The sequence below is a fragment of the Paraburkholderia sp. RL17-368-BIF-A genome (assembly GCF_046054045.1).
GTDB classification, from domain to species: domain Bacteria; phylum Pseudomonadota; class Gammaproteobacteria; order Burkholderiales; family Burkholderiaceae; genus Paraburkholderia; species Paraburkholderia graminis.
In genome coordinates, this window is record NZ_JARESN010000004.1 from 1 (window position 1) to 230,686 (window position 230,686).

Sequence of the window (230,686 nt, forward strand, 5' to 3'; positions counted from 1 at the left end):
CCAAAAACAGCACGGGCGCACCCGGCTCACACCGGTTCCGCCCTTCTTCATTTGAGCGGCTCGCCGCCCGCGCGATCAGTTCAGGTACTGGAACAACGACAAGTTCTGAATCTTCACGAACGCCTGCTGTGCCGCTTGCAACGCGTTCTGCGCCAGCGTGTATTTGCCGACGGTCTTGATCATGTCCGTCTGCGTCAGATCCGACAGGTTGCTCGCCGTTTGCAGCGTATTGTTTTGCGTCACCTTCTGCAGCGCCTGCACTTCCTGCGAGCGTCCGCCCACGGTCGCCGTCGCGGTCACGACGTTGTTGATCGTGTTCTCGAGCTGCGTCATGCTGGTGACGAGCGCGCTCTGGTAGCTCGCCGTCGACGCACCGCCCGAGATCGGCGATTGCAGCGTGCTGATCAACTGGCTCAGGTTCGCGAACACGTCCATGCTGCCTTGCGTGGCCGGTGTGACGGAGAAGCTGTCGCCCGCATTCGGCGCGCCGCTGATCGTCACCGACTGGCCGCCGAGCGTGATCGCCGAGCCTGCGGTGAAGGCTTGCGGGCCGCTCGTCGTGACCGCGCCGGTCGCCGGATCGGTCTGGCTGACGGTGTAAGTCGTCGACGACGAGAAGTTGATCGAGTACGTGTTGTTGTTCGTCGGATCGGTCGGGTTATTGAGGCTCACCGTACCGATGACGCCCGTGCCCGTGTTAGCCGCGGCCCCCGCCGGAACCGAGCTCGTGCCGATGGGCGCGACGCTGCTGAAGATCGAAGTGCCGTTGTCCGAGGTCTGCACGAGGTGCGAGTCGGTGATCTGCACGGCCGGGATGCCGGTGTCGCCCGAATAGGTGACCACGCCGGCCGAATTCGTGTTGTACGGCTGCGCACTGCTTTGATAGCCGGCGAACAGGTAGTTGCCCTGCGGATCGGTTGCGTTGGCAAGCGTCATCAACTGGCTGCGCAAGCTTTGCAGTTCCGTTGCGATGGAGCCGCGGTCGCCGTTGTTCAGCGCACCGTCGCCGGCGTTCAGCACGAGCGTGTGGACTTTTTGCAGCACGTCGGTCACGCTGCCGAGCGTCGTCGATTCGAGCTGCAGCGACGCGAGCGCCGTGTTCTGGTTGCTCGTGTACTGCGCGAGAGTCGTCGCCGTCGAGCTCAATTGCACGGCCTGCGCCGCGCCGAGCGGATTGTCCGACGGCGTGGAAAGGCTCACGCCGCTCGAGATCTGCGCGTAAAGCTGCGACAACTGAGCTTGCTGATCGCTCATCGTCGCGACGTTCATGGTGAAGTACTGCGTGCTGGAGATGCGCATGTTCAACGCCTCACTGGAAGATGCCGAGCAGCGTCTGGAACAGGGTCTGCGCGGTCTGAATGACTTTGCTGTTCGCCTGATAGAGCTGCTGATACTGAAGCAGATTGGCTGCTTCTTCGTTGATGTTGACGCCCGACACCGACTGCTGCGCGGTGGTGATCTGCGTCACGAGCGAAGCCTGAGCCGTGCTCGAAGTCTGGATCTGGTTCGTCTGGTTGCCGATGTCGTTGACGTAGTTTGCATACGCGCCCGTCAGCGTGACCGTGCCGCCGTTCATCGATTTCGCCGTGGACAGGTTCGACAGCGCAAGCGCGTTGCGGCCGTCGTTGTTCGCACCGCTGTTCGGGCCGATGGTGAACTTGTCGCCGGCAGAAGGCACGCCGCTGATCGTCACCGAGACCTTGTCCATCTGGCCGGCCGTCGTGTTGTTGATCGTGAGACTCGCGCCGGTCGCCGACGAATACGGCACGACGGTCGTCGCGCTCGTGATCGGATACGTGGTTGCCGGTGAACCGGCCACCGTCACCGTCGAGCCGACCGGGAAGCCGGTGAGGCCCGTGCCGTTGTAGGTGAGCGTGGTGGTCGAACTCGGCATCGTGTAGCCGGCCGTGACCGTGCCTTGCGAGATCGCGCCGGTGCCGGTGTTGGTCGACGCGGCCGAGCCGAGTACCGGCGATGCGGCTGCGATTGCGGAGCCGTCCGTGGTCACGGTCGCGAAACTGTTCAACGCGCCGCGGGTCGGTTCGACCGTGAACGAATCGCCGGGATTCATCGTGCCGGTGGTCGAAAAGTTCAGGCCGTTGATCGGCTGGCTCAGGTTCGCCGCGGTACCGACCACGGTGCCCGTCGAATTGTCGGTCAGCGTGTAGCCGGTGCCGTTGTAGGCGAGCGTGTAGTCGCCGGTGGTCGGCTGCGCGGGGTTCGCGAACGACACGTTGAGCGACGCATTGCCGGTGTTCTGCGTGTTCGCGTAGACGGTCGGGCCGCCGACGGAGAACAGCGCGCCGCCCTGCACGCCTGCGAGCGTAATGCCGAGCGCGTTCTGCGCATTGACCTGCGACGCGAAGCTGACGGCGATCGCGCCGAGCTGCGCTTCCGCCGGATCGAGCGTCTGGCTGCGGAACGCGAGGAGACCGCCGAGCGTGCCGCCGTCAATCTTGCTGTCCGGCAGAATTTGCGGCGCCGCGGCCGGATTCGCGCCCGCCTGGCCGAGGTACTGCACGGACAGTTCGCTCGAATCGCCCGTCGAAGGCGCTGTACCCAGGTTGAAGCTGTTGCCGCCCGACACGAGCGGCTGGCCGTTGCTCATGAACACGCCGTAGCTGCCGTTGCTGTTGACGACCTGCACGCCGATCAGTTGCGACAGATTCGACACGGCGAGGTCGCGCTGATCCAGCAACTGGTTCGGCGGCTGGCCTTGCGTGCTGGCAGCGGAAATCTGGCCGTTCAACTGCGCGATCTGCTGCGTGTAGCTATTGATCTGCGAAACCGTGTTGCTCAACTGCGTGTTGACGCTTTCGCGCAGCGCATCGTATTGCTGGCCGGCGGCGTTAATCTGGTTCGCGAGCGTCTGCGCGCCGCTCATCGCCGTCTGGCGCGTGGCGAGGCTCGAAGCATTGTTCGAGACGTTCTGCATGCCCGTGAAATAACCCGTGATCGCACTGGCAAGGCCGGCAGTCGGGCTGCCGACCAGATTGTTCAGTTGCGAGATCAACGAGTTGTAGGTGGCCAGCGAGCTGCTCGACGACTGCGCGTTGTTGAGCTGCGTCGTCAGATACTGGCTGTATTGACGCGTGACGGTGACGGTCGAGACGCCCTGCGGCAGGAAGCCCGAACCCGTGTACTGGCCGCCCGTTTCCGCGAAGACCGGCGTTTCAATGGTGTAGCCCGGCGTCGACGCATTGCTGATGTTCTGGCCGGTCGTCGTGAGTCCCCACTGGGCTGCGTTCAGTCCACTGAGGCCGAGATTGATGAGATTGGACATGCGTCATCCTGAAGGGCGACACCGTACACATGCCGCCGCGTTACTTGAACAGACTGTTTAACGGCTTTTGCGACGGAAAATTGAGGCCATTCACGACGCTTGTGAGACTTTGGTTCAACGTTGATGCAACGTTTGCGAGGCCGATGCGGCGCGGGCCTGCATACACCCCGCGCGCTTCGCTTCTGCTTCGCCTCTGCTCCCGCCCGTCCGTTAGCGAACGAGCGAGCGGCGCTTCATTTCGAGTTGCGTGATGAGACGCTGCAGCGTGTTTTCCGCGCTGCCCGGCAGCGTCAGAAAACGGAAGCCGAGCTGGTAACGCTGCGTGCCGTTAGGCAGCGCGAGCGACCGATGCGACACGAGCTGCAGATCGAGCGACAGGCGCCCCAATGAGCCGAGCACCAGTTCGCAGTCGTCCAGACGCGTGCCCATGGGCAGTTCCGCCACACGCTCGTCGGCGGTGCGCATGCCGACGCCGCCGAGCGACAGGTCGTGCACTTCGAAGCGGAAAGAATCGCCTTCCGGCAGACGGCCGGTGCATACATACGGATCGAGAATCGGTGCGTCGACGCGGAAATACTCGCGGCGTTGCACATAGAACAGCACTTCCGGAAAGTCCGCTTCGAATGCGGGCAGTCCCTCGAAACGCGTCTCGCGCGGCGTGCCTGTGCCGAACTCCATGCGCACGCCCTCGGGCGCCGCGTGAAACTGGCAGCTCGCGGCGGCGAGCAGACCGCGGTTCTGATCCGACAACGCGCCCCAGTCGAACGTGAAGGTGCGGCCGCGCACATCGACGTCGAGCAGGCGCGTGACCAGTTGGCCGCCCGCGTATTGCACGGTGAGGAAGTCGCCCCGATTGACGAGATTGCGCAATTGAACGCCGATTTCCAGCGGATTACGACGGCCGAAATCGTGGGCGCTGTCGTCTAACGGAACGTGCGGCTGCATCTGCGTGTCGGTTTGGCCGTTCGACTGATTGGTTTCCATGGGCTTGCCGGTATGCATGTTCTTGCGGGCACGTGCCAGAGCTCCTGCCGGGGCTTTCGGGCGGTCTTTTTTCTGCGGACCGCGGCACGCGCATTCAACCGGACATTGACGCTTCCGGTATGGGCTCTAACGGATTAGCGGCAGTATCCCGCTAAAATTTAGGGGCGCCCAATGAATTATTTAGAGTCGCTTCGCGCAAACGTTAAAGCTCGGGTAACTCGCCGATAACGCGTCGGTAAATCGTCGGCCGTTTTTTAACCACGTTTATTGGCCGCGCCGGTTTTCACACCCGGTTTCGCGGGTAGACCGGCTGCCCTCCGGCAGCCGGCCTCTTCCGTCTTGTCACGCGCGTGGCCCCGTCGCATGCTCTCTTCAACCCATCTTGTCCATAATCGACATCAGCTTTTTCGCGTAATGCGGATCGGTTGCATAACCGGCGCGCTGCATGCCGTTGGCAAAACCCTTTACGTCATGCGCGGAATTGATGACCTGCGCGTAACGCGGATTACCCTTGAGCAGGCTCGCGTAATCGGTCATGGCTTCCTGATACGAGTCATACGCGCGGAATTTCTCGACCACGCGCTGCGGCTTGCCGTGCACATACTCGGTGGTGAGCGTGGAAACCGTCTTGCCGGTCCAGTCCTTCGTCGCCTTGATGCCGAACACGTTGTGGCTCGTCGTGCCGTCCGCCTTCTTGATCTCGCTCTTGCCCCAGCCGGATTCGAGCGCGGCCTGGCCGATGATGAAGCGCGCCGGAATGCCGGTCGCGGCGCTCGCGGCCTGCGCCGGACCCGCGAGCTTGTCGACGAAAGCGTCGACCTTCGGCGAGCTGCCGTCGCCCTTTAACGGCGGCGTGAGCGCGCTGTTGGCCGAGTAGCCCTTGCCCATCGCGAGCTGACCGTTCGCTTGCGCATTGCCGTATGCCTTGGCGAGCGCGTTGAGCGCCGCGGTCTGGCCTTCGTCGCCGCCGCTGCCGCCGCCGAGCGCATTGGCCATGCCGGCAAAGCCGCCTGCGCCATTGGCTCCATTGACGCCGCTTACCTGCATGCCCTGGTTGCGCATCAACTGCTTGAGCATCGCGTCGGCCACGCCGATTCCCTTCTGCGACAGATGCTGCGACAACTGCTGGTCCATCATCGACGTGAAGGTGGCCGTGTCATGCGAGTCGAACGGGCCGTCCTGCGGCGTCGCATCGCGCATGCTCTTGAGCATCATCTGCGTGAAGACCGCGTCGAACTGCTGCGCGGCCACTTTCATGCCGGCTTGCGGCGATGCCTTCGCCTGCGCGCTCAGCTTCGCGAAACCCTGCACGTCGAGCGCGAAGCGCTGGCTGAGATCGTTCGCCGCCGCGGCGGAATTGGTCGTATCCGAATTCATCTGCTGTCTTCCTTAGATGATTTCCAGGTCGGCGCGCAGAGCGCCCGCCGCTTTCATCGCCTGCAGGATCGACATGAGATCCGCGGGCGTCGCACCCAATGCGTTGAGCCCCTTCACGACTTCGGCGAGGTTCGCGCCGGCCGTCACCATCTTGAGTGCGCCGTTGTCCTGCTTCATCTGAATCTGCGACTGCTTTGCGACGACCGTCTGGCCGTTCGAGAACGCGCCGGGCTGGCTCACCACCGGCTGCGTGTTGATCACGACCGACAGATTGCCGTGCGCGACCGCGCAGCTCTGCAGCGTGACCATCTGGTTCATCACGATGGAGCCGGTGCGCGCGTTGAGAATCACCTTCGCGGCTGCTTGCGCCGGTTTCACATCAAGGTTCTGCAACTGCGCCATGAAGGCGACCTGCTGCTCGGGATCGCTCGGCGCGCGCAGTTGAATCGTGCGGCCGTCGAGCGCCGTCGCCGTGCCGCCGCCGAATGCGTTGTTCACCGCGGCCACGACACGCTGCGTGGTGTCGTAGTCCATTTCGTTCAGGTCGAGCTGCATCGTGCCCGCTTGCGATACCGAGGTCGGCACCGCGCGTTCGACGATCGCGCCGCCCGCAATGCGGCCCGCCGCCAGCGTATTGACCTGCACCTTGCTGCCGTTCGCGCTTGCGCCCGCGCCGCCGACCGCGAGATTGCCCTGGCCGAGCGCGTACACCTGGCCGTCGGCGCCCTTGAGCGGCGTGAGCAAAAGCGTGCCGCCGCGCAGGCTCTTCGCATTGCCGAGCGACGACACCGTGATGTCGATCTGTTCGCCCGGACGCGCGAACGGCGGCAGCACCGCCGTCACCATCACCGCGGCGACGTTCTTCAACTGGATGTTCGACAGCGACGATTGCTGGTTGCTCGAACCGGCCGCCTGGTTGTTGATCGAGATGCCGAGGTTCGCCAGCATGTTGGCGAGCGTCTGCGTCGTGAACGGCGTTTGCGTGGTCTGGTCGCCCGTGCCGTCGAGACCGACGACGAGGCCGTAGCCGATCAGCGGATTGTCGCGCACGCCCTGGATCTGCACGAGGTCTTTCAGACGCTCCGCATGAGCGGGCGTCGCCGCCGGCAGCGCCGCACACGCGAGCGCGACGAAGGCGAGCGTCCGGCCGATCCTGCCGGCAAGCGCTGAGAAGCGGAATGAAACAGTACCCATGATCACCACGGCGACACGTTAAGGAAGAAGCGTTGCAGCCAGCCCATGTTCTCCGCTTCGTCGACATAGCCCTTCGCGGAGTATTCGATTTTGGCGTCGGCCACCTGCGTGGAGTACACGGCGTTCAGATTCGAGATCGTGTTCGGATTGACGACGCCCGAGAAGCGCACGAACTCGTTGCCCTGGTTGATCAGCATCTGCTTTTCGCCGCTGACCATCAGATTGCCGTTCGGCAGCACACCGGTCACCGTCACGGTGATCGTGCCGTTGAACGTGTTCGACGCGTTAGCGCCGCCTGTCGAGGTGAACTTGTTGGCGCCGCTCGCGCTCAGGTTCGCCTTGCCGAACAGGCCGCCGAGGAAGCCCGCCGTCGGCACGTCGAAGCTCGTCGTGCCGTTGCGGTTCACGCCCGCGCCGGAAGACTTCGTCGCGTTGACGTTTTCCTGAATCACGATCGTCAGGATGTCGCCGACATTGCGCGGCCGCTGGTCTTCGAACAACGGCCGGCCCGCGTAACCCGGGTTGTAGATCGAGCCGGGCGACTGCGCTTGCGGCGGCATCGGCGGCATGGCCGTCATCGGCTGCTGCGTGATCGGCTGCTTCGGCACGAGGCCGCAACCGCCGAGCGCGGCGAGCAGCGTGAGCTGCACGAGCGCCGCGGCCATGCGCGAACGAACCGGATTACGAGTGAAGTACGACATCTTGATTACCGCCTGTTAATTCCTGCTGGCTACCGCGTTAAATCTGCATCTGGCTAAGCGTCTGCAACATCTGGTCGGACGTCGTCACGGCCTTGCTGTTGATTTCGTAAGCGCGCTGCGTCTGGATCATGTTCACCAGTTCCTGCACCACGTTCACGTTCGATGCTTCCACGTAGCCCTGATTCAGCGTGCCCGCGCCGTTCAGGCCAGGCTGCGCGACGTTCGGCGCACCCGACGATGCCGTTTCCGCGAACAGGTTTTCACCCTTCGCGTCGAGACCAGCCGGGTTGATGAAGGTCGCGATCTGCATCGAGCCGAGCTGCTGGCTGTTGGTCGAGCCCGCAACCGTGATCGACACCACGCCGTCGCTGCCGATGGTCAGCGACGTCGCGTTGGTCGGCACCGTGATCGCCGGGATCACCTGGTAGCCGCTCGACGTGACGAGCTGGCCTTGCGCGTTGGTCTGGAACGAGCCGTCGCGCGTATAGGCCGTGGTGCCGTCGGGCATCTGCACCTGGAAAAAGCCCTGGCCGTTGATGGCGACGTCTTTCGAGTTGCCCGTTTGCTGCAGATTGCCCTGCGTGTACAGACGCTCGGTGGCGACCTGCTGGACACCCGTGCCGAGCTGGATGCCGGACGGCAATTCGGTGTTCTGCGTCGAGTTCGCGCCAGGCTGGCGGACGGTCTGATACAGCAGATCCTCGAACACCGCGCGCGAGCCCTTGAAGCCGTTGGTGCTGACGTTCGCGAGGTTGTTCGAGATCACGTCCATCTGCGACTGTTGCGCATTCATGCCGGTAGCGGCGATGTAAAGTGAGCGATTCATATTCTTTCTCTCTCCAGGGGCGCGTGAGCGGCCCGTTAGCTAAAGCTCAGCAACTGGTTAGCCGACTGATCGTTCTTGTCGGCGCTTTCCAGCAGCTTGGTCTGCATCTGGAACTGGCGCGCGTTGGTGATCATCGAGACCATCGCGCTAACCGGATTCACGTTGCTTCCTTCAAGCGATGCCGGGGCGACCGCCACGGCCGGATCGGCGTCGGCGGGATTGCCGTCGGCGGTGCGAAACAGGCCGTCGTCGCCGCGCGTCAGCGTTTGCGGATCGGGATTGACCAGCTTGAGCTGATCGATCGTCACCACAGCGGTCGGCGGATCGCCCGGCGTGAGCGCGGTCACCGTGCCGTCATGGCCGATGGTGATCTGCGCACCCGGCGGCACCGAGATCGGCCCGCCGTTGCCGAGCACCACCTGATTCGTGGCGTTCACGAGCTGGCCGTTCTGGTCGACGTGAAGATTGCCGGCGCGCGTGTAGGCCTCGTTGCCGTCGGCGGTTTGCACGGCGAGCCAACCCGGCCCTTCGATGGCGACGTCGAGTGGATTGCCCGTCTGCTGGATCGGGCCGGGCGTGTAGTCCGCGCCCGGCGTCGACGACAGCACGAAGGTACGCGTGGTGTTGTCGTTGATCGAACTGCCGTCGCCGAACGACATCGGCACGGCGCGAAAAGTCGCCAGCTGCGCGCGAAAACCGGTGGTCGACGCGTTCGCCAGATTGTTCGCAACGATGGCCTGCTGTTCGAGCGCTTGTGTGCTGCCCGACATCGCGGTGTAGATCAGCCGATCCATGATGGGTCCGTCCTGCTCGCTTACAGGTTGATGAGCGTCTGGTCGACGGTCTGCTGCGTCTTGATCGTCTGCGCGTTCGCCTGATAGTTGCGTTGCGCGGTGATCAGGTCCACCAGTTCGCTCGTCAGATCCACGTTCGAGTTCTCGACCGCGCCGCCTTGCAGCACGCCGTGATTGGTCGAACCCGGCGCCGAAATCTGCGCGACGCCCGATTGCGACGTCTGCTGGAATTCGTTGTTGCCGAGGTTCACGAGACCGTTCTGGTTCGAGAAGTTGGCGAGCACGATCTGGCCGAGCGCCGCCGTCTGCTGGTTCGAGTAGTTGCCGGTCAGCGTGCCGTCGGCGCCGATCGTGAAGCTCGTCAGCGTACCGGCCGCGTAGCCGTCGGGCTGCAGCGAGTTCACGCCGTCCTTGCCGCCGTACTGCGTGGTGCCGGCAATGTTGAGCGTGAGCGCCTGGGGCGTCGCCGAGCCGTCGGTGGTCGGCACCGAGAAGTTGAACACGTACGGCGTGGTGGTCGCCGTGCCGGAAGCGTCGGTCGTGCCGAGCAGCGTGCCCGACGAGTTGAAGTTCGCGTGGCCCACGAGCGACGCGGTGCCCGTCGACACGCCGGCGTACACGTCCCAGGTGCCGGCCGCGGTCTTGGCGAAATACATGTTGACCGTCTGCGATCCGCCGAGCGTGTCGTAGACCGTCGTGCTGGTCGAGTAGTTATACGTCGACGAGCTGTTCTGGTTGAAGGCCACCGGCGTCGGCGCGATCGCGTAGCTGTCGCCGGTCGCGGGCACGCCGTTGAACGTGACCGTCTGGCCGTTGCCGAGCGAGATCGGCGAGCCGGCCGTGTAGGTGCCGGTCGTCGAGGTGCCGAGCGTCGTGTCGGTCACCGTGTAGGCCGTCGCGCTGGTGAACGTGACGGTGTAGTTGTCCTTGTTCGTGCCCGACGCCGTGTTGGTGATCGTCGCGCCAGGCGTGGTCAGCGTGCCCGCGTTCGTCGTGGCCGCGGTGACGCTCGGCGTGCCGAGCATCAGCGGGTCTTGCGCGTTCAGGTTCAGGCCGGCGGCAATGTTGGTGGTCGCCTTCGGCGCGATGTTCGCGGTCGGCACGCTCAGCGGCACGGTCTGCGCGGTGTTGATGACGCCCGTGCTGTTCGCCGCATAGCCCATCAGTTGCAGGCCCTGCGCGTTCGTGATGAAGCCGTTCTTGTCGAGCTGGAACACGCCGTTGCGCGAATACACGAGCGAGCCGTTGTTCGACAACTGGAAGAAGCCGTTGCCGTTGATGGCGACGTCGAGCGCCTGGTTCGTGCTCGTGATCGTGCCTTGCGAAAACTGCTGCTGCACTTCCGAGAGCTTCGTGCCGATGCCGATCTGGTTGCCCACGGCCGTCGCCACCGAATTCGCGTACATGTCGGCGAATTGCGCCGCGCCGCTCTTGAAGCCAACGGTATTCGCGTTGGCGATGTTGTTGCCGATCACGTCGAGATCGCTCGACGATGCGGACAAACCACTCAAACCTTGTTGGTAACCCATGACGGTCTCCGTGTCTGGAAAGTCGTAACTGACTGAATCTGAATCTGGATCAAAGGATGGCGGCCACGTTGGTCAGCCCGACCGTCGTGCCGTTCGACAGCACGAGGCCCGGCGTACCGTTGCTCTGCATGACGACGCTTTGCACCGTCGAGCTTGCGAGCGTGGTAGCCGTGGCCTGCTGGCCGTTGATCGTGCCGACCGCGCTGATCGTGTAGTTGCCGTCGGGCAGCGCGTTGCCGGCCGAGTCGGTCGGCGTCCAGCCAACCGGAATCGTGCCCGCGGACTGCTTGCCGAGATCGATCGTCTTGACGATCTGGCCCGCCGAGTTCTTCACGACGACTTGCAGGTCGTTCACCGAATTGGCGAGCTGCACGCCGAACGCGCCGGCCTTGCCGCTCGCGACCGACACCGAGCTTCCCGGCGCGAGCACGGTCGAGCCGATCAGCAGCGCGGCTTGCGACTGCTGGCCTGCCGACATCTGCGTCGCGAGCGAGCTCAACGTCGTGTTCAACTGGCTGATGCCGGACACGGTGTTGATCTGCGCGAGCTGCGAGGTCATCTGCGAGCTGTCCATCGGATTGGTCGGGTCCTGGTTCTTCAACTGCGCGACGAGCAGGCTCAGGAAGGTGTTCTGCAGATCGGTCGCCGAGGTGCCGGACGTGCCGGACGTCGAACTCGTCGAGCTGCTCGAGCTGGACGCGCTGTTCGTGCCGTTCATCGTATCGAGCAGCGTTTGCGACACGGTCGTGCCGTTGTTGCCGATGGTGGTGCTGGTGGTCAAGGGGCTCTCCTCAGGTTCCGATCGTGAGCGTTTTCAGCATCAGGGTCTTGGCGGTGTTCAGCGTCTCGACGTTGGCCTGGTACGAGCGCGACGCCGAAATCATGTTCACCATTTCCTGCACCGGATCGACGTTCGGCAGCGTGACGTAGCCGTCCGCGTTGGCCGCCGGATTGCCGGGGTCGTAGGCGGTCTTCATCGGCGTCGGGTCGTCGACCACGCCGGTGACCTGTACGCCGCCGACCTGCTGGCCGGAGCCCGTGCGTGCGCCGCCGATCGGCGCAACCCCGAACACGACCTGCTTGGCCTTGTACGGCTGACCGTCCGGGCCGGTCGTGCTGTCGGCGTTGGCGAGGTTCGACGCCGTCACGTTGAGCCGTTGCGACTGCGCCGACATCGCGGAGCCTGCAACACCAAATATGTTCATCAAAGAAGGCATGTTTGCTGACCTTTCCTGCCGGTTAGAGCCGGCTTCAAATGAGTTCCCGTAGCGATTGTTCTTGCGTACTGCGTGTTGCTTTGCGTGCGGACCTTGCGTGCGGACCGTTATCCGGCCGTTAGCCGCTTACGAGCCCGACTGGATCGCCGACAGCATCGTCTTGATCTGGCTCGACAGCACCGTCATGCCCGATTCGAAGTGCAACGTGTTGTCCGCGAACTGCACGCGCTCGGTGTCCAGGTCGACGGTATTGCCGTCGAGCGCCGGTTGCGTCGGCACGCGGTATTGCAGATTGCGGTAGTCGTCGGGCGAGCCGCCCGCGGGGCTCAACGTCGACTTGCCGGGCATGTGGCCCTGCGCGGTCGCCGCCATCGACATTCCGCTCGTCACGCCGGCCGGTTGCGCGAGCGGCAGCGTCGCGGTGTTCGACGCGGTGTGCCCGGCCGCGCCGGTCTTTTTCAGCGCGCCCGCAAGCGACGAAGCGAAGTCGACGTCGCGCGCCTTATAGCCGGGCGTGTCGGCATTGGCGATATTCGACGACAGGAGCTCCTGACGGTAAGCGCGCACATCGAGCGCTTCACGTCCAAAGGCGAATTCGGCATCGAGTTTGTCCAGCATAAGAATCTCCGGAGAACGGTCCCGAGGCTTCCCGTGCACCTCGCGTGAGGGCTGCATCGAGCGGGAAAGCCTTTTTGCATGAGGTGCATCTTATGGGCGGCACGCAAGCAGCAATCGGACGAATAACCGGGAAAGGGGGCTTCTATTCAACGTTTGCGCAAAGGGCACGCTCAATAGAATGCAAGGCGTACCGAATGCATTCGATGGAGAACCGCGATGGACCAGCCCACTTTCGATCCGACGCCCCGCGCAAGAAGCGCGGCGGGGCATCGTATGAGTGCGGCCGTGTTGCGCGTGGTTGCGAGACTCGTGGTGGGGTCGTCGCTGGCGGTGTCTGTGGCTGGCGGCGTCGCGCTGTTCGCGAATGCTGCGCATGCTGGCGAGGCGGACGGCCCGATCGTGATTGCCGGTCCCAACGAACAGAACCCGGCGGCGCTCGCCGCGCTTGCAGAACATATGCAGGCGACGCCAGCAAAACGCACGGGCTCGGCGGCCACGCTCGCCGCGGCCACCGCGCAATCGCTGGGCCGTGGCCCGTCGACGCGCGACGCCGATCCATTCGCGCGCGCCGCTAATGCGAGCGGCTCGATTGTCATTGCGGGCGCCGGCGAAACGCCTGCCGCGCCGCAGATGATTCGCACGAGTTTCAAGCCGGATGCGAACGGCGTCGTTACTATTCCCGCGCCGGGCCGTGGCGGTTCGGCGAACCTTGGCGATACGGCAAGTCCGGCCGATGCGCCCGCGCGCGCCAACGTCAGTATTAATGCGATGCAGGCTTCGCGCCGCGTCGTGCCGGTTGTCGTCACGCCAGCGCCGCCGGCAAATAGCGCGAGAGACGCCGCGGGCGTTCAGCCGGTCGCGGTCAATGCGCCGTCGAGCGCGATGAGCCGCGCAGCGGTCGGTGTTTCGGGAACTGCGGCATCGGCGGACGCCTCGGTGAGCGACGGCTTCGAAACGCTCGCATCGCGCGGCGAGCCGCCGCAGTTCGGCGCGGACGGCAAACCGGTCGCGCAGCGCTCTAAAGCGTCGGCCAATTCCACCAATAACGCGGCTGCTCGCGTGTCGGCGACGCGGGCCGTTGCATCAGCGGTTGCGCCAGCGCCAGCGGCAACGGTCGCATCCGCGCCCGCGCAACAGAATCCGCGCACGGCTGCGACTACGACAGCGGCTGCCGCTGCGCAGCCCGCGCCGCTCCCCGGCCAGCAAGACCCCGAAGCGATCCGGGCCGTCGCGCTTGCGTTCCTGCAACAGCAATCGGCGGGATTGCCGGGCAAGGTGGACATCACGGTCGCGCCCGCGTTTCCGCGCGGTCTCGCGGCTTGCATGATGCTCGAGCCGTTCATGCCGAGCGGCGCGCGCCTGTGGGGCCGCGTGACCGTCGGTGTGCGCTGCGCGGGCCAGCGTCCGTGGACGATTTATCTGCAGGCGCGCGTTTCGCTGCACGCCACGTATTACCTCGCGAGCCGCGCGATGTCGGCCGGTGAAGTCCTCACCGCCGCCGATCTCGTCGCGCGCGAGGGCGATCTGACGGGCTTGCCGCAGGCCATCGTCACCGACCCGTCGCAGGCTCTCGGCTCGGTCACGTTGACGCGCGTTTCCGCCGGCATGCCGCTGCGCCGCGACATGCTGAAAAGCGCGTCGGCGGTATCGATCGGACAAACCGTGCGCGTCGTCGCGGCCGGCGACGGTTTTGCGATTTCGGCGGAAGGCAGCGCGATGAACAACGCGTCGCCGGGTCAGCAGGTTCGCGTGAAGACCGCCAACGGCCAGGTCATCTCGGGCATCGTCAAGGACGGTTCGACGGTGGAGATTCAACTGTGAAACACAACGATCCGCGCGTGGCGAGGGTTTGCGCCGCGCCGTCCGTATCAGGGCCGGATCGTCTTGATAGACAAGGAAAAAGCTGGAGCGATTGCGCTAAAGTTTTGATCGACGCTTGCCGTTATCAGAATCAAATCGTAGAGGAAGCCAATCGTGAAAGTCGATTCCCAAACCAAGTCGAATCTGCCGACGTTGATAGATGCCGTGTCCCGCCCGCAGCAAGGCGACGCGGCGCCCGCGAACAGCGGCGCGCAGACCGCGAGCACTGCCTCGCAAACCAGTTCCAGCGGCTCGGGCGACGCCAGCGTCAGCCTGTCGGGTCTGTCGCAGCATTTGCGCAGCCTCGCGGCGTCCGGCTCGGCCGACATCGACACGGCGCACGTCGAGTCGATCAAGCAGGCCATCAAGGACGGCACGCTGCAGATCGACTCCGGCAAGATCGCCGACGGCGTGCTGAGCACCGCGCGCGAACTGTTGCAGAACAAATCCTCGTCGACCGGCAATTAATCGACGCATCGAAGTACGGTGAATGGCCGGGCGGCGTTCGACAAACCCGGCTCGCAAATCCAGCGCGAGCCGCCGTTTTCAGCGAGTTGTTGAGATGAAAGACGCCCTGCTTGCCACCCTCATCGAAGAGTATTCCGCCGTCGAGGCGTTCGCCTCGGTTCTGACGCTGGAGACGAAGGCGCTTACCGCCTTGTCGCCGGTCGAACTGCTGCCCTCGGTCATCGAGAAAAAGACCGCGCTGATCGGCGAGCTCGCGCAGCTCGAGGCCCGCCGCGACGAACTGCTCGCCGGCATGGGTTTTCCGGGCGGCTGGGCCGGCATGGAACTCGCCGCCAGCACGGACGAGCGGCTCGCCGCGCAATGGTCTCTGCTGCAAAAAGCCGCCGAACGCGCGCGCCGCGCCAATACGAACAACGGTGAGCTGATTCGCGTGCGCATGGACTACAACCAGCGGGCGCTGGAAGCATTGCAGGTGGTGGTGCCGAAGAAGGCCGGCTTCTATGGCCCGGATGGTCGTATTCCGGCGCGGGCAGCGGCGGTTTAGATCCCGCCCGGCTTCAGGCCTCTGCGTCTTCCGGCGACGCTGTCGGCGCGCGGGAGCGCAGTGCAGCCTCAGCGTGACCAACGCTAGCCACGGCTAGGGTGAGGCAGGCCACGTCACGCCACGTCACCAAGCCATCGAAAAAGGGCTCGTCGCCATGACGAGCCCTTTCGTTTTTCAATCCCCTCGCGCACTCGCGCTCGCCTTCTCCTTGCACGTTGGCCATCCGGCCAGGTGGCATTAGTCCGCCGCAAGCGATCAAATCTTCCTTTTCCCCAACGAGGTTTTTGCTCCACCAGCGGTGCCGTTTGCGCCCGGTTTCCAGGCGCCGTCACCCACGGCAGCAAATTCCACTCTAGCGAGGTTGTGTAATCGTGTGTATGATGCGAGGAGTGCAGTATGAACAGCGGCGAGGTAGTCAAACTGATTCACGCGGCCGGTTGGCGGCTAATCCGAATATCGGGCAGCCATCACCATTTCCGGCACGCATTCAAAGCCGGGCTCGTGACCATCCCTCATCCAAAAAGGGATCTTCCGCCCGGCACGCTGAACAGCATCTTGAAACAGGCAGGGCTGAAATGAAAAACTTGATCTTTCCGGTCGGCATCGAGGCGGGCGACGCACAGCACGCGTTCGGCGTCGTCGTGCCGGATATTCCGGGCTGTCATTCGGCGGGAGACACGCTGGAAGAGGCTTACGCGAACGCGAAAGAAGCGATCGAGGCGCATCTGGATACGCTGCTCGACGAGGGCTTGCCGATTCCCGAAAGACTGACGCTGGACGAGCATCGGCGTAATCCTGACTACGCGGGTTTCACGTGGGGCTTCGTGACGACCCGGAACATTCCCGCGCTCAAGAAGGCGGTGCGCATCAACATCTCGTTACCCGAGGCGTTGGTGCATGAGATCGACAAATACGCGCAGGCGCACGGCATGTCGCGTTCCGCTTTTCTCGCGCTCGCGGCCGAGCACGAAATGGCGGACGCTTGAGAGAAGGTGCATGCAACGGGCGTGTGCAACGGCGTGTGCAACGCCCTCGCTTTGCAAATGCTCCGGCACACAACCGGTAACGCTATTGCCTCGCTATTGCGTTGTTACGCCTCGTTATACATCGGCGCGAGGCGGCCGCTCACGTCGCCTCGGCGTTGGCCCAGGCCATTTCACGCAGGCGCGTGCGCAAACGCGCCACTGCCTGGCTGTGTAGCTGACATACGCGCGACTCGCTGACTTCCATCACCGCGCCGATTTCGCGAAGGTTCATGCCGCGCTCGTAATAGAGCGACATCAGGAGCTTCTCGCGTTCCGGCAAGCGGTCAATCGCCTCGACGAGCGCCGAGCGCAAGCTGTCGTCGAGCAAGGCCGAAAGCGGGTCCGAGTGATCGACGCAATAGCGGTCGAGAAACGGTTCGTCGTCGGCGGAACGGTCGAAGTCTTCGTAGTAGATCAGCTGGCTGCCGTGCAGGTCCTGCAGCATCGACTGATACTCGTCGAGCGGCATTTGCAGGTGTTCGGCAACCTCCGTTTCGCTCGCCGAGCGGCCCAGATTCTGCTCGACCTTGTGCACGGCTGTTTCCACTTCTCGCGAAGTGCGCCGCAAGCTGCGCGGCAACCAGTCGTTGCTGCGCAATTCGTCGAGCATCGCGCCGCGAATCCGCTGGCTCGCGTACGTCTCGAACTGCGCGCCCTGATCTTCTTTATAGCGGCTCGCGGCATCGAGCAAGCCGATCATGCCGGCCTGGATCAGATCGTCCAGATCGACACTGGCCGGCATCTTGGCCACGAGCTGCAAGCCGAGCCGACGCACGAGCGGTGCGTACTTCGTCAAAACATCGGCTTGGGAAATCTTTCCCTGAGCGTTATACATCGTGCTCCCCTTGTCCTTGTGCCGCCACTCAGGCGTGCTGCGCAGACGGTTGGTCGGCGTGTTGCGCCGCTGAAACTGTCGCAGGCGCCATCCACGGCGTTTGCGACGACATCGCTGGCCGCATCGGCCAGTACTGCAATTCGGCTGCGAGGTGCCGGAAATCGCGCGCAGCCGGTGTCGACGGAAATGCGTCGACGACACAACGCGACAACTCTTCGGCTCGCGCCATCCGCGCATCGGCGGCAATGCAACCGGCGTCTTCGAGCGCCACCGCGAGGTAGCGGCTGGCCACGCCGGCCAGGTTTGCAAAAGCGGTGTGAGCGTCTTCCACGCTCTGCACGTGATTCACCAGCACGCGAAACTGCGCGATCGCGTGCGCGTAGTGCAGGCGCTTCATGCACGCGTATGCGTCGGTGATCGCCTGAGCGGCCATGCGCGTGACGATCATCACGTCGTGCGCCTGCATCGCGAGCGCCGACAGGTGCCCTTGCTGATCCAGTTGCGCATCGATCAGCACGACGTCGGCCGAGCCATGCAGCAGCACGCCGAACTGCGCCGCGCTATAACTCTCGCGATGCGCACGCGCGGCGGCCAGCACCGAGAAGCCGAGCGGATGCCGCGTGGCGGCGTCGTCGAGCGTCATCTCGCCGCGCATCACGGCGACAAAATTGCCCGCGCCGCGCACGCTGCCGGCGAGCGCGCTCACCGATTTTTCGCCCGTGCGCTCGTCGAGCACGAGCACGTCCTTGCCTTGCTGCGCGAGCGCCGCGGCGAGATTGATCACCGTGGTCGTGCAGCCCGCGCCCATCGACCCGCCGGTCACCGCAATCACGCGCGAGCCGCTGCGCGCGAGGAGGCGCCGCAGTCCTTCTGCCTGATCGGGGACGAGCTTATCCAAAGCGAACCTCATGCAGTTCGGCGGTCGAACGCGCGGAAAGCGCGGAGAGCAACGCGGGCACGTCGTCGTCATGCGGGACGAACGGCGAGTGATCGCGCGGAATGCAGAACGCGCTCTTGAGCAGGAAGCGTTTGGTCGCGACGTACAGGTTCTCCGGCACCTTCTGACCGGTCGACACGTAGTGCACCGGCAGCTTGTAGCGGATCACCGTATCGAGCACGCCGCCCAGGTTGGTGGCTTCGTCGAGCTTGGTCAGAATGCAGCCGGCGAGCGGCTGTTGATCCGGTCCGCGCTGATACGCCTGCACGACTTCGTTGAGCGTGTCGCCGTGGCTCGTTGCGTTGAGCAGCAACAGGCGCTGCACCGGCTGACCGGCGCGGCTCAGCATCGCGATCTGGTCGGAGACTAGGCGATCGCGCTGGCTCATGCCGATCGTGTCGATCAGCACGATGTGCTTGTTGCGCAGTTCGGAGAGCGCGAGTTGCAGGTCGGCGCTGTCTTTCACCGCGTGAACCGACACGCCGAGAATCTTGCCGAAAATGCGCAGTTGTTCGTGGCCGCCGATCCGGTAGCTGTCGGTGGTGAGCAATGCAACCTTGCTGGCGCCGAAGCGCATCACGCAGCGCGCGGCGAGCTTCGCGGTGGTCGTGGTCTTGCCGACGCCCGTCGGGCCCATCAGCGCAAAGACGCCGCCGCGTTCCATCAGCGTGTCTTCGTCTTCCATCACGGGCAGGTTCGAGGCCAGCACCGAGCGCACCCAGTCCATGCCGTCGTCCATGTTGTCGACGTCTTCAGGCAGGTTGTCGACCATCATCTGCACGAGCTGCGCGGAGAAACCGGCGGCGAACAGATGCTTGGTGAGCGCGCCGTGCGACGGATTGCGGCGCTGGCGGTCGCCCCACATGAGGCCCGCGAACTGTTCTTCCATCATGCCGCGCAGCGACGAAAGCTCGCTCATCACGGTTTCCTTGACGACCTGCTCCATGCGCGCCTTGATCGCTTCGGCGACGCCAGCGGGCGTGCGCGCGTCGTCGGCGGAAGAGGAGGACGGCGATGAAGACGAAGACGGCGACGGCGCGAATTTCTGCGCAGCGCGGCGCGCGGCCACTTGCGCAGCCTCGCGAGCCCAATCGGGGGTGTTGTCCGCTTGCTGTGCAGTGGCGCGGCCGGGTTCGACGGCAGCGCCGAGGCCCCTGGCCATCGCGGCGGCCGGCGTGATCGCTGCCGGACGCGCGGCGTATTCACCGTGCGATTCGTGCTCGCCGGCGATGCGGCGTGCGTGATCGATCAGCCACGGATTCGACTCGGCCATCGTGCGCGGCCCGTCGACATCGGAGGCGGATGCAGCGGACGTCGACGGCACGCCGGCGGCCTTCAGCAGATCGGCGCGCATGTCGTCGTTCAGACGCGCGGCTGCGGCGCGCGCGCTCGGCTGGCCGACGTGGATCTGTTGCGATTGCGGCGCCGGCGAATGCTTCGCGGCCGCCGCTGTCGTGTTCATCGTATTCGCCGCGGCCGTGGCCGCGGATGCGCCCTTGCGCGCGTCGACCTGTGCGGCGGACGGCTTGGCGGCATTCATCGCTGCATTCATCGCAGCACTCGGAACGATCCTCGCGGCAGGCTGCGCATCGTGGCCGCCTGCGAGCGCCGAGTCGGCGAAGCCGCCCGCCGTCTCGGCCCCGGCTTCCGGGCTCGCGCCGAACACCGACGAGAACACGTCCGGCATGCCGCTCGCATACGGATTGGCCTGCATCGGCTGAGCCGCGGACATCGCGCGCGGAGCGGCTTGCGCGGCCACCATATTCGTCGATGCGGAGTGCGCTGCGCTCACATCGGCGCGCGGAGCCTTCGGCGTGATCGCCGCGAGGTCGCTGTCGGCCAATGCGACGATCTCGACACTGCCGTCGTCCATGGTTCGATTGGACAGCACGACCGCGTCGGCGCCCAGTGCTTCGCGCACGAGACGCAGTGCGTCGCGACTGGTGGCACCGATAAATTTACGAATGTTCAAGCTGGACCCCCGATGAGGTAAACGGACTGACGGACCGGCAACACACCGCTTCCCATTGAGATCATTATTGCGAAAGCCCTCGACCGACGATCGGTGGATAAAGGCCGTTAAACGTGGGTAATTCGGACGATGGACGCACGCCGCGATTAACGCGCTTGCATCGGCACAAGACGCCGCCCCGTGTGCGAGCGAGCGGGCCTTACGAGCGAAGCATGGACGCCCCAGTGCATGAGCGGTGCGAAAAGTCAGGCGCGGAAATGAAAACCGGCGCCCACAGGCGCCGGCCGATAACTGGAACGTGAAGCCGGATCGCGCGTTAACCGTGCGCGCCGATCAGATTCACGACCTTGATGTTGCGCGTATCGGGCACTTCCGCATACGACAGCACCTTCAACTGCGGCAGGCTGCGGCGCAGGAAGCGCGCGAGCATCGGCCGCAATGCGTGCTGCACGAGCAGCACCGGCGCGAGTCCCATGTTCTGCTGACGGCTCATCGCCTTCTGCGTTTCGGTCATCAGCGTATGCGCGAGGCCGGGCTCGAGGCCAGGGTTGGAACCCGTCGACAGTGCCTGCGACAGCACACGTTCGAGATTCGAGTCGAGGCCCATCACCTGCATGTCGCCGGTGCCGGGGAACCACTGCTGCGTGATCGCGCGGCCCAGCGCGAGACGCACGGCGGCGGTGAGATCGTGCGCGTCGGTGATCTTCGGCGTGTGTTCGGACAGCGCTTCGAGAATCGTGCGCAGATCGCGAATCGGCACGCCTTCTTCGAGCAGGTTTTGCAGCACCTTTTGCAGCGTGGTGAGCGGCAGCGTCTTCGGCACCAGATCGTCGACGAGCGACGGCGTGTCCTTCTGCATCCGTTCGAGCAGCGCCTGCACTTCGCGGCGGCCGAGCAGTTCGGATGCATGCGTGACCACGAGGTGATTCAGGTGCGTCGCGACCACCGTGCTCGAATCGACCACCGTGTAGCCGTACACCTGCGCCTGTTCGCGCAGATTCGTGTCGATCCAGATAGCCGGCAAGCCGAACGCCGGATCCTGCGTCGGCGTGCCCGGCAGCGCGGCGGACACCTGGCCCGGATTGATCGCGAGCCACTGGCCCGGATACGCCTCGCCGACGCCGACTTCCACGCCCTTGAGCGCGATCCGATAACCGTTCGGCCGCAACTCCAGGTTGTCGCGAATATGAATGACGGGCGGCAAGAAGCCGATTTCCTGCGCGAACTTCTTGCGGATGCTCTTGATCCGCTTGAGCAACTCGCCGTCCGAATTCTTGTCAACGAGCGGAATCAGCCGGTAACCCACTTCGAGGCCGAGCGTGTCGATCATCGTCACGTCGTCCCAGCTTGCTTCGGCGTTCTCGACCGGCGTGACCGCGGCCGGCGCGACGTCGACGAGCGCCGTTGTGTTCTTGCGCTCTTCGGCGCGCTTCTTCATCGTGCGGCCGAGCTGGATCAGGCCGCCGCCGAGAATCAGAAACGCGAAGTGCGGCATGCCCGGAATCAAGCCCATCAGTACGAGAATGCAGCCGGTGATCATCAGCACGCGCGGGTTCGTGAAAAGCTGCCCGGTAAGCTGCGTGCCGATGTCTTCATTCGTTGCCACACGCGACACGATCACGCCCGCGGCCGTCGAAATCACGAGCGACGGAATCTGCGCGACGAGGCCGTCGCCGATGGTGAGCAGCGTGTAGTTCTTGCCCGCCGACGCGAAGTCCATGCCGTGCTGGACCATCCCGACGATCAGGCCGCCGAAGATGTTGATCACCATGATGAGCAAGCCGGCAATCGCATCGCCGCGCACGAACTTGCTCGCGCCGTCCATCGAGCCGTAGAACTCGGCTTCCTGCGACACTTCCGCGCGACGCTTGCGCGCCTGCTCTTCGTTGATGAGACCGGCGTTCAGGTCGGCGTCGATCGCCATCTGCTTGCCGGGCATCGCGTCGAGCGTGAAGCGCGCGGACACTTCCGCGATCCGCCCCGCGCCCTTCGTGATCACCATGAAGTTGATGACCATCAGGATGATAAAGACGACGATACCGACCGCGAAGTTGCCGCCCACGAGGAAGTGACCGAACGACTCGATCACCTGGCCTGCGGCGTCAGGACCGGTATGGCCTTCGAGCAGCACGACGCGCGTCGATGCGACGTTCAGCGAGAGCCGCAGCAACGTCGAGAACAGCAGCACGCTCGGGAAAGCGGCGAAGTCGAGCGGCTTCATCGTGTACATGCTGACGAGCAGCACCATCACGGAAAGCGCGATGTTGAAGGTGAACAGCAGATCCAGCAGGAACGGCGGCAACGGCAAAATCATCATGCCGAGGATCATGCAGATCAGCACCGGGCCTGCGAGGGCGCGTAAATTGGTGCCGCTCAAGGCATCGGGCCGTCGAGCGAGGAAACCGGCGCGAGCGTTCATGCGGAGGCTCCGTCTTCGTTAGCAGGGTTAAGCGTGTCGGCGGCTTCCTGATCGGCGTCTTGATCCGATACACCGCCCTTGTCGAGTTCCGCGGGCACTTCGAGCTCGGTCGGTGCGACCGGCACGTCGCCGCCTTCGGTCTTGAAGCGCCGCAACTGGTACACCCACGCGAGCACTTCCGCGACCGCGCCATACAACTGGCCGGGAATCTCGCGATTGAGTTCGACGTTGTGATACAGCGCGCGCGCAAGCGGCGGCGCTTCCAGCAGCGGCACGTTGTTTTCGGCGGCGAGTTCGCGAATGCGCGCGGCCACGAGGTTCACGCCCTTCGCGACGACCTTCGGCGCGCGCATCTCGCCGTCCGTGTATTGCAGCGCGACCGCGAAATGCGTCGGGTTCGTGACCACGACGTCGGCCTTCGGCACCTGCGTCATCATGCGGCGGCGGGCAATCGCGCGCTGCTGCTGGCGAATCCGGCCTTTCACGTGCGGATCGCCTTCGCTTTCGCGATGCTCGCGCTTCACTTCTTCCTTGCTCATGCGCAGTTTCTTGTGGAACTGCCACAGTTGATACGGCACATCCAGCGCGGCGACGACGAACATGCCCGCGACCGTCATCCCGCAGCACACGGCGATCAGATGCACGGTGTTGGCGAGCGCGAGATGCAGCGGCTGCGTGGCGAGCGCGAGGATCTCCTCGCGCCGGTTCCAGATTGCCGTGCCGCCGATAATGCCCACCACCAGCGTCTTCGCGAGCGACATGGCGAGCTGGATCGGTCCGTTGATCGAAAAAATCTTGCCGAGGCCGGCGATCGGATTCAGGCGTTCGAACTTGGGCTCGAGGCCTTTCGTCGACAGTTGCCAGCCGCCCAGCGCCATCGGCGCGAGCAAGGCGGCCGCGCCCGTGACGGCGAGAATCGGCAGCAAGGCGTAGAGCCCTTCGCGGCTCGCCGCGCCCGCGCCGATCATCATGCGGTGCGTTTCAAAAGCGCCCGCGTGGTCGAACGTGAACGCCGCGCGCAGCATCGCCTGCAAATGCTCGCCGATGCTGTCCGACATGCCCCACACGCCGAAAAAGCCGGCGGCGAGCAGCGCGAACGTCGAAAGCTCCCGCGAACGCGCGATCTGCCCCTCCTCGCGCGCTTTCTGCAAGCGCCGAGGGGTGGCTGATTCGGTTTTTTCGAGGTCGCTTTCCTCTGCCACAAAGCTCTCCGGTTGGGCGAGGCACTGCGCCTCTTTCCAGTGAGAGCGATTATTCCCGCTCGGCGCAAGCACCGATCGGCGGATAAGGAAGGAGAAACCGGGGCTTTTCGGCGGATGGACAAGCGGCGCGCGAAACCGCGCGCCGCCGCAAAAAACAACGCCCGCGCTGTTGAGCGCGGGCGCCGTGGAGAGCCTTCAGGCGTTGCGTTGCCCAGACTAGCTTGCGTAGGCCACGAACGGCGCCTGGGTGCCGCCGGTCGGCCGCAGGTCGAAGCCGTGATAAACGTGGCGTCCGTAGAAGAACGGCAAACCGAGGTCGAACGCGGCGAGCCCGCCGATCTGACCGGCCAGGTCGTTGAACGCATAGTTGGTGCCGTTACCGAATAGCGTCGACGCACTCTGGATGCCGATATTCGCCACCGCCTGCACGCTGTTCTGGCCGACCAGCGTGATGGAGCGGGTCTGCGCGCCGGACGGGCAATAGAAGCCCGAGAAGTTGCTGCCGCACAGCGTGAGCGAGCTGTCGTTGAAGAAATAGCCGTTTGAGCCCGAATCCAGGAACGCCGTGACCGTGTTGCCGTTGAACACGCTGTTGGTCAGGTCGCCTGCGCCGTCGGTGGTGAAGGTCTGCGCGGAGCCGAGCGCATTGTTCGACTGCGTGCCGATGCCGAATACCAGCGTGCCGGTGGCCGAAGCCGCGCCGTTGTCGCCGATGGGCGGCATTTGTACGATCACGCCGTTGTTGTCGAGGGGGAATTTAGCGACCGGATTGGCGACCTGGCTCGCGAGCGGAACCGCGGTGCGCGTGCACGACGTGCCGCCTGGGCACGAGAAGTAATTGCTGTACGTCCCAGCCGTGGACGCGTTCGCGCAGGTCGAGCCGCAATCGTAAAGCGCGGTGCCGATGCCGATGATGCCGTTCGCGCCGAGATCGTTCGCCGTGTTCTCCGCCGAGCCGCTGCCGCAACCCGCCGACGGCGTCGTGCTCGCGGCCTTGTCGCCGATGATCTGCAACGGAACAGCCGCAGTCGTCGTTTCGCCGCCGATGGTCACGGTCGCGGTGCGCACACTGCCCCACGTGTAGCCGTCGGCGAAAGTCGCGCATTCGGCGAGCTGGCCGCCGCTTGTCGACGTGCTGATCGGCAAGCCGGCCTGCATCGTCGAATTCAGCGCCGAATTGACGATGCGCAGACCGAACGAGCCCGTGTCGACCTGAATGTTGTCAATCTTCTGACACGTCCCGGTGCCGGGCACGCAGACCGTCACGCTGATCGTGGGAATGTTGATGACGCCGGTAACGCCGTGGGCCACCGTGATCGCCACGGTGTTCGCGGCAGTCGCGGCAATCGGCTGCTGGGTCGGGCTGGGCGGCAAGCCGCTCGACGAACTGCCGCCCGCGGAGCCGCCTGTCGAGCCGCCGGTTGAACCGGTCGAGCCGCTGCTGGAACTGGAGCCGCTATCGCCGCCACCACCGCACGCGGCGAGCGCCGACACCAGCACGACGGTTGCCACAACCTGAGTCCAGTCCTTGAGTTTCTTCGCAATGTGCATGGTTCGCATCGTTCGTCCTCGTTACTGGATGTCGGAGCCGCTGACGCCGGCAGGCAGCGCGGGCGGCAGCCACGCGCGGCCGCTGAACGCGCCCATATGGCCGCCGGACTGGACAACGAGGCTGCTCTGATCGACCGCAACGGGGCCGCGTGCGCCGCCGCGCGCGGCGCGCGCTGCCTTCACGCCGGCCACGTACTGCGGAAAGTAGCTGCCGAGCAGTTCGTTCAGATCGGGCATTTGCGGGCCGCGCCAGGTGATGGCGAAGACGGTGCCGTCAGTGGTGAGATATTCGCGCACCACCGTGCCGTTGCCGAGCGTGGTTTCACGCACCGTGTACGACGCCGTAGCCGAAGCGGAAGAAGCCGCGCCCGATGCGGAGCGAATCACGGCGCTCGAGGGCTGCAAGGTGCGGGCGGATACCGACGCGTCCGCCGGAGGCGTCATTGGGGCGCCGCCGAGCGCCGCGTGAGCGGACGGCACGGCCGACAACGAACAGGACAACATAAGCGCCGTAACCAGACCGGCGCGGCGTACACGACTGCGCATGACGAGACTCCTCCCTGACTGCTGGCCGGCTTGCGCGTGCTGCGAACCGGCTGCGTTTTAGGCAAATCATAGGGCGCGGAGGGGCCGCATTCTCGAGGAAAACCTCACGATGCAAGCCTCCGGTGACAGCGTTCACCGTCACGCCGCGCCGCTCATTGACCCCATAGTATGCCTGCGGTTTGTGTCCAGAGACAGCACGCGCGCGCAGGAGCGCGGCTTGCTATTCATACTGTTCGGCCGCGCGCCGCGAGGGCGCGGGCCGCTCAGAAACCGAGGCTGGCGAGCAGGTCGTCGACCTGCGATTGATCCTGCACCACGTCAGTTTTGCCTTCCGGATTGATCTGCGGCCCATTCAGCAGATGCTCGGGGCTGCCGGTCGGCGAGACTTCCGCGACGAGGGCCGCGGCATGCGCGGCGAACTGTTCGCGCCGCTCGAGCGCGATGTTTTCGACGAGCACGCCGAGCAACTGCTGCTCGATCAGATACACGACGTCCGTGATCTTCTTGATCACCTGGCCGGTCAGATCCTGGAAGTCCTGCGCGAGCATGATCTCCATGAGCTGCGAGTTGGTCGCGGTGGTCGCCGTGGGCACGCCGCGCAAAAACTCGCGCGTGTCGTTCATGAGCGCGCGCACTTCGGCGCGTTCGATCGGCGCCGAATACCATTGCTCCCAACGCGCGTCGAGTTCGCCGGCGTCTTTTTGCAACTGCTCCTGAATCGGTTTCGCGATGTCGATCGAGGACAGCACGCGCTCGGCGGCCTGCTCGGTCATGTTCGCGATGTACTTCAGACGGTCGCGTGCATCGGGTACGGCTTCCGCCGCGCGCTCGACGTGTTTGTCGAGCCCGAGCTCGCGCATCGAATCACGCAGCGTACGTGTCAGTTGTCCAATGCGGGCGAGGATGCGGTCTGACGCGAAGTCGCCGCTCTCGTTGACCGCTTCGGCGCCAGGCGCATTGGTCGGCAGGTTCACATCAGCTCCCAGTCTTGGCCATCTTCTCGAGAATCTTGTTGAGCTTCTCGTCCAGCGTTGCAGCCGTGAACGGCTTCACGACATAACCGCTCGCGCCTGCCTGAGCCGCGGCGATAATGTTTTCCTTCTTCGACTCGGCCGTCACCATCAGCACCGGCAGATGCTTGAGGTTGGCGTCGGCGCGGATTTCCTTGAGCATCGCGAGACCGTCGAGGTTCGGCATGTTCCAGTCGGAAATCACGAAGTCGTAGGTGCCGCCGCGCAGACGCGCGAGACCGGCCTGGCCGTCTTCGGCTTCGTCGACGTTACCGTAGCCCAGCTCTTTCAGGAGGTTGCGAACGATCCGGCGCATCGTCGGAAAGTCGTCCACTACCAGAAACTTCATTGCCTTATCCATTTGATTCCCTTTACTTGATTCACGGTGCGGCGTGTGACCGCCTCAATTCGAACGGCGCATCAAACCCGCTGAACGCGATCGCCCATCGACGCAAGACGCGCCATCACGCGCCGGCTCATATCCGGCAGCGACGCGATTTCGTCGGCCGCGCCAAGCGCAATCGCTTCACGCGGCATGCCGAACACGATGCAGCTCGCCTCGTCCTGCGCAAGGGTGTAGGCCCCTGCCTTTTTCATCTCCAGCAAACCCGCGGCGCCGTCACGCCCCATCCCGGTCAGGATCACTCCGACCGCATTCTTGCCCGCATGCTGCGCGGCCGAACGAAACAGCACATCCACCGAAGGACGATGCCGGTTCACTGGCGGATCATCCGACAGATGCGCGATGTAGTTCGCGCCGCTGCGGGCAAGCAGCAGGTGAGCGTGGCCGGGTGCGATATACGCATGTCCCGGCAGCACGCGTTCGCCGTGCTCAGCTTCTTTAACGGTAATCCGGCACAAACCATTGAGGCGTTGCGCAAAAGATTTTGTGAAACCGGGCGGCATGTGCTGCGCGATCAGCACCGCGGGCGCATCCGGCGGCAACGGCACGAGCACTTCGCGGATGGCTTCAGTGCCGCCCGTCGACGCGCCGACGATGATCAGCTTCTCCGTACTCAGCAGCGGATTGTTGAAGAGCGGCGCGGCGGCAACGGGCGCATGCGCGCCGGCAGCGGGCGCATGATGCGCGGGCGCCGCCTGGCGCACACGCGCGCGCGCCGCGGCGCGAATCTTGTCGGCGAGCTTTTCCGAATAGTCGAGCATGCCGTCGCGAATGCCCACCTTCGGCTTGGTCACGAAATCCACCGCGCCGAGTTCCAGCGCGCGCAGCGTGATTTCATTGCCGCGCTCGGTCAGCGACGACACCATCACGACTGGCATCGGCCGCAAGCGCATGAGCTTCTCGAGAAAGTCGAGGCCGTCCATGCGCGGCATTTCGACGTCGAGCGTCAACACGTCCGGGTTGTGCTGCTTGATGAGGTCGCGCGCGACGAGCGGGTCGGGCGCGGTTGCGACGACGGTCATGTCCGGCTGGCCGTTGATGATCTCCGTCATCAGGCTGCGGATTAGCGCCGAATCGTCGACACACAGTACTTTGATCTTTTGCACAGCGCTCACGCCTCCTCTACGGTTCTGGCGTTAGTTGAATTAGTCGGGCGCGGGGTGGAGCCGAACAGTTCGATGCGCGGCTTCGCTGCGCCGGCGCTGTTTGATGGACCATTCGCGCCGCCTGCGGCGCCGAAAAGCTCGACCTTCGGCTTGGCCGCGCCCGAAGCGCCGAACAGTTCGACCCTGGGCCGCGCGGCGGCCGGCGTCGCAAACAGCTCGACGCGCTTTCTCGCGGCGGCAAGCCGTTCGGCGCGCGCTTCGGCGGTCTGACGCATGAGCGTCTGTTCGCGCTCGGCCACGCTCGGGTCCTGTTGCAGGCGCAACTTCTTCACCATCACCTGGCCCGTGCGCGGCATGAAAGCGACCTTGCGCGGATGCGAGCCCTGCAAATCTTCGGCGACGATGCGAATCTTTTCGAGCGCGAGATAGCGGCGCACGAATTCCGAATTGCGGTCGCCGATATTAATCGTCGTCATGCCCGCGAGCACCGCGCCGCCGCCGAACACCTTCGCTTCGAAACGCTCGCGCCGGCCGCCGGCTTTAATCAGCTCGTTGATCAGCACTTCCATCGCGTAGGCGCCGTAGCGCATCGAATCCGATGCCGCCTGGCCGACTTCCGCGCCGTCGTCGGGCAACATGAAGTGATTCATGCCGCCGATGCCAGCCGTGCGATCCTGAATGCAGGCCGCGACGCATGAACCGAGCACGGTGACGAGCACCATGTCGTCGTGCGTGGTGTAGAACTCGTTCGGCAACAGCTTCACGCCGGGGCGTTGGAAGTGGTTGTCGTAGTAGAGGTTGGTTGCGATAGGCAAGGCGCTGCTCATACCGTCACCCCGCTCGTCGTCGCGCTCGTGGTCGTGCTTGTCGATGCGGCCGTACGTGCCGGCGCGCGTGCGCCCGCTGCATCGCGCGTCAGTTCATACACGGTCTGGCCGCGCAGCCTGAACGCCTGCGTGACATACGTGAAGTTCTCCGAATGGCCGGCGAACAGCAGACCGCCCGACTTCATCAGCGGATCGAAGCGCGAGAGCACCTGCGCCTGCGTCGGCTTGTCGAAATAGATCATCACGTTGCGGCAGAAGATCGCGTCGAACTGCGTGCGCAACTGGTAATCGCGGTCGGTGAGGTTCAACTGCTCGAAGCGCACCATCTGGCGCACTTGCGGACGCACCTTCACCATGCCGGCATGCGCGCCCGTGCCCTTCAGGAAGAAGCGCTTGAGCCGCTCGGGCGACAGGTGCTTCACCTGATCGAACTGATACACGCCGGCTTCGGCTTTCGCGAGCACCTGCGTGTCGATGTCGGTGGCAAGCACCGTGGCCTGGCGTGCGCCGCTTTCGCCGAGTGCTTCGATCAGCGTCATCGCGATCGAATACGGCTCTTCGCCCGTCGAGGCCGCCGAGCACCACACGGAAACCGGCTGCGCGCGACGCGCGACGAAGTCCGCGAGAATCGGAAAGTGATGCGCCTCGCGGAAGAACGCGGTCAGGTTCGTGGTCAGCGAATTGGTGAACGCTTCCCACTCGGCCGGATCGTTTTCCGCTTCGAGCAGATCGAGATACTGCTTGAACGAATCGAGGCCGCGGGCGCGCAGCCGGCGCGCGAGGCGGCTATACGCCATGTCGCGCTTGTGATCGGAGAGGGAAATGCCGGCGCTGCGGTGAATCAGTTCGCGAATGCGGCCGAAATCCGCGGAGGTGAATTCGAAATCACGTCCCTGTTCGCCGGACCGGGTCGGCTCCGGTCGGTCGATGCGTTGCTGTGCGCGCGTTGCCATCATGAAAGTTCCTGCCTGCGATACGAGCCATCACGCTTGCCCGACGGACGTACCGGCGAGCAAGGGATTGTTTTTGCGGGGTCGCGCCCGCCCGCAAGTTCCATCACCATGCAGTCGGCCCGCGACACGCCGTAAAAGCGTGCTTCGATGATTCGCGCCCGCTGGCGCGAGATATCGAATGACTGCATGTTTCATCGCCATGTTTAAAAGGTTTCCCAGTCGGCGTCCGATCCCGCCGAGCTTGCGCTCGCCGCTGCGGGACGTGCCGCCGGCTCGAATGCCGCGCGAGGCGTCTTCGGCTTGAGCGCGGGTTCGACGCGTGCGGTGCCTGCTTGTCCAGCGGCTGCTTGCTGGTTGGCCGGAGCCGCTGCTGCGCTGTTTGCGGTCGTCGCGTGAGTTGCCGCATGCGCCGTCGCGTTTGCCGTTGCCGCATGCGCCACCGAGCCATTTGCCGTCGCTTGCGCGGCACGCGGCGCGGCCTTTGCCGCAGGCTTGCGGCTCGTGCTCATGGCACGCGCCTTCACTTGCGGCACGGCCGGCGCGCTCGGAGCACTGAAGCCGCGACCCGAACCGCTGCCAACCTTCCAGCCGCTCAGCACGGCCTGCAACTGACGCGTCTGATCTTCGAGCGACCCTGCTGCTGCCGCCGCTTCTTCGACGAGCGCGGCGTTCTGCTGCGTCACTTCGTCCATCTGCACGACCGCGCGATTGACCTGCTCGATGCCGCCCGATTGCTCCTCGGAAGCCGCGCTGATCTCGCCCATGATGTCGGTCACGCGGCGCACGGCCTGCACGATCTCGTCCATCGTCGTGCCCGCGCGTCCGACGAGTGTCGAGCCGCTTTGCACCTTGTCGGCGGAGTCGCCGATCAATTCCTTGATTTCCTTCGCGGCGCTTGCACTGCGCTGCGCGAGGCTGCGCACTTCGCCCGCCACGACCGCGAAGCCGCGGCCCTGTTCGCCGGCACGCGCAGCTTCCACGGCCGCGTTGAGCGCGAGGATGTTGGTCTGGAACGCAATGCCTTCGATCACGCCGATGATGTCGACCACCTTGCTCGAACTGGTCGCGATGTCCTGCATCGTCGTCACGACCTGGCTCACCACGTCGCCGCCGCGTGTCGCGATGTCGGACGCATTCACCGCAAGCTGGCTCGCCTGGCGCGCGTTCTCGGCGTTCTGCCGCACGGTGCCCGTGAGTTCTTCCATGCTCTGCGCCGTTTGCTGCAACGACGCAGCCTGCTGTTCGGTACGCTGCGACAGATCGGTGTTGCCCATCGCGATTTCGCGCGCGCCGGTGTCGATCGACTCGGTGCTGCTGCGCACCGCCGTCACCATCGACGCCATGCTTTCCTGCATCCGCTTGATGCCGGCAAAGAGGCGGCCGATTTCGTTGTGGCTCGTCACCTCGATCGTTTCCGACAGATCGCCCGACGCGATCCGCTCGAAGCATTCGCTTGCATCCTGCAGCGGCTTCACGATCAGGCCGCGCAGCGCGAAGCGCAGGCCGACCACGAGCAGCAGCGCGAGCGCGGAGAACGCGATGATGAGCGTCGTCATCAGCGAAATGTTCGACTGCGCGCCGGCCTGCTGATCCACCGCCTGTTGCTGCAGACTTTTGATGACCGCCGACGCCGCGTTGTCGTAGACGACGAACATCGGGCTGATCTTCGTGTCGGCGATCGCGTGGTACGCGGCCATATCGTTCGCGCGCAGCGCGGCGAACTCGGGCTCCATGCCGTCGCGCACGAGCGTCGTGCGGCGCGCCAGCAGTTCGTCCATCTGCGCCTGGTCGACGCCGGTCTTCGGCGCGTCGAGATAGGTCTGCCAGTTCTTGTTGCTGAAGCCGTACAACTCGACCGCGCGGTCCAGCACCTTCTTCGCGGTTTCGGTGTCGCCCGCCGCGGTGAGCGCGGTGAAGCGATCCAGCGAGACACGCGAGCGCAGCAGATAGGCCGAAGCGTCGTCGAGCGCGTGAATTGCGACGAGGTCGCCGCGCGCGATACGGTCGAGCGAACGGCTCGCGCTGCCGAGCGCCGTCAGCCCAAGCACGCCGACCACCATGGTCAGCGCGACGAGAATGATCCCCACTAGCGTGAGCGATGTGCGAATCGACCACCTGCTTAGCATCTCAATGCTCCCTGTTCCTAACTTTTGTGAACGCTGCGGCGGTTACACGCCGAGCGTTTCGATGAGCGCCATTTCACGGCTCGTCATCAGCTTCTCGATGTCCATCAGAATCAGCATGCGGCCGTCGACGGTGCCGAGGCCCGTCAGATACTCGGTCGTCAGCGTCGCGCCGAATTCCGGCGCCGGCATGATCTGATCGACGGCGAGCGTCAGCACGTCGGACACGCCGTCCACCACCATGCCGACCACGCGATGCGCGACGTTCAGGATGATCACGACGGTCTGGTGGTCGTACTCGACGCGGCCCAGATGAAACTTGATGCGCATGTCGACGATCGGCACGATGATGCCGCGCAGATTGATGACGCCCTTGATGAACTCGGGCGCATTGGCGATGCGCGTCACGTTGTCGTAGCCGCGGATTTCCTGCACCTTGAGAATGTCGATGCCGTACTCTTCGGCGCCGAGCGTGAAGACGAGGAATTCCTGACCGCCGGCATCGGCCTGCTGCGCGTCGCGGCGACCATTCGTCGCGTTCGCGACGCTCGAATTGATGGATTGAACTTCTGCCACGTTAGCCCCCAAACGGTTGGGATAAATTGAGTTGAGTGAGTGATACGTCGAGCCGGGCGGACATCATGCGAGGCTCATTGCGCCATGCGCGTTGCGCGATTCGCGGTTCAGCGCCGCCACGTCCACGATCAGCGCGACGCGGCCGTCGCCCAGAATGGTCGCTGCGGAAATGCCGCGCACCTTGCGGTAATTCGTTTCCAGATTCTTCACGACGACCTGCTGCTGTCCCACCAGCTCGTCGATCAGCATCGCAAAGCGGCGCCCCTCGGTCTGCATGATGGTGACGATGCCCTGGGTCGGCTCCTGCTTCGCGCCGTCGACGTTGAACACCTCGTGCAACGCGACGAGCGGCAGATATTCGCCGCGCACGCGCACCACGCGCTCGCCGTTGGCGACCGTGTAGATGTCCTCGGCTTGCGGCTGCAGCGACTCCATCACGAAGTTCAGCGGCAGAATGAAGATCTCGTTGCCGACCTTGACGGACATGCCGTCGAGAATCGCAAGCGTGAGCGGCAAAACGATGCGCGTCGTGCTGCCCTTGCCGGCGTGCGACGTGATTTCCACGTGACCGCCCATCGACTGGATGTTGCGCTTCACCACGTCCATGCCGACGCCGCGGCCGGAGACGTCCGTGACCTGCTCCGCCGTCGAGAAGCCCGGCAGGAAGATGAGGTTCCAGACTTCCTCGTCGGTCATGCTTTCGCTGACCTGCATGCCCTGCTTCGCGGCCTTCGCGAGAATCTTGTCGCGGCGCAGGCCGGCGCCGTCGTCGCTCACTTCGATGACGATGTTGCCGCCATGATGTGCCGCCGACAGAACCAGTTGGCCGGTCGCGTCCTTGCCTGCTGCGCGGCGCGCTTCGACGGTTTCGATGCCGTGGTCGAGGCTGTTGCGCACGAGGTGCGTCAACGGGTCGATGATCCGCTCGATCAGGCTCTTGTCGAGTTCGGTCGCCTGACCGAAGGTGACGAGCTCCACTTCCTTGCCGAGTTTCGCCGCGAGATCGCGCACGAGACGCGGGAAGCGGCTGAACACATAATCCATCGGCATCATGCGGATCGACATGACGGCTTCCTGCAGATCGCGCGCGTTGCGCTCGAGCTGCGCCATGCCGTTGAACAGGCGATCGTGCAGCGCCGGGTCGAACGTGCTGGTGGTTTCCGCCAGCATCGCTTGCGTGATCACCAGTTCGCCGACGAGGTTGATCAACTGATCGACCTTTTCGACGCCGACGCGAATCGAGCTGCCTTCCGCGCCGCCTGCCGCTGCTGCGGGGCGGGCGGCCTTGCGGTCGGAGTCTGCCGCGGCGGGTGCTGCGGCGGCAGAAGCTGCAGGAGCAGCCGCCGGTTTAGCCGCGGCGGGAACCGGAGCCGGCGCTGCGGCCTTCGCAGGCTCGGCTGCGCGTTCCGCCTGCGCCGGCGCTGCCGCCTGCTGCGCCGGTTCGGCAGCCGCTGAGTGTTGGGTGGCGGCCGAAGCCGCCGGTGCTGCTTGCGCCGGAGACGAGGGCTCAGCGTCGGGCGTTCCAGGTTCGCCTTGCTGAGCACCGTCCGCCGGCGCGGTTCCGCGGCCGATCGAAATCTGACTTTCGTCGATCACGAAGCAGCACACGGCGATGATGTCGTCGGACGTGACATCGGTCTGAAGCCACAGCGTGAGATCGCCGCCGCTCTTGACCTGCCCGACGATGTTGCCCAGGTTGCCCAGCTCTTCGGCGAGCAGTTCCTGGTCCTTCGCATCAACGCCCCGTAGCGTAATTTTCAGATGCGGGCCGGCGGCGTCGTTCGCGTCGCCGGCTCCTTCGGCTTGCCCGGTCTGTGCCGGTTCGCCGTCATTCCATTCGCCCGCCGCCTGCACCGCCTGATCGACGACGTGCTCGGGCGCGCTGCCTTCTTCTACTGTTGCGAATTCTTCGATCGGCGCGGCCACCGCGACTTCGACCGGCGCCGCAGCAGCCGGCGCGGCCATGCCGCGGCTTTCCGCGTGCAACTGCTCGAGCTTCGCGCAGATCGCCTTCGCGACCGCCGCGTCCGGCTCGGCGCTCGCGCGGTAGTCGGCGAGCTGGCCCGAGAGCACGTCCTTGGTTTCGAGGAACGTGTCGATCATGTCCTTGCGCAACACGAGTTCGTTATTGCGCGCACGGTCGAGCAGCGATTCGAGGATGTGAGTCGTTTCCGTCAGCGCGGTAAAGCCGAACGTCGCCGCGCCGCCCTTGATCGAATGCGCCGCGCGGAAGATTGCCGCGAGGTCTTCGGGATCGGGATGCGCGATGTCCAGATTGAGCAGCAACTGCTCCATCTGCGCGAGCAGTTCGTCCGCTTCGTCGAAGAACGTCTGATAGAACTGAGTGATGTCGAGTGTCATGCCTGGGTCACCGCGAAAGTTCCTGTCTAGGCCTGGGCTACCTTGCCGCAGCGTCGAGAGCTTCTATAACTTGTCTAGGGTTGCGCTATGCGTGATCTGGCTCGGCCAGAGCCGCGACCAGTTCGGTCAGCAGTTCGGGGTCGAGCGGCTTTTCGATCCAGCCGGTCGCGCCCGCTTCGCGCGCCGCGGCCTTGAACGGCTCGCCCGATTCCGTCGTCAGGACGAGGATGGGCGTGTCCGCATAAGCCGGATTGCCGCGCAGCTCGGCGATCAGATCGAGGCCGGTCTTGCCCGGCATGTGCTGATCGGTGAGCACCAGGTCGAACCGCACGGCGAGCGCGTTTTCGAGCCCTTCCGCGCCGTCCGCCGCGAGCGTCACCTCATAGCCGGCCGCCGTCAGCGTCGCGGAAAGAATCTGCCGCATCGATGCCGAATCGTCGATTGCCAGGATATGCCTGATCATGAAAACCTCGCTGCACTTACGCTGTGAATCGCCTGGCTGTCCGCGCCGCTCTGGCACGGTAACGGCCGGGCGACCGTCTTTCCGTTACTGAGTCGCCGGCGTTGCCGCCGGCACCTTCGGCGCGACCGTCACGGGCGGCGCCAGTTTTTGCAGCAGCGGCTTTGAGCCCGCTGCGTCGTCCGACAAGGTCGTCGTGGTGGAGTCGTCATGGTTGAGCGCCTCCTCGGACTTCCTGTTCAGCACGATGACGCTGATGCGGCGGTTTTCCGGGTCCATCGGGTCCGCCTTGTTCAGGTTCTGCGTCGACGCGAGACCGAGCACGCGCATCACCTTTGCTTCGTCCATCCCACCTGCGATCAGCTCACGGCGCGACGCATTCGCGCGGTCCGCGGACAGTTCCCAGTTGCTGTAACCCTTCTCGCCGCCCGCGTACTGCGCGGCGTCGGTGTGACCCTGCACGATGATCCGGTTCGGCACGTCGTTCAGCGTGTGGCCGATCTCGCGCAGAATGTCGCGCATGTACGGCTCCACCTGATCTCTCGCGGTCGCGAACATCGGCCGCTTCTGCGAGTCGACGATCTCGATGCGCAAGCCCGTCAGCGTCGAATCGATGCGAATCTGCTGCTTGAACTGGCGCAGCACCGGATTCGCTTCGATCGCGGCCATCAGCTTCACCTGCAAGTCGTGCAGGCGAACCTGCTCGCGACGCTCCAACTCGCCCTGCAACTGCTTCATCGAGTCTTCACTGCTCTTTGACACCGTGCGCTCGGCGCGATTGTTCGAACCATCGGTCGAGCGCGTCACGCCCTGCGCGTCGGTCGAGATATCACGGCCGCCGCCCTTCAGAATGCTCGAGTCTTCCGCGCTGCGGTCGCCGCCCCACAGCGTGATCTTCAACGGCTGGTTGAAGTACTCCGCGATGCCCTTCAACTGCACCGTGGATGCCGAGCTCAGCAGCCACATCAGCAGGAAGAACGCCATCATCGCGGTCATGAAGTCCGCATACGCGAGCTTCCAGGCGCCGCCGTGGTGGCCGGCCTTCTTCGGCGCAGCGCGCTTGACGACAATGGCGCGGTCTTTGTCCTTGCTCATCGGTTCGGTCCCGGCGCCCTTACTTGGCCTTCACGCGGCGCACGTGCTCTTCGAGCTCGGCGAACGACGGACGCTCGGTCGAGAACAGCACCTTGCGGCCGAACTCGACGGCGATCGCCGGTGCATAGCCGTTCAGGCTCGCGAGAATCGTCACCTTGATGCACTGGAACATCTTGGTCGACTCGGTCACGCGCTGTTCGGCGACGCTCGCAAGCGGCCCGATCAGTCCATACGAAAGCAGAATGCCGAGGAAGGTGCCGACCAGCGCCTGCGCAATCATTTCGCCGAGCACGGCAGGCGGCTTGTCGGCGGACGCCATCGTGTGCACCACGCCCATGACCGCGGCCACGATACCGAACGCCGGCATCGCGTCGCCGACCTTGTTCAGCGCATGCGCGGGCGCTTCGCCTTCCTGGTGATGCGTTTCGATCTCTTCGTCCATCAGACTTTCGATCTCGAACGCATTCATGTTGCCGCCCACCATCAGCCGCAGGTAGTCGGTCAGAAACTCGATGATGTGGTGATCGGCGAGAATCTTCGGGTACTGCGTGAAGATCGGACTCTTCGACGGATCGTCGATGTCCGCTTCCAGCGTCAGCGTGCCTTCCTTGCGCGCCTTGGCGAGCAGGACGTAGAGGAGCGCCATCAGCTCCATGTAGACGTCCTTGTTGTACTTCGCGCCCTTGAACAGGGTTGGAATGACGCGCAGCGTTGCCTTGATCGTCTTCATCCCGTTACCGAGGATGAACGCGCCGACGCCTGCGCCGACGATCATCAGCACTTCAACGGGCTGCAACAGCGCGCCGAGATGGCCGCCTTCCAGCGCGTAACCGCCGAAAACGGACAAAAGCGTCACGAGTGTTCCCACGAAAATCAGCACTGCCGAGCCCTCACAAAGAAGCGACGGTGACCGTCGTTAAACTGGTTTACGGCAACACAGCAGAAAACTTTGACGGAAAAGCGGCTTGCCGCGACGGTGTAAACCAGAGGCGGACGCGGTCGGCAAGGCGCCGCTTGCGGAAGGTTTGACGCTGCGCTGCGCTGCACTGCGTTGCGCTGCGTTGCGCCGGGCGGGCAAGCCCGCGGCATAAGGCGATGAATGGAAGGCCGCGTGGCGGCGGCCGCTGCGGGCGCTACGCGTCGAGCGCCGCGAGGCTCTCGCGGGCGCGGGCGTCGGCGACTTTCTTTGTCTTACCGGCGCGCGATGGCGGCTGGCACAGTCCGCAGACGAACCCATGCTTCGGGTCGTGAGCGTGTGCGACGAAATGTCCGCCGCAGCGGCAGCAGGGCGTGATCTGCAGCATGCCCGAGTCGAAGAAACGCACGAGCGTCCACGCGCGCGTGAGGCTGAGCACGGGTTCGTCGTCGTGCAACTGCACGTGCTCGCGATACAGCCGGTAGCTCTTCACGATCGACTGGATCGTCGCGCAGCCGCCATGATCGGCCATGAAACGGTAGATGTTGTAGAACAGCGAGGAATGAAAGTTCGGCTGCCAGGTCATGAACCAGTCGGTCGAAAACGGCAGCATGCCCTTGGGCGGCGAAACTCCTTTCAGTTCCTTGTACAGCTTGATGAGCCGGTCGCGCGACAGGCTCGTTTCCGCTTCGAGCAGTTGCAAACGCGCGCCGAGTTCGATCAGTTCGATGGCCAGGGTGATTTCCTTGACTTCGAGCACCACACTTTTATATGCCATCCTGCTTGCGTCCCGTCCCGATTGCCTTGCCGAAGCTGCGAAACGCCATTCAGCCGAGCTGCTCGACCGGCTGGCTGGCCATCAGAATCGCGGAATGCGCCTGCGCGACGGCGCTGGACTTGCCCTTGTCCGCGAGTGCGGAGAGCACGGCATGATCGTCGAAACGGAAACGGCACAACACCTGATTGGACGCCGCGAGCTTGACGGTCTGCGCCAACGAGAGGTTGGCGAGCACATCGGCTAGCTGGTCCGAGATCCCCATGCGAAACATGCCCATCGGCTTGTCTTCGCGAAGCAGGCGCTGCGCGAGCAGGAGATAAGACAGGTTGACTTCTCTGATCTCATTGAGCATTTCGCTTGTCGCGCTCATGATTCCCCCGGGGTGTATCTGGCTGGTCAGGCCGTTACGGAAACGTTTGCTCGGACGCGCGCACTTAAACGCACGAATCGGCTCGTTTCTGGTCTTGCGGCCATTGTCCCCAAAGGGGGAGCGAAACAAAATCGGACAGACACCCAGCTTGTTTGACGGATTAATCCGTCATTCGTGTAGGAATTTTTCCTACTTTGCCAGGTTGGGAGAGAAAGGAATGAGACTGCGCGATGCCGCGCGGCAACTCTTTATGCGCGGTGAATACTTAGCGCCCGAGGATTCGGCGTAAATGAACTAAACGGTGAGTTTTGCGGAGCCGCGCCTCGCACCGTACGACGGTGAGCCGGATTATAAGGTCTTTTCACCACTGCGTAATATTTTGTGCGGCGGGAGCGGGCTCGCGGCTTGCTACAGGGGAACGCGCCGTTTACCAGCGCCGTCGGGAGCTTGGGCTGAAATTGGCCTGTGAGCGCCCAGCGACGGGCGTTGGCGCGTGTAACGTCTCGTGTTTCGCGCTGTAACAACGTTAAGCGTTTGAAAAATAACTCGAATTGGCGCGGCCGATCCCGATAATGAAGCTAAGGGATAACCCGATGCAGATTCGGAGCACCCCCGGGCGGCGGCTTACCGCGCCCAACCGTCCGTCAGGCATTCGCTCCCCGCTCGACTCGAGCGCTGCTGTGCGAAGCCGTGTCAAACAGGAGAAACGCATGCGAATCGCACAAATTGCGCCGTTGTATGAAGCAGTCCCGCCGAAGCTCTACGGTGGCACCGAACGTGTCGTGTCCTACCTCACCGAGGCATTGGTCGACGAGGGCCACGACGTCACGCTGTTCGCGAGCGGCGACTCGGTGACATCCGCGAAGCTCGATGCGTGCTGGCCTCGTGCGCTGCGCCTCGACCCGACGATTCGCGACGCGCTCGCCCCGCACATCCTGATGATGGAAAAGGTGCGCCGGGTCGCGCACGAGTTCGACGTGCTGCACTTTCACCTCGACTACATGCCGTTCCCGCTTTTTTCGACGATGGACACGCCGTTCGTGACCACGCTGCATGGCCGCCTCGACCTGCCGGAGCTGCAGCCGGTGTTCGATGCGTTCCCGGGCGCGCCGGTCATCTCGATTTCGGATTCGCAGCGGGTGCCGCTGCCGCAGGCGAACTTCCTGAACACCATCTATCACGGTCTGCCGGAGCAGCTACTCACGCCGCAGACGCACAAGAAGCCGGAATACCTCGCGTTCCTCGGCCGTGTTTGTCCGGAAAAGCGCGTCGATACAGCCATCAAGATCGCTGCACAAAGCGGTTTGCCGCTGAAGATCGCCGCCAAGGTGGACAAGGCCGACCAGGATTACTTCAAGCGCGAGATCGAGCCGCTGCTGTCGCAGGCGCATGTCGAGTTTGTCGGCGAAATCAACGAGGCGCAGAAGCCGGAGTTTCTGTCGGGCGCCAAGGCGCTGCTCTTCCCGATCGACTGGTCCGAGCCGTTCGGCCTCGTCATGATCGAGTCGATGGCCTGCGGCACGCCGGTGATCGCGTTCAACCGCGGCTCGGTGCCTGAAGTGATCGATCATGGCGTGACCGGCTACATCGTCGAGGACGTGCAAGGCGCGGTGGCCGCGCTGCAGCGTCTGGACGAGCTGTCGCGCACGGAAATCCGCGCGCAGTTCGAGCGCCGCTTCAGCTCGAAGACGATGGCGCGCAACTACGTGGACGCGTATTCGGCGCTGATCGAAGCCGCGCGCCGGCCGGTTCTGCGCCAGGTCGCAGTGGGCTGATAACGGCGAGCGCCGCGCGGCGTGTCACGCGCGCGGCGCTTTAAACGGACGAGCGTTCCGTTGCCGATACAACTGATTCGCTACCGGCGCTTTCGATTCATTGAAAACCGCGCACATTTTTCCATGTGAATCGTTTGCGCGGACGATAAGCCGGTCTTATCGCGCTACTTTTAAGAAAAGCCGCCTGGCAAAGGCGGCTTTTTTAATGGCGCCGTGGATGCGCTTCCACATCCGATTAGCACAGTCGAGTAAACACGCAGCGGCGTTGGTCCTTCAATCCGCTTTCGCGTCACTCGCAAGCAACTCAGCTCGCGCCAATCAGAAAACGTTCGCGGTTCTTGCCGACGATCCACTTGGGCGGTTTGCCGCGGCCGCTCCACGTATTACCCGTTTTCGGGTCCTGATATTTAGCCGGCAGCGGCGCCTTCTTGGGCGGACGGCCCCGCTTGGCGGCCACTGCAAAGCCGAGGTCCTGTGCAGTCAGGCCATATTCGGCGATTTTTTGGCGGATGTCGGCTATCACATTGTCAATTTCCGTGCGACGAGCTTCTTCTGCTTGTGCCTGCAATTTGGCGATCTGCGCCTTGAGGTCTGCATATTGAGACATTCCGGTTCTCCCCTTTTAGAACTCATTCGCCTCGCAGACTAACTGTAATTATAAAAATTCGCAATGGATAACATTACCCATTAAGCGAGCTATCTTCTGATAATTATTAAACATAGCTCAATTGTAAAACGGCTTTATCCCGTAATAACTGGTAAAGCCAGCCGGCATTGACGATTCTTGACACTCGATTGGCCACTCTTTCCCTAGAATTGAACGTTCACAGCACGCGCCCGCGCCGGCCGTGCGTTCACGCTCCGTGCTTCCCGAGCGTCAATTATTTTAGGATACCCAAACATGCAGTTGTCAAAGCGCCTTGCCGCCGAGTTGTTCGGCACATTCTGGCTCGTGCTCGGGGGCTGCGGCAGCGCGGTTCTCGCCGCGAATTTCGCCGGTCCGGTGCATGGTCTCGGCATCGGTTTCGTCGGTGTGTCGCTCGCTTTCGGGCTGACGGTGCTGACCATGGCCTTTGCGATCGGACACATTTCGGGCTGCCATCTGAACCCGGCGGTCAGCGTCGGCCTGACGGTGGCCGGCCGCTTCCCGGCTCGCGACCTGCTCCCGTACATCGTCGCGCAGGTGGCGGGCGCAGTGCTGGGCGCCGCGGTGCTCGCGCTCATCGCGTCCGGCAAACCCGGCTTTGACCTGGTCGCGAGCGGCTTCGCGAGCAACGGCTACGGCGACCGCTCGCCGGGCCATTACTCGCTCGTCGCGGCGTTCGCCTGCGAGGCGGTCATGACCGGCTTCTTCCTGTTCGTCATTCTCGGCGCGACCGACAAGCGCGCGCCGGCCGGCTTCGCGCCGATCGCCATCGGCCTGTGTCTGACGCTGATTCACCTCGTTTCGATTCCGGTCACGAACACGTCGGTCAACCCGGCGCGCTCGACCGGCCTGGCGCTGTTCGTCGGCGGTGCTGCGGTGGATCAGTTGTGGCTGTTCTGGATCGCGCCCATCATCGGCGCGGTGGTTGCCGGCCTGGTGTATCCGCTGATCGCGGAAAGCCGCGGCGGCAATGCGCAGAAACTGGCTCTCGACTGATCGAGGCCGATTGTCTGAGTGAGCAAAGCGGGCGCTGCGGCGCCCGTTTTGTTTTTGGGCTTATGTCGCAACCATTCGATTTGATTAATCCGTTATACAGATGTAAGCCGCGATTACGCGTTGCGCGGCGCGACGCTGCTTCGGCGTAACGGCGGAGCGCTTGTGCCGGCGTTCAAATAGGCCCGCGGCCTGCGCCGACAGCCTTTCCGTCGTCATCACCCAGCGCCAGGCACCGCACGAGCGCAAACTCGCCGTTCCTCAGATCCTGCGAAGTTGCTTGCAGTCCGTAACATCTGGTCGCAGTCCCGGCCGACCGGATTGCGTAGATTGGACCTGTACGACAAACCTCTGTCGCGTCACAGCAAGCCTCTTGCAGGAGAAAAACATGAAACGCATCGTCACTCAATTGCTGGTTGCCGCGGGCCTTGCAGCAGGCGCATGCGGGGTCGCGCAAGCGCATACGGACCTGAATATCGGCGTCTCGCTCGGCGCGCCGGTCTACACGCGGCCCGCCCCGGTCTATGCAGCGCCGCAACCGGTGTACTACGGCAACGGCGGTTGGGGGCATCGTTACGATCGCGGCGACTACTATCGCGGCGACCACCGTTACGAGCGCGGCTGGAACCGGAACGATCGCCATTGGGGTTATGACGACCGCGGCCGCGGCGATCGCGGCGACCACGACCGACGCCGCGGCGGATGGCGCGACTGATTGCGATACTGATGGCGCGACCGATTGCCGGCCCAAAACGAACGTGACCTGAGCTAGCCCGGCTTCACCGACTGGCCCGCATCCGCGAAAGCAGATGCGGGTCAGTGTCCGTTTAAGGCCTGAGGCGCTAGGCCATCAGTTCGTCGTCGATTGAAAAGAGCTTGCGCAAGTGGTGCGCGACACCCGCTTCGAAGTTATTGCCGATGCGCGGCACGTTGGGCAGGCGCGTGATCAGGTCGGGATTGGCGTTGTTCATCATGAACGGATGGCCGGCTGTTTCGAGCAGGTCGATGTCGTTCATGTTGTCGCCGAAAGCCACGCAGTGCGCGGCATCGACGCCCACGCTCTCGAGCACGATCTGCAGCGCGCGTCCCTTCGACACATTCGACGTCATCACTTCAAGACAGTCCGGCAGCGAGTACGTCACGTAGAGCGCGTCGCCGAATTCGCGCGCGAGGTTCGCGGCCACTTGCGCGAGGTCCGCCGGGTCGCCGATATAAAGAACCTTGGCGATGTCCACGCCGTCGTGCGCGAGCAGTTCGGCCACTTCGTAGGTGAAGCCCGAATCCTGATGAAACTTGAGCAGCTCGGGCGCGTCGCGGTCGATCAGCCACGCCTGATCGGCGAACAGGTTGACGATCACGCGACCGTGCGCGCCGACAATCTCCGGCTGCACGAGGCGTTGCACGATAGCGGGCGGCAGATCGTCGGCGTGGATCACGGTGTTGTCCGGCGCATGGATGCGCGCGCCGTTCGACGTGATCAGATAAGGCTTGATGCCGAGGATGTCGCGAATGCCGGCGACATCGCAGAAATGGCGGCCGGTGGCGATCACAAACTGCACGCCGTCACTTTCGAGCTTGCGCACGGTGGCGACCGTGAAGGGGTCAACCTGGTGATCGGCATTGAGCAGCGTGCCGTCGAGATCCGTGGCGATGACTTTGTACATGGCGAGATGGCAGGCAGCTTGGGAGGCTGTATTTTACCGTCGATGCCTCGCTGTTCGGCTGGCAGGTTGGGCTTCAAGGTTCGGCTTCGACTTCCACTTCAGGGTTAGGCTCCAAGGTTCGCCTTTAGGGCTCGGCTCCGAGCTTCGGCTCCGAGCTTCGGCTTCAAGGTTCGGCTTCAAGACTCGGCCTCTAGCCTCCGCCTCAACTCTCACCCGCCAGCCGCCCAGCTTCCCTTTGCGCCAACCGCAAGCCGCCGTGCGCGGAATCCGCGAATGGCTCGCGCAAGCGCGGCTGATAAGCCTGCGGCACGTATTCGCGCAACGGCGCACCAAGCCCGCCGCACAACGCAATCGGCAAACTCGCCGATGGGTCGAGCGCCGCGATCATCTTGCCGATTTCAACGCCCGCCGCGCCGAGCAGCCGCGCGGCAAACGGATGCGTGCGGTGCGCGATCACGACCCGCGCGAGACTCGCGTACGCCGTCTGATTCGCCTCGCAAAGCCACACGGTAAGGGCGTCCCGATCGCTCGCGCCGACGTGCGCAAGCAGCGCGTGCGCGAAGTCGTCGTTGGGGCCGCGGCCGTCGAGCGCGTGCTGCGCATGGACGACGGCGCGCACGCCGAGCCAGGCGCCGCTCGCTTCGTCGCCGGACGGAAAACCGTAGCCGCCCACGATCCGGCATTCGCCGCCCTCATGATCCGCCGCTGCCGCGATGCTGCCCGTGCCGAGCGCGACGATCACGCCGTGCGCGCCCCCGTGCGCGCCGAGCAGCGTCGTGTACGCATCGCTTTCGACGGCGAGTCCGGCCAGCGCGGGCGCCTGCGCGAGAAACGACGCGAGCCAGTCGCGGTTGTTCACGCCAGCAAGGCCGCAACCGAGCACGCAGCGCGACCAGTCGAGCGCAACGCCGGCGTTCGCGAATGCCTGCTCGCAGCCGGCCGCAATGGCCAGCCACGCACGTTCGACGCCAAGCCCCAAGCCCGACGGCCCGCTCGCCGCCTGCGCCAGTTCGCGCCCCTGCGCGTCGGCGAGCACGATGCGTGTGCCGGTGCCGCCGCCGTCGACGCCGATCAGAAATAGGTCTTTGTTCATCGATTGAAATGCGTTTCGTGAGAAATAGGCATAGCGTGGCAGGTCCGTTTCGATCCGGCAATTGGCCGAATGGCCAGCTTGCGGCGCTCATGCGTTCGGCTATGCTGGCGAGCGACATCACAACGGGGAGCGCTAAATTGACACAGCGATGCAACTGGGTATCGAGCGAAGCGCTCGCACATTATCACGACGCCGAATGGGGCGTGCCGTCCCGCGACGACCAGCATCTCTTCGAACTGCTCGTGCTCGAAGGCGCGCAGGCCGGCTTGTCGTGGTCCACGATTCTCAACAAGCGGGCCGGCTACCGGCGGGCATTCGCGGACTTCGACATCGACAAGGTTGCGCGCTTCACGCCGGCGCAGGTCGAGAGGCTCGTCGTGGACGAAAGCATTGTGCGCCATCGCGGCAAGATCGAATCCGCCATCACGAATGCGCGCGCCGTGCAGCAGATTCAGGCGGAGCATGGGTCGTTGGCCAACTTCATCTGGTCTTTCGTCGATAACACGCCGATCCAGAACGAATGGGCATCGTACAAGGAGGCGCCGGCATCGACAGAAGTATCGGATGCGCTCAGCAAGGCGCTAAAACGCTACGGCTGCAAGTTCGTGGGCTCGACGATCTGCTACGCGTTCATGCAGGCGGTGGGCATGGTCAACGATCATGAGGCGACTTGCATGTGCCGCGCCAGGTGTGCAGCGCTCGGCAAGAAAGGACGCGCGCGTAAGGCCGGTTGAGGTTGGGGCGTTCAATCGGCGACTCGTATGGTCGCTGGGCTGACGGACCTCACGCCTGATTGCGACGGCCCTCTCGCAACAGTCCCCTTGCGAGATCATCACACGCCCGTCCGCATCAGCTATCCGGTAAAGCCCTGCTGTGCTTATCGCCGATGCCGGCCGTTATACGGTTATGAGCGGTCACAAGCAGCAGTGACCGCTGCGTTCGCCGCCGCAACGCCGGCGCAAAGCCCGCCTCGGGCTCGCGCGCGAATCCCCGAATTGAGGACGTTTCGCGATGCTAGTCGGGGTTTCGCCAGCGAACGCAAGCGGGATACTGGAATCAGCCGCTCAATAACGAGTAACGACCGCGTCGCATAGCGAAACCATCATGAAAACTCTTACCTTCCTCACCCATCAGGACATTTTCGACCAGGCCGTCAGCCATCTTTTCGGGCAAAAGCGCGCGGCGCTCCTACCGCGCGGAGGCGGCGCCTATCGCGGCTACTGCGGCGGCTGCCCAGTCGGCAACTTCATCAAACTGCGCGATTACATGACGGCCATGGAAGGGGTGCCCGTGCGCTATATCGGCAAAACGCCCGTCGCGGCGCCCGCTTACATGGACGCCGGCATCGCCGCGCTGCGCAAGGCGCTGCTGCGGTCGCGCATCAATGTGTACGATCAGGAGACGATCGATCTGCTCAGCTGCCTGCAAAACGTGCACGATGTGTTCGGCACGTGGGAATGGGATGACCGCTTGAATTCGATTGCACGCCAGTTCGGTCTGTCAGCGCACATGCTGAAGAACGCGGCTTAACGCTACAAGGCGCGCGCCGCCGCCCGCGCCAACTCGCAAGGCAACCGGGCGCCCATAAAGCAAAACGGCGATGTGGCTTCTTTCGAAGCTCACACCGCCGTTCTGACCGTGCTGAAAAAGCGTGCTTAGTGCAGCTTCTTCGGCAGCATCTGGCTGCGCAGGCGCTTGTGCAGGCGCTTCACAGCAGCAGCCTTCTTGCGCTTACGTGCCGTGGTCGGCTTTTCGTACGATTGGCGCTCACGCAGTTCTGCGATCAGGCCGTTCTTTTCGATTGCGCGACGAAAGCGGCGAATCGCCACTTCGAACGGCTCGTTTTCTTTCAGAAGAATCGTCGTCATGTAATTCCTAACTCAATCACTTGATAGGGGTTAATTGCGTGGCGGGGAAACCGCTCACGCGCCGGCCCTCCGGTCGTTTCGATTCATGGCCAGTAACAGGCAAACGCGGGAAGAACCCGGCCAAACCACGAATGAAACGAGAGGCAAAGCGGCCACGGAGGCCGGAAAAGAGAGGTGTGGAGCTCACCGCGGAACGCGGACAGACGTATTGCAAAGCCGCGCCTGCTGCCGTTTCGCCAAACCTTCCATCAACGAAAAGACGATGACGAAACAGGCAAAGATCTCAATTCACTCCTGATGATATCAGGAAACTGTCCATCGTACCAGGGGTTTAGGGATTACGCCAGGCCGCCGCGGCAGTTCACGCGCTCGCGTCGTCCAGTTCCCGGATGTCGCTGCCCGTCAGCGTCAGATGAACAGCGGCGACGAGGCTCTCCAGTTGCCGCAGCGACGTCGCGCTCGCAATCGGCGCGGTCACGCTCGGCCGGGCGATCAGCCACGCCAGCGCGACGCTGGCCGGCGTACTGGCGTGCCGCGCCGCGACCCGGTCGAGCGCACCGAGGATTCGCAGGCCGCGCTCATTCAGATACTTCTCGACGCGGCTTCCGCGCGCCTTGTCGGCAAGATCTTCCTTCGAACGATATTTCCCGGAGAAAAATCCGCTCGCGAGACTCCAGTACACGACCACGCCGAGCTGATAGGCGAGCGCCACAGGCTCCAGATCGGTCTCATATCCGGCGCGATCGTACAGGTTGTACTCCGGCTGCAACACCTGATATTCCGGCAGCCCATGCTGACGGGAAAGCGCCAGCGCTTCTTCGACACGCGCGCCGCTGTGGTTCGACGCGCCGATCACCCGCACCTTGCCCGCCTCGATCAGCCGCTGATACGCGCCGAGCGTCTCGGCAAGCGGCGTCGCGGTGTCGTCGTCGTGGGAAAAATAGATGTCGATGTAATCGGTCTGCAAGCGCCGCAGCGAATCTTCGACGGCTGCCTGAATGTTCGCGGCCGAGAGCCCCTTGCGCTGCGGATGCTTCGACACTTTGGTCGCGAGCACGATCCTGTCGCGCTTGCCGCTACGCTGAAACCATTTGCCGATGATCGCCTCCGACTCGCCGCCGTGGTTGCCGGGCGCCCACGCGGAATACACGTCGGCGGTGTCGATGAAGTCCAGCCCGGCGTCGACGAACGCGTCGAGAATCGAAAACGAAGTCGCTTCGTCGGCGGTCCAGCCGAATACATTGCCGCCGAACATAAGCGGCGCGACTTGCAATTCAGAGTGTCCAATGCGGCGCTTTTGCATGATTTCTCCCGGCTTTATCGCAAGAGAAAAAGAGGATACGCCGCCTTTTCAAATCCCGCAGCGCGCTTGCCGGATCAGCCCCAAACGCTTGTCCGGCGCGACTCGCGCGCCCGGCCCGGCAAGCAAATCGGTGTGCGATTACAGAAAGTTCCTCAAGTTTTTTTTAGGAGGGCCGTCAACCTTCACTGAGGCGGCCAGCAATGAACGAAGCTTCCGCCGATGCCAATATGGCGTATTGGGCTCAGGCTTATTTAGGAGATTTTCCATGCTCGGAATCAATAGCAATATCAACTCGCTGGTTGCACAGCAAAACCTCAGCGGCTCGCAAAGCGCCCTGTCGCAAGCCATCACCCGCCTGTCGTCGGGCAAGCGCATCAACAGCGCGGCTGACGATGCAGCAGGTCTGGCGATTTCGACCCGTATGCAAACCCAGATCAACGGTCTGGGCCAGGGCGTGTCGAACGCGAACGACGGCGTGTCGCTGATTCAGACGGCGTCGAGCGCGCTGTCCTCGCTGACTTCCAGCCTGCAACGTATCCGTACGCTGGCTGTGCAGGCTTCGACCGGCACGATGTCGTCGTCGGACCAGGCAGCGCTGCAGAAGGAAGTTGCGCAGCAAATCCAGGAAGTGAACCGTATCGCGTCGCAAACGACGTACAACGGCACGAACATTCTGGACGGCTCGGCTGGTATCGTCGGCTTCCAGGTTGGCGCGAACGTCGGTCAGACGATCAACCTCGACCTGTCGAAGAGCATGTCGGCCGCTAGCCTCGGCAGCGGTTCGCTGGCAACCGGCCAACTGGCTGGCACGATCAGCAACCTGAACATCGACGCAGCGACGGGCGCAGCAGCAACGTCGACGCCGAGCGCGAACATCATCACGTCGATCAACGTGCTGTCGGACGGTCACGGTGGCTTCAGCTTCACCGACCAGAACGGTTCGGCGATCAGCTCGGCAGCCGCTAGCACGATTTTCTCGGCAGGCGCACAGACGAACGCTACGCTGGGCGCTCCGGTCACGACGCTGACGATGAACACGGCTGCATACGACCAGACGAACGCAGCGCTGGACAAGTCGGTCCTCGCCGCAACGGCACAGATCGGCGCAGTCAACGCGTCGAACACCTCCGTGTCGAAGCTGGACATCAGCACGGTCAGCGGTGCGAACGTGGCAATGGTCGCAATCGACAACGCCTTGACCGCAGTCAGCAACCTGCAAGCAAGTCTGGGTGCAGCACAGAACCGTTTCAGCGCAATTGCAACGTCGCAGCAAGCTGAAGCAACCGACCTGTCGTCGGCACAATCGCAGATCACCGACGCGAACTTCGCGCAGGAAACTGCTAACCTCTCGAAGGCTCAAGTGCTGCAACAAGCTGGTATCTCGGTTCTGGCGCAAGCCAACTCGCAGCCGCAGCAAGTTCTGAAGCTGCTCCAGTAATAGCTTCTGAAGTTTGACCGGACCTCGCGCTTCACCGCGCGTTGTCCGGTTTTTAGCGTTTCGATGGAAGGCTCGCCTTCCATCCAGCATTTCTGTTACGCCCATCACGCATCACAACGGACGCACGGAGCATTTTCATGTCAACGATTACGAGTTCATCGGCGGCGAGCGCGGCATCAGCGACTGTCGCAGCCGACAATGCAGCCCTGCAGCAGGCCATGCAGTCGGTCATCACGGGCGCGACGGGCAATTCGTCGCTGGACGTGTCGACGCTCGTCACGGCTCTCGTAAATTCGAAGACTGCCGGCCAGGTTGCCGCGTTGACGGCGCAACAAAGCTCGGACAACACCCAGATTTCCGCATTCGGCACGCTTTCGGCCGCGCTTGGCGCGCTGGAAACGGGCCTCACTTCGCTGTCCAACGGCGGACTCCAGAATACTTTTACCGCGACCTTGAGCGGCGGCACCGGCATCACCGCGACTGCCACTACGGGCGCGGTCGCCGGCAGCTACAGCGTCGCGGTCTCGCAGGTCGCGGCGTCGCAGGCGCTGTCGTCGTCGGCTTTCACGGCTAGCCAGGCGCTCGGTACGGGCACGCTGTCGCTCTCGCTCGGCAGCAAGTCGTTTGACGTGTCGATCACGAGCAGCAACAACACCGTTGCCGGCATCGCCGCCGCAATCAACAGCGCGACCGGCAACCCGGGCATCACGGCGACTGTCGTGAACGGCACCGACGGCGCCCACCTCGTGCTCGCGTCGAGCACGACCGGCGCGTCCAATACGATCAGCGTGGCGGTCGGCAACCTGAGCGGCGATAACGGCCTGTCGAGCCTCGGCGTGACGTCGACGGCCAGTACGACGGGCGGCCAGTCGACCATCACGTCGGCCAACAACGCGAGCGCGTGGACACAAAGCACGGCTGCACAAGACGCCGAGTTCAAGATCAACGGCATTGCCGCGTCGAGCTCGACCAACTCGGTCACGAGCGCGATCGCAGGCGTGACGCTGAACCTGACGTCGGCCGCGGTGACGACCCCCGCGACCACGCAGACCCTGACGGTTGCCGCGGACACCACCTCGCAGGCCAGCGCGATCAACAACTTCGTGTCGCTCTACAACACGGTCGTGACGACCATGGGCACGCTCGCGCAATACACGCAGGGCGCGACGACGCAGGGTCCGTTGCTCGGCGATTCCACGCTCAACACGATCAAGAACGCGCTTTCGTCGATTGTCGCGAGCGGCGTGAAGAACGGCGGCACGTCGCAGAGCCTCGGCTCGATCGGTATCTCGCTGCAAGCCGACGGCACGCTGCAGGTGGATAGCGCGGCGCTCACCAACGCATTGCAGAACAACTCGTCGACGGTGGCCTCGCTGTTCAATTCGACCAACGGCATCGGCGCGCAGTTGAGCACCAGCATCACCAATTTCACGAAGACAGGCGGCATGATCGACGTGCGGACCACCGCGCTGAACTCCGACCTGAAGAGCATCCAGACACAACAGACGAGCCTGAACGACTACATTGCGCAGCTGACGAGCCAATACTCGGCGCAGTTCACGGCGCTCAATACGTTGATGGCGACGATGAACAACAACTCGCAGTACCTGACGCAACTGTTCGGCGGCACGAATAGCGCCGGCGCACTCGCGACCAACAAGTAACGTCACGGAGAACGCACATGGAGTCCTCTGCCCTGATCGGGAAAGTGCTGGCGCTGACCGGCGAGATCGAGCAAGCGGCCGCGCTGGCCGACTGGCCCGAAGCCGCGCGGCTCGCCGAAATCCGCTCGCCGCTGATCATGTCGCTTGACGCGCAGCAGGTGCAAGGCTCGCTCGACGTGATCCGTTCGATCGTCGCGCGCGACGCGGCCCTTTACGCCAATGCGCAAACCACGCAAGTGGAATTGCAGGCCGAATTCACGGCCGCGATGCGCCGCGCGAGCGCCGTCGACAAGTATCAGAAAACGGCGTTGCTGTAAGCCGATAAGCGGCGCAAAGACGCCTTAACCGTATAACCAACAACAACTGCGCACCGGAGTAAAGCTGCGCTCGTTGCACCCTCGCCCGCCTTGCGCGGGCGTTTCTTTTTGTGCTTCGTAATCAGGTGAATTGGTGGCCATTTTGCCGTCACTTCCACCCTTCACGGCGCGAATTCGGACTTGATAATCCAACGTACAGCTTCCTCGTGCGAGCATCATGTCCATCCAATTCCAGTTCCCGACGTCCCAGCCTCTCACTCCTGAACAGCAGCGCGCTCAGGACATCGCTCTCGTCATGCAGAGCGCCATCGAGCAATATCACAAGGGTGAGATCGACGACGCGCGCGCGCTGTTCGAAGCCATTCTCGAGGCCATGCCGGAGCATCCGGATGCGAACTACAACCTCGGCGTGATCAAGGTCCAGACGAACCGCGCCGCCGAAGCCGTTCCGCACTTCGAGGTCGCGCTAGGTGTGAGACCGTCCAACGGACAGTATTGGGTCGCCTATATCAATGCGCTGTTCGAAAGCAATCAGTTAGCAGCCGCATGGACCGCGGTGGAGCTGGCACAACAGCAGGGCGTTCAAGGCCCCGCGATGAATAGCCTGATTCATCAGTTGGCGCAGCCGGAAAAGCGGATGGAAATCAAAGTCAATGCGCATCCGGACGCTGTGCAAGACGTCAATCTGGTCATCGGCGAAGCGGCCGAGGAGCCGGCAAAAATCGCGCGCGTACCGTTGAGCGCGGCTCAGCATCGTGCAGCATCGGCCGCGGAGATTCAAAAGCACAACGCGCTGGTGCACAAGGGCAATTTCCCGGAAGCCATCAAGCTCGCTCGCAAGCTGACCGCTCGCTACCCGAAAGACATCCAGAGTTGGCGTGCGCTCTCCATTTCGCTTCACAAGAACAATCAATTCCGGGAAGTACTCGAAGCGTCGCGCAAAGGCGTGGAGCTGGATCCCACTGACATGATTTGCCGATTACTGCTCGCGGATACATCGCGCCACACCGGCGCGCTGGACGAAGCCGAACGGCACGCACGGCAACTTATCGCCATTGCGCCGGATCACGCAGAGGCACATCGGATTCTCGGCGTCACGCTGGTCGCGCTTGGACGGCGCGCCGAGGCGATTGCGTCATGCATGCGAGCCGCACAGCTTGCACCGCGCTCGGCTTCTGTACACAGTTCGCTGGGCAACGTGTATCTCGGCATCGGCGCTATCGCGGAAGCCGAAGCCGCGCTGCGCACCGCGCTTGAAATCGAGCCTGCCAATAGCAACGCACGCACGAATTTGCTGTTCTGCCTGACGCACAGCAATACGATCAGCAAGGCCGCGTTCCTTAAGGAACACAGGTTATTCGGGGAAATGCACGACGTTCCCGCCATCGTTGCGAGCCGCCGTTACACCAATCGACGTGATCCCGAGCGCAAGCTGCGCATCGCTTTCGTTTCCGGCGACTTTTGCAATCATGCGGCGGCTTACTATCTTCTGCCCGTCGTGCAGCATTTGACCCATGACCCCGAGCTATCGCTTCACTTCTATTACACCTTTGGGGTGAATGACCACCTTACCGAGAAGCTTCGCGCACACGCCGACTCGTGGCACGCGGTGGCCGATCTTAGCGATGCGGCGCTGAGCAGGAAGATTGCCGATGACGGAATCGATATTGTCATTGATCTTTCGGGGCATACGGCGCATTCGCGAATCATTGCACTCGCGCACAAGCCGGCGCCTATTCAGGCGTCGTGGATCGGCTATCCAGCCACCACCGGAATGACCGCATTCGATTACTACCTGTCGGATCGGTTCATCACGCCTCCCGCGCAATTCGAGGATCAGTTCGTCGAAAAGCTGGCGCTGCTGCCCGCGATCGCTCCGTTCATGCCGCCGCCGAACTGCCCGCCCGTGAATGCGTTGCCCGCGCTTCATAAAGGCTATGTCACGTACGGCAGCTTCAACCGGCTCAACAAGCTGAGCCAGGAAGTTATCGCACTGTGGAGCGTCATTCTGCGCGCCGAGCCGTCCTCGCGAATGGTGATTGGCGCGATCTCGAGCAAGCTGGACGAGCCGACATATCTGGAATGGTTCGCCGCTGAAGGCATCACCGCCGACCGGCTGACGTTTTGCCCGCGCGGGTCGCTGCCTCTTTACATGCAGCAGCACCACCAGGTCGACCTCTGCCTCGATACGTTCCCCTACACGGGCTCGACCACGACGCTCAACGCGCTATGGATGGGTGTCCCAACGATCACGATGCCCGGCATATCGATGCCGAGCCGCGGAGGCGCCTGCTGGCTCGAGCACGTTGGGCTCGAACAGTTCATCGTGCGCGACAAGGAAGAATTTGTCCGCAAGAGTCTCGAGTTGACTCGCGATCTGGACGCGCTCAACGAACTTCGAATCGGCATGCGCGAGCGCTGCCTGAACTCCGTTCCATTCCAGCCGGAGAAGGTCGCGGCGGGTCTGTCGATTGCGCTGCGCACCATGTGGAAGCGTTGGTGCGCGGACCAAACGCCTACCGCCTTCGAAGCGACCTTGCCGGCTGACTGGTCCCCGCCGCCTGCTGCGCTTTCGACGGACGCGGTGATCTAACGAGCCGCGCGCTGCACCTACTAGCGAAGAACCCAATCATGAACGCAAGCCTGCCTGCTGAAGCTGTTTCGGCGCTGACAGAAGAAACCATCTTTGTCACGCAACCTTATCTGTCGCCGCTTGACGACTTCATTCCGTATCTTCGCGAGATCTGGGACAGCAAGGTGCTGACTAACGGCGGCCCGTTTCACCAACGGCTCGAGGCGGCGCTCGAGGAGTATCTCGGCGTCGACCACCTTGCGCTGTTTTCGAACGGCACGCTGGGTCTCGTTACTGCATTGCAGGCGCTGCGCATTACGGGCGAGGTGATCACGACGCCCTATTCTTTCGTGGCAACCGCGCATTCGCTGCTCTGGAACGGCATCAAGCCCGTTTTCGTCGACGTCGATCCGCACACGCTGAACATGGACCCGCGAAAGATCGAGGCCGCCATCACGCCGCAGACTACGGCGATCCTGCCGGTGCATTGCTATGGTTATCCTTGCGACACCGAAGCCATTCAGAAGATCGCCGACAACTACAATCTCAAGGTCATCTACGACGCGGCTCACGCATTTGGTGTGCGCACGGGCGGCGGCAGCGTTCTTCGCCACGGCGATCTCTCCGTTCTGAGTTTTCACGCGACGAAGATCTTCAACACATTCGAAGGCGGCGCGATCATTTGCCCGGATGCAAAGACCAAACAGCGGGTCAACCACCTGAAGAACTTCGGTTTCGTCGATGAGACGACGGTGGTCGCGCCCGGCATTAACGGCAAGATGAGCGAAGTCAATGCCGCGTTCGGCCTTTTGCAATTGAAGAATATCGATGAAGCATTAGCCAGTCGACGCGATATCGCTTCCCAGTACTGCGCGCTGCTTTCCGATGTGCCAGGCATCCGTTGCCTGCCGGCCTGCGACAGCCCCATTGCGAATCGCGCTTACTTCCCGATTCTCGTCGAAGACGATTTTCCGTGCAGTCGCGACGCGTTGTTCGAGAGATTGCGTCAGCACAAGATCATCGTGCGCCGCTATTTTTATCCGCTGATCTCGGATTTCCCCATGTATCGCGGTCTCGTCAGCGCCAACCCCGCCAACCTTCCGGTCGCAGCCGATGCGGCGAGGAAAGTGCTGTGTCTGCCGATTTACCCCGGTCTTTCCACTGCGAACGTGGAACGGATCGTCGATATCATCAAGACGTATTAAAAGCAGCACGCTCTCTTGTGAACTCCAGATACAAAAGAGCACTCGACGCATGACATGCGTCGAGTGCTCTTTGTTTGTGTCAGGAAAGAAGCCCGCCAGTAATTACAAGCTCTGCTGAGACTGTTCACGCACACTTGCCAGTTCTGCGGCTTTGGCCCGCTGAAGCTCACCGAGTACTTCGAGCGCACGACCCTCGTCCGCCGTGAGATCGACAACGAACGCATCGTTATTGTCTTTGATCCACTGCAGCGACATGTCCCACCATGCCAGCTCCAGCAAGCGCTCCCGTACTTTTTCCGAAAAACGGAAACGCACCAGCCGCGCCGGCGAGCCCGCATAGATACCATACGGTTCGCTGCGGAAGTTCGGCGGTATCAGCGAGCGCGCACCGATAACGCATCCGCTTTCGATGACGCTGCCGCCCAGGAATACAGCCTCGTCGCCGATCCACACATCGTTATGAATAACCGTGTCAGCGTATTGCGGCATCATTGCATTGGTGAGACCGTTGCCGTAGATGCTGAACATGGTCGTCGATATGGTCTTCGTTTCATGCTGGGCGTTCAGAATGAATTTGAGCCCCATACCACCTGCGACGTTCTTTCCAATCACCAGCTTCTGCGCATGGCCGTCGTATCTGGCGACCGAACCCACGCCGAGAACACTGCATCGGCCGATATGAAACACTCCGTCGGTGGCCTCTTCATCCAGCCAGTTCCTGAAGAAGTTGTTAGGGATGGTCGAGAAAGCCCCGTCCCGGTAGCCGATCACAATGAAATGCTTCGATAGAGGATGAGTCGGCACGACGCCGATGCTGTCATCCGACGTAACAACGTTCATATAAATCCAGTGCGTGTTGAGGTTTAGTGCACGATGACTTTATTGCCGCATGGAACTGCCGGGCAAGTTGTCGACAGGGTGAACGTGGTGCGGCCTGCATTCACAGATAGCGGGCCCCGGCAACCCTGTCGCGCACCTTCCTGGCGGGACTGCCGTAGACGACCGAATAGGGCTCGACGTCCCTCAGAACGGTAGCTCCCGCGCCAACGATGCTGTGCTCTCCGACGTTGATGCCGTGGCGAAGCACTGCGCCGATGCTAATGGCGGAATACGCACCGATCCGGCAGTTGCCACCCGTTATCGCTCCGGGCGCCAGGCTCGAAAACTCGTCCATCACAGAGTCGTGATCCAGCGACGAGTTCGTGTTCAGAATACAGAACTGGCCTACGCGACAGTCGGGATTAACGACCGCTCCAGCCATCACCACACTGCCCGCCCCGACCGTTGTGCCGCGACCAATCGTTGCCCGCGGATGAATGGCATTCATGAACTGCAGTTTGGGGCAAAGCGCTTCGACCTTCGCCGCCACTTTCGAGCGGACGACGTTGTCGCCGATTGCAATGATGGTGCCTTGCAGATCGTGTTCAGCCACGAGACGGGGAAGATCGGCTTCGCCGCCTAGCACCGGGTAGTCAAGCGTCCGTTCACCCACGTTGCGGTATGCGTCGATTAACCCGGCAATGCTGTGCTTTCCTTCCTGCTCGACGATATCGATGACGACTTTTGCATGGCCGCCCGATCCGACGATGACAATGTGGCTCATACCCGCCTCCGCGGACTTGCTCGACTGGTTCCCTGCCGCTTGATGCATCGACAACATGCGCGAATAATGCGCCGCGCAACGGTGATTTCGTCGGCGGCGCTAGTCGAGATCTATGTCGCAATGGTTTGTGAAATTATGCCGTCGTCCCCCATCGCGCGATTCCGGGAGTTGGCGAGAGAAAAGCCGTTAGATCGATGTATTGGGCGGGAGCATCGCCGCGGCTTGTGATTCGCCGGCGACGTGGCTCGAACGCCTAACGGCTTAGCGTGATCGCCAGATAAGCGGCGTACAGCGCGCCGCAGACCAGCAGCGCCCACACGGGCGCGCCGCGCTCGCGGGCGTTGAGCCGCAGCCAGCCCGCCGCGACCAGCGTGATGACGATGCCCGTCACCACCTCGATGCGCGGCGTCCACGGCGTCAGCAGAATGCCGATAGCGGGCAACAAGGTGCCCTGAAAAACCATCGCGCCCGTGATGTTGCCGAACGCGAGTGTGTCCTTGCCGCGGCGAATCCACAGGATGCTGTTGACCTTCTCCGGCAACTCCGTGGCGATCGGAATGATCAGCAGCGACAGCAGCAGCGGCGACACGCCGACCACCGCGGACACGCCCCGCACGCCGTGGATGAAACCCTCCGCGCCCCACACGAGCAGCGCGACCGCGATCAGCAGTTGGACGGCGATCGTCGCGAGGTTGGTCGGCACGCCGAGGCGCGCGAGCATCATCTTGCCGGGCGCTTCGGTGCCGTGGCCTGCATCGACCAGATCGTTCGACGCGCGGAAGGTCGCCACGACATAGGCGACATACACGCCGACGAGCGCGACGCTGAAGAGCGCGCGCACGATGCGCTGCTCATGCGGCACATACATGGCCGCGGCGGCCAGCAGGAAGGCAAAGAGGAAATAGTTGAGATCGCGAGTGAAGCCCGAACGCTCCGGCGCGACGCGTCCGCCGACGCCGCGCGAGCGCAGCACGGCGAGCGTCATCAGAAAGGTAGACAGCGTGGACAGCATCAGCGGTGCGCCGAGAATCGCGCCCACGCCAATTTCCTCGTTGACGGCACGATCGCTCGTCCCGCCGACAATCGCTATAAGCGGCACGAGCGTCTCGGGCAACGCGGTGCCGACTGCAGCGAACAACGAGCCGGTCACGCCTTCGGATATCTTAAGCCGCTCGCCGAGATGTTCGAGCGCGTTGGTGAAAAGCTCGGCCGCCACGAGGATGACGACCAGCATGATGGCCAGTTCGATGAGAAGACCGGTCATGCGCGGCTCCGTGCATCGAAGGGATCGACGTGATCGACGTGATTGACGTGATGGACCGAAAACGTGCGGCGCGGCAGATCGCGCGACAGCAAGTTGAGCAGAAGACGAGGAGATTGAACAGCGCGGGATTTCACAGCGGCTCCGAGGTCGGACGTAAGACGAACCATGACGCACCGCGACCCGTCCGACCAGAACGAAGCAGTGCGCCAATGGTCTCGCCAAACCGACCCGGTCGAACGCGCCATGACCCGCAGGCCAAGTATGTTGACGCGCTCTCCTTCACGCGATGCCGCGATGCCGCGATGCGTGAAGGAAGGCTACTCCCCAGTGACCCGGGGATTTTAGCGGGAGTGGGCGGAGCCAACAAGCCTTCGCAAAGAAGCTTGTTGACTGTGTTCGCCGTGAGCCGAGCTTTTACTGCGTGCCAAGTGTGGTGTCCATGCAGCTTGCGCAGCGGTCTGTTTTCTTGCCGCGCGCAAGCTCATCGAGTCATTAATTGAAGTGATACTGGACGCCTACCGTGAAGCTATTGTTTGTTCTCTTCGTGCCGTCGTGATGGCTCGAGTCCGTGGTCCATTCGGCGACCGCGCTGACATGCTCCGCGAACTTGTAGTCCACGCCGAGGCCCCAATGGAACCGCGTATCGGGGTCGTCGCCCGTGAAGCCGGCGCGAATGTACGGCATGAACTGGTTAAACGGCATGCCGAATTTGGCGTCGATTCCTGCGTCCTTGGACGTAGTAGAGCCGTGGTGCAAATCCGCGAAAGCCTCGGCTCCTACCACGAACCGCTGCACGTCGAAGTTGTATCCGGCGGTGAAGCCCGGAAACACCGTGTTATGCGACGCCTTGTTGAATGCGCCCGATGCATCCGAATTATTGACGCCTAGCTTGAAACCAACATAAGGACCGGCGAACTGGCTTGCGCCCGCTTGCGGCGCCGCTTGTGCGCAAGGAAGCTGTGAAAGAAGAACCACCGATGCCGCGAGAATTGATCTGGTTATTTTGTGCATGAATTGCAAATAAAGCTCTTAGTCCGGCGAGTGATCTCGCAATGCCTGTCGCACTGAAATGCGAAAGGGTCGGCGTAGGCCGACGCGCAACTATTCCCATATCGATGGGAATTGCATAGGCAGCGCGCGCCGATTCAGCGAATGGATGAGAACGATCTGAAATTTCAGCGAAGAGGTGAGGCGGGGGCTAGGAGGCGTGTGGGTGGGGCAGCGCGTCGGGCGAGTTCGAGTTGTTTTGGCGGTTTGTCGATGGTACTGCGGGACCACGCTTTCGAGCACGACAGCCGGATCTGCTCCGCCTAAGGTCTACGAAACGTCTCTCCACGCACGACCGGAGACTGAGTACGCCAAGGTCCCGTACCCGCTGGGTCCTGTATGATCCTACGCGACTCGCGTGCAACAACCCGGAACCCGGGCGCCCCAGGCAGCCTTCCGATAGCTTGCAAATAGATAGTTGCTCTATTGCTATGTCGAAAATACCGCTGCTACGAACCGCCCTGCCGCCGATCTGAACCAAAGTCGTTTTGATTGCTCCCGGCGTGTGGGAACCCTCGGACCAAGTCCGGGATAATCTAAGCTGGATATCCTGCCGTTGATTTCCCTCAGGTCACTGCACAGCATCGAGGTATAGGTCTCACGGATGCTGAAGTGAAGTCCGCTTGTTGAATGGTAATGGAATGAAACGCATTCTAATAGTAAAAGTCACCTCCTTAGGTGACCTGGTACATGGTCAGCCCGTGGTGGCCGACCTGCATCGCGCCTTTCCTGGCGTCAAGATTGACTGGGCCGCCGATGCGTCCTTCGCCGATGTTCCTCGCTGGAATGCGGGCATCGACCGCGTGCTGTGCGCGCCATTGCGGGGCTTCAAGAAAAACCGCTCTGGGGCCGAGCTCAAGGCGATCTTTACATCGATATCTGAACTGCGACGCGAGAAATACGACATCGTTCTCGATCTTCAGGGCGTCTACAAAAGCGCGATAATTTCTTTCCTTGCGCGCTCGCGCCGGCGTCTAGGCTATCGTTCGGCAGACCTCGGCGAGAGCGGCGCCGCCTTTGCTTACACTGGCCGCTTCGCGCCACGCGAAGATCTCAATGCGTGGGACGGCTTGCGCCGCACTGTCGCCGACGCATTCGGCTATCAGGTGAGCGGGGCACCGAGCTTCGACCTGTCAATCCCCAGGTCTGCCGATCCTTCCGTCAAGCCAGAAGAACAGCCGTACGCGATGCTGTTCCATGCCACTTCGAGCGATGTAAAGAAGTGGCCGACGGCTCACTGGGTTGCCATTGGCCGCTCGCTTGTCGAGCGCGGCATTACCCCCCTTCTGCCGTGGGGTTCAGCCCGCGAGGAACAGGAGGCCATCGCAATTGCGAAGGAAGTGAGGGGCTCTCGTATACTGCCGCGGATGTCTATCTTGCAGGTCGCGCAGTACGTCGATGCCGCCACGCTCATCGTCGGGACAGATACAGGCTTCGTGCATCTCGCAAGCGCACTCGGCAAGCCCACGGTCATGATCTTCACTGCAACAGCACGGCGTTATTTTGGCGTCGACGTGCCTGGCGTATCGGTGTCCGTTGGTGACGACGGGCGCCCACCCTCGGTAACGGAAGTCCTGGATGCCATTGCTTCGCTGGAGCCTTTGCCTTGAAGATATTGCTGACCAATTTTCACTATGGGCGCGGCGGAGGTCACGATACGTACATCCTGGCGATTGCCAAGGGGCTTTCCAGGCGGCATCAGATATTTGTGGCTGCGCCCTCGAGTAGCAGGCTATTCGAAAAGGCCAGCAAGCTCGAACACGTGACGACACTGCCGCTTGAATTCCCAGCCAAGCTGAAAGACGCCGGCCGCATGATTTCAGCGTGGCGCGCATTGCGCTCGCTGCTGGAGAAAGAACGCTTTGATGTTGTGCACGTCAACGGCTCTCCAGACCATCGCCTGGTCGTATTCAGCCTGATGTGCTTCAAGGGCCGCAAGCCGCGCATTGTATTGACCAAACACAACTCCATCGCCATCAAGAGTGACTTCGTCACGAAGATCAGAGCCCGCGCGACAGATGATGTCATTGCCGTGTCCGATTCGACTGCGAGCCTTGTGCGCGATTCGGTATATCGACACTGCTCGCTTATCACCATCAAGAATGGTGTGGACATCGACGACTTCAAGCCGTCGGACGCAGTCGAGATCGCCGCGGCGCGTAAGTCGCTGCTCGGCGAATCGAAAGCCGACAAACTTGTGCTCGGGACCGTGACAGGCTTCGACTGGTACAAAGGCACGATGGACGTGATCGCCGCAGTGAGCGCGTTGCCGCCATCGCTACGTGAAAAGATTGCAGTCGTGGTTGTCGGAACGGAGCCGAGCGCAGAGCAGTGGCAGGTTATTGATTCGGTGGGTATGCGCAGCCAGCTCGAAGTCGCGGGTTTCGTGGAAGACGTGAAGCCCTATATCCGGGCGTTCGATATCGGCTTCGTCACGTCATATGCGGTGGAGACTGTGTCGTTTGCCTGCCGCGAGATGATGGCGATGGGCAAGCCTGTGATAGTGTCGAGCTACAGCGGTCTGCCGGAGAACGTTCGTGATGGCGTCGACGGCTGGGTCGTTCCGCCGCACGACCCCGATTCGTTAACTCGGGCGCTGAAAGGAATTCTCGAGCGGGGCGATCGCCTGGCGGACATGGGAAAGATGGCGCGAGCAAAGGCAGTCGACGAGTTTTCTCAAGAGCTGTTTGTCGACAGGACGGAGATGGTCTACCGACTAAGCCAGTCGTAATAGGTCCATTCGCAATGGTCGCTGTCGGCCCGACCTGATGCGATCGGTCAAACGGGCTCCAGCCGCTCTTATCTACTATGCCAAAACAGGTTATTCACATATTCAACGGATTCCAGAATCCGCACGGCGGCAGCGAACAGGAGACGCTCAACCTCGCTCACCTGCTTGGCAAGCAAAGCGAAGTGAGACTGTGGTCGACATCGTCGCGCAGTTCGCCCGAACTGAGGGAAAAGTTCGGAATCACCCCTCTCGGCATTGCACCGAGGCACCGCCCGAACGGAGGCACCTATGTCTTCGTCGGAGCACACTGGCGCAACACGGTATGGCCGTATCTCGCCGCAGTGCCACAACGTCTGATCTACGTGTTCAACACGTTCCATCCGAAGATACTGACGCTGACATCGAAGCATCCGCCCTTGCTGCGCTGGCCGAAGACGGAGTACGTGTTCATCTCCGAATTCCAGAAAAAGCTGGTAGGCATGGATGGCGTGGTGCATCCATCGCCGATTGACATCGAGCTGTTCACGACGGCACGTGGTGTGGCACGCAATCGGCCGGTGATAGGGCGTCTGAGCCGCGACACCAACGACAAGCATAACGACGAAGACCTGGTGCTGTATCGTGAATGGTCTGCTCAAGGGGTCGGTGTAAGGCTGCAGGGTGCTACATGTCTGCGCAACGCGCTCGGGGAGAACACAGGTATCGAGCTTCTTCCAGAGGGAGCTACGCCAGCCGCGGATTTTTTGCGCTCTCTCGACGTCTTCTATTACCGGACAGGGTCTCACGTCGAAACATTCGGCCGGGTCGTGCTCGAGGCAATGGCCTGCGGCCTTCCGGTGGTATGCCATCGGAACGGCGGCTACGCCGATTCGATCCGGCACGGCGAGAACGGCTTTCTCTTCGACACGACCGAACAGGCGCGGCAGATTGTGGGCGCGCTGCTAGCCGATCCGGCACTGCGTACGTCCGTGGGACAGCGCGCCCGGCAAACCGTCGAATCGATGTACTCGAAAGAGGCCCTGGAGCTTCGTGCTGCGTTTTATCGTCAGGCGCCGGGCCAGGACTAGTCAGACCGCGGAATGCACTGTAAATACGGATCATCACTTGCAGGGTCATAGGGAGCGGTCCAGGCTCCGCACCTTTGAGTTAAGCGAGGGGTATCGCATGGACACGGCGCACAACCAGCAGGTAGCGTGCGAGTGCCGTCCAGCGATTGCCATTTCGGCACGGGATGAGAAACGAATGAATATGAAAGCGATGCTGTCAGAAAAGAGCCTCCGGCCCAAAACTGAGTCGTACCAGTTGTTCCTCGCGAGGACGTTTGCACTTGTCACCCTGTGCGCCGTACCCATTTCCACGGCCGGAGTCAATCTCGGTTCCGGCCTGGTACTGCTGTTTGCGCTGCTGTCTCCCGAAGTGTGGAGGGCATGCGGGAAAATCCGCACATCGCCCACGAGCATCGTCGCGCTGATCCTCTTCGTTGCGCTCGCTCTTAGCATGGCCTATACGTCGGCGAGCAATGACGAGGCTTTCAACTTTCTCCTGAAGTACCGAAAACTGTTGCTGCTGCCCATGCTGTTCCTGGTTTTCTACGGCAGCGACCGATCAAAGTGGTGCCGCGTGGCCATATGGGCGTTGTTCTCGGCGCTAACGCTGACCATGCTGCTCACCTACACGAACTTTTTCGGCTGGACGGCAATCGGACCGCTGCACGGTAACGATCCGATTACGAAGCCCTGGGTCTTCAAGGACCACATATCGGCGGGCCTGATGATGGCGTTTCTGGCCTATCTGTCGATGGCTCTCGCGACAGCTTCGCCTAAAGGCATCGGACAGTGGCTCCTGCGCCTCGTCGCCCTGCTCGCGCTCGTCAACGTGCTGTTCGTGCTACAGGGACGCACCGGGCAGGTCGTAGCGATCGCCTACATGGCAGTTTATGTCGTCGTTCAACTAATGAAGTTCAAGCATCAGGGCAAACGGACGCGCTGGATAACGACCGCCGCGAGCGTCATGCTGTGCATGTGTCTGGTGGTCTATTCCTTCACGGCAAAGAACTCACGCCTTGCCGAAACGCAACAGGAAATCACACAGTTCGAGGTCTACAACAAGAATACGTCGATGGGCGTGCGGCTCGAGTTTTATCAGCGCAGCCTGGAGCTGATCCTGCATCGGCCGATTGCCGGATACGGCGTCGGTAGCGTTCGAACCGAATTCGAACGGCTCGCGAAGAACAGCTCTGGTGGGCGTGCCGCGATGGCGAGCAATCCGCACAACGAGTTTTTCCTGATGGGCGTACAGCTCGGAATGGTGGGAGTGGCCCTGTTCGCCTGGCTCCTGATCGCGATCGCGCGGGAAAGCTTGCGTCTGGACACACTTGCGCGCACGGTCGTCTACGGTTACCTGTTCGCCTTTGTCATTGGCTGTTTCGCGAACTCGTTGCTGCTCAACTTCACAGAAGGCAATCTGTTCATCTTCCTGATCGGCATCCTGCTCGCCAGCGGCCCGCGGCGGGAGGACACAAACGGGTCGGCCGAAAGGACGCCTAAAGCCGCCGACTAGTGTGGTCAAGTTTGGAGGGGCGAAAGGATAATGTGCGTTGAATATGCTGGCTGGCCACAGCCGCGGGTGGGCTTCTGCTGGCCGGGCTGCCGACGCATCTGGCCGAGATGGCGCATGTAGCTATAGCCGATGATGGCGTCAGCGATACCGCAGTTAGCTGCGATTTAGCCTGGAATTCGGAGAGGGAGTAAACAGGTAGATCGTCGTAACCCTCGTGAGGGTTGGTGCGCCCGGCTGGGATCGAACCAGCAACCCCTGCCTTCGGAGGGCAGTACTCTATCCATTGAGCTACGGGCGCTTCGACTTGACAGCGCGGCAACCAGAAGAACGGCTGCGGCGCCAAAGCGAGACCGAAAGGATACCCGGTTTCGGCCATACCGTCCACCGGACGGCCTCCGCGGCCGTTTCTCGCGCCATCCCCGGCAGATTCACGCGCCACCCCAACGCGTCCGCTCCAGTTCGCACGATGCGGGTAAACGCCTGCTGAACAGCGCGCCGCGCCTCTCGCCGCCGTCGAAAGCTTCCGTCTATAATCGTCCGTGGCTGATCAAGAACAAGAAGTTGCCGTCGCGCTGTACCGCTCACATACCCACGGAGACGAGACAAGCATGAGCGAAGCACCACACGGAGCCCCGATTAAAACCCCAGGACAGCTCATCGCCGCGGTCATCGCCGGGTTTGCTGTGCCGATCATCATCATCGTTCTGCTGGCTTACTACGTCGACAATTCGACGCGCACCGGCGCGGGCACCGACAGTCTCTCCGAAGCCGAAGTCACCGCCCGCATCAAACCACTCGCCCAGGTCGACGTTCGCGACGCCAACGCGCCGCGCGTCTACAAGACGGGCGAGGAAGTCTACAAGGCGGTCTGCTCGGCGTGTCACGCGTCGGGTGCGGCGGGCGCGCCGAAATTCACCAACACGGCCGACTGGGCGCCGCGCATCTCGCAGGGCTTCGACACGCTGCTGCATACGGCTCTCGCCGGCAAAGGCGGAATGCCCCCGCGCGGCGGCACGAGTCCCGACGATTACAGCGACTTCGAGATCGCCCGCGCGGTTGCGTACATGGCGAACAACTCGGGCGCGAGCTTCCCTGAACCGGCGCAACCGGCATCAGGCGCCGCGGCGGCGTCCGCTGCGACGGCTGCGACCGCGGCTTCGGGTGCGGCGGCAGGCGGCGCTTCCGACGCAGGCGCGGCTCAGGCCGCCGCAGCGATGGCCGCGATGGCAAGCGTTCCGCAAACCGCCGCTGCGCCCGCAGCGGGCGCGACGCAAAGCGCCGATGCATCGCAAGCGGGCAAGGCCTTGTATCAGCAGGTTTGCCAGGCATGTCACGCGGCCGGCGTGCTCAACGCACCGAAGTTCGGCGACAAGGAAGCGTGGGCGCCGCGCCTGAAGGAGCCGATGGACACCGTGTACAACTACGCGCTGCACGGCAAGGGCGCGATGCCGCCGAAAGGTGGCTCGAATGCGTCGGATGCGGACGTGAAGGCCGCCGTCGATTACATGGTCAGCTCCGTGAAGTAACGCACCGAACAGCTTCGCGGCTTTTGCCGCGCCACGAAAATCCCTGCACCGCGTGCGCCTACGCGGGCAGGGATTTTTTCATGCCGTGAAGCTGTTCAAAACCAAACGCTCAAGCCTCGGCGTCCGCGGCGGGATGGCTGAACGCCTCGACGAATGCGAGCCTCGGCGCACTGCGCGCATGCCCCGCAAAACGCGCGTGCAACTCGGCGGGCGCGAGCCACGGATAACTCAAGCCTTCCTGCAACGCTTCGAGTAACGCGCCGTCGGCATCGGGCACGACGTCCATGCGTGCGATGTGGATATGAAAGCGGCTCACGGCGGGCGTGTCGTCGAAAGTCCATCGATACACGCCGTGCCCCACGCGCAATGCGCCGGCCGCCGGTTCGCGCATCAGCACGAGCCAGGGCAGCGGATCGATCGCGCCGTCGCGCACCGTCAGCGAGTCGCACACGTAATACGTGCGGCATTGCGTGTAAGTCGCGCCGAAATCGGTGACGAGCGTTTTCGTGATCGCGTCGCGCCCGAGCGTGCGCGCGGGAAACGCGATCGTCGACGTCGCGAGTGAAATGGTGAGCTCGGCATCGGACGCGAATGCATCGGCCATGCGCTGCGGGCGCGTATTGTCTTTTGCGTCGATGTAGGCTTCGAGCGCGCGAATGTAAGGCGCGTGCGGCGGCAAGGTCATGCGGGCGGTCTCCGGTTGGCATGCTCGAAGGCGCGCGAGTAATGCGTCTAACGCGACCAACTAGCCGCGCCACTGTAGCGCGCGCATCCGCGAAACCAGCCGAAGCACCTTTGCTCAGCGTGGTCTTGCCGACTCGCAAAAACAAGCCCAAGCCGCGCGTCACGGCTTCTGCAACAGCGCCTTCAAGCTCGCGAGCCGGTCTTTCGGCGACATCGGCGCTTCTTCGGGCGTCGGCGGCGGGGCATCGTCGAGCAGCATCTCGGGGATGAACCGCGACGGCTCGCAGACCACCGTCTCTCGCGCGCGCTTGCGCTTCTTGCACCAGTTCAGATGCAGGCTGCGCTGCGCGCGCGTGATCGCCACATACATCAGACGGCGCTCTTCCTCGATGCGCCCGTCGTCGATCGGCTCGTCGTCCGCGCCGCCGCGATGCGGCATGATGCCTTCCTCGACGCCCACCAGAAACACATGCGGATACTCGAGACCCTTCGACGCGTGCACCGTTGAAAGCCTGACCGCGTCGGGATCTTCTTCGCGGCCTTCCAGCATCGACATCAAAGCGACCGTCTGGATCAAACCGAGCAGATTCTTGCCGGTATCGGCGAGACCGTCGGCCGTGTCGTAGCCAGTAGCCTCGCCATTTGCCGATCCGCCCGACCCCGCCGGATCGTTCACATCAGCCTTCGTGCCCTTGCGCTTTAACCATTCGATGAACTCGAGCACGTTCTGCCACTTCGCCTGCGCCTGGCGTTCGTCGAATGCATCGTAGAGATACGCTTCGTAGTGGATCGCGTCCATCAACTCGTCGAGCAGCGTGCCGGCCGCATCTTTTTCGGCGCGGTCGGTGAGGCGCTGCATGAAGTCGCAGAACGCGCGCATCGGTTCGATCTGACGCGGCGACAGGCGCGCCTCGATGCCGCCCATGTACACGGCCTCGAACAGCGACACCTTCGCCTGGCCCGCGAACGACCCGAGCGCTTCGAGCGTCGTATTGCCGACGCCACGCCGCGGCGTGGTGATCGCGCGGATGAACGCGGGGTCGTCGTTCGCGTTGGCGATCAGGCGCAGATATGCGCAGATGTCCTTGATCTCGGCCTTATCGAAAAACGACTGACCGCCCGACAGCACATACGGAATCCGCTCGCGGCGCAGCACCTGTTCGAAGATCCGCGCCTGGAAATTGCCTCGATACAGAATCGCGTAATCGCGGAAGTTCGCGCGCCGCTCGAACTTGTGCGCCGACAGACGAAACACGACGGATTCCGCTTCGTGCTCCTCGTCGTTGCACGGCGTGACCGTGATCGAATCGCCCATGCCGTGCTCGGACCACAGCTTCTTTTCGAAGAGCTTCGGATTGTTGGCGATCACATTGTTCGCGGCCGTGAGAATGCGCACCGTCGACCGATAGTTCTGCTCGAGCTTGATCACATGCAGCTTCGGAAAATCCTTGCCGAGCTGCGCGAGATTTTCGAGCGTCGCGCCGCGCCAGCCGTAGATCGCCTGGTCGTCGTCGCCCACGGCCGTGAACGCGGCGCGCGGGCCGGCGAGCTGCTTCAGCAATTCATACTGGCATGCATTGGTGTCCTGATACTCGTCGATCAGCAAATAACGCAGCTTGTTTTGCCAACGGTCGCGCACCTGCTCGTTCTTCGCGAAGAGTTCGGCGGGCAAGCGGATCAGATCGTCGAAATCGACTGCCTGATACGCGTGCAGCGTCGCCACATAGTTGCGATAGACGATCGCGGCCTGATGCTCGTCTTCGTTCGCGGCAATCGCCATCGCCTCGTCGGGCATGATCAGGCCGTTCTTCCACAACGAAATGATCGACTGGATCTTGCGGATAAAGCCCTTGTCCGTCGAGCCGACCTGTTCCTGGATCATGCCGAAGCAGTCGTCGGAATCCATGATCGAGAACTGCGGCTTCAGGCCGACGTGCTCGGCTTCCTGCCGCAGAATCTGCACGCCGAGCGAGTGGAACGTGCAAACAGTCAACTGATTGACGGGCACCTTGCGGCCTTCCTTGCCGGGCGTCGTGAGCGTCTTGCCCTCGAGCAGCTTGCCCACGCGCTCGCGCATTTCCGCAGCGGCCTTGTTGGTGAACGTGACGGCCGCGATGTGGCGCGGCTCGAAACCCTTCGCCTCGATCAGGTGCGCGATTTTCTGCGTGATCACGCGCGTCTTGCCGCTGCCTGCGCCGGCGAGCACGAGACACGGCCCGTCGAGATAACGGACCGCTTCACTTTGAGCGGGATTGAGGCCTGCGGACATCGTCTGTAGATGGTGTTGCGGTTGAAATGCGGCTGCGAGGACGCGGCTATGAAAGGCGCGGCCCTCGGGGAAACGCGCCGTTAAAGCGGCGCTCACGGCGCCGCGGCACAGTCTTGCAGCAAGTCGCGAAGCGAGCGGAGTGGCCGCCCGGCGCACGCTGCGGCATACCCGCCGCGCGTGATCTGAAGCCGGTCGACGCGCCCAGGTTCGCGCGAGAGGAGCGATGCTAACACGGATGAAATCGGCGGATAAATTCGGCCGACGAATCGCATCGGCACACGGCCGCCACCAGCCAGCGCGAAAATCTCACGCGATCCGCCGACGCTCCGTCGCCGCGCGCCCATGCCACAATGACGGCGTTGCGCGCCGCCGCCGCGGTGGCAAAGCGGCGCGCCGTTTTTGCAGGAAGACACGCATGTCCGCATCGCTGAAAATGGGATTGATGGGTTACGGGTTCGCCGGCGCGACCTTTCATGCGCCGGTGATCGCGCACTGCGGCCGCGCGAGCGTCGCGGCTATCGCCACCGGCAAGCCGGAGACCGCGCTCGCCGACTATCCGCACGCGAAAGTCGTCGCCGACCTCGACGCGCTGCTTGCGCTCGACGACATCGACTGCGTCGTGATCGCCACGCCGAACGACACGCACTTCGACCTCGCGCGCCGCACGCTGGAAGCGGGCAAGCACGTCGTCGTCGACAAACCGGTGACGCTCACCGCCGCAGACGCGCACACGCTCGCCAACATCGCGCTCGCGCGGGGCAAGCTGTTCGTGCCGTTTCACAACCGCCGCTGGGACGGCGATTTTCTGACCGTGCGCGATCTGCTCGCGAGCGCCGAGTTGGGGCGCGTCACGCACTATGAATCGCATTTCGACCGCTTCCGGCCCGAAGTGCGCCAGCGTTGGCGCGAGGAAGCGTCGCGCGGCGGCGGTCTGCTGTTCGACCTCGGGCCGCATCTGATCGACCAGGCGCTCGCGCTGTTCGGCGCGCCGCAGACCGTGGCGGCAACGGTGCGCACGCATCGCGATCAGGCGAGCGCACCCGACTACGTGCATATCCAGTTGGGCTACGGCGCGTTCGAAGTCGTGCTGCATGCAAGCGCGCTGACGGCGATCGTCGCGCCGCGCTTCGTCATTCACGGCACCCGCGGCAGCTACGTGAAATACGGGCTCGACACGCAAGAGGACCAGTTGAAAGCGGGCCTGCGTCCGGGCGACGAGGGCTTCGCCGCCGGCAACGCGGCAGGCACGCTGCGGGTGCTCGGCGGCGATCGCGAAGCAGAGCGGGAAGTGCCGACGCGCAATGGCGATTACGCGGGCTTCTATATCGCGCTCGCCGACGCGATTCAACACGGCGTGAAGTTCCCCGTGAGCCCGCAAGACGCCGTCGATGTGATGACGATCATCGAACTCGCGGCGCGCAGTTCCGACGAAGGCATCCGCTTGCCGTTCGAACGCATTCGTTAAACGCCCAGGCCGGCGCGAAGCGAAGCATCTCGCACCTCGCGCCGGCAAACCTCGACAGGCGACAGGCAAGCGACCGGCAGCCGACTGACAAAACCGCAAGCAATATAACGTTACAAATCGGCCGGCCTTTGGGGTCAGCGTGAGCGAGCCGTGATCCGTTGCTACGTCTGTAGCATCGCAAAACGACAACGACTTCACGGAGAGTCCATGCCACGTATCATCCGCGCGCTCGCCGCATGCGCATTGCTCGGTTCCCTCGCCGCCTGCGTGGTCGCGCCGCAGCCCGAACCGGCGCCGCGCCCCAACCCGCAGCAGATTGCCGACAAGCGGCTGCGTCAGGTCGACGGCCGCATCGACAACCTGAGCCGCCGTATCGACAATCGCGTGAATCAGGGCTATTACCCGCCGCCGCAAGGGGGCGAGCTGCATCATCGGCTCGACGTGATCCGGCGCGAAGCGCACGACATGGCCGCGCAGCACGGCGGCGGTCTGTCCGCCGACGAACAGCGCGTGCTCAACGAGGAACTCGACGGCGCGGCGCGCGCGATCGGCGAATGACGGCGAGCCGGCGCAACATGCCGGCCCGAAGCCGGCCCTAAAGCGCGGCGCACCAGCCCTTCGGCGGACACGCCCTTTATTTGACAAGCCTCCGGGCCTCGCGTACATTCGCCGCACGCGTCGGGAGAGCGCGCTGGCCGCTGAATTCGCAGGCCGCGCCGCCGAAGGGGCACACCCGGAAACTCTCAGGCAAAAGGACCGACCGCGTCGAAAAACTCGCGCCCACGTAACAGCCAGGCAATACGCTGGCAAACATCAAGGCGCGGTTTTTCGCACTCTGGAGAGCGGCAGTAGCCGTCTGCGTCGCACACGCCGCGCAGACCTTGGCAAGCTGCCCACCGAAGGGGCGCGCGTTCACCGTGGCGAATCCATATCGCCACGGCAGCGCAATCTCTCAGGTATCGAGGACAGAGGGGCCATGCAGCACCACGCTCGCCGCTAAAGGCGCGAGGCGCGGCGCCGCATGGCCTTTTTTGTTTCGCGAGACGCCCGAGGCCCCATGACCGAACTCAAACACACTCCGCTCAACGCCACCCATCGCGCGCTGAATGCCCGCATGGTCGATTTCGGCGGCTGGGACATGCCCGTCAACTACGGCTCGCAGATGGACGAACACCGCGCGGTGCGCACCGACGCGGGTATGTTCGACGTCTCGCACATGTGCGTCGTCGATTTCACCGGCGAGCGCGTGCGTGCGTTCTTCGAATACGCGCTGGCCAACAACGTCGGCAAGCTGCAAACACCGGGCCGCGCGCTCTACTCGTGCATGCTGAACCCCGACGGCGGCGTGATCGACGATCTGATCGTCTATTACTTCGGCGAAGATCATTTCCGCGTGGTCGTCAACGCGGGCACCGCCGACAAAGACATCGCGTGGTTCAATCAACTGAACGAAGGCGGCTTCGGCCTGACGATCACGCCGCGCCGCGATCTCGCGATCGTCGCCGTGCAAGGTCCGAACGCACGTGAGAAGGTCTGGCAGACGGCGCCCTCCCTCCGCGCCGCCACTGAGGCGCTGAAGCCCTTCAACGCCGCGCGCATCGAAGCCACGCCGTTCGGCGAACTGACCGTCGCCCGCACCGGCTATACCGGCGAAGACGGCTTCGAGATCATCGTTCCTGCGGACCACGTGGTTGCGCTATGGAACGCGCTGCAAGCGCAAGGCGTGCGCCCGGCAGGTCTCGGCGCGCGCGACACGCTGCGCCTCGAAGCCGGCATGAATCTGTACGGCCAGGACATGGACGACAACATCTCGCCGCTCGACGCCGGTCTCGCGTGGACCGTCGACCTCGCTTCGCCGCGGGAATTCGTCGGCAAAAGCAGGCTCGAACTGGACGGCTCGAAGGCCGCATTCGTCGGCCTGATCTTGCGCAAGGAAAACGGCAAGGCCGCAGGCGTGCTGCGCGCGCATCAGAAGGTCGTCACGCCGCACGGCGAAGGCGAAATCACCAGCGGCACTTTTTCTCCGACGATGCAGGAATCGATCGCCTTCGCGCGCGTGCCGCAAGGCGTGCAGCCGGGCGATATCGTCCACGTGCAGATTCGCGACAAATCCGTTCCTGCAAGCGTGGTAAAACTGCCGTTCGTGCGCAACGGCAAAGTGCTCGCGGCGGCCTGAGCCTCCGCAAGCCACCGGCGCGCGCGTCCCTTATCCAGTCACTACCGAATCACACCGCATAGGAGCATCCGATGAGCATCCCGGCCGATCTGAAATACACCGAATCGCACGAATGGGTCCGCACCGAAGCGGACGGCACGCTGACGGTCGGCATTACCGACCACGCGCAGGAAGCGCTCGGCGATATCGTCTTCTTCGAAGTCCAGGAACTGGGCAAGACCGTGACCGCCGGCGACACGGTCGCGGTGATCGAATCGGTGAAAGCCGCGTCGGACATTTACGCGCCGGTCTCGGGCGAAGTGATCGAAGCGAACAGCGCCGTGTCCGACTCACCGGATTCGGTCAACAGCACGCCGTACGAAAGCTGGCTCTTCAAGATCAAGCCGGCTGCGGACGCCACGCTCGACCGTCTGATCGACGCCGACGCGTACACGAAGTCGATCGGCGCCTGATTCACCTCTCGTCTAACCGTCAGGTGCGGCGCGCCCTTCGCGCAAGGACAGCCGCACCGCCAGGAACACCATGAAGCTCGAACACCCGGATCGTCTGATGAACCGCACTCCTCTCTCGCTTGCCGCGCTCGAAGTGCATGACGCCTTCGCCGAACGGCACATCGGCCCGGATGCGGCCGACCAGCAGGCCATGCTCGAAGCGTTGGGCTTCGCGTCGCGCGCCGCGCTGATCGACGCCGTCATTCCGAAGACGATCCGCCGCACCGAGCCGCTGCCGCTCGGTCCGTTCACGCAACCGAAAAGCGAAGCCGAAGCGCTCGCCGCATTGCGCGAACTCGCGGACAAAAACCAGGTGTTCCGCTCGTACATCGGGCAGGGTTATTACAACGCGCACACGCCGACGGTGATCCTGCGCAACGTGCTCGAAAATCCCGCGTGGTACACGGCGTACACGCCGTATCAGCCGGAAATCTCGCAAGGCCGACTCGAAGCGCTGCTCAACTTCCAGCAGATGGTGATCGATCTGACAGGGCTCGCGATTTCGAACGCGTCGCTGCTCGACGAAGCCACCGCCGCAGCCGAAGCGATGACGCTGCTGCAACGCGTCGGCAAGCCGAAGTCGAACGTGTTCTATGTCGCCGACGACGTGTTGCCGCAAACCGTCGAAGTGATAAAGACGCGCGCAACCCCGGTCGGCATCGAAGTGAAAGTCGGCCCCGCAGATGAAGCCGCGAATGCGAACGCATTCGGCGTGCTGCTGCAATATCCGGGCGTGAACGGCGATGTGCGCGACTACCGCGCGCTCACCGAAGCGATCCATGCAGCGGGCGGCCACGTGGTGGTCGCCGCCGATCTGCTCGCGCTGACCGTGCTGACGCCGCCGGGCGAATGGGGCGCGGACGTGGCTGTCGGCAACACGCAGCGCTTTGGCGTGCCGGTTGGCTTCGGCGGTCCGCATGCGGCGTATCTCGCCGTGCGCGACGAATTCAAGCGTCAGATGCCGGGCCGTCTCGTCGGCGTGACCGTCGACGCGCAAGGCAATCCCGCGCTGCGTCTCGCGCTGCAAACGCGCGAACAACATATTCGCCGCGAGAAGGCGACGTCGAACGTGTGTACCGCGCAAGCGCTGCTCGCGATCATGGCGAGCATGTACGCGGTTTATCACGGCCCGCGCGGCCTGAAGACCATCGCGTTGCGCGTGAACCGCATCGCCGCATTGCTCGCGGAAGGCGCGAAGCAGCTCGGCTACACGCTCGTCAACGAAACGTTTTTCGACACGCTCACGTTCGACGCCGGCGCGCGCACGCAGGCGCTGCACGACGCGGCCAACGCGAGGCGCATCAACCTGCGCCGCGTGAGCGATACGCAAGTCGGCGTGTCCATCGACGAAACGACGACGCGCGCCGACCTCGCCGATCTGCTCGCGGTGTTTGCACAAGCCGCGGGCGCACGCGATGTCCCGCAAGTCGACGCGCTCGACTCTGCGCTGACCGCGTCGAACACGGCTTCGGTGCCGGCATCGCTCGAACGAACGAGCGCGTACCTCACGCACCACGTGTTCAATCGTCATCATTCGGAAACGGAAATGCTGCGTTATTTGCGCAGCCTGTCGGACAAGGACCTCGCGCTCGACCGTTCGATGATTCCGCTCGGCTCGTGCACGATGAAGCTGAACGCGACCTCGGAAATGCTGCCGGTCACGTGGCCCGAGTTCGGTCAGATTCATCCGTTCGCGCCCGCAGAGCAAACCGTCGGCTACCGCGAAATGATCGATCAGCTCGAAGCGATGCTGGTCGCGGCAACCGGCTATGCAGCGGTGTCGCTGCAGCCGAATGCCGGCTCGCAAGGCGAGTACGCGGGCCTGCTGATTATTCACGCGTATCACGCGTCGCGCGGCGAAGCGCATCGCAATGTCTGCCTGATTCCGGCTTCGGCGCACGGCACGAACCCGGCTTCGGCGCAAATGGCGGGCATGCAGGTCGTGGTGGTTGCGTGCGACGCGCAGGGCAACGTCGACATCGAGGATCTGAAGAAGAAAGCCGATCAGCACGCCGACAAACTCGCGGCGATCATGATTACGTATCCGTCGACGCACGGCGTGTTCGAGGCGAACGTGCGCGAAATCTGCGAGATCGTGCATGCGCGCGGCGGCCAGGTGTATGTGGACGGCGCGAACATGAACGCGATGGTCGGCCTGACGGCGCCGGGTCAATTCGGCGGCGACGTCTCGCACCTGAATCTGCACAAGACGTTCTGCATTCCGCACGGCGGCGGCGGACCGGGCGTCGGTCCGGTCGCGGTCGGCGCGCATCTCGCGCAGTTCCTGCCGAATCAGATTTCGTCGGGCTATGAGCGCGCGCCGAACGGCATCGGCGCTGTGTCGGGCGCACCGTACGGCTCGGCGTCGATCCTGCCGATCTCGTGGATGTACATAGCGATGATGGGCGCGAAAAACCTGACCGCCGCGACCGAAACCGCGATCCTCAATGCGAACTACGTCGCGAAGAGACTCGCGCCGCATTATCCGGTGCTGTATTCGGGCCCCGGCGGACTCGTCGCGCACGAATGCATTCTGGATTTGCGTCCGATCAAGGAAACGAGCGGCATCACCGTCGACGACGTCGCGAAGCGCCTCGCCGACTACGGCTTCCATGCGCCGACCATGAGCTTCCCGGTGCCGGGCACGTTGATGGTCGAGCCGACCGAATCGGAATCGAAGGAAGAACTCGACCGTTTCATCGAAGCGATGATTGCGATCCGCGAGGAAATTCGCGCGGTGGAAGAAGGCCATTCGGACCGCGAAGATAATCCGCTGAAGCACGCACCGCACACGGCCGCAGTCGTGATCGCCGACGACTGGAAGCACACGTATGCGCGCGAAACCGCGGCGTATCCGCTGCCCACGTTGATCGCGAAGAAGTACTGGCCGCCGGTCGGCCGCGCGGACAACGTGTATGGCGATCGCAACCTGTTCTGCTCCTGCGTGCCGGTCGCCGATTACGAGTAAGCGTTGCCTTCGGCGCGCGTTACCCGTGCTGATAGACGGGCGGCGCGCGCTTCTGTCGCTTCAGGCCGCAAACGGCTAACATCACACACCAAATCAGCCCAACGAGGAGTTTCGCATGGTGCGAAAGGTGCGATTGATGCAAAGCCTGGCCAAAGCGACGCGCATCCATATGCGGCGGCAAGCGGGCGCCATGCTGTTCGCCGGCGCCGCCGCGTTGCTGCCGCTGCGGCACGCGCACGCCGCAATGAATTTTTGCGCGGCGCCCGCGTGGCAAACCAGCGAGCGCACGAACGCCGATCCCGGCGTGAAGGCGTTGGTGAGCAATGTGCAGGCGCATCTGAACGACCGGCCGCACGCGCAGGCCAAGCTGCACACCGAAGGCACGCTGCCGCACGAGGGCATTTACGATCAGAGCGTCGAGGCGGAGAAAGATCTGGACTTGCTGCGCGACGCCGCGCTCGCGTGGCGCGCAACGAGCGACGACCGCTATCTCAAGCTCGTCGATCGCTTGCTGTACGCGTGGGTCACGACTTATCAGCCGAGCTTCAATCCCATCGACGAAACGCATTTCGAAGGGCTGATTCTCGCGTACGACATGACCGCGAGCGCGCTGCCCGTGAAAACGCGCAATGCGTCGATGGCGTTTCTGACGAAGCTCGCGAACGGCTATATCGCGCAGATCGACGAGCAGCCGCGTCCATTGAAAGGCAATTACCGGAACAACTGGCAAAGCCACCGGATCAAACTGATTGCAATGGCCGCCTTCACGCTCGACAACCGCAAGATGATCAACGCGGCGCAGCGTCTCTTTGTCGAGCATGTCGGCGACAACATCGAGCCGGATGGCTCGACCGTCGATTTCGCCGAACGTGATGCGCTGCACTACGTCACTTACGATCTGCAGCCGCTGGTCACTGCCGCCGTTGCGGCGCGCCGCCACAACCGCAACTGGCTGCCGGAGAAGGGCGCGAACGGCGCGTCGCTGCAGGCCGCGCTCAACTGGCTCGCGCCGTATGCGGCCGGCAGCAAGACGCACGAGGAATTCGTGCATTCGAGCGTCGCCTTCGACGCCAAACGTCGCGAAGCCGGCTTGCCCGGCTACTCGGGTCAATGGGACCCGAAGAACGCGACGGAGCTCTTTCATCTGGCGGCGCGTCTCGACGGACGCTATACGCCGATCGCGCTGCAACTTGCAGCAACGCCGCCCGCATGGCTTGCCGTGTGTTTGCCGATGCCGGCGCGCTAAACCAACATTTCATCAGCAGGGAGCAGTCAATGGCAGTCAGTGTGTTCGATCTCTTCAAAATCGGCATCGGTCCGTCGAGCTCGCATACGGTCGGGCCGATGCGCGCGGCGCTGATGTTCGCGCAAGGGCTCGAACGCGACGGGCTCCTTGCGAACACGGCCTCGGTGAAGGTCGATCTGTACGGCTCGCTCGGCGCGACGGGCAAAGGTCACGGCACGGATCGCGGCGTGATGCTCGGTCTGATGGGCGACGCGCCCGACACAGTGAATCCCGACACGATTGCAGAGCGGCTCGAAGCCGTGCGCAGCAGGCGCAAGCTGGCATTGCTCGGCACGCATGAAATCCCGTTCGTGCAGAAGGACCACATTTCGTTTTATCGCCAGGCGCTGGCCGAACATCCGAACGGGCTCAAGCTGCGCGCGTTCGACGCAAACGGCGAGACGTTGCGCGAATCGACGTATCTGTCGGTAGGCGGTGGATTCGTTGTGACGGCCGGCGCGCCGAACACGAAAGTGCTGGCTGCCGTCGATCAATTGCCGCACTCGTTTCGCAGCGGCAACGAGTTGCTCGCGCTGTGCGAATCGACCGGTAAAAGCATTGCGCAATTGATGTGGGACAACGAGCGCGTCTGGCATACCGAAGAAGAAACGCGCGCGGGCCTGCTGAAAATCTGGGACGTGATGCAGTCGTGCGTGTCGCGTGGTTGCGGCATCAACAATCCCGACGCGGACGGCAATTTGCCCGGCCCGTTCCAGGTGAAGCGCCGCGCACCGCAGTTGTATCGTGCGCTGTCGGGCAACCCTGAGCTGGCGTTGCGCGATCCGCTTTCGATGGTCGACTGGATCAACCTGTATGCGATCGCCGTCAACGAGGAAAACGCCGCGGGCGGGCGAGTCGTCACCGCGCCGACCAACGGCGCGGCCGGCATCATCCCGGCCGTGCTGCATTACTACACGCGCTTCATGCCCGGCTCCAACGAGCAGGGCGTGATCGACTTCCTGATGACGGCTGCGGCTATCGGCATTCTGTACAAGCTGAACGCGTCCATTTCCGGTGCCGAAGTGGGGTGCCAGGGCGAAGTGGGCGTCGCGTGCTCGATGGCCGCGGGCGCGCTCGCTGCGGTGATGGGCGGCACGCCGAGGCAGGTCGAAAACGCGGCCGAGATCGGCATGGAGCACAACCTCGGGCTCACGTGCGATCCGGTCGGCGGCATGGTGCAGATTCCGTGCATCGAGCGCAATGCAATGGCATCGGTGAAAGCGGTCAACGCGGCGCGCATGGCGTTGCGCGGCGACGGCAGTCACTACGTGTCGCTCGATTCGGTCATCAAGACCATGCGCGAGACCGGCGCGGATATGAAGACGAAGTACAAGGAAACCTCGCGCGGCGGTTTGGCGGTGAATATCGTCGAGTGTTGATGGGCGATTCGATGATCGCGGCGTATCGAAACGCGGGCTCTTCGGCCCGCGTTTTTGTTTGCGCATTCGCGGGGCCATGTCCGCGGCGTGACCATGCATTGCGCTGCGCCGTGACACTGCACACGCTGTCGGCGTAAGCTGTCGGGGCTCACTTGCACTCACTGCACTCACCGCACTCACTGCCTGGAGGCCCCATCGCAATGTCGCTGCCGAATGCTCCCGTTTCCGATTCTGCCGCCGCTCGAACGACCGGCGCGCGCCTCGTCGTCGATGCGTTGCTCACGCACGGTGTCGAGCGCGTTTTCTGTGTGCCCGGCGAGAGCTTTCTCGCGGTGCTCGACTCACTGCACGACGAGACCACGCGCATTCAGACGATTGTCTGCCGCCATGAAGCGGCGGCCGCGAACATGGCCGAAGCGGTCGGCAAGCTGACCGGCCGGCCAGGCGTCGCGCTCGTCACGCGGGGACCCGGCGCGACGCATGCGTCCATCGGCGTACACACCGCGTTTCAGGACTCGACGCCGATGATTCTGCTGATCGGCCAATGCGCGCGCGAGCATCTCGACCGCGAAGCGTTTCAGGAGATCGACTATCGGCGCATGTTCGGTCAGATGGCGAAATGGGTCGCGCAGATCGACGATCCGAAGCGCATTCCCGAGTATCTGAGTCACGCGTTTCACACGGCGACATCCGGGCGTCCTGGACCTGTCGTGCTGTCCTTGCCCGAAGACGTGCTGAGCGATGCATGCGACGCCGTGCCCGGCGCGCCGGCTTATCAGCGAGTGGCGGCGTCGCCGTCGGCGGCACAGATCGACAGGCTTCGCGAACTGCTCGAGCGCGCGCAACGGCCGATGGTCATTGCGGGCGGCAGCGGCTGGACGCCCGGCGCATGCGCGGACCTGCAACGCTTTGTCGAGAACTGGCAGTTGCCGGTTGGCCTCGCGTTCCGCTTCCAGGACACGCTCGATAACGAGCATCCGAACTATGCCGGCGATGTCGGGCTCGGCATCAATCCGGCACTCGCGCAGCGTATCCGCGATGCCGATCTGCTGCTCGTGCTCGGGCCGCGACTCGGCGAGGCGACGACGAATGGCTACACGCTGCTCGACATTCCGAAGACCAAGCAGACGCTGGTTCACGTTCATCAGGGCGCGGAAGAGTTGGGACGCGTTTATGCGGCCGATCTGCCGATCGTCTCCGGCATGCCGGAACTGACGGCGGCGCTGGCGGCCTTGAAGCCGTCGGCCGAAACACTCGCATGGAGCGGCGCGGCGGACGAAGCGCATCGCGCGTATCTGGAGTGGCGCAAGCCTCGCCCGATTCCCGGCGATGTGCAGATGGGCGAAGTCATTCAACAGTTGCGCGCGCATCTTCCTGACGACGCGATCCTGACCAACGGCGCAGGCAATTACGCGACGTGGCTGCATCGGCACTTTTCGTATCGGCACTACCGCTCGCAACTTGCACCGACGAGCGGCGCGATGGGCTACGGCGTGCCTGCGGCGATCGCGGCGAAGTCGCTCTATCCGCAACGCGCGGTGGTCGCGCTGGCCGGCGACGGCTGCTTCATGATGGCTGCGCAGGAACTCGCGACGGCGATGCAATACGACTTGCATGTGCTTTTCATTGTCGTGAACAACGGGCACTTCGGCACGATCCGCATGCATCAGGAACGGCACTATCCGAACCGCGTGCATGGCACCGGGCTCACGAATCCCGACTTCGCGGCATTCGCGCGATCGTTCGGCGCACACGGCGAAACGGTGGAACGTACCGAAGATTTTCTCCCGGCGTTGCAGCGTTCATTGGAAGCGAAGCGCGCGGCGGTAATCGAGATTCGCATGCCGCAGGAAGCGAGTACGCCAGGCGCGACGCTCGAGCAGATTCGGGAGCAGGGGAGGAAGTTGCGCGGGGAATAGAGAAAGGCCCCGCCTGTAACCCATAAAAAAACCCCGCCGAAGCGGGGTTCTCACAACGTCACAGCAAGCTGCAAAAAGTAGCTTACTTGCCGCCCACGCTTTGCAGCGTCGTCCACTTGCCGTCGACAACCTTGTACAGCGTGATGCCGCCGTTCTTCAGGTCACCCTTCGCATCGTACGAAAGGTTCGACGACGTCACAGCCGGCATCGACGTCTGGGCCAGCACCGGCAGGTACTTCGCCGGATCGGTCGAATTCGCCTTCTTCATCGCGGCGAACATCGCCATTGCGCCGTCGTATGCGTACGGCGAGTACGTTTGCACGTCTTCGTTGAAACGCTTCTTGTACTTCGCGACGTAGTCCTTGCCGCCCGGCATTTCTTCCAGCGGCAGGCCGGCGAGCGATGCCACCGTGCCGTTCGCCGCGTCGCCCGCGATCTTGATGAACGTGGGCGTGTGGACCATTTCGCCGCCCATCAGCGGCGCCTTGATGCCGAGCGCCTTCATCTGCTTGACCATCGGCGCTGCTTGCGAATCGGCGCCGCCGTAATAGATCAGATCCGGGCTGACCGACTTCACCTTGGTCAGGATCGACTTGAAGTCCACGGCCTTGTCGTTCGTGAATTCGCGATCGACGATCGTGCCGCCCGCAGCCTTCGCCGCCTTCTCGAACTGATCGGCGAGACCCTGGCCGTAGGCCGTGCGGTCGTCGATGATCACGATCTTCTTCACGCCCAGCGTCTTGACCGCGAACGCGCCGGCAACCGAACCTTGCTGCGTGTCGGACGTCATCATGCGGAAGGTGGTCTTGAAGCCTTGCTGCGTGTACTCAGGTGCCGTCGCCATCGCGATTTCGGGGATGCCCGCGTTCGCGTAGATGCGCGATGCCGGGATCGTCGTGCCCGAGTTGAAGTGGCCGAGCATGCCCTTGATGCCGTCGTCCACCAGCTTCTGCGCGACGGTCGTGCCGGTGCGCGGGTCAGCCTGGTCGTCCGCGGCGTCGAGCACGAAGCGAACCGGCTTGCCGCCGATCACCGGCTTCGTCGCGTTCATGTCTTCGACAGCCAGCGTGATGCCGTTCTGGAAGTCCTTGCCGTAGTGCGCCTGCGCGCCCGTCATCGGGCCGGCGAAACCGACCTTCACGTCTTCCGTCGATTGAGCGTTGGCCGTCCCCGCCACCGACATCGCCGCAACCAGCGCTGCGCCTGCCAGCAGTTTCATCTTGTGTTGCATATCTTCTCCTTGGTACCAGGTGTGGATGGAGCGGTTTCCGGGATCGCCGTTACCGCTTCCGTTTTGATGACCGCCCCCAAATCCTGGCGCTTCGCACCAGGCCCCCCGAGGGGGTGCAAGAAAACTTGGGGCGGCCCGGCGTTTTCCTGCGCGATCGATGAGGTTCGCTCAACCGATCGTCATCAAATTCGCATTACCGCCAGCGGCTGCCGTATTCACGCTGACCGAGCGCTCCGTCAACAGACGTTCGAGCGCGTAGTCTTCGTCGCCGTTTTCGAGCGCGCGTGACGCGACGCCTTGCACCGATACGATCGGTCCCGGGCGCTTCGCCACTTCCTTCACGAGCGTGAGCAGTTCGTCGCTATCGCCTTCGAACAGGACCGCGTCGAACGGCGTGTCGGCATTCTTGCGCACGCTCGCATAAGACTTCAGCGACGCCGGCAGTTGCGCGACCAATTGTTCACCAGCGGCGCCTTCGAACAGCGCACGATTTCCCGTAGCCAGCACGGCCGCGAACTGCACGCGCGCGCCGCTTGCGGTCGATGCGATGCACAGCACCGTGCCGCGTGCGCCCAGCGTGTACGTGTTGCGCTCGCCGGTCGGTCCGGTCAGTACCGCCGTTGCACCGGCCGGCATATGCGACAGATAACCATCGCAGCGCGCGGCCAGTTGCGGCTCGCGTTCGGCGATCAGCCAGTCGCGCAGCGCGGTCAATGCAGTCAGCGCGGCGGACGGATTGTCGCTGTTTTCCGGGCGTTGCGGTACATCGGCGACGAGCGCCTGCGCGAGCGAGTTCGGCAAACCAGCGGGACGCTTCGCGAGCAGACGCTGCAGATACAGCGCGCCGCCGGCCTTCGGACCCGTGCCCGACAAACCTTCGCCGCCGAACGGCTGCACGCCGACCACCGCGCCGATCACGTTGCGGTTCACGTAAATGTTGCCGACATGCGCGCGGCCGATCACATGCGCGATGGTTTCGTCGATTCGCGTATGGATGCCGAGCGTCAGCCCGTAACCCGTCGCGCGGATCTGTTCGAGCAGCGCGTCGAGCTGGCTGCGGCGATAACGCACCACATGCAGCACCGGGCCGAACACTTCGCGCTTCAATTCGTCGATGCTGTCGAGTTCGATCAGCGTCGGCGGGACGAACGTGCCTTGCGCGCAATTTTCCGGCAGCGGCAGTTGTTCGACCTTGCGGCCTTTTTCGCGCATCGCGGCGATGTGCGCGTCGATGCCACGCTTCGCTTCCACGTCGATCACAGGGCCGACGTCGGTCGACAGCCGATCGGGATTGCCGACCGTCAGCTCACGCATGGCGCCCGTCAGCATTTCGAGCGTGCGGTCCGCGACGTCGTCCTGCAAGCACAGCACGCGCAGCGCGGAGCAACGTTGGCCGGCCGAATCGAACGACGACTGCATCACGTCCGCCACCACCTGTTCCGCGAGCGCCGACGAATCGACGATCATCGCGTTCTGACCGCCCGTTTCGGCGATCAGCGGAATCGGCTTGCCTTCGGGGTCGAGGCGGCTCGACAGCGTCTTGTTGATGAGACGCGCGACTTCCGTCGAGCCGGTGAACATCACGGCACGCGTGCGCGCATCGGCGACGAGTGCAGCGCCGACCGTTTCGCCGTCGCCCGGAAGAAGCTGGACGGCGCCCGCAGGCACGCCTGCTTCCCGCAGAATCCGCACGGCTTGCGCGGCGATCAGCGGCGTTTGCTCCGCGGGCTTCGCGAGCACCGTGTTGCCGGCTGCGAGCGCGGCGGCGACCTGGCCCATGAAAATCGCGAGCGGGAAATTCCACGGGCTGATACAGACAACCGGCCCGAGCGGACGATGCGTGTCGTTCGAAAACTCGCTGCGAATCTGCGTCGAGTAGTAGCGCAGGAAGTCGATGGCTTCGCGAATCTCCGACACCGCGTTCGCGAGCGACTTGCCCGCTTCGCGCACGACGAGACCCATCAGCGTATGCATTTGCGCTTCGAGCAGATCGGCGGCGCGCGCGAGGCAATCGGCGCGCGCTTCGACGGGCGTCGCCTGCCAGATCGGCGCGGCGGCGACCGCGTGCGCCAATGCGGCGCTCACGTGTTCGGCGCTCGCTTCGACAACCGTGCCGACCAGATCGCGATGATCCGCGGGATTGCGCACGTCGCGCGCATTGCCCAACGCGATCTGATCGTCGGCGAGCATCGGCGCGGCGCGCCACGGATGATTCGCGCTCGCCAGCAGCGCCGACGACAGCGACGCGAGACGATGCTCATTCGACAGATCGAGGCCCATCGAATTGAGACGCTCAGTGCCATACAGATTGCGCGGCAGCGGAATCTTCGCGTGCGGCGCGCCGAGCGGGACGATCTTCGACGCCTCTTCGACCGGATCGGCGATCAGGTCATCAATCGCGACGTTTTCATCGGCGATACGATTCACGAACGACGTGTTCGCGCCGTTCTCGAGCAGACGGCGCACAAGATACGCGAGCAGCGTTTCATGCGTGCCGACCGGCGCGTAGACGCGGCACGGACGATTCAGCTTGCCTGCCGAAACCGGACCCGTCACTTCCTCGTACAGCGGCTCGCCCATGCCGTGCAGGCACTGGAACTCGTACTGGCCGGGATAGTAGTTGTTGCCCGCGAGGTGATAGATCGCCGACAGCGTGTGCGCGTTGTGCGTGGCGAACTGCGGATAGACCGCGTCGGGTGCGCCGAGCAGCTTCTTCGCGCACGCGAGATACGACACATCCGTATAGATTTTGCGCGTGTAGACCGGATAGCCTTCGAGGCCGTCCACTTGTGCGCGCTTGATTTCGGTGTCCCAGTACGCGCCCTTCACGAGGCGCACCATGATCCGGTGACGGCTGCGGCGCGCGAGGTCGACAATGTATTCGATCACGAACGGGCAGCGCTTCTGATACGCCTGCACCACGAAGCCAATGCCGTTCCAGCCGGCCAATTCGGGATCGAAGCACAGCGCTTCGAGCAGATCGAGCGAGATCTCCAGACGGTCGGCTTCTTCCGCGTCGATGTTCAGGCCGATGTCATAGCGGCGCGCGAGAATCGCGAGCGAACGCACACGCGGCAGCAGCTCGCTCATCGTGCGCTCCTGCTGCGAGCGCGAGTAACGCGGATGCAGCGCCGACAGCTTGATCGAGATGCCCGGACCTTCGTAGATGCCGCGGCCGCCCGCCGCCTTGCCGATCGCGTGAATCGCCTGCTCGTACGACGCGTAGTAGCGCTGCGCGTCGGCCTCGGTCGTGGCCGCTTCGCCGAGCATGTCGTACGAGTAGCGGAAACCGCGCGCTTCGTACTTACGGCTGTTCGCCAGGGCTTCGGAAATGTTCTCGCCGGTGACGAACTGCTCGCCCATCAGGCGCATCGCCATGTCGACGCCCTTGCGGATCAGCGGCTCGCCGCCCTTGCCGATCAGACGCGTGAGCGCCGACGACAAGCTCGTCTCGCTGTTGGTCGTCACGAGCTTGCCGGTAATCATCAAGCCCCAGGTCGCGGCGTTGACGAACATCGACGGCGCCTGGCCGACGTGCGACTTCCAGTCGCCCTTGCTGATCTTGTCGCGAATCAGCGCGTCGCGCGTGGCGCGGTCGGGAATGCGCAGCAGTGCTTCGGCGAGGCACATCAGCGCGACGCCTTCCTGGCTCGACAGCGAGAATTCGTGGATCAGTCCTTCGACGCCGCCACCCTTGCTCTTGCCGCGCAGCGTTTCGACGAGCTTGCCGGCGAGCGCCTGCACGTCGCCGGCAAGCTTGGCCGGCAAACGCGCCTGGCCGAGCAGGAACGGCACGCATTCCGGCTCCGGCCGACGGTAAGCCGCGGTGATCGCCGCGCGCAACACCGATTGCGGCTGCACGTTCTGCGCGAACTCCAGGAACGGATGCGCGGCGCCGTCTTCGTCATGCTCGACCGCCGCGCCGTCGCCCATCTCGGCCGAACCGGCCGCGCCCGACAGTTCCGGCGGCAATTGGCCTTGTTCGATCTTTTCGAGGTACGCGAAGATCGCCTGCTTGATCAGCCAGTGCGGAGTGCGTTCGAGGCGCGTAGCGGCATCTCTCAGCCGGGAACGCAGGAGGTCGTCGACCTTGACGCCAAGGGTGGTGCTAGCCATGTTTCCTTCTTCGGAGACCAGACGAAATGCTGGTGAAAGACTAAAAGTTGGCCGAATCGTACCCCTCTCAATAAAAAGGTGCAACCGCTGCGCCGGATTGGTTGCACCCGAGCGAAACCCTTATTCGACGCGGGTTTGCGGGCGGTGGCGCCGCAGCCGGCGAGCGCCGTAAGGATCGGTATTTTCCCTGGCGTCATTTCTTTTGCATCAGCCCTTATCAAACCGGACGGCGCGCCGTTAAAGAAGTCATAGCGGGCGCGACGCGATGGCGCGCCAACAACAACGGCACGGGGTTAAGGACAGCGAAATGGAAAAGTGGCTGGTCGTATTGGGCATCTGGGCGATGTGCGCAACCTGCGCTGTGCTGTTTATTCGCGGCGCCACGGGGGCGTCGGGCAAGCGCGAGCCGGCTGAGGGACGCGCGTCCGCCGGCGACGCGCAGGCTGCGTTGAACGATTGAGCGAGCGCTCACTGCGCGGCGCGAGCGCAACGCGCCGGTGAGTGGTCGGAGCCGGAAGGCGAACGTGAAGAAGCGAACACCGTGAGAGTCACCATGCTTTGTTCCAGCGACTACAGATCTTCCGCGCGATATCGGCAACTGGCGGCGCGTGGCGCGCCGGTTTCGTCGCGGGCATCGGCGGTATTGGGGACGCGCACAGCGACGCGGGTCGCCGCTGCGGCTCCGGCTCCCGCGGCGAGCTATTCGAATACCGTGCGAGCACGCGCCCGCACGGCGCGCAGCCGGTGTCGATACTGACGGCTGAGTCCGTCGCGCCTTGGGCTCAGATGTCGAGCGGATCGACTTCGAGGCTCCAGCGCAGCACGCCCTTCAGACCGCGCAGCAACGGCTGCCACGCGCGCAGCGTGGCCTGCAGCGCGGCGCGCGACGCGCTCTCGATAAGCAACTGCGCGCGATGCACGTGCATCACCTTGACGATGGTGAGCGGCACCGCGTCATAGACGGTCACGCGCTCGGCCGCCGGAATCCCGGCGAGTTCGGCGGCGGCCTGCTGGAGAAAGGCAAGCGCGGCTTCGAGCGTGCGGCCCTCGGCGCGCAGCAGCGCCTGATAGACGAACGGCGGCAAGTGGGCGTCGCGCCGCTCGGCCAGCGTCGAATTGGCGAAGCCGACGTAATCGTGGCGCCCAAGCGCGTGATAAAGCGCGTGACGCGGATAACGCGTCTGCACCAGCACCTCGCCGGGCAAGCCGGCGCGGCCGGCTCGGCCGCTGACCTGCATCAGTTGCGCAAACAGGCGTTCGCTCGCGCGGAAGTCGTGCGAAAAGAGCGCGGTGTCGGCGTTCAGCACGCCGACCAGCGACACGCGCTGAAAGTCGTGCCCCTTCGCGATCATCTGCGTGCCGACGAGGATGTCGACCTCGCCGGCGTGCACATCTGAAAAAAGCGCTTGCGCGCTGCCTTTGCGGCGCGTGCTGTCGGCGTCGATGCGCAGCACGCGCGCCCCCGGCACCGCGCTCGCCAGCGTTTCCTCCACGCGTTGGGTGCCGCGGCCCATCGGCTCGATGTCGACATTGCCGCATTCCGGGCACGAGCGCGGAATGCGCGACTCCCAGCCGCAGTGGTGGCAGCGCAGCGCGCGCTCGGGCTTGTGCAAAACGACATAGGCGCTGCAGCGTGGACAACCGGCGACCCAGCCGCAGGCGTCGCACGCGAGCTGCGGCGCGTAGCCGCGCCGGTTCAGGAATACGAGACTTTGCTCGCCGCGCTCGAGCCGCGCTTTCAGCGCCGCGATCAGCGGCCCCGATAATCCTTCGACGGAAGCGCGTCCGCGCCGGCGTTCCTCTTCGAGATCGATCAGGCGCACGGTGGGCAGCACCGCATCGGCGACCGCGCGGCGCGACAACGTGAGCCGCTTGTAGCGTCCCTGGTCGGCCTGCCACCAGCTTTCCAGCGACGGCGTGGCCGACCCGAGCACGACCGGCAAGCCAAGCTGCTTCGCGCGATAAATGGCGAGGTCGCGCGCCGAATAGCGCAGCCCTTCCTGCTGCTTGTAAGCGGGATCGTGCTCCTCATCGACGACGATCACGGCGAGCCGCGGCAGCGACGCGAGCACCGCGAGCCGCGTGCCCAGCACGATGCGCGCGCGGCCTGTGTGCGCCGCGAACCAGTTGCGCGCTCGCTCGCCTTCGGCAAGGCCGCTGTGCAAAGTGACGATCGCCGTGTCGGCCAGCGCCGCGAAGCGGGCGCGGAAAGCCGCCTCGAATTGCGGCGTCAGATTGATTTCCGGCACCAGGACGAGCGCTTGCGCCTCTGCATTCGCGGCGAGGATTTCCGCGAGCGCGCGCAAATAGACTTCCGTCTTGCCGCTGCCGGTCACGCCGTGCAGCAGGAACGGGGCAAAACCGCGTGCGTCGCGGATCGCTTCGACGGCGGCGGCCTGCTCGTCGGTGAGCGTGGGGAGCGTCGGCGGCGGCGTGGCTGTGGATGTCAGGGCCGGCAGGACTGTGGCGGCATCGACAAGCTCAAGTGCAACCCAGCCTTCGGCCTGCCATGCGGCGAGCGTCGCGATGGCTTTGGGGTGCAGCGCGCGGGCGTCGGCGGCAGAGAGAAAGTCGTTGGCGGCGAGCGCCTGCGCGAGACTTCGTAGCGCCGTGGCGCGCGCCGGCAAAGCGTCGGGCAAGGCCAGGCGGCCTTGCGGCGTCAGGCTGTAGCGCCCTTCCGGCGCGAGCAGCCGCGACCAGCGCGACGCGTCGCGCAGCGCCTGCGGCAACGCCGGCAGCGCCACCTCGCCAAGACCGCGCTGGTAGTAGTCGGCGGCAAAGGCAGCAAGCCGGAGCCATTCGGCCGACAGCGGCGGGCATGCGGTGCAGACACCGTTCACCGCGCGCAAACGGTCGGCGGGGACCTCGCTGTGGGCGGTCACTTCGCACACGAGCCCCACTACGTCGCGCTTGCCGAACGGCACGCTCACCAGCGTGCCCGGCACGGCCGCCGTGGACATGTTCCAGCGGTAGTCGAAGAGGGTCGGCAGCGGGTGATCCAGCGCGACGCGAACGAACACGGCAGTAGTCATCGGCCAGCGTGGATTCTGGCGACGGCGAGCCGCGTCCCGGCACCGCGGTCCGCGCCCGGAATCGCCCGACGATGAGTTGCCCGCCCGAACTTAAAGTAAAACTTCAATTTCGGCGCTAAGTTTTGGATTCGGCTGAACAATTGCTGTCGACCCTGCACGCCTGTGGATAACTTTGTTGAGAACTTCGCTCCAACGGCCCGCAAACCGCGCCGCAGCGGCCTTCTGTGGGATTCCGCACATTTCTCGCGGAAGCCGTGAAACCCTTGCCAGACAAGGCTGAGATCAAATAAGCGGGCAACGCGCAAGGGTTCCGACACGACTAAAGCTTCTACCGCGCCGCAACGTGATCAATGTGTATAAGTCAAGTCTTGACAACTGCGAGAGTGCCTACTGACGGCCCGCAACCCGCGAACTTTCCCTTAGTTGCAGAGCCCAGCGTGCTGCATCGCAGCAAAAAAGGGTAGGAATTGCAACGTCAGGCGGGTGCATGCGCGCCGCTGCGAATCGCGCGGCTGTGGCGATGCACTTCGTCGACGAGTTCGGCGACGTTTTCCGGCGGCGTGAACTGCGAGATGCCGTGGCCGAGGTTGAACACATGCCCCGGATGATTGCCGAAGCTGTCGAGCACGGCCCGCGCTTCCATGCGGATGGCGGCAGGCGGCGCGAACAAAACTGACGGGTCGATATTGCCCTGCAACGCCACCTTGCCGCCGACGCGCTCACGCGCGTTGCGCAGGTTGACCGTCCAGTCGAGGCCGACCGCGTCGACACCGGTCTCGGCGATTTCGTCGAGCCACAGACCGCCGCCCTTCGTGAACGTGATGACCGGCACCTTCTCGCCGTCATGCTCGCGCTTCAACTGATTCACGACCTGCTGGATGTAGTGCAGCGAAAAGCGCTGATACGCGCCGTCCGCGAGCGCTCCGCCCCACGTATCGAAGATCATCACGGCCTGCGCGCCGGCTTCGATCTGCGCGTTCAGATACGCCGCGACCGAGCTGGCGTTGATCTCGAGAATGCGATGCATGAGATCCGGGCGCGCGTAGAGCATGGACTTGACGGTGCGGAAGTCGGCCGAGCCGCCGCCTTCGACCATGTAGCACGCCAATGTCCACGGACTGCCCGAAAAGCCGATGAGCGGCACGCGTTGACGGCCTTGCGCGTCCGTCAACGCACGGCGAATCTCGCGCACGGCGTCGGTCACGTAGCGCAACGTGGCGTCGATGTCCGGCACGGCGAGGCGCGCGACGTCGTCTTCGGTGCGCACCGGCCGCGCGAATGTCGGCCCTTCGCCAGCGACGAACTCCAGACCGAGGCCCATGGCGTCCGGCACCGTCAGGATGTCGGAGAACAGAATGGCGGCGTCGAGCGGATAGCGCTCGAGCGGCTGCAGCGTGACTTCCGTTGCGAAGGCCGGGTTTTTCGCGAGCCCGAGAAAGCTGCCTGCGCGAGCTCGCGTGGCATTGTATTCCGGCAGGTAGCGGCCAGCCTGCCGCATCAACCAGACGGGCGTGTAGTCGGTGGGCTGGCGCAGCAGCGCGCGCAGGAAAGTGTCGTTCAGGAGGTTATGGGCCACGTTGCGTGCGACTGAGGGCAAAGGGGCATTTTACCGGACGACGCCGTCGCATTCCGTCCAATGCGGGCAATAACTGCGGTGCGCGAGTTCAGGCCCATTTTCGGCAGAAGGTCGCCCTACTGCGACCTGGCCGAACGGCCGATGTTCAAGGCAAAATTGCCGGGCTATCATCCGACAGCCTTATAACAACGCATAACCAAGGAGACTCAATGAAGAAGGTTGCACTCGCATTGCTCGGCGTCGTGGCGGGCGTACTAATCCACAGTGGCGCGGTTCAGGCGCAAGCGTCCGGCACACCCGCGACAGCTTCGCGGCTTGATGACATTCTCGCTCGCGGCACGCTGCGGGCCTGTACGACGGGCGACTACAAACCGTATTCGTTCTACAAGGCGGACGGCCAGTTCGAAGGCATCGACATCGACATGACGGAGTCGCTTGCCAAGTCGCTCGGCGTCAAGGCGGAGTACGTCAAGACTTCGTGGTCGAACCTGATGAACGACTTCGTCGCCAAGTGCGATATCGGCGTGGGCGGTGTTTCGCCGACGCTCGAGCGGCAAAAGCGCGCGTTCTTCACGCAGGCTTATATGGTCGACGGCAAAACGCCGATCGTCCGTTGCGACGACGTCAACAAGTATCAGACCGTGGCGCAGATCGACCAGCCCGCAACGCGCGTGATCGTGAATCCGGGCGGCACGAACGAACGTTTCGCAAAGCAGTTCTTTTCGCACGCGAACATGACCGTCTATCCGGACAACGTGACGATCTTCAAGCAGATTCTCGCTGGCAAAGCCGATGTGATGGTGACGGACGCGTCCGAGACCCTGTTACAGCAAAAGCTCAATCCTGGCCTGTGCTCGGTGCATCCGGACAAGCCGTTCCAGTACGGCGAAAAGGCGTGGCTGTTGCCGCGCGGCGACGTGGCTTTCCAGCAGTACGTCGACCAATGGCTGCACCTGGCGCGAGCTACGGGCGAATATCAGGCCGTGTCGGATAAGTGGTTGAAGTGAGGTGAGGGTGCGGCCGTGGCGTTTCTTGATGCCCTCTTGATGCGCTCGAGGAGGGCGCGCGGCCGCGCGAGTTTCTGTTTCCAACGGCTGCCCGCGTGGTTATGCCTGCACAAAACCCGGGCGGCTTAATGTAACGCGGGCGGCGTGAGCCTGGCGCGAGTCGAACGAGACTGAAACCTGGCTGGACCGGTGAACAGACCCTCGTGCGCTTTTGACGCCGACTCCCTTTGCTGCGGCGCATTCATGGTTGCAAGCGTCGCTGCGAAAATTTTGGGCATCGTCCATTGAGTTGTAACAGCGGCGGTTCATGATCGGAAAGATGAATCTGCAACCATTTGATGCGGAATCGCCTTAACGATTTATGCGGCGCCATGCTTCACGAATAGCATGAAACAAGCGTATTAAATTGCGCCGCAGTCATCGGTAAAACTTGCTTTTTTAACAGTTCATTTCCGCAATAAATCCCGCAACGCCTTATCTGGCGGGCGTTACAACCTGAAACACTTTGTTACGGCGCTCCTGGATTAATTCGCCCACAATGCCCTCAACGGTTTCAACACGGATGTGGCGGGGTGCGTGGTGTGAGCGGATACGATGCACTTGCCGGTCGGCTTAGGCCGAAGCCCTGTGAAGGGGCATCCCTGCTGGGGCCGTAGTCGACGCAGGGTCGTCGTCTCAGTTGGTTCCTACTTTGGTCTCCTCGCGCTAACCCCGTAGCGTGTGGTTTTTAGCGGGCTCCAGGCCCGCTTTTTTTTCGTCTCGCCAAACGTTTGCGCAGTGCAGGATGGCAGCTTTTACCTGGGAGTTCGCGCTGTTTCGACGATTTGGCCATGTGTGACATTCGCGGCGTGCAGCGTTGATTGCCGAGATAAAGAAGGCCGCCCGAGGGCGGCCTTCTTTCTATGTCAATGGCTTTCCGTTCGCGCCGTTCAGGCGGTCTTCCCTTGCTCCAGCTTCAGTTCGTCGATCATGCGCTCACGCATGACGAACTTCTGCACCTTGCCAGTCACGGTCATCGGCAGTTCGTCGACGAAACGAATGTACTTGGGCACCTTGTAATGCGCGATCTGGCCATGACAGAACTGCTGGATTTCCTCTGCCGTCGCCTGTTCGCCTGAACGCAGCACGACCCACGCGCACACTTCCTCGCCATACTTAGCGTCCGGCACGCCGAATACCTGCACGCTCTGGATCTTCGGATGGCGGAACAGGAATTCCTCGATCTCGCGTGGATAGACGTTCTCGCCGCCGCGAATCAGCATGTCCTTCAGACGGCCGACGATGTTGCAATAGCCTTCGGCGTCGAGCGTCGCCAGGTCGCCGGTGTGCATCCAGCCATCCACGATGCTCTCGCGGGTTTTTTCTTCGTCGCCCCAGTAGCCCTGCATCACCGAATAGCCGCGCGTGCACAGCTCGCCCGTTTCGCCGACCGGTACGATGTTGCCAAGCGGATCGATGATTTTCACCTCCAGGTGAGGCTGGATTCGGCCGACGGTGGTCGTGCGCTTGTCGAGCGGATCGGTGGTCGAGCTCTGGAACGACACAGGGCTCGTCTCCGTCATGCCATAGGCAATCGTGATCTCGCTCAGATGCATCCGCGAGACGACCTTCTTCATCGTCTCGATGGGGCACGGCGAGCCCGCCATGATGCCCGTGCGCAGGCGCGAGAGGTCATACGAGGCAAAATCCGGATGATCGAGTTCCGCGATGAACATGGTCGGCACGCCGTGCAAAGCCGTGCACTGCTCTTCGGTGACGGCCGCGAGCGTCGCCGCCGGGTCGAAAGCCTCGCCCGGAAATACCATGTTCGCGCCCACCGACACGCACGCCAGCACGGCCAGCACCATTCCAAAGCAGTGATAGAGCGGCACGGGGATGCACAGCGCGTCCTGCTCGCTGAGATTCATGGCCATCGCGATATAGCGCGCGTTGTTGACCACGTTGCTATGCGTGAGCGTCGCGCCCTTCGGATTGCCGGTCGTGCCGCTGGTGAACTGGATGTTGATCGCCTCGTGGCACGACAGCGTCTCGCCGATTGCATCGAGCCGAGCGACGTCGAGGGTCGCACGCCCCTGCTCGATCACGTCGGAGAAGCTGAGCATGCCCGGCGTTTCGGTGTCGCACATGCGGATAACGTAGCGCAGTTCCGGCAATCGAGCCGCATGCAGATCGCCGGGCGCGTGCGTTGCGAGTTCGGGCGCGAGTTGCTGCAGCATCTCCAGATACATCGACGTCTTGAAGCGCTCCGCCGCGACTATCGCCTTGCAGCCGACCTTGTTCAGCGCGTATTCGAGTTCGGAAAGCCGGTAAGCCGGATTGATGTTGACGAGCACCGCGCCGATGCGCGCCGTCGCGAACTGCGTCAGCAGCCATTCGACGCGATTCGGCGACCAGATGCCAACGCGATCCCCCTTCGCAATGCCCAACGCGAGCAATCCGGCGGCCAATATGTCCACTTCGTCGGCGAATTCCTTCCATGTCCACCGAATTCGCTGCTCTCGAAACACCACCGCGGGCCGGTCCGGAAAGCGCCTGACGGTCTCGCGCAAAAACTCGCCGATGGTCGCTTCGCTCAACGGAATGTCTGTCGATCCACGGACGTACGAGAGCCCGTCTTTCGGCTGGATGATTGCGCATTCGCCTGACACTTGCGTTGCCATGGTGCTGTCTCCGTGAGCAATTCGCCCTATTGAAATGATTTTGAAACCGATTGTGCCACCGGCGCGCGGTCGTCCGGCATCAAGTCTTACCCGCAGCAGGTCCGCTCGTGTCGACGGCTCTTCGTGGCCGGCAGTGGCGCGGGCGGTCACGGACACATAATGTCGATTACCTTTCCGTAAACGTCAAGTCGATGTAAAAAAAAAGCAGCCACGCGGGCTGCTTTTTCTCTACTTTTTCTCAAACGTGCTGCTTAGCCTTGACCGCGCAGTTTGCGCAGACGCTGGATCGCAGCAAGCTGAGCCGTCGCGTACGCCAGTTCCGCTTGCGCGGTTGCATACTCGAGGTTCGAGCCCGTGTTCTGCAGTGCTTCTTCCGCGCGCTTGCGCGCGTCTTCGGCCTTGGCTTCGTCGAGATCCTTGCCGCGGATTGCGGTGTCGGCGAGAACCGTCACAGCGCCCGGCTGGATTTCGAGAATGCCGCCGGCGACGAACACAAACTCTTCTTCGCCGTTTTCAGCTTCGATGCGCACCGCACCCGGACGAATCCGCGTGATGAGCGGCGTGTGGCCCGGCAGAATGCCGAGTTCACCTGCTTCGCCCGGCAGCGCGACGAACTTCGCCTGGCCCGAGAAGATCTGCTCTTCCGCGCTGACGACGTCTACCTTGATAGTTGCCATAAATGTCGACTCCTGGGTTGAGCGTAGTGAGAGGCACCGGCTTCGCGTGTGGGATGCCCAGAGCATCCAATAAGCGCGGACTCCGGCGCCCGCTTCGTTACACCCGACCTTTACTGGATCTTCTTGGCCTTTTCGAAGGCTTCGTCGATCGTGCCGACCATGTAGAAGGCTTGTTCCGGCAGGTGGTCGCACTCGCCTTCAACGATCATCTTGAAGCCGCGGATCGTTTCCTTCAGCGGAACGTACTTGCCCGGCGAGCCCGTGAACACTTCAGCGACGTGGAACGGCTGCGACAGGAAACGCTGGATCTTACGAGCGCGCGCCACGGCGAGCTTGTCTTCCGGCGCGAGTTCGTCCATGCCCAGAATCGCGATAATGTCGCGCAATTCCTTGTAGCGCTGCAGCGTTTGCTGCACGCCGCGCGTGATCGAGTAATGCTCTTCGCCGATCACGTTCGGGTCGATCTGACGCGAGGTCGAATCGAGCGGGTCCACGGCCGGGTAGATACCCAGCGAAGCGATGTCACGCGACAGCACGACCGTTGCGTCCAGGTGGCCGAAAGTCGTAGCCGGCGACGGGTCGGTCAAGTCATCCGCAGGGACGTACACGGCCTGAACCGACGTGATCGAGCCGGTCTTGGTCGACGTAATACGCTCTTGCAGCTTGCCCATTTCTTCAGCCAGCGTCGGCTGATAGCCCACTGCCGACGGCATACGGCCGAGCAGTGCCGACACTTCAGTACCGGCCAGCGTGAAACGGTAGATGTTGTCGACGAAGAACAGCACGTCGAGACCTTCGTCACGGAAGTGCTCAGCCATCGTCAGGCCGGTCAGCGCGACGCGCAGACGGTTGCCCGGCGGCTCGTTCATCTGGCCGTACACCAGCGCGACCTTGTCGAGAACGTTCGAGTCCTTCATTTCATGATAGAAGTCGTTCCCTTCGCGGGTACGCTCGCCAACACCGGCGAACACGGAGTAACCACCGTGTTCCTTGGCGATGTTGTTGATCAGTTCCATCATGTTCACGGTCTTGCCCACGCCGGCGCCACCGAACAGGCCAACCTTACCGCCCTTCGCGAACGGGCAGATCAGGTCGATAACCTTGATGCCGGTTTCGAGCAGTTCAGTCGACGGCGACAGTTCGTCGAACGCCGGAGCCTTCTGGTGAATACCGCGAACCACGTCCGAGTTGATCGGACCGGCTTCGTCGATCGGACGACCCAGCACGTCCATGATCCGGCCGAGCGTCGGCTTGCCGACCGGCACGCTGATCGGATGGCCGGTGTTCTTCACGACCGTGCCGCGGCGCAGACCGTCGGATGCACCCAGACAGATGGTACGGACAACGCCGTCGCCCAGCTGTTGCTGGACTTCGAGGGTCAGTTCCGAACCTTCGAGAATGAGCGCGTCGTAAATCTTCGGCATGTCCGTACGCGGAAATTCCACGTCGATAACGGCGCCGATGCACTGTACGATCTTGCCTTCTACCAAAGCAGTAGTACTCATCGCTTTTCCTTTAGATACTCAATTCTTCACTCGCGCAAAGGCGCTGTTTCGATGGGATCGCCCAGACCGTTGCCCGGACGGTGCGCCACACGGGCGCACACGAAGCGGATTGCCTGACCTGAAGGTCAGACCGCCGCCGCGCCACCGACGATTTCCGACAGTTCTTTCGTGATCGCGGCCTGACGGCTCTTGTTGTACACAAGCTGCAGTTCGTTGATGACCGTCTTCGCGTTGTCCGAAGCGGCCTTCATGGCGACCATGCGGGCCGACTGCTCCGACGCCATGTTTTCCGCGACGGCCTGATAGACCAGCGCCTCGACATAACGCACCAGCAGTTCATCGACCACTGCCTGCGCATCCGGCTCGTAGATGTAGTCCCACTGCGTGGTCGGCGTCGCGCCCTGCTCTTCCTTGCGCTCGAACTGATCCGCCGCCAGCGGCAGCAGTTGCTCGATCACCGGCTCCTGCTTCATCGTATTGACGAAGCGCGTGTACGCGAGATACACCGCCGAAACCTTGCCTTCCGAGTACAGATCGAGCTGCACCTTCACCGCGCCGATCAGCTTTTCCAGATGCGGCGTGTCGCCGAGATGCACGACATTCGATACCACCTTCGCGCGCAGACGGTTCAGGAAACCCAGACCCTTGGTGCCGATCGCAGTTGCTTCGATCGTCTTGCCCTGACCTTCGAGTTCCTTGAACTTCTGCAGCGCCGCGCGCAGCACATTGGTGTTCATGCCGCCGCACAGACCTTTGTCGGTCGTGACGAGGATGATGCCCGCCGTCTTCGCGCCTTCGTTCGACACCATGAACGGGTGACGATACTCCGGGTTCGCACGGCTCATGTGTGCAGCAATATCGCGGACCTTGTCGGCGTACGGGCGAGCAGCGCGCATGCGCTCCTGAGCGCGACGCATCTTCGATGCGGCCACCATCTCCATCGCTTTCGTGATCTTGCGCGTGTTTTGCACGCTCTTGATCTTGCCGCGAATTTCCTTCATTCCAGCCATTGCTTGCTCCTTGTCGGCCGGGGTTAGCGCCTGAGCGCTGACCCAGGTCCCATGCAAAGCGATCGAAGCAGCGCGGGAACATTCACATGCGGCCCGCGCCGCTTCAAAGTCCTTTTATGCCTTGCGGATCACTCGCGGATCAATAAGCGCCGGACTTCTTGAAGTCTTTGACGGCCGTGTGCAGCAGGCCTTCGTCGTCCTTCGAGAGTTCCTTGTTGTCTTCAATGCGCTTGACCAGGTCAGCGTGACTCGACTTCAGATATTCGCGCAGGCCCTTTTCGAACGGCAGCACTTGCGACACTTCCAGATCGTCCAGGTAGCCATTGTTCGCGGCGAACAGCGAGATAGCCAGTTCCCACACTTGCAGCGGCTGATATTGCGGCTGCTTCAGCAGTTCGGTCACACGGCGACCACGCTCGAGCTGCTTGCGGGTTGCTTCGTCGAGGTCCGATGCGAACTGTGCGAATGCTGCCAGCTCACGATACTGCGCGAGGTCGGTACGGATACCGCCCGACAGCTTCTTCACGACCTTGGTCTGAGCCGCACCGCCGACGCGCGACACCGACACGCCGGCGTTAATTGCCGGGCGGATACCTGCGTTGAAGAGGTCGGTTTCCAGGAAGATCTGGCCGTCGGTAATCGAGATCACGTTCGTCGGAACGAATGCGGTCACGTCGCCAGCTTGCGTTTCGATGACCGGCAGTGCCGTCAGCGAACCGCTCTTGCCCTTGACTTCCCCGTTGGTGAACTTCTCGACGTAGTCTTCCGACACGCGAGCAGCACGCTCCAGCAGACGCGAGTGCAGATAGAACACGTCGCCCGGATACGCTTCACGGCCCGGCGGACGGCGCAGCAGCAGCGAGATTTGACGGTATGCCCAAGCCTGCTTGGTCAAGTCGTCATAAACGATCAGCGCGTCCTGGCCGCGGTCGCGGAAGTATTCGCCCATCGTGCAGCCGGCGTACGGCGCCAGGTACTGCATGGCAGCCGATTCCGAAGCCGAAGCGGCGACGACGATCGTGTATTCCAGCGCGCCGGTTTCTTCGAGCTTGCGCACCACGTTCATGATCGACGAAGCCTTCTGGCCGATCGCGACGTAGATACAGAAGAGGTTCTTGCCCTTCTGGTTGATGATCGCGTCGACTGCGACTGCGGTCTTGCCGCACTGGCGGTCGCCAATGATCAGCTCACGCTGGCCACGGCCAACCGGCACCATCGCGTCGATCGACTTCAGACCGGTTTGGACCGGTTCCGAAACCGACTTACGCCAGATCACGCCCGGAGCGATCTTTTCGATTGCGTCGGTCTTCTTTGCGTTGATCGGGCCCTTGCCGTCGATCGGGTTGCCCAGTGCGTCGACCACGCGGCCGAGCAGTTCCGGACCAACCGGCACTTCCAGAATGCGGCCCGTCGTCTTGACGATGTCGCCTTCGGAGATGTGCTCGTACTCACCCAGAATCACGGCGCCGACCGAGTCACGCTCGAGGTTCAGCGCAAGACCGAAGGTGTTGCCCGGGAATTCGAGCATTTCGCCCTGCATCACTTCCGACAGACCGTGAATACGCACGATACCGTCGGTCACGGAGATCACAGTGCCCTGGTTGCGAACGTCTGCGCTCGCTTCAAGGCCCTGGATCCGGCTCTTGATCAGCTCGCTGATCTCAGAGGGATTGAGTTGCATTATTCGCTCCTGATAGTCAATTCTGTTGCGTGCCAGCCGCTTCAGCGCCGTGGGCGCTTCAGGCCGTCAGAGCCGTTTGCATGCTGGCAAGCCGCGCGCGGACCGAGGTATCGAGCACTTCATCGCCGACCGTCACGCGAACGCCGCCGATCAACGACGAGTCGATCTCGACCGTCGGCTTCAGCTTGCGTTTGAACTTGCGTTCGAGACTTGCGACGAGGTCGTTCAACTGCGCGCCTTCGAGCGGAAATGCGCTGACGATCAGCACATCGGCCGCCCCTTCGCGGGCGTTCTTCAACTCTTCGAACTGCACAGCAATTTCCGGCAGCAATTGCAGACGATGGTTGTCCACCAGCATTTGCACCAGATTCTTCGCTTGCGCGTTGTCCTTGAGCGGCGACTTGACCGCAGCCAGCAGCAGTTCGCTGACCTGGGCGCGGCTTACTTTCGGGCTCGAGGCAATCGACAGCACTTCGGGCAGACGCGCAACCTGTGCCAGCTCCTGCACGAGCGTGGACCAGGCGGCGATGTCACCAGCTTCGGCCACGCCAAACAGCGCTTCTGCGTACGGACGGGCGATGGTTGCAAGTTCGGCCATGATCAGAGCTCGGCTTTCAGTTGATTCAGCAGGTCAGCGTGAGCTGCCTGGTCGACTTCGCGCTTCAGGATCTGTTCAGCGCCCTTCACTGCCAGTGCGGCGACTTCGCCGCGCAGCGTTTCGCGCGCCTTCACGACTTGCTGCTCCGCGTCGGCCTTCGCTTGCGCGATGATGCGAGCGGCTTCAGCTTGCGCTTGAGCCTTGATTTCGTCAGCGACTGCCACAGCGCGCTTTTCTGCGTCAGCAATGCGCTGCTGACCGTCGTTGCGTGCCTGGGCGAGTTCCTGGTCGACGCGCTTGTGAGCGGCTTCGAGTTCCGCCTTGCCCTTCTCAGCGGCAGACAAACCGTCAGCAATCTTCTTCGAGCGCTCGTCGAGGGCGTTGATCAACGGCGGCCACACGAACTTCATCGTGAACCACGCGAGGATCAGGAACACGACCATTTGCGCAAACAGGGTTGCGTTGAGATTCACGGTGTTTCCTTAAACGTTGCTAGTTCGGAAAGTGAAACGGCAAGGCGCTCATCGATTCTGTGCTCGATCAGCGCCCAAGTGCCCGTTCCGCCCTGCGCCTTCAGTTATAGCTCAGGCGCAAACTTCCGAGGAACCTCAGCCTGCCAGCTTGGCCAGCAGCGGGTTCGCGAACGCAAACAGCATTGCCACACCAACGCCAATCAGGAACGCCGCATCGATCAGACCAGCCAGCAGGAACATCTTGGTTTGCAGCGGGTTCATCAGTTCCGGCTGACGAGCACATGCTTCGATGTACTTGCCGCCCATCAGGCCGATACCGATACAGGCGCCGATTGCACCCAGGCCGATGATGATGCCGATACCGATGGCGGTCAGACCCTGGATGTTGGCGATGAAAGCTTGCATGATCACTCCTTTGTGAAAAGTCTTTTAGAACTGGTTGGAACTGGGATTTGAAAAACTACGATTCTTTTAACGACGCGCAGGTTAGTGCGTGTCGTGCGCCTGGCCGATGTACACCAGCGTCAGCATCATGAAAATGAACGCCTGCAGCAGAACGATCAGGATGTGGAAGATTGCCCACACGCTGCCGGCGATCACGTGGCCGATGAAGCCAAGCACCGTCGTGTCCGCGCCGAAGCTCCAGATGCTGCCGAGCAGGGCAATCAGCAGGAACAACAGTTCGCCCGCGTACATGTTGCCGAACAGCCGCATGCCGAGCGAGACCGTCTTCGCGACGAACTCGATGATGTTCAGTGCAAGGTTCGGGATCCACAACACCGGATGCGCGCCGAACGGAGCGGACAGCAGTTCGTGCACGAAGCCGCCTGCGCCCTTGATCTTGAAGTTGTAGTAAATCATCAGCGCGAACACGCCGAGTGCGATGCCGATCGTGCCGTTCAGGTCGGCCGTCGGAACGATGCGGTGATGCGGGATGGCTTCCGACAGACCGAGCCAGCCGATCACGTGGCCCGGCAGGTCGACGGGGATGAAGTCGAGCGAGTTCATCAGCGCGACCCATACGAACACCGTCAGAGCCAGCGGCGCGATGAACGTGCGCGTGCCGTGGATCATCGACTTCGATTGGTCCTCGACCATTTCGACCAGCATTTCGATCGCGCACTGGAAACGGCCCGGCACGCCGGACGTTGCCTTGCGGGCAGCGAGATGCAGAATGATGATGGTGGCCAGACCGCAAACGATCGACCAGAACAGGGTGTCCAGATTCCACACGTGGATGTCGAAAATCGACGTCTGGTGCCCGGTGGAAAAGTTTTGCAAGTGGTGCGCGATGTACTCGGACGGATCCATTGCGCGCGTGCCTTCGCTAGCTGCCATATCGTTAAAGCCACCCAAATTGTCGAAAATCGTCTTGGGCCGTTCCCGCCGCAAAGCTCTATTGCGGGAACGCGCCGGGTGCGGATGGTGTCATATCCGCACGCTCTCGCCGGCGCCACGCGCCGGCTTCAAATCTTTGCAGTTGCCTGTTGCTTCCTCAGCGCCACGCCAAGGCAATCCAGTACGTCTTGAGCGCGATGAGATAAGTCACGAGCAGCGGAACCCAGCGCACGTCGTGATACCAGAAGGCGATGGCTACAAACATCGCGATCGTCGCCCCCATCTTGAGCGCTTCGCCGAGCACCCAGCTCATCACTGTTTCGGCGCCGCTCAGTGTTCTCAGTCGCGCCGCGAACAATGCGCCCGGCACCCAGCAGATCGCTCCCCCCAGGAACGCGGACAGCGCAGCAGCGCCCGGCGGCTTATAGAACAGCCACCACACCAACGTTGCAACCAGGGACAAAACCATTTGCGCTGCCACGACCTTGAAAGGCGTAACGCGCGATGGACGACTCACATTCGGGCCAAACAGCTTTTCTGCTTCGGCCCGCGTGAGCGGAACGATATTGTTATCCTGCTCGGCGTCCCACGATTCTTCTCGCGCGACTTGCTGAGCGGTGGAGGCATTCGACACGGTGCGCTCTTCGCGGTGTTCATCGCGCCCGTTGCCGCGCCCATTTTTTGGCGCTTGATTCGACGCTTTGACCGCCATCGCAGTGTTCCGAAAGTCTCGTTCCGATCAGCGAGCTTTCGCTGCGCTTACGGGGTTGCCGTGCAATTAAATCCGGGCGATTGTAAGCGATAGTTGCAGGCAATTCAAGACTTTAGGCCGTTCAATAAACAGTGCGAAACGACGCTTCGCGATGTGGAAAAGCCTTCATGGCTACGCGCAGCACGTTAAATGTAAGGCTGTCGGGCAGAGGCAAAACGCATGCGCAAACTGGCAAGTTTTCTCCCTGTAGATAGGCGCGAAAAACGTTGCAGCGGACGTCTCGAAAATGCAACAAACGATGATGGGCGGTTTACTTGACCGCGCGGCACGATGCGTTTTTTGTTGGCTGCACAGAGAAGAGCGCTCTGCCCTTGTCTTGCGCCGCCATCTTTGGTCGCCGATGCCGGATTAGTTAGGAATCCAAGAAAATCTGGGCGGTGCAGCTAATTTCTCTGCACCGCTCACCGATTGAGAGCGGACGATTCTGCTCTAAGCGGTAGCATTCCCACGCAGGCGCACCAGGATGCCCTCCAGCGCATCGAGATCGCCGAAGTCGACCAGAACCTGGCCGCGGCCGCGTCGACCGAGCTTGATCTTCACTGTGGCGGCGAGCAAGTCGGACAGTTCTTCTTCCAGTCGTCGCGTATCCCGGCCGCCGTCCGGGTTCGCGCGTGCCTTCACCGCCGGCGCCGCCTTGGTCGTCGCCGCCACCAGCTTCTCGGTTTCGCGCACCGACATCCGCTTGTTGACGACCTGATTCGCCAGCGTGATCTGCGTCGCCGCATCGACCGCCAGTAACGCGCGCGCGTGCCCCATGTCGAGGTCGCCGGCAAGCAGCATCGTCTGAACCGGCGTGGCAAGGTTCAGCAGACGCAGCAAGTTGGATACGGCGCTGCGCGAGCGGCCAACCGATTCCGCCGCCTGTTCGTGCGTGAAATCGAATTCGTCGAGCAAGCGCTGAATGCCTTGCGCCTCTTCCAGCGGATTCAGATCTTCACGCTGAATGTTCTCGATCAGCGCCATCGCTGCCGCGGCCTGATCGGGCACGTCCTTCACCAGCACGGGCACTTCTTCCAGGCCCGCGAGGCGCGCCGCGCGAAAACGCCGCTCGCCCGCGATGATTTCATACTTGTCCGCCGACACCGGCCGCACGAGGATCGGCTGCATCACTCCCTGCGCGCGGATGCTGGCCGCCAGCTCCTGCAACGCGCCCTCGTCCATGCGCGTGCGCGGCTGATACTTGCCGGCCTGCATCTTCGACAGAGGCAGCACATTCGGCGCACCTTCTATCGCCACCGCCTCCGTGATGTCGGCGCTTCCGCCGAGCAACGCTTCCAGGCCGCGGCCCAATCCCTTCTTTCTTGCTACTGCATTCATCGTGCTTCCTCGATCCGCTTAGGATGCCTGGGGCGCGTCATTCAGTGCGCGCACCCGTTCAATCATTTCCGCGCCGAACTGCACATACGCTTGCGCGCCACGCGACGCCCTGTCGAATACCACGCCCGGCAATCCATAACTCGGCGCTTCGGCGAGACGCACGTTGCGCGGGATCACCGCGTCGAACACCTTGTCGCCGAAATGCTCTTTCAATTGATCGGAAACTTGCTGCTGCAATGTGATGCGCGGGTCGAACATGACGCGCAACAAACCGATCACCTTGAGGTCCCGGTTCAAATTCGCGTGCACCTGTTTGATGGTGTTGACCAGATCGGACAGCCCTTCGAGGGCGAAGTACTCGCACTGCATCGGAATTACCACGCCGTGAGCGGCGCACAAGCCGTTGAGCGTCAGCAGCGACAAGGCCGGCGGACAGTCGATCAGGATAAAGTCGTACTCGCCTTCGACTGCGGCAAGCGCGGCCTTCAATTGACGCTCGCGATTCTGCACGCTGACCAACTCGACTTCGGCGCCGGCTAGTTCACGATTGGCGGGCAGCACGTCGTAATCGACGGCTTCCGGGCGCATGCGCGCATCAGCCACCGAGACGCCATCCACCAGCACTTCATAGACGGTGTTCGCACACGCGGCCTTGTCGATGCCGCTACCCATCGTGGCATTGCCCTGCGGGTCCAGATCGATAAGAAGGACTCGCTGTCCCTGCGCTGCCAGGCTGGCCGCCAGATTGACTGTCGTCGTCGTCTTGCCGACGCCGCCTTTCTGGTTCGCAACGCAGAAGATTTTTGCCATCGTTGGAATGTCCCTTTTGCTGCCTGAAGATGTAGTTACGTGGTCAAACTGATGAGCGGCGAATGTCACTTCGAGGCCTGACGGGCTTCGTCGACGAGAACGGTGACCAGATGGCGCTCGGCGTCGAGAAACGGCACCTGGAGCCGCACCGTTTGCTCCACGTGGGCGCCTGCCGGCAAGCGCTCGATCTCGCCGTCCGGGCGCACGCCCTTCATCGCCAGGATCGCGCCGTGCTCCGCGACGAGATGACGGGCCAGTGTAACGAAATCGGCGAGTTCTGCGAATGCTCGCGAGACGATTACGTCGAACTTTGCCGGCACTTCGGCGCCAGGTTGCAAGGTCTCGATGCGCCCCGTCACCACTGACAGATTGGTGAGCCCCAACTCGGCCTTCGCCTGCGCCTGAAAAGCCGTTTTCTTATGAACGATGTCGTTCACGGTGACGCCGCAATCCGGTAGGACAATCGCCAGCACGATCCCCGGCAAGCCACCGCCGGAACCCACGTCGAGCACGGAGCGCGGATTGCGCAGCGCCAGATGCGGCACGATGGAAAGCGAGTCGAGAATGTGCTGAATCAGCATCTGTCGCGGATCGCGGATCGCCGTCAGGTTATAGACGGCGTTCCATTTACCCAGCAAAGCGACGTAGTCGAGTAGCTTGCCAAGTTGAGCGTCATTCAGGTCGAGACCGAGTTCACGTGTGCCGTCCGTGAGTAGCTGCGCCAACGCTTGCCGGTCGCTGCCCTGCTGCTTCGACGTCATTGCGCCACCGGCGAGCTGTCGGCGCCCGGCTCCGCAGGCTTCGCAGCACGGCGGCCGAGCCCACGCTTCAGGTGCACCATCAGCAACGAAATGGCTGCGGGCGTGATCCCCGAAATGCGCGATGCCTGACCGATAGTCTCGGGACGGAACTGCGTCAGCTTCTGGCGCGCTTCGAACGACAGCCCTCTTACTTCCGCGTAGTCCAAGCCTTCCGGCAAGCGCGTACTCTCGTGCGCCTCGTTCCGTTCAATTTCATCGGCCTGACGGTCGATATAGCCCTGATACTTGATGCCGATTTCGATCTGTTCCTTGATCTGAACGAGCAATACCTCGTCTTCCGCCAAGGTCTCAGGCGCGGCGCACGCGCCGGCTCGCAACGCGCAAACGCCGTCATAGCTGACGCCGGGCCGACGCAGCAGATCCGCCAGACTGTATTCATGATCGATAGGCTTGCCGAGCAAGGCCGTCGCTTCATCCGCGGATAGCGTCTTTGGGTTCACCCAGGTTGTCCGTAGCCGCTCTGTTTCACGTGAAACAGCGTCGCGCTTGCGGCTGAACGCGTCCCACCGGACGTCGTCGACCACGCCCAACTCGCGGCCGATTTCCGTCAGCCGCATGTCCGCGTTGTCCTCGCGCAAGCTCAACCGATACTCGGCGCGGCTCGTGAACATGCGATACGGCTCGGAGACGCCGCGCGTGACGAGATCGTCGACCAGAACACCCAGGTACGCCTGATCGCGACGCGGGCACCACACATCCTTCCCTTGGACGAACAGACCAGCGTTGATGCCAGCCAGCAGCCCTTGAGCCGCGGCTTCCTCATAGCCAGTCGTGCCGTTGATCTGACCCGCAAAGAACAACCCGCTAATTACCTTAGTCTCCAGCGACGCCTTCAAGCCGCGCGGATCAAAATAATCGTACTCGATCGCGTAACCCGGTCGCAGGATGTGCGCGTGCTCTAGCCCGCGCATCGACCGCACGAGTTCGAGTTGCACGTCGAACGGCAAGCTGGTCGAAATCCCGTTCGGGTAAAACTCGTTGGTCGTCAGCCCCTCCGGTTCCAGGAAAATCTGATGCGATTCCTTCGACGCGAAGCGGTGAATCTTGTCCTCAATGGACGGGCAGTACCGCGGCCCCACTCCTTCGATCACGCCCGTGTACATCGGCGAGCGATCCAATCCACCGCGGATGATGTCGTGCGTACGCTCGTTGGTATGCGTCACCCAGCACGGCACTTGCTGCGGATGCTGCTCGGCCCGACCGAGAAACGAAAATACTGGCACCGGATCGAGGTCGCCCGGTTGCTCTTCAAGCTGCGAGAAATCGATCGTGCGACCGTCAATCCGCGGCGGCGTCCCCGTTTTGAGACGTCCTTGCGGGAGCTTGAGCTCCTTCAAACGCGCCGACAGCGAGACGGCCGCCGGATCGCCCGCCCGGCCGCCCGTGTAATTGTTCAACCCAACGTGGATTTTGCCGTCGAGGAAAGTCCCCGCCGTCAGCACGACGGCGCGCGAGCGGAAGTGGATTCCCACCTGCGTAACCGCACCGACGACGCGATCGCCTTCGACCATCAGATCATCGACAGCCTGCTGGAAAAGCCACAAGTTCGGCTGATTTTCCAAACGATGACGAATCGCCTGCTTGTAAAGCAGTCGGTCGGCTTGGGCGCGCGTAGCACGCACAGCCGGCCCCTTAGACGAGTTGAGAATGCGGAACTGGATTCCACCTTCGTCCGTCGCGGCCGCCATGGCGCCGCCGAGCGCGTCGACTTCCTTGACCAGATGGCCCTTGCCAATGCCGCCGATCGACGGATTGCAGCTCATCTGTCCAAGCGTTTCGATGTTGTGCGTGAGCAGCAAGGTTTTATTGCCCATGCGCGCGGAGGCCAAAGCGGCCTCGGTGCCGGCGTGGCCTCCACCGACAACGATTACGTCAAATTCTGTGGGAAAAAGCATCGCGGATCTCACGCCAGATCGTCGCGTGAGCCTTCAAAAGAAAAGTATTGGGCGAATTATAACGGGTTCGGTTTCGGCCCGAATTCGGCCGGATGGCCTAAGACAAAAAAAAGCGGCGTGTTTCACGTGAAACACGCCGCTTCCGAACCACCGAAAAGAACGCTTACGCTGCCTTTTTCGCGAGCCCCAAGTAAGTCTCGATGACCCGCGGATTCTGCGCCAACTCGGCCGCCGCGCCTTCCAGCGCAAGTTCGCCGGTTTCGAGCACGTAGCCATAGTCGGAAATTTGCAGCGCAGCGCGCGCGTTCTGCTCGATCAGAAGCGTCGCCACCCCCGTCTGGCGCAGCGCGCTGATGATGTGAAAAATCTCCTTCACGATCAACGGTGCAAGACCCAGACTCGGCTCATCCAGCATCAGCAAGTCCGGTTTGCCCATCAGCGCGCGCCCTACGGCGAGCATCTGCCGCTCACCGCCGGACAACGTCCCTGCCGCCTGCTTGCGGCGCTCCTTCAGGCGCGGGAAGAGTTCAAAGACCGGTTCGATTTGATCCAGGAAGTTACGCTCGCCCGCCCGCTTGCGCCGGTAAGCGCCCAGAACGAGGTTGTCCTCGACGGTCATCGACGCGAAAAGCTCGCGCTTCTCCGGCACCAGACACATGCCGCGAGCCACGCGCTTCTCAACCGGCACCGCGCTGACGTCCTCGCCCTGGTAGACAACCGCACCCTTAGCGTGCCCCGTAGGCGGCAAGGCGCCCATGATCGCGTTCAGCAACGTCGATTTGCCCGCGCCGTTCGGCCCGATCACCGACACGATCTGGCCGGCCCGTACCTTGATCGCCGCGCCGTGCAGTGCCTCGACTTTGCCGTAGCGCACGGAAAGACCGTTCACATCGAGAATCGGTGCCGCTGCATTCATGTCGTTCTCCATTACTCCACCCCGCCGAGGTACGCCTCGAGCACAGCCGGGTCCTGCTGCACTTCCTGCGGCAGACCTTCGGCGATACGCGTGCCGAATTCCATCACGACTAGCCGGTCGGTCAGATTCATCACAAAGTCCATGTCGTGCTCGACCAGCAGCACACTCATCCCTTCCGCCTTCAGCCGGCGAAGCAAGTCCGCCAACTGCAACTTTTCCTGATATCGCAAGCCAGCCGCCGGCTCGTCGAGCAGGAGCAATGTCGGATCGCAGCACAGTGCGCGCGCGATTTCGAGAATCCGTTGCTGCCCGAGCGCGAGACTTCCGGCTTCGTCGTACATGTGCTGCTCGAGTCCGACGCGCCGGATCTGACGAGCCGCCTCGGCCATCAACCGCGCTTCTTCGACGCCATTCAGGCGCACGACGCTTCGCCAGACACCCGCATGCCCCCGCAAATGCGCGCCAATTGCGACGTTCTCGAGCACAGTCATGCCCGGCAGCAGCTTGACGTGCTGAAACGTGCGGCCGATTCCCCGCTTGACGATTTCACGTGAACTGAGCGAATCGATCCGCTCGCCGCGGAAGGTGATCTCGCCGCTCGTCGCTTGCAGCACGCCCGTCACCAAGTTGAACGTGGTCGATTTTCCGGCGCCGTTCGGGCCGATCAAGCCGATGATCTGCCCTGCTTTTACTTCAAAGCTGACGTCGTTCACCGCGACCAGACCGCCGAACTGCTTGCGCGCCTTGTTCACCGTCAACAGGCTTTCGCCGGCCGTCGGCTTGCTGCGCTGCGGCAACGGATCCGCGTGATCCGGCAGATGCGCGCGCGGCCCACGCGGGAAGAAACGCGCGACGAAAGGCCAGACGCCCTGGCGAGCGTATTGGAGCAACAGCACCATCAGAATGCCGAAGACGATCACCTCGAAGTTGCCGTTCTCGCCGAGCAACTTCGGCAGCAGCGTTTGCAAATAGTCCTGCAATACCGTGAGGATGGCCGCGCCGAGCACCGCCCCCCACACATGCGACACCCCGCCCACCACCGCCATGAACAGGAATTCGATGCCGTGATTCAGTCCGAACGGCGTCGGATTCACCGCCCGCTGCAAATGCGCGTACAGAAAACCGGACACGGAAGCCAGCACCGCCGCGTAGACGAAAATGACGACGCGCATCCACGCCGTATTCACGCCCATTGCTTCGGCCATCATGCCGCCGCCGCGCAGCGCGCGGATCGCCCGTCCAGGCCGGCTGTTAAGCAGGTTTTGAACAGAAACGACCGCGCCGAGCACAACAAGCCAGATCAGGTAATAGATATGGCGGCCAGACTCAAGGTCGATGCCGAACACGTTCAGCACCGGAATACCGTTGATGCCGTCGTACTTGCCCAGCATCTCCAGATTGCCGAACAGGTAAAACAGCGAGAGTCCCCATGCGATCGTGCCAAGCGGCAGAAAGTGGCCGGACAGGCGCATCGTCACGAGACCCAGGATCAGCGCGATCAACGCCGTCACCAACACGCCGGCGATTAGCGCGAGCCACGGCGAGACGCCGAAGCGCGTGGTCAGGTACGCCGTCGCATATGCGCCGATGCCGACAAACGCCGCCTGCCCGAAACTCGTCATCCCGCCGATGCCCGTCAGCAGCACGAGCCCGATCGCCACGATCGAATAGAGGCCGATGTAGTTAAGCAGCGTCACCCAGTATTCGGGGACGTGAATCGGCCGCGGCAACACCGGCAACGCGAACAGCACGACGAGGAACAGCCAGAAGAACTTGTTTTTCATGATCCGTTTCATCGCGTCACTCCTCTTCCTCTTCCGTGTGCGGGCTGGCGAGACTGCGCCAGAGCAGCACCGGGATGATCAGCGTGAACACGATCACTTCCTTGTAGGCGCTCGCCCAGAACGACGAGTACGACTCCAGCAGACCGACGAGGATCGAGCCGGCCGCCGCCAGCGGATAGCTGACGAGCCCGCCGATAATCGCTCCCACGAAGCCCTTCAGGCCGATGAGGAAGCCCGAGTCGTAGTAGATGGTGGTCAACGGCGCGACGAGAATGCCGCACAGCGCGCCAAGGCCCGCGGCGAGCGTGAACGCGAGCCGCCCTGCTTGCGTCGTGCCGATGCCGACGAGCCGCGCGCCGAGCCGGTTCACGGATGTCGCGCGCAGTGCCTTGCCGGAGATCGAGCGGTCAAAGTACAGATACAGTGCGCCGATCAGCACGACCGCCGTGCCGACCACCCACAGGCTTTGTCCTGAAATCGACAGGCTGCCGAGGTTGAACGTCGCGTCCGAAAACGCGGTGGTGCGCGAGCCTTCCGCGCCGAACATCACGAGACCGAGGCCCACCATCGCGAAGTGCACCGCCACTGCCACGATCAGCAGCAACAGCGTGGTCGCCTCAGCGATCGGCTCATACGCGAGCCGGTAAACAAACGGTCCCATCGGAATCACGATCAGGAGCGTCAAGGCGATCTGCGCGATCATCGGCAGAGGGTGAAGGAAAACGCCTTGCGTCAGCGCATAAACCGCGACCGGAAACAGCAGATACTTGCCGACCAGTACGGCCAGCGTGCGCGCCGCATGCCGGCGCCGTTCCGCGTGCCGCACGAACCCCACGACTTCGACGACGAAGCATGCCGCGCCCATCGCCATCAGCAGCCAGCAGGTGGCCGGAAACTTTTGAGTTTGCAACGCGGCGAGCGTGAGCGCGCCATACGAAACAAACTCGCCCTGCGGGATGAAGATCACCCGCGTCACGGAGAACACCAGCACCAGCGCGAGCGCGAGCAACGCGTAAATGGCGCCCGTCGTGATGCCGTCCTGCGCGAGGATCGCCGCAATTGATAGATCCATACTTCCTCGTCCTGAAGCGTCGAAATCGAAACTGGAAAAGACGACCGCCGCGCCGGAGCACGGCGCGGCGGTCGGTGCCATTGTCATCGAACAGAATGGCAGTGCGGCGTCATGTGCCGCACTTCACGAGAGGCGCGTACCGCTTTCTATGAGTCGCTTTGTATTAGTCGTTCTGCAGCTTCCACTTGCCGTCGACGATCTCCACGATCACGCGTGCGCGCTTGTCGAGGCCGTTGTGGTCAGTCGTGGTCGTGTTCATGATGCCGTGCGAGACCGGCAGTTCCTTGATGCTTTCCAGCGCGCCGCGCAGTGCCACGCGGAATGCTTCGGTGCCCGGTTGAGCCGTCTTCAAAGCCTCCGGAATCGCACGTTGCAGCATCTGGCCGGCGTCCCATGCATGACCGCCGAAGGTCGCGACCGAACCCGCGCCGTAGGCTTTCTCGTACGCCGCCTTATAGGCCAGCGACGACTTCTTTACCGGATTCGACTCCGGCAACTGATCGGCGACGAGGATCGGACCGGCCGGCAGAATTTCGCCTTCGCAGTCCTTGGCGCACACGCGCAGGAAGTCGTTATTCGCGACGCCGTGCGTCTGATAGATCTTGCCCTTGTAGCCGCGCTCCTTGAGCGTCTTGGCCGGCAGCGCGGCCGGCGTGCCGGAGCCTGCGATCAGGACCGCGTCGGGATTCGCACCCATCGTCTTGAGCACCTGGCCCGTCACCGAAGCGTCGGTCCGGTTGAAGCGCTCGTTCGTCACGATCTTCAGGTTGTGCGCAGCGGTTGCGGTTGTGAACACCTTGTTCCAGCTATCGCCGTAGGCATCCGCGAAGCCGATGAAGCCGACCGTCTTCACGCCGTGATGCTCCATGTACTCGGCGATGGCGTCGGCCATCAGGCTGTCGTTCTGCGGCGGTTTGAAGGCCCATGCGCGCTTCGCGTCCATCGGCGAGATGATCGCAGCGGAAGCCGCGAGCGAAATGACCGGCGTCTTGCCTTCGGATGCGGGATCGAGCATGGCCAGCGAATTCGGCGTGACGGTCGAGCCGATGATCGCGTCGACGTGATCTTCGTCGATCAGCTTGCGCGTGTTCTGCACGGCCTTGCCCGTATCGGACGCGTCATCGAGGATGATGTACTGCACCGTCTTGCCGCCGATCTCCTTCGGCAGCAACGCAATCGTGTTTTTCTCAGGAATCCCGAGCGATGCAGCCGGCCCCGTGGTCGACAGCGTCACGCCGATCTTCACCTGAGCGAACGCCGCGCCTGCACCGCACATCAATGCCATCGCGATGCCAGTCCGTACCCATTGCTTTGTCTTTGTCTTTGTCATTGCCATTGCAAGTCTCCAACGCTCCGAAGTGCGTATCTGTGATCCGACTCGTGGGTCGGGTGTCTGAATCTAGTTATAGGGTCCGGCTGTGCCAAGCATGGTTTTCCCTGCTCAACGAGATAGCCTTCGCCGCTTGTAGGTCACTCCCTGCTGCTGCGATTCCTGAAATGTCGTTTCCGAACTGGCGTGCACAAAACACTAACATGTTAGTAGTATTGCGTCGTGTCGCGCCGACGGTCAATAGACTGCAACCCAAATGCGGGTTTGTCCTGAAGCCGCACAACCACACTCGCGGCGTCGATACAGCGCTACGGAAAGCAACTGAGGCAATAAAAAAGACGCGTCAACTGCACGCGTCTTTTTGTATGAGGTCGACTATTGCTTCGCCCTTGCTCAGTCGCCGGACAACTTCCACTTGCCGCCGACAATCTGCACCATCACGCGCGCCCGCTGATCGAGACCGGCATGGTCGTTCGCGCTCATGTTGAAGATGCCATGCGATGCGGGCAGGTCTTTCGTGCCTTCGAGCGCGGCGCGCAGCGCTTCGCGGAACGCCGGCGTGCCGGGCTGCCCTTTCTTCAGCGCGAGAGGAATCGCGCGTTGCAGCAGCAGACCCGCGTCCCATGCGTGACCGCCGAAAGTCGACACCGAGCCCGCGCCATATGCGCCTTCGTACGCGCGCTTGTAGGCGAGCGCGCTCTTCTTCACCGGATTCGAATCGGGCAGTTGCTCCGCGACGAGCAGCGGGCCAGCCGGCAGATATGTACCCTCGCAGTCCTTGCCGCACACGCGCAGGAAGTCGTTATTCGCGACGCCGTGCGTCTGGTAGTACTTGCCCTTGTAACCACGCTCCTTGAGCGTTTTCTGCGGCAGCGCCGCAGGCGTGCCCGCGCCTGCGATCAGCACCGCGTCCGGGTTCTGCGACATGATCTTCAGCACCTGGCCCGTGACCGACGCGTCGTTTCGCGCGAAGCGTTCGTTCGCCACGACCTTGATCTTCGCGAGGTCGGCGGCCTTGCTGAATTCCTTGAACCAGCTTTCGCCGTAGCCGTCCGAGAAGCCGATGAACGCGACCGTCTTCACGCCCTGGTTGGACATGTGCTGCGCGATCGCGGTGGCCATCAGGATGTCGTTTTGCGGCGTCTTGAAGACCCACGCGCGCTTCGCGTCCATTGGCTCGACGATGCTTGCGGCAGCAGCCAGAGAGATAACCGGCGTGGTGTTTTCCGCGGCGACGTCCATCATGGCGAGCGAATTCGGCACGACGGTCGAGCCGATCATCGCGTCGACGCGATCTTCGCTGGTGAGCTTGCGGGCGTTCTTGACGGCTTGCGTGGAATCCGTCGCGTCGTCGAGCACGATGTAATCGATCTTCTGCCCGGCCACTTCCTTGGGCAGCAACGCGATGGTGTTTTTCTCCGGGATGCCGAGCGATGCGGCCGGGCCGGTTGCCGAGACAGTGACGCCGATTTTCACGTCCGCGAATACAGGGCCGCTCCATGCAGCCGAAACTCCGGTGGCGACCAATGCCGCGCTGATCCAACGCAATGCCGACTTCATCCCGCTCCTCTATGCCCCGTTAAAACAATTCAAATTAAATTCGTGAATTAAATCCCGACCCAGCGGTCGGTGAATGAGGAGTGTAGCGGAGGCGAGCCGCACGCCGCAAGCGTTTTGACGGGCTGTGGCGTGGCAAATGAGCGAATCGTCGGCGACATAAAACGGTCACCGAGTTAGCAAAAGATTTGAATGGCGCTATTTGGAAAACACAAAATAAAAAGCGCTGTTGGATATCAATCCAACAGCGCTTTCGTGTGGGCACTTAGTGCCTCATGTCTCCTCGTTCTCCACCTGCAAATTCGTGGTGCATCAGAACTGCATGAAGGTTAAACGAGCACCCCCCATGCCACAACTAGCAATTACCCTAGTGGTGCAGTGCGGCACTAAATTGGGGCGCGTTTAAGCGCCGTTGCCGCAGGATACGTGAATAAGGGCTCAAGCGGGATCGACCGGTCATACTGCAAAGCAGCGCAATTAGATCGGATGTCGAAGTAATTCGATGCACTGGAACCGGACTGCACCGCTCAGGCGCGCAACGGCCGAACGCGCGCGATGATCTCGCCCACGATCCCGCGCCGGAACGCGAGCACGCAGGCGATAAAGATCACGCCCGTCACGATCGTCACCGATTCGCCCAATGAGCGGAACCATTCGACGCCCGTCGTCGAAGCGAGCGCGCTGCCGATGTCGCCCAGCCGATCTTCAAGAGCCACGATCAGCGCCGCGCCGAGCAGCGGCCCGAACAGCGTGCCCATGCCGCCGACGAGCGTCATCAGCACGACCAGGCCCGACATCGTCCAATACGCATCGCTCAAAGTCTCGAAGCCCTGCACCACGACCTTCAGCGACCCTGCGAGTCCCGCAAGCCCGGCCGAGAGAATGAAGGCCAGCAACTTGAAGCGGTCGGTATCGTAGCCGAGCGACACGGCGCGCGGCTCGTTTTCCTTGATCGCGACGAGCACCTGACCGAACGGCGAATGCACGATCCGCACGATCAGCAGGAACGCGAGCACCATGATCGCCAGCACGACGAAGTACAACGCGACGTCGGACGAAAGATCCAGCACGCCGAAAAGCTTGCCGCGCGGCACGCCTTGCAGACCATCCTCGCCATGTGTGAACGGCGCTTGCAGGAACACGAAGTAGACCATCTGCGCGAGCGCGAGCGTCACCATCGCAAAGTAAATGCCCTGGCGGCGAATCGCGAAGATGCCGACGACAAACCCGAGCAGCGTCGCGCAAGCAGTGCCCGCAAGCACACCGAGCTCGGGCGAAAAGCCGAGCGTCTGCATCGCATAACCGGTGACGTAGCCTGCCGACGCGAGAAACATCGCGTGGCCGAACGACAGCAGCCCCGTGTATCCGATCAGCAGATTGAACGCGGCGGCGAAGAGCGCGAAGCACATCACCTTCATCACGAAGAGCGGATAGATGCCGAGCACGGGCACCGCGAGGAGCGCGAGCAGCAGCAGACCGTAGAGCAGTTTTCTCTGCATCATTTTTCCTTGCCGAAGAGACCTGCCGGACGCACCAGCAACACGAGCGCCATGATGACGAACACCACGGTCGCCGACGCCTCCGGATAGAACACACGCGTCAGTCCTTCGATCACGCCGAGCATGAGGCCCGTGAGAATCGAGCCCATGATCGAACCCATTCCGCCGATCACCACGACCGCGAACACGGTGATGATCATAGGCTGGCCCATCAGCGGCGACACCTGAATGACGGGCGCGGCGAGCACGCCGGCAAACGCGGCGAGCGCGACGCCGAAGCCGTAGGTGAGCGTGATCATCAGCGGCACGTTGATGCCGAACGCCTCGACGAGCTTGGGGTTCTCAGTCCCCGCGCGCAGATAGGCGCCAAGCCGCGTCTTCTCGATCACGAACCACGTCGCGAAGCAGACGATGAGCGACGCCACGACGACCCATGCGCGATAGTTCGGCAGGAACATGAAGCCGAGGTTCGTCGCGCCCGACAAGGCCGACGGCACGTCATAGGGTTGACCGGACGAGCCGTAGATGGAGCGGAACACGCCTTCCACGACGAGCGTCAGCCCGAACGTGAGCAACAGCCCGTACAGATGATCGAGCTTGTACAGCCAGCGCAGCATCGAGCGTTCTATCAGTACGCCGAACAGGCCGACGAGCAGCGGCGCGATGATCAGCATCGGCCAGTACGGCACGCCGAAGTACGAGAAGCCCATCCACGCGAGCATCGCGCCGAGCATGAACAACGCGCCGTGCGCGAAGTTGATCACGTTCAGCAAGCCGAAGATCACCGCAAGACCCAGACTCAGAATTGCGTAGAACGAGCCGTTCACGAGTCCGAGCAGCAACTGGCTCAGCATCGCGGGAAGCGGAATGCCAAAGATGTCCATTGAAGCCTTCACCTATCGTCAAGGCGAGATCGGTTGCGCACGATCGGGCCGGCACGCGAAGCGCGCATCACGCCGGCCGCGCGCGGCATATGAAGCGAAGCGAACGGCTGACTGCCCACGCGGACAGCCAGCCGTCACAGTCAGGCCGTCAATCCGCGCTTATTTCCACAGCGCGCAGCGCGTTTCCGACTTCGTCGTGAACGCCTGCTCGCCCGGAATCGTCGCGGTGATCTTGTAGTAGTCCCACGGCTCTTTCGACTCAGCCGGCGTCTTCACCTGCATCAGGTACATGTCGTGGATCATGCTGCCGTCCTGACGGATGTAGCCCTTCGCATAGAAGTCGTCGATCTTCGTCTTCTTCAGTTGCGCCATGACTTTCTCGGAGTCGGTCGAGCCGACTGCCTGCACCGCTTTCAGGTAATTCATCGTCGCCGAATAGTCGGCGGCCTGCAGGCTCGACGGCATCTTGCGCATCTTGTCGAAGTAACGCTGCGCCCACTTGCGCGTGTTCGCGTCCTTGTTCCAGTACCAGCTATCGGTCAGCACGAGACCTTGTGTTGTTTCAAGACCGAGACTGTGCACGTCGTTGATGAACATCAGCAGCGCGGCGAGCTTCATGCTCTTCGTAATGCCGAATTCCTTCGCGGCCTTGATCGAGTTGATCGTGTCGCCGCCTGCATTCGCGAGGCCGAGAACCTGCGCCTTCGACGACTGTGCCTGCAACAGGAACGACGAGAAGTCCGACGCCGACAACGGATGACGCACCGCGCCCAGCACCTGGCCGCCGGTCGCCTTCACCACGTCCGACGTGTTCTTTTCAAGCGCTTTGCCGAACGCATAGTCGGCCGTCAGGAAGTACCACGACTTGCCGCCCTGCTTCACGACCGCTGAGCCGGTGCCTTTTGCGAGCGCCGTCGTGTCGTACGCATAGTGAATCGTGTACGGCGTGCATTGCTCGTTGGTCAGCGTGTCCGCGCCCGCGCCGATGCTGATGTACACCTTGTGTTTTTCACCGGCGACGGTGTTCATCGACAGACCGGTTGCCGAGTTCGTGCCGCCGATCAGCAGATCGAGTCCCTCGCGATCCATCCATTCGCGTGCGCGCGATGCCGCGATGTCCGCCTTGTTCTGGTGATCCGCGTACAGCACGGTGATCGGCTTGCCGTTGACCTTGCCGCCGAAATCGGCAACCGCCATGCGGATCGCCTCGAGGCCGCCCTGGCCGTCGATGTCCGCATAAAGCCCCGACATGTCGGTGATAAAACCGATCTTCACTGCGTCGTCAGCCGCTTGCGCGCTACTCATCGTGATAGCGGCGCCGGCGGCGACCGCGAAACAAACTGAGGCAAGCCGCGCGAGTGGGTTCTTTTTCATTCGTGTCTCCTGGTTCTTCGCTTGTGGTTATCAGAGGCAGTTGGGCGCGCTCTCTACACGCCCAGCAAATCGTGCAGCACCGGCATCTTGCTTTCGAGTTCACTTGCCCCGAAGTGTTCGACGATCGTACCGTGCTCCATCACATAGAAGCGATCGGCAAGTGGCGCGGCAAAGCGGAAATTCTGTTCGACCATCACGATCGTGTAGCCGCGCGCCTTCAACGTGACGATCATGCGCGCGAGCGCCTGCACGATGACAGGTGCGAGCCCTTCGGAAATCTCGTCGAGCAGCAGCAGGCTCGCGCCGGTGCGCAGTATGCGCGCAACCGCGAGCATCTGCTGTTCGCCGCCTGAGAGCCGCGTGCCCTGGCTCATGCGGCGTTCCTGCAGATTCGGGAACATCGAATAGATTTCCTCGAGCGACATCATGTGCGCCTTGTCGCCGACAGGCGGCGGCAACAACAGGTTTTCCTCGCACGAGAGGCTCGAAAAAATGCCGCGCTCTTCGGGACAATAGCCAATGCCGCAATGCGCGATGCGATGCGTGGGCAGATTGATCGTTTCACGTCCGCCGATGCGGATCGAGCCCGTGCGCCGGCCGGTGAGTCCCATGATCGCGCGCAATGTCGTGGTGCGCCCTGCCCCGTTGCGGCCGAGCAGCGTGACGACCTCGCCGCGGTCCACGGTCAGATCGACGCCATGCAGGATGTGCGACTCGCCATACCAGGCCTGCAATCCCGTGATTTCGAGCGCGGGCGCGCCAGCGGCCTTGCCGCTCACCTCGAGGCTTTCGCGCTCGGCAATTGTGTTCATGCGTGGGCTCCGGCGAGCGCCGCGTCGGCGCTGCCCATATAGGCTTGCATCACGAGCGGATTCTTCGACACGTCGGCATACGTGCCCTCGGCGAGCACTTCGCCTCGTTGCAGCACGGTGATCGTGTCGGAGATGCCGGCAATCACGTTCATGTTGTGTTCGACCATCAGAATCGTGCGGCCGCTCGATACTTTCTTGATTAATGCCGTCACGCGATCGACGTCCTCGTGGCCCATGCCTTGCGTCGGCTCGTCGAGCAGCATCAGCTCGGGTTCCATCGCGAGCGTGGTGGCGATTTCCAGCGCGCGCTTGCGGCCGTATGAGAGTTCGACGGTCAGTACATCGGCGAAATCGGTCAGGCCCACTTGCGTGAGCAGGTCCATCGCCCGGTCGTCGAGTTGGCGCAGCGTGCGCTCGCTTTTCCAGAAATGAAAAGCCGTGCCGAGCGAGCGCTGCAAACCGATGCGCACATTCTGCAATGCCGTCAGATGCGGAAACACAGCGGAAATCTGGAACGAACGAATGATGCCGCGCCGCGCGATTTGCGCCGGCCGCTCTTTCGTAATGTCGACGCCGTTAAAGACGATCTGGCCGGCTGTCGGTTCGAGGAACTTGGTGAGCAGGTTGAAGCAGGTGGTCTTGCCTGCTCCATTGGGGCCGATCAGCGCATGGATCGAGCCACGGCGCACGCGCAGGTTCACGCCGTTCACGGCAATGAAGCCTTTGAACTCACGGGTGAGGCCGCGCGTTTCGAGAATCGTATCGCCGAGAATCATGTTCCCTTCCATACGGAGTTAGGCGAAGCACTACGAGCTTTCGCGCGAAGCCCTGCGCGACTTTTAATTTGGACGGCGGCACCCCGTGCACGCTCGTTGGCGTGCTGCACCAATCCGGACGGTAATCCCTGGGGCAACACGCAGCATGGCTGCCATTGTCGCGCCAATGATGCAGCGCATTCATTGGGATTTGCACTTAGTGGATGATGCGTGTGCAACCGCGCACGGCAGTCTCTCATTGGAGACAGGCGGCGTGTCGATGCACGCGACTGTGCTTGGAATGCGCGGCACGCATGGCGCGTGCCGCGATGCGAGATGTGTGTCAGGCTGCGGTCATCGAGACTGCCTTGCCTGCCTGCGCGGTCACGCTGCCGGCCACGCGCGCGCGGCGATCCTCGCGGATCATGTCGCTTGCGCGCTCCGCGATCATCAACGTGGGCGAGTTCGTATTGCCCGATGTGATGGTGGGCATGACCGATGCGTCGACCACGCGCAGTCCATCCACCCCGATAACTCGTAGCCTGTTGTCGACGACCGCAGCGGGATCGTCGGTCGTGCCCATGCGGCATGTGCCGACAGGATGGAAGATCGTGGTGCCCACAAGCCCTGCCGCACGTTGCAGTTCTTCCTCGCTCTGATACTCGATACCCGGCAAGATTTCCCGCGGCTGGTAACGCGCGAGGGCAGGCGCGGCAGCAATGCGGCGCGTGAGACGCAACGCGTTCGCCGCCACATGGCGGTCATAATCCGTCGACAGATAGTTGGGCGCGATCAACGGCGGCGCCGACGCGTCCGCCGATTCGATATGGATGCTGCCGCGCGAAGTCGGCCGCAACTGACACACGGACGCCGTGAATGCATTGAACCGGTGCAGCGGTTCGCCGAAGCGATCGAGTGAAAGCGGCTGCACGTGATATTCGAGGTCGGGCCGCGCAAGCGAGCGATCGTCGGGATCGGACTTCGCGAACGCGCCCAGTTGCGACGGCGACATCGACATCGGGCCGCTTTGAAACAGCGCGTACTGCACGCCGATCATCAGCTTGCCCCACCAATGGGCGGACGCCGTGTTCAACGTGCGCACGCCGTCGACCTGATAAGCCATGCGCAGTTGCAAATGGTCCTGCAAGTTTTCGCCGACACCGCGCAGATCGTTGACGACTTCGATACCGAGGTTGTGCAGACGCGCGCCGTTACCAATGCCGGATAGCTCGAGCAATTGCGGCGAGTTCACCGCGCCCGAACTCAGTATGACCTCACAACGCGCTTTGGCCACGTAGTCGATCTCGTTGCCGCGATATTCGACGCCCGTGCAACGGCGTCCCTCGAATACGACGCGCTGCGTATGCGCGCCGGTGATGATCGTGAGGTTCGGCCGCCTCATCGCGGGGCGCAAGAACGCTTTCGAAGCATTCCAGCGAATGCCGCGCTTCTGGTTGACGTCGAAGTAGCCGACTCCCGTGTTGTCGCCGCGATTGAAGTCGTCGGTGGCGGGAATGCCGGTTTCCTGCGCGGCCTTCGCGAACTCCTCGAGTATTTTCCATTTGAGGCGTTGCTTCTCGACGCGCCACGGACCGCCCGCGCCATGCGATTCGCTCGCACCCGCGTAGTGGTCCTCGCTGCGTTTGAAGACGGGCAGCACGGCGTCCCACGACCACGACGCGTCGTTGGTCACGCGTGCCCATTCGTCGTAATCCTCGCGCTGGCCGCGCATATAGATCATGCCGTTGATCGACGAACTGCCGCCGAGCACGCGGCCGCGCGGATACGAGAGCGCGCGGCCGTTTAGCCCCGGCTCGGCCTGCGTTTTATAAAGCCAGTCAGTGCGAGGATTGCCGATGCAGTAGAGATAGCCGACCGGAACATGAATCCAGTGATAGTCGTCCTTGCCGCCCGCTTCGAGCAACAGGACCTGCACGTCCGGATCTTCGGTCAGGCGATTGGCGAGCACGCAGCCCGCCGTCCCGGCGCCAACGATGATGTAGTCGAATTCGCCTTCGAGACGCCGCCCCGAAGACGCAGCTTGCGCGTGGCTCATCGTTCAGTCTCCTAATCATTTTTTGCCGACGGCTTCACGCCCGGCTTTATCGACACCTTCGGCGCGCGTCACGAGAAACGCGCGACGCACGCCGAAGGCCACAACCGTGACCGCTTCCAACTACGTCGCGAACTACTTCGCGACCGGCATGGTGAACTCCGCGCCCTTCGCGATGCTGTCGGGCCAGCGCTGCATGATGCTCTTGTAGCGCGTGTAAAACCGCACGCCTTCCTCGCCGTACGCGTGATGATCGCCGAACAGCGACTTCTTCCAGCCGCCGAACGAATGCCACGCCATCGGCACGGGAATCGGCACGTTGATGCCGACCATGCCGATCTGGATCTGCCGCGAGAAAGCGCGCGCGATGCCGCCGTCCGACGTGAACAACGATACGCCGTTGGCAAACTCGTTCGCGTTGATCAGTTCCACCGCCGACGCGAAATCGGGCACGCGCACCACGCACAGCACCGGCCCGAAAATTTCCTCGCGATAGATCTTCATATCGGTCGACACATTGTCGAACAACGTACCGCCGAGGAAGAAGCCCTTCTCGTGACCGTCGACCTGATGACCGCGGCCATCGACGACGAGCTTCGCGCCTGCCGCGACGCCCGCTTCGATATAGCCGAGCACTTTCTCGCGATGCGCGGCCGTCACCAGCGGTCCCATTTCGGCGGCCGCTTCCATGCCGTTCAGAATCTTCAGGCTCTTCACGCGAGGCGTGAGCCGTTCGACCAGCTCATCGGCGATATGGCCGACTGCCACTGCCACGGAGATCGCCATGCAGCGCTCGCCGGCCGAACCGTAGGCCGCGCCGATCAACGCGTCGACGGCCTGATCGAGGTCCGCGTCCGGCATCACGACGAGGTGATTCTTGGCACCGCCCAACGCCTGCACGCGCTTGCCGTGCCGCGTGCCTTCGCTGTGGATGTACTCGGCAATCGGCGTCGAGCCGACAAACGACACCGCGCTCACATCGGGATGCACGAGCAGCGCGTCGACCGCGACCTTGTCGCCGTGAACGACGTTGAACACGCCGTCGGGCAAACCGGCCTCTTTGAGCAATTCGGCGATACGGTTCGACGCCGACGGATCGCGCTCCGACGGCTTCAGCACGAACGTATTGCCGCAGGCGATCGCGACGGGGAACATCCAGCACGGCACCATCATCGGAAAATTGAATGGCGTGATGCCGGCGACCACGCCGAGCGGCTGGCGCAGATTCCAGTTGTCGATGCCGCCGCCGATCTGGTCAGTGAAGTCCGTCTTCAACAGATTCGGAATGCCGCAGGCGAACTCGACCACTTCGATGCCGCGCATCACTTCGCCCTTCGCATCGGAAAACACCTTGCCGTGCTCACGCGTGATGAGTTCCGCGAGTTCGTCGTGATGGCGGTCGAGCAGTTCCTTGAACTTGAACAGCACGCGCGCGCGTTTGATCGGCGCCGTTTCGCTCCATGCGGGAAACGCGGCGTAGGCGGCGGCGACAGCCGCATCCACTTCGGCGACGCTACCGAGCGGCACGCGCGCGCTCACTTCGCCGAGCGCGGGATTGAAGACGTCGGCGAAACGGCCGCTCGTTCCCTCAATGGCCTTGCCGTTGATGAAATGCGTCAGCGCCCGCACGCCCGCGGCGCTGCGGACGGTTTCGTCCTGATATGTCTCGCTCATGTTCTGTCCTCTCGGTTGGGGACCATCGTTCGCGATGGTTTGCTGCCTATCTTCCGCCACAAAACGGCGTACTGGAATACGAGGTTACGGCGCTTGGTCGCGTGAAATCCAATGAGTAATGCTCAACTGCGCTATAAGCCGCGTTAATATCAGTGGATGGATCTCACTCTGCTACGCGCGTTCGTCACTGTGGCACGCGAGGGCAATCTCACGCGTGCCGCCGTGCAACTGCATCTCACGCAGCCGGCTGTCAGTCTGCAAATCAAGCATTTGCAGGAGACGCTCGGCGTCGCGCTGTTCACGCGGACCTCGCACGGGCTCTCGCTCACGCGCGACGGCCAGGCGCTGCTGCCGCACGCCGAACGCGCATTGGCCGCGGCCAGCGACGTGCAGCGCGCCGCGCAATCGCTGCGCCAGGAAGTGCGCGGGCGCTTACGCATCGGCACGATCCTCGATCCGGAGTTCCTGCGGCTCGGCGGCTTTCTGAAGCAACTGGTCGAGACGTGGCCGCACATAGAGACGGCTTTGCGGCACGGCATGTCGGGCTGGGTGCTCGACCAGGTTCGCGCGGGCGAGCTGGACGTCGGCTACTACATCGGCGTGCCGTCCGACGACGATACACGCGACGGTTCCGCGTTCCATACACTGACGCTCACGCACTTCCAGTACCGCGTGCTCGCGCCGGCCGGCTGGAAAGACCGCGTCAAAGGCGCGCGCGACTGGCGTTCGCTCGCCGCGTTTCCGTGGATCTGGACGCCGCCCGCGTCGGCGCATAACCGGCTGCTGTCCCGAGCGTTCGGCGAGGCGGGCGTCAAGCCGGTGAAGGTGGCCGAAGTGGACCAGGAGCCGTCGATGCTCGATCTCGTCAAATCGGGCGTGGGCCTCACGCTCGCGCGCGACGCGATTGCGATCGCCGAGGCGCACGCGCATGCGCTGACCATCGTCGAAGGCATTACGGTGCCGACGCAACTGAGCTTTATCACGCTGGCCGAGCGCAAGGACGAGCCTGCGATAGCCGCCGCGTTGAAGCTGATCGAACTGCAGTGGACGACGTGAAAACCGCGTGAAGGCCGCCTGAGCTTGGGCCTGGTATTGGACCGCCGCGATATGAGCGGTTCTCATGACAGCGTGCGGGCACTCGCGCAAAGTAATCGAGTCCGACTGAAACCGCGGCGTCACGCAGTTTTTGTTAGATTGGCGGTTCGCGCATGCGCCGGCCCTTCGTGCTGTCCCTGCTTTCCCGTTCCGACCGACTCTGTCTTCCCGGCAGCTTCGCCCCACTCACGACGAAGCCGCTTACCACCCTATTCCCGACAGGAGCCTGACATGGCACGCAACATCGAAATCAAAGCCCGCGCCCAGCATTTCGAACAGCTGCGCGAACGCGCGGCGCAGCTTGCGCCGGACGCGCCGCTGATCTTCCGCCAGCAGGATTTCTTCTACGACGTGCCGCGCGGGCGTCTGAAGCTGCGCCAGTTCGACGACGGCACGCCCGCCGAGCTGATCTTCTATCAGCGCGACGACCGCGACGGTCCCAAGGCGTCGTACTACACACGCAGTCCCGTGACGAACCCCGAAGCGATGCACTCGCTGCTTGCCACGGCGCTGACCACGCGCGGCATCGTCACCAAGGAACGGCACGTGTATCTGGCGGGGCGCACGCGCATTCATCTGGACCGCGTCGATGGCCTCGGCGATTTCGTCGAGCTAGAAGTGGTGCTCGCGCAAGACGACGACGAGGAAGACGGTCACGCCGAAGCGCACGCGATGTTCGCGAGCCTCGGCGTGCCGGAATCGGATCTGGTGGCGGTGGCTTATGTGGATCTGCTGACGAGCCCCGGCGGCGAGCCGAAGCAGGCCGCATAAAACGCGCGTATCGCCGCTCGAGCGCGGCTCACGCCGCAGCCGTTCCCGGCGACAGATGCGCAAGCGGCAACGGCCCGTTGCGCTTGAACGTCGTGAGCACGATGTTCGAGCGCACGCTATCCACGCCTGGCACGCGCATCAGCTTTTTCATCACGAACGTGGACAGGTAATTCAGGTCGGGCGCGACGATGCGCAGCAGATAGTCGGCGTCGCCCACCACCGCGTGACATTCCAGCACTTCGGGCAACGCGTCGATCTGCTGCTGAAACTGCTCGATGATCGAATCGCCGTGATGCTTGAGCTTGAGGCTCGTAAAGGCCGTGACGCCCAGGCCGAGCTTTTCCGGCCGCAGCACGACGCGATAGCCGTCCACCACACCGATCTGTTCCAGCCGCTGCAAGCGCCGCCCGATCTGCGACGGCGACAGCGGCACTTGCTCGGCAAGCTGCTGATGAGTCGCGCGGCCGAAGCGCTGCAGCACGTCCAGCAGCGCGAGGTCGAAGTGGTCGAGGTCTAGCATGGTGAAAACCCGCATTAAATAGCCGTTCAATGCGGGATTATTGCATGTGATCCCGACGATACGCCCAACGCCCGCTCATCCGACGGGCCGCTGCATGCCGCCGCCCCACCCCTCAACGAGCCCGCCGCATCCGTGGAAAAATAAACGAAGCGTCGGCATGGCGACGCAAACCCAGCACACGAGGTGACCCGATGATCCACAAACTGAGTTCCGAAGAACGTACCGCCGAACTCGCCCGCTTGCACGGCTGGCAACCCGCGACCGACCGCGATGCGATCCAGCGGCAGTTCGAGTTCGCCGACTTCAACGAAGCCTTCGGCTTCATGACGCGTGTCGCGATCAAAGCGCAGGAAATGGATCACCATCCCGAATGGTTCAACGTGTACAACAAGGTGCAGATCACGCTGTCGACGCATGAAGCAAATGGACTGACGAAGCGCGATATCGAACTGGCGCACTTTATCGAGACGATCACGGCACATACGCGCAATGCGGCCAACACGCAGAATTCGTCGTATTGAAAGGGCTTTGCAGGCAACCGCGGACGAAAACCTTCAGTTCTACAGGCTATTTTTAAGGCGCACGTAAGAATCCCACGCCTGGCGTGCATTGGCGTCCAAACGATCCCGCGATAGCGTGTTCCGACGCTGTACAATCAGGAGCGCATACGGCTTGGAGAGCGCGCTTGCCTCCTTGCACAGAACGAGTTCGTCTCCGCTCGAAGGTGAGCGGGCGCGCCAGAAGTTGATCGCGGCTTCGAGTTCCTGAATGCTGATCTCGGACATGGCTTCGATTACCCGGAGGGCGCGAGCGCGCTGCTCGATGACTGCGTGGTTGACTGCTTGGTGGCTTGGGCCGATCCGGCATGAGCACACACCGCGGTCCGCGTAGCAGATCTGTAAAGCAGGCGCCCCGGCGAACCGCTTGCCCGAACGCCTAAACCCATTGTAATTGAGCGAGATCCATGCGACTCCTTCTGATCGAAGATGACCGCCCCATCGCACGCGGCATCCAAAGCAGCCTCGAACAAGCCGGCTTCACCGTCGACATGGTCCACGACGGCATTTTCGCCGAACAGGCTCTCACCCAAAACCGTCACGAACTGGTGATTCTCGACCTCGGCTTGCCGGGCATCGACGGCATGACGCTGCTCGCGCGTTTCCGTCAGAGCAATCGCCATACGCCGGTGATCATCCTCACCGCGCGCGACGAACTGAACGACCGCGTCCAGGGCCTGAATTCCGGCGCGGACGACTACATGCTCAAGCCGTTCGAGCCGACCGAGCTCGAAGCGCGCATTCGCGCAGTGATGCGCCGCAGCGGTCCGCACGGCGACATGCCGCGTCCGGAAGTGTCGCTGGGCGGCGTGCGTCTGTCGGGCGTCGATCGGCGCATTTTCAACGACGACAAGCCCCTCGAACTGTCGCCGCGCGAATTCGCCGTGCTCGAAATGCTGCTGCTGCGCCACGGCCGCGTGGTCAGCAAAGCGCAACTGCAGGACCACCTCACGCATTTCGGCGGCGATCTCGGCGACACCGCGATCGAAGTCTATGTGCACCGCGTGCGCAAAAAGCTCGAGAGCTGCCGCGTCGAAATCGTTACGGTGCGCGGCTTCGGTTACCTGTTGCAGGAAATCCGTCAGGCCGCATAATCGTCGTGAAGGCCGCCACTCTGTTGCGGCCTGACGGCGCCGGGCCGGCGCGGCGCACTGCGTGCGCGAGTCGCCGGCGTCCGGTGAAACTTCATGGCGCCTCGCGCCTGCCCTCTTCCCACGCGTTCGATCATGCCCCAGCCGGCCGCCAATAGTCTGCGCCGCACGCTGCTGCGGCGCCTAGCTGCTCCGCTTTCACTGCTCGCGCTGATGAGCGGCCTGATCGCCTATTGGCTCGCGTGGCAGTACACGCAGCACGTGGTCGACCGCTCGCTTGCGGACCTCGCGACCGCCATCTCCAAGCAGATTCAGATTGCGGGCCCCGAAGCGCCCATTACCGTGCCGCCGCTCGCGCAAGCGATGTTTTCCGATCCGGTCGAGCATCTCGTCTATCGGATCAGCGATGGCGAAACCGAAATTGCCGGCGATGAAACGCTGCCTCTGCAAGGCACCAGCGTTCGGCGCATGCATTACGCGTATGTGTTCGAAACGCAGCATCAAGGCGTGACCGTGCGCGTCGCGCAGGTGAGGGTCGATCAGCCGGTGGGCAATCCGATCGTCGTCGAGGTCGGGCAGCCGGTGCATCACCGCTTTCGCATCGCCGCGGAATTTCTCGTGGCGATCATGATGCCGCTGCTGCTGCTGCTGCTCGCGGGCTGGGTGATCGTGTGGCGCGTGGTGAATCAGCAGCTCAATCCGCTGACCGATCTCGCGGACTCGCTCAACCGGCAGACGCACACGTCGCTCGAACCGGTCGACGAGACCTATGTGCCCGTCGAAATCCGGCCGCTGACCGGCGCCGTCAATGCGCTGCTCGGCCGTCTCAAGACCGCGCTCGACGGCCAGCGCAAATTCATCGCCGATGCCGCGCATCAACTTCGCACGCCGCTCACGGCCGTCAAGCTGCATGCAGAGCAGGCGGCTGTCGCGCGCGATCCGCAACAAACGCTCGCCGCCGTGCGCGAGCTGCGTGCGGCGGCCGATCGCGCGGTGCGTCTGTCGAATCAGTTGCTGTCTCTCGCGCGCGCGGAACCGGCCGAGCAGGCCGCGCGCTTCGTCAATGTCGATATGGCCGCGCTCGCGTTCGATACCGGCGCGGAATGGGTGCCGCGCGCGTTGGCCTCGCACATCGACCTCGGTTTCCAGCGGCTCGACGATCCGGCCAACGATCATCCGTTGATCGCGCGCGGCAATCCGGTGCTGCTGCATGAAGTGATCGCGAATCTGCTCGATAACGCGCTGAAGTACGTGCCGCCTTCGCGCTTCGACGGCGGGCGCATTACGGTCACGGTCTCGCAAACCGTGATCGACGACGTGCGCATGGCCGAGATCGTCGTCGAGGACAATGGCGCGGGCGTGCCTCACACGCAGCAAGCCGATCTGTTCAAGCGGTTTTTCCGCGGCGACGGTCAGAGCGATGACGGCGTGGACGGCGGCGCCGGTCTCGGTCTCGCGATCGTTCACGACATCATGGCGCTGCATCACGGCAGCGTGCATTACGAAGACGCGCCCGAAGGCGGAGCGCGTTTCATCGTGCGTATTCCGGTCGTGGAAGCGGCGCGGCCGGCACACGCCAGCGACGACGCACAAGACCACGAAAAAAAACCGGCGCACTCGGCGCCGGTCGATCTATAGCGGTAACTTAGGTCTTCGCGCTGCGCGGGCGTCATTCGCACGACGAACCGCGCAGCTCGCGCGCTGCTTCTCGCGTTACTTCTTCCTGGCCTTCTTCGCCGGGCTGGCCGACTTGGCAGACTTAACGGACTTAGCCGACTTAGCGGTTTTCGCAGCCTTGGCCGGCTTCGCCGCTTTAGCCGCGGCCTTGTCCTTCTCGGTCGGCGCGAGCATCGTGCCGCGGCATTTGCGCGAGCCGCAGCGGCATTCGTATTCCTTCTTGAGCTTCTTCGTCTGACGCGCGTCGATCACGAGACCGTAATCGTAGAAGATCTCCTCGCCCTCGGCGATGTCGCGCAGCGCATGCACGTACACGTGACCGTCGATCTCTTCCGCTTCGCAGTTCGGCGCGCACGAGTGGTTGATCCAGCGTGCGCTGTTGCCGCTCACCTTGCCGTCGATCACCTTGCCGCTATCGAGCGCAAAGTAGAACGTGTGATTCGGTTCGTCAGGATTATGCGGATGACGGCGCAACGCTTCTTTCCAGGAAATCCGCTCGCCCTTGTATTCGATTAGCCGCTCGCCGGCCGCAATCGGTTCGAGCGCAAACACGCCTTTGCCGTGCACACCGGAACGACGCACGGCGATCCTGCGTGAACTCATTGAATGAATCCTTGTGAAGAACTGGGGATGAAGTCCGGCAGCCGTCGGAAAAGCTCGCGTCTGACGCGCTGATTTTTTCTGGCGCTCATAGCAAACGCGGCGCCCTGCGAGCGCCGCGTCGACCTGCGACGCTCACGCGCCACAACCGGCATCCTACACGCTGAAGACGGCTTCGTTCAACCGTCAAAAACGTGGACCTCATGCGATCGTGCGTCACGCATGAGCCGCCTCATCTTTGTCCGAATGAAATCTCGCCGAACAGCGCCTTCTGATCGCGCGGTTGCGAGCGCCAGTACTGCGGCGGCGCTTCGACCGTCGCGCCGAGTTGCGCAGCGGCGTGCCACGGCCAGCGCGGGTTGTATAGCAGCGCGCGAGCCAGCGCGATCAGATCGGCGTCGCCCTGTTCGATCAGTTGCTCCGCGTGAAACGGATCGGTGATGAGTCCGACGCCGATGGTCGTGAGCCCCGTCGCCTGTTTGACGGCCTTGGCGAACGGGATCTGATAGCCCGGCTCGAGCGGAATCTTCTGCAACGGCGAGACGCCGCCGGACGATACGTCGATCCAGTCGCAGCCGCGCTTCTTCAACTCATGTGCGAACGCGATGGTGTCTTCCAGCGACCAGCCGCCTTCGACCCAATCCGTTGCGGACACACGCACGCCGACCGGTTTGTCGGCGGGAAAAGACGCGCGCACGATGTCGAAGATCTCGAGCGGAAAACGCATGCGGTTTTCGAGCGAACCGCCGTAGTCGTCATCCCGTTGATTGGCGAGCGGCGAAAGAAACTGATGCAGCAAATAGCCGTGTGCGGCATGCACTTCGAGTGCGTCGATGCCGAGACGCGCGGCGCGCCGCGCGGACGCCGCAAACGCTTCGCGGATGCGATTCAGGCCAGGTGTGTCGAGCGCGAGCGGCGGCTCTTCGCCCGCTTTGTGCGGCAACGCCGACGGCGCATGCGGCAACCAGCCGCCCTGCGAGACCGGAATCAGCTGGCCGCCTTCCCACGGCGCATGACTCGACGCCTTGCGCCCGGCATGCGACAACTGCATCGTCACGTTGATGTGCGAGTGCTTGCGGATCGCGGCAAGCACGGGCGTGAGCGCGGCTTCGGTCGCGTCGTCCCACAAGCCCAGATCGCCGGGCGTGATGCGGCCGTCCGGTTCGACAGCCGTCGCCTCGATGCACAACATGCCGGCGCCGGACAATGCGAGACTGCCGAGGTGAATCATGTGCCACGCGGTGGCTTCGCCGCGTTCGGCGGAATACTGGCACATCGGCGACACGACGATGCGATTCGGAAGCGTCACGCTACGCAGCGTGAGTGGAGAAAATAGCGCGCTCATGGATCACCGCCCAGTAGAAAACCGAGAGCGAACGAGGATAGCACCGCGAGTCATTTGCTGCAGGCAGGCCACTTGCGACCGCCGCTGAAGCGCTCGCTCAGGGCTGCGCCTGTACCTGATCGAGCCATTCGCCGAACATACGGCAAGCGGCCGCCTCAAGAGCCGGGCCGAACTGCGCGGTCTCGGCGCGCAATTGACGCGCGTCGATTCCGTGCTCCACAAGTTCGCCCGCATTGCCGATCAGCCAGGGCTCGAAGCGATCGGTGCGAATCTCGGGATGACATTGCAACGCGAGCACATGGCTGCCCCACGTGAACGCCTGGTTTTCACACGCGCTCGTGGATGCGAGACGCGTCGCGTTCGCGGGAAGGTCGAAGGTATCGCCATGCCAATGCAGCATGGACGTATGCGCGCCATCCAGATGACGCACCGGCGATGCGCGGCCGGCCTCCGTCAGCGTAAGCGGTTCCCAGCCGAGCTCCGTATGGCCCGCGGGATACACTCGCGCGCCGAGCGCACGCGCGATCAGTTGCGCGCCGAGACAAATGCCGAGTGTGGGAAGCCCTGCTTCGATGCGTTTTTCGATCATCGAAAGCAGCGGCACGAGCGTGGGATAGCGCGCGTCGTCGGTGGCGCTGATGGGGCCGCCGAGCACCACCATCAACGATGACGTGACCGGGTTCGGCGCCTCGATGCGGGCAAAGCCGACATCGAGATAACGCACGGGCCGCCCGCGTTCGCCGAGCACGAGTTCGAGACTGCCCAGATCCTCGAAGTGCACGTGGCGAATGGCCAGAACTTCCTGATTCATCAGCCTGTCACCTTCAGATTGACTGCGGACTGCCGCTGCGCGGCACCGAAAAAGCCGGCAGGCGGCAAACGCCGCCTGCTGTTGCCGGTTGCAGTGTAGCGGATTGGCAGCGAAGCAGCCGCCTTACTGGGCGAAGATCTTCCAGGTCTTTTTCTGCGTGGCGACGTCGGCGGTTTCATGCACGGCGCAATCCAGACGCAGATCCGTATCCGCCATGTTCAGATCGAGCAGCGCGCAATGATGCGGCGTTTTCTTCGGATTCTTGCTCGGCTCGAAATGCGTGCAGCTCAGGCACATGCGGTGCGGCGGAATGTTGCCCTGCGCTTCCAGTTGATGAACCGTCTTGAGCAGCGTGCGATAGAACAGGGCCTGCTCGTCGTCGCGCAACGTGCCCACAGCCTTGGCCAGAAAGTCAGGCCATTGCGCGGCGCGCTTCGCAGCCGTGCGGCCGCGAGTGGTCAGACGAACGGCGAGCGCGCGGCCGTCATCGAGAGCGCGGCGCTTTTCGACCAGTCCCTTGGTCTCGAGCGTACTGACCGCGTCGCTGGTGGTCGCGGCGGTCAGTGCCGTTTCGCGCGCGATTTCCCCGAGCCGCATCGGCCCTTTTCGTTGCATCAGCAAAACCAGGATTTCGCCCTGCGTGGGCGTGAGGCCCGCGCCTTCCGCCCATTCCCAAGCCTGGCTTCGCATCGCCGTGCTCAGTCGCAAGAGGCTGTGGGTGACTCGCCCGGTTGCCTGTTCTCCGTATACGCCTTCGCTCATAATCTTCGATTGGTTTATTTACAGCTTTTGTGCGGTGCCGGCCGTCGTTGCCGGGAACGCCCGTAGCCTGTGTGGGGTAGCCCCGCCCAAAAAACAGGACGAGACGGTCTCTAACTATCTCAAAAATTCACCGCCTTGCAAGCCGAAGCGGTTAAGACGACATTCTATGCGAGAGCGGCGAATCGTACAGCTAAGTTATCCAATGCAATCTGTGGATAACCGTGGGACAACATCAGGGATGACATGTGCGCCGATTCTTGATAAGCACCCGCGTCCACTTGTGAGTCCTTAAGTTGTCCTCGTTTACCGCCGGCCACGCACTGCTCACCGGCCTACTTATGGTTTACGCAGCGCCTTGACTTTGCAGGGAATTATTCAGTTGTCCACAGTCGGCGGCGATGCTTGTTAACTACTACTACGTTTGTATACGTACTTATTGGAAAAACCTTAAGGGCCCCGAACTGGAAAATTTTAACGACGAAAAAAAACCCGCGCAGGCGGGTTTTCTTACTGTTGAACACAAGCGACACCGTCCGGCCGATCACGCTCGCCACTTCAGACACTGTTGCCGGACAGCCTCATGCAGCGACTTTTCCTGTTCGACGACGCCTCTTAGCCACGTTGCATCGTTGATCTGACCACGCGCAATCGCGCCGATCTCGGCAAGCGCATGGCCCGAGCCCAACGCGTCGCCGTGCGGCGCGATGAGGTCGAGCGTCTCGAGAATGTCTTCCGAAATCGTCTTGCGCTCGCCTGTCTGCGGATTGATGCAGGTTCCGGCAAGACCGAAACGGCATGCCTCGAAGCGGTTGAACGTGTAGACGAGGTAGTCGTCTTCGTGCGGCGTGATCGGCTTGTCGAGCAGCAGATGGCGCGCAAGCGTCTGGATGTAGCAGGCAATCGCCGCGGCGCGATCGACGGAAAGCGGCGTATCCATCACGCGTACTTCGATGGTGCCGAAGCCCGGCTTCGGCCGGATGTCCCAGTAAAAATCCTTCATGCTGTTGACCACGCCCGTATGGACCATCTTCGAGAAATATTCCTCGAAGCTGTCCCACGTCAGCACGAACGGCGCGCGGCCCGATAGCGGAAACGCGAACACGGAATTCAGGCGTGCCGAATGAAAGCCGGTGTCCACGCCCTGCACGAACGGCGACGATGCGGACAACGCAATGAAATGCGGAATGAAGCGCGACATGGAATGCAGCAGGAACAGCGCGCTGTCCGGATCGGGGCAGCCGATGTGCACATGCTGGCCGAATACGGTGAACTGCTTCGCAAGATAACCGTACAGTTCGGAAAGATACTGAAAGCGCGGCGTATCCACGATCTGCCGTTCGCTCCATTGCTGGAAAGCGTGCGTGCCGCCGCCGCACAGGCCGACGTTCAGATGATCGGCCGCGGAAACGAGCGTGTCGCGAATCTTGCGCAGATCGGCGAGTGCCTGTTCGTGGTTCGTGCAAATGCCGGTGGACAGCTCGATCATGCTCTCGGTGATTTCCGGCGTGATGTTGCCGGGGATCTTTTGATCCTTGACGAGGCGCAGCAGATCGGAGCCGGCTTTGGTCAGATCATAGTCGTGCGTATTGACGATCTGCATCTCGAGTTCGACACCGAAAGTGAACGGCTTCGAATCGATGAAGGGTTCGAGTGACATGGCGTCCCCTGAGTGAGGTCGGCCGGACGGTTGTCGGAAGCCCGGCCGTTTTTTGAAGCGAATAAATTTGAATAACGTGTGGCTTGCAGCGCGGAGCGCTCACGGTCGCTTATGACCGCTTAACCGCTTACTCTTCGCGCCGCTCGGCGACCAGCGCGAGGCTGCGATAAACGAGCCACGGCCCGAGAATCTGCAGCACGACAATCGAACACATCATGATCGCCCGCAATTGCGGATCGAAATTTGGATACAGGTTGTACGTATCGTCGACGAGCAGATAAGCCAGCGCCGACATCGGCGAGAGCGACAAACCGAGCGCCATGCCCTGTTTCCAGTCCAGACCGCTCGGCTTTGCAAACGCAAGCACGCCGACGAGTTTCGCGACGAGACGCGCAACAATCAGGCCCAGCGCCGCAACGCCGCCGAGCGCAATGTCTTTCCATTCAAACGAAGTGAGCGTCAGCACGAACAGAATCACAGTGAGAAGCCAGCCGGCCGTGCCGAAATGCCGCGGCCACAACTGCGGCCGAGCCTCCAGATTCTTCACGATGATGCCGGCGGCGAGCAGCGCGAGAATGGTCGACAGCTTGAACAGATGCGCGACCGCGATGGCCACCAGAATCAGGCCGAATAGCGCAACGAACGAATGCTCGTCCTGCATGTTGAGCCGGCGATAAAAGAACGTGCAGGTGCGCGCGAGCAGATAGGCGAGCACGAGCGAGCCGACCAGCAGATAAAGCGGCTGCAGAATGGTCGCGAAAACATTGCCGTACGCTTCCTGATGCAGCCAGCTCGACACGAGCTTTTCGATCACGACCGCATACATGCTGTTCAACGCGGTCAGCGTCAACAGACGCTGCGTGACCTGGCCTTCGGCGCGAAGCTCGGTCTTGAGCTGAATCACCATGGCCGGCGAAGTCGCCATCGCGATGGCGGCCAGCACGGTTGCGACCATCAGCGGCACGTTCAAAAACAGCAGCACGGGCAAAACGAGCGCGAAAGTCAAAGTGGCTTCGGCGACGCTCGACATCACGAGCCACGGATTACGACGGATCCAGCGCAGATCGAGCCGGCTGCCGAGTTCGAACAGCAGCAAGCCGAGCGCAACGTCGAGCAAGGGCCGCGCGGCTTTCGCCGATTCCGCGTCGATCACGCCCGAGCCAGCCGCGCCGGCAATCAGACCGATGACCGCATAGCCCGAAATACGCGGCAAGCGCCACGCGCGATAGCACAACTCGCCGCACAAACCCGCGGCGAGCAAGGCGAGACCAGCCCAAAAAATGGCGTCGGGTGAAAGCGGCCAGGCTGGAAAAAATGAAAACGCCGAATTCATCGTTATGGGTTCTCCTTTGCAGCAACGGCAGATCACATGAACCAGCATGAGCCGGCGCGAACACCGGCGAGCGGGTGGGCGCAAGACGCGGGCCACTGTCGCAATCGCTTCGCGTGATCCGCGTTGCGGGTTTTCAACGATCGGATGATTCGAACGCGCCGCAGTCGCAGGGAGCTCGGCGCATTCAGGGGTGCGGCCGTAGCAACCGGCTCGGCACGGTGAAAGAACGCCGTCGACGTTGAATCAGATTCTGATTGAACGGGACCGTTCCATTGCAGCGGGTACCGCAGGAGGCCAGGCACCACGCGGAAAAGAACGGCGATTGTGCCATAGCTTTTTTAGCTTCGACCGAAAAGACACGAACATGCAGGCAAAACGGTAAGAAAGTACTTCATCTTCGCGAGATGTGGAAAAAGCGACCGTTTTGAAGCTCGCGACGCCTGGATTTGCTGGCTTGTTCCAGTGCTCGTCGATGGAGTCTGCACCATCTACGTGTGCTTTTCAGGACAGCCGTTAGCACACGGGTTGAATGCGTCGCCCGATCTGTGCGGTGGCGCACGGTCCAGCTCGGGCCTTGCTGTTTACGTGTTTACTGTATGTATACGTAGTAGCAGTTAACAAGCAGCCCGCTTTTCTGTGGATAACCCCGGTTTACCGAAGCGAATCAGCGGATTGCAGACTTCATAACCGGATGCACAGCATGTGCGGCGACGCCGGGTAGTCGCGGGTAACTTTCGGCGAAATTCGACGGCGCTCGAGTTACCCCGTTTACGTCCACAACGGTTCCACACGAGTTGCGCTAGTAAACAACGTGGTTATCCACAATTCGCGGTGGATAACCGCGCCGCGCACCGCCAATAGTTAACTGATGACGCCGCCTTGCCGCAAAGCCCGCAGCAGGAAGCGCGCAGGGTCGATGTCTTCGGCGAGATCGCGTTCGAGCGGCAACGGCTCGCCTTCGATCTGCGACGCGATCAGTTCCGCGCCAAGCGCCGCCCACGCGAGACCGCGCGAGCCGTAGGCAAAGGCGCTGTAGAGACCGTCGACGCGTGGCAGATCGAGCGGCCACGCACCGCGCAGGCGTTGCGCGTCACGCGCGGCGAGCGCTTCGTCGGCGAGGTTGCCGATCATCGGCATGCGGTCGCTTGTCACGCAGCGGAATGCGACGCGGCCGGTCAGCGCATGACCCGATGCCGCGGCATCCACGCCCGCAACAACGCTCGCGAACGCGGGCAGCATCTGCGCGACGCGCTCGATGTTTTCCAGATGACCGGCAGGACGAAGCGACGTTTCGGCGTCGTCGAGTTCGTATGTCGCGCCAGTCAGCGTGACGCCGTCGGGCAGCGGTATCGCATAACCTTCGCCGATCACGGGTAACTCGAGCGACGGCGCCGCGCCCGGCGGCAGCAAAGTGAGCTGGCCGCGGATGCTGCGAGTCGGCGCGTGACGCAAACCGGCAATGCGCGCCGCGTCGTGAGCGTTGGCGACGATCACGACCGGCGCACGCGCGAGCACGTCGCCGGCCGCGTCGAATACCAGCCACTGATCGCCCGAGCGCTCGAGACGCGCGGCTTCCACGCCGAAGCGCCGCTCGAGCAAATCACCGGCGGCGGCACATTGCGCGGCGCAAAGCGAGGCCGGGTCGATCCAGCCGCCGTGCGGAAAAAACCAGCCGCCGCGCGCGAGCGGCGTACCGGCGAGTTTTTGCGCGTCGTCGGCGGAGACCGGCGTGACGAATTCCGGCGGATAGCGCAGCGCGGCGATGGCTTCGCTCATCGCGTGGGCTTCGTCGGCGTTTTCGGCGATTTGCAGCAGACCCGAGCCGCCGCGCAGCGGCGCGTGGCCGAGCCGTTCGAGCGCCGTCCAGCGTCTTAGCGCGTATAAAAAGCCGGCGCGCGTGACGCGCGACGCGACGCTGTCGTCGCGCGAGATCATCGGGTGGAATACGCCGGCCGGATTGCCCGACGCGTCTTGCGCGACCGACGCATGCCGCTCCAGCAAAGTCACGCGCCAGCCGCGCGCGGCGAGCCGCTCGACCATCGCGCATCCCGCGAGACCGCCGCCGATCACGACCGCATGCCGTTCGCGAGGCGTGAGCGGTCCGAGCGATCCGAGCGGTCCGAGTGGCGAGGGCGGCTCGTGACGACGCACGCGCCAGCGAGGCGCGAAGCGGCCGACCAGCATCGCGCGCTTCCAGCCGAAACCTTCGACCTTGCGATACTCGAAGCCGCATTGAGTCAGCGCCCGCTTGATGTCGCCGGCGCTCGTGTAAGTGGCGAAGGTCGCGCCGTCGTCGGCCAACCGCGCAAGCGACTTGAAGATGGCGAGCGTCCAAAGCTCCGGGTTTTTGGCGGGCGAGAAGCCGTCGAGGTAAAACGCGTCCGCGCGCAGCCTGAGATTGGGCAAGCTCCGCTCTGCGTCGCCGAAAACGAGCGTGAGAACCACGCGCCCGTCCTCGAATTCCAGCCGATGCGTGCCCGGCACGAGCATCGGCCAGTCGTTCGCGAGCGTGTCGGCGAGCGCCGCAATCGACGGATCGGCAATCGTCGCGGCGTACGCGCGGCGCAGATCGGCGAGCGCGAACGGATGCTTTTCCGTCGAGACGAAATGGAGCCGCTCGCAACGCGACGGGTCGGCGCGCCAGGCGGCCCACGTCGTGAGGAAGTTGATGCCCATGCCGAAGCCCGTCTCCAGCACCGTGAAAACGCGCCGGCCCTGCCAGCGCTCGGGCAGCGCGTTGCCGCGCAAGAAAACATGGTCGGCCTGCTCGAGACCGCCGACGGCGCTGTGATAGATGTCGTCGTAGAGAGGCGAAAAAGGCGTGCCGTTGTCCCGGAACGAGAGGACGGCTGGGATCAGCGGATCGGTCATGCGCGACGCAAAGTGAGGCCCCAACAAGCGGGGTCCAACGTTACCGCCAGCGCGCGCGGCTCGCCGGGCGGCGAAATAGACGCGCCGAGCGTTGGCAAAAACCAACGTCAAAGCCCCGTCCACACTGGGTTTCAGGCTTCTCAGCGAGGCCGGATCAGCAAAAAGTGCCGTTTCCTTGCTGTATCTGTTCCAAAACCGCGTAATTCTTCGAAACCCTTGTCCTGATTGGGTTTGCGCTGCGCTATCATAGCAAGCGCCGCGAAGGGAGCGGCAGCACGGCCGACGGACACTCGCTGTCCGGCGCTTTTGATCTGGAGGGGCTCCGGAGCCGTAGCTGCTCGACGGCGCGGCGCGCGCACGTATAATCGGCGCGTTCGCGCTGTTCGTGTCAACCTAAACTCAGAAAGGAACCTTAATGAACAAACAGGAACTGATCGACGCTGTCGCAGGACAGACGGGCGCCAGCAAGGCTCAAACCGGTGAAACGCTGGACACGTTGCTTGAAGTGATCAAGAAGTCTGTGTCGAAGGGCGACGCGGTCCAGTTGATCGGCTTCGGCAGCTTTGGTTCGGGCAAGCGCGCAGCGCGTACAGGTCGCAACCCGAAGACGGGCGAAACCATCAAGATTCCGGCCGCAAAGACCGTCAAGTTCACGGCAGGCAAGGCGTTCAAAGACGCAGTCAACAAGCGCTAAGCAGATTACTGCCAGGCAGTTGACACCCGCCAACGGCGGGTTTTTTTTCGTCTTTTGCGTTTGGAGGGGGCGCGCCGCGGCGGAGAGTGCGGCGCGCGTGGTTGCTACTGTGGAGGCGGTTGAAAGAGCCGCTTAGTCGTGGCGATGCGCGGCTCCGCCGTGGCTGTGACCATCGTGATCATGTCCGTCGTGATCGTGATCGTGATCGTGATCGTCGTCGAAGTCCCACGCCGGAAACGGATCGGCGAACTGTTGCCAGCCTTGCGGTCCCACTGCGTACTCGTCGTCGGTCAGCAGGCACGCGTCGAACTTCGCCGACCACAGCGCCGCGTCGATGCCCACGCCGATCATCGCCAATTCCTGGCGACGGTCGCCAATGCTGACGTCATCCGGCGCGCCATACCAGTCGGCGGCGATTTCGGCGGCGAGCTCGTCATCGGCATCGGGCCATTCGCTGCGGTCCTGAGCCGCCCACCACATGCCTGCGGGACCGTGCCGGCAAGCGCCGCCCGCCTGCGACAGCGAACCGGCGATGTCGTTACGCGTCGCGAGCCAGAAGAAACCCTTGCTGCGCAAGACGCCCTTCCACTCCTCGTGCAGCAACGCCCACAGCCGCTCCGGATGGAACGGACGGCGTGCCTGATAAACGAAGTTGCCGATGCCGAACTCGTCGGCTTCGCTGTGATGACCGTGGCCGCGTTCGTCTACGTGCTTCTCGGCCTGGTTGAGCAACGCGATCGCGCCGGGAGCGTTCGCCGTCTCGTCGAAATCGAAGCGGCCAGTGTTCACGATCTGTTCGAGCGGCACGGCGCCGAAGCGGCTCACCACTTGCACCGCGCGCGGATTGATGCGCGCGAGGATGCGTTGCAGGCGCGTCAGCTCGTCGGCGGTCACGAGGTCGGCCTTGTTCACGACCAGCACGTCGCAGAACTCGACCTGCTCGATCAGCAGTTCCACGAGAGTCCGGTCGTCTTCGTCGCTCGCGGCGATGCCGCGTTCGGCGAGCGCATCCGCGGAGCCGTAGTCGTGCAGAAAATTGGACGCGTCGACCACCGTGACCATCGTATCGAGCCGCGCGAGCTCGGCGAGCGGCGCGCCGTCATCGTCATCGTCGGCGAAGGCAAAAGTCTCGGCGATCGGCATGGGTTCCGCCACACCGGCCGACTCGATCAGTATCGCGTCGAAGCGCTTTTCGGCGGCCAGCCCTTTCACCTGGGCGGGCAGATCATCGCGCAGCGTGCAGCAGACACAGCCGTTCGACAGTTCGACCAGGTTTTCTTCGCTGGGCGACAGCGCGGCCGGATCGCGCAAAAGCGCCGCGTCGATATTGACGGCGGCGAGATCGTCGACGATCGCGGCGACGCGCAAGCCGGCGCGATTCGCGAGGATGTGATTCAGGAGCGTGGTCTTGCCGGCGCCCAGAAAACCGGAGAGCACGGTGACGGGCAGTGGCGGCTGGTTCATCGCAGTACGGAAATCGGGAGGATTGGAAGGCGTGCCGGGCGCCGCATTGCTGCGCGAGTCTAGCCGCGGTCCAGCGGACGCTCGAGCGCCGGCGGCAGCACGAAGCCGCATTGTGCATCAAATCGGAAACGGCGAGCGGTCGATCAGCGTGACGCCGGCATCAGGTTCCACTTGCGTAGAATCGCGGCGATTTGTTGAGCGTACTTGTCGCGCAGTGCGGGCGTCTCGGAGTGATACGCGCCGATGGCTTGCCATGTATTGCCGTACTTGTTCATCTGCCGGCGCAGATGCCACGCGGCGATGTACACGTTCTTGCACGGCTCCATCAGCGTGCCTTGCGAGATCCCGTATTGCGCGAGCGTGGGCAGATGAATCGAGTTGATCTGCATTACGCCGTAGTCGGTCGAGCCGTTTGCATTTTTGTGCTGCGCGTCCGGACGGTTATGCGACTCCTGCCAGGCGATCGCACGCAGAATCAGCGGGTTCACTTTCTGATATTTCGCGGCTTCGTCGAAGCAATCGGCGCGTGCCGTCCCGGCCGAAGCCAAGATGGTAATTCCTGCCAGAAAGGTGACGAAGCTTCGTTTCATCGGTCAAGACGACTGGGGCAGACCGCAAGGGTAAGGGATCGTAAGGGCTCGTATCAGCCATTGTTCAGCCGGGACTAGCCGGTAAGCGCAATCTGGCCGGGGCATTGACGGAAGATGCGGGAAAACCCGTGTTCGCAACGGCGATCCGACGGCTTTAACGGCTCGTATGATACCGGCAGGCCGTGACCCGTCAAGTTGGCTAACAGACATAAGAGCGCGGAAACACTAGGTTTTCTTGCCGCTTTCAGTCCGCAGTGCTTTCGCTTTCAAGGCCCGCCGAGCGGGCCCGAACGTCTAGGGAAACTCACTGAGGCTTTCCTTTTGTGACAAATCCGACATGAAAAACTGTTACTGTTCCTTCTTTTCGGACATCGGATGGCCAGCATTTTAGGGCGGCTTTCGCCCACCTGGCCCGCCGGCAGACCGACCGACCGGCGGTTTGCTCCCCTGTCCGCGCTGCATGACCGCCGGCGGCCTGCGCTGCCGGCATCGACATTACATTCCATGAGAAGAAATCGTATGGCTTTGCGTCGCGTCGCAACGGCGTTGTTGTTGGCTGGCTTGATCACTGCGCAGACCGCACAGGCGCAGGTGACATTGAACTTCGTCAACGCCGATATCGACCAGGTCGCGAAGGCGATCGGCGCGGCGACCGGCAAGACAATCATCGTCGACCCACGAGTCAAAGGTCAGTTGAATCTCGTGTCGGAAAACGCGGTGCCCGAGGATCAGGCGCTGAAGACGTTGCAATCCGCGTTGCGCATGCAGGGCTTCGCGCTCGTCCAGGATCACGGCGTACTGAAAGTCGTGCCCGAGGCCGACGCCAAACTGCAAGGCGTGCCGACCTACGTTGGCAATTCGCCGAGCGCGCGCGGCGACCAGGTGGTCACGCAAGTGTTCGTGCTGAAGAACGAATCGGCGAATAACCTGTTGCCGGTGCTGCGGCCGCTGATCTCGCCGAACAATACCGTGGCCGCTTATCCGGCCAACAACACGATTGTCGTCACCGACTACGCGGACAACGTGCGCCGTATCGCGCAGATCATCGCCGGTGTGGATACGGCGGCCGGTCAGTCGGTGTCCGTCGTACAACTGAAGAATGCAAACGCGCTCGACATTGCCACGCAACTGAACAAGATGCTCGACCCGGGCGCGATCGGCAGCACGGACGCCACGCTGAAAGTGTCGATCACCGCCGACCCGCGCACGAACTCGCTGCTCATCCGCGCGTCGAACGGCGCGCGTCTGGCCGCCGCGAGAACGCTCGCGCGCGAACTCGACGCGCCGACCAGCATGCCGGGCAACATGCACGTCGTGCCGCTGCGCAACGCCGAGGCAAGCAAGCTCGCGAAGACCTTGCGCGGCATGCTCGGCAAGGGCGGCGAAGGCGGCTCGGCGGGCGGCGGCAACGAGGCCAACGCGTTCAACCAGAATGGCGGCGGTGGCGGAATTGGCGGCAACAATTCGACGGGCACTTCGGGCACCCCGCCGCTGCCGTCGGGCGGACTGAACAACAGTTCGTTGTCCTCGCCGATGGGTGGCGGCGGCGGCGCGGGCGGCTACGGCGCGAACGGCGGCGGTCAATCCGGCGGCCTGCTCGGCGGCGACAAGGACAAGAACGAGGACAATCAGCCGGGCGGCATGATCCAGGCGGACTCGGCGACGAACTCGCTGATCATCACAGCGTCGGAGCCGGTTTACCGCAATCTGCGCGCGGTGATCGACCAGCTCGACGCGCGCCGCGCGCAGGTCTACATCGAGGCGCTCATCGTCGAGCTGAACTCGAACACGAGCGGCAATCTCGGCATTCAATGGCAGGTCGCGAACAACTCGATTTTTGCCGGCACGAACCTCGCCACGGGTTCGAGCAACAGCATCATCAACCTGACGGCTGCGGCCGCAACAGCGGGCGCGGCTGGCGCGACCGGCGGTCTCGCGAACGCGCTCGGCTCGGGTATCCAGCAGGGCTTGAACGTCGGCTGGATTCACAACATGTTCGGCGTGCAGGGACTCGGCGCGTTGCTTCAGGCGCTGTCGCAGACCGCGGACGCCAACGTGCTGTCCACGCCTAACCTGATCACGCTCGACAACGAGGAAGCGAAGATCGTCGTCGGTACTAACATACCGATTCAGACCGGTTCGTATTCGAATCTGACGAGCGGCAACGCGAGCTCGGCGTTCAACACGTACGACCGCGTGGATGTCGGCCTGACGCTGCACGTCAAACCGCAAATCACCGACGGCGGCATCCTCAAGCTTCAGCTTTACACTGAAGATTCCGCCATCGTGAACGGCACGACCAACGCGACGACCAACCCGGCCGGCCCGCAGTTCACCAAGCGCTCGATCCAGTCGACCGTGCTCGCCGACAACGGCGAAATCATCGTGCTCGGCGGCCTGATGCAGGACAACTACCAGGTCAGCAACAGCAAGGTGCCGCTGCTTGGCGACATCCCGTGGATCGGTCAGTTGTTCCGTTCCGAGCAGAAGAACCGCAACAAGACGAACCTGATGGTGTTCCTGCGCCCGGTCATCATCGGCGATCGCGATACCGCGCAGGCTGTCACGTCGAATCGCTACGACTATATTCAAGGTGTGCAGGGCGCGTATCGTCAGGACAACAATCTGATGAAGGACAACGACGATCCGGTGGTTCCGCCGAAACCGGTCGGCCCGAGCCAGGGCGGTTCGACGTTGAATCTGTTCGACCTCGACCAGATGCGCCGTCAGCAGATGCAGCCGCCGCAGCCGCAAACTCAGCCGGGCTCGGCCGCGCCGACAACGCCGCCCGCCACGAACGGCGCTGTGCAAAGTAATCCGGTGCCGGTCGCACCGTCCACCGTATCGCCAGGAGCCAAGCCGTGAGTACGCCGTCCATGCCGCCGTCAGCCTCAACGTCGCCGGCATCGTCGCGAGCCGCCGAGATTGCCTCGGCGGCGATGACAGAGCATGCGGACCACGCCGAACGCGCGGCGCCGTCGGCGATTGCCGCGCGGCTCGTGCCGTACGGCTTCGCGCGCAGCGGCCAGATTCTGGTCGCGCATCAGCACGCCGACAGCCTCGAAGTCTGGATCAGCGAGCGCACCAGCGAGGCCGCGCTCGCCGAAGTCGCACGCAACTTCGGCGCGGTGTCGGTGGTGCGTCTTCCCGCCGACGAACTCGCGCAGGCGATCAACCAGGCTTACGCGCGCCAGGACGGCAGCGCGGCTCAGGTGGTCGGCGAAGTGGAAGGCGAAGTCGACCTCTCGCGACTGATGCAGGACATTCCCGAAGTGGAAGACCTTCTGGAATCGGAAGACGACGCGCCGATCATCCGCATGATCAACGCGCTGCTCACGCAGGCCGCGCGCGAGCACGCGTCGGATATTCACATCGAGCCGTTCGAGACTTCTTCTGTGGTGCGTTTTCGCGTCGACGGCACCCTGCGCGATGTCGTGCGTCCAAAAAAAGCGCTGCATGGCGCGCTGATTTCGCGGATCAAGATCATGGCGCAGCTCGACATTGCCGAGAAACGTCTGCCGCAAGATGGCCGCATCACGCTGCGCGTGGGCGGCCGTCCGGTCGACGTGCGTGTGTCCACGCTGCCGACAGGTCACGGCGAGCGAGCCGTGCTGCGTCTGCTGGAAAAAGACGCGTCGCGCCTGAATCTCGAAGCGCTCGGCATGGGCGCGGACACGCTCGTCAAGTTCGACAAGCTGATCGGCCGGCCGCACGGCATCGTGCTCGTGACGGGCCCGACGGGCTCGGGCAAGACGACCACGCTGTATGCGTCGATGTCGCGGCTTGAAACCGCGACCACCAACATCATGACGGTCGAAGACCCGATCGAATACGACCTGTCGGGCATCGGCCAGACGCAGGTCAACGAGCGGATCGGCATGACCTTCGCGCGCGCGCTGCGCTCGATTCTGCGGCAGGACCCGGACATCATCATGATCGGTGAAATCCGCGACCTCGAAACCGCGCAGATCGCCGTGCAGGCTTCGCTCACCGGCCACCTCGTGCTCGCGACGTTGCATACCAACGACGCCGCCTCGGCCGTCACGCGTCTGACGGACATGGGCGTCGAGCCGTATCTGCTGGCGTCGTCGCTGCTCGGTGTGCTGGCGCAGCGGCTCGTGCGGCGGCTGTGCCCGGTATGCCGCGAAAAGCGCGTCGAGGAAGACGGGCGCGTGCATTGGCATCCGGTCGGCTGCGACAAGTGCGGTCAATCGGGCTATGCGGGCCGGCGCGGCGTGTATGAACTGCTGCTTATCGACGACGAAATCCGCGCGCTGATTCACCGCAATGCATCGGACGCCGAAATTCTCACGGCCGGCCGCGCGCAAGGCATGCGCACACTGCGCGAGGACGCGGATCGCTGGCTCGCTTCCGGGCTGACGTCGCTTGAAGAAGTGATTCGCGTGACGGGCGGAGCTTAAGCGCATGCCGGCATTTCGTTTCGAAGCGATCGACGCGGCGGGCAAGGCGCAAAAAGGCGTGCTCGACGCGGACAGCGCGCGCGGCGCCCGCACCAATCTGCGTTCGCAAGGACTCACGCCGCTCGTCGTCGAGCCGGCCGCCACGCGCACGCGCGGCGAGCGCAATCAGCGTCTTTCGTTGGGACGGCGGCTGTCGCAGCGCGAGCAGGCCATTCTCACGCGGCAACTGGCGAGCCTGCTGATTGCCGGCTTGCCGCTCGACGAAGCGCTTGCGGTTTTGACCGAGCAGTCGGAGCGCGACTACATCCGCGAATTGATGGCGGCGATTCGCGCCGAAGTGCTCGGCGGCCATTCGCTCGCGAATGCGCTCACGCAGCATCCGAAAGACTTTCCGGAGATCTATCGCGCGCTGGTCGCGGCCGGCGAACATACCGGCAAGCTCGGCCTTGTGCTGTCGCGGCTTGCGGACTACATCGAGCAACGCAACGCGCTTAAGCAGAAGATCGTGCTGGCGTTCACTTACCCGACGATCGTCACGATCATCGCGTTTGGCATCGTCACGTTTTTGCTGAGCTATGTCGTGCCGCAGGTGGTCAACGTGTTCGCGAGCACCAAGCAGCAACTGCCCTTCCTCACGATCATGATGATGGCGCTCTCCGGCTTCGTGCGGAACTGGTGGTGGGCTGTGCTGATCGCGGTCGCGGTGCTGTTCTATGTGGTGCGTTCGACGCTCAGGCAAGCGGGCCCGCGCTTCGCGTTCGACCGGTGGCTGCTCACCGCGCCGCTGCTCGGCAAACTCGTGCGCGGCTACAACACCGTGCGCTTCGCGAGCACGCTCGGCATTCTGACGGCGGCCGGCGTGCCGATTCTGCGTGCGCTGCAAGCCGCCGCTGAAACGCTCAGCAACACGGCGATGCGCGGCAACATTGACGATGCGATCGTGCGCGTGCGTGAAGGCACGTCGCTGTCACGCGCGCTCGGCAATACGAAGACGTTCCCGCCGGTGCTGGTTCACCTGATCCGTTCCGGCGAAGCGACCGGCGACGTCACGACGATGCTCGACCGTGCCGCCGACGGCGAAGCGCGCGAGCTCGAGCGCCGCACGATGTTCCTGACGAGTCTGCTGGAGCCGCTGCTGATTCTGGCGATGGGCGGCGTGGTGCTGGTGATCGTACTGGCGGTGATGCTGCCGATCATCGAGTTGAATAATCTGGTGCAGTGAGGCGTGGAATGCCGCGGCGCGATTGCGCGGCGGCGTGATTGCTGAACCTGGCGACCAGGCTTAACGCACGTAGATAGTAGGACCCGCGGCGTTGGCCGGCAGAAACACTTCGGAATGCGCGCCATTGCGGTCGATCACGATGGAGCGGGCGCGGACTTCGGAGAGTTTGGCGCCTTGCATCAGCGTGCTGCCGAGCGACACCGCACGCGGCGGCTCGCCGCCCACGCTGACGATGGCCGCGGCGCCTTGGGTCAGCGCGAGAATGCCGAACAGATGCACGTCCTGGTTGACCGTGCGCGTGAGCTGTCCGCCGAACAGCGTGGCGGCCTGATCGGTCGAGACCTGCGCGTGCGCGGCGGCTGCGGGCACCGGCGCACCGGACATCGCGGTGAGTGTGATGGTCCAGTAGGTCAGCGTCGCGCAGAACACGGCGAAGAGCGCGAGCGACAGAAGGCGGATTTGGAGTGCGTTCATGCGCACATTGTACGGACTATTGTGAAAATTGCGTTGGGTTGAAACCCTTCAACTGCATGACATTAAAATGACCGGCCGGGCACGTTCAATGGCACCGCGAGTGCCAGAGCACCGAGTCCGCCCAGTCGATAATTCACCTGAAATGAGGTAGCAAGCTATGCAACTGTCGACCATTCGCCGCACAGCAATTGCGGGTTCGCGCAGCCGTCGTCAACGCGGTTTTACGCTGATCGAAATCATGGTCGTGATCGCGATTCTCGGCATCCTGGCCGCGTTGATCGTGCCGAAAATCATGAGCCGTCCCGACGAAGCGCGGCGCGTCGCCGCGAAGCAGGACATCGGCACTGTGATGCAGGCGCTCAAGCTTTATCGTTTGGACAACGGCCGTTATCCGACGCAGGAGCAAGGTCTGCGCGCGCTGATCGAAAAGCCCGCGACGGACCCCGTGCCGAACAACTGGAAAGACGGCGGCTATCTGGAACGTTTGCCGAACGATCCTTGGGGCAACGGCTATCAATATCTGAACCCCGGCGTGCACGGCGAAATCGACGTCTTCAGCTACGGCGCGGACGGCAAGGCAGGCGGCGAAGGCAATGACGCCGACGTGGGCTCGTGGCAATAGACGATAGCAACGCACGTGTCGCAACGAACCCACCGCCCCGCGCGGCGGGCGCGGCGTTGCGCGCGCGCGGCCTGCGCCGGCATCAGGCAGGTTTCACGCTGCTGGAAATGATGGTGGTGCTGGTGATTGCAGGCTTGCTGGTCTCTCTGACCGCGTTGACGATGACGCGCAATCCGCGCACCGATCTGAACGAGGAAGCGCAGCGTCTCGCGCTGCTGTTCGAATCGGCCGGCGACGAAGCGCAGGTGCGCGCGCGCCCGATCGCGTGGCAACCGTTCGACGGCGGCTTTCGTTTCGACTTGCGCACCGAGGACGGCTGGCGTCCGTTGCGCGACGATCTGCTCAAGCCGCGTCAGTGGGAAGGCGGCGTGAGCGGCGTGACGATCGACTATCCGGGATCGAATTCGAAGGCGAATCGCGTCGTGTTCGGCACCGAGGCGATCGACGTGCCCGTGCGCGTCACGCTGTTTTCCGCGGCGGGCAGCGCGACGATCGTCGGCACCGGCAATGGCCGATACGAGGTGCACTGACATGCGCCATCGCAGCAGCAGCAGCAGCAGTAGCAGAAGCAGAAGCAGCAGCACGGCGGCTCGCCGGGCCGTCCACCGCGAGCGCGGTTTCACGATGATCGAAGTGCTGGTCGCGCTCGCGATCATCGCGGTCGCGCTTGCCGCATCGCTGCGCGCGGTCGGCTCACTCGCGACCGGCGAGGCCGATCTTCATCGGCGCTTGCTGGCCGGCTGGAGCGCGGATAACACGCTCGCGCAATTGCGCCTCACGCATGCATGGCCGAATGTCGGCTCGACGAGTTTCGATTGCTCGCAAGGAAATTTGCAGTTGATCTGTACCGAGCAAGTGTCGGCGACGCCGAATCCGGTGTTTCGTCGCGTGGAAGTGATGGTGACGATGCCCGGGCGCTCCGGCAATCTCGCCCAGATGGTCACGGTGGTCGCGAATGAAACGAATCGTTCGCTCTGAGCGCCGCCGCGAGCGCACCGGCCACCGCCGCTCTCGCGCGGGCGTGCATGGCTTCACGCTGATCGAACTGCTCGTCGCGATTGCGATCATGGCGGTGATCGCGGTGCTGTCGTGGCGCGGGCTCGACCAGATCATCCGCGGCCGGCAGACCATCACGAACGCGATGGAAGACGAGCGCGTGTTCGCGCAACTGTTCGACCAGATGCGCATCGACGCGCGTCAGGCCGCTTCCGACGACGAATCCGGTCAGCCGGCGGTGTCGCTCCTCGGCGGCGCATTGCAGATCGTGCGGCAGATGAGCTTGCCCGGCTCCGCGCCGCGCTTGCAGGTCGTGCGTTACCGCGTCACCGAAGGTCGCGTGATCCGCTATGCGTCGCCGCCGCTTGCCAGCGTCGGCGATCTGCGCGCGGCGTCGCGCGGCAGCGAAGGCGAAGGCTGGTCGGCCGTGCCGTTGATGGGCGGCGTCGGCGCAATTTCGGCGCGGCTCTATGTGCCGCGCGTCGGCTGGACCACGCAGATGAAGGACGTGCAAGGCGCGATCACCGAGGCCGACAACAATCTCAAGGTGCCGCAGCTTGGCAATGCTCCGCTGCCGCGCTCGGTGACGGGGCTCGAAGTGAGCGTGGGCGCGAAGTCGCTCGCACGGCCCATCACGCGCGTTTTTTTGATTGGGGAATGAGATGAGATTGTTCTCCTTCAGCGCGGGACGCTCGACCCGTGTTATGCGCGGAACGCGCGGCGCGCTTAACTCACGCCACGCCCACCGCACCCACCAGCGCGGCGCGGCCATCATCAGCGCGTTGCTCGTCGTTGCGCTCTCGGCGATTCTCGTCTCCGGCATGTTGTGGCGTCAGCAAGTGCAGATCCGCCGGATCGAGAACCAGCGTCTGCTCGCGCAGGCGCAATGGGTTGCGCGCGGCGCGCTCGACTGGACGCGTCTGATTCTTCGCTCCGAAGGCGATACGTCCGCGGGCATCACGTATCTCGGCGGCGTGTGGGGCGTGCCCATCGCGAAGACGCGGCTTTCCGACTTCCTCGGTCAGATCGGCGAGGTGCGCGCGCAGCAAGGCGCCGCGACTTACCTGTCGGGTTCCATCGAAGACGCTCAGGCCAAATTCAATCTGCGCAATCTGGTCGCGAGCCCGGCGCCCGGCGTCATGCAACTCGACGTGGAGCAGATCGGCGCGTATCAGCGGCTGCTGGTTTCGCTCGGCGTGAACAGCCAGCTCGCGAAGAACACCGCGGTCCAGGTGCGCGCGAGCCTGATGCAATCGGCGACGCGCTTTCAGACCGTCACATCGACGTCCGGCACGCCGTCGACGCCGGCGATCCACGGCGGCGCCGCAGGTGGCGCAACAGGCGGCGGCTTCACGGACAAACCGGGCATCGAAGACGGCGAGGACAGCGCCGCGCACGCACCGCTGCAAATGACGAGCGTCGATTCGCTGCTCGACATTCCCGGCTACACGCCGGAGATGGTCGCGCGCTTGCGGCCCTTCGTGACTGTGCTGCCGACCGTGTCGGCGATCAACATGAACACGGCGCCCGCGGAAGTGATTGCGGCCGTTGTGCCGGGCATGAATCTGTCTTCCGCGCAGGCGTTCGTCGCGCGGCGGCAGACCGTGTTTTTCCATAACGCCGGCGACGTGACGCTCGCGTTGCGCGGCGCGGGCGTGCAGCAGACTTCGATCGATCCAAACCAGTTCGACGTCAACACGAACTACTTCCTTATTCATGGCCGCGTGCAGCACGAGCGCGCCGAAGTCGACCGCACGACGCTCGTCTATCGCGATGCTTTGACTCACACTACGCGTATCGTGCGGGTGCAAGACCAACTATGAACAACGCCTTTCCCAGAGAGAGTGGCCTTTGAGCACGCTGATCGTCTTATTGCCGCCGCGTGATCCGGCGGTGCCGTCGCAGGAATGGCAGTTGCCGGACTTGCCGTTCGTGCTGCTCGACAAGTCGGGACGCACGCAGCGCGCCGGGCGTTCGGCGCTTGCGCTGTTGCCGCGCGCGACGTCGACGGTGCTGATGGTCGCCGCGCGCGACCTCCTGATGATGCCGGCCACGCTGCCGCCGCTGCGCGGTCCGAAGCTGCGCCAGGCGCTGCCGAACATCGTCGAGGATCAGCTGATCCAGGACCCGCAAACCTGCCATATCGCCGTGGACCCGCAACCGGCGGCGGGCGGACGGCAAGTGCTGGCGATCATCGACCGAGGGTGGTTCCGCTTTATCTACGAAGCGTTTTCCGCTGCTGGGCACCGCAGTTTGCGCGCGGTGCCGGTTACACGCTGTCTGCCGGAGGCGCGGTTATCCGCGGCGCCGGTCGACGTTGCCGAAACGGTGAGCGCGGCCGAGCCAGCATTGGCGGGCGCCGACGCTTCGCCACGCCGCGATGCCGCGCCGGTGGCAAGCGCGGCTGATACATTGTCCGACGCCGCAACTGGAGCCATGCCGATGGTCGCGGCGGTGCTCGGCGCAGTCGTTCAAACCGCGCCGGCACTGCTGCTGGAAGGCGCTGTCGAAACCGGCACGCCGCGCGTCGAACTGGCGATTGCGCGCGGCGCGCAAGGCGAAGGGCTCGCAGTGCCGGCGAACGCGGTCAACGCGACGCTCGCGGCGCTCGCCGGCGCGATGCCCGTGTCGCTCTATATGCTCACCGAAGTGCCTGGCAACGAGCCGAGTCTCGGCGCGAGCAGCCCGGCGCGGCTTGCCGCGCATGTGCACGGCGCGAGTCCGCTGCCGTTCGAGCAACTCGCGCGGCGCGCGCTCGCGTGCCGCTTCGATCTGTGCCAGTTCGAATTCGCGTCGCAGCCGTGGCGGCTCGACCGCGCGACGCTGCGCCGCCTGCGCCTGCCGGTGCTGCTCGCGGTCGGCGCGCTGCTGGTCGCGATCATCGGCGCGAATGTGCAGTGGCTGATGCTGTCGCGCCAGCGCGACGCGATCAACACGCAGATGACCGAACTGCTGCTCAACGCGTTCCCGAAGACGACGGTCGTGCTCGATGCGCCCGATCAGATGTCGCGTCAGTTGCAGCAGTTGCGTGTGGCGGCGGGCGAGCTTTCCCCGGACGACTTCCTCTCCATCGCCGATCGTCTCGCGCGCGCGCTGCCGCCCGTGCCCGTCAACGGCATTGCCGCGCTCGATTATCACGACCGGCGGCTCGACGTGACCTTTAAGCCGGAGGTGAAGCTCGATCCCGATTTCGCCGCGCGCCTCGCGCGCAACGGACTGAATGGCGCGATCGACAGCAATACCGGCAAGTGGACCATCAGGAACGGACAATGAAAGCTCAACTCGCGCAAACCTGGGCAGGCTTCTGGGAGCAGCGGACCGACCGCGAAAAGGGTCTGCTGACGTGGGGCGGCGGCGTGCTCGCGGTGGTGATCGCGTGGTCGGTGCTGTGGGCGCCGGCGCAGGAGGGGCGCGCGCGTCTGCGTCAATCGCTGCCCACCTTGCAGCGCCAACTCGCGCAGATGACGGCGCAGGCCAACGAAGCGCGTCAGCTTTCCGGCGCCGCTCAGGGCGTGGCGCCGACCGGCGGCGCGCTGAAGGACGCGCTGTCCGCGTCGCTTGCCGATCATGGCCTAGCGGCCACGCAGGTTCAGGTGATCGGCAACGCGGTGCAGGTGCAGATGAAGAACGCGTCGTTTCCCGTGTGGACGGGTTGGGTCGACGACGTGCGCCGCCAGTTCAAAGTGCAGGTCGCCGAAGCGCACGTGACCGCGCTGAAAGAAGACGGCCAGGTGGACGTGACGGCGTCGTTGCAGCCATCGACGGCGAAATGAGCGCGCTGCCACGGGATCTCGCATGACTTACTGGATGCGGCGCCTGCGCGCCGCGCTGCCCTGGCTCGTGGTCGCGGTGTTTTCCAGCGCGGCAGTGATGCTCGCGATGTTGCCGGCCGCCTGGATCACGCCGCAATTCGCCCGTCAGAGCGGCGGGCACGTTAACCTCGTCGACCCGGCCGGTTCGCTGTGGCACGGCTCCGCCACGCTGATGCTCGCCGCGGGCTCCGATATGAGCGCCGCGACGCTGCTGCCTGGACGCATCGAATGGCGCACGGCTTTCTGGCCGCTCTTCACGGGCCGCGTGCGCATGACCATGCGGCAGAGCGAGGCGATGCCGGAGCCGATCACCGTCGACGCCACGCCGCGCAGCGCAAATGTGACGCCCGGCGCGATCGCGGTGCCGGCCTCGCTGCTGAGCGGTCTCGGCGCGCCGTTCAATACGCTGGATCTACAGGGCGACGTGCGGCTCTCGTGGTCCGACTGGCGCAGTTTCAACCGTCAGGCGTTCGGCCAGTTGACGGTCGCGCTGAACGACGTGAGTTCGCGTGTCTCGCCGGTGAAGCCGCTCGGCTCGTATCAGTTGGTGTTTCAGGCGGAAGGGGCGTCGTCGACGCTCGAGCTGCGAACCGTCAAGGGGCCGCTGATGCTGAACGGACGTGGCGTCGTGTCGCCGGCTTCGACGTCGTTTCATGGCACGGCGACATCGGCGCCCGAGGCACGCGACAATCTCGCGGGGCTGTTGAACCTGCTCGGACGACCGAGCGGACCGGACACGGTTGCGTTGTCGTTCGTGCATTGAGGTGGGTGGGGCGGGGGTGGTGATAGGCCCGCCGCGCCGAGCCTTTGAGGTCGCGGCAAAAGGGGATGCGGTCGTCGCGTTGCTGCCGCTCGCGCGTTAGTTTGACGCGCGGACGCGCGGATGCTGATAAAGCCGCGGTGCGGCGTTTCGAGCTAGCGACAAAACAAGACTGGTCAATGTCGTCGCTCGGACGTCGAGCTGGACCCGCCGATGCGTGGCGCGGATGCTGCAACGCGCGGAGCAGCGCGTTTGATCTAGCGGCAAAACGAGACCGGTCAAGGTTGTCGCTCGCACGTCGAGTTCGACGGCAGACAACGTCGTCGCTCGGACGTCGAGCTGGACCCGCCGATGCGTGGCGCGGATGCTGCAACGCGCGGAGCGACGCGTTTGATCTGGCGGCAAAACGAGACCGGTCAAGGTTGTCGCTCGCAACTCGGGCTAGAGCCGCGGATGCGCGGCGCGGGTGCTGACAAAGCCGCCGTGCGGCACTTCGAATTAGCAGCGAACGGCACACGGACGTCGTTGCCGCTCGCATGTCCAGTCGGACCCGCGGCGGCTCGTACAGCGCTAGATGCAAAAAAGGCATGACGGGTTTCGTTGGCCCGTCATGCCTCCTTCGCATCTGAACGCTGCACGGCGCGGTGCGCCCTGCTCGCTTGCCTATTTGCTTTGCGCTTGCATCTGCGCGGACGTCGCCGTCTGCGCAACTCCTCCCTGCGCGACAGGCGTCGCCGCCGATGCCGCCGCCGACGCCGGCTCCGGCGCCGCCACCCCACCCGTTTCCCGGTTCATTTGCGATACATCCCAGCCGCCGCCCAGCGCCTTCACCAGTCCCACCGACGACACCATCCGCTGCCCCGCGATGGTTTGCAGCTTCTGCTCGGCCGTGAACGCCGTGGTCTGCGCGGTCAGCACGTTGACATAACCGACCGTGCCCGCCTTGTATTCGTTCGTCACGATGGCAAGCGCCTGGCGCGCCGACTCCACCGCCTGCTGCTGCACCACGATTTCCCGTTCGAGGATGCGCTGGGACGCGAGATTGTCTTCGACGTCCTGAAACGCCGTCAGCACCGTCTGACGATAGGTGGCGACGTTCTGGTCATACGCGGCGCGCGCTGCTTCGGTTTGGGCGCGGCGCAGGCCCGCGTCGAAGAGCGTCGCCGCGAGTTGCGGGCCGACCGTCCAGAAGCGCGACGGCGCCGTCAGCAATTGCGAGAACACCGAGCTTTCGAAGCCGCCGCTCGCCGACAAGGTCAGCGACGGAAAGAACGCGGCGATGGCGATGCCGATCTGCTCGTTGGCCGCCGCAGCCTTGCGCTCGGCGGAAGCGATGTCCGGCCGCCGCTCCAGCAGTGCCGACGGCATTTGCGCGGGCACGGCGGGCGGCGTGGCGGTGAGCGGCATCGGCGGGATCGAGAAGGTGGAGGCCGGTTCGCCGACGAGCACCGCGATCGCGTGTTCGTCCTGCGCGCGCTGCACGCCGTTGTCGATCGCGGATGCCTGCGCCGATTGCAGTTGCGTTTGCGCCTGGATCACATCCGAACGCGCGGCCACGCCCGCGGCGTACTGGTTCTGCGTGAGTTGCAGCGAGCGCTGATAGGCGGCGACGGTTTCGTCCAGCAGTTTCTGATTTGCGTCGAGCGCGCGCAGCGCGAAATACGTCTGCGCGAGCGTGGCCTGCGCGGACAGCCGCGCGTTCGCCAGATCGGCCGCGGCGCCTTGCTGGCCGGCCTTCTGCGCATTCACCGAGCGGCCCACGGAGCCCCACAGGTCGGGCTCCCAGCTAGCGTCGAGTTGCAGGTCGTAGCTGTTGCTGACGCCCGAGCGGCTGACGCTCGTCGATCGCGCACTCGACGAAGCACCGCTGCCCGAGCGCGTCGCGCCCGCCGACAAACCGAGGGTCGGGAAGTACGCCGCGCGCGCCTCGCCGACCAGCGCGCGGGCCTGCCGATAGGCGGCCGCAAATTGCGCGATGGTCTGATTGGCGGCGTTCAGCTTGTCTTCGAGCGCATCGAGTTGCGGGTCCTGATAGATCGTCCACCACGCGCCGCGGTCCTCGTGATCCGCCGGTTGCGCGACCTTCCAGCCGGGCGCGGCTTCCTTGTATGAAGCCGGAATCTCGGCGGCGGGGCGCTGGTAGTCGGGGCCGACCGCGCAGGCGGCGACGAGGCCCGCGGCGGCCAGCGCGACGGCTAGGGTCAGGACGCGAGGCGCATAGGTCCGCGCGGACGAGGTTCGGTCAGACTGCATGCATTTTTCCTTCTGGACGCCACGACGCCGCCAATGACGGACGGCGCCGGCCTACGATGTGCCGGCATGTTAGCGTATGAGCCCGCTGGGCGCGGGAAACAGAAAGGTTAATGCGGGCAGCGACGAAGGTGTGTTACTGACGGTGTCGCGAAGGTTACGCGCCGTTACTGGCTGCCGTTCAGACGCGGGCGTCGGTGCGCGAATCGATCCGCGATTCCGTCGATGTCGTCTTGCGCGCGAGCTTGCCGGCTGCGGCCCGGCACGGTGCTTCGCCGCGCGACTGGCAGGCGCTTGCCGCGCCGTGGGCGATGACAGGTGCCGCGCTCTTAACGCCTGACACGCTTGCCGCGTTCGCGAGCGCCGCCGCGCTGTCCACCGACCCGCCCTTCGCAGCTTTGATGTCCGCGATGCCCTTCAAACTCTTGCGCGCCCGACGATGCTCGAACCACGCCAACACCGCGACTCCCACCGATCCGCCGGGCAGCACGAACAGCACGGCGAACAACGCGAGCTTCCACCAGCGATGCGGGCCCTGGAAGCTGTGCAAAGCGGAATCGGTCAGAGAGCGGCTGAGGCCGCCGAGGGTATTTTTCAGGTACAGCATGGGAGGGACATCCTTGGGTCACGCCGGCCTGGCGGCGGACAAAAAAAGCGGTCAGAACATAGTCTCGGGTGGCGCGGATCGCGTAACTCGTTGCTTAATATAATATTGACTATGCAAGTAAATTTCAAGATACTGTGCGCGATGCGCGGCCGCGTTGTTGTTTTTCGGTGTCGCGCGTGTCCAGAATGTGCGTCTGCTGCAATGTCCCTGTACCCAAATGACTGACGGCCCCTACAAAGCGGACGAGATCCGGCTCGATACGAGTCTCGGCTATTACCTGTCGAAAGCGCGCAACGTGCTGGTCGAGCGCACCGACCGCGCGGTCAAGCCGCTGGGGCTGACGGCGCAGCAGATCGGCGTGATCCTGTTGCTCGCTGCCGGGCGCGCGAACACGCCGTTCGAGTTGTCGCGCGTGATGTCCTATGACAGCGGCTCGATGACCCGTCTGCTGGACCGCCTTGAAAAGAAAGGCTTTTTGCAGCGCACGCGTAGCGACGCCGATCGTCGGATGGTCAAGCTGGAGTTGACGCCGCAAGGGCATGAAGCGGCGCAGCAGTTGCCCGGCATCGGCGCGGCCGTGCTGAACGAGCAGTTGCGCGGCTTCTCGGACGCGGACCTCGCGACGCTGATCGAGCTGCTTAGCCGTTTCATCGCCAACGGTATCGACCCGGGGACGAGCGCAGGCTGCGGCTTGTGTGCGGAGGCTGAGCCGCCCGGCGACGCAACGGCCGACGATTCATCGCCGGAGAAGGGCGAGCATTAATCGCAGAGCGCCTTCTAGGGGCGCAGTTGTAAAACAATATCTGTCTGGGCAGAGTGTGATGCAGCATGCAAATGCCCAGAGAAACGCGACAAGCCAGGCACGACACACTTCCGCGCTGAGGAGAACAACACATGGCCGCTACGGCTTCCAACGCTGACGAACCCGCAGCTCAACCTGCACACCAGCCCGCGAGACCACCCGCGGCCGAACCGGCGCCGCTCAAAGGCGGCGCGCTCGCGCTGCTGACCGTCGGGCTCGCGCTCGGCACGTTCATGGAAGTGCTGGACACGTCGATTGCCAACGTCGCCGTGCCGACCATCTCCGGCAGCCTCGGCGTGGCGACGAGTCAGGGCACATGGGTGATCTCGTCGTATTCGGTGGCTTCGGCGATTGCCGTTCCGTTGACGGGCTGGCTCGCGCGGCGCGTCGGCGAAGTGCGGCTCTTCACGCTGTCCGTTCTGCTCTTCACGATCGCCTCAGCGCTGTGCGGCTTCGCGCATAACTTCGAGTCGCTGATCCTGTTCCGGCTCGTGCAAGGGCTTGTGTCCGGCCCGATGGTCCCGCTGTCGCAAACCATTCTGATGCGCTCGTATCCGCCCGAGAAACGCGGGCTCGCGTTGGGACTATGGGCGATGACCGTGATCTGCGCGCCGATCTTCGGCCCGGTGATGGGCGGCTACATCACGGACAACTACACCTGGCCGTGGATCTTCTACATCAACGTGCCGATCGGCCTTTTCTCCGCGGCCTGCGCGTTCGTGCTGTTGCGCGGGCGCGAAACCAAAACCACGCAGCAGCGTATCGACGCAATCGGCCTTTCGCTGCTCGTGATCGGCGTGGCGTGTCTCCAGATGGTGCTCGACCTCGGCAAGGACCGCGACTGGTTCAACTCCACGTTCATCGTGACGCTCGCGGTGATCGCGGTGATTTCGATTGCGTTCATGCTCGTCTGGGAGATGACCGAGAAAGAGCCGGTCGTCGATTTATCGCTCTTTAAGGACCGCAATTTCGCGCTCGGCGTGCTGATCATCTCGTTCGGCTTCATGGCGTTCTTCGGCTCGGTGGTGATTTTTCCGCTGTGGCTGCAAACGGTGATGGGTTACACGGCGGGCCTCGCCGGTCTCGCCACCGCGCCGGTCGGCATCCTCGCGCTGTTCCTCTCGCCGATGATCGGCAAGAACATGCACCGGCTGAATCTGCGCGTGATCGCGAGCTTCGCGTTCATCGTGTTTGCGTTCGTGTCGTTCTGGAACTCCACCTTTACGCTCGACGTGCCGTTCAATCACGTGATCTGGCCGCGCCTCGTGCAAGGCATCGGCGTGGCCTGCTTCTTCGTGCCGATGACGACCATCACGCTCTCGAGCGTGTCGGACGACCGGCTCGCGAGCGCTTCGGGCTTGTCCAACTTTTTCCGGACCTTGTCCGGCGCAATCGGCACCGCGATCAGCACGACGTATTGGGAGAACGACACGATCCGCCATCACGCGATGCTGGTCGATAACGTCAACGTCTACACGGCGAACACGAACGCGTACACCAGTGCGCTGGCCGGCGCCGGCCTTTCCGGCGACAGCATCACGGCGCAGCTCAACCAGGTGGTGACCGCGCAGGCTTATATGCTGGCCACCAACGACTTCTTCCGCATTTCGTGCGCGGGCTTCCTCGTGCTTGCCGTGCTCGTGTGGATCACGAAGCCGCGCAAAGGCGTCGGTCCGTCGATGGGGCATTGAGCTGCGCGCAACGCGTCGCTCACTGACTCACGGCTTCGCCAGTGGATGGCGTGACCGACTGTCCTTGCTGCATATCGGGATGCAGGGCGGGATGCGCTGCGGCGGAAGCGGGCTGCGCCGGCTTGGCATCGGTTCCCTGTGTGCCTGCCGGCGTGCCGCGCACATATTGCTTGAAGTCCGCGCCCGCTTCCCACGGGTTCGGCTTGCAGCCGAGCGAGCCGTCACAATGCGCGGCGAAGCCGATCGTCGCGGTGCCGTCCGGATTCTGCGTGCGGGTGATCTGGTAGGCGAGCGCGCGCTTGCCGCCGTCCGGGCCGGCGGTCTGGATCAGCGTGCTGGTCGCGGCTTCGATCTTGTACTTCGAGTTATTCGCGACCCACGTTTGCGCGCGCTGCCACCAGAGGTCGCACTCGGCCTTGCTCGAACAGGTCAGCGGCGTGGTGGCGATCTGCATGACGTCGGGATCGACTTGTCCCTGCGTAGAGCATGCCGTCGCGGCAACGGCAGCCCCGGTAACGCACAGTACGGACAACAGACGTTGCTTCATCACGTTGATCCTCCCTCTTGTTAGCGTGTCCTATCAGTTTGGACCGCGTCGTGTAGAGGGTGTTTCCTTCAGATCAGAGAAACGTGCAAATGCGTGGACAATTTACCGATGCGTGCCGATGCGGCACCCGCTTCGCTCACACGCTGAAGCGGTTCAACGTATAAGCCCGATAAGCGGCGACGAACGCATCGAACGAGCCCACTTCTTCGCGTTCGAGTTTCGCCTGCTCCTCCAGCGATTGCGCGGCCAGCTCCTCAAACTCCTTCGCCACGTCCGCAGGCAGGGGACGCGCGCGGAAGTGCGCCGCATGCGCTTCGCTCTGTTCAAGACCGAATTCGAGGAAGCTCTGCTGCTTCTCGCGCATGGTCTGCAATACGCGTGCGGACGGCGTCAGCGACGCATCCGCCAGCTTCGCGCGCTGAACCGCAACCGAGCGCGCATGCGCGTCGCCGCCGTTGAGCGCGTCGAGCGCGGCGGCGGCCGCTTCGATCTTGACGAACAGTTCGTCGGCCCATTCAGTCATCGCGATGGTCTGCCCGTCGCGCGTGAGTTCGAGGCCGGGCTTGCGCCCTTCGGTCGTCACGCGCGCGAAGTTCTGGTTCGCCTCGCAATAGGCGGGCGGCGGCAGCGGCGCGCTGTCGTCGAGCGCACACACGAGCAGATAGGCGTCGAGAAAGCGCGACGTTTCGAGCGAAATACCGACCGGCTCGAAGGGATCGATGTCCATGCAGCGCACTTCGACATATTGCACGCCGCGCGCGGCGAGCGCATGCAGCGGCCGTTCGCCGGGATACGTGACGCGCTTCGGACGGATCGTCGAATAAAACTCGTTTTCGATCTGCAATACGTTCGTGTTGATCTGCACCCACTCGCCGTCGCGCTGCGTGCCGATGGCCTCATACGCCGGATACGGCTGGCTGACGGCCTTCGCGAGCGCGTCGAGATAACCGGGCAGCGTGTCGTAGTCGGCGTGCAGCGCGGCTTGCGCGGTGGTGTTCGAGTAGCCGAGATCGCTCATGCGCAGGCTCGTCGCATACGGGCGATACAACGTGTCGGCGTCGAAGGTTTCGAGCGTATGTTTGCGCTCGCGCAAGAAGCGGCGGTCGAGCGCGGGCGACGCGCCGAACAGGTACATCAGCAGCCAGTTCGTGCGGCGGAAATTGCGGATCAGCGAAAGGTAACGGTCGGACTGAAAATCGACCGCGTTCGCGGTGGATTGCTGCTCGGCGTGCAACAGCCGCCACACTTCTTCGTTCAGCGAATAGTTGTAGTGAATGCCCGCGATGCATTGCATCGTGCGCCCGTAGCGCAGCGCAAGGCCGATGCGGTACACGTACTTCAGCTTGCCGATGTTCGACGAGCCGTAATCCGCGATCGGGATGCCTTCATCGGTGTCGGGCAGCAGACCCGGCATGGAGTTGTTCCACAGAATCTCGTCGCCGAGGTTCGCGTAGACGAAACGATGCAGCGTGTCGAGCTTCTCGAGCGTGAGCGCGACGTCGTGCTCGGCCGGCGTGATCAGTTCGATTAGCGCTTCGGAATAGTCGGTGGTCAGCGAAGGATGCGTGAGCGCCGAACCGAGCGCGCGCGGATGCGGCGTCAACGCGAGCTGGCCCTCGTGCGTCACGCGCAGGCTTTCTCTTTCGATGCCGCGCAGGCCGCGTAGCAGCGCGTCGCGCTGCGGCCCTGAAGTCAGCACGGACAGGCGGTGCAGGAACGCGTCGGTCGTGCGGGATGAGGTCGTGTTTGGCATTGATGCGAGTCGGGCGTTGTCGGCCGCCATGTGCCGCCTGGCTGCTCGCGGGCAGCATGTTGCGGTTGACAACGTTCGGCGGAATTTTCAGTAGCGGGCACTTTAACATCTCGCCACCGCGCCTGCTTGAGGCCGCTTCGGCGGGCGATTGCAGGCCGCCGGGGCGTCTGTTGGCCGGTCTGTTTTCACGCCGGATTCGCGGATTTGGCCACACGGATTCCAGGTTATTGTGGCCATTGCAGCCGCGTTTTTTTAGTGAGCGTGGCGACACGGCATGGCGTGTCGCCATCTTCGCCTTAGACGACTAGCTCGCGCAGCACTAACCGCCGCGCGCGGCCCCGGCCCGATCCGCCACCTCGTTCCACAGATGCATCGCCGCATAAGCGCGCCACGGGCGCCAAGCGTCGGTGCGCGTGCGCTGCTGCGTGGGCCGCACCAACGACGGATCGCGCGCGCAGATCGACTGCATCAGCACGAGATCCCACGCGGGCCAGGCGTCGGGGTCGCGCCACGCGCGCATCGCGACATACTCGACCGTCCAGGGGCCGATGCCCGGCAGCGCGAGCAAGGCCGCGCGCAGTTCGCTTGCGTCCGCCGTGGCGCTGTCGAGCGGCACATCGCCCGTCGCGACCGCGCGCGCGAAGCCTTGCAGCGCGGCCACGCGCTTGCCCGGCATGCCGATTTGCGCGAGGTCGACGGCTGCCAGCGCTTGGGGCGTCGGAAAACGCCACGCCGTGTTGTCATGCGGATGCCCTTCGATACGCTCGCCCGCCCGCTGCACCAATCGTCCGATGATAGTGGTCGCCCCCTTCACGCTGATTTGCTGGCCGACAATCGCGCGCACCACCAGTTCGAAGCCCGACCACGCACCGGGCACGCGCAAGCCGGGCGCCGCGTCGATCAGCGGCGCAAGCCAGGGGTCCGCGGCGAGCGCGGCGCCGATCTTCTTCGGATCGGCGTGCAGATCGAACATCTTTGCAATCGGCGCGGCGAGCGCGTCGGCGTGACGGCTCACCGGGCCTTCGATGTTCGCCACCAGACAGCGCTTGCGCGGATGCTCGCGCACGCTGAGCGTGCCGCTGTCGCCGGCCCATTCGATCGCGCGGCGATACGCGCCGTCTTCGACGGTCTCGACGCCGGGCGTCGCGCGTCCGCTGAAAAAGCGCAGCAGGCGCCGCCAGTCGAACGGCGCTTTGTACGGGAGTTCAAGAGTTGCAACGTCGTCGAGCGTGCTCACGCGGCGTGGTCCAGTTTGGTGGCGAGGGGTTGAACAGGCGTCGTTTCGGGGCGGGCGGTTTCGTCGGCGGAAACGCGGTGCGCGTGCTGCGCCTCGTTGTCGAGCAGCGCGGCTTTGCGCGGCAAGCCCCAACGATAGCCGGCAAGCGCCCCGCCCTTTTGCACGACGCGATGACACGGAATGGCAAGCGCAACCGGATTCGTCGCGCAGGCGCTCGCGACCGCGCGCACGGCGCGCGGCGCGCCGACGGCTTCGGCGATCTCCGTGTAGCTGCGCGTCTCGCCGTAGGGAATGTGCCGCAGCGCGTCCCACACGCGCTGGCGGAAGGCCGTCGCGGCGATATCGAGCGGAAGGTCGAAATGCTGACGCGTGCCGCGCAAATAGGCGTCGATCTGCGCGACGAACGGCTCGAGCCGCTCGGCGTCCTCCAGCAGATCGGCATTGGCGAATTCGCCGCGCAGTTCGTCGACGAGCAAAGCGGCGTCGTCGCCGAAACCGATCTTGCAGATGCCCTTGGCTGTCGCGGCCACCAGCACGAAGCCGAGCGAGGTCGGCGCGCTGGCGTAGCGCACGGTCAGCCCGGCGCCCTTGCGGCGATATTCGGACGGTGCCATGCCCAGTTCCGCCGACGCGCTCTCGTACATCCGCGAAGGCGAGTTGAAGCCGGCGTCGAGCGTGGCGCGCGTGACGTCGGCGCCGCGCTTGAGCGCATCGCGCAACGCGGCGCCGCGCCGCGCAGCCTGATACTGGCGCGGCGACACGCCGACGACCCGCTTGAACAGGCGCTGAAGGTGGAACGGGCTCAGGTGCACGGCGTCGCTCAATTGCGCGAGCGTGAGACGTTGCTGCGGATCGGCGTCGAGCGCCGCGCACGCGCGGTTCACGATGTCGAGTTCGCGCGGCAAGCCGCCCGGCTGACAGCGCTTGCAATCGCGAAAGCCGGCGGCGCGGGCCGCGGCGGCATCGGCGAAAAACGCGACGTTCTCGCGGCGCGGCTGGCGCGATGCGCAGGACGGACGGCAGAACACGCCCGTCGTCTTCACGCCGTAGAAGAAAGCGCCGTCCGCGAGCGGATCGCGACGGGCGACGGCTTCCCACCGTTCGTCGTCGGAATGCCAGGCGGCGGTGCGGGCGGTCGTGTCGGTCTCGGCGGGTTGATGGGTGCGGTTCATGATGGTCCCGGATGGGTGCTGTCGATGCTCACCAATGTAGGCCGCATCCCGACACACTACGCTCCGGTTCTTGCTCTGTCATTGCGCTTCCTCGTAGCCGGCAGACGCCCGGCCGGCGCCGCTCGGCGTCATCTGACGGCTCGTTTTGCCTCCAGGTGCGACAATTTTGCACGATGTCGGGTTTTCCCCTAAAAAGTTATTGCGTCGCACCAAGCGCATGTGTATATTAGTACCTGTCTCCTCCATGTCTCCTCCTGATATGGATTCAGCCCGCTCCACATAGAGCGGGCTTTTTTTCGTCTATACGTTTTGCGTGCCGGCCGACGCTGCTCGGTATCTAGCCCGTCAACACCCGCCCCGCTTTCCCATAAACTGGCTGTTCTCCGTTTAATAAATCGGCCACGGGAGGCGCTCAATATGAAGATTCATATTCGCGAGATCGACCATGTTGTGATTCGGGCGACCGACGTTGCGTCGATGGCGCGCTTTTACTGCGACGTGCTCGGTTGCAGCGTCGAAAAAGAGCAGCGCGAACTGGGGCTCACGCAGTTGCGTGCGGGGCGCTCGCTGATCGACCTGCTGCAGGTGGGCGCGAAGATCGATCGCCCGGAAAACGGCACGCCCGGCGCGGGACGCAATATGGATCATCTCTGTCTGCGCGTCGAGCCGTTCGACGCCGAGGCGCTCAAGGCGCACCTGGCCGCCCAAGGCGCGCGGCTCGGCGAAGAAGGCGTGCGTTATGGCGCGGACGGCTACGGGCCGTCGCTGTATCTGTTCGACCCCGAGGGCAACATGGTCGAGCTCAAAGGACCGCCCGAAGCGGCGCGCGTGACGTCGCTCTGAACCTCGCGTCGCGGGCGGCCGGGCCGGCGCAAAGTCAGGTGTTCGCGGGCGCCTTCAACACCGTCCACTCGATTTTCACGGCGTCGGCTTCAGCGCTGCCGAGCCACGCTTCGCCGTCCTGCACGGTGCATTGCAGCCGCATCGTGCGCTCCGCGAGCGAGCCGAGTTCGGCCGCGATGTTTTCGCCGAGCGACCACACCGTCACATTGCGCATGCGCTCGACCTTGTTGCGCACGCCCTGCCACCAGATGTCCGAAGTCCGGCCGCCGTAGGCAATCACAATCACCTCGTTTGAACGGCCGCTCGCCTTGGCGATGCGCCGCTCGTCGGGCTGGCCGACTTCGATCCACGTTTCGATCGCGCCGGTCAGGTCCTTTTGCCAGAGATCCGGTTCGTCGACATCCGATAAACCCTTGCAGAATTCGAGCCGTTCCTGCGCGAAGAGCGCGAACGCGGCGACGCGGACCATCATGCGCTCGTCGGTTTCGGACGGATGACGCGCGATGGTGAGCGAATGGTCGGCGTAATAGTGCCGGTCCATGTTGGCGATCTGCAGTTCCGCCTTGTAAATCGTCGATTTGAGAGCCATGCCGTTGCTAAACCAGACGCTCGCCCCACCGGAGCGAACGGAAAATGAATCGTCGACGGCGCGTTGCCGTCTTCCGTGTTTGTTGTACATTTTGCGTCCCTCCCTGCCGTCAGCCGGCCATCTCATGAAGGGAGGAAGCATTTATCGAACCATGGCCGCCTCCGACGGCGCGCCGTACACCTCGCCCGCGGCCTCGCGCAGCGCTTCCAGCACGACCGACGCGGCCGGCGAAAGCAGGTGCGACTGGCGCGTGATGATACCGAAAGTGTCCATCCTGCATGGCAAATCGATCGGCAGGCGCTTCAGCACGCCGTACTGTTGGTACTGGCCCGCCACTTCGTTCGGCAAAACCGCCAACATGTCGCTCTGAAGCAGCAGGCTCGAAATCGCCAGAAAGTTGTTGGTGTTGACCACGTTCTGCGGCGGATTCAGGCCGATCTGCGAAAACATCAGATCGAAACGATGCCGCAACACGCTGCCCGGCGGATGCAGCACCCAGCTCGCGTTGACGATTCCCCGCAGCGTCAGCCCGCTCTCGTTTTCCAGCGGATGGCCCGGCCGCGCGACCACGCACAGCGGTTCGTCGGCGAGCGGTTCGTAGCGGACTTCGGTCTTGAACTGATTTTGCCGCTCGAGCACCCGGCCGATCATGATGTCGAGTTCGCCTTCGGCGAGCCGCGGCAACATCACGTCCGACGTTTCGACTTCCGCCCAGATCTGCAATTGCGGATAACGCTCCTTCACGCTCGCGATCGCGCGCGGCACCATCGTGGCCGCCGCCGCCGCGATCACGCCGATGCGCACCTGCCCGGCGAGTCCCGCGCGCAGCGCCGAGATTTCGTCGTGTGCGTGGCTCAGATTCGAGAGCACCATGCGCGCATGACGGATCATCACCTCGCCGTACAGCGTCGCGTGCATGCCGTGCGGCGTGCGGTCGAAGAGGCTCACGCCCAGCATGTCCTCCAGTTCCTTGAGGAGCCGCGAAGCCGCCGGCTGCGTCATGCCCAGCACGTCGGCGGCGCGCCGCACGTTGCCTTCTTCCTCCATCGCGGCCAGCAGCAGCAACTGCCGCGTCTTTAGCCGCGCACGCACGAACCAGTTCGAGTAGCTACGCGTCATGGCCTGTCTCCAACATCATTATCGTTGGCGCCATGATGCCATACCGGAATTGTTATCGGGATAGCCTAAAAAGGGATTGGAAAGTTATTGCGCCCGCTCATACCATTCGTGGACTTTCCAGGCTTCTCCCATGGCGCCATTCCGTCGATGAACCGCGATCCGCTCGTCCCGCTCGTTGCCAGCCCGCTGCGCCATTACATCAATGGCGGCTGGGAGACGGGCGCGACCACGGGCGTTTCGCTGAATCCGTCGGATCTCGACGACCCGGTCGGCGAATATGTTCGCGCCGACGTGCGGCAGACCGACAGCGCGATTGAAGCGGCCAATGCGGCTTTCGGCGAATGGTCGCTGAGTTCGGGCCAGCGCCGCGCGGACGCGCTCGACGCGATCGGCAGCGAAATGCTCGCACGCCGCGACGAACTCGGCCGTCTGCTAGCGCGCGAAGTGGGCAAGACCTTGCCCGAGGCGCTGAGCGAAGCCACGCGCGCCGGCCAGACCTTCAAGCTGCTCGCCGCCGATGCACAGCGCGCGTACTCGGAGCCTGTGGCGTCGGCGCGTGCCGGCGTCGAAATCGACATGACGCGCGAGCCGCTCGGCGTGGTCGGCATCATCGCGCCGTGGAGCGCGCCGCTCGCGACTGCGGCGGCCAAGATCGGCGCCGCGCTGGCGCACGGCAATTGCGTCGTCTTCAAGCCGGCGGAATCGACGCCGGCTTGCGCGGCGGCGTTGGCTTCCATCGTGAGCCGCGCGGGTTTGCCGGCGGGCGTGTTCAATCTGGTGATGGGCAGCGGCCGCCAGGTCGGCGCGCGGATCGTCGCGCATCCGCTCGTCGCGGGCATCAGCTTCAGCGGATCGGCGGAAACCGGCACGCGTGTGCTGCAAGCCGCGGCGGCGCGTCAGGCGCGCGTGCAACTGGAGATGGGCGGCAAGAACCCGTTCGTCGTGCTGGCTGATGCCGATCTCGACATCGCCGTCGATGCCGCGTTGACCGGCGCCTACGGCTCGACCGGCCAGCGCAGTACGGCGGCGGCGCGTCTGATCGTCGAACGCGCGATCTACGAGCCGTTCGTCGACGCGTTGCAGGCAAGGCTCGCGAAACTCACCGTCGACCATGCGCTGAAGCACGGCACCGACGTGGGCCCCGTCGCGAACGCCGCGCAACTGGAGCGCAATCTCGACTACGTGCGAATCGCGGCGCAGGAAGGCGCGCAACTGCTGCGCGGCGGCCGGCGGCTCGAACGCGCGACGCGCGGCTACTTCTTCGAACCGGCGCTGTTCGCGGGCGAAGCCGAGCACCGGATCGCGCGCGAAGAAATTTTCGGACCGCTCGCGGTCGTCTTGCGCGCCGACGATTACGAGCACGCACTCAATCTCGCGAACGACACCGCCTATGGTCTGTGCGCCGGCATCTGCACGCGTTCGTTGAGCCGCGCCCGGCATTTTCGCCGCCATGTGCATAGCGGCCTCGTCACGATCAATCTGCCGACGACGGCAGTCGAGCATCACGCGCCTGGCGGCGGGCGCAAGGCATCCGCGTATGGCTCGACCGACGCGGCGTTCTGGACGGCCGTGAAAACGGCCTACGTCGCGAGCTGATCCCGGTGACTCATATGCACGTCGCCGCCCGCATCGATTCCGCATCGGATTTCCTGGCTCAGTTTTCAAGTTCCGGCTAACGCCGTGTATCGCCTCGCTGCACATAAACGAAATCAATGCAGCTTTTCAACCTCAGGAGACAGACATGACCAGCAAGCTTCGTCGTTTGACGCTCACCGCGATCGCCGCGGCCACCCTCGCCGCGCCCTTTGCGATGCAACTTTCCGCGCATGCGGATCAGCCGCTCAAGGTCGGCTTCCTTGTGAAGATGCCGGAACAGGCATGGTTCATCAACGAACAGAAAGCCGCGACGGCGCTCGGTCAGAAGGACGGCTTTTCGGTGGTGAACATCGGCACGCCGGACGGTGAAAAAGTGCTGTCCGCTATCGACAATCTCGGCGCACAAGGCGCGAAGGGCTTTGTGATCTGCGCGCCCGACGTGCGTCTCGGACCGGCGATTCAGGCGCGCGCGAAGCGCTACAACATGAAGTTCGTCACCGTCGACGATCAGTTGGTCGACTCGAGCGGCAAGCCGCTGCCGAACGTGCCGCATCTGGGCATGTCCGCGTTCAAGATCGGCAATCAGGTCGGCACGGCCATCGCCGAAGAAATGAAGCGCCGCGGCTGGAAGCCGGAAGAAGTCGGCGCGCTGCGCATCACGAACTACGAGCTGCCGACCGCGAAGCTGCGCACCGACGGCGCGACGCAATCGCTGCTCGCCGGCGGCTTCAAGAAAGAGAATATCTTCGACGCTCCGCAAAAGACGACCGACGACGAGGGCGGCTTCAACGCTTCGTCGCCGGTGCTCGCGCAGCATCCGAACATCAAGAAGTGGGTGATCTTCGCGCTGAACGAGGAAAGCGTGCTGGGCGGCGTGCGCGCCACCGAGCAACTGCACATTCCGGCGGCGGACGTGATCGGCGTCGGCATCAACGGCGCGGGCGAAGCCTTTGCCGAATTCCAGAAGAAGGAGCCGACGGGCTTCTACGGCACGATCGCCGTGAGCTCGACGATGCACGGCCGCGAAAGCACCGAGAACCTCGTGCAGTGGATCAAGGACGGCAAGCAGCCGCCCGCCGATACGCAAACCACCGGCAAGCTGATGGTGCGCGGCAACTGGCAAGACGTGCGCAAGGAACTCGGCATTTAAGCCGCGTTCGACCTTGCACGCGGCGGGCCGCGTCTCTCATGTGCGTTGAAGCGCGCGCGGCCCGCCCAGCCTGATCACTACCGAGGTTTTTTTCGATGACGTCCACACACACTGCGCCTTCCACCGGCGATGCTTCTGTGCCGGTGCAAGCGCCCTCGCCTGCTGCGGCGCTTGCGTCGCGCGAGCCGTATCTGCAACTCGACGGCATCACCGTGCGCTTTCCCGGCGTGCTCGCGCTCGACCAGGTGTCGCTGGAAGTGCGGCGCGGCGAAGTGCATGGCCTGATGGGCGAAAACGGCGCGGGCAAATCGACGCTGCTCAAGGTGCTGTCCGGCGTGAATCAGCCGGCGGCGGGCACGTTGTCGCTCGGCGGCGTCGAGCAGCAGTTCACTACGACGAAGGCGGCGATTGCCGCGGGCGTCGCGATCATCTATCAGGAATTGCATCTTGTGCCCGAGCTGACGGTTGCGGAAAACCTCATGCTCGGCGCGCTGCCGAATCGCTTCGGCATCCTTGACGAAAAGGCGCTGGTTGCGCGCGCGCTGCGCGAACTCGAAAGGCTCGGCGAAAAAATCGACCCGTCGCAGCAGGTGAAGAATCTGTCGATCGGTCAGCGGCAGATGATCGAAATCGGCAAGGCGCTGATGCGCGACGCGCGCGTGATCGCATTCGACGAACCGACGAGTTCGCTGTCGTCGCGCGAAACCACGCAACTGTTTCGGATCATCCGGGCGTTGCGGGCCGAAGGCCGCGCGATCATCTACGTCACGCACCGGATGGACGAGGTCTACGAACTGTGCGATCGCGTGACCGTGTTCCGCGACGGCCGCCGCATCGATACGTTCGATGCAGGCGCCGGGCTCGACCGCGATCGTCTGATCAGTTGCATGGTGGGCCGCTCGATCGCCGACGTGTACGGCTATCGCACTCGCGAACTCGGCGACGTGCAGCTCGACGTCAAGGGACTCATGGGTAAGGGGCTGCGCGAGCCGGCCACTTTCTCCGCGCGCAAAGGCGAGATAGTCGGCTTCTTCGGGCTCGTCGGCGCGGGGCGTTCGGAGTTGATGAAGCTCATCTACGGCGCGGTCAAGCCGACCGCCGGCGACATCACGCTCAAAGGCAAGCCGGCGCGTTTCGCCACGCCGCGCGACGCGGTGCGCGCAGGCGTCGCGCTGTGTCCGGAAGACCGCAAACAGGAAGGCATCGTCTCGATCGCTTCGGTATCGGACAACCTCAACATCAGTTGCCGCCGCCATTTCAGCCGCTTTAACGTGCTCAACGGCCGCAAGGAAGCGCAGACCGCGAAGGAGTTCATCGGCAAGCTCGCGATCAAGACGCGCAACGGCGAGACGCCGATCGGCACGCTCTCCGGCGGCAATCAGCAGAAGGTGATTTTGTCGCGCTGGCTGGCCGAAGAGATCGACGTATTTCTGATGGATGAGCCCACGCGCGGCATCGACGTCGGCGCACGCAGCGAAATTTATGGGCTGCTGTATGGGCTCGCCGAAGCGGGCCGCACGGTGATCGTGGTGTCGAGCGATCTCGCGGAAGTGATCGGCGTGGCCGACCGCGTGATCGTGATGAAGGAAGGACGCCTCGTCGGCGATCTGCCCAAGGCGCAGGCCACGCCCGATGTGCTCATCAAGCTCGCCCTGCCCCGCTAGCCGCATACAACCGAACGAACGCAACCGAACGCAAACTGAGTCGCGCCGCTGAATCGAAACCGCGGCATTGAAACGGAACACACATCATGAACACACCTTCAACCGAATCCTCCACGCCGGCCGTCGCTTCCGCGGGCCTGAGCGCGCGCGCGGCGCGCACGTGGGATCTGATCAACAAGTCCGGCATCGTGATGGTGTTCATCATTCTGTTCGCGGTGCTGTCGTTCACCGTGCCGGACTTTCTGAGTTCGCGAAATATTCAGGGCTTGCTGCTTTCCGTCACGCTGATCGGCTCTATCTCCGTGACGATGATGTTCGTGCTCGCGCTCGGCGAAGTCGATCTGTCGGTGGCGTCGATCGTGGCCTTTGCGGGCGTGGTGGCGTCCACGCTGATCACGGCGACGCATAGCGTGATGCTCGGCGTGGCCGCGGGCGTGCTCGCGGGCGGCGCGGTCGGGCTTGTCAACGGCGTGCTGGTCGCGCGCTACAAGATCAACTCGCTGATCGTCACGCTCGCGATGATGGAAGTCGTCCGCGGTCTCGCCTACATCACGTCGAGCGGCGACGCGGTGATGATTTCGGAAGAACGCTTCTTCGATCTTGGCGGCGGCTCGTTCCTCGGCATTTCGTTTCCGATCTGGAGCAACATCGTCGGCTTCGTGCTGTTTGGTTTTCTGCTGAAGAAGACCGTGTTCGGCAAGAACGTGCTGGCTGTCGGCGGCAATAGCGAGGCCGCGTTGCTTGCCGGTCTGCCCGTCACGCGCATCAAGATCACCGTGTTCGTGCTGCAAGGCCTCGTGACCGGTTTTGCGGGCGTGATGCTTGCGTCGCGTATGAGTCTCGGCGATCCGAAAACATCGGTCGGCCTGGAACTCGGCGTGATTTCCGCGTGCGTGCTCGGCGGCGTGTCGCTGACGGGCGGCGTCGCGACGATTTCCGGCGTGCTGGTCGGCGTGCTGATCATGGGCTCGGTGCAGGACGCAATGAGCCTGATGAACGTGCCGACTTTCTATCAATACCTGATTCGCGGCGGGATTCTGCTGCTCGCGGTGCTGTTCGACCAGTTCCGCCGCAGCAAGCGCGTGCACTGACAGGCGCCCCGCTCTACACGTTTGCCAACAGGAGATTTCATGGCTGATTCCAACCAGACTAAAAAGCCGCTGCGCAGCCAGGCGTGGTTCGGCCTCAAGGACCGCGACGGTTTTCTGCATCGTTCGTGGATGAAAAACCAGGGCATTCCGCACGACGAATTCGACGGCCGCCCGGTCATCGGCATCTGCAATACGTGGTCGGAACTGACGCCTTGCAACGCGCATTTTCGCGAGCTCGCCGAGTACGTGAAAAAAGGCGTGCATGAGGCCGGCGGCCTGCCGCTCGAGTTTCCCGTGATGTCGCTCGGCGAAACGAATCTGCGGCCGACGGCGATGCTGTTTCGCAACCTCGCTTCGATGGACGTCGAGGAATCGATTCGCGGCAATCCGATGGACGGCGTGATTCTGCTCGTCGGCTGCGACAAGACTACGCCCGCGCTGCTGATGGGCGCGGCGTCGTGCAATCTGCCGTCGCTCGCGGTGTCGGGCGGACCGATGCTGAACGGGCGCTTTCGCGGCAAGCATATCGGCTCGGGCACGGGTGTCTGGCAGATGTCCGAGGAAGTGCGCGCCGGCACGATGACGCAGGAAGAATTCACCGAAGCCGAGTCGTGCATGAACCGCTCGCGCGGCCATTGCATGACGATGGGCACCGCTTCGACGATGGCTTCGATGGTCGAATCGCTCGGCATGGGCTTGCCGCAGAACGCGGCGATTCCGGCCGTCGACGCACGCCGTCAGGTGCTTGCGCATCTGGCCGGCCGGCGCATCGTCGACATGGTTCGCGAAGATCTGACGATGGACAAGATTCTCACGCGCCAGGCGTTCGAAAACGCGATTCGCACGAACGCCGCGATTGGCGGCTCGACCAATGCGGTGGTGCACCTGATCGCGCTTGCGAAGCGCATCGGCGTGGAGCTTTCGCTGGAAGACTGGGAGCTCGGCTCGAACGTGCCGTGTCTCGTCAACCTGCAGCCGTCGGGCGAATACCTGATGGAAGATTTTTATTACGCCGGCGGTTTGCCCGCTGTTTTGAAGCAGCTCGGCGAACAAGGTCTGCTGCATCGCGAAGCCCTGACCGTGAACGGCAAGACGATCTGGGACAACGTGCGCAACGCGTCGAATTACGACGAGAAAGTCATCACGACATTCGCCGAGCCGTTCAAGGCAAAGGCGGGCATCGCGGTGCTGAAGGGCAATCTCGCGCCGAATGGCGCGGTGATCAAGCCGTCGGCGGCGACTGCCGAGCTGCTCAAGCATCGCGGCCGCGCGGTGGTGTTCGAGAACATCGAGGAACTGCACGCGAAGATCGACGACGAAGCGCTCGACATCGACGAAAACTGCATCATGGTGCTCAAGGGCGCGGGGCCGAAGGGCTATCCTGGCTTTGCGGAAGTGGGCAATATGCCGCTGCCGAAAAAAGTGCTGCAAAAAGGCATCACGGACATGGTGCGCATTTCCGATGGACGCATGAGCGGCACCGCGTATGGCGCGGTCGTGCTGCACGTCTCGCCGGAAGCGGCCGCGGGCGGCCCGCTGGCTCTCGTGCAGACCGGCGACATGATCGAACTCGATGTCGAAGCGCGGCGCCTGCACCTCGAAGTCAGCGACGAGGAACTCGAACGCCGACGCGCTGCATGGCAGGCGCCCGAGGCGCCCAAACGCGGCTACTACAAGCTCTACGTCGAGCACGTGCTGCAAGCGGATCAGGGCGCGGATCTCGACTTCCTCGTCGGCTCGAGCGGCGCGCCGGTGCCGCGCGATTCTCACTGAACGTCGCGAGCGATTCCGACGAGATAAACGGTTGTTCCTGCGCTTTGCGAGAAGGCGTACTGCCGATGCGGATCGACATGCCGCATCGGCTTTTTTTCGCGCTCTGCGTAAATCGTTCCGCGCAAAAAATAAAAACCGGTTGGACACTCGAAATGTCCAACCGGGGTTTTTTAATCGCAAGCTCAGCGTCTCCGGCGTTTAAAGCCAGAGAATTTGCTTAAGCCAATTGCGTTCCGGCGTTTTACCGGAACGTCCGCATACTGGCGTGCTGCAAATTACTGCTTGATGAATCGATCGTTCGCCCAGAGGCCTTGCGTGTCGCTATTGCCTGCATTCACGAATTCGAAATCGTGGCCGACAACGCGCACGACGCGGAAGCTCGAATTCTCCGGCGTGGAAACGCATTGATATCCGGAGAAGAACTCCTGCATTTTCTGCTGTTCGCCGGCTTGCGCGTGCTGACTGACGGCGTCGAGCTTGTCTTTCGACAGACAACCGTACGCGTTGGCCTTGAACTGAATGGTTTGCTGCGGCTTGATCACGGCGTCTTGCGCCTGAACGGTTGCGGCAGCCAGACTTGCAATGGCGAAAACAAGGGCGAGTCGAGCTTTCATAGGTTCCTCCGGTGCGGGCCAAATGCTCAGGTTAGCTATGTGTTTAACTCCATCGTCTAACCCGCACCTTGCACTCTAGGAGAACTGGGCAGAACAACAAGCACATCTTGTGTGCGGTTGCAACAGTGGCGAATTGTCGCACCGCGCGCCGCATGTGCTTAAGCCTTAGGCAGCGCGGCAAACCAGTTGAAATACGACGGATACCTAAGCGACTTATATCGTGCAGCGCTTTAACCAGTAAAGCTTTGCGATGCGGCATTAGCGTAAACGCGATATTCGATTTAAGCGAATTACTACAAGCGGGAATGCGCTTGGTGCATTGCACACAAAGTCATTTGTTTACTCGCGTCGAAATTGGGAAATAACGGTGCACGTGCAGAAGATAAACGATGCCAGGCGACGTCGCGCGTTATGCGCCAGAGTTAATGCGCGGTGGCCGGCAGCGCAGGTACGTGCGCTGCTCTAAAATGAATTCGATGCTCGTGCAAACGGAGGCCACCGTGATCGAGAACCTGATACTGGGCGTTTTTCTCGTCCTTCCGCTCCTCATCGTCGCGTTTCTTTTCTCCGACGAATTGTGGCAGGAACACCGGCATCTGCACGACATGCGACCCATGCACGCGAAGCCGCGGCGGCTCGACTGGCGTCATCCGCTGCGTCGTTCGCGGCATCGGCTATAAGCGGTGTTCGTCTAGGGCGATGACGGTGCAGCGGCGTCGTACTCGAATGCGCAAGCGCAGTTCGTCAGTCCGCGCGCCAATGCGCGCGAATGCGTTTGGCGAGCGCTTCGAGCGTGTCGGCGTCGGCCATGTCGCGTGCATGCATGCGTAACGGCTGTCCTTCCCAACGCGGAATCACGTGGAAGTGCACATGCGGCACCGTCTGACCGGCTGCCGCGCCGTTGAACTGGCCGATGAACACGCCATCCGGACGCAACGCCGCACGCACGGCGATGGCCAGCTTTTGCGTCATGCGGATGCACGCGACCGTCGCCGCGTCCGAGAGATCGAAGATTTCCGCGGCGGCTTCCTTCGGCACGACGAGCAGATGGCCGTCGGCTTGCGGCATCAGATCCATGAAGGCGAGCGCCGCATCCGTTTCCGCGACCTTGATGCACGGTAGTTCGCCACGCAGAATCTTCGCGAACGGGTTGCTGTCGTCGTAGGTCATCGCTTTTTTCTCCATATCGATCATTGCAGATTGGGGCGGGCAGGGCTTTCGCGCCTATTGTCCGCCAGATCGGCGTCAGTTCGATTTTCGACGGCGTTCGCGACATTCCCCGCGCCGCTTCGCGCGCACCGACAGGCACCGTTCGAAGTTACAGAGGTAATGTGTCGTTACCACTTGCAGCATCTATTTCCGCGCGGCTCGCCGACAATTCGTTCCATGCCTCAACGGCGGGAGCGAAAAATGAAAAAGTTGGCAGTGGCTTTGATGATGGCGGGCAGCCTGAGCGTCGCGGGACAAGCGTCGGCTCATGGCCATGACGGCGGCGATCTGATCGGTGCGCTGATCGGCGGCGCCGTGCTCGGCGCGGTGGTGACGTCGGTATTGAATCCGGCGCCGGCGGTGGCTTATCAGCAGCCTGTCTATGCGCAGCCGGTTTACGCGCAGCCGGTGTATCAACCGGCGCCGGCCTACGACGGCCCGCCGCCGGGCTACTGCTACGACCAGTACCAGCGCGCGTATGTGGCATGCGGAGCGCAGCCGCGGCAATACGAGTATGCGGACCCTGGGTGGTAGCTCGCAGTCGCGCCATGACCGCGCGCCGCAGACAGAAAGGCCGTCGCCACACTGCGACGGCCTTTTTCATTTTGAGCGCCGCGTGGCGCTGGGTCGCGCCGCCGCTCAGTGCCTGTGATGCAGCCACTCGGCGTAATGCGTATCGAGCCAGCGCTCAAGCCTGGGTGGCTCCGCCTTGTGGAAATAGCGGGACGTCGCCCAGATTGCCGCGCCGACCAGCAGCATCACGGTAGGCCCAAGCAGGTAAGCGATCAACGATTCGGACATGGCAGCCTCCTTGGAAAGGTTGCATCGTTGCTCCAGTGTAGGCGATCAATTGCAGGAGAAAAGTGTCGCGTGACGCTATGGCCACCAGGGTGCTTCGCGTCTCGAGGCAGTGTTTTAGTAACCTGATGAACGCAAGCTGTTTCTCCTTGCAGACAACGCGTTACCGCGTGGCGTGGTGCCGCTGTGTACCTAAAATGAGGGCTTGCGACCACTGCATGTCCGCGCCTCGCGCTGCGGCGCTTTTTAGCCCGCGCGGCTCGCGCTTTGCCGCGCCGCGTCAAGCTGGGCGTCGACAAAGTCTGCCCAACGCTGCGCGATTTGCCGCTGTTCCGTGGCATCGCGTGAGCTGTCCTCGCGTGACGCGCTTTGTCGCGTTTTCACTGAACTTTTGTCCGTTTGCGCGTGCTCCGTCATCTCCCGCAGATGTGCGGCCGCCGTTCGCCGGAAGTCGTGCAGAACGAAATGCTCGACGTCGAGGCCGAGCGCCTTCACGGCCTGGTTGAGCGTGCTCTTCGCGATCGGCCGGTCGTCGCCCCTCACGCTCGGGAAGACGAACGTGGCGCTCGCCCGCGTGCGATGCAGTTCGCGCAGCATCGTCACCGCTTGCAGCGGCAGGTAGACGAGCTGATCGGCGTCCTTCTTCAGGCGCGCGGCGCCGATGCGCCATAGCGCTTTATCGAGGTCGAACTCGTCCCACGTCGATTCCACCAGGTCCGATTTGCGAACCATCGTCAGCACGAGCAGATGCAGCGCGATTTTGAGCGGCCGGCGAATGCTCGACGTTTCGATCGAATGCAGCATGGCGCCGATTTCATCGCCGGACAGCACGCGCGTGCGGCTCTCGAAAGTCGCGATGGAGCGCGCCGGCACGACTTCCGCCGGGTTGGCGGTCGCAAGCTGTCGCGCGATCAGATACTCGTACAGGCGCTTGATGACGTTGCGGGTATGCAGCGCCATTTTGGGCGAACCGCGGCTTTTGATCCTGTCGCAGATGGCGACGACGTGCTCCGCGGTGACGGCCTTCACCGGCAGGCCGCCGATTGCGGGTAACACGTCTTTGTCGAGCGCGCGACGCGTGGTGCGGCGATATTCGTCCGACTTGCCCGCCATTTCGGTCGCCATGTAGAGCTCCGCGGCTTCGCGCAAGAGCTCCGCTTTCGCTTCGGCGCCGCGATCGCGGCGCGCAGTGGCGACCGGCGAAATGCCTTGCGCGACCAGTTCCGCATACTTTTGCGCCTTGGCTCGTGCGACGCGCAGCGAAATCATCCGGTAATCGCCGATGGTGGCGAGCGGCTGGCGCTTGCCGTTCAGCGAATAGCGAAAGCGCCAGACTTTGGTGCCTGTGGTCATCACTTCGATCACGAGGCCGTTGCCGTCGGCGAGGCTGTAGCGGGCGGCGCGCGGTTCGAGCGCGCGCACTTGGGATTCGGTGAGGGGAACGGCTCGGCGGGGCATGCTCGGAGGGCTGAGAGGCGACAGCGCGAGTTTAAACTGTTTGGTGCTGTGTACCAAGTAATCGCGGCACTGATGGTCTACAAACGCGGCTGGCGCGCTTGGCTCGCAATGGCGGAGTTCCCTCGTGCGCTACCGTTTACAGTGCCTGTATAGGTGCATTCGACTTCGGCTTCACTTGCCAATACAGAACCTGCTAAAAATCACTCCGAGAAGATCATCCGAACTGAACTCGCCGGTAATCGAATTGAGCTGATCCTGCGCGAGCCGCAGTTCCTCGGCGAACAGATCCAGTGCCTGCGAGTTCTGATCCGCATGGGCGGCGGCCGTCGCCAGGTGTTCCTGCGCCGCGCGCAACGCGATCAGGTGACGCTCGCGCGCAAGGTAGACGCTCTCGGCGCCCGCCTGCCAGCCGGCGATGCGCAGCAACTCATCACGCAAAAGGCTCACGCCGTCGCCCTGTTTCGCCGACAGCCGGACTTCGCTGAGTTCAAGGTCGGCGTCGAGCGCGCGCGTGTGCGGCGGCAAGCCAACCAGATCCGTCTTGTTCAGCACGCGCACGACTGGCACGCCCGAGGGAAAGCGCTTTGCGATGGTTTCATCCTCGGCGGTCATGCCGGTGCGTGCATCGAGCAGATGAAGCACCACGTCCGCGCGCTCGATCTCGCTCCAGGTGCGCGCAATGCCGATCTTCTCGACCTCGTCTTCGGTATCGCGCAAGCCGGCGGTGTCGATCACATGAAGAGGAATGCCTTCGATCTGGATGGTCTGCGCGACCTTGTCGCGCGTGGTGCCCGCAATCGGCGTGACGATGGCGAGCTCGGCGCCCGCGAGCGCATTCAATAGCGACGATTTGCCGACATTCGGTTGCCCCGCAAGCACCACCGAAAGCCCCTCGCGCAGCAGCGCACCTTGCCGCGCCTCGGCGAGCACACTTGCGAGGCGCTCGCGAATGCGCGCGAGCTTGCCGCGGGCGTCGGCGGCCTCGAGGAAGTCGATCTCTTCTTCGGGGAAGTCGAGCGTGGCCTCGACCAGCATGCGCAGCGTGATCACTTCTTCGACCAGAGCGTGGATGTCGCGCGAGAACGCGCCGTCGAGCGAACGGCCCGCCGAGCGCGCGGCGGCCTCTGTACTCGCCTCGATCAGATCGGCGACGGCCTCGGCCTGCGCGAGATCGAGCTTGTCGTTCAGAAACGCGCGGCGCGTGAATTCGCCGGGTTCGGCGAGCCGCAGACCGAACGCACGACCGGCGTCGATGCAGCGTTGCAGCACCAGTTGCAGCACGACCGGGCCGCCGTGACCTTGCAACTCGAGCACGTGCTCGCCGGTGTACGAATGCGGCGCGGGAAAGTACAGCGCGATGCCGCGATCGAGCGGGTTGCCGTTGTCGTCGAGGAAAGGCACGTAGCTCGCGTGGCGGGGCGCAAGCGCCTGGCCGGTGAGCGCCCGCATCAGCGGCTGCGCGGCAGCCTCGCCCGCGCGCCCGAACGAGATTCGCACGACGCCGATGCCTCCACGGCCGGGCGCGGTGGCAATGGCAACGATGGGATCGGAATCGGTGGTCAGCATGAGAGAAGGGCGGCGAAATCGGAGAACGGGGAGGGCGGCGCGCACAGCCGCGCGGCGCTGGGCATTGTAACGCGGGGCCTGCGGCAAGCCTGCTGATGAGCCGCCTACCGGTCGCCGCGCGTGCTTTTTTTGCCCCGCGTAAGATTGATCTTAATCAAGCTAGGATTGTTACTGCGACGTTAGGACAAGTCCACATTCCGCGAAATGTCCAAATCGCACGAACTCAAGCCGAGCATGGAAAATTCGCAAATTTTGACATCGCGCCGAACTGCCGATGCCTTGGGCGCGTCAAGCTAAAAGTATCTCAAATACGCTAAACATGAACTTGTTTGGTTGTCAACGGGGAGGACGCTGAATTGCACAATCTGGCCCATGCCAACCCCAAAAGAAAAAGCCGCCTTCGCCAAGAGGCTGAAGGACAGCCTGGAGCCGCTGAAAATTCGCGGCGGGACCAAACTCGCCGAGCAATTCAACCTTCGCCATCGCGGCGATCGTCCGGTCACGCCGCAAACCGCGCACAAGTGGCTGACGGGCACGACCATTCCGAAGCCGGACAAGTTACGCACGCTGGCCGAGTGGTTGAACGTGAAAGAGCATTGGCTCCACTATGGACCTTCGCCCGGTGCGAGCGCCAGACCCATGGCGCGCGGCGAGAAGTATCCGCCATCGCCGGAAATCATTGAACTCGCTTCCAAGATTCAGTCGCTGACGCCGAAGGACCGCTTTCTCGTCGAGGAAATGATTGTGCGCTTCTACGGTGAGGATAACGAAGAAGAGTAGCGGACACGTCTCATGCGCACGCATGCGTCCATGAAAAAAGCCGCCCGGTTCGTTGAACCGGGCGGCTTCGTTTTTGCGGCTACGTTTGCTGCGTCTTTTCAGACCGGCGTCAGGCCGGCTTTGCCTTCGACTGACCCATCATGCGCGTGATGTAGTACTGCTGCGCGATCGACAGCACGTTGTTCACCACGTAGTACAGCACGAGACCCGCCGGGAAGAAGAAGAACATGACCGAGAACGCGATCGGCATGAACATCATCATCTTGGCTTGAACCGGATCGGGCGGCGTCGGGTTCAGCTTCGTCTGCAGGAACATCGAGACGGCCATCAACACCGGCAGGATGAAGTACGGGTCTTGTTGCGACAGATCGTGAATCCACAGAACCCACGGCGCGCCGCGCATTTCCACCGACGACAGCAGCACCCAGTACAGCGAAATGAACACCGGAATCTGGATCACGACCGGCAGACAGCCGCCGAACGGATTCACCTTCTCGGTCTTGTACAGCTCCATGAGCGCGGCGTTCATCTTCTGCGGATCGCCCTTGAAGCGTTCGCGCAGCGCCTGCATGCGCGGCGTGATCGCCTTCATGCGCGCCATCGACTTGTAGCTCGCGGCCGACAGCGGGAAAAACACCGCCTTGATCAGCAGCGTGAGCAACACGATTGCCCAGCCCCAGTTGCCGACATAGCTGTGGATCTTCTCGAGCAGCCAGAACAGCGGCTTCGCGATGATCGTCACCCAGCCGTAGTCCTTCACCAGTTCGAGGCCCGGCGCGATGCCTTCGAGCATGCGCTCTTCTTCGGGACCGGCGAAAAGACGTGCGGAAACGTCCACGGTCTGGCCCGGCGCGATGGCCGCGACCGGCTGCTTCACGCCGACGCGATACAGCGCCGGATCGATCTTCTCGACGTAGATGTCGCGCTTAACGCCCTGCTGCGGAATCCACGCCGACGCGAAGTAATGCTGCACCATCGCGATCCAGCCGTTGTCGGCCTGCTTTGCGTAGTCTTCCTTGTTCTTGTCGATGTCGCCGAACGTCATCTTCTGGAAGTGATTCTGTTCGGTGTAGACAGCCGGGCCGATGAACGTGTGCGAGAAGCGCGGCGTTTCGACCGGCTGGTCGTCGCGCACCAGTTCCATGTACACCGACGGGCTGACCGGCGCGGTGCCGACGTTCTGAATCTTCGTGTCGACGCCGATCACGTAGCTGCCGCGCGTGAACGTGTAGGTCTTGATGACCTTCAGCCCACCCTTGACCGGCGACTCGAAGCTCAGGCTGAACGATTTCTGATCGCCCTTCAGCTCGGTCTGCTGATTCGGCATCAGCGTGTAGATGTCGTTGTGATTCGGGAAATCGCCGCCGAGCAGGCCCGTGCGCGCGAGGTACGTGTGATTGCCCGCGCGGTCGAACAGCGTGATGACGAGATCCGGCTGCTTGCCGTCGCCTTGCTTGACGAGCGACAGCTTCGACAGCGTGCCGCCGCGCGTGTCGATTTCGCCGCTATAGACGTCGGTGCTGAACTTGACGAGCTGCGATTGCGTGGCGGCCGGCGTGTTGGCCGGCGTGTTGGCCGGCGCGGCTGCGTTGGTGGCCGGCAAATCGGCGGGCTGGGTTCCCGGCGTCGTGGTTCCCGGTGCGGCGCTGCCGGCCGTCTTGGTCGGCGTGGCGCTCGGGAAGAACATCGACGGGCGTCCGTGGTCGCGTTGCCAGTTGTCGAACAGCATGACCGCTGACATGAAGAAGATGACCCATAGGACGGTGCGTTTAATATCCATGCGTTGTCTCAGTGTCGATGGAACGGCGCATCAGCGCTTTTCAGAAGTGGGAGGCGGGACGAGATCGATGCCGCCCGCGGAAAACGGATGGCAGCGGCAAATACGCCTGGCGGCGAGATAAGTCCCGCGCGCGGCGCCATGATACTGGATTGCTTCGCGCGCGTAATCAGAGCAGGAAGGGTAAAAACGGCACCGGTTGCCGAGCATCGGGCTGACGGCAAGCTTGTAAAAGCGCAATAAAGCGATGAGTACCGTTTGCATGGCTCATGCGGCCGGACGGCGCCGCGCAACGTGAAATACCGGACGACGCCCGCTGGCCGTGGCTGCCGAAGCTGTGGCGGCACGAGCGAAAAGGCGGACGGTCATCTGAACGTCATTCCGTCCTGGGCGCTTCCGCGGGCGGCGCCTGACGACGGGTGATTTCGCGCGCTGCCTTGTCGAGCAGCGCCTCGATTTCGCTGCGGCACAGCGCCTTCAACGGCGGCGACGCGGCGCTCGGCAAAGCCTTCTTGTCAAAGCGCGTGTGCAAACGCAGCAGCACATCCCAACCGCCGAATTCCGCGCGACGCAACCGGAAGGCTTCGCGCGCGATCCGGCGCACCAGATTACGCGTGGCCGCGCGCGGCGCATACTTCTTGCCGATCACGAGGCCGAGGCGAGCGTCATTGCCGGTGGGCCGGCCGTACACGACGAAGTGCGCGGTGCGGCGCCAGGGGCGCAAACGAAAAACGGATGAAAATTCATCCGTTTTCAGTAGCCTCGCGGCTTTGGGAAAGGCGGCTTGCGCTCGCAACGGTACGGAGCCCTGCTGCGGCGCCTCTGCCGATTCCGCTTCGCCGCGGTTGTCGCCTGGCACGGACAGAGCGCGCAATCCGCTCGCCTGCCTTAGATGGCGAGGCGCTTGCGGCCCTTCGCGCGACGTGCGTTGATGACCTTGCGGCCGCCAGCGGTCTTCATGCGAACGCGAAAGCCGTGGGTGCGCTTGCGACGGGTAACGGAAGGTTGGTAAGTACGTTTCATGTTGCTCTCACTTGATCGAAAAAAAACCGCGCGATCATCGCTGAAAGCGCAATGGCCGGAGGTTTACTGAATTGGTTTTCGCGGAACCCGCTATTTAAACCCGTTTTTCGTTGACCGTCAATAGTTTAGCCGGTGCGGCGCGAGCGCGCGGCCTGCTTCGGCGGATGATCCGTCCCTGTGGATAACTCCCTTTCGCCTCCGATTTGGCGTTAGAATCTCGCCTTACTTCCCAAAAATATTGCACGCCGCTCCGGCTCGCTTGTCCCGCAAACCCTTGTGGCGCAAGCGCCTGGAGCTGTTACGCCTGGCTGCTCCGGGCCTTGTTGCGTGCGCGCGACGGGGGCTGCGGCGAACCGCGTGCACACCATAACGACAGCACTCGATGAACGAATTCTGGCAACACTGTTCCGCATTGCTGGAGCGTGAGCTCACGCCCCAGCAGTACGTGACGTGGATCAAACCGTTGGCCCCGGTCGCCTTCGACGCCGCTGCGAACACGCTCAGCATTGCCGCGCCGAACCGCTTCAAGCTCGACTGGGTCAAGAGCCAGTTCTCCGGTCGCATCGCTGATATGGCCCGCGATTTCTGGCAGGCGCCTGTCGACGTGCAATTCGTACTGGACCCGAAAGCCGGCATGCGCGCCCCTGCGGCAGCCGCGCCGGCTGCGGCGCGTCCGGCTTCCGCGCCGAATTCCATGGGCGGCAGCGCGGGCAATGCCGCTGCCGTGGACGCGGCCGTTGGCGCCGTGCAAGCGGCGCAGGCCACGCGCGCGAACGGCCCGAACAGCGCTAACAGCGCAATGGCCAACCTCAACGCGAATGCCCGCGCGGCAGCCGAGCACAATGCCAACGCACGCGCGGCGGCCGAAGATGCCGCCGACCTCGATCTGCCGAGCCTCGACGCGAACGAAGCCGCAGCGGCGCGCCGCACATGGCGTCCGGGCCAGAGCGCGAGCTCCAACGGCAACGGCGAAAACGACTCCATGTACGAGCGTTCCAAGCTGAACCCGGTTCTGACCTTCGACAACTTCGTGACCGGTAAGGCGAACCAGCTGGCGCGCGCCGCGGCAATCCAGGTCGCGGACAATCCCGGCATCTCGTACAACCCGCTGTTCCTGTATGGCGGCGTGGGCCTCGGCAAGACTCACCTGATCCACGCAATCGGCAACCAGTTGCTGATGGACAAGGCCGGCGCGCGCATCCGCTACATCCACGCGGAACAGTACGTGTCCGATGTCGTGAAGGCTTACCAGCGTAAGGCGTTCGACGACTTCAAGCGCTACTACCATTCGCTGGATCTGCTGCTGATCGACGATATTCAGTTCTTTTCGGGCAAATCGCGCACGCAGGAGGAGTTCTTCTACGCGTTCGAGGCGCTCGTCGCGAACAAGGCGCAGGTGATCATCACCAGCGACACGTATCCGAAGGAAATTTCGGGTATCGACGACCGTCTGATCTCGCGCTTCGACTCCGGCCTGACGGTCGCCATCGAGCCGCCCGAGCTGGAAATGCGCGTCGCGATTCTGATGCGCAAGGCGCAGTCGGAATTCGTGAGCCTGAATGAAGATGTGGCGTTTTTCGTCGCGAAACATTTGCGCTCGAACGTGCGGGAACTGGAAGGCGCGCTGCGGAAAATTCTCGCGTACTCGAAGTTCCACGGCCGCGAGATCACGATCGAACTGACGAAAGAAGCGCTGAAAGATCTGCTGACGGTACAGAACCGGCAGATTTCGGTGGAGAACATTCAGAAGACCGTCGCTGACTTCTACAGCATCAAGGTCGCGGACATGTATTCGAAGAAGCGTCCGGCGAACATCGCGCGGCCGCGGCAGATCGCGATGTATCTGGCGAAGGAGCTCACGCAGAAAAGCCTGCCGGAAATCGGGGAGCTTTTCGGGGGACGCGACCACACCACAGTGCTGCACGCGGTGCGCAAAATCGCCGACGAGCGCAGCAAGGACGCGCAGCTGAATCACGAATTGCACGTGCTGGAGCAGACGCTGAAGGGCTAGGCAAGGGCTAGGTGGTGGGCGGGAAAATCGACCTGTTTATTTCCAAAGTCGCCCCCAATTTAGTGAGGCGGTTCCTTTTTCAGGCACAATACAGGTTTAACCGCCCGGCGCGGCCGCGGGCGGATTTCACGCCGTGACGGGCGCTGCGTGGCGCCGGCGGGGAGCCACGGCAGCATGCCGGAAATGCCTTGAACGGCTCAAAGGCGCGCAGGCCGTTATATCAACGAAGGAACTCTATGCAACTGGTCAAGACCGAACGCGATAACCTCCTCAGGCCGCTGCAAACCGTGAGCGGCATTGTCGAACGCCGCCATACGTTGCCGATCCTCGCCAATTTGCTGATTACCAAGAACGGTCCCGACGTGTCGTTCCTGTCAACCGACCTGGAGTTGCAGATCACCACGCGCGCCGATTTCGGCGTGGGCGGCGATACCGTGGCGACCACGGTGGCAGCGCGAAAGCTCCTCGACATCCTGCGCGCCATGCCCGACGGCCAGGTCACGCTCACGCTGAACGACAAGCGTCTGACGGTGCAATCCGGCAAGAGCCGCTTCGCGCTGCAAACGCTCGCCGCGGACGAGTTCCCGACCGTCGCGCAAGCTAAAGACTACGGCGCGAACCTTGTGGTTCCCCAAAAGACGTTCCGCCAGTTGCTCGGCATGGTCCATTTTTCGATGGCGCAGCAGGACATTCGCTACTACCTGAACGGCATGCTGCTGGTGGTGGACGGCGACCAGTTGATGGCGGTCGCGACAGACGGCCACCGCCTCGCGTTTTCGTCGATGAAGATTGAAGGCTCGTTTGCGCGCCAGGAAGTGATCATTCCGCGTAAGACGATTCTGGAGTTGCAGCGTCTGCTGGAAGACATCGACGACACGCTGAAGATCGACATCGCGCAAACGCAGGTGAAGTTCACGTTTGGCCAGGTCGAACTCGTGTCGAAGCTGGTGGAAGGCAAATTCCCCGACTTCCAGCGCGTGATTCCGAAGTCGCACAAGAATCAGTTCGTGATCGGCCGTGAAGAATTGCAGCGTTCGCTGCAACGCGCCGCGATTCTGACGTCGGACAAATTCAAGGGCGTGCGCTGCATCATCGAGCCGGGCCAGTTGAAGATCATGTCGACCAACGCCGACCAGGAAGAGGCGCAGGAAGAACTGGAAATCGCGTACGACGGCGACAGCGTCGATATCGGGTTCAACGTCACGTATCTGCTCGACGTGCTCGCGAACCTGAAGGTCGACACGCTGCAAGTGAGCCTTGGCGACGCCAGCTCGAGTGCGCTGATCACGATTCCCGAGAACGACGAATTCAAATACGTCGTGATGCCGATGCGCATCTAACGCGTCCAACACCAAGAACACACCAAGGGGCGCAGCGCCCCTTTGGCATTTTTATGGTGTTTTGAAAAGTCCCGAGCAGCAACCCAGCAGTAATGCAGAACCGGAAAAAATCCATGACTGAAACGAACAATACGCAACCCGACAACAGCTACGGCGCCTCGTCCATTCAGATCCTCGAAGGTCTGGAGGCGGTGCGCAAGCGGCCGGGGATGTACATCGGGGATACATCGGATGGCACCGGTTTGCACCACCTCGTGTTCGAAGTGCTCGACAACTCGATCGACGAAGCGTTGGCCGGCTATTGCAACGACATCCAGGTGATCATTCACGCGGACAACTCCATCTCGATCACCGACAACGGCCGCGGCGTGCCGACCGGTCTCAAGATGGACGACAAGCACGAGCCGAAGCGCAGCGCCGCCGAAATCGTGATGACCGAGTTGCACGCCGGCGGCAAGTTCGACCAGAACAGCTACAAGGTGTCGGGCGGCTTGCACGGCGTCGGCGTGTCGTGCGTGAACGCGCTGTCGGCGTGGCTGCGTTTGACGATTCGCCGCGACGGCAAAAAGCACTTCATGGAATTCCACCGTGGCGTGCCGCAGAATCGCGTGATCGAAGAGATCGACGGCGTGGCCGTGTCGCCGATTCAAGTGGTGGGCGATACCGAAAACCGCGGCACCGAAGTGCATTTCATGGCCGACGAGACGATCTTCGGCAACGTCGAATATCACTACGACATTCTGGCCAAGCGCATCCGCGAACTGTCGTTCCTGAATAACGGCGTGCGGATTCGTTTGACCGATCAGCGCACGGGCAAAGAGGACGATTTCGCGTTTGTCGGCGGCGTGAAGGGTTTTGTCGAGTACATCAACAAGACCAAGAGCGTCTTGCATCCGACCATTTTCCACGTGAGCGGCGAGAAAGACGGCGTGGGCGTGGAGGTGGCGATGCAGTGGAACGACAGCTACAACGAAAACGTGCTGTGCTTCACGAACAACATTCCGCAGCGCGACGGCGGCACGCACTTGACCGGCCTGCGCGCGGCCATGACGCGTGTGCTGAACAAGTACATTGCCGATCATGAAGTCGCGAAGAAGGCGAAGGTCGAGACGTCCGGCGACGACATGCGCGAAGGGCTTTCGTGCGTGTTGTCGGTGAAGGTGCCCGAGCCTAAGTTCAGCGCGCAGACGAAGGACAAGCTGGTGTCGTCGGAAGTGCGCGCGCCCGTGGAAGACGTGGTCGCGAAGGCGCTCGAGGAATTCCTGCTGGAAACGCCGAATGACGCCAAGATCATTTGCGGCAAGATCGTCGACGCCGCGCGCGCTCGTGACGCCGCTCGCAAGGCGCGTGAGATGACGCGCCGCAAGGGCGTGCTCGATGGCGTCGGTCTGCCGGGCAAGCTCGCGGATTGCCAGGAGAAGGACCCGGCGAAGTCGGAGATTTATATCGTCGAGGGCGACTCGGCAGGCGGCTCGGCGAAGCAGGGACGCGACCGCAAGTTCCAGGCGATCTTGCCGCTGCGCGGCAAGGTGCTGAACGTGGAGAAGGCGCGTTATGACAAGCTGCTTTCTTCGGAGCAGATCGTGACGCTGATCACGGCGCTCGGCTGCGGTATCGGCAAGGAAGACTACAACCTCGATAAGCTGCGTTATCACCGCATCATCATCATGACCGATGCTGACGTGGACGGCGCGCACATCCGCACGCTGCTGCTGACGTTCTTCTATCGGCAGATGCCGGAGATGATCGAGCGCGGGTATATCTACATCGCGCAGCCGCCGTTGTTCAAGATCAAGGCGGGCAAGGACGAGCGGTATCTGAAGGACGAGAGCGAGGTTAATGCTCACATCCTCAAGCTCGCGTTGCAGGGTTCGGAACTGTTGGCTTCTGAGAATGCAACGCCGATTACCGGCGATGCGTTGGGCGAATTGGCTCGGGCTTATTTGCTGGCGCAGGCGGTGGTGAACCGGTTGAGCCGCTTGTATGACGCGGGCGCGCTAGAGGCTGTGATGGACGGGGTCGTTATTGACCTTTCCAGCGAGGCGGCCGCTGAGACATCGGCTAAAGCGCTTGAGGCTAAGCTTCGCGATGACGCTCTGAAGCCCGAGGTTAGGGTTACGACCATGTATGACCCGGTGCGTGAATTGCGCTCGCTGAAGGTCGCGCGGACGCATCACGGCAATCAGAAAATCTCCGTGTTCGATGAAGAGTTTCAATTGACCGCCGACTATCAGCAGTTGGTGAACACCGCGAATACGTTTAAGGGGTTGATTGGCGCTGGCGCTGTTATCAAGCGTGGTGAGCGGAGTATGGCTGTTACTGACTTCAAGTCTGCGATGAAGTGGTTGCTGGCTGATGCTGAGCGGAATATCTCAAAGCAACGCTATAAGGGGCTCGGTGAGATGAACCCTGGGCAGCTTTGGGAGACTACGATGGACCCGACCGTGCGTCGTCTTCTTCGTGTGCAGATTGAGGATGCTATCGCGGCTGATGGCATTTTCACGACGCTGATGGGGGATGATGTGGAGCCGCGGCGGGCTTTCATTGAGTCGAATGCGTTGAGGGCGGGGAATATTGATGTTTGAGCGCTTTCGCGCGACGTCAGAAAGAGGCGAAGCTAGCAGCAGTTGATGGTGGGGCAGTCCGCTGGATATCGTTGCGTCGACGATTCGGCTTATGCGATCCGCGCCAATTGGCGCGGACTGTCTTTGAAACTGCTGGACATGAACGGCATCACAATGATACCCATGACTATTAGCAGCCTAATAAGCGGAAGAACAAGAAGGTTAGTCCAAGACTATTCCTGAGAAACATCGTGTAATCAGCGCGTCAGTTTGCCGAAAAATACCCCCGGCGGATCTCTGCAGGCATTCGATTAATGCGATTAAAGCATTTTGCATATTCGGTGTGAGTGTCCGTCACGGTGTCACTACAGCGAGCCGTTCGCCGGTACTATTCGAACGGTACATCGCGATCACACCGCAATGAAAGAAACGATTCCACTCGAATGCGACCGCTATGCGTTGGCGATCAAGGTACTGGAAGGGACAATTGAACACTACCGCGTAGCCGTCACCCGTCCGCCTGACCGCGGCCGCGTGCGTTTCGTTCTGAATGGAACCAGAATCGATGGCGAACTACGTTGGCTTCATGCTAACTCGCAATCGCTGCGGGAAATCGCCGACGATCGTGCATCGGTGATGGCCGGCGTCTACGAAAAGATCGATGGCACACATGAACTTGACTGGCTGATCTATCAGGGCCATGCAATCGTCGCGCGGGATTCGAGGCAAGCGCTGACACAGCAAACATGGCGAGAGATGCCCACGACGTTGAAGTTTCTGGGCATGGGCTCGGCAATCGCGGGTCTGATGTTTTTCCTGATGCTCCATGTCCCATACGGGTGGGCTCTACTGTTTGGAGTCGCAGGCGCACTGGCCGGCTCCGTCGCCACATTCGCCCTGGTGATGTGCCTTGGGTCTATCGGCAAGCTGTGGAACTGCTTTCGGCGTCGCCGCGTCCTCGACCTGATGGAAACGGTGATGGCGCGCTATCTTGCCCGATCGTCCGCGCGTGCAGCAGTCGAACCAGACGGTGAATCTCATGTCAGCTGAATTGCCCAACATCAAGCGCATTGAGGGACGTCTAAAGAACGTGGCGCTGGACACATCTACCCCATTCGCTACTACGTCACTCCTTGAGATCGCAACCTACAGATTTGAGATCGCCGGCGAAAAGATGGTGTTCTTCACCAGCCACTGGCAATGGGACTCCGAGCCGTTTCTAGCCGAAGGTGATCGGGCGATCGTCGCCGTGCTCGACGAAGTTACTGTGCCGGGCGGAGCAAGGCGCGTGTACGCGCTGCAGAACGCTGAAGACGATTGCGCCTATGTGGCCCACTATCGGTGGCAAGGGGACGATGCACGGATTGCCGCAACGCGCATTCCGCCGGGGAGCGAACACCGCTACCTGCTCGCGCTTGCCGCGTTAATGCTCGCGCTGTTCCTGGCGCTAGCCGTGCTGCAGCGGAAAGATCCGTCATTTGTCGCGTTCTTCTTTTGTGGAGTACTCGCTGTCTGGTCTGCCGTCGCTATACCGCTTCTTACGCTGCGCTGGCGCTGGAAAGCCGGTTTTCCAACACGCAGGCAACGGATTGTCGCCACTGTTTACGAGCTCCTTGAGCTGGGCTCGCCGCTCGCGCCGAGTCGGGCAATTCACTCGGTGTAGCCACCAAGGGGTGGCAAGCATTTGTCGGGCGGTTCGCTCTCGTCGCCCGTGCGCCACGCGCTCAGTGCTTTCGGTATGTCAGGTGGGTCGTCTAACAACAAACAATTGGGTGGCCGGCGGTCCGTCGCCAAGATGCAAGTAAAAAGTTCGCGAGCAACGCGCGTGCCGGGGCCACTCCGCAATAACTACCGGTTTAACAATTGATTTCCCGTTTAGATTGCTGCTTTTGTCTTACCTTTTGTATTATCGCGGATAATGCTGCGAGCTTCGCCCGTGGCGTCGCGCGGTGCCATTCGCATATTCCATTCGACACCAATGCGGGTCAGCGTTTGGCACGAGTTTGACGCGCTGCGATTGATGCATTAACAGATTGGAATTGCGCCCGGTTGCTTTTTAACAGTGCGGTCGGTCTTATGTGATGACCGACGGCAATAACCGGGTGGGCTTTCATCCATAAGAAAGCGAAAAACGAAAGGATTCGCGATGAGCACGCAAGACGGGATAAACGCCATCACGGGCGGATTAATTCAGCAAGACCGCCTGCTTAAACTCGATACGCCGTTGGGGGCGAACGCGCTGGTACCCCAGCGTGCGGTAGGCCGCTCGCGTATTGGCCGCCACTTCGAATTCACCATCGACGTGGTATCCGCGTCGAGCAGCGTCGAGCTCAAGACCCTGATCGCGCAGCCAGTTACGCTGTGGATCCAGCAGGCCGACAAATCATATCTGCCGCACAACGGCTATGTGCACACCGCACGACGTCTCGGTTCGGACAGTGGGCTCACGAGCTATCAATTGGGCTTCGCGTCGTGGATGTACTTTCTGAAGTTTCGCCGCGACCAGCGCATCTGGCAGGACAAGACCGCTGATGAAATCGTGACGGACGTATTCAATGCCCATCCTCAGGCGCATGGGATGTTTCAGTTCGCCTTGTCGCAGCCATTGCCGTCCCGTTCATACTGCCGGCAAGATGAAGACGACTGGAACTTTGTGCATCGCTTGCTGGAGTCGGAAGGTTTGTTCGGTCTCTGGCAACAGGCGCAGGACGGCAAATCGCATACGCTGGTGATCACAGATCGATTGGCAACTGCGAAGGCCATGTCTCCTGAAACGGTCAAGTTCTACCGGGCGGGGATCAGCAGTGAGACTGACGCGCTGACGCAGTGGTCGGGTACGCGCACGTTGCAGAGCACGACGCTCACCACACGCACCTTCGACTACAAAAGTCCCTCCACCCAATTCAACCCGAAAGGCACCAACGTGCCGACCATGCCCAATCAGGGCTCGCTACCGGATCAAGCCGAGGTTTACGAGTACACCGGAGCGTACACCTATCCGAAACAGGAACGCGGAGACCAGTTGTCCAAATTCCGGATGGAAGAATGGGAATCGCGCGCAAAGCGTTTCCATGGCGAAGGTGGTTTGCGAGGGATCGACGCCGGACTGCGCTTTACACTGAGCGGCCATCCCGATCACGATCGGGACGCGGCTGATCAGAGAGAGTTCGCCGTGATCGAGGCCGCGTGGGTAATCGAAAACAACTTGCCGATCGGCGGACCGGCGGCGGGTTTCCCGAACAGCCTGGAAGCGACATTGCTGCAAGTGCGCGACAGCCACACGGGAGTGGGCACATTCAAAGTGCCGCACGCGGATGGCTCGGAAGGGTTTTATCGCGTAGAGATAGAAGCTCAGCGCACGACGGTTCCATATCGCAGCCCATTCGAACACAGGAAGCCGCAGACGCATCTCGAGTCGGCGATCGTCGTCGGACCGAGCGGTGAAGAGGTTTATACAGACGAACTGAACCGCATCAAGGTGCAGTTCATTTGGGACCGCCTGAACAGCGGCGACGAACAGGCTTCGTGTTGGGTGCGCGCGGCACAAGCGGATACCGGGAACGGCTACGGCGGCGTTCACATGCCCCGAGTCGGTGAAGAAGTGTTGATCGATTATGTCGGCGGTGATTTGGACAGGCCGGTTGTCATATCGCGGCTCTATAACGGCGACACCAAGCCGCAATGGCATTCCAACGGTTTGCTGTCCGGCTACCGCTCGAAAGAGTACGGAGGCACCGGTTATAACCAGATGGTGATGGACGATTCCACGGGCCAGAACCGCGTGCAACTCTATAGCAGCAGCGCGAATTCGCATTTGCACCTCGGCTATCTCGTGCAGCACACGACTAACAACCGCGGTGCGTTTCTCGGCAACGGCTTCGATCTGAAATCGGATGCCTACGGCGCAATTCGTGCAGGGCGAGGTTTGTACGTATCCACGTATTCGGCCACGGTCAACCAGCCGCTCGATGTAAGCGAGGCGAACAAACAACTGGTCAGCGCGGAAAGCGTGGTCGAGATGCTGTCGGAGGCAAGTAGCGCGAACCAGGCGGAGAGTCTCGAGGACGGTCAGAATGCACTGAAAAAGTTCACTGATGCCACCCAATACAGCACGTCCGGCAGCAGCGGCTCAGGTGGCCATACTGCCGGCGGTGGCACAGGTAACGCCAACGGTTTCTCGGCACCGATCATGCTGGTGGCGAGTCCTTCCGGCTTGGGCCTGTCGACGCAGGACTCGACGCAAATCACGGCCAATCAGCACGTCAATATCGTAAGTGGGCAAAGTACTCACATCGCAACGGGTAAGTCTTTGCTCGCAAGCGTTTCGGAAAAAATCAGTCTCTTCGTGCAGAACGCGGGAATGAAGCTGTTCGCGGCCAAGGGCAAAGTAGAAATGAAAGCACTAAGCGACGAGATGACGCTCGCCGCGCTCAAGGATTTCACGATCACCAGCAGCGAAGGCAAACTCGTGCTATCGGCCGACAAGGAAGTCTGGATCGGCGCAGGCGGATCGTATATCAAGATCACACCCGACGGGATCGAGAACGGGACAGCGGGCAAGATCCTCGAAAAATGCGCGGCATGGGACAAATCCGGGCCCGCGTCGATGCGTATTCCCTCCCCCCTCACTAGCGTAGTGAAGGGTTGTTCGTGGAAGACCGCGGCGGCATCGGCGGACAGTGCGTCTAGCGTCATACTGGACTGAGGCGGCCATGGAATCGTTGAACTATCGCGATGCGAGTGCGCCGCGCGTTGCAGCGCATACGAAAGAGCAAGCGGCTGAAGTTTCGGCCGTTGAGCAGACAGTCCGCGTGCTGAGGGCGTATTTCAGCCAACGTCCTGATATGCATTGTCTCCTTGCGATCGATCCGAGTCGACTCGGTTTCCCGGAGAGTCTGGAACAAAAGATACCCATCTCCGAACAACCTCACGCGATCGTAACAATCGCGCACGAAGCATTTCCTGACGAACACCGTCCTTACCTCGTCGAACTCGATCTCTCAACGCCGGACGGCGTGGACTTGCTGGCGGAAAGCGTGCGCCTTGCGTTCGATGATCGGTATCCGGACTCCATAGCGCAAGGCCTTGGACAACGTGTCGGCGGCTGGCTGGCCAGCAACGGCTCGGCTGACGTCGTCGCCGCACATTGGTCACAACAAGTATTGCAGGCGGATAACCGCGGGCGCCAGTGCGCATTGCGCTTTTACGACTCGCGCGCGCTCAGCCTGCTTTGGCCGATGTTGTCACCCGGTCAGCAGCAAGCACTACTAGGACCGGTGAGCGCTTGGCACGCATTAGATGCGTGCGGCAAGCCATGCATTTACACGAGTACGGATACATCACTAGCCGATCTGACTCTAACCGATGCACAGTGGCAGGCAACTCATCGCCACGGACTGGTCAACCGCGCACTTGGCCTGCATATGCAGGCAACGGGGCGGCAGCCCGATCCGCAAGAGGTCGAGGCGGCAGTCGCTAGCGCCGCTCGTGCGGAGCAATACGGATTAAGCGACCGCGATGACATCATCGCGTTCATCGGCCATGCGCTGGCCTGGCACCCTATATTCGATCGACATCCAAAAGTGACACGGGCACTGCGACAGAGAGAACCGGACGACTTTTATACGGCGGCTGTGAGCGAACTGTCTCCGGACGAAATAGAAGAAATCCGGCGCGGTAACTGGGTGGACGACAAGTCGCTTTCGTCCGCGGCGCGGTAATCGACGTCAAACCATTTTCAAGCCGTCAGAGTACGTATGGATCCGACCGAACAACACTGCGTTAATTGCAAAAAATCCGGGTTGCCCATCTTGCCTGTGCGCTATACCGTGCTCCCGAAAACCGTTACTGCGAAGCTGCCGGGCGGTATGAGCGGTACAGGTGTCACGAACATCGAGCTGCATGAGCATCACTACGGCTTGCGCACATTGCGTGAAGGCTGGCTATACCTGTTTTACGTCAAGGGCGCGCGCGGTAGTAACTACTGGGAGGCGTACAAGGTCACACAAGATGGTCGTTTGTGGAAGCAAACGCTACCTCTCACGAATGCGCCAACTACACATCCCGCCTGCGCGCAAAAGAGCATCGCCGTGCCAATGGACCTCATTGCGATTGAGCAACCGGAAAAATGCACAGGCCGCGTGTACATTGCGTTTTCCGAGATCACCTGGCATAGCGATATCTTCAAACAGTACGCAGACAACGAGACATTCCGAAACAAGAGGATGCAGTGGATCGAGCCTGCGAGATGGATTAAGGGCAGCAAAGACGAAAACGGTCATGCTGTCATTGCCACCGAAGCAAGTATCGACGATGTGGTCGAGTACATGCCTGGCCTGGATCCGAAACTGTTGGAACCGCAGCGGTTGCTCGACCCAAAAAATGCTGCGCTAAGCGACGAGAGCGGCAATTACAAAGAAGACTGGGTGAGGAAAGAAGCGACGCGGTACCCGCTGCACGTCCGTCAAGCCACCCCTGCGTCGGCGAGTGGTTCGCTCGTTAAATTGATGAACAACGTTGGCGAGACGGAAGACCGCAAGCATCACCCGCCAATGCTGCTGGCCTTGTGGGACGGCATCGGTAACGTGCACGAATTGAACGGATTCCGCAACGATCCCGCGTCGTGGTTTGATCAGTACGTCACCGAGCGCGCGCTGCAGGTTACCGCGATGCATAACATCGATGCCGCGCACAAGATCGTTCAGTCTCGCATGGAGCAAGCGCTCAATAACCAGGAGAGTATGGCGAGGCAAGCGCATGAAATGACACCGCTTGGCCGACCGGAGGCGCGGACGGCGCTGGCGGCGCAACGCGCCCGAGCGCTAGCCGGTGCTGACGCGGCGCGAGCCAACCAGATCAACGCTTATTACGACGACATGGACTGGATGGCTGCCAACGACATTCCGGGCAGTTATCAAATGCAGTTGATTCAGATGGGACGGATGAGCAGCGCGGGCAGTGCCGGCTCGACTGCGCCTTATATCGGCGCATACCGCGATGATGTCATGAATAAGGCGCGCGCTTATGCGCAGGCGCTCCCCGGATTCCACGATCGCAACGTCAAGGACAGTACGAAGCGTGCGTGGTCGGTGTACGAAGCACGACTGAAACGGGATGACATTGAGGCGTTCCGAAGAAAGTACGAAGACTTGCAGTCGACGGTTTATCAGTTGCAGGAAACGCGCAGCGACGACTTGGGGAAATGGATTAATGCGCCGCTGCTGCTAACGGCGCTCGAAGACTGCCACGCCGGCGACATGCACGATGCGTTGCTCTTCGAAACCATCGTGTCCGACGCCGTTGCCGGTCTGGCGTCCACTCCAAAGGGTAAAGCGGTTGTGGATGGTTTGCTCACCCAATGGGATCCGACGCAGCCGGGCAGCCTGATTTGGCGTGTCGTGGCCATGAATCAGATGGATGCCCGCCAGGAACTTGGCCAGGCGCTGAAGGCCGCACAAGCCCATAAGGCTACGCCGCTAGAAACAGCCTTCGAGGAATTCCTGTCGATTGCGGCTTCCACCAAAAAACTGGTTGGCTACTATAAAAGCCTCGCTCAAACGGCGCTGGAAACCGACCCCAAGAAAATCACGCCGCTCGCAGGGCTAATGCAACGCCTCGGCGCGGATCAATTCGGTATGAGCGTCGGCGATGCGATCTTCGCCAAGTTCAGAGTTAACCAGCTTGGTGATCTTGTCGGTGAAAAATTTATTCAATCGATTCTGTTGCAGCGCGCCGGCGTGCCCTACGAGGACGCTATCGCACTGGTTCGCAAACAGGCTGAGCTCGAGAAGATAAGCCGCCTCGATACAATCAAACGTTTGCTGGTGGCGCGTGCGGCTTTGCGCAGCGCTGCGCCTGAGGGAGCATCTAAAGCAACCAAAGAATTGTACGAAACATGGGACAAGGTAAAGTTAGCTGACGAGGGCAAAAAACCGCTTCTCATGGGACGTATTGCAGTTGTAAGTGCACTGCTGGAAACGGTGAACTTCGTCCATCTTTTAGCCGGGGCACAGGACAAAGATACCAAGCTCAAGCTGATTCAATCTGGCGCGTCTCTGTGCTCGTCGCTTATCACGATCAGCATGACGCCTTACTACGCGGTGTTGAAAAATTCGACGCGTTCCCTGAGCTGGAAGCTGTTGGGGGCAAGCCTGAGCAGCTTTGGTACATTTGTCTCAGCATGGACAGATTGGGAACATGTAGACACGGCAATTGTGAAACACCAGTTTGATGTAGTCGGGGCTTTGGGTATCAAGACGCTTGCAGGCGGCCTATCCGGTACTGCAGTTCTTCTGGACGCCATCAGTACATCAGCTCCGTTGCTTAAGAAGATCGCGTCTCGTTATGGTACGGAAGCAGTGATTGCGGCAGTTGAGGCGGTATCCGAACGAATCGCCGTAATTGCGGGGTTGCGCGCGATCGGTATGTTAGCGGGTTGGGAAGCAACGATCGGTTTGGTCCTGCTACAGCTGCTAGCTGACTGGCTGACACCCGATGCCCTAGAGGCGTGGTGTTCGCGATGCGCTTTCGGGACCGGACGGGAAACGATCTATCGTGTGACGGATCACAGCGTCCCCGTCTACACGAAGAACTCGGAACAAGACAAAGATTTTACGGATGCCATGGCCCAGGTCTCATGAAAAAAACCAAGGAAAAACCCCTCTCCACCGTCCTGCTACGCGGCACCATCGCGAAGCTTGAGCGTTCGCGACGCAGTCACGACTTCGTATTGACGCAGGTGCAGCAACGACAGCTTGGTGCGACCGCCGTCGGTGCTGCAGCGATGGGTATGGGTGCGGCAGGCATCGGACTCGTCAGTATGGCGTCCAACTCGGACGAAGAAGCTGAATGGGTGGAGTTCGAACTCGACGGCAAGAAAATGCAGGGTTGGCTATGGCTATTACCAATGCGCAACGGCGACGAAGTCGAAGTAGTCGCAGAGAAGCTGGCAGACGATCGATACATCGTCTATTCGGTCAAGCGCGATGGCGACGACATAGTAGCGATGTATCCACACGCCACGGCAGGAAGAAGGGCGCATTACCGAAGCATGACGAAGATCATGCTGTGGACCTTCTTCATCCTTTATGCAATCCTGGTTATCGGGACCTATCTTAAGGGTGGAATTTCAAGCGATCTGTATGCCTATGCAGTTTCCATGGCCACGATCGGTGTTGGCGGATTTATCGTATTTGGCACCATCTTTTATCGGGTCTCCCTGAGGCTGATGGGCTTCGTCCGCCTGGCTGAGACAGTTTTTAGGACCTATGGCTGGCCGGACGTGGAGAACATTGACCTGCGAAAGACCTCACGCGAATTCCGGGGCACTAATACGCTATCGAACTATGGGCGTCATTACTTCCGATACAAACTAAATGCTGGTTCACAGGCGTAAGTGTGGCTCAGGCGAGGCTATGCAAGAACCCAAAGTTCATGTGCAACCGATACTGCTGCGCGGCACAATTGCCCACCTGCAGCGCTCCCGGCGTACTCATGATTTTGTGCTCACTCAATTCCAGCAAAATGCGGTCGGCGCAACGGCCGTGGGTGCGGCCGCAATGGGTTTGGGCGCAACGTGTATTGGACTCGTGAATATGGCATCCAACGCAGATGAGGAAGCCGACTGGGTCGAGTTCGAACTGGACGGAATGCAGATGCAAGGCTGGCTTTGGCTCATGCCGATGCGCAATGGCGACGTTGTAGAAGTCGTAGCCGAGAAGGTGGGAGAAAGCCGATACGTCGTCTATTCGGTTAAGCGGGACGGAGACGATATCGTTTCCGTCTATCCGCATGCTACCGTGGGCCGCAAGCAGCACTATCGCAGCATGGCAAAAATCATGTTCTGGGCTTTCGCGCTCGTCAACGCAATCGGCGCGTTTGCGATGCACAGGCCGGGAGACTTTGGCGAAAGATTTCTTTCGTTTGCTGCGTTCATGGGCGTCGCGATGGCGGCAAGTCTTGTCGTCTTTGCAATTATTTTTTACCGTGTCACCCGAAAAATGATGGGCCTTGTTCGGCTTGCCGAAGCAATTTTCAGGACCTATGGCTGGCCGGACGTGGAAAACATCAACCTTCGCAAGACTTCACGCGAGCACCGCGGAACCAATACCCTCGCGAATTACGGCCGCTATTACTTCCGTTACAAGTAAATCGTTCGTAGACGACGCGATGGACACCAATAAGGTTTGGCAATGTTTCACGGTAGAGAAGGAGGCGACTCCATGATGAATCTCATTCGTCTCGATGACGACACTGATCACGGCGGCAAAGTGATCACAGCATCACGGACCATGTCTTTTGACGGCCGATTTGTTGCACGCAAGGGTGACGAAGTCTCCTGTCCAAAGCATGAGGACGTCAAACCCAATGTCATCGTCGAGGGGGACGAATCGATGATGGACAACGGTATGCCTATAGCGCGTCATGGCAATCAGGCAACCTGTGGATGCAGGCTGATATCGAGCCTCGTTTGAATGTGACGAGTCCGTGATCCCCTGAAGCACAGACTAATCATTGAGTAGCGACGGCGTGAAAGACTCCGACCATTGCGTCCAATAATCGAACACGAAAAATCATCATGGCAACGACCGACCCAAAATGCGCTAACTGCGAAAAGACCGGTTTACCGATCCTCCCGGTGCGGTATACCGTACTGCCGCAGACCGTGGGGGCGAAACTGCCGGCCGGCATTAGCGGTAGGGGCGTGACAGATGTCCCCCTGACGGCGCATCACTACGGTCTGCGCACATTGCGCGAAGGGTGGCTCTACCTTTTCTATGCAAAGGGCGCGCGCGGCAACAACTACTGGGAAGCGTACACCGTAACGGAGGATGGGCGCTTGTGGAAGCAGCCGCTGCCCCTTGCCACTGCACCGACGATCCATCCTGCGTGCGCGCAAAAGAGCATCGCTGTGCAGATGGACATTATTGCGATCGAACGCCCGGAAAAATGTGGTGATGTTTATATCGCCTTCTCCGAGTACCCATGGCACAAGGACATCTTCAAACTGTATGCGGGCGACGCGGCACTTCGTGCGCAGCGCATGCAGCGCATCCAACCGGCGAAATGGATTGCGGGCGCACACAATGAGCACGCTGCGGTTGCGACCGAGCAGAGCGTCGATACCGTCGTGGAGTACATGCCGGGCTTCGACCCCAGGTTGCTGCAATTGCCAAAGCAAAAAGTCAGCAATTCCAACGGTAGCGTCAACGCGAATATATTGAAGCACGAAGCGACGCGCTATCCATTGCATATCCGCCAGGCTACACCGGCCTCGGCGAGCGCTGCGCTTGTGAAACTTATGAATGGCGTTGGTGAAATCAAAGGCGGCAAGCATCATCCCCCGATGCTGTTGGCACTTTGGGACGGCATCGGCAACGTGCACGAACTGAACGGCTATCGCAACGACGCTGCCGTTATGATGACACGCTACATACAGGAATTACCCAAAGAAATCGATGCGCTGCAATCGATCGAAGCGGCGGAGGTTGCCGTAAAGAACGGTGCAGTTGCCTCCAAAAGCCGTTGGCGTTCGGCCCGCCAAGCGGGCTGGGAGGCGATGATCAATTCGCCGGGCGCAATGGACGGCATACCGACGATGCTTTCGCCCGAACAGGAAGCTGCCTCACAAAAGAACATAGAGGACGCGGGAAAGATCAGCCCGTCGGAAGCGAAAGAGATCGGCGAGGCGGAGTGGCCGAAATACCTGGATAAGCTTAATAAAGCCCGGTTCCAGCAATTTCGCGGTGCATTCCAATCTATGCAAACCGCAGTGAACCAGTTACAGGCTGACCGAACGGCAGACGTTGCCGCATGGCTGAAAGCACCGCTACTGCTTGCTACGCTTCATGATTACCATGAAAACGACGTACCTAATGGCACTGCGTTCGAGGGCGTGGTGAACGAGGCGATCAATGGGCTACCTTCAGAAGAGAAGGGAGCTCAGGTTGTAGTCGATCTGGTGAACGACATGGATCCGACACAACCGACAAGTCTGGTGTGGCGGGCCTTCGCGTTCAACCAGAAAGCACCGAAGGTGGAAATTAAGGAATTGCTCGCAAAGGCGACAGCGTACAAGGCGACGCGCGCGGAAGATATCGCGGAAATTCTCGAAAAGATCGTCAAGCCATTGGAGAAGTTGAAAACGTTCGTCGAATTCCGCGAAAAAATGGGCGAAGTCAAGGAGCACCAGTACGCGATCTCGGCTACGGAGCGTGCGGTAAAGAAACTTCAGGTCGACCGGTTGAGCATCACGATCGCCAATGCGCTTTTCAAGTGGACGGGGATGGGGAAAGTAAGCGACTGCGCGGGAGCGTTCCTGATACGCGGTGCGCTGATGATGCGGGTCGGCATTAGCCAGACTGACACTCTTGGCCTGGTGAAGGAATCGGCGAACGTGGAGCCGAAGTTGCGCGCCAAGCTGGAAAGCGGTTACCGTGCGTTGCGGGCAAGGGGCGTGAAAGCTGCGGAAGCATATGCGCAAGCGCTAGAGACTCTCGCATCGGATGAAAGGGGGCTCGTGCTTCGGGCGAAGTGGAACGCTGTCAAACTGACGAGTGAGGGCGCCGAGGCGGCTGCGGGGATTCGAATCGGCGGGACGTTGGCGATCATCGAGCTGTTTGGCTTTGGTGCGAGTCTGGCGAAAGTCGATAAGAGCGGAGAAGATTATGCGATGCTGGTGGCGAGCGGATTTTCTGCTTCATCTGCTTGCTTGCAAGCATCGAGCAAAGCAATGGCGGCGATGGCAAAAGACGCCGCTCAGACTGCGGCTAATCTGAAGGCCATCACGGGTTATTTTGGCGGCGCATCGGCCGCAATTGGCGCGTTCTTCGACGCGAGAAAAGGTGTGGACCAAGTAAAGGACAGCAAGATTTGTCTGGCGTCACTCTATTTCATCAAGAGCGGCTTGGGATTCGCCGCGACCACCGCTAACCTTTTGACGGCTCTAACATCAAGCGCGCCAATGATAGCCAGAATTACCGGTGGACGCGGTGTCGTTTGGCTAGGAAAGGCAAGTGCTGGTATTGCCGGAGCGACCGCAAGAACTGCCAGCCTCGCAACAGCCGCCGAAGGAGGTACGACCGCAGCTGCACGGGCTGCCGCAGCGAACGCAGCGGGCCGGGAAGCAGTCGGTGTGGCAGCGGGCGAGGTGGTTGTTGCCGTCGGCGAGCGCGGTGCGTTGCTCATGATAGGACGGGCGGCACTCTTCCTGGCTGGCTGGGAGGTCGCTGTGGTAATCACCGTGATACAAGTTTTGATCTGGTATTTCTCGGATAACGATTTGCAGAGCTGGTTTGAAAAATGTACGTTTGGCAAGTCGCCGAATAGTCCTCCATGGGAAGCGGGCAAGCAGCATGAAGAATTTGAAAAGGCACTGAAAGGCGTCGGGTTGACGGCAAGCGAGGGCTCGGAATGACTATTGAAAGGACATCGCCGGCGCCCGCAACATTGCTGCGTGGCCGCATCGCCAATTTGCGTAAAACACGTCGCAGTCAGGACTTCTTCTTTACCGACTCCGACCGAAAGAAAATGGGTGCAACGGCCATTGCGGCAGGGCTGGCTGGGTTGGGCGGCATCGCAGTTGGCCTAAGTGGTATGGCGATGGATACGACCGAGGAAGCGGACCTTCTGGAGTTCGATCTTGACGGTAAGCCCGTCAAGGCGTGGGTGTGGCAGTCAGTCTTCGACGAGGGCGACGAAGTGGAAGTCGTCGCCGAGCAGTGGGGCGACACTTGGCAGGGGTATGGCATACGACGTATAAGCGACAAGATAGTGGCTCTGCATCCGCATTGCAGCAGGGGCAGGTATGCGCACTACAAGGCTTCGCTGCGGTTGTGGCTGAAAGTCTGTGTGCCGCTGCTCCTGTTTATGTACCTTTTGACCGGTGCGATTGCTTTCTTTGACTCGGTGGATAATTGGGCGGGTATGGTGCAAATGTGGGCCTTCGGTGGGCTGGGTATCCTGGCAATCCTTGGCGCGATTGCCTACCGGATGTCACGCAAATTCATGGGCTTTGTTGGCCTCGCCGAAGGCATTTTCCAAGCGTTTGGCTGGAAGAACGTTAGGGACATTGATCTGCCAGCGATCACCAAAAAGAGCAAAACATCAGGTGAACCGGGTGCGCTTGGGGTTCTCTATTTTAGATATTGATGGTGCGAGACATCGCTGGCGGGCCAAATGGCGGCTTTAACAGACGAATGCGGCCCCGCAGCGACTCCCCGCCACACCTGACCTCAGCCAACTTATCAACAACCCCCTCTGCACAACCGCTGTAAAAACCTGCTGACATCCTGTGGGACAAACCTTGATAAAAACCGCAGCCGCCGAAACGCACCAAAACTTTTCCCCAACTCAACCGCACTATCCACGCTTACTCCGCAAGCTTATCGCCCGCGCAACCCCTTGATCCCAAACGGAGGCTCCCACTTATCCACAACCGCCAACGCCGCTTGTTAACTACTACTACTACGTATACAAATACAAAGACTATAAAAACCAGAAGAATCACAATCACCCTCGCCAGCCCGATACACACCCTAGCCAAAACGAGTGCCCCCCGAATTAAGCACTCCCCCACAAACCACCCCCCAACTTTGCCGAATTTCGATAACACCTCGAATATTGGCTCACTACCATCGGCGAAAGCCTGCCCGCCCACGCACCGCAAAACCTTGCGGCGCCGAGCAAGCGGCAAACTCCGGGAGCGTCCGATGAAATCAGAGTCAACCAGTCAGCACGTCGGCAAAGTCACGCATCACGAGTTGAAGCAGACGCTCGGCACGTGGCAACTTTGGGGAATCGCGGTCGGCCTCGTGATTTCCGGTGAATACTTCGGCTGGAGTTACGGCTGGGCAAGCGCGGGCACGCTCGGCTTCGTGGTCACGGCGGTCTTTATCGCCGCGATGTACACCACGTTCATCTTCAGCTTCACCGAACTCACCACGTCGATCCCGCACGCCGGCGGCCCGTTCGCCTACGCGCGTCACGCCTTCGGTCCGACGGGCGGTTATCTCGCGGGCGCGGCCACGCTCGTCGAATTCGTGTTCGCGCCGCCGGCCATTGCGCTCGCCATCGGCGCCTATCTGCACGTGCAGTTCCCAGGTCTCGAACCGAAGCACGCGGCAATGGGCGCGTACCTCGTCTTCATGGCGTTGAACATCGTCGGTGTGCAGATCGCCGCGGCATTCGAATTGTGCGTGACGTTGCTCGCGATTTTCGAATTGCTCGTCTTCATGGGCGTCGTGTCGCCGGGCTTTCAATTGTCGAACTTTACGAAAGGCGGCTGGGCCGGCGCTGACACGTTCAGCATGGGCTCGTTCAACGGCATGTTCGCAGCGATCCCGTTCGCGATCTGGTTCTTCCTCGCGATCGAAGGCGTCGCGATGGCCGCGGAAGAAGCGAAAAACCCGAAGCGCTCGATTCCGATCGCCTACGTCGCGGGCATTCTCACGCTCGTGGTGCTCGCCATCGGCGTGATGGTGTTTGCCGGCGCGGCCGGCGACTGGACCAAGCTGTCGAACATCAACGACCCGCTGCCGCAAGCGATGAAGTACATCGTCGGCGAACATAGCGGCTGGATGCATATGCTCGTGTGGCTCGGACTGTTCGGGCTCGTCGCGTCGTTTCACGGCATCATCCTCGGCTATTCGCGGCAGATTTTCGCGCTGGCTCGCGCTGGCTATTTGCCGGAGTGGCTCTCGAGTGTGCATCCGCGCTTCAAGACGCCGCATCGCGCGATTCTCGCCGGCGGTGTGATCGGCATCGCCGCGATCTATAGCGACGAACTGATTCAATTCGGCGGCCAGACGCTCACGGCGAACATCGTGACGATGTCCGTGTTTGGCGCTATCGTGATGTATATCATCAGCATGTTGTCGCTGTTCAAGCTGCGCCGTACCGAGCCGAACATGGAGCGTCCGTTTCGCGCGCCGCTTTTTCCGTTCTTTCCGGCGTTCGCGCTGGTGGCCGCGGTGATCTGTCTGGCGACCATGGTGTACTTTAACTTTCTGGTGGCAGTGGTGTTCGCCATCTTCCTCGCACTCGGCTACGTCTATTTCCTCATGACGCGCCATCAACGCGAGGCCGCACCGGCCGACGCATTGCTCGAAGAATGACGGTCGAAGCCGCTGCGCGCGCAGCGGCGTTTGAGTCGTAAGCTGGAGTCGTAAAGATGAGCTATACGGAGACAATCGGCAGCCGCACGTATCGGTTTGCCGATCTGAAGATACTCATGGCGAAGGCGAGCCCGCAACGTTCCGGCGATCAACTCGCGGGCGTCGCGGCAGCGAGCGAAGAGGAGCGCGTCGCCGCAAAAATGGCGTTGGCGCAAGTACCGTTGCGCACGTTCCTGAACGAAGCGCTGATCCCGTACGAAAGCGACGAAGTCACGCGTCTCGTCATCGACGATCATTCGCCGCAGGCATTCGCCGAGATTTCGCATCTCACGGTAGGCGACTTTCGCAATTGGCTGCTGAGCACGTCGACGGATGCGGACGCGCTCACACGTATCACCGCAGGCCTCACGCCGGAAATGGTGGCGGCCGTTTCGAAGCTGATGCGCAACCAGGATCTGATCGCAGCGGCGCGCAAGCGTCCGGTGATCACGCGCTTTCGCAACACGGTGGGTTTGCCGGGCCACATGTCGGTGCGCCTGCAACCCAATCATCCGACAGACGACGTCAAAGGCATTGCAGCCTCGATGCTCGATGGCCTGATGTACGGTTGCGGCGATGCGATGATCGGCATCAATCCGGCCAGCGACAACCTCGCCGCGATCACGCGACTGCTTCTGATGATCGACGACTTCCGTCAACGCTATCAGGTGCCCACGCAATCCTGTGTGCTGACGCACGTCACCAACACGATTGCCGCGATCGAAAAAGGCGCACCCGTCGACCTCGTGTTTCAATCGATTGCGGGCACAGAAAAAGCCAACGCCGGCTTCGGCATTTCGCTCGCGCTACTGCAAGAAGCGTATGAAGCGGGACTGTCGCTCAAACGCGGCACGGTCGGCAGCAATCTGATGTACTTCGAAACGGGGCAGGGCAGCGCATTGTCGGCGGACGCGCATTTCGGCGTCGATCAACAAACTTGCGAAGTGCGCGCGTATGCGGTCGCGCGCAAGTTCAATCCGTTTCTCGTCAATACCGTGGTCGGCTTTATCGGCCCCGAGTATCTGTACGACGGCAAGCAGATCACGCGCGCCGGCCTTGAAGACCACTTTTGCGGCAAGCTGCTCGGCGTGCCGATGGGTTGCGACATCTGCTACACGAATCACGCGGAAGCCGATCAGGACGACATGGACAACCTGCTCACACTGCTTGGCGTGGCGGGCATCAATTTCATCATGGGCATTCCGGGCGCGGACGACGTCATGCTCAATTATCAAAGCACGTCCTTCCACGACGCACTTTATGTGCGCGACGTACTCGGCTTGCGCCGCGCGCCGGAATTCGAAGAGTGGCTCGAGTCGATGCAGATTACCGACGCGCGCGGCGCATTGCTGAGTGCGTCGACACATCAACCGCTGCTCGAGGGCGCGCGCGACTGGATGGGCATCGCATGAGCGACTTTGTCGAGAAGAACTCGTGGAATGCGCTGCGTCAGTTCACCAATGCGCGCATTGCGTTGGGTCGCGCGGGCAACAGCGTGCCGACTGAGCCTTTACTTGCGTTCAATCTCTCGCATGCGCAAGCGCGGGACGCGGTGCATCATCCGTTGGACAACGAAGCTTTGCATCAGCAGTTGCATGTGCTGAACTTCAAGACGCTGGACGTGCATAGCGCTGCGCCCGATCGCGAGCACTACTTGCGCCGCCCCGATCTCGGCCGGCGCTTGTCGGAAGAGAGTCGCGTCGCGCTCGCGCAATTGGCGGACGAAGCGCCGGACGTGGTGTTCGTGATCGGCGACGGTTTGTCGGCGTTCGCTGCATCGAAGCAAGCAGTGCCGCTATTGCAAGCCGTCGCTCCGCAACTCGCGGACTGGAAGACCGCGCCTGTCGTCGTCGCTCGGCAGGCACGCGTTGCACTCGGCGACGAGATCGGCGAGTTGCTGCATGCAAAGATCGTCGTGATGCTGATCGGCGAGCGGCCTGGACTTAGTTCGCCCGATAGCCTCGGCATTTACCTTACGTACGCGCCGAAAGTGGGTTGCAGCGACGCGCAGCGCAATTGCATTTCGAACGTGCGTCCCGAAGGACTCGACTATCCGTTGGCCGCGCACAAGCTGCATTATCTGCTGACGCATGCGCGGCGCCTCGGCCTCACCGGCGTTGGTTTGAAAGACGACAGCGACGCGCTGCTCGCCGCTGCGCCGATAGCGCCCGCAATCGGCGGCGAAGCGAATGCAAAACCAGACTCAAACTCCGACGTAAAGTAAAAGCACTTTCACGCATCGGCGCGTTGCACAGGATGCACTGCGAGCCACGCATTCTCATCGTCGTCGAAGAGTCGCGAGCGCGTGAGAAAGCGCAGACCGCTCGGCCGCTCGAGAGAGAACATACCGCCGTTGCCTGGCACCACGTCGATAATCAACTGCGTGTGCTGCCAGTACTCGAATTGCGATTCGCTCATGTAGAACGGCACGCCCGCGAGCGTGCCGAGCCTCACGTCGGAAGAACCGACCATGAATTCGCTTTGCGGAAACATCATCGGCGCGCTGCCGTCGCAGCATCCGCCGGATTGATGAAACAGTACATCGCCATGTTCCGCGCGCAATTTGTCGATCAGCTCTTTTGCGGCGGGCGTTGCGATCACGCGAGCCACTTCTTTTTCGTCGGCCATCAATAGGTCCTCGCAGAAATAAAGCGAGCCGCGAAAAGCGGCCCGCTTCAATAGAATTGCTACGGTTGAATGCTTAGAAGAAGCCGAGCGGTTTCTCGCTATAGCTGACGAGCAGGTTCTTCGTCTGCTGATAATGGTCGAGCATCATCTTGTGGTTCTCGCGGCCAATGCCCGATTGCTTGTAGCCGCCAAACGCCGCGTGAGCGGGATATGCGTGATAGCAATTGGTCCACACGCGGCCCGCCTGAATTTGCCGGCCAAAGCGATAGGCGCGCGTGCCGTCGCGTGTCCATACGCCGGCGCCGAGACCGTAAAGCGTGTCGTTGGCGATTTCGAGTGCTTCTTCTTCGGTCTTGAACGTTGTGACCGAAACCACCGGCCCGAAGATCTCTTCCTGGAAGATGCGCATTTTGTTATTGCCGCGAAACACGGTCGGCTTCACGTAATAGCCTTTGCTCAATTCACCGCTCAATGTATTGCGTTCGCCGCCGATCAGACACTCGGCGCCTTCCTGCTTGCCGAGATCGACATACGACAGGATCTTCTCCAATTGTTCCTGCGAAGCCTGCGCACCGATCATCGTTTTCGTATCCAGCGGATGACCCTGCGTGATCGCCGCGACGCGCTTCAACGCACGTTCCATGAAGCGGTCATAGATCTTTTCATCGATCAACACGCGCGACGGACACGTGCACACCTCGCCCTGATTCAACGCGAACATCGCGAAGCCTTCGAGTGCTTTGTCGAAATAGCTGTCGTCCTGATTCATCACGTCGGCGAAGAAAATATTCGGGCTCTTGCCGCCGAGTTCCAGCGTCACCGGAATGATGTTCTGGCTCGCGTACTGCATGATCAGACGGCCTGTCGTCGTCTCGCCGGTAAACGCGATCTTCGCGATGCGCTTGCTCGACGCGAGCGGTTTGCCGGCTTCGAGACCGAAACCGTTCACCACATTCAGCACGCCGGCGGGCAGCAAGTCCTGAATCAGTTCAGCGAGTACGAGAATGGACGCGGGCGTTTGCTCCGCGGGTTTGAGCACGACGCAATTGCCGGCTGCGAGTGCGGGGGCGAGCTTCCACACGGCCATCAGAATGGGGAAATTCCACGGAATGATCTGACCGACTACGCCGAGCGGCTCATGAAAATGATAGGCCACGGTGTCGTCGTCGATCTCGGAGATCGAACCTTCCTGCGCACGCACGGCGCCGGCGAAATAGCGGAAATGATCGATGGCAAGCGGAATATCGGCGGCCATCGTTTCGCGCAGCGGCTTGCCGTTGTCGATCGTTTCCGCCACTGCAAGGCGCTGCAGGTTCGCTTCCATACGGTCGGCAATGCGGTTCAGAATGTTCGCGCGATCCGTCGTCGACGTCTTGCCCCACGCAGCTTTGGCTCGGTGCGCGGCATCGAGCGCCAACTCGACATCCGCTTCGCGCGAGCGCGGAATGGAGGTGAACGGTTCGCCCGTAATCGGCGACACATTGTCGAAGTACTCGCCACCCACGGGCTTCACCCATTCGCCGCCGATAAAGTTCGCATACTGCTTTTTGAACGGGAATTCGGTCGTCAGAAACTGCATCTCCGCGTGATTCATCTGTGTGCTCCTCACATGTTTGAATGGGCTATAGTCGGCGCGATGTCGCGACCGGTTTGCAATCCGTTGAAGCGGGCGCGTGACCCATAGAGCCAGAACCATGCCAATGCACCTGGCTGGTGAGGCGTGCACGCACGGCAAGCACGCGCGCACCGCAGCCTGTGTTTCAAGGTCGAATCGGCGGCCGGTGCGCGCGTCGTTTGTGAGCAGTGCAGTTGTTGCTGTTCATCAATTGAACAGGAGCTTGGCACGGGTTGGAGCAATCGGCGTGTTGAAAGGGCGCTCGCAATCGGCATGGGACTTGCCTTGTTTTTTCTCTTCGATACTCCATCGCGCGGATTGGCCATGACGATCGAAACCCTCAGCGACAGCGCGACAACTCCGACCACCTCGGCCATCTGTGCGGCTTCGACGCGTGCGCCGCAGCCGAGCTTTCGCGTACAGACCCGCGTCGCTCACGACGCCGACGAGCAGGCGCGCAATCTTCACGGCTGGCATCAGACCTACGACCAGTTGACCGCAGGGAGCTTTGTCGGCGGTCTCACGGAGTTGTGCCTCGACCATATGCAGGTGTTCGTGGAAACGACGAGCCACACGTTGCGGCAGACCTGCGAGGTTCAGAAAGACGCGTACTGGTTCGGCATTCCGACATGCCGCGCCGGATCGGGCCGCATCGACGCGCAGATCATTACCGGCGATGCACTCGCGTTTCGTCCGGGTGGCATCGAATTCGAATTGCTGACGTCGGCGGGCTACGAGATTTTCGGTGTAGTCGTGAAGGGCGAAGTGTTGCGCCGCTATGCAGCGCAAGTGGAGCGCGTCGGGCTGGCCGAGCAGTGGGCAGACACTGAGGTCGTGAAGATCGGCATGGCGCGCAAAGAGCGTTTATGTGCTTCGTTGCGCGAGCTGCTTCAGCAGAGCGCCGCAAGTGCCGCGCCGTTGTCGTCGTCTGCGCGCGAGAACTTGCAGGCCGCCGTGCTTGCTTCGCTGTTCGACGTGGGCGCGTTGCCCGCGTGCTCCGAACCGATTGCAATGCCGGCGCGTGCACGTCGTCAGTCGATCGTATCGGAGGCGCGCGATTATGTGCTCGCGAATCGCGATCGCGCGGTCAGCGTGCCGGAGTTGTGCGAGCGTCTGCATGTGAGCCGGCGCACATTGCAATACTGCTTTCAGGACGTGCTCGGCATGGCGCCCGCTACTTATGTGCGGGCAATCCGATTGAACGGCGCGCGGCGCGATCTGTGCAACGCATCGCGCGATTCGCGCTCGGTGCAGGACGTGGCGGCCGCGTGGGGCTTCTGGCACATGAGCCAGTTCGCAACCGATTATCGCAAGCTCTTCGGCATGCGGCCTTCGGATACGTTGAAGGCCGCAATCGGCACGCATTCGGCAACGAATACCCGCTCGTTCGCGCACTAGAGGCTTTGAATGTGCATCGCGGTGCGGCACATTGCATTGGATGACTAACTATTTGCGCAGCAGCCGCAAACCGTTCGCGACCACGAGCAGGCTCGCGCCGACATCGGCGAACACGGCCATCCACATGGTGCCGAGACCCATCACGGTCAACACCAGAAAGACGCCCTTGATGCCGAGCGCGAGCGCAATGTTTTGCACCAGCACCGAATGCGTCGCTTTCGACAGGCGGATGAAGAGCGGGATCTTGCGCAGGTCGTCGTCCATCAACGCGACGTCGGCGGTTTCGATCGCGGTGCCCGTGCCCATCGCGCCCATCGCAAAGCCGATGTCGGCACGGGCCAGCGCAGGCGCGTCGTTGATGCCGTCGCCGACCATGCCGACTGTCGCGCCCTCGGCCGACCACTGCGCGACCGCGTCGAGTTTGTCTTGCGGCAAAAGATTGCCGCGCGCTTCGTCGATGCCAACCTGTTCCGCGATGGCCGCCGCCGTGTGCGGGTTGTCGCCGGTGAGCATTGCGGTGCGCACGCCCGCGCGATGCAACTCGGCGATAGCCATGCGGCTCGTCTCTTTCACGGTATCGGCGACGGCGAATAGCGCAATCACGCGTTGCGCGTCGCTCAGCAGCACGACGGTCTTTCCTTGACGCTCGAGCGCGTCGAGCCGCGCTTCGAGGGACGGTGAACAACGCCCGAGTTCTTCCGCGAGCCGATGATTGCCGAGCCAGTACGTCGCGCCGTTAATCTCGCCGCGCACGCCGCGTCCGGCGAGCGCTTCGAAGGAATCGACCAGGAGACTCGTCACGCCGTCTTTTTGCGCCGCGCTTGCAATCGCCATCGAAACGGGATGGTCCGAGCGCGCCGCAAGACTCGCGGCGAGCGTACGGCAACGCGCCGCGTCGGCATCCGCATCCGCGAGCATTTCGGCGAGCATCGCGAAATCGGTTTGTACAGGTTTGCCGTGCGTGATCGTGCCGGTTTTATCGAGCGCGAGACGGCTCAGCTTGCGACCCTGTTCAAGGTACACGCCGCCCTTGATGAGTATCCCTTTACGCGCAGCCGCCGTGAGCCCGCTGACGATCGTCACCGGCGTCGAAATCACGAGCGCGCACGGGCACGCAATCACGAGCATCACGAGCGCCTTGTAGATCCACGCGTGCCACATGCCGCCGAAAAAGAGCGGCGGCACGAGCGCCACCGCCAACGCGACGGCGAACACGAGCGGCGTATAGACGCGCGCGAACTGATCGACGAAACGTTGCGTGGGCGCTTTGGTGCCTTGCGCCTCTTCGACTGCATGGATGATGCGCGCGAGCGTCGTGTTGCTCGCCGCCGCCGTCACGCGATAGTCGAACGAACCGGCCTGGTTGATGGTGCCCGCGAACACGGCGTCGCCCACGGTTTTGTCGACGGGCAGGCTTTCTCCTGTGATCGGCGCCTGATCGACGCTCGAGCGTCCCGCGATGATTTCCCCATCGAGCGCGATCCGCTCACCCGGCTTCACGCGGACCAGCGCGCCCGGCGCGATTGCCTTGAGATCGGTGAGCCGCCAGTCGCCGTCGCGCTGCTGCACGCTCGCCTGCTCGGGCGTCAGTTGCATCAGTCCCTGAATCGCATTGCGGGCGCGGTCGAGCGACTTCGCCTCGATCAGTTCCGCGACGGTGAAAAGCACCATCACCATCGCCGCTTCCGGCCATTGCCCGAGGATCAGCGCGCCGGTCACGGCAATGCTCATCAACGCGTTGATGTTGAGGTTGCCGTGACGAATCGCGAGCCAGCCCTTGCGGTAGGTCGTGAGCCCGCAGGAGACGATCGCGAGGATCGCGAGACTCGCTGCCATCCAGGCCGGCGCGCCGAGCCAGCCAGCGGCCTCTGAAGCGACCGCGGCGACGCCTGCGAAGGCGAGCGGCCACCATGACACGCGCTTTTGCTGATCTTGCGCAGCGTTCCGCGTCGTTGCCGATGCATTCGGCGAGTCGGCATCCGCGAGTTCCGGCGTGAAGTCCAGCGAACGCAGCGCGTCGAGAATGGGGTCGAGCGCATTCGGTGCATGCACAACGGTCAGCACGCGCTGCATCAGGTTGAACTCCATGCTGCGCACGTCCGCCATGCGGCTGAATTTTTTGCGGATCAACGCTTCTTCGGTCGGACAATCCATTTGCATGATGCGGATCGCCGTGCGCACATCGCCGCCTTGCACTCGTTCGGATTGCGGCAAATCTGCGGCTGGCAATGGCAAGGAAGCATCGGCGACAGCAGAACAGCAGCCTCCGCCCGCATGGTCATGTGCGCGCTTTTCGTGCCGATGCCCATGCTCATGTTCATGCCCTTGCTCACAGGAGCTTGCTTCCGCTTGTTCCAGACGGTCGTCTTTCGCGTCGTGCGCGTGCTGCATGGTGGCTTCCTCGTTCGATTTGTGGTCTAGTAAACACCTTGAAGCCACTACAAGGTCAAGGCCGGTATCGGAGGGCCCATGAAAATCGGCGAATTGGCGAAAATCGCCCATTGCACGACCGAAACCATCCGCTTCTACGAGAAAGAAGGGCTGCTGCCCGAAGCGGAGCGCACTGAGGCCAATTACCGCAGCTATACGGCGAAGCACGTCGAGCGGCTGCGCTTCATCCGCAATTGCCGCGCGCTCGACATGACGCACGACGAAATTCGCGCGCTGCTGCGTCTGACCGACGCGCCGGCCAATGGCTGCGGCGGCATCAATAACCTCATCGACGAGCATATTGCGCACGTCGATACGCGTATCGACGAACTGCAACAGCTCAAGGCGCAATTGCACGTGCTGCGCGAGCAATGCCACGGCGAACAGGCGGTCGAAGACTGCGGCATCGTGCAAGGTCTCAGCGAAATGGACGTCAGCGCGCCGCGCACACGGCACACGCATCTCGGTTGATGCGGCCAGTCGAATCAACAATCGAATCCAGTTGGAGAAGCAACGTGTTTACATGTAGAAACCAGTCCTGCGGCGCGCAGTGGGAGCAGTCGGACGTCATCATCAAAAACGAAGGGCAAGGGCTTCTGTTCCGCTGCCCGCTGTGTGGCGCGCGCAATTACGTCGAGCGTTTCGAAGGCGACGACGGCGCGGTGCTGTACGAGCAGATGGACGGCCGTCCGTCGCCCGGACCCCTAGCCGAATAGTGCCCAGCCTTTAGACGATCACGAGCCAACCATTTATGAACAGTCCCACTACGGCCGGCGCGCCGTTCAGCCAACTGCCGCTGCCGGCCGCCACGCTCGCGAATCTCACGCAACTCGGCTATGTCGAGATGACGCCGATTCAGGCCGCGGGTTTGCCTATCGCACTCGCCGGCCACGATCTCATCGCGCAGGCAAAAACCGGCAGCGGCAAGACCGCGGCGTTTTCTCTCGCGCTGCTCGCGCGTCTCGACACACGCAACTTCGCCGTGCAGGCGATGGTGCTGTGTCCCACGCGCGAACTCGCCGATCAGGTCACGCAGGAAATCCGCCGGCTCGCGCGCGCCGAAGAAAACATCAAGGTGCTGACCTTGTGCGGCGGCACGCCGATGCGTCCGCAAACCGCGAGTCTCGAACACGGCGCGCATATCGTGGTCGGCACGCCGGGCCGCATCATGGATCACCTCGAGCGCGGCAGTCTGCCGCTGCAATCGCTCAATACACTCGTGCTCGATGAAGCCGACCGCATGCTCGACATGGGTTTCTTCGACGACATCGCGACGGTGGTCAGGCAATGCCCGAAGGAACGGCAAACGCTGCTTTTCTCGGCGACGTATCCCGAGGGTATCGTCAAGTTGAGTCAGCAATTCCTCCGGAATCCGAAGGAAGTGAAGCTGGCCGAGCGGCACGACAATACGAAGATCCGCCAACGCTTCTATGAAGTGACCGAAGACGAGCGTCTGCATGCCGTCGGTCTGTTGCTCAACCACTATCGTCCGGTCAGCACGCTCGCGTTTTGCAACACCAAGCAGCAATGCCGCGATTTGCTCGACGTGCTGCGCGCGCAGGGTTTTCATGCGCTTGCGCTGCACGGCGAGCTCGATCAGCGCGAGCGCGATCAGGTGCTGATCCAGTTCGCGAATCGCAGTTGCTCGGTGCTGGTCGCCACCGACGTCGCCGCCCGCGGCCTCGACATCGCGCAACTCGAGGCGGTAATCAACGTCGACGTGACGCCCGATCCCGAAGTGCATGTGCACCGTATCGGCCGCACGGGTCGTGCCGATCAGGAAGGCTGGGCATTGAGCCTCGCGAGCATGAATGAAATGGGGCGCGTCGGCGGTCTGGAGCAGGCGCACAAGCGCGACGTCGAATGGCATAAGCTGTCCGAGCTCACGCCAAAGAGCAATGAGCCGCTGCTGCCGCCCATGGAAACGCTGCAGATTCTCGGCGGCCGCAAGGAAAAAATCCGTCCCGGCGACGTGCTCGGCGCGCTCACCGGCGACGCCGGTTTCGCCGGCTCGCAGATCGGCAAGATCAACGTGACGGAGATGTCGACCTATGTGGCCGTCGAGCGCAGCATTGCGCGCGAAGCGGTGCGCAAGCTCAGTGCGGGCAAGGTGAAGGGCAAGAAGGTCAAGGTCCGGCTGATGGAAGACGCCTGATCTCGTGGCGTGGGCGGCGGCGCGCGTGCGAAAAGCGGCGCGTGCTGTTTTCCACGCCGCGTCGCCGCCACGATCGCGCGTGCGTTTAAGCCATGAAATAAACGCATGCGCCGCATGACAAAGTTTCGATTGTGATGGTTCTTTGGCTGATGCCTAATCATTCAACCGGCGCTCGAGCGCAATGGACGGCTGCATACTTCGCCGCCGTCAGTCCGCCGCCGGATGAAGATAGGGAGAAGCCATATGCAGAGCGCCATGCAAGCCCGCTCGAAATTGCCTGATGTCGGCACGACGATTTTTACCGTGATCGGCCAACTGGCCGCGCAACACGATGCGCTGAATCTGTCGCAAGGCGCGCCGAATTTCGCGCCGGACGCGAAGCTGATCGACGGCGTGGCGAACGCCATGCGCGCGGGCCACAACCAGTACGCGCCCATGTCCGGCATCGCGGCCTTGCGCGAAGCGCTCGCCGATAAAGTAGAGACGCTGTACGGCGTGCGCTATGACCCCGCGAGCGAAGTAACGGTGATCGCGAGCGCCAGCGAGGGCCTTTATTCGACGATCAGCGCATTGGTGCATCCGGGCGATGAAGTGATTTACTTCGAGCCTTCGTTCGACAGCTATGGACCGATCGTCCGGCTGCAAGGCGCGACACCCGTGCCGATCAAATTGTCGCTCGCCGATTTCCGCGTGAACTGGGACGAGGTCGCCGCCGCGATCACGCCGAAGACGCGCATGATCATCATCAACACGCCGCACAATCCGACCGCGACCGTGTTCGACGACGCCGACATCGCGCGCCTGAAGGCGCTCACGCGCAACACGGACATTGTGATTCTCGCCGACGAGGTCTACGAGCATGTCGTGTTCGACGGCGCGAAGCATCAGAGCATGGCGTGCCACAGCGAGCTCGCCGAACGTAGCGTGATCGTGTCGTCGTTCGGCAAGTCGTATCACGTGACGGGTTGGCGCGTCGGCTATTGCCTCGCGCCCGCCGAGTTGATGAACGAGATCCGCAAGGTGCATCAGTTCATGGTGTTTTCCGCCGATACACCGATGCAGTACGCGTTCGTCGATGCATTGGCGAATCGCGAAAGCTATCTCGGCTTGTCTGCGTTCTATCAGCAAAAACGCGATCTGCTTGCACACGGGCTTCGCGAATCACGCTTTGAGTTGCTGCCGAGTGCAGGCAGCTTTTTCATGCTCGCGCGCTTTCGCGGCTTCTCCGATGAAACGGACAGCGACTTCGTGTTGCGCCTGATTCGCGATGCGCGCGTCGCGACGATTCCGCTCTCGGCGTTCTACAGCGACGGTACGGATTCCGGCCTGATTCGCCTGAGTTTTTCGAAAGACGACGCGACGCTGATCGAAGGCGCGCGCCGTTTGTGCGAGATCTGAAACTGCGTGCGCGTCCGCGTGGCGCCGGCATTTTTGAACGCAGTATGATCGTCGCGCCATTGCACATTCACACGCTACGTATTCGTACTACAACGCCTACTACAACGAAACCGAAGGAAAGGGACCTGCTATGAAACTGCTCAAGTCTTTGTTGGCGCTCGCTTGCGCGTTTGCATCGGTGGCGGCATCGTCCGCTGCCGTTGCCGCCGACACATCGACGCTGCGTTTCGGGCTCGAAGCGCAGTATCCGCCGTTCGAATCGAAGGGGCCGGGCGGCGAGTTGCAAGGTCTCGACATCGACGTCGGCAATGCAGTGTGCGCCGCCGCGAAGATGACCTGCAAATGGGTCGAAACATCGTTCGACGGTTTGATTCCGGCGCTGCAAGGCCGCAAATTCGACGCGATCAATTCGGCGATGAATGCGACCGAACAGCGTCGCCAGGCGATCGACTTCACGACGGTCGTCTATCGCGTGCCGACGCAGTTGATCGCAAAGCGCGACAGCGGTCTGCTGCCGACTGCCGAAGCATTGAAGGGCAAACGCGTGGGCGTGTTGCAGGCGTCGATTCAGGAGACGTTTGCGAAGACGCATTGGGAACCCGCGGGCGTCACCGTCGTGCCGTATCAGGATCAGAATCAGGTGTACACGGACCTGGTCGCGGGGCGTGTCGATGCAACGCTCGTGCTCGCGCCCGCGGGACAAACCGGTTTTCTGTCGAAGCCGAACGGCAAGGACTACGCATTCGTCGGACAACCGGTGCGCGACGACAAGATTCTCGGCAGCGGTATCGCCTATGGCATCCGCAAGGGCGATACGGCATTGCGCGAGCGCTTGAACGCGGCGATTGCGAAGGTGCAGGCGGACGGCACCGTGAAGACGCTCGCAGCGAAATACCTCGGCAATATCGACGTTTCCGCGAAGTAACCGCTTGCGGTGCGCAACATCCGCAGCGCACGCATAAGTCCGCTTGTTGGCCGCGCGTTTGACGGCTACGATAAGTGGCCTCGCCGAACTTGCGGCTTTTGACAGCCGCGCATTTCCGCGAGGCCCACGTACACCGGAGGAGGGCGCGCGAATGAGCGGAACGACAGCGGCGGCAATTCATGCGAAGCGCGCAAGCGAGCCGCATTTCTGGCGTAGCGAGGCGTTGCCGTTCATCGAGGCGCGCTCCATCGAAGACGGCCGCGAAATCTGCTACGCGAAGCACTCTCACGGAACCTTCTCCATCGGCGCGGTCACTGGCGGACGCAGCGTGTACGTGAACCGCCACGCGCGCGAATGGACCGGCGCGGGCGCGGTTGTTCTGATGAATCCCGACGACGTTCATGCATGCAATCCCATCGCCGACGAGCGCTGGTCGTATCGCATGCTTCACGTCGACGTCGCGTGGCTCACGTCGTTGCAACACGAACTCGGCTTCAGCGAGAACTACGCGTTTCGCGCGTTCTCGCAGACCATGACGACAGACGCCGAACTCTTCGACGGCCTCAATCGGCTGCATGGAATTCTGGTCGACAACGATGCGGATTTGCTGCGCAAACAAAGCGCCGCCGTGGCATTTTTCACTGAGGTGCAGCAGCGCCTGAACCCCGCGCCGCTTTCACACGACGACGCCAGCCGTCAACTCGCGAGAGCGGCCGAATTCATCGCCGACAATTGCACGCACCCGCTGAAGCTCGAGGACATATGCGAGGCCGCGGGTCTGTCCGCGTCGCATCTGATTCGCGCGTTCAAGGAGCGCTACGGCATGACGCCGCACGCGTATCTGATCAATCGGCGCATTCAGTACAGCCGCGCTCAACTGAGGCGCGGCCGATTGATCGCCGACGTCGCGCTCGACGCCGGCTTCGCCGATCAGGCGCATTTGCAGCGCACGTTCAAGCGGCTCGTCGCCGCGACGCCGGGCCAATATCGCAGTTGACTGCGGGGTTGCCGCAGTTTTCGGCGCCTCACGCGACGCGAGATCACATCACGTCACAAGCAAATACAACGCGCTCGCCGCAAGCAACGCCGCCATAACCCGATTGAACAACCTAACGCGCTGCGGCGCCTGCAAGTACTTGCGCAGAAACGTCCCGGCGTAGGCCCAGCTTGCAATCGACACATAGCAGATCACAAAGTAGATCACAGTGAATTGCCAGACGAGTTTGCCGTCGCCATCGGCGGCATACGCGCCCATGCCGGCCAGCGACGCGAGCCATGCTTTCGGGTTGAGCCATTGCATCGCCGCGCCATAGGCGAACGACGGGCCGCGCGATGGTTTGTCGGCGCCGAGCTGACCGTCATCGACGGCGAGCTTGTAGGCCATGACCAGCAGAAACGCGACGCCGGCCCATTTGACGATGCTCACGAGTGCGGGGACATGCACGAGCAGTTCATGCAGCCCGAGGCCGATCAGCAGAAGCAGCACGGTAAAGCCGACGGTCGCGCCGCTCACATGCCGCATGCTCGCGGCGAAGCCATGCTGCGCGCCGGCGCTCAGCGCGACGACGTTGACGGGACCTGGCGAAATCGACGAAGCCAGCGCGAACGCGGCCATGGAAAGCAAAGCGGACATCGGTGCCTCGATACGTGAATGCGCGGGATTGACGCGGTTCAACGGTATCGGCGGCAGGGCGGTGTGTATTGAAGGAAATTGCTATGTGCGCTACATGCCGGCATTTTCGACGACGCGGCCTTCCGCGCGCCAGCGCAGCATGCCGCCCGCAAGGTTCGCGACTTCGTCGAATCCTGCCTGGCGCAGGATCACCGTCGCTTGTGCGGAGCGGCCGCCCGCACGGCACACGGTCACGATGGGGCGCTCTTTCGTGAGCTCGGCGGCGCGCGTGGCGAGATCGCCGAGCGAGATGAGCCGCGCTGCCGGAATGCGGCCGAGCGGGCCGTTGAACTCGTCCGGCTCACGCACATCGACTATCTGCACGAAACGCAGATTGTCCTCGAGCCATTGCGGGCCGATTTCCCAGATGCCCGCGAACGTGTAGACGAGCGGCGCCCAATCAGGTTCGGCCGCTTGCGTGGGATCGCTGGCCGCAACGCCGCACTTGAGATTCGCGGGCACCGCAATGTCGATCTGCTTCGGATGCGGCAACCGCAGATTCGTCACATAGCCGACGAAGTCGTCTTCGCACAGTTCGCCGCCGAGGCGCGGATTGAAGCGCCGCTCTTCGCCGACGCTCGTCACCGTCAAGCCGCGATAATCGTGTGCCGGATAAAGCAGGCAGCTTTCGGGCTGACTGAAAATCTCGCCGTGGATCGCGCGGAACATCGCGCGTGCGTCGCCCTTCTGGAAATCGGTGCGGCCCGTGCCGCGGATCAGCAGGCAGTCGCCGGTGAACATCATCGTGCCCTCGTCGAGCGCGAGGCTGATGCAGCCGTTCGTGTGGCCTGGCGTCGCGCGCACTTCGAGCCAGCGCGTGCCGAACTCGCATCGGTCGCCGTGATTCAGATAGCGGTCCGCACCTTCCGCGCCGCTTGCCGTCGATATGGCGATCGCGCTGCCGGTGCGGCGTTTGAGCATCCAGGCGCCCGTCACATGATCGGCGTGGACGTGCGTGTCGATCGTATAGAGAAGGCGCAGCCCGAGTTCCTGGATCAGCGCCGTATCGCGGCGCACCTGCTCGAATACCGGATCGATCAGAATGGCCTCTCGCGTCGTGCTATCGGCGAGAAGATACGTGTACGTGGACGATTGCGGGTCGATTAGTTGGCGGAAAATCAGCAAGGTTGTTTTCTCCGTGGCGCGCATCGTCGAGACAACCGGGCGCGTGGCGGCGCCCGGTTTTACTGCGCCGCAATCTCACCGTGGCTGTGCAACGTACCGCAGATACGGCTTCAAGGTCTTGAAGCCCTCAGGGTATTTCTTCGCCGCATCATCGTTCGAGACGGATGTCGGAATGATGACATCGTCCCCCGGCTTCCAGTTCACGGGTGTGGCCACCGTATGCTTCGCGTTCAACTGCAACGAGTCGAGCAGACGCAGCACTTCGTCGAAATTGCGCCCGGAACTCATCGGATACACGAGCATGGCTTTGACCTTTTTGTCCGGCCCGATGATGAACACCGAGCGCACGGTCGCGTTGTCCGCCGCGGTGCGCGTGCCGCCGCCCGCATTCGGGTGGATCATGTCGTAGAGCTTCGCGACGTTCAGATCCGCGTCGCCGATGAGCGGATAGTTGACCGCGTGGCCCTGCGTCTCTTCAATGTCCTTCACCCACCTCTCGTGATCGCTGACGGGGTCCACACTCAGGCCGATGATCTTCGTGTTGCGCTTTTCGAATTCGGGCTTGAGGCCGGCCATGTAGCCGAGCTCGGTCGTGCAGACGGGCGTGAAATCCTTTGGATGCGAAAACAGGATCACCCAATGGTCGCCGATCCATTCGTGGAAACGGATTGTGCCTTCGGTGGTTTCCGCGGTGAAATCGGGCGCTTCTTCTCCAAGTCGAATCGACATCGTCATCCTCCATGAGAATGCGCCGGGGAGGTGCACCGGTTCTCGGAGCTGCAATCCCCGGGCTGCCTGAATCTTCGATCAGGCGATTGCTTGACTCACGATCAGCCTCCAGCCACCTGGACTGTGATTGTGCGGGAGGACCTTGCGCACGCGTGAAGGCGGAGTGCTCGCCGGATTGCTGTGCTGCGCAAACACACGGATGCGCCACGCGTCGCGCTTAAAGCGTAGGACAAAAATGCGCATCGCTCTAGCCAGCTTGCAGGGCAAATCCGCCGCTATTGCCGATTTACGTTTCGCTCCACATGCGCAGCAGGTTGTGATAACAGCCGACTAGCGTGCGGCGCGCGGCATCGTCCGCGTTCGAGGCGTTCAAACGCTGGATCGCGCCGTCGATGTCGAACAGCATCGCGCGCTGCGTGTCGTCGCGCACGAGGCTCTGTACCCAGAAGAAGCTCGATACGCGCGCGCCGCGCGTCACGGGCCGCACCTGGTGCAGACTCGTGCCCGGATAAAGGATCGCATAGCCTGCGGGCAGCTTCACTTCCTGCACGCCGAAGGTGTCTTCGATCAGCAGTTCGCCGCCGTCGTACTCGTCGGGCGGCGTGAGGAACAGCGTGACCGATAGATCGGTGCGCACGCGCACGCCGCTGCCGGGCACGAGGCGAATCGCGCCGTCGACATGGCTGCCGAAATGCATGCCGCCTTCGTAGCGGTTAAAGAGCGGCGGATAAACCTTGTTCGGCAGCGCGGCGCTGATGAAAAGCGGATGCCGTTCGAGCGCCGCGATGATTCTGTCGCCCATTTCGAGCGCGATGGATGAGCCTTCCGCGATCTGCTGGTTGCGCTTGACGGGCGCGCCCTGATAGCCCGCGGTCGCGCGGCCGTCGACCCATGCGTCCGTGGCCGCTTCGAGTTGCGCACGCATCGCGGCGGTGTCGGCGGGACTGAATACATCGGGGATCGAGACAATCATCGTTGGACTTTCCTGCGAAACCGCGCGTTGTGCTGCTGATCGCCGCCTCGGCGATCAGAAGAACCGATAGTTTAGCGTCGCGAGGAACGTGCGGCCGTTGCCCGGCACCGCGCGTCCGCCGTCCGATGGAATCAGCGCGTCGTAGTAGTTCTTGTCCGTCAGGTTGAGCACGTTGAACTGGACGTCGTACTTTTTCGCGTGATACGCGGCCATCGCGTCCCAGCGCGTATAGCCGCCGACCTTCACGAAGTTGTTGTTCGCGGCGTAGCGCGACGACGTGTAGATCGGCCCGCCGCCGATTTCCCAGTGCGGCGTGAATGCGTAGGTCGTCCACAGCGTCAGCATGTTGCGCGGCGTGTTCGCGGGCGTCTTGCCGGCGGTGCCGTCGAGCGCCTTCAGAATCGTCGCGTCCATGTACGTGTAGCCGCCGAACACTTGCCACTTGTTCGTGATGTGGCCGGCCACGCCGAGCTGGTAGCCGCGCACGCGCACGTCGCCGTCGAGCGTGTAGCTGCCGTCCGAGTTCAACGTCCGCGCGTTCGTCTTTTCGATGTTGAAGAGCGATTGCGTGACCGACAGACCGCCGCCGAGCAGGTCCCACTTCGCGCCGACTTCATACGACTTGTTATGCTCCGGCGGCAGATTCTGCTGCTGGTTCGTGAGCGTCAGCGCTTCGAGCGACGGATTGAACGACGTGCCGTACGACACGTAGTAGGACTGCCAGTCGGTCGGCTGCCAGATCACGCCGCCGCGCACGCTCGTGAAGTAGTTCGTCTGCGTCGCATACGAAGGCACATTGATCGAGTTGTGAATCGACGCTTCGTAGCGGTCCCAGCGCAGGCCGCCCACCACCTTCCAGTGTTCGCCGATCGACACCGTATCGTTCGCATAAACGCCGACGCCGTTCGCGCTCGACTCCGCGAGATTCGTCGCAACGGTTTTCGCATTCGACGGACGCTTCGTGTACGACGGATCGACGAGCGGCACGATGGCGATCGTGTTCGACGGCAAACCCGGCGTCGTCGTCGTGAAGCTCTGGTTGCTGTACGTCTCGTGGCTCAGATCGACGCCCGCAACCACTTCATGCTTGATGAAGCCGGTGTTGAATTTTGCCTCGACGTCCGTCGAGTTGTAGACCGAGTGGTCGTTGATGTTGCGGTCCTTGCCCTGCAGCTTCACGAACAGTTTCGACGGATCGATGCTCGTGAAATTGCCGTTGGTCAGCGCCGTCGATGTCGGCAGCGGACCCGTGAGCACCGAGGCCGCGTTCGTCGCGCGCGCTTCCGTGCTGTAGTGGCTGAACTGCGTCTGATTGCGCACCTTCAGGTTGTCGTTGAAGCGGTGTTCGATGCGCGCGTTCAGCGTTTGCACGTCCTGCATCGTGCGGTCGTCGGTGAAGCCGTAGAACGTGCCGCGATTGACCGGCGCTGGGTGGCCGTTGAGCGCCGGAATGCCGTAGTCGGGCTGATCGCGGTTGTGCTGGATCAGCGCGGACAGCGTGATTTCGGTCGGCGTGCCGATGCCGAATTTGACTTCGGGCGCGACGCCGTAATCCTTGCTCTTCATCACGTCGCGCGACGAACCCAGGTCCTGGCCGAACGCGTTGATGCGGAACGCGGACGTCGACGTGATCGGCGTATTCAGGTCGACGGTCGTGCGATAGCGGTCGTGCGTGCCCGCTTGCACGGACACGTCCGCGCGCGGCTTGAGCGTGGGCTGCTTGCTGACCTGATTGATGACGCCGCCCGTCGAGCCGCGTCCGAAGTACAGCGACGACGGGCCGTACAGCACGTCGATCGATTCGAGGTTGAAGGTGTCGCGATAGTACTGGCCGCGATCGCGGAAACCGTCGAGATAGATGTCGGTGCGCGCCGAGAAGCCGCGCAGGTTGATGTTGTTGCCGATCTGTCCGCCTTCCGCGGCGCCGATGGTGATGCCCGGCACATTGCGCAATGCGTCCGTAAACGAGCTCGCGGCTTGCGATTGCAGCACCGACTTCGGCACCACGACGGCGGCTTGCGGAATGTCGCGCAGCGCGGTCGGCACTTTTGCGCCGACGCTCGAGACGTCAGCCGCGAATTCCGCGGACGGGCCGCTTTGACCGGTCACCTTGACGGCGGGCAGCGTGGCGCTGTCGGCGGTCTGGGTGGGCGTGGAAGTCGAAGTCGAACTGGATGACGCGGGCTGGGCGCCGGTCGCGGGCGTTGTCGTCGTTTGAGCGTAAAGCGGCGTCGCGAACGCGACCAGAACGGCCGCCGCGAGAGGCGTGTTTCGGAACATCTCAATACCCTGTCGTTGTCGCTATTGTTCTGATTCGACGGACGCCAGCGCCCGTTGCAGCACCGACAGCCGGACTGTCTGCGTCAAAGGGCTGGACCCATCGTCTTGTTCTCAAATGAGAATCAGTATCATTACACGGATGATAATAGTTCGCAATAATTCGTTACGCATCTGTAACACGGCGGCGGGGGGAATGTGCGGGGGTTTGGCGCGATGTGGGAATGATGGCGCATGACGCGCTCAACCTTGGGCGGTGTCGGCGGATGGTGAAAAGATCCACCGTCTTACGATTTGCCTACTATATTTCGTCATATTCAAGACAGATTCGTGACATGCCGTAAACAAGGCTTGATGCACTGGATCCGCCGCAAGGCGGCACAGAGGATTGCCCGCACGGAGGTCGTGATGAAAGCGAAGAGTCGGCGAATTGGGCGGTTGGCCCGCGTAGCTGCATGGGGTACGGTGGCGTTCCTGGCGGTTCCGGGAGCGGCATCCGCGGCGAATGGGGGCACGATACATTTCTCCGGCGCGCTCGTCGGTCCGCAGTTCAATATCACGACCGTGCGACAAACACCTGCGCCGCGGTCGGATACGCTCTGGACAGGACACGACGGGTCCGCGGTCACTGTGACGTTCGCGGCGCCACCCGGCGGCGCGCCAAGCGCTGATGTGACGTTGCGGATCAACGACGGTGCAGCGTCACGCATCGGCGCCGCCGCGCTGGATACCGTCGCGACGTCTTTCATCGACGGCACAGGCCGTACGGCCAAGCCAGGAGCGGACGGTCAGTACCACGTGGGCGGCGCGGGTGGCGTATTGTCGCTCGGCGCGAAAAGCGGCAATGTGCCTTCGGCGAACAAACCGGTGACGGTCGTGGTCAGCTACGACTGACGGGTTTGCTTGGGACGCAGATCCAATGCAAAAAGGGTTACAAGCAATCGCTTGTAACCCTTCGAAATTCTTTGGTGGGGCGTGAGTGACTCGAACACTCGACCTACGGATTAAGAGTCCGCTGCTCTACCAACTGAGCTAACGCCCCAACAGAAGCGAAATTATGCAGGATGTTTTTGGGCTTGCCAAGCCCCCTTAGCAGATTTCTTAAAAAAACCGCTCCCACTTCGAATCGTCCCTCAACGAAAGCGCTGCCTCCGAAAAGGCGCTGCGCCGGGCATCCCGGTATCATGTCGCGGACTCGCGGACACTTGCCGCTCACGCTCCGCGCGGCCTTCGACGGGAATCGCCATGGACGACAAAGAGACTATCGATCTGCTCGACCGCATCCTCGCGCCGTGGGTCCGCGAACTGGCGCTCACGCCCGTCAAAGCCGATGCGGAAGGCGCCACGCTGCGCCTGCCTTTCGCCGGCGCGCTGCGTCATTCAGGCGGCGTGATCTGCGGCCAGGTGTTCATGGCCGCCGCCGACACCGCGATGATCGTGGCGATTTCCGCGGCGCTAGGTGGCTTCAAGCCGATGACCACCGTGTCGCTCAACATCAGCTTCATGCGCGCCGTGCGCAAGGGCGACGTGCTCGTCACCGCGCGCGTGCTGCGCCTCGGCCGCAACCTCGTTTTCGGCGAAGTGGAGCTGTTCGACGAGACCGGCAACATGGCCGTCCACGCGACCACGACGTACGCGCTGCTCGAATAAGCAAAGCGGCGCGCATCATAAGACAAGGCACCAGGAAATAAGATGTTCGATCAGGTCGTATTCGCCGGCGGCGGCAATCGCTGCTGGTGGCAGGCGGGTTTCTGGGACGTCGTGCAACCGGAACTGCGCATCCGTCCACGCGTCATCACGGGCATTTCGGCGGGCGCGGCCACCGCTTGCATGCTCTACACGCGCGATTCCGAGTGGGTCATGCGCTATTACGAAGACGCGCTGCGCCACAATTCGCGCAACGCTTATTGGGGCAACCTGCTGCGCGGTCAGTCGGTGTTTCCGCATTACCGCATCTATCGTCAGGCATTGCTCGACATCTACGGTGAGAAGTTTTCGTCGCTTGCCGATGCGCCCGAGATTCGCATCGGCGTTTCACATTTGCCGCGCTGGCTTGGCGCGCGCAGTGCGGTCGCCGCAGGACTCATCGCGTACAACATCGAAAAATATGTGCGCAAGACCTTGCACCCGACGCTTGGTCAGACGCTCGGTTTTCATCCGGAATTCGTGCGTGCGCAGGATTGTGCGACCGTCGAAGATCTCGCCGATCTGATTCTGCAATCGTCGAGCACGCCGCCTTTCACGCCGGTCTTGCGGCGCAACGGCCGCCCGGTGCTCGACGGCGGCATGGTCGACAACGTGCCGGTCGGCGCGCTTGACGCCGATGCGCCCGGCAACGTGCTCGTCATGGTGACGCGCCTTTATCCGCGGCCGCAGATGTTCGTCGTGCCGCACGGCGTGCAGCAGCGCCTCTATGTGCAGCCGTCGCGCAAAGTGCCGATCTCGAGCTGGGACTACACGAGCCCCTCGCAGATGGTGCATGCGTACAACCTCGGCCGCGCGGACGGCGGGACCTTCCTCGAACGCATGCCCGACCTGCTGGAGTTTGCCGCCTGACGCAGGACGCCTGACGCCCGCGGCTATCGCTTAGCGCCGACGTCCACCCTGCAACGCTTCGGGATTCGCCACGCTGGCCGTGTCGCCGGCATCGAAAGCCAGAATGTTTTTGAACGCCGCGCTGAAGTACAACTCGTAGCTCTCGCGCTCGACATAGCCGATGTGCGGCGTGCAAATCACATTCTCCATGCGCAGCAGGCTGTAGCCCTGCAGGATCGGCTCGCTTTCATACACGTCGATCGCGACCATCCCCGGGCGATTGTGCGACAGCGCGCCGAGGAGCGCGTTGTCGTCGAGCAGCTCGGCGCGGCTCGTGTTCACGAGCAGTGCGGTCGGCTTCATGCGCATCAGATCTTCCTGCTTGACGATGCCGCGCGTGTCGTCGTGCAGCCGCAAATGCAGCGACAGCACATCGCTCTGCTCGAACAAGGCTTCGCGGCTCTCGGCCACGCCATAACCGTCCTCGCGAGCGGCTTCGCGTGAATGCTCGCGGCCCCAGATCAGCACATTCATGCCGAAGGCCTTGCCGTAACCGGCGACAAGCCGCCCGATCTTGCCATAGCCCCAGATGCCCAGCGTCTGACCGCGCAACACCTGACCCAAACCGAAGTTTGGCGGCAGCGCCGAAGTCTTGAGCCCCGACTGCTGCCAGGCGCCCTGCTTCAGGTTCGCTACGTATTGCGGAATGCGCCGCTGCGCCGCCATGATGAGAGCCCACGTCAGCTCGGCCGGCGCGATCGGTGAGCCGCTGCCTTCGAGCACGGCGATGCCGCGCTCGGTACAGGCCGGGAGATCGATGTGGCTGGACACTTTGCCGGTCTGGCTGATCATGCGCAAACGCGGCAGTTTGTCGAGAAGTTGCGAGCTGATGCGGGTGCGTTCCCGAATCAGGACCAGCGCGTCGACTTCCGAAAGACGGCTCGCGAGTTGCCCGAGTCCGCGGACGGTGTTGTTGAAAACTTTGACTTCGTGATCGGCGAGCAATTGAAAGCAGTCGAGCTTGCGAACGGCGTCCTGATAGTCGTCGAGGATGGCAATCTTCATGGTATGTGTCTTGCGGCGCACCATGGCGGTGCGGAACGGAGTGTTATGCTGACTGTCCCATCATGTGACCCAAGTCACATGCCGGTTTAGCTGAATGCCTTACCGTAGCAACTACCGCGTAGAACGATAGCGCTACAGCAAGGCCGATTGACATCGTTTTTAACAGTTTGTTGAGTGTACAGGCAAGCCGCTTTACAGACGGTTGCAGACGCCCGTCCCATGCGCCCTGGCACAACAAGCTGCGTTGAAGCCCGTGACGACCTGTGCAGTTGCGCGTCGGTTTGTAGAAACTGGCGCAACGAATAAAATGCCTCTCGCATGCAGCGTCGCCGGGCTTGTACCGTTTTCCAATCCCTACAAACGGAGACAAGTCGATGAATCTTCCATCATTCGAGGCACAGCCCGCAGTGAAGGCGGCAGTAGAAGCGCCAGCGTGGGTGAAACATCGGAAACTGATCGACTGGGTCCAGCGCGTTGCCGCTATGACCCGTCCGGACAACATCGTGTGGTGCGACGGTTCGCAGGAAGAGTACGACCGCCTGTGCGCGCAGATGGTCGAAGCCGGCACGCTCAGGAAGCTCAATCCGGCGAAACGTCCGAACTCGTATCTCGCATGGTCCGATCCTTCCGACGTCGCGCGCGTCGAGGACCGCACCTTCATTTGCGCGCAACGTCGTGAGGATGCGGGGCCGACCAACAACTGGGTCGCGCCGGACGAAATGCGCACGACACTCGACGGCCTGTTCGAAGGCTCGATGCGCGGCCGCACCATGTACGTGGTGCCGTTCTCGATGGGCCCGCTCGGCTCGCCGATCGCGCATATCGGCGTCGAACTGAGCGACAGCCCGTACGTGGTCACCAACATGCGCATCATGACGCGCATGGGCCGCAAGGTGTACGACGTGCTCGGCGAAGACGGCGAGTTCGTGCCGTGCGTGCATTCGGTCGGCGCGCCGCTCGAAGCGGGCGCCAAAGACGTGCCGTGGCCGTGCAATCCGACCAAGTACATCGTTCATTTCCCGGAGACGCGTGAAATTTGGAGCTATGGCTCGGGCTATGGCGGCAACGCGTTGCTCGGCAAGAAATGCTTTGCGCTGCGCATTGCATCGACGATGGGCCGCGACGAAGGCTGGCTTGCCGAGCACATGCTGATTCTCGGCGTGACTTCGCCCGAAGGACGCAAGCATCATGTGGCGGCCGCGTTTCCGTCGGCGTGCGGCAAGACCAACTTCGCGATGCTGATTCCGCCCGAAGGGTTGAACGGCTGGAAGATCTCGACCATCGGCGACGACATCGCGTGGATCAAGCCAGGCAAGGACGGCCGCCTGTACGCGATCAATCCGGAGGCGGGATACTTCGGCGTCGCGCCCGGCACGAGCGAAAAGACCAACTTCAACGCGATGGCCACGCTGAAGGAAAACGTGATCTTCACGAACGTCGCGCTGACCGACGACGGCGACGTGTGGTGGGAAGGCATGACCGACGAGCCGCCCGCGCACCTGATCGACTGGCAAGGCAAGGACTGGACGCCCGCGAGCGCGAAGGAAACGGGCCGCAAGGCGGCGCATCCGAATGCACGCTTCACGGCGCCGGCGTCGCAATGTCCGTCCATCGACGCCGACTGGGAGAATCCGGCGGGCGTGCCAATCGACGCGTTTATCTTCGGCGGCCGCCGTTCGACGACCGTGCCGCTCGTCACCGAGGCGCGCAACTGGGTCGAGGGCGTCTACATGGCCGCGACCATGGGTTCGGAGACGACCGCCGCCGCGGCGGGCCAGCAAGGCGTCGTACGGCGCGACCCGTTCGCGATGCTGCCGTTCTGCGGCTACAACATGAGCGACTACTTCGGCCATTGGCTGAAGACAGGCGAGCGGCTGCAGCAACTGAACGCGAAGCTGCCGAAAATCTTCTGCGTCAACTGGTTCCGCAAGGGCGCGGACGGCAAGTTCGTGTGGCCGGGCTTCGGCGAAAATATGCGTGTGCTCGGCTGGATGGTTGGCCGCATCGAGGGCACGGCGCAGGGCGAGGAGCACGCGTTCGGCGTGTCGCCGCATTACGAGGACATCGACTGGAGCGGTCTGGATTTCAGCCGCGAGCAGTTCGAGCAGGTGATTTCCGTCGACGACGCGGCCTGGCGCGCCGAACTCGCGCTGCATACGGAGCTCTTTGACACGCTGCAGCACGGCCTTCCGCCCGCGCTGGCGAAAGCCAAGAGCCAATTGGAGAGCAAGCTCGCGGCTTGACGACGTGAGTGTTCGCTAACTCGCAGAAGCCGCCTTCGGGCGGCTTTTTTCATTTTCAGCGCCGCCAAGCCGGGCGAGAGCCGCGTTCAGCGCTCGACACACTGATCTTTCATCTGTTCGAAAGGCACGCGTGGGCAAGCTGCGCCGCAGCACATTGTTTCTAACGACGGAACAATCGCCCCCGATGCCCCACATTCGGGCATACAGTCGCACGAAAATTGACGAAATTTCCGCTTTTGCGGGCAACTTCTGCACGATTGCGCGAGTCGTAGGAGAATCCCTAATTCGCTTCCACTGGTTATCACCAATTGTCAGGGAGCCGTAACACGGCAGGAGTTGTGATATGGATCATTTGCAGTCGATGCGAGTTTTCGTCAAAGTGGCGGATCTCGGCAGTTTTGCCCGCGCTGCGAGCGCGATGGATATTTCCAACGCAGTTGCCACCCGTCACGTTGCCGACCTCGAAGGGCGTCTTGGCACGCGGCTGCTCAACCGTACGACCCGCAGTTTGTCCCTGACCGAATCGGGTCAGGTTTATCTGGAACGCGCGCGCCAGATTCTCGACGAGCTTGAAGACGTCGAGCAGATGGTGGTCGCGCGAAATCACGAGCCGGTCGGCACGTTGCGCATCGTCGCGCCGGTCGTGTTCGGCTTGCACAATCTCGCTCCGGTGCTGCAAACGTACGCGGAGCGCTATCCGAAGGTCATTCCCGACGTCACGCTCGTCGATCGTCAGGTCGATCTGGTTGAAGAAGGTTTCGACGTGGGCGTGGTGATCGCGCGGCAGATGCGCAGCGCGAGCATCGTCACGCGGCGTCTGACCACGGGCTGCATGACCGTGTGTGCCACTCCGGCGTATCTGGAGAAGCACGGCACGCCCACGCGTCCCGAGCATCTGCTCGAGCATCCGTGTTTGAGCCTGCCCTCCGAGTATTGGGGCGACGAGCGCGTGTTTACCGGTCCCGAAGGCGAAGTGCGCGTGCGTCCGTCGAATGTGATCGTGGCGAACAACACGGAGATGCTGCGTCAGTTCGCGCTGCTCGGCATGGGCATCGCGATTCTGCCGAGCTATCTGATCGGGCGCGACATGACGCGCGGCAGGCTGGTGCGCCTCCTTGGTGATTACCGTTTGCCGCAAGTCGAGATCAACATCGCCTATCCGAGCCGTCGTCATTTGCCGGCCAAGGTGCGCACGTTCATCGATC

199 protein-coding genes, 2 tRNA genes and 3 riboswitches (1 of these 204 cut by a window edge) are annotated in these 230,686 nt (G+C 62.6%); of the genes, 87 read left to right on the forward strand and 114 right to left on the reverse strand.

Translation table 11 applies throughout. The features are described from left to right. Window positions 1-75: 75 nt before the first annotated feature. From flgL to flgB, 12 genes are all read right to left on the reverse strand, one after another. Entirely contained in the window at window positions 76-1,299 is a 1,224-nt protein-coding gene (gene flgL / locus P0D87_RS08330; protein ID WP_053858870.1) for a flagellar hook-associated protein FlgL, read from the reverse strand. A gap of 10 nt (window positions 1,300-1,309) precedes the next feature. Continuing rightward, entirely contained in the window at window positions 1,310-3,283 is a 1,974-nt protein-coding gene (gene flgK, locus P0D87_RS08335; RefSeq protein ID WP_053858871.1) for a flagellar hook-associated protein FlgK, read from the reverse strand. Window positions 3,284-3,493: 210 nt separating this feature from the next. Next, window positions 3,494-4,228 carry a flagellar brake protein gene (locus P0D87_RS08340; RefSeq protein ID WP_488260112.1) on the reverse strand — a complete coding sequence of 245 codons (735 nt, stop codon included), beginning with the start codon at window positions 4,226-4,228 and terminating at the stop codon, window positions 3,494-3,496. 411 nt (window positions 4,229-4,639) lie between these two features. Next, window positions 4,640-5,644 (reverse strand): flagellar assembly peptidoglycan hydrolase FlgJ, encoded by a 1,005-nt coding sequence (gene flgJ, locus P0D87_RS08345; RefSeq protein WP_053858872.1) that lies wholly within the window; start codon window positions 5,642-5,644, stop codon window positions 4,640-4,642. 12 nt (window positions 5,645-5,656) lie between these two features. Then, on the reverse strand, window positions 5,657-6,838 hold the full coding sequence (locus P0D87_RS08350; protein ID WP_029970942.1) for a flagellar basal body P-ring protein FlgI: 1,182 nt from the start codon (window positions 6,836-6,838) through the stop codon (window positions 5,657-5,659). A 2-nt stretch (window positions 6,839-6,840) separates the two neighbouring features. Beyond that, window positions 6,841-7,539: a flagellar basal body L-ring protein FlgH gene (flgH, locus tag P0D87_RS08355; protein WP_006050925.1), complete on the reverse strand. Its 699-nt coding sequence runs from the start codon at window positions 7,537-7,539 to the stop codon at window positions 6,841-6,843. A gap of 37 nt (window positions 7,540-7,576) precedes the next feature. Next, complete coding sequence (flgG, locus tag P0D87_RS08360) at window positions 7,577-8,365, reverse strand: flagellar basal-body rod protein FlgG (protein ID WP_006050924.1); 789 nt, start codon at window positions 8,363-8,365, stop codon at window positions 7,577-7,579. Window positions 8,366-8,400: 35 nt separating this feature from the next. Continuing rightward, window positions 8,401-9,159: a flagellar basal-body rod protein FlgF gene (gene flgF, locus P0D87_RS08365; protein ID WP_006050923.1), complete on the reverse strand. Its 759-nt coding sequence runs from the start codon at window positions 9,157-9,159 to the stop codon at window positions 8,401-8,403. 20 nt (window positions 9,160-9,179) lie between these two features. Further along, on the reverse strand, window positions 9,180-10,688 hold the full coding sequence (locus tag P0D87_RS08370; protein WP_006050922.1) for a flagellar hook protein FlgE: 1,509 nt from the start codon (window positions 10,686-10,688) through the stop codon (window positions 9,180-9,182). Window positions 10,689-10,737: 49 nt separating this feature from the next. After that, the gene (flgD, locus tag P0D87_RS08375; RefSeq protein ID WP_006050921.1) at window positions 10,738-11,469 is read right to left on the reverse strand and encodes a flagellar hook assembly protein FlgD; all 732 of its coding nucleotides are present in this window, start codon (window positions 11,467-11,469) and stop codon (window positions 10,738-10,740) included. Window positions 11,470-11,479: 10 nt separating this feature from the next. Beyond that, entirely contained in the window at window positions 11,480-11,905 is a 426-nt protein-coding gene (gene flgC, locus P0D87_RS08380; protein WP_029970946.1) for a flagellar basal body rod protein FlgC, read from the reverse strand. Window positions 11,906-12,031: 126 nt separating this feature from the next. Next, window positions 12,032-12,523 (reverse strand): flagellar basal body rod protein FlgB, encoded by a 492-nt coding sequence (flgB, locus tag P0D87_RS08385; protein ID WP_029970947.1) that lies wholly within the window; start codon window positions 12,521-12,523, stop codon window positions 12,032-12,034. A 216-nt stretch (window positions 12,524-12,739) separates the two neighbouring features. On the opposite strand from flgB, the gene flgA reads away from it, so the two are divergent. The 5 genes from flgA to P0D87_RS08410 all read left to right on the forward strand — a co-directional run bounded on the left by flgA (window position 12,740) and on the right by P0D87_RS08410 (window position 16,381). Beyond that, window positions 12,740-14,344 carry a flagellar basal body P-ring formation chaperone FlgA gene (flgA, locus tag P0D87_RS08390; protein ID WP_053858873.1) on the forward strand — a complete coding sequence of 535 codons (1,605 nt, stop codon included), beginning with the start codon at window positions 12,740-12,742 and terminating at the stop codon, window positions 14,342-14,344. Window positions 14,345-14,497: 153 nt separating this feature from the next. Further along, a complete protein-coding gene (flgM, locus tag P0D87_RS08395) occupies window positions 14,498-14,851 on the forward strand; it encodes a flagellar biosynthesis anti-sigma factor FlgM (protein ID WP_408636780.1) in 354 nt (117 codons plus the stop codon). A 94-nt stretch (window positions 14,852-14,945) separates the two neighbouring features. Then, window positions 14,946-15,395, forward strand: coding sequence for a flagella synthesis protein FlgN (locus P0D87_RS08400; RefSeq protein WP_006050916.1), 450 nt, complete (start codon window positions 14,946-14,948; stop codon window positions 15,393-15,395). 396 nt (window positions 15,396-15,791) lie between these two features. Beyond that, window positions 15,792-15,974: a type II toxin-antitoxin system HicA family toxin gene (locus P0D87_RS08405; protein WP_006050915.1), complete on the forward strand. Its 183-nt coding sequence runs from the start codon at window positions 15,792-15,794 to the stop codon at window positions 15,972-15,974. Further along, the gene (locus tag P0D87_RS08410; RefSeq protein ID WP_006050914.1) at window positions 15,971-16,381 is read left to right on the forward strand and encodes a type II toxin-antitoxin system HicB family antitoxin; all 411 of its coding nucleotides are present in this window, start codon (window positions 15,971-15,973) and stop codon (window positions 16,379-16,381) included. The genes P0D87_RS08405 and P0D87_RS08410 overlap by 4 nt, the downstream gene beginning before the upstream one ends. Before the next feature lie 139 nt (window positions 16,382-16,520). On the opposite strand, the gene P0D87_RS08415 is transcribed toward P0D87_RS08410, so the two are convergent. The 21 genes from P0D87_RS08415 to flhD form a co-directional block, all read right to left on the reverse strand. Next, window positions 16,521-17,255 carry an RNA polymerase sigma factor FliA gene (locus tag P0D87_RS08415; protein WP_006050913.1) on the reverse strand — a complete coding sequence of 245 codons (735 nt, stop codon included), beginning with the start codon at window positions 17,253-17,255 and terminating at the stop codon, window positions 16,521-16,523. 28 nt (window positions 17,256-17,283) lie between these two features. Continuing rightward, window positions 17,284-18,153, reverse strand: coding sequence for a nucleotide-binding protein (locus tag P0D87_RS08420; RefSeq protein WP_006050912.1), 870 nt, complete (start codon window positions 18,151-18,153; stop codon window positions 17,284-17,286). After that, the gene (flhF, locus tag P0D87_RS08425) at window positions 18,146-20,164 is read right to left on the reverse strand and encodes a flagellar biosynthesis GTPase FlhF (RefSeq protein WP_053858874.1); all 2,019 of its coding nucleotides are present in this window, start codon (window positions 20,162-20,164) and stop codon (window positions 18,146-18,148) included. Before flhF ends, P0D87_RS08420 begins: the two co-directional genes overlap by 8 nt. Window positions 20,165-20,480: 316 nt before the next feature. After that, on the reverse strand, window positions 20,481-22,583 hold the full coding sequence (flhA, locus tag P0D87_RS08430) for a flagellar biosynthesis protein FlhA (RefSeq protein WP_006050910.1): 2,103 nt from the start codon (window positions 22,581-22,583) through the stop codon (window positions 20,481-20,483). Further along, complete coding sequence (flhB, locus tag P0D87_RS08435) at window positions 22,580-23,785, reverse strand: flagellar biosynthesis protein FlhB (protein ID WP_029970953.1); 1,206 nt, start codon at window positions 23,783-23,785, stop codon at window positions 22,580-22,582. Before flhB ends, flhA begins: the two co-directional genes overlap by 4 nt. A 216-nt stretch (window positions 23,786-24,001) precedes the next feature. Beyond that, a complete protein-coding gene (locus P0D87_RS08440; RefSeq protein WP_053858875.1) occupies window positions 24,002-25,345 on the reverse strand; it encodes a DUF3443 domain-containing protein in 1,344 nt (447 codons plus the stop codon). Window positions 25,346-25,357: 12 nt separating this feature from the next. Beyond that, the gene (locus P0D87_RS08445; RefSeq protein WP_053858876.1) at window positions 25,358-25,882 is read right to left on the reverse strand and encodes a DUF2844 domain-containing protein; all 525 of its coding nucleotides are present in this window, start codon (window positions 25,880-25,882) and stop codon (window positions 25,358-25,360) included. A 263-nt stretch (window positions 25,883-26,145) separates the two neighbouring features. Then, entirely contained in the window at window positions 26,146-26,856 is a 711-nt protein-coding gene (gene cheZ / locus P0D87_RS08450) for a protein phosphatase CheZ (protein WP_006050906.1), read from the reverse strand. A 1-nt stretch (window position 26,857) separates the two neighbouring features. Next, on the reverse strand, window positions 26,858-27,253 hold the full coding sequence (gene cheY, locus P0D87_RS08455) for a chemotaxis response regulator CheY (RefSeq protein ID WP_006050905.1): 396 nt from the start codon (window positions 27,251-27,253) through the stop codon (window positions 26,858-26,860). A gap of 59 nt (window positions 27,254-27,312) precedes the next feature. Further along, a complete protein-coding gene (locus P0D87_RS08460) occupies window positions 27,313-28,401 on the reverse strand; it encodes a protein-glutamate methylesterase/protein-glutamine glutaminase (RefSeq protein ID WP_029970956.1) in 1,089 nt (362 codons plus the stop codon). A 5-nt stretch (window positions 28,402-28,406) separates the two neighbouring features. Then, the gene (gene cheD / locus P0D87_RS08465; RefSeq protein ID WP_053858877.1) at window positions 28,407-29,228 is read right to left on the reverse strand and encodes a chemoreceptor glutamine deamidase CheD; all 822 of its coding nucleotides are present in this window, start codon (window positions 29,226-29,228) and stop codon (window positions 28,407-28,409) included. Next, entirely contained in the window at window positions 29,225-30,184 is a 960-nt protein-coding gene (locus P0D87_RS08470; protein WP_053858878.1) for a CheR family methyltransferase, read from the reverse strand. The genes cheD and P0D87_RS08470 overlap by 4 nt, the downstream gene beginning before the upstream one ends. Then, on the reverse strand, window positions 30,181-30,369 hold the full coding sequence (locus tag P0D87_RS08475; RefSeq protein ID WP_029970958.1) for a hypothetical protein: 189 nt from the start codon (window positions 30,367-30,369) through the stop codon (window positions 30,181-30,183). The genes P0D87_RS08470 and P0D87_RS08475 overlap by 4 nt, the downstream gene beginning before the upstream one ends. Before the next feature lie 15 nt (window positions 30,370-30,384). Then, complete coding sequence (locus P0D87_RS08480; RefSeq protein WP_029970961.1) at window positions 30,385-32,307, reverse strand: methyl-accepting chemotaxis protein; 1,923 nt, start codon at window positions 32,305-32,307, stop codon at window positions 30,385-30,387. A gap of 42 nt (window positions 32,308-32,349) precedes the next feature. Continuing rightward, window positions 32,350-32,880: a chemotaxis protein CheW gene (locus P0D87_RS08485; RefSeq protein WP_006050900.1), complete on the reverse strand. Its 531-nt coding sequence runs from the start codon at window positions 32,878-32,880 to the stop codon at window positions 32,350-32,352. Window positions 32,881-32,943: 63 nt separating this feature from the next. Further along, a complete protein-coding gene (gene cheA, locus P0D87_RS08490; RefSeq protein WP_006050899.1) occupies window positions 32,944-35,241 on the reverse strand; it encodes a chemotaxis protein CheA in 2,298 nt (765 codons plus the stop codon). Window positions 35,242-35,326: 85 nt separating this feature from the next. Next, window positions 35,327-35,704 carry a response regulator gene (locus tag P0D87_RS08495; RefSeq protein WP_006050897.1) on the reverse strand — a complete coding sequence of 126 codons (378 nt, stop codon included), beginning with the start codon at window positions 35,702-35,704 and terminating at the stop codon, window positions 35,327-35,329. A gap of 84 nt (window positions 35,705-35,788) precedes the next feature. Then, on the reverse strand, window positions 35,789-36,796 hold the full coding sequence (gene motB, locus P0D87_RS08500; RefSeq protein WP_006050896.1) for a flagellar motor protein MotB: 1,008 nt from the start codon (window positions 36,794-36,796) through the stop codon (window positions 35,789-35,791). 19 nt (window positions 36,797-36,815) lie between these two features. Further along, window positions 36,816-37,676 (reverse strand): flagellar motor stator protein MotA, encoded by an 861-nt coding sequence (gene motA / locus P0D87_RS08505; protein WP_006050895.1) that lies wholly within the window; start codon window positions 37,674-37,676, stop codon window positions 36,816-36,818. Window positions 37,677-37,929: 253 nt separating this feature from the next. Further along, the gene (gene flhC / locus P0D87_RS08510) at window positions 37,930-38,490 is read right to left on the reverse strand and encodes a flagellar transcriptional regulator FlhC (RefSeq protein ID WP_006050894.1); all 561 of its coding nucleotides are present in this window, start codon (window positions 38,488-38,490) and stop codon (window positions 37,930-37,932) included. 49 nt (window positions 38,491-38,539) lie between these two features. Beyond that, the gene (gene flhD / locus P0D87_RS08515) at window positions 38,540-38,860 is read right to left on the reverse strand and encodes a flagellar transcriptional regulator FlhD (RefSeq protein WP_006050893.1); all 321 of its coding nucleotides are present in this window, start codon (window positions 38,858-38,860) and stop codon (window positions 38,540-38,542) included. 710 nt (window positions 38,861-39,570) lie between these two features. On the opposite strand from flhD, the gene P0D87_RS08520 reads away from it, so the two are divergent. Continuing rightward, window positions 39,571-40,635, forward strand: coding sequence for a glycosyltransferase family 4 protein (locus P0D87_RS08520; RefSeq protein ID WP_006050892.1), 1,065 nt, complete (start codon window positions 39,571-39,573; stop codon window positions 40,633-40,635). A gap of 304 nt (window positions 40,636-40,939) precedes the next feature. Here the strand turns inward: P0D87_RS08520 and P0D87_RS08525 are convergent, their stop codons facing one another. Next, window positions 40,940-41,242 (reverse strand): H-NS histone family protein, encoded by a 303-nt coding sequence (locus P0D87_RS08525; protein WP_006050891.1) that lies wholly within the window; start codon window positions 41,240-41,242, stop codon window positions 40,940-40,942. Between the two features lie 294 nt (window positions 41,243-41,536). Here P0D87_RS08525 and aqpZ point away from each other — a divergent pair, with 294 nt between their 5' ends. Both aqpZ and P0D87_RS08535 read left to right on the forward strand, forming a co-directional pair. After that, window positions 41,537-42,277, forward strand: a complete 741-nt coding sequence (gene aqpZ / locus P0D87_RS08530) for an aquaporin Z (protein WP_408636783.1) — start codon at window positions 41,537-41,539, stop codon at window positions 42,275-42,277. Between the two features lie 385 nt (window positions 42,278-42,662). Beyond that, window positions 42,663-42,989, forward strand: coding sequence for a PXPV repeat protein (locus P0D87_RS08535; protein WP_053858879.1), 327 nt, complete (start codon window positions 42,663-42,665; stop codon window positions 42,987-42,989). Window positions 42,990-43,116: 127 nt separating this feature from the next. Here P0D87_RS08535 and P0D87_RS08540 read toward each other — a convergent pair whose 3' ends face one another. Further along, the gene (locus P0D87_RS08540; RefSeq protein ID WP_053858880.1) at window positions 43,117-43,938 is read right to left on the reverse strand and encodes a Cof-type HAD-IIB family hydrolase; all 822 of its coding nucleotides are present in this window, start codon (window positions 43,936-43,938) and stop codon (window positions 43,117-43,119) included. 202 nt (window positions 43,939-44,140) lie between these two features. After that, the gene (locus tag P0D87_RS08545) at window positions 44,141-45,031 is read right to left on the reverse strand and encodes a glucosamine kinase nucleotide-binding domain-containing protein (RefSeq protein WP_053858881.1); all 891 of its coding nucleotides are present in this window, start codon (window positions 45,029-45,031) and stop codon (window positions 44,141-44,143) included. A 101-nt stretch (window positions 45,032-45,132) separates the two neighbouring features. Here P0D87_RS08545 and P0D87_RS08550 point away from each other — a divergent pair, with 101 nt between their 5' ends. Beyond that, window positions 45,133-45,765, forward strand: coding sequence for a DNA-3-methyladenine glycosylase I (locus P0D87_RS08550; RefSeq protein ID WP_053859100.1), 633 nt, complete (start codon window positions 45,133-45,135; stop codon window positions 45,763-45,765). 370 nt (window positions 45,766-46,135) lie between these two features. Further along, window positions 46,136-46,561 (forward strand): hypothetical protein, encoded by a 426-nt coding sequence (locus P0D87_RS08555; protein WP_006050884.1) that lies wholly within the window; start codon window positions 46,136-46,138, stop codon window positions 46,559-46,561. A 125-nt stretch (window positions 46,562-46,686) separates the two neighbouring features. On the opposite strand, the gene rpsU is transcribed toward P0D87_RS08555, so the two are convergent. Both rpsU and P0D87_RS08565 read right to left on the reverse strand, forming a co-directional pair. Then, complete coding sequence (rpsU, locus tag P0D87_RS08560; protein ID WP_006050883.1) at window positions 46,687-46,899, reverse strand: 30S ribosomal protein S21; 213 nt, start codon at window positions 46,897-46,899, stop codon at window positions 46,687-46,689. Between the two features lie 361 nt (window positions 46,900-47,260). Continuing rightward, window positions 47,261-48,202 (reverse strand): aldo/keto reductase, encoded by a 942-nt coding sequence (locus P0D87_RS08565; protein ID WP_053858882.1) that lies wholly within the window; start codon window positions 48,200-48,202, stop codon window positions 47,261-47,263. Between the two features lie 265 nt (window positions 48,203-48,467). Between P0D87_RS08565 and P0D87_RS08570 the strand changes: the two genes are divergently transcribed. The 5 genes from P0D87_RS08570 to P0D87_RS08590 all read left to right on the forward strand — a co-directional run bounded on the left by P0D87_RS08570 (window position 48,468) and on the right by P0D87_RS08590 (window position 55,398). Then, window positions 48,468-49,640, forward strand: coding sequence for a flagellin (locus P0D87_RS08570; protein WP_006050881.1), 1,173 nt, complete (start codon window positions 48,468-48,470; stop codon window positions 49,638-49,640). A 137-nt stretch (window positions 49,641-49,777) separates the two neighbouring features. Continuing rightward, on the forward strand, window positions 49,778-51,304 hold the full coding sequence (gene fliD / locus P0D87_RS08575; protein WP_053858883.1) for a flagellar filament capping protein FliD: 1,527 nt from the start codon (window positions 49,778-49,780) through the stop codon (window positions 51,302-51,304). 17 nt (window positions 51,305-51,321) lie between these two features. Beyond that, window positions 51,322-51,621: a flagellar protein FliT gene (locus P0D87_RS08580; protein ID WP_006050879.1), complete on the forward strand. Its 300-nt coding sequence runs from the start codon at window positions 51,322-51,324 to the stop codon at window positions 51,619-51,621. Between the two features lie 217 nt (window positions 51,622-51,838). Beyond that, a complete protein-coding gene (locus tag P0D87_RS08585; protein WP_053858884.1) occupies window positions 51,839-54,214 on the forward strand; it encodes a tetratricopeptide repeat protein in 2,376 nt (791 codons plus the stop codon). A gap of 38 nt (window positions 54,215-54,252) precedes the next feature. After that, window positions 54,253-55,398 carry a DegT/DnrJ/EryC1/StrS family aminotransferase gene (locus P0D87_RS08590; protein WP_006050877.1) on the forward strand — a complete coding sequence of 382 codons (1,146 nt, stop codon included), beginning with the start codon at window positions 54,253-54,255 and terminating at the stop codon, window positions 55,396-55,398. A gap of 102 nt (window positions 55,399-55,500) precedes the next feature. Here P0D87_RS08590 and P0D87_RS08595 read toward each other — a convergent pair whose 3' ends face one another. From P0D87_RS08595 to P0D87_RS08610, 4 genes are all read right to left on the reverse strand, one after another. Continuing rightward, the gene (locus tag P0D87_RS08595) at window positions 55,501-56,238 is read right to left on the reverse strand and encodes an LbetaH domain-containing protein (protein ID WP_053858885.1); all 738 of its coding nucleotides are present in this window, start codon (window positions 56,236-56,238) and stop codon (window positions 55,501-55,503) included. A 100-nt stretch (window positions 56,239-56,338) separates the two neighbouring features. Continuing rightward, window positions 56,339-57,001 carry an acetyltransferase gene (locus tag P0D87_RS08600; protein WP_053859101.1) on the reverse strand — a complete coding sequence of 221 codons (663 nt, stop codon included), beginning with the start codon at window positions 56,999-57,001 and terminating at the stop codon, window positions 56,339-56,341. A 253-nt stretch (window positions 57,002-57,254) separates the two neighbouring features. Beyond that, window positions 57,255-58,265: a sodium:calcium antiporter gene (locus P0D87_RS08605; RefSeq protein ID WP_029970973.1), complete on the reverse strand. Its 1,011-nt coding sequence runs from the start codon at window positions 58,263-58,265 to the stop codon at window positions 57,255-57,257. A 145-nt stretch (window positions 58,266-58,410) separates the two neighbouring features. Next, window positions 58,411-58,603, reverse strand: a riboswitch (yybP-ykoY riboswitch). A gap of 154 nt (window positions 58,604-58,757) precedes the next feature. Next, window positions 58,758-59,240, reverse strand: a complete 483-nt coding sequence (locus tag P0D87_RS08610; protein WP_321175753.1) for an outer membrane protein — start codon at window positions 59,238-59,240, stop codon at window positions 58,758-58,760. Between the two features lie 713 nt (window positions 59,241-59,953). Here P0D87_RS08610 and waaC point away from each other — a divergent pair. The 4 genes from waaC to P0D87_RS08630 all read left to right on the forward strand — a co-directional run bounded on the left by waaC (window position 59,954) and on the right by P0D87_RS08630 (window position 64,602). Continuing rightward, the gene (waaC, locus tag P0D87_RS08615; RefSeq protein WP_053858886.1) at window positions 59,954-60,922 is read left to right on the forward strand and encodes a lipopolysaccharide heptosyltransferase I; all 969 of its coding nucleotides are present in this window, start codon (window positions 59,954-59,956) and stop codon (window positions 60,920-60,922) included. Then, window positions 60,919-62,043 carry a glycosyltransferase family 4 protein gene (locus P0D87_RS08620; RefSeq protein WP_053858887.1) on the forward strand — a complete coding sequence of 375 codons (1,125 nt, stop codon included), beginning with the start codon at window positions 60,919-60,921 and terminating at the stop codon, window positions 62,041-62,043. Before waaC ends, P0D87_RS08620 begins: the two co-directional genes overlap by 4 nt. 77 nt (window positions 62,044-62,120) lie before the next feature. Next, entirely contained in the window at window positions 62,121-63,110 is a 990-nt protein-coding gene (locus P0D87_RS08625; protein WP_053858888.1) for a glycosyltransferase family 4 protein, read from the forward strand. A gap of 175 nt (window positions 63,111-63,285) precedes the next feature. Continuing rightward, window positions 63,286-64,602: an O-antigen ligase family protein gene (locus P0D87_RS08630; protein WP_321175754.1), complete on the forward strand. Its 1,317-nt coding sequence runs from the start codon at window positions 63,286-63,288 to the stop codon at window positions 64,600-64,602. A gap of 222 nt (window positions 64,603-64,824) precedes the next feature. On the opposite strand, the gene P0D87_RS08635 is transcribed toward P0D87_RS08630, so the two are convergent. Beyond that, window positions 64,825-64,900: transfer RNA gene (locus tag P0D87_RS08635), tRNA-Arg, on the reverse strand. Between the two features lie 310 nt (window positions 64,901-65,210). On the opposite strand from P0D87_RS08635, the gene P0D87_RS08640 reads away from it, so the two are divergent. Next, a complete protein-coding gene (locus tag P0D87_RS08640; protein ID WP_053858889.1) occupies window positions 65,211-66,128 on the forward strand; it encodes a c-type cytochrome in 918 nt (305 codons plus the stop codon). Between the two features lie 109 nt (window positions 66,129-66,237). Here the strand turns inward: P0D87_RS08640 and P0D87_RS08645 are convergent, their stop codons facing one another. Further along, window positions 66,238-66,813, reverse strand: coding sequence for a hypothetical protein (locus P0D87_RS08645; protein ID WP_053858890.1), 576 nt, complete (start codon window positions 66,811-66,813; stop codon window positions 66,238-66,240). 159 nt (window positions 66,814-66,972) lie between these two features. Continuing rightward, on the reverse strand, window positions 66,973-69,081 hold the full coding sequence (locus P0D87_RS08650; protein ID WP_053858891.1) for a UvrD-helicase domain-containing protein: 2,109 nt from the start codon (window positions 69,079-69,081) through the stop codon (window positions 66,973-66,975). 415 nt (window positions 69,082-69,496) lie between these two features. On the opposite strand from P0D87_RS08650, the gene P0D87_RS08655 reads away from it, so the two are divergent. From P0D87_RS08655 to P0D87_RS08690, 8 genes are all read left to right on the forward strand, one after another. Continuing rightward, window positions 69,497-70,546, forward strand: a complete 1,050-nt coding sequence (locus P0D87_RS08655; RefSeq protein WP_053858893.1) for an oxidoreductase — start codon at window positions 69,497-69,499, stop codon at window positions 70,544-70,546. A 207-nt stretch (window positions 70,547-70,753) separates the two neighbouring features. Beyond that, the gene (locus P0D87_RS08660) at window positions 70,754-71,104 is read left to right on the forward strand and encodes a hypothetical protein (protein ID WP_053858894.1); all 351 of its coding nucleotides are present in this window, start codon (window positions 70,754-70,756) and stop codon (window positions 71,102-71,104) included. Window positions 71,105-71,215: 111 nt separating this feature from the next. Then, a riboswitch (glycine riboswitch) is annotated at window positions 71,216-71,315 on the forward strand. Window positions 71,316-71,371: 56 nt separating this feature from the next. Further along, window positions 71,372-71,525: riboswitch (glycine riboswitch) on the forward strand. Window positions 71,526-71,603: 78 nt separating this feature from the next. Next, window positions 71,604-72,722, forward strand: a complete 1,119-nt coding sequence (gcvT, locus tag P0D87_RS08665; RefSeq protein WP_053858895.1) for a glycine cleavage system aminomethyltransferase GcvT — start codon at window positions 71,604-71,606, stop codon at window positions 72,720-72,722. 71 nt (window positions 72,723-72,793) lie between these two features. Further along, window positions 72,794-73,174: a glycine cleavage system protein GcvH gene (gcvH, locus tag P0D87_RS08670; RefSeq protein ID WP_006050862.1), complete on the forward strand. Its 381-nt coding sequence runs from the start codon at window positions 72,794-72,796 to the stop codon at window positions 73,172-73,174. A 70-nt stretch (window positions 73,175-73,244) separates the two neighbouring features. After that, a complete protein-coding gene (gcvP, locus tag P0D87_RS08675; protein WP_053858896.1) occupies window positions 73,245-76,181 on the forward strand; it encodes an aminomethyl-transferring glycine dehydrogenase in 2,937 nt (978 codons plus the stop codon). A gap of 115 nt (window positions 76,182-76,296) precedes the next feature. Continuing rightward, the gene (locus P0D87_RS08680; protein WP_053858897.1) at window positions 76,297-77,427 is read left to right on the forward strand and encodes an alginate lyase family protein; all 1,131 of its coding nucleotides are present in this window, start codon (window positions 76,297-76,299) and stop codon (window positions 77,425-77,427) included. Window positions 77,428-77,456: 29 nt separating this feature from the next. After that, complete coding sequence (locus P0D87_RS08685) at window positions 77,457-78,845, forward strand: L-serine ammonia-lyase (RefSeq protein ID WP_053858898.1); 1,389 nt, start codon at window positions 77,457-77,459, stop codon at window positions 78,843-78,845. 200 nt (window positions 78,846-79,045) lie between these two features. Continuing rightward, window positions 79,046-80,764 carry a thiamine pyrophosphate-binding protein gene (locus P0D87_RS08690; RefSeq protein WP_053858899.1) on the forward strand — a complete coding sequence of 573 codons (1,719 nt, stop codon included), beginning with the start codon at window positions 79,046-79,048 and terminating at the stop codon, window positions 80,762-80,764. A gap of 82 nt (window positions 80,765-80,846) precedes the next feature. Here P0D87_RS08690 and P0D87_RS08695 read toward each other — a convergent pair whose 3' ends face one another. Further along, window positions 80,847-81,995 carry a branched-chain amino acid ABC transporter substrate-binding protein gene (locus P0D87_RS08695; protein WP_053858900.1) on the reverse strand — a complete coding sequence of 383 codons (1,149 nt, stop codon included), beginning with the start codon at window positions 81,993-81,995 and terminating at the stop codon, window positions 80,847-80,849. Window positions 81,996-82,163: 168 nt separating this feature from the next. Further along, a complete protein-coding gene (gene putA, locus P0D87_RS08700) occupies window positions 82,164-86,111 on the reverse strand; it encodes a trifunctional transcriptional regulator/proline dehydrogenase/L-glutamate gamma-semialdehyde dehydrogenase (RefSeq protein WP_053858901.1) in 3,948 nt (1,315 codons plus the stop codon). 307 nt (window positions 86,112-86,418) lie between these two features. Between putA and P0D87_RS08705 the strand changes: the two genes are divergently transcribed. Then, on the forward strand, window positions 86,419-86,571 hold the full coding sequence (locus tag P0D87_RS08705; protein WP_006050855.1) for a hypothetical protein: 153 nt from the start codon (window positions 86,419-86,421) through the stop codon (window positions 86,569-86,571). Window positions 86,572-86,893: 322 nt separating this feature from the next. On the opposite strand, the gene P0D87_RS08710 is transcribed toward P0D87_RS08705, so the two are convergent. Further along, window positions 86,894-89,143, reverse strand: a complete 2,250-nt coding sequence (locus P0D87_RS08710; RefSeq protein ID WP_408636786.1) for a primosomal protein N' — start codon at window positions 89,141-89,143, stop codon at window positions 86,894-86,896. A 475-nt stretch (window positions 89,144-89,618) separates the two neighbouring features. Then, complete coding sequence (hemE, locus tag P0D87_RS08715) at window positions 89,619-90,719, reverse strand: uroporphyrinogen decarboxylase (protein WP_006050853.1); 1,101 nt, start codon at window positions 90,717-90,719, stop codon at window positions 89,619-89,621. A 209-nt stretch (window positions 90,720-90,928) separates the two neighbouring features. Here hemE and P0D87_RS08720 point away from each other — a divergent pair, with 209 nt between their 5' ends. After that, window positions 90,929-91,726 (forward strand): transporter substrate-binding domain-containing protein, encoded by a 798-nt coding sequence (locus tag P0D87_RS08720; protein ID WP_053858903.1) that lies wholly within the window; start codon window positions 90,929-90,931, stop codon window positions 91,724-91,726. Between the two features lie 929 nt (window positions 91,727-92,655). Here P0D87_RS08720 and P0D87_RS08725 read toward each other — a convergent pair. The 26 genes from P0D87_RS08725 to P0D87_RS08850 all read right to left on the reverse strand — a co-directional run bounded on the left by P0D87_RS08725 (window position 92,656) and on the right by P0D87_RS08850 (window position 122,993). After that, window positions 92,656-94,386 carry an AMP-binding protein gene (locus P0D87_RS08725; RefSeq protein WP_053858904.1) on the reverse strand — a complete coding sequence of 577 codons (1,731 nt, stop codon included), beginning with the start codon at window positions 94,384-94,386 and terminating at the stop codon, window positions 92,656-92,658. 251 nt (window positions 94,387-94,637) lie between these two features. Further along, window positions 94,638-95,063, reverse strand: coding sequence for a F0F1 ATP synthase subunit epsilon (locus P0D87_RS08730; RefSeq protein ID WP_006050850.1), 426 nt, complete (start codon window positions 95,061-95,063; stop codon window positions 94,638-94,640). 110 nt (window positions 95,064-95,173) lie between these two features. Then, window positions 95,174-96,568: a F0F1 ATP synthase subunit beta gene (gene atpD, locus P0D87_RS08735; protein WP_006050849.1), complete on the reverse strand. Its 1,395-nt coding sequence runs from the start codon at window positions 96,566-96,568 to the stop codon at window positions 95,174-95,176. Between the two features lie 125 nt (window positions 96,569-96,693). Continuing rightward, window positions 96,694-97,578, reverse strand: a complete 885-nt coding sequence (gene atpG / locus P0D87_RS08740) for a F0F1 ATP synthase subunit gamma (RefSeq protein ID WP_053858905.1) — start codon at window positions 97,576-97,578, stop codon at window positions 96,694-96,696. Between the two features lie 139 nt (window positions 97,579-97,717). After that, the gene (gene atpA / locus P0D87_RS08745; RefSeq protein ID WP_006050847.1) at window positions 97,718-99,259 is read right to left on the reverse strand and encodes a F0F1 ATP synthase subunit alpha; all 1,542 of its coding nucleotides are present in this window, start codon (window positions 99,257-99,259) and stop codon (window positions 97,718-97,720) included. Window positions 99,260-99,317: 58 nt separating this feature from the next. Further along, window positions 99,318-99,857 (reverse strand): F0F1 ATP synthase subunit delta, encoded by a 540-nt coding sequence (locus P0D87_RS08750; protein ID WP_006050846.1) that lies wholly within the window; start codon window positions 99,855-99,857, stop codon window positions 99,318-99,320. A 2-nt stretch (window positions 99,858-99,859) separates the two neighbouring features. Beyond that, entirely contained in the window at window positions 99,860-100,330 is a 471-nt protein-coding gene (locus tag P0D87_RS08755) for a F0F1 ATP synthase subunit B (RefSeq protein WP_006050845.1), read from the reverse strand. A gap of 135 nt (window positions 100,331-100,465) precedes the next feature. After that, window positions 100,466-100,735 carry a F0F1 ATP synthase subunit C gene (gene atpE / locus P0D87_RS08760; protein ID WP_006050844.1) on the reverse strand — a complete coding sequence of 90 codons (270 nt, stop codon included), beginning with the start codon at window positions 100,733-100,735 and terminating at the stop codon, window positions 100,466-100,468. 81 nt (window positions 100,736-100,816) lie between these two features. Then, complete coding sequence (atpB, locus tag P0D87_RS08765) at window positions 100,817-101,668, reverse strand: F0F1 ATP synthase subunit A (protein WP_029971217.1); 852 nt, start codon at window positions 101,666-101,668, stop codon at window positions 100,817-100,819. Window positions 101,669-101,825: 157 nt separating this feature from the next. Beyond that, on the reverse strand, window positions 101,826-102,380 hold the full coding sequence (locus P0D87_RS08770) for an ATP synthase subunit I (protein WP_029971216.1): 555 nt from the start codon (window positions 102,378-102,380) through the stop codon (window positions 101,826-101,828). A 489-nt stretch (window positions 102,381-102,869) separates the two neighbouring features. Beyond that, complete coding sequence (locus tag P0D87_RS08775; protein WP_006050841.1) at window positions 102,870-103,757, reverse strand: ParB/RepB/Spo0J family partition protein; 888 nt, start codon at window positions 103,755-103,757, stop codon at window positions 102,870-102,872. Window positions 103,758-103,775: 18 nt separating this feature from the next. Then, window positions 103,776-104,567, reverse strand: a complete 792-nt coding sequence (locus tag P0D87_RS08780) for a ParA family protein (protein ID WP_006050840.1) — start codon at window positions 104,565-104,567, stop codon at window positions 103,776-103,778. A 65-nt stretch (window positions 104,568-104,632) separates the two neighbouring features. Then, the gene (gene rsmG, locus P0D87_RS08785) at window positions 104,633-105,328 is read right to left on the reverse strand and encodes a 16S rRNA (guanine(527)-N(7))-methyltransferase RsmG (protein WP_053858906.1); all 696 of its coding nucleotides are present in this window, start codon (window positions 105,326-105,328) and stop codon (window positions 104,633-104,635) included. Beyond that, window positions 105,325-107,283: a tRNA uridine-5-carboxymethylaminomethyl(34) synthesis enzyme MnmG gene (gene mnmG / locus P0D87_RS08790; protein WP_053858907.1), complete on the reverse strand. Its 1,959-nt coding sequence runs from the start codon at window positions 107,281-107,283 to the stop codon at window positions 105,325-105,327. The genes rsmG and mnmG overlap by 4 nt, the downstream gene beginning before the upstream one ends. 163 nt (window positions 107,284-107,446) lie before the next feature. Next, window positions 107,447-108,199 carry an ABC transporter ATP-binding protein gene (locus P0D87_RS08795; RefSeq protein WP_006050837.1) on the reverse strand — a complete coding sequence of 251 codons (753 nt, stop codon included), beginning with the start codon at window positions 108,197-108,199 and terminating at the stop codon, window positions 107,447-107,449. A gap of 11 nt (window positions 108,200-108,210) precedes the next feature. Continuing rightward, a complete protein-coding gene (locus tag P0D87_RS08800) occupies window positions 108,211-109,995 on the reverse strand; it encodes a branched-chain amino acid ABC transporter ATP-binding protein/permease (protein WP_035570597.1) in 1,785 nt (594 codons plus the stop codon). Between the two features lie 4 nt (window positions 109,996-109,999). Next, the gene (locus tag P0D87_RS08805) at window positions 110,000-111,055 is read right to left on the reverse strand and encodes a branched-chain amino acid ABC transporter permease (RefSeq protein WP_053858908.1); all 1,056 of its coding nucleotides are present in this window, start codon (window positions 111,053-111,055) and stop codon (window positions 110,000-110,002) included. Window positions 111,056-111,218: 163 nt separating this feature from the next. Next, window positions 111,219-112,391: an ABC transporter substrate-binding protein gene (locus tag P0D87_RS08810; RefSeq protein ID WP_408636788.1), complete on the reverse strand. Its 1,173-nt coding sequence runs from the start codon at window positions 112,389-112,391 to the stop codon at window positions 111,219-111,221. Window positions 112,392-112,778: 387 nt separating this feature from the next. Beyond that, complete coding sequence (locus tag P0D87_RS08815; protein WP_053858909.1) at window positions 112,779-113,945, reverse strand: ABC transporter substrate-binding protein; 1,167 nt, start codon at window positions 113,943-113,945, stop codon at window positions 112,779-112,781. 524 nt (window positions 113,946-114,469) lie between these two features. Then, a complete protein-coding gene (locus P0D87_RS08820) occupies window positions 114,470-115,441 on the reverse strand; it encodes a branched-chain amino acid ABC transporter permease (protein WP_006050832.1) in 972 nt (323 codons plus the stop codon). Further along, window positions 115,441-116,325, reverse strand: coding sequence for a branched-chain amino acid ABC transporter permease (locus P0D87_RS08825; protein ID WP_006050831.1), 885 nt, complete (start codon window positions 116,323-116,325; stop codon window positions 115,441-115,443). The genes P0D87_RS08820 and P0D87_RS08825 overlap by 1 nt, the downstream gene beginning before the upstream one ends. Before the next feature lie 159 nt (window positions 116,326-116,484). Continuing rightward, complete coding sequence (locus P0D87_RS08830; protein ID WP_006050830.1) at window positions 116,485-117,699, reverse strand: ABC transporter substrate-binding protein; 1,215 nt, start codon at window positions 117,697-117,699, stop codon at window positions 116,485-116,487. Between the two features lie 53 nt (window positions 117,700-117,752). Next, the gene (locus P0D87_RS08835) at window positions 117,753-118,511 is read right to left on the reverse strand and encodes an ABC transporter ATP-binding protein (RefSeq protein WP_006050829.1); all 759 of its coding nucleotides are present in this window, start codon (window positions 118,509-118,511) and stop codon (window positions 117,753-117,755) included. Then, a complete protein-coding gene (locus P0D87_RS08840; RefSeq protein WP_006050828.1) occupies window positions 118,508-119,287 on the reverse strand; it encodes an ABC transporter ATP-binding protein in 780 nt (259 codons plus the stop codon). Before P0D87_RS08840 ends, P0D87_RS08835 begins: the two co-directional genes overlap by 4 nt. 322 nt (window positions 119,288-119,609) lie before the next feature. Beyond that, entirely contained in the window at window positions 119,610-121,322 is a 1,713-nt protein-coding gene (locus P0D87_RS08845; protein ID WP_053858910.1) for a GMC family oxidoreductase, read from the reverse strand. Between the two features lie 132 nt (window positions 121,323-121,454). After that, on the reverse strand, window positions 121,455-122,993 hold the full coding sequence (locus P0D87_RS08850; RefSeq protein WP_053858911.1) for a CoA-acylating methylmalonate-semialdehyde dehydrogenase: 1,539 nt from the start codon (window positions 122,991-122,993) through the stop codon (window positions 121,455-121,457). 156 nt (window positions 122,994-123,149) lie between these two features. Here P0D87_RS08850 and P0D87_RS08855 point away from each other — a divergent pair, with 156 nt between their 5' ends. Both P0D87_RS08855 and P0D87_RS08860 read left to right on the forward strand, forming a co-directional pair. Beyond that, window positions 123,150-124,049: a LysR family transcriptional regulator gene (locus P0D87_RS08855; protein ID WP_006050825.1), complete on the forward strand. Its 900-nt coding sequence runs from the start codon at window positions 123,150-123,152 to the stop codon at window positions 124,047-124,049. Between the two features lie 270 nt (window positions 124,050-124,319). Continuing rightward, window positions 124,320-124,859 (forward strand): class IV adenylate cyclase, encoded by a 540-nt coding sequence (locus P0D87_RS08860; protein ID WP_029971206.1) that lies wholly within the window; start codon window positions 124,320-124,322, stop codon window positions 124,857-124,859. Between the two features lie 28 nt (window positions 124,860-124,887). Here P0D87_RS08860 and P0D87_RS08865 read toward each other — a convergent pair whose 3' ends face one another. Further along, a complete protein-coding gene (locus P0D87_RS08865; RefSeq protein ID WP_006050823.1) occupies window positions 124,888-125,379 on the reverse strand; it encodes an Lrp/AsnC family transcriptional regulator in 492 nt (163 codons plus the stop codon). 191 nt (window positions 125,380-125,570) lie between these two features. Between P0D87_RS08865 and P0D87_RS08870 the strand changes: the two genes are divergently transcribed. Continuing rightward, window positions 125,571-125,900: a 4a-hydroxytetrahydrobiopterin dehydratase gene (locus P0D87_RS08870; RefSeq protein WP_006050822.1), complete on the forward strand. Its 330-nt coding sequence runs from the start codon at window positions 125,571-125,573 to the stop codon at window positions 125,898-125,900. Between the two features lie 39 nt (window positions 125,901-125,939). On the opposite strand, the gene P0D87_RS08875 is transcribed toward P0D87_RS08870, so the two are convergent. Beyond that, on the reverse strand, window positions 125,940-126,164 hold the full coding sequence (locus tag P0D87_RS08875) for a DUF3717 domain-containing protein (protein ID WP_006050821.1): 225 nt from the start codon (window positions 126,162-126,164) through the stop codon (window positions 125,940-125,942). A 179-nt stretch (window positions 126,165-126,343) separates the two neighbouring features. Here P0D87_RS08875 and P0D87_RS08880 point away from each other — a divergent pair, with 179 nt between their 5' ends. Together P0D87_RS08880 and P0D87_RS08885 are read left to right on the forward strand one after the other, a co-directional pair. Beyond that, window positions 126,344-127,030, forward strand: a complete 687-nt coding sequence (locus P0D87_RS08880) for a response regulator (RefSeq protein ID WP_006050820.1) — start codon at window positions 126,344-126,346, stop codon at window positions 127,028-127,030. A gap of 132 nt (window positions 127,031-127,162) precedes the next feature. Continuing rightward, window positions 127,163-128,665 (forward strand): sensor histidine kinase, encoded by a 1,503-nt coding sequence (locus P0D87_RS08885; protein ID WP_053858912.1) that lies wholly within the window; start codon window positions 127,163-127,165, stop codon window positions 128,663-128,665. Window positions 128,666-128,740: 75 nt separating this feature from the next. Here the strand turns inward: P0D87_RS08885 and P0D87_RS08890 are convergent, their stop codons facing one another. The 7 genes from P0D87_RS08890 to mnmC form a co-directional block, all read right to left on the reverse strand. Continuing rightward, on the reverse strand, window positions 128,741-129,307 hold the full coding sequence (locus P0D87_RS08890) for an SET domain-containing protein (protein ID WP_053858913.1): 567 nt from the start codon (window positions 129,305-129,307) through the stop codon (window positions 128,741-128,743). Window positions 129,308-129,536: 229 nt separating this feature from the next. Further along, window positions 129,537-130,649 (reverse strand): NADH:flavin oxidoreductase/NADH oxidase, encoded by a 1,113-nt coding sequence (locus P0D87_RS08895; RefSeq protein ID WP_006050817.1) that lies wholly within the window; start codon window positions 130,647-130,649, stop codon window positions 129,537-129,539. Between the two features lie 97 nt (window positions 130,650-130,746). Next, window positions 130,747-131,460, reverse strand: a complete 714-nt coding sequence (locus P0D87_RS08900) for a glutamine amidotransferase (RefSeq protein ID WP_006050816.1) — start codon at window positions 131,458-131,460, stop codon at window positions 130,747-130,749. Window positions 131,461-131,583: 123 nt separating this feature from the next. Next, complete coding sequence (locus tag P0D87_RS08905; protein ID WP_006050815.1) at window positions 131,584-132,222, reverse strand: MarR family winged helix-turn-helix transcriptional regulator; 639 nt, start codon at window positions 132,220-132,222, stop codon at window positions 131,584-131,586. Window positions 132,223-132,763: 541 nt separating this feature from the next. After that, a complete protein-coding gene (locus P0D87_RS08910) occupies window positions 132,764-133,879 on the reverse strand; it encodes a YbdK family carboxylate-amine ligase (protein ID WP_006050814.1) in 1,116 nt (371 codons plus the stop codon). 127 nt (window positions 133,880-134,006) lie between these two features. Next, a complete protein-coding gene (locus tag P0D87_RS08915; protein ID WP_029971201.1) occupies window positions 134,007-135,212 on the reverse strand; it encodes a cation:proton antiporter in 1,206 nt (401 codons plus the stop codon). 861 nt (window positions 135,213-136,073) lie between these two features. Further along, window positions 136,074-138,083: a bifunctional tRNA (5-methylaminomethyl-2-thiouridine)(34)-methyltransferase MnmC2/FAD-dependent 5-carboxymethylaminomethyl-2-thiouridine(34) oxidoreductase MnmC1 gene (mnmC, locus tag P0D87_RS08920; protein ID WP_053858914.1), complete on the reverse strand. Its 2,010-nt coding sequence runs from the start codon at window positions 138,081-138,083 to the stop codon at window positions 136,074-136,076. 415 nt (window positions 138,084-138,498) lie between these two features. On the opposite strand from mnmC, the gene P0D87_RS08925 reads away from it, so the two are divergent. Further along, window positions 138,499-138,777 (forward strand): HU family DNA-binding protein, encoded by a 279-nt coding sequence (locus P0D87_RS08925; protein WP_006050811.1) that lies wholly within the window; start codon window positions 138,499-138,501, stop codon window positions 138,775-138,777. A gap of 132 nt (window positions 138,778-138,909) precedes the next feature. Here P0D87_RS08925 and P0D87_RS08930 read toward each other — a convergent pair whose 3' ends face one another. Further along, window positions 138,910-140,241, reverse strand: a complete 1,332-nt coding sequence (locus P0D87_RS08930) for a GTP-binding protein (RefSeq protein ID WP_408636789.1) — start codon at window positions 140,239-140,241, stop codon at window positions 138,910-138,912. A gap of 143 nt (window positions 140,242-140,384) precedes the next feature. Continuing rightward, window positions 140,385-140,831, reverse strand: coding sequence for a lytic transglycosylase domain-containing protein (locus P0D87_RS08935; RefSeq protein WP_006050809.1), 447 nt, complete (start codon window positions 140,829-140,831; stop codon window positions 140,385-140,387). Window positions 140,832-141,350: 519 nt separating this feature from the next. Here P0D87_RS08935 and gspD point away from each other — a divergent pair. Genes gspD through gspF form a run of 3 tightly spaced genes read left to right on the forward strand, consistent with a single transcriptional unit; the run spans window position 141,351 to window position 146,474 of the window. Beyond that, a complete protein-coding gene (gspD, locus tag P0D87_RS08940; protein ID WP_053858916.1) occupies window positions 141,351-143,696 on the forward strand; it encodes a type II secretion system secretin GspD in 2,346 nt (781 codons plus the stop codon). Continuing rightward, on the forward strand, window positions 143,693-145,252 hold the full coding sequence (gene gspE / locus P0D87_RS08945) for a type II secretion system ATPase GspE (RefSeq protein WP_053858917.1): 1,560 nt from the start codon (window positions 143,693-143,695) through the stop codon (window positions 145,250-145,252). The genes gspD and gspE overlap by 4 nt, the downstream gene beginning before the upstream one ends. A gap of 4 nt (window positions 145,253-145,256) precedes the next feature. Further along, window positions 145,257-146,474 (forward strand): type II secretion system inner membrane protein GspF, encoded by a 1,218-nt coding sequence (gene gspF, locus P0D87_RS08950; RefSeq protein ID WP_006050806.1) that lies wholly within the window; start codon window positions 145,257-145,259, stop codon window positions 146,472-146,474. Window positions 146,475-146,534: 60 nt separating this feature from the next. On the opposite strand, the gene P0D87_RS08955 is transcribed toward gspF, so the two are convergent. Beyond that, entirely contained in the window at window positions 146,535-146,948 is a 414-nt protein-coding gene (locus P0D87_RS08955; protein WP_006050805.1) for a type II secretion system protein N, read from the reverse strand. A 157-nt stretch (window positions 146,949-147,105) separates the two neighbouring features. Here P0D87_RS08955 and gspG point away from each other — a divergent pair, with 157 nt between their 5' ends. The 8 genes from gspG to P0D87_RS08995 are packed head-to-tail and all read left to right on the forward strand — an operon-like array spanning window position 147,106 to window position 153,141. Continuing rightward, window positions 147,106-147,570, forward strand: a complete 465-nt coding sequence (gene gspG, locus P0D87_RS08960; protein WP_006050804.1) for a type II secretion system major pseudopilin GspG — start codon at window positions 147,106-147,108, stop codon at window positions 147,568-147,570. Continuing rightward, window positions 147,561-148,100 carry a GspH/FimT family pseudopilin gene (locus tag P0D87_RS08965; protein WP_006050803.1) on the forward strand — a complete coding sequence of 180 codons (540 nt, stop codon included), beginning with the start codon at window positions 147,561-147,563 and terminating at the stop codon, window positions 148,098-148,100. Before gspG ends, P0D87_RS08965 begins: the two co-directional genes overlap by 10 nt. Before the next feature lies 1 nt (window position 148,101). Continuing rightward, entirely contained in the window at window positions 148,102-148,548 is a 447-nt protein-coding gene (gene gspI / locus P0D87_RS08970; protein WP_053858918.1) for a type II secretion system minor pseudopilin GspI, read from the forward strand. Next, on the forward strand, window positions 148,526-149,227 hold the full coding sequence (locus tag P0D87_RS08975; protein WP_029971196.1) for a PulJ/GspJ family protein: 702 nt from the start codon (window positions 148,526-148,528) through the stop codon (window positions 149,225-149,227). Before gspI ends, P0D87_RS08975 begins: the two co-directional genes overlap by 23 nt. Window positions 149,228-149,270: 43 nt before the next feature. Then, a complete protein-coding gene (gene gspK, locus P0D87_RS08980; protein ID WP_053858919.1) occupies window positions 149,271-150,389 on the forward strand; it encodes a type II secretion system minor pseudopilin GspK in 1,119 nt (372 codons plus the stop codon). A gap of 28 nt (window positions 150,390-150,417) precedes the next feature. Then, complete coding sequence (gspL, locus tag P0D87_RS08985; RefSeq protein ID WP_029971194.1) at window positions 150,418-151,839, forward strand: type II secretion system protein GspL; 1,422 nt, start codon at window positions 150,418-150,420, stop codon at window positions 151,837-151,839. Next, window positions 151,836-152,339: a type II secretion system protein M gene (locus P0D87_RS08990; protein WP_006050798.1), complete on the forward strand. Its 504-nt coding sequence runs from the start codon at window positions 151,836-151,838 to the stop codon at window positions 152,337-152,339. The genes gspL and P0D87_RS08990 overlap by 4 nt, the downstream gene beginning before the upstream one ends. Window positions 152,340-152,361: 22 nt before the next feature. After that, complete coding sequence (locus P0D87_RS08995; RefSeq protein WP_006050797.1) at window positions 152,362-153,141, forward strand: type II secretion system protein N; 780 nt, start codon at window positions 152,362-152,364, stop codon at window positions 153,139-153,141. A 660-nt stretch (window positions 153,142-153,801) separates the two neighbouring features. On the opposite strand, the gene P0D87_RS09000 is transcribed toward P0D87_RS08995, so the two are convergent. Together P0D87_RS09000 and P0D87_RS09005 are read right to left on the reverse strand one after the other, a co-directional pair. Next, window positions 153,802-155,391, reverse strand: coding sequence for an efflux transporter outer membrane subunit (locus P0D87_RS09000; RefSeq protein ID WP_408636790.1), 1,590 nt, complete (start codon window positions 155,389-155,391; stop codon window positions 153,802-153,804). A 178-nt stretch (window positions 155,392-155,569) separates the two neighbouring features. Next, window positions 155,570-155,995 (reverse strand): hypothetical protein, encoded by a 426-nt coding sequence (locus tag P0D87_RS09005; protein WP_053858921.1) that lies wholly within the window; start codon window positions 155,993-155,995, stop codon window positions 155,570-155,572. Window positions 155,996-156,212: 217 nt separating this feature from the next. On the opposite strand from P0D87_RS09005, the gene P0D87_RS09010 reads away from it, so the two are divergent. Both P0D87_RS09010 and P0D87_RS09015 read left to right on the forward strand, forming a co-directional pair. Beyond that, window positions 156,213-156,758, forward strand: a complete 546-nt coding sequence (locus tag P0D87_RS09010; RefSeq protein ID WP_053858922.1) for a MarR family winged helix-turn-helix transcriptional regulator — start codon at window positions 156,213-156,215, stop codon at window positions 156,756-156,758. Window positions 156,759-156,889: 131 nt separating this feature from the next. Continuing rightward, entirely contained in the window at window positions 156,890-158,488 is a 1,599-nt protein-coding gene (locus P0D87_RS09015) for a DHA2 family efflux MFS transporter permease subunit (RefSeq protein WP_053858923.1), read from the forward strand. A 19-nt stretch (window positions 158,489-158,507) separates the two neighbouring features. Here P0D87_RS09015 and P0D87_RS09020 read toward each other — a convergent pair whose 3' ends face one another. The 4 genes from P0D87_RS09020 to ada all read right to left on the reverse strand — a co-directional run bounded on the left by P0D87_RS09020 (window position 158,508) and on the right by ada (window position 163,197). Continuing rightward, window positions 158,508-159,035 carry a hypothetical protein gene (locus P0D87_RS09020; protein WP_053858924.1) on the reverse strand — a complete coding sequence of 176 codons (528 nt, stop codon included), beginning with the start codon at window positions 159,033-159,035 and terminating at the stop codon, window positions 158,508-158,510. A gap of 136 nt (window positions 159,036-159,171) precedes the next feature. Further along, window positions 159,172-160,788, reverse strand: a complete 1,617-nt coding sequence (gene gshA / locus P0D87_RS09025; RefSeq protein WP_053859105.1) for a glutamate--cysteine ligase — start codon at window positions 160,786-160,788, stop codon at window positions 159,172-159,174. A 319-nt stretch (window positions 160,789-161,107) separates the two neighbouring features. Next, a complete protein-coding gene (locus P0D87_RS09030; protein WP_053858925.1) occupies window positions 161,108-162,025 on the reverse strand; it encodes a DNA-3-methyladenine glycosylase family protein in 918 nt (305 codons plus the stop codon). After that, on the reverse strand, window positions 162,022-163,197 hold the full coding sequence (gene ada, locus P0D87_RS09035; protein WP_029971184.1) for a bifunctional DNA-binding transcriptional regulator/O6-methylguanine-DNA methyltransferase Ada: 1,176 nt from the start codon (window positions 163,195-163,197) through the stop codon (window positions 162,022-162,024). Before ada ends, P0D87_RS09030 begins: the two co-directional genes overlap by 4 nt. A gap of 417 nt (window positions 163,198-163,614) precedes the next feature. Between ada and P0D87_RS09040 the strand changes: the two genes are divergently transcribed. Further along, on the forward strand, window positions 163,615-164,040 hold the full coding sequence (locus P0D87_RS09040) for a VOC family protein (RefSeq protein ID WP_053858926.1): 426 nt from the start codon (window positions 163,615-163,617) through the stop codon (window positions 164,038-164,040). Window positions 164,041-164,074: 34 nt separating this feature from the next. Here P0D87_RS09040 and P0D87_RS09045 read toward each other — a convergent pair whose 3' ends face one another. Further along, on the reverse strand, window positions 164,075-164,629 hold the full coding sequence (locus tag P0D87_RS09045) for a YaeQ family protein (protein WP_029971182.1): 555 nt from the start codon (window positions 164,627-164,629) through the stop codon (window positions 164,075-164,077). A gap of 141 nt (window positions 164,630-164,770) precedes the next feature. Further along, a complete protein-coding gene (locus P0D87_RS09050) occupies window positions 164,771-165,748 on the reverse strand; it encodes a LysR family transcriptional regulator (protein WP_006050620.1) in 978 nt (325 codons plus the stop codon). Window positions 165,749-165,895: 147 nt separating this feature from the next. On the opposite strand from P0D87_RS09050, the gene P0D87_RS09055 reads away from it, so the two are divergent. From P0D87_RS09055 to P0D87_RS09075, 5 genes are all read left to right on the forward strand, one after another. After that, complete coding sequence (locus P0D87_RS09055; RefSeq protein ID WP_053858927.1) at window positions 165,896-167,344, forward strand: aldehyde dehydrogenase family protein; 1,449 nt, start codon at window positions 165,896-165,898, stop codon at window positions 167,342-167,344. A gap of 145 nt (window positions 167,345-167,489) precedes the next feature. Next, window positions 167,490-168,494, forward strand: a complete 1,005-nt coding sequence (locus P0D87_RS09060) for an arabinose ABC transporter substrate-binding protein (protein WP_006050617.1) — start codon at window positions 167,490-167,492, stop codon at window positions 168,492-168,494. Window positions 168,495-168,589: 95 nt separating this feature from the next. Beyond that, window positions 168,590-170,158, forward strand: coding sequence for an L-arabinose ABC transporter ATP-binding protein AraG (araG, locus tag P0D87_RS09065; RefSeq protein WP_053858928.1), 1,569 nt, complete (start codon window positions 168,590-168,592; stop codon window positions 170,156-170,158). Window positions 170,159-170,244: 86 nt separating this feature from the next. Then, window positions 170,245-171,249, forward strand: a complete 1,005-nt coding sequence (gene araH / locus P0D87_RS09070; RefSeq protein WP_006050615.1) for an L-arabinose ABC transporter permease AraH — start codon at window positions 170,245-170,247, stop codon at window positions 171,247-171,249. Window positions 171,250-171,288: 39 nt separating this feature from the next. After that, window positions 171,289-173,022 carry an IlvD/Edd family dehydratase gene (locus P0D87_RS09075; protein ID WP_006050614.1) on the forward strand — a complete coding sequence of 578 codons (1,734 nt, stop codon included), beginning with the start codon at window positions 171,289-171,291 and terminating at the stop codon, window positions 173,020-173,022. A 275-nt stretch (window positions 173,023-173,297) separates the two neighbouring features. Here the strand turns inward: P0D87_RS09075 and sap1 are convergent, their stop codons facing one another. Then, window positions 173,298-173,636: a surface attachment protein Sap1 gene (gene sap1 / locus P0D87_RS09080; RefSeq protein WP_006050613.1), complete on the reverse strand. Its 339-nt coding sequence runs from the start codon at window positions 173,634-173,636 to the stop codon at window positions 173,298-173,300. 467 nt (window positions 173,637-174,103) lie between these two features. On the opposite strand from sap1, the gene P0D87_RS09085 reads away from it, so the two are divergent. Then, a complete protein-coding gene (locus tag P0D87_RS09085) occupies window positions 174,104-174,316 on the forward strand; it encodes a hypothetical protein (protein WP_006050612.1) in 213 nt (70 codons plus the stop codon). Window positions 174,317-174,380: 64 nt separating this feature from the next. Here the strand turns inward: P0D87_RS09085 and P0D87_RS09090 are convergent, their stop codons facing one another. Continuing rightward, window positions 174,381-174,806 (reverse strand): HIT family protein, encoded by a 426-nt coding sequence (locus tag P0D87_RS09090; RefSeq protein WP_006050611.1) that lies wholly within the window; start codon window positions 174,804-174,806, stop codon window positions 174,381-174,383. A gap of 240 nt (window positions 174,807-175,046) precedes the next feature. Between P0D87_RS09090 and P0D87_RS09095 the strand changes: the two genes are divergently transcribed. Beyond that, entirely contained in the window at window positions 175,047-175,379 is a 333-nt protein-coding gene (locus tag P0D87_RS09095) for a hypothetical protein (protein ID WP_053858929.1), read from the forward strand. Window positions 175,380-175,484: 105 nt separating this feature from the next. Here P0D87_RS09095 and P0D87_RS09100 read toward each other — a convergent pair whose 3' ends face one another. The 3 genes from P0D87_RS09100 to mnmE form a co-directional block, all read right to left on the reverse strand. Beyond that, window positions 175,485-175,646, reverse strand: coding sequence for a hypothetical protein (locus tag P0D87_RS09100; protein ID WP_006050609.1), 162 nt, complete (start codon window positions 175,644-175,646; stop codon window positions 175,485-175,487). Window positions 175,647-175,889: 243 nt separating this feature from the next. Further along, complete coding sequence (locus tag P0D87_RS09105; protein WP_053858930.1) at window positions 175,890-177,101, reverse strand: tyrosine-type recombinase/integrase; 1,212 nt, start codon at window positions 177,099-177,101, stop codon at window positions 175,890-175,892. A 171-nt stretch (window positions 177,102-177,272) separates the two neighbouring features. Continuing rightward, window positions 177,273-178,667 carry a tRNA uridine-5-carboxymethylaminomethyl(34) synthesis GTPase MnmE gene (mnmE, locus tag P0D87_RS09110; protein ID WP_053858931.1) on the reverse strand — a complete coding sequence of 465 codons (1,395 nt, stop codon included), beginning with the start codon at window positions 178,665-178,667 and terminating at the stop codon, window positions 177,273-177,275. A gap of 372 nt (window positions 178,668-179,039) precedes the next feature. Between mnmE and P0D87_RS09115 the strand changes: the two genes are divergently transcribed. After that, a complete protein-coding gene (locus tag P0D87_RS09115; protein ID WP_408636792.1) occupies window positions 179,040-179,447 on the forward strand; it encodes an XRE family transcriptional regulator in 408 nt (135 codons plus the stop codon). Between the two features lie 109 nt (window positions 179,448-179,556). Here P0D87_RS09115 and yidC read toward each other — a convergent pair whose 3' ends face one another. From yidC to rpmH, 4 genes are all read right to left on the reverse strand, one after another. Then, window positions 179,557-181,227, reverse strand: a complete 1,671-nt coding sequence (gene yidC / locus P0D87_RS09120) for a membrane protein insertase YidC (RefSeq protein WP_053858932.1) — start codon at window positions 181,225-181,227, stop codon at window positions 179,557-179,559. 30 nt (window positions 181,228-181,257) lie between these two features. Next, a complete protein-coding gene (gene yidD, locus P0D87_RS09125) occupies window positions 181,258-181,488 on the reverse strand; it encodes a membrane protein insertion efficiency factor YidD (RefSeq protein WP_006050604.1) in 231 nt (76 codons plus the stop codon). A gap of 112 nt (window positions 181,489-181,600) precedes the next feature. Further along, window positions 181,601-182,098 carry a ribonuclease P protein component gene (locus P0D87_RS09130; protein WP_006050603.1) on the reverse strand — a complete coding sequence of 166 codons (498 nt, stop codon included), beginning with the start codon at window positions 182,096-182,098 and terminating at the stop codon, window positions 181,601-181,603. Window positions 182,099-182,112: 14 nt separating this feature from the next. Beyond that, window positions 182,113-182,247 (reverse strand): 50S ribosomal protein L34, encoded by a 135-nt coding sequence (rpmH, locus tag P0D87_RS09135; RefSeq protein ID WP_004198824.1) that lies wholly within the window; start codon window positions 182,245-182,247, stop codon window positions 182,113-182,115. Between the two features lie 382 nt (window positions 182,248-182,629). On the opposite strand from rpmH, the gene dnaA reads away from it, so the two are divergent. From dnaA to eutC, 16 genes are all read left to right on the forward strand, one after another. Next, complete coding sequence (dnaA, locus tag P0D87_RS09140; protein ID WP_029971174.1) at window positions 182,630-184,258, forward strand: chromosomal replication initiator protein DnaA; 1,629 nt, start codon at window positions 182,630-182,632, stop codon at window positions 184,256-184,258. Window positions 184,259-184,494: 236 nt separating this feature from the next. Beyond that, on the forward strand, window positions 184,495-185,598 hold the full coding sequence (gene dnaN, locus P0D87_RS09145; RefSeq protein WP_006050601.1) for a DNA polymerase III subunit beta: 1,104 nt from the start codon (window positions 184,495-184,497) through the stop codon (window positions 185,596-185,598). A 113-nt stretch (window positions 185,599-185,711) separates the two neighbouring features. Continuing rightward, entirely contained in the window at window positions 185,712-188,183 is a 2,472-nt protein-coding gene (gyrB, locus tag P0D87_RS09150; RefSeq protein ID WP_006050600.1) for a DNA topoisomerase (ATP-hydrolyzing) subunit B, read from the forward strand. A 399-nt stretch (window positions 188,184-188,582) separates the two neighbouring features. Next, window positions 188,583-189,212, forward strand: a complete 630-nt coding sequence (locus P0D87_RS09155) for a hypothetical protein (protein ID WP_053857313.1) — start codon at window positions 188,583-188,585, stop codon at window positions 189,210-189,212. Next, the gene (locus P0D87_RS09160; RefSeq protein WP_053857314.1) at window positions 189,202-189,825 is read left to right on the forward strand and encodes a hypothetical protein; all 624 of its coding nucleotides are present in this window, start codon (window positions 189,202-189,204) and stop codon (window positions 189,823-189,825) included. The genes P0D87_RS09155 and P0D87_RS09160 overlap by 11 nt, the downstream gene beginning before the upstream one ends. Window positions 189,826-190,308: 483 nt before the next feature. Continuing rightward, window positions 190,309-192,867, forward strand: a complete 2,559-nt coding sequence (locus P0D87_RS09165) for a type VI secretion system Vgr family protein (protein ID WP_053857315.1) — start codon at window positions 190,309-190,311, stop codon at window positions 192,865-192,867. A gap of 7 nt (window positions 192,868-192,874) precedes the next feature. Further along, entirely contained in the window at window positions 192,875-193,882 is a 1,008-nt protein-coding gene (locus P0D87_RS09170; RefSeq protein ID WP_053857316.1) for a DUF4123 domain-containing protein, read from the forward strand. A gap of 36 nt (window positions 193,883-193,918) precedes the next feature. Continuing rightward, a complete protein-coding gene (locus tag P0D87_RS09175) occupies window positions 193,919-196,801 on the forward strand; it encodes a T6SS effector BTH_I2691 family protein (RefSeq protein WP_053857317.1) in 2,883 nt (960 codons plus the stop codon). Next, complete coding sequence (locus P0D87_RS09180; protein ID WP_053857318.1) at window positions 196,798-197,556, forward strand: putative type VI secretion system effector; 759 nt, start codon at window positions 196,798-196,800, stop codon at window positions 197,554-197,556. The genes P0D87_RS09175 and P0D87_RS09180 overlap by 4 nt, the downstream gene beginning before the upstream one ends. A 19-nt stretch (window positions 197,557-197,575) precedes the next feature. Further along, complete coding sequence (locus P0D87_RS09185) at window positions 197,576-198,310, forward strand: putative type VI secretion system effector (protein WP_053857319.1); 735 nt, start codon at window positions 197,576-197,578, stop codon at window positions 198,308-198,310. Between the two features lie 72 nt (window positions 198,311-198,382). After that, window positions 198,383-198,634 (forward strand): PAAR domain-containing protein, encoded by a 252-nt coding sequence (locus P0D87_RS09190; protein ID WP_053857320.1) that lies wholly within the window; start codon window positions 198,383-198,385, stop codon window positions 198,632-198,634. Between the two features lie 104 nt (window positions 198,635-198,738). Beyond that, window positions 198,739-201,576: a T6SS effector BTH_I2691 family protein gene (locus P0D87_RS09195; protein ID WP_053857321.1), complete on the forward strand. Its 2,838-nt coding sequence runs from the start codon at window positions 198,739-198,741 to the stop codon at window positions 201,574-201,576. Beyond that, window positions 201,573-202,310: a putative type VI secretion system effector gene (locus tag P0D87_RS09200; protein WP_053857322.1), complete on the forward strand. Its 738-nt coding sequence runs from the start codon at window positions 201,573-201,575 to the stop codon at window positions 202,308-202,310. The genes P0D87_RS09195 and P0D87_RS09200 overlap by 4 nt, the downstream gene beginning before the upstream one ends. Before the next feature lie 560 nt (window positions 202,311-202,870). After that, window positions 202,871-204,274: an ethanolamine permease gene (gene eat, locus P0D87_RS09205; RefSeq protein ID WP_053857323.1), complete on the forward strand. Its 1,404-nt coding sequence runs from the start codon at window positions 202,871-202,873 to the stop codon at window positions 204,272-204,274. Window positions 204,275-204,330: 56 nt separating this feature from the next. Continuing rightward, the gene (locus P0D87_RS09210; RefSeq protein WP_053857324.1) at window positions 204,331-205,725 is read left to right on the forward strand and encodes an ethanolamine ammonia-lyase subunit EutB; all 1,395 of its coding nucleotides are present in this window, start codon (window positions 204,331-204,333) and stop codon (window positions 205,723-205,725) included. After that, complete coding sequence (eutC, locus tag P0D87_RS09215) at window positions 205,722-206,537, forward strand: ethanolamine ammonia-lyase subunit EutC (RefSeq protein WP_053857325.1); 816 nt, start codon at window positions 205,722-205,724, stop codon at window positions 206,535-206,537. The genes P0D87_RS09210 and eutC overlap by 4 nt, the downstream gene beginning before the upstream one ends. A gap of 8 nt (window positions 206,538-206,545) precedes the next feature. Here eutC and P0D87_RS09220 read toward each other — a convergent pair whose 3' ends face one another. After that, window positions 206,546-206,941: a DUF779 domain-containing protein gene (locus P0D87_RS09220; RefSeq protein WP_053857326.1), complete on the reverse strand. Its 396-nt coding sequence runs from the start codon at window positions 206,939-206,941 to the stop codon at window positions 206,546-206,548. 73 nt (window positions 206,942-207,014) lie between these two features. Then, window positions 207,015-208,535, reverse strand: a complete 1,521-nt coding sequence (gene adh, locus P0D87_RS09225; protein ID WP_053857327.1) for an aldehyde dehydrogenase — start codon at window positions 208,533-208,535, stop codon at window positions 207,015-207,017. A 345-nt stretch (window positions 208,536-208,880) separates the two neighbouring features. Here adh and P0D87_RS09230 point away from each other — a divergent pair, with 345 nt between their 5' ends. After that, the gene (locus tag P0D87_RS09230; protein ID WP_053858935.1) at window positions 208,881-209,954 is read left to right on the forward strand and encodes a helix-turn-helix domain-containing protein; all 1,074 of its coding nucleotides are present in this window, start codon (window positions 208,881-208,883) and stop codon (window positions 209,952-209,954) included. 48 nt (window positions 209,955-210,002) lie between these two features. Here the strand turns inward: P0D87_RS09230 and P0D87_RS09235 are convergent, their stop codons facing one another. Then, entirely contained in the window at window positions 210,003-212,114 is a 2,112-nt protein-coding gene (locus P0D87_RS09235; protein ID WP_321175761.1) for a heavy metal translocating P-type ATPase, read from the reverse strand. On the opposite strand from P0D87_RS09235, the gene P0D87_RS09240 reads away from it, so the two are divergent. The 7 genes from P0D87_RS09240 to P0D87_RS09270 all read left to right on the forward strand — a co-directional run bounded on the left by P0D87_RS09240 (window position 212,109) and on the right by P0D87_RS09270 (window position 217,859). Then, window positions 212,109-212,375, forward strand: coding sequence for a hypothetical protein (locus tag P0D87_RS09240; protein WP_321175762.1), 267 nt, complete (start codon window positions 212,109-212,111; stop codon window positions 212,373-212,375). The genes P0D87_RS09235 and P0D87_RS09240 overlap by 6 nt on opposite strands. Window positions 212,376-212,423: 48 nt before the next feature. Further along, window positions 212,424-212,855 carry a Cd(II)/Pb(II)-responsive transcriptional regulator gene (gene cadR, locus P0D87_RS09245; protein WP_029971152.1) on the forward strand — a complete coding sequence of 144 codons (432 nt, stop codon included), beginning with the start codon at window positions 212,424-212,426 and terminating at the stop codon, window positions 212,853-212,855. A 44-nt stretch (window positions 212,856-212,899) separates the two neighbouring features. Further along, window positions 212,900-213,100, forward strand: a complete 201-nt coding sequence (locus P0D87_RS09250; RefSeq protein ID WP_053857329.1) for a hypothetical protein — start codon at window positions 212,900-212,902, stop codon at window positions 213,098-213,100. A 35-nt stretch (window positions 213,101-213,135) separates the two neighbouring features. Next, the gene (dbpA, locus tag P0D87_RS09255) at window positions 213,136-214,539 is read left to right on the forward strand and encodes an ATP-dependent RNA helicase DbpA (protein ID WP_053857330.1); all 1,404 of its coding nucleotides are present in this window, start codon (window positions 213,136-213,138) and stop codon (window positions 214,537-214,539) included. 243 nt (window positions 214,540-214,782) lie between these two features. Continuing rightward, window positions 214,783-215,937, forward strand: coding sequence for a pyridoxal phosphate-dependent aminotransferase (locus tag P0D87_RS09260; RefSeq protein ID WP_053857331.1), 1,155 nt, complete (start codon window positions 214,783-214,785; stop codon window positions 215,935-215,937). A gap of 130 nt (window positions 215,938-216,067) precedes the next feature. Next, window positions 216,068-216,862, forward strand: coding sequence for an ABC transporter substrate-binding protein (locus P0D87_RS09265; protein WP_053857332.1), 795 nt, complete (start codon window positions 216,068-216,070; stop codon window positions 216,860-216,862). A 151-nt stretch (window positions 216,863-217,013) separates the two neighbouring features. Next, window positions 217,014-217,859: an AraC family transcriptional regulator gene (locus P0D87_RS09270; RefSeq protein ID WP_408636793.1), complete on the forward strand. Its 846-nt coding sequence runs from the start codon at window positions 217,014-217,016 to the stop codon at window positions 217,857-217,859. A 48-nt stretch (window positions 217,860-217,907) separates the two neighbouring features. On the opposite strand, the gene P0D87_RS09275 is transcribed toward P0D87_RS09270, so the two are convergent. From P0D87_RS09275 to P0D87_RS09295, 5 genes are all read right to left on the reverse strand, one after another. Beyond that, a complete protein-coding gene (locus P0D87_RS09275; protein ID WP_053857334.1) occupies window positions 217,908-218,495 on the reverse strand; it encodes a LysE family translocator in 588 nt (195 codons plus the stop codon). A gap of 90 nt (window positions 218,496-218,585) precedes the next feature. Beyond that, window positions 218,586-219,656, reverse strand: coding sequence for an MBL fold metallo-hydrolase (locus P0D87_RS09280; protein ID WP_053858936.1), 1,071 nt, complete (start codon window positions 219,654-219,656; stop codon window positions 218,586-218,588). 78 nt (window positions 219,657-219,734) lie between these two features. Then, window positions 219,735-220,388, reverse strand: a complete 654-nt coding sequence (locus tag P0D87_RS09285) for a peroxiredoxin (RefSeq protein WP_006050563.1) — start codon at window positions 220,386-220,388, stop codon at window positions 219,735-219,737. A 286-nt stretch (window positions 220,389-220,674) separates the two neighbouring features. Then, complete coding sequence (locus P0D87_RS09290; RefSeq protein ID WP_053857335.1) at window positions 220,675-221,361, reverse strand: Fe2+-dependent dioxygenase; 687 nt, start codon at window positions 221,359-221,361, stop codon at window positions 220,675-220,677. Window positions 221,362-221,415: 54 nt separating this feature from the next. Next, complete coding sequence (locus tag P0D87_RS09295; RefSeq protein ID WP_053857336.1) at window positions 221,416-223,641, reverse strand: TonB-dependent receptor; 2,226 nt, start codon at window positions 223,639-223,641, stop codon at window positions 221,416-221,418. A 351-nt stretch (window positions 223,642-223,992) separates the two neighbouring features. Here P0D87_RS09295 and P0D87_RS09300 point away from each other — a divergent pair, with 351 nt between their 5' ends. Continuing rightward, entirely contained in the window at window positions 223,993-224,532 is a 540-nt protein-coding gene (locus tag P0D87_RS09300; protein ID WP_149029155.1) for a hypothetical protein, read from the forward strand. Between the two features lie 72 nt (window positions 224,533-224,604). Here P0D87_RS09300 and P0D87_RS09305 read toward each other — a convergent pair. Further along, window positions 224,605-224,680: transfer RNA gene (locus tag P0D87_RS09305), tRNA-Lys, on the reverse strand. Between the two features lie 203 nt (window positions 224,681-224,883). Here P0D87_RS09305 and P0D87_RS09310 point away from each other — a divergent pair. Together P0D87_RS09310 and P0D87_RS09315 are read left to right on the forward strand one after the other, a co-directional pair. Beyond that, on the forward strand, window positions 224,884-225,288 hold the full coding sequence (locus P0D87_RS09310) for a PaaI family thioesterase (RefSeq protein ID WP_053857362.1): 405 nt from the start codon (window positions 224,884-224,886) through the stop codon (window positions 225,286-225,288). Window positions 225,289-225,330: 42 nt separating this feature from the next. Continuing rightward, window positions 225,331-226,194, forward strand: coding sequence for a patatin-like phospholipase family protein (locus P0D87_RS09315; RefSeq protein ID WP_053857363.1), 864 nt, complete (start codon window positions 225,331-225,333; stop codon window positions 226,192-226,194). A gap of 30 nt (window positions 226,195-226,224) precedes the next feature. Here P0D87_RS09315 and P0D87_RS09320 read toward each other — a convergent pair whose 3' ends face one another. Then, window positions 226,225-227,238 carry a D-2-hydroxyacid dehydrogenase family protein gene (locus P0D87_RS09320; protein ID WP_044021454.1) on the reverse strand — a complete coding sequence of 338 codons (1,014 nt, stop codon included), beginning with the start codon at window positions 227,236-227,238 and terminating at the stop codon, window positions 226,225-226,227. A gap of 374 nt (window positions 227,239-227,612) precedes the next feature. On the opposite strand from P0D87_RS09320, the gene P0D87_RS09325 reads away from it, so the two are divergent. Beyond that, window positions 227,613-229,481 (forward strand): phosphoenolpyruvate carboxykinase (GTP), encoded by a 1,869-nt coding sequence (locus tag P0D87_RS09325; RefSeq protein ID WP_053857364.1) that lies wholly within the window; start codon window positions 227,613-227,615, stop codon window positions 229,479-229,481. A 343-nt stretch (window positions 229,482-229,824) separates the two neighbouring features. After that, window positions 229,825-230,686: the 5' portion of a transcriptional regulator GvmR gene (gene gvmR / locus P0D87_RS09330; protein WP_006050554.1), read on the forward strand. Its footprint extends 239 nt past the window's final position; the window shows 862 of its 1,101 coding nt (coding positions 1-862); its start codon is at window positions 229,825-229,827; its stop codon lies off the right edge, out of view.

Excerpts from the sequence above, each read along its gene's own strand:
- flgL (WP_053858870.1), bottom strand. The coding sequence starts at position 1,299 with ATGCGCATCTCCAGCACGCAGTACTTCACCATGAACGTCGCGACGATG.
- flgK (WP_053858871.1), bottom strand. The coding sequence starts at position 3,283 with ATGTCCAATCTCATCAATCTCGGCCTCAGTGGACTGAACGCAGCCCAG.
- P0D87_RS08340 (WP_488260112.1), bottom strand. The coding sequence starts at position 4,228 with ATGCAGCCGCACGTTCCGTTAGACGACAGCGCCCACGATTTCGGCCGT.
- flgJ (WP_053858872.1), bottom strand. The coding sequence starts at position 5,644 with ATGAATTCGGATACGACCAATTCCGCCGCGGCGGCGAACGATCTCAGC.
- P0D87_RS08350 (WP_029970942.1), bottom strand. The coding sequence starts at position 6,838 with ATGGGTACTGTTTCATTCCGCTTCTCAGCGCTTGCCGGCAGGATCGGC.
- flgH (WP_006050925.1), bottom strand. The coding sequence starts at position 7,539 with ATGTCGTACTTCACTCGTAATCCGGTTCGTTCGCGCATGGCCGCGGCG.
- flgG (WP_006050924.1), bottom strand. The coding sequence starts at position 8,365 with ATGAATCGCTCACTTTACATCGCCGCTACCGGCATGAATGCGCAACAG.
- flgF (WP_006050923.1), bottom strand. The coding sequence starts at position 9,159 with ATGGATCGGCTGATCTACACCGCGATGTCGGGCAGCACACAAGCGCTC.
- P0D87_RS08370 (WP_006050922.1), bottom strand. The coding sequence starts at position 10,688 with ATGGGTTACCAACAAGGTTTGAGTGGTTTGTCCGCATCGTCGAGCGAT.
- flgC (WP_029970946.1), bottom strand. The coding sequence starts at position 11,905 with ATGCCTTCTTTGATGAACATATTTGGTGTTGCAGGCTCCGCGATGTCG.
- flgB (WP_029970947.1), bottom strand. The coding sequence starts at position 12,523 with ATGCTGGACAAACTCGATGCCGAATTCGCCTTTGGACGTGAAGCGCTC.
- flgA (WP_053858873.1), top strand. The coding sequence starts at position 12,740 with ATGGACCAGCCCACTTTCGATCCGACGCCCCGCGCAAGAAGCGCGGCG.
- P0D87_RS08400 (WP_006050916.1), top strand. The coding sequence starts at position 14,946 with ATGAAAGACGCCCTGCTTGCCACCCTCATCGAAGAGTATTCCGCCGTC.
- P0D87_RS08405 (WP_006050915.1), top strand. The coding sequence starts at position 15,792 with ATGAACAGCGGCGAGGTAGTCAAACTGATTCACGCGGCCGGTTGGCGG.
- P0D87_RS08410 (WP_006050914.1), top strand. The coding sequence starts at position 15,971 with ATGAAAAACTTGATCTTTCCGGTCGGCATCGAGGCGGGCGACGCACAG.
- P0D87_RS08415 (WP_006050913.1), bottom strand. The coding sequence starts at position 17,255 with ATGTATAACGCTCAGGGAAAGATTTCCCAAGCCGATGTTTTGACGAAG.
- flhA (WP_006050910.1), bottom strand. The coding sequence starts at position 22,583 with ATGAACGCTCGCGCCGGTTTCCTCGCTCGACGGCCCGATGCCTTGAGC.
- P0D87_RS08440 (WP_053858875.1), bottom strand. The coding sequence starts at position 25,345 with ATGCGAACCATGCACATTGCGAAGAAACTCAAGGACTGGACTCAGGTT.
- P0D87_RS08445 (WP_053858876.1), bottom strand. The coding sequence starts at position 25,882 with ATGCGCAGTCGTGTACGCCGCGCCGGTCTGGTTACGGCGCTTATGTTG.
- cheY (WP_006050905.1), bottom strand. The coding sequence starts at position 27,253 with ATGGATAAGGCAATGAAGTTTCTGGTAGTGGACGACTTTCCGACGATG.
- cheD (WP_053858877.1), bottom strand. The coding sequence starts at position 29,228 with ATGAGCAGCGCCTTGCCTATCGCAACCAACCTCTACTACGACAACCAC.
- P0D87_RS08470 (WP_053858878.1), bottom strand. The coding sequence starts at position 30,184 with ATGATGGCAACGCGCGCACAGCAACGCATCGACCGACCGGAGCCGACC.
- P0D87_RS08475 (WP_029970958.1), bottom strand. The coding sequence starts at position 30,369 with ATGCAGTCATTCGATATCTCGCGCCAGCGGGCGCGAATCATCGAAGCA.
- P0D87_RS08480 (WP_029970961.1), bottom strand. The coding sequence starts at position 32,307 with ATGCTAAGCAGGTGGTCGATTCGCACATCGCTCACGCTAGTGGGGATC.
- cheA (WP_006050899.1), bottom strand. The coding sequence starts at position 35,241 with ATGACACTCGACATCACTCAGTTCTATCAGACGTTCTTCGACGAAGCG.
- P0D87_RS08495 (WP_006050897.1), bottom strand. The coding sequence starts at position 35,704 with ATGATCAGGCATATCCTGGCAATCGACGATTCGGCATCGATGCGGCAG.
- motB (WP_006050896.1), bottom strand. The coding sequence starts at position 36,796 with ATGAGCAAGGACAAAGACCGCGCCATTGTCGTCAAGCGCGCTGCGCCG.
- flhC (WP_006050894.1), bottom strand. The coding sequence starts at position 38,490 with ATGGCATATAAAAGTGTGGTGCTCGAAGTCAAGGAAATCACCCTGGCC.
- flhD (WP_006050893.1), bottom strand. The coding sequence starts at position 38,860 with ATGAGCGCGACAAGCGAAATGCTCAATGAGATCAGAGAAGTCAACCTG.
- P0D87_RS08520 (WP_006050892.1), top strand. The coding sequence starts at position 39,571 with ATGCGAATCGCACAAATTGCGCCGTTGTATGAAGCAGTCCCGCCGAAG.
- P0D87_RS08525 (WP_006050891.1), bottom strand. The coding sequence starts at position 41,242 with ATGTCTCAATATGCAGACCTCAAGGCGCAGATCGCCAAATTGCAGGCA.
- aqpZ (WP_408636783.1), top strand. The coding sequence starts at position 41,537 with ATGCAGTTGTCAAAGCGCCTTGCCGCCGAGTTGTTCGGCACATTCTGG.
- P0D87_RS08535 (WP_053858879.1), top strand. The coding sequence starts at position 42,663 with ATGAAACGCATCGTCACTCAATTGCTGGTTGCCGCGGGCCTTGCAGCA.
- P0D87_RS08540 (WP_053858880.1), bottom strand. The coding sequence starts at position 43,938 with ATGTACAAAGTCATCGCCACGGATCTCGACGGCACGCTGCTCAATGCC.
- P0D87_RS08545 (WP_053858881.1), bottom strand. The coding sequence starts at position 45,031 with ATGAACAAAGACCTATTTCTGATCGGCGTCGACGGCGGCGGCACCGGC.
- P0D87_RS08550 (WP_053859100.1), top strand. The coding sequence starts at position 45,133 with ATGCTGGCGAGCGACATCACAACGGGGAGCGCTAAATTGACACAGCGA.
- P0D87_RS08555 (WP_006050884.1), top strand. The coding sequence starts at position 46,136 with ATGAAAACTCTTACCTTCCTCACCCATCAGGACATTTTCGACCAGGCC.
- rpsU (WP_006050883.1), bottom strand. The coding sequence starts at position 46,899 with ATGACGACGATTCTTCTGAAAGAAAACGAGCCGTTCGAAGTGGCGATT.
- P0D87_RS08565 (WP_053858882.1), bottom strand. The coding sequence starts at position 48,202 with ATGCAAAAGCGCCGCATTGGACACTCTGAATTGCAAGTCGCGCCGCTT.
- P0D87_RS08570 (WP_006050881.1), top strand. The coding sequence starts at position 48,468 with ATGCTCGGAATCAATAGCAATATCAACTCGCTGGTTGCACAGCAAAAC.
- fliD (WP_053858883.1), top strand. The coding sequence starts at position 49,778 with ATGTCAACGATTACGAGTTCATCGGCGGCGAGCGCGGCATCAGCGACT.
- P0D87_RS08580 (WP_006050879.1), top strand. The coding sequence starts at position 51,322 with ATGGAGTCCTCTGCCCTGATCGGGAAAGTGCTGGCGCTGACCGGCGAG.
- P0D87_RS08585 (WP_053858884.1), top strand. The coding sequence starts at position 51,839 with ATGTCCATCCAATTCCAGTTCCCGACGTCCCAGCCTCTCACTCCTGAA.
- P0D87_RS08590 (WP_006050877.1), top strand. The coding sequence starts at position 54,253 with ATGAACGCAAGCCTGCCTGCTGAAGCTGTTTCGGCGCTGACAGAAGAA.
- P0D87_RS08595 (WP_053858885.1), bottom strand. The coding sequence starts at position 56,238 with ATGAACGTTGTTACGTCGGATGACAGCATCGGCGTCGTGCCGACTCAT.
- P0D87_RS08600 (WP_053859101.1), bottom strand. The coding sequence starts at position 57,001 with ATGAGCCACATTGTCATCGTCGGATCGGGCGGCCATGCAAAAGTCGTC.
- P0D87_RS08605 (WP_029970973.1), bottom strand. The coding sequence starts at position 58,265 with ATGACCGGTCTTCTCATCGAACTGGCCATCATGCTGGTCGTCATCCTC.
- waaC (WP_053858886.1), top strand. The coding sequence starts at position 59,954 with ATGAAACGCATTCTAATAGTAAAAGTCACCTCCTTAGGTGACCTGGTA.
- P0D87_RS08625 (WP_053858888.1), top strand. The coding sequence starts at position 62,121 with ATGCCAAAACAGGTTATTCACATATTCAACGGATTCCAGAATCCGCAC.
- P0D87_RS08630 (WP_321175754.1), top strand. The coding sequence starts at position 63,286 with ATGAATATGAAAGCGATGCTGTCAGAAAAGAGCCTCCGGCCCAAAACT.
- P0D87_RS08640 (WP_053858889.1), top strand. The coding sequence starts at position 65,211 with ATGAGCGAAGCACCACACGGAGCCCCGATTAAAACCCCAGGACAGCTC.
- P0D87_RS08645 (WP_053858890.1), bottom strand. The coding sequence starts at position 66,813 with ATGACCTTGCCGCCGCACGCGCCTTACATTCGCGCGCTCGAAGCCTAC.
- P0D87_RS08650 (WP_053858891.1), bottom strand. The coding sequence starts at position 69,081 with ATGTCCGCAGGCCTCAATCCCGCTCAAAGTGAAGCGGTCCGTTATCTC.
- P0D87_RS08655 (WP_053858893.1), top strand. The coding sequence starts at position 69,497 with ATGTCCGCATCGCTGAAAATGGGATTGATGGGTTACGGGTTCGCCGGC.
- P0D87_RS08660 (WP_053858894.1), top strand. The coding sequence starts at position 70,754 with ATGCCACGTATCATCCGCGCGCTCGCCGCATGCGCATTGCTCGGTTCC.
- gcvT (WP_053858895.1), top strand. The coding sequence starts at position 71,604 with ATGACCGAACTCAAACACACTCCGCTCAACGCCACCCATCGCGCGCTG.
- gcvH (WP_006050862.1), top strand. The coding sequence starts at position 72,794 with ATGAGCATCCCGGCCGATCTGAAATACACCGAATCGCACGAATGGGTC.
- gcvP (WP_053858896.1), top strand. The coding sequence starts at position 73,245 with ATGAAGCTCGAACACCCGGATCGTCTGATGAACCGCACTCCTCTCTCG.
- P0D87_RS08680 (WP_053858897.1), top strand. The coding sequence starts at position 76,297 with ATGGTGCGAAAGGTGCGATTGATGCAAAGCCTGGCCAAAGCGACGCGC.
- P0D87_RS08685 (WP_053858898.1), top strand. The coding sequence starts at position 77,457 with ATGGCAGTCAGTGTGTTCGATCTCTTCAAAATCGGCATCGGTCCGTCG.
- P0D87_RS08690 (WP_053858899.1), top strand. The coding sequence starts at position 79,046 with ATGTCGCTGCCGAATGCTCCCGTTTCCGATTCTGCCGCCGCTCGAACG.
- P0D87_RS08695 (WP_053858900.1), bottom strand. The coding sequence starts at position 81,995 with ATGCAACACAAGATGAAACTGCTGGCAGGCGCAGCGCTGGTTGCGGCG.
- putA (WP_053858901.1), bottom strand. The coding sequence starts at position 86,111 with ATGGCTAGCACCACCCTTGGCGTCAAGGTCGACGACCTCCTGCGTTCC.
- P0D87_RS08705 (WP_006050855.1), top strand. The coding sequence starts at position 86,419 with ATGGAAAAGTGGCTGGTCGTATTGGGCATCTGGGCGATGTGCGCAACC.
- P0D87_RS08710 (WP_408636786.1), bottom strand. The coding sequence starts at position 89,143 with ATGACTACTGCCGTGTTCGTTCGCGTCGCGCTGGATCACCCGCTGCCG.
- P0D87_RS08720 (WP_053858903.1), top strand. The coding sequence starts at position 90,929 with ATGAAGAAGGTTGCACTCGCATTGCTCGGCGTCGTGGCGGGCGTACTA.
- P0D87_RS08725 (WP_053858904.1), bottom strand. The coding sequence starts at position 94,386 with ATGGCAACGCAAGTGTCAGGCGAATGCGCAATCATCCAGCCGAAAGAC.
- P0D87_RS08730 (WP_006050850.1), bottom strand. The coding sequence starts at position 95,063 with ATGGCAACTATCAAGGTAGACGTCGTCAGCGCGGAAGAGCAGATCTTC.
- atpD (WP_006050849.1), bottom strand. The coding sequence starts at position 96,568 with ATGAGTACTACTGCTTTGGTAGAAGGCAAGATCGTACAGTGCATCGGC.
- atpG (WP_053858905.1), bottom strand. The coding sequence starts at position 97,578 with ATGGCTGGAATGAAGGAAATTCGCGGCAAGATCAAGAGCGTGCAAAAC.
- atpA (WP_006050847.1), bottom strand. The coding sequence starts at position 99,259 with ATGCAACTCAATCCCTCTGAGATCAGCGAGCTGATCAAGAGCCGGATC.
- P0D87_RS08750 (WP_006050846.1), bottom strand. The coding sequence starts at position 99,857 with ATGGCCGAACTTGCAACCATCGCCCGTCCGTACGCAGAAGCGCTGTTT.
- atpE (WP_006050844.1), bottom strand. The coding sequence starts at position 100,735 with ATGCAAGCTTTCATCGCCAACATCCAGGGTCTGACCGCCATCGGTATC.
- atpB (WP_029971217.1), bottom strand. The coding sequence starts at position 101,668 with ATGGCAGCTAGCGAAGGCACGCGCGCAATGGATCCGTCCGAGTACATC.
- P0D87_RS08770 (WP_029971216.1), bottom strand. The coding sequence starts at position 102,380 with ATGGCGGTCAAAGCGTCGAATCAAGCGCCAAAAAATGGGCGCGGCAAC.
- P0D87_RS08775 (WP_006050841.1), bottom strand. The coding sequence starts at position 103,757 with ATGAATGCAGTAGCAAGAAAGAAGGGATTGGGCCGCGGCCTGGAAGCG.
- P0D87_RS08780 (WP_006050840.1), bottom strand. The coding sequence starts at position 104,567 with ATGGCAAAAATCTTCTGCGTTGCGAACCAGAAAGGCGGCGTCGGCAAG.
- rsmG (WP_053858906.1), bottom strand. The coding sequence starts at position 105,328 with ATGACGTCGAAGCAGCAGGGCAGCGACCGGCAAGCGTTGGCGCAGCTA.
- mnmG (WP_053858907.1), bottom strand. The coding sequence starts at position 107,283 with ATGCTTTTTCCCACAGAATTTGACGTAATCGTTGTCGGTGGAGGCCAC.
- P0D87_RS08795 (WP_006050837.1), bottom strand. The coding sequence starts at position 108,199 with ATGAATGCAGCGGCACCGATTCTCGATGTGAACGGTCTTTCCGTGCGC.
- P0D87_RS08800 (WP_035570597.1), bottom strand. The coding sequence starts at position 109,995 with ATGAAACGGATCATGAAAAACAAGTTCTTCTGGCTGTTCCTCGTCGTG.
- P0D87_RS08805 (WP_053858908.1), bottom strand. The coding sequence starts at position 111,055 with ATGGATCTATCAATTGCGGCGATCCTCGCGCAGGACGGCATCACGACG.
- P0D87_RS08810 (WP_408636788.1), bottom strand. The coding sequence starts at position 112,391 with ATGGCAATGACAAAGACAAAGACAAAGCAATGGGTACGGACTGGCATC.
- P0D87_RS08815 (WP_053858909.1), bottom strand. The coding sequence starts at position 113,945 with ATGAAGTCGGCATTGCGTTGGATCAGCGCGGCATTGGTCGCCACCGGA.
- P0D87_RS08820 (WP_006050832.1), bottom strand. The coding sequence starts at position 115,441 with ATGCAGAGAAAACTGCTCTACGGTCTGCTGCTGCTCGCGCTCCTCGCG.
- P0D87_RS08825 (WP_006050831.1), bottom strand. The coding sequence starts at position 116,325 with ATGGACATCTTTGGCATTCCGCTTCCCGCGATGCTGAGCCAGTTGCTG.
- P0D87_RS08830 (WP_006050830.1), bottom strand. The coding sequence starts at position 117,699 with ATGAAAAAGAACCCACTCGCGCGGCTTGCCTCAGTTTGTTTCGCGGTC.
- P0D87_RS08835 (WP_006050829.1), bottom strand. The coding sequence starts at position 118,511 with ATGAACACAATTGCCGAGCGCGAAAGCCTCGAGGTGAGCGGCAAGGCC.
- P0D87_RS08840 (WP_006050828.1), bottom strand. The coding sequence starts at position 119,287 with ATGATTCTCGGCGATACGATTCTCGAAACGCGCGGCCTCACCCGTGAG.
- P0D87_RS08845 (WP_053858910.1), bottom strand. The coding sequence starts at position 121,322 with ATGAGCCACGCGCAAGCTGCGTCTTCGGGGCGGCGTCTCGAAGGCGAA.
- P0D87_RS08850 (WP_053858911.1), bottom strand. The coding sequence starts at position 122,993 with ATGAGCGAGACATATCAGGACGAAACCGTCCGCAGCGCCGCGGGCGTG.
- P0D87_RS08855 (WP_006050825.1), top strand. The coding sequence starts at position 123,150 with ATGGATCTCACTCTGCTACGCGCGTTCGTCACTGTGGCACGCGAGGGC.
- P0D87_RS08860 (WP_029971206.1), top strand. The coding sequence starts at position 124,320 with ATGGCACGCAACATCGAAATCAAAGCCCGCGCCCAGCATTTCGAACAG.
- P0D87_RS08865 (WP_006050823.1), bottom strand. The coding sequence starts at position 125,379 with ATGCTAGACCTCGACCACTTCGACCTCGCGCTGCTGGACGTGCTGCAG.
- P0D87_RS08870 (WP_006050822.1), top strand. The coding sequence starts at position 125,571 with ATGATCCACAAACTGAGTTCCGAAGAACGTACCGCCGAACTCGCCCGC.
- P0D87_RS08875 (WP_006050821.1), bottom strand. The coding sequence starts at position 126,164 with ATGTCCGAGATCAGCATTCAGGAACTCGAAGCCGCGATCAACTTCTGG.
- P0D87_RS08880 (WP_006050820.1), top strand. The coding sequence starts at position 126,344 with ATGCGACTCCTTCTGATCGAAGATGACCGCCCCATCGCACGCGGCATC.
- P0D87_RS08885 (WP_053858912.1), top strand. The coding sequence starts at position 127,163 with ATGCCCCAGCCGGCCGCCAATAGTCTGCGCCGCACGCTGCTGCGGCGC.
- P0D87_RS08890 (WP_053858913.1), bottom strand. The coding sequence starts at position 129,307 with ATGAGTTCACGCAGGATCGCCGTGCGTCGTTCCGGTGTGCACGGCAAA.
- P0D87_RS08895 (WP_006050817.1), bottom strand. The coding sequence starts at position 130,649 with ATGAGCGCGCTATTTTCTCCACTCACGCTGCGTAGCGTGACGCTTCCG.
- P0D87_RS08900 (WP_006050816.1), bottom strand. The coding sequence starts at position 131,460 with ATGAATCAGGAAGTTCTGGCCATTCGCCACGTGCACTTCGAGGATCTG.
- P0D87_RS08905 (WP_006050815.1), bottom strand. The coding sequence starts at position 132,222 with ATGAGCGAAGGCGTATACGGAGAACAGGCAACCGGGCGAGTCACCCAC.
- P0D87_RS08910 (WP_006050814.1), bottom strand. The coding sequence starts at position 133,879 with ATGTCACTCGAACCCTTCATCGATTCGAAGCCGTTCACTTTCGGTGTC.
- P0D87_RS08915 (WP_029971201.1), bottom strand. The coding sequence starts at position 135,212 with ATGAATTCGGCGTTTTCATTTTTTCCAGCCTGGCCGCTTTCACCCGAC.
- mnmC (WP_053858914.1), bottom strand. The coding sequence starts at position 138,083 with ATGACCGATCCGCTGATCCCAGCCGTCCTCTCGTTCCGGGACAACGGC.
- P0D87_RS08925 (WP_006050811.1), top strand. The coding sequence starts at position 138,499 with ATGAACAAACAGGAACTGATCGACGCTGTCGCAGGACAGACGGGCGCC.
- P0D87_RS08930 (WP_408636789.1), bottom strand. The coding sequence starts at position 140,241 with ATGAACCAGCCGCCACTGCCCGTCACCGTGCTCTCCGGTTTTCTGGGC.
- P0D87_RS08935 (WP_006050809.1), bottom strand. The coding sequence starts at position 140,831 with ATGAAACGAAGCTTCGTCACCTTTCTGGCAGGAATTACCATCTTGGCT.
- gspD (WP_053858916.1), top strand. The coding sequence starts at position 141,351 with ATGGCTTTGCGTCGCGTCGCAACGGCGTTGTTGTTGGCTGGCTTGATC.
- gspF (WP_006050806.1), top strand. The coding sequence starts at position 145,257 with ATGCCGGCATTTCGTTTCGAAGCGATCGACGCGGCGGGCAAGGCGCAA.
- P0D87_RS08955 (WP_006050805.1), bottom strand. The coding sequence starts at position 146,948 with ATGAACGCACTCCAAATCCGCCTTCTGTCGCTCGCGCTCTTCGCCGTG.
- gspG (WP_006050804.1), top strand. The coding sequence starts at position 147,106 with ATGCAACTGTCGACCATTCGCCGCACAGCAATTGCGGGTTCGCGCAGC.
- gspI (WP_053858918.1), top strand. The coding sequence starts at position 148,102 with ATGCGCCATCGCAGCAGCAGCAGCAGCAGTAGCAGAAGCAGAAGCAGC.
- P0D87_RS08975 (WP_029971196.1), top strand. The coding sequence starts at position 148,526 with ATGAAACGAATCGTTCGCTCTGAGCGCCGCCGCGAGCGCACCGGCCAC.
- gspK (WP_053858919.1), top strand. The coding sequence starts at position 149,271 with ATGCGCGGAACGCGCGGCGCGCTTAACTCACGCCACGCCCACCGCACC.
- P0D87_RS08990 (WP_006050798.1), top strand. The coding sequence starts at position 151,836 with ATGAAAGCTCAACTCGCGCAAACCTGGGCAGGCTTCTGGGAGCAGCGG.
- P0D87_RS08995 (WP_006050797.1), top strand. The coding sequence starts at position 152,362 with ATGACTTACTGGATGCGGCGCCTGCGCGCCGCGCTGCCCTGGCTCGTG.
- P0D87_RS09000 (WP_408636790.1), bottom strand. The coding sequence starts at position 155,391 with ATGCAGTCTGACCGAACCTCGTCCGCGCGGACCTATGCGCCTCGCGTC.
- P0D87_RS09005 (WP_053858921.1), bottom strand. The coding sequence starts at position 155,995 with ATGCTGTACCTGAAAAATACCCTCGGCGGCCTCAGCCGCTCTCTGACC.
- P0D87_RS09010 (WP_053858922.1), top strand. The coding sequence starts at position 156,213 with ATGACTGACGGCCCCTACAAAGCGGACGAGATCCGGCTCGATACGAGT.
- P0D87_RS09015 (WP_053858923.1), top strand. The coding sequence starts at position 156,890 with ATGGCCGCTACGGCTTCCAACGCTGACGAACCCGCAGCTCAACCTGCA.
- P0D87_RS09020 (WP_053858924.1), bottom strand. The coding sequence starts at position 159,035 with ATGAAGCAACGTCTGTTGTCCGTACTGTGCGTTACCGGGGCTGCCGTT.
- gshA (WP_053859105.1), bottom strand. The coding sequence starts at position 160,788 with ATGCCAAACACGACCTCATCCCGCACGACCGACGCGTTCCTGCACCGC.
- ada (WP_029971184.1), bottom strand. The coding sequence starts at position 163,197 with ATGAACCGCACCCATCAACCCGCCGAGACCGACACGACCGCCCGCACC.
- P0D87_RS09040 (WP_053858926.1), top strand. The coding sequence starts at position 163,615 with ATGAAGATTCATATTCGCGAGATCGACCATGTTGTGATTCGGGCGACC.
- P0D87_RS09045 (WP_029971182.1), bottom strand. The coding sequence starts at position 164,629 with ATGGCTCTCAAATCGACGATTTACAAGGCGGAACTGCAGATCGCCAAC.
- P0D87_RS09050 (WP_006050620.1), bottom strand. The coding sequence starts at position 165,748 with ATGACGCGTAGCTACTCGAACTGGTTCGTGCGTGCGCGGCTAAAGACG.
- P0D87_RS09055 (WP_053858927.1), top strand. The coding sequence starts at position 165,896 with ATGAACCGCGATCCGCTCGTCCCGCTCGTTGCCAGCCCGCTGCGCCAT.
- P0D87_RS09060 (WP_006050617.1), top strand. The coding sequence starts at position 167,490 with ATGACCAGCAAGCTTCGTCGTTTGACGCTCACCGCGATCGCCGCGGCC.
- araG (WP_053858928.1), top strand. The coding sequence starts at position 168,590 with ATGACGTCCACACACACTGCGCCTTCCACCGGCGATGCTTCTGTGCCG.
- araH (WP_006050615.1), top strand. The coding sequence starts at position 170,245 with ATGAACACACCTTCAACCGAATCCTCCACGCCGGCCGTCGCTTCCGCG.
- P0D87_RS09075 (WP_006050614.1), top strand. The coding sequence starts at position 171,289 with ATGGCTGATTCCAACCAGACTAAAAAGCCGCTGCGCAGCCAGGCGTGG.
- sap1 (WP_006050613.1), bottom strand. The coding sequence starts at position 173,636 with ATGAAAGCTCGACTCGCCCTTGTTTTCGCCATTGCAAGTCTGGCTGCC.
- P0D87_RS09085 (WP_006050612.1), top strand. The coding sequence starts at position 174,104 with ATGAATTCGATGCTCGTGCAAACGGAGGCCACCGTGATCGAGAACCTG.
- P0D87_RS09090 (WP_006050611.1), bottom strand. The coding sequence starts at position 174,806 with ATGACCTACGACGACAGCAACCCGTTCGCGAAGATTCTGCGTGGCGAA.
- P0D87_RS09095 (WP_053858929.1), top strand. The coding sequence starts at position 175,047 with ATGAAAAAGTTGGCAGTGGCTTTGATGATGGCGGGCAGCCTGAGCGTC.
- P0D87_RS09100 (WP_006050609.1), bottom strand. The coding sequence starts at position 175,646 with ATGTCCGAATCGTTGATCGCTTACCTGCTTGGGCCTACCGTGATGCTG.
- P0D87_RS09105 (WP_053858930.1), bottom strand. The coding sequence starts at position 177,101 with ATGCCCCGCCGAGCCGTTCCCCTCACCGAATCCCAAGTGCGCGCGCTC.
- mnmE (WP_053858931.1), bottom strand. The coding sequence starts at position 178,667 with ATGCTGACCACCGATTCCGATCCCATCGTTGCCATTGCCACCGCGCCC.
- P0D87_RS09115 (WP_408636792.1), top strand. The coding sequence starts at position 179,040 with ATGCCAACCCCAAAAGAAAAAGCCGCCTTCGCCAAGAGGCTGAAGGAC.
- yidC (WP_053858932.1), bottom strand. The coding sequence starts at position 181,227 with ATGGATATTAAACGCACCGTCCTATGGGTCATCTTCTTCATGTCAGCG.
- yidD (WP_006050604.1), bottom strand. The coding sequence starts at position 181,488 with ATGCAAACGGTACTCATCGCTTTATTGCGCTTTTACAAGCTTGCCGTC.
- rpmH (WP_004198824.1), bottom strand. The coding sequence starts at position 182,247 with ATGAAACGTACTTACCAACCTTCCGTTACCCGTCGCAAGCGCACCCAC.
- dnaA (WP_029971174.1), top strand. The coding sequence starts at position 182,630 with ATGAACGAATTCTGGCAACACTGTTCCGCATTGCTGGAGCGTGAGCTC.
- dnaN (WP_006050601.1), top strand. The coding sequence starts at position 184,495 with ATGCAACTGGTCAAGACCGAACGCGATAACCTCCTCAGGCCGCTGCAA.
- gyrB (WP_006050600.1), top strand. The coding sequence starts at position 185,712 with ATGACTGAAACGAACAATACGCAACCCGACAACAGCTACGGCGCCTCG.
- P0D87_RS09155 (WP_053857313.1), top strand. The coding sequence starts at position 188,583 with ATGAAAGAAACGATTCCACTCGAATGCGACCGCTATGCGTTGGCGATC.
- P0D87_RS09160 (WP_053857314.1), top strand. The coding sequence starts at position 189,202 with ATGTCAGCTGAATTGCCCAACATCAAGCGCATTGAGGGACGTCTAAAG.
- P0D87_RS09165 (WP_053857315.1), top strand. The coding sequence starts at position 190,309 with ATGAGCACGCAAGACGGGATAAACGCCATCACGGGCGGATTAATTCAG.
- P0D87_RS09170 (WP_053857316.1), top strand. The coding sequence starts at position 192,875 with ATGGAATCGTTGAACTATCGCGATGCGAGTGCGCCGCGCGTTGCAGCG.
- P0D87_RS09175 (WP_053857317.1), top strand. The coding sequence starts at position 193,919 with ATGGATCCGACCGAACAACACTGCGTTAATTGCAAAAAATCCGGGTTG.
- P0D87_RS09180 (WP_053857318.1), top strand. The coding sequence starts at position 196,798 with ATGAAAAAAACCAAGGAAAAACCCCTCTCCACCGTCCTGCTACGCGGC.
- P0D87_RS09185 (WP_053857319.1), top strand. The coding sequence starts at position 197,576 with ATGCAAGAACCCAAAGTTCATGTGCAACCGATACTGCTGCGCGGCACA.
- P0D87_RS09190 (WP_053857320.1), top strand. The coding sequence starts at position 198,383 with ATGATGAATCTCATTCGTCTCGATGACGACACTGATCACGGCGGCAAA.
- P0D87_RS09195 (WP_053857321.1), top strand. The coding sequence starts at position 198,739 with ATGGCAACGACCGACCCAAAATGCGCTAACTGCGAAAAGACCGGTTTA.
- P0D87_RS09200 (WP_053857322.1), top strand. The coding sequence starts at position 201,573 with ATGACTATTGAAAGGACATCGCCGGCGCCCGCAACATTGCTGCGTGGC.
- eat (WP_053857323.1), top strand. The coding sequence starts at position 202,871 with ATGAAATCAGAGTCAACCAGTCAGCACGTCGGCAAAGTCACGCATCAC.
- P0D87_RS09210 (WP_053857324.1), top strand. The coding sequence starts at position 204,331 with ATGAGCTATACGGAGACAATCGGCAGCCGCACGTATCGGTTTGCCGAT.
- eutC (WP_053857325.1), top strand. The coding sequence starts at position 205,722 with ATGAGCGACTTTGTCGAGAAGAACTCGTGGAATGCGCTGCGTCAGTTC.
- P0D87_RS09220 (WP_053857326.1), bottom strand. The coding sequence starts at position 206,941 with ATGGCCGACGAAAAAGAAGTGGCTCGCGTGATCGCAACGCCCGCCGCA.
- adh (WP_053857327.1), bottom strand. The coding sequence starts at position 208,535 with ATGAATCACGCGGAGATGCAGTTTCTGACGACCGAATTCCCGTTCAAA.
- P0D87_RS09230 (WP_053858935.1), top strand. The coding sequence starts at position 208,881 with ATGACGATCGAAACCCTCAGCGACAGCGCGACAACTCCGACCACCTCG.
- P0D87_RS09235 (WP_321175761.1), bottom strand. The coding sequence starts at position 212,114 with ATGCAAATGGATTGTCCGACCGAAGAAGCGTTGATCCGCAAAAAATTC.
- cadR (WP_029971152.1), top strand. The coding sequence starts at position 212,424 with ATGAAAATCGGCGAATTGGCGAAAATCGCCCATTGCACGACCGAAACC.
- dbpA (WP_053857330.1), top strand. The coding sequence starts at position 213,136 with ATGAACAGTCCCACTACGGCCGGCGCGCCGTTCAGCCAACTGCCGCTG.
- P0D87_RS09260 (WP_053857331.1), top strand. The coding sequence starts at position 214,783 with ATGCAGAGCGCCATGCAAGCCCGCTCGAAATTGCCTGATGTCGGCACG.
- P0D87_RS09265 (WP_053857332.1), top strand. The coding sequence starts at position 216,068 with ATGAAACTGCTCAAGTCTTTGTTGGCGCTCGCTTGCGCGTTTGCATCG.
- P0D87_RS09270 (WP_408636793.1), top strand. The coding sequence starts at position 217,014 with ATGAGCGGAACGACAGCGGCGGCAATTCATGCGAAGCGCGCAAGCGAG.
- P0D87_RS09275 (WP_053857334.1), bottom strand. The coding sequence starts at position 218,495 with ATGTCCGCTTTGCTTTCCATGGCCGCGTTCGCGCTGGCTTCGTCGATT.
- P0D87_RS09285 (WP_006050563.1), bottom strand. The coding sequence starts at position 220,388 with ATGTCGATTCGACTTGGAGAAGAAGCGCCCGATTTCACCGCGGAAACC.
- P0D87_RS09290 (WP_053857335.1), bottom strand. The coding sequence starts at position 221,361 with ATGATTGTCTCGATCCCCGATGTATTCAGTCCCGCCGACACCGCCGCG.
- P0D87_RS09295 (WP_053857336.1), bottom strand. The coding sequence starts at position 223,641 with ATGTTCCGAAACACGCCTCTCGCGGCGGCCGTTCTGGTCGCGTTCGCG.
- P0D87_RS09300 (WP_149029155.1), top strand. The coding sequence starts at position 223,993 with ATGCACTGGATCCGCCGCAAGGCGGCACAGAGGATTGCCCGCACGGAG.
- P0D87_RS09310 (WP_053857362.1), top strand. The coding sequence starts at position 224,884 with ATGGACGACAAAGAGACTATCGATCTGCTCGACCGCATCCTCGCGCCG.
- P0D87_RS09315 (WP_053857363.1), top strand. The coding sequence starts at position 225,331 with ATGTTCGATCAGGTCGTATTCGCCGGCGGCGGCAATCGCTGCTGGTGG.
- P0D87_RS09320 (WP_044021454.1), bottom strand. The coding sequence starts at position 227,238 with ATGAAGATTGCCATCCTCGACGACTATCAGGACGCCGTTCGCAAGCTC.
- P0D87_RS09325 (WP_053857364.1), top strand. The coding sequence starts at position 227,613 with ATGAATCTTCCATCATTCGAGGCACAGCCCGCAGTGAAGGCGGCAGTA.